Here is a 230686-nt window from a genome sequence, read left to right as displayed (position 1 = left end):
AGCGCACCGGCGTCCACAGCCGTGTTCAGCTTATGACGGGACTGGTCGGAAACCGGCAAACCCAGCGCGCAGAACAGCACATAGGCCTCCCACAACGGTGAGCTGCCGACGTGCGAGGACAGCAGCGCGTCGAGCCGCTTGCGGACGAGTGCGGCGCCGTCCTGCCGCGCGTGAAAAATGACCTGGAGGCTGCTTTTCGCCCACGCGGAATGCTGCTCCCCCGACAGTCTGCGCAGCGTCAACGCGTCGAGCAACACGCATTGCAGGAGACTGACCTCTTCGACCACATCCGGTGCGTATCCGTGATCGTCCATCGCCTGCTTGAGGCGTTCGACAAGACCCGTGCAGCGCGCCTGCCAGTCATGCAGCGCGGGCAGGTGCGCCCCTTCCTCCAGCAGCGAGGCATGGACAGCGGTTTCCTGCAATAACGGGCGTAACGCGCTCAAAGCATCTCCAGGACGAACGTGACGTAGGTATTCACGGTCCCGGCGGTCGCCTGGCCGGTCGCGTAGTAACGCGCGAAGAACGGGATATTGGTCACCGCCGATCCCGTCACGGACACCGGCTTGACCGTCGACACGTCGCCTACCCGGATCGGCGAACCATCGCCATTGGTGAGCTGGACTTGCACCTGTGTCGCGCTTTGCGGATCTGTCGGATTCTCGACGTTGAGGTTGCCGTCGGCGTCAGTGGTAGGCCCCTGCTGGAAATAGGCGACCAGACTGCTGACGTCGGATTCGCACAGAACCGGGATATTGAACTCCGTCGCGCCAGCGGTTGCGCCGGCCGAGGACAGCGCGGTGGTCGAAATAGTCGGCAGCGTGACATTCAGGTCTCCCCCCTGAACCGTGCAACTCACCGAGTTGTAATACCCGGTGAAGTTGATCGTCACGGTGGGGGACTGGGCCATGACGTCGCCTGCCGCGAGCGCGAGCGCGGTCGCCACGGTGCCGGCTGCGCTTCGCGCCGCGATACGCTTCAAAAGCATGCGCACATTCATCGTCGTCGTCCTGTTCACTCTTCGCAGCGCAACTGGATGCGCACGGCCGGCCGATGCTTCGTCGGCTTGGGATCTTCCGCCGGAACGGTATAGGGCATCGCGCATTGATCGGATGCGTGCGCGCCCCAACGCGCGGTCAGCGTGCCGGATCCGGTGATGCCGCGAATGAACGCCATGCCGCCCTGGCCGACGCTCCCGACAGCCTTGCCGCTCGAATCCACCAGTTCGCTCCCCATCGGAACCGGCGTGCCGTCTGCCTTGTCCGCCTTCGCGAAGATCGGGCGACCGCGTACCGTCGCCATCTTCACCAGCACGATCGCGTTCTGACGTGGCACCACATCCTCGCTCGTACTACTGAGTTCGACGTCGTCTGACAGGCCGGACGGATCGAGTGCAACCGTGTTCACGCGATACGGCGTCAGCGACGGAATCACCGCATAACCCTCATGGTCGATCGCCGCGCCCTGGCCGTTGATGACGCGACCGCCCTCGGCACCTTCGGCCTTGATCAGTGCAGACGCGCTGCCGAGCGGCGGCGTGAGCGTGACGCCGCCGCTGTGGACGACGACCGCGCCGTTCGCGCCGAACGCCGCCTGCTGCCCCTGGTTGGTCAGCGACAGGTTCGTGTTGTACGTCCCGAACGGTGCGCGAACCGTCCCGTATGCGCCCACGGAAGCGAGATTGCTGCCAGCACCGTTGGCCGTACGGGATGCGTTGAACCCGTAGTCGACCGGAAGCGCACCCTGTTTGTTGCCGAACACGCTGGTCTGCACGAGGTTGTCGTCATTCGTCCCACCCGCTAGCGAAGTCGTCATGGAGCTGAACAGACTATTGGCTGGCGAGGATGTGCGGCCGAGCGGAATCGTCAGATTCACACCCACCTGAGTGTCGGGCGCATTGCCGCTCGTGATGACACGCTGCGCGTAGACCATGTACGAGATGTTCTTGAACATGCTCGAGAACCCGACCTGAAACTGCACGTCAGGTGCGTGCGTATTGGCCCAATAATCCTGCACGCTGCCCGATACATAGGCGGAACTCCGCTCGCCGATGGCCTGGCTGGCGTTCAGTTGCAAGCGGGAGCGGGCACGGTAGTCCTGGTCTGTCGTGTTGCCGGCCGGCGCGTAGCGCGTGTTGATCGCGTCGGCGAGCCCGTAGAACCCCGAAGTTGAGTAGCGGTAAGCGGCAACACTGAAGTTCGTGCCCGTCGCGCTCACCATTTTCGCGTAGCTCAGGCGCAGGCTCGTTCCGGTATGCGCGCCGCTACCCGCCAGGTCGGTGCGCGCGGCGGTTGCATCAAACGCAACCGCGCCAACCGGTGTGTTCAACGCGACACCGAACAGCACGGAACCGTAGCCGGCCGACGCCAGCACACCGGTATATCCCGTAATGAGGTTTGTGATGCCTCGCTGGTACGTTGCCTGCGCGACGAGGGGGTCGGCATCCCACCATGAATCGCGATACTGGCCGACGCTCACGTTGAATCGCTGCATGCCCGGACGCAGCAATTGCGGAACCGACGAGAACGGGACAGTAAACTGTTTCACCCGGCCATCCGATTCCGTGATGACAACCAGCAGATCCCCGCCATAGCCGATAGGCGGCAGATCGTCGAACTCAAAAGGCCCGGGGGGAACATTCGCCTCGTAAATGACGCTGCCGCGCTGGCGCACCTGAACGCGCGCATTCGTGTCGGCGATACCGCGAATGACCGGCGCATAGGCCTGCATCGACGATGGCAACATGCGATCGTCGCTGGAAATCTGCACACCGCGCAGGTCGAACGCATCGAACAGATCACCGGTGGTGTAGCTGTCGCCGAGCGTCAGCCGACTGCGTAGCGACGTCAGGTCCCGCTGCGCGTACGTGGCAATGTTTTTCCACTGCATGCCGCTCGTACCGTTCGCCCAGTTGAGCGTTGAACGCTGACGCAGACTCCATGGCCCGATGTTGACGCCCGTCTCCAGCCCCGCGTAAATGCTGTTCGAATTCCCGCCGAAGTTGTTCCGGCTGGAATACGTGCTCAGGTTATATTTGAGAACACCGGCGTCGATGCCGTCATCCCAGCGCGACGGATCCACATACCCCCTCGCGACCGAACGCAGGTCGGCCTGCGGGATCGTCAGATCGAGCTTGAGGTCGGAGCTGTTGAACGTATAGGTGGCTTCCGGCAACGTATCGCGAAACAGGATGCAGCGCTGGGCCGGCCCACTCGCCTCGGCATCAGAGGACGGCAACAGCGCCTGCGCCGCGGAGGCTTCACCCGCGATGTCGAACGCAGCGGGCGCGCCCGTGCCGGTCGGCGCCGCATCGCCACCATGCGGCACCGGCTTGCGCTTGAGCAACTCGGTATTCACACCGAGTTGCTCAAGCGTCGCAACGGCGAAGCACGGCTCGGCCACGTCACTGCCGTCGACCGCACGAAATTCGACGTCGAAGTTGCCGCGCCGTTCGCCGTTCAGCGTCAGCAGCACGGGATAAACACCCGGATCGACCGGATTTCCCTTTTCATAGCGGGACAAATCAACCGGGGCACCCATGAAGAGCCGCGAGTTGAACGACACCTTCATCGGATCCGGCGAATCGAGGGACGCGACCTGAACGGCTGCCCCCGCCGCCTTGCCTGCGCTCCCTGAGGAAGCCTGAACGCTCGGCACGCCCGACGCGTCGCCGCCTGAACCGCTCACGTCCGTTGCAGCGTACGACCGGGTACCGAGCGCGCTCGCGCCAAACAGCATGAGCACCGCACTAACCACCTGACGATACTGGTGGACGCGCAGACCGATTCCGCGCCTCGCGCCACGCGCGCTCTGCCCTGCCGCACGCACCACTTACTCACCCTTGCCGTTCTTGCCAGCGGTTGTAGCAGTCCCAGCGACCTCCGCACCGAAGTCATTGAGCCATTTGTACGCGATCTGCGCAGGCCCGGTCGCTGCAGGCATGGGATCCTTGCTGGCAAAGTCGTGTTGCGCAAACGGTGCGACCATGCCCGGGTCGAACGTGAGTTCACGCCCGCCAGCCGTCACCTTGATCGGGTTGAATGAAAAGTAGTAGGCGGTCGGATTGTCGACGCGCAGCATGGGATGACCCGCACTGTCAGCAGCAAGCGACCACGTCAGCTTCTGATCGAGATTGAGGGGGACATCAGCCAGTGCGTCAGGACGAAAGAACAATTTGATACGCGTACGAAACGCCAGCTGCATCAAATTTTTGCCCTCCGGGGCGATGGGCGCCGGCGGAATTTCAAGCACGTTCAGCCAGAAGACCGATTCACGGTCTTTCGGCAACGGGTCGCCGTTGTACATCAGGCGCAGCGTCTGCCCCTTCTTCGGATCTACCCGAACGACGGGCGGCAGCAGAATGAACGGAACCTTGATCTTGTCCGGACTTGCGTTTTCGTGACCGTCGTCAATCCACGACTGAACCAGTACAGGAGCATCCGACACGTTGGTCAGACGAACATTGACTTCACGGCTCGATTCCGGGTAAATGACCCGCGTACCCGTGATGATGATGGCCGACCAGCTCGGCAACGGCAGCAACCCGCAAATCATTGCCAACAGGGCAACAGCCACTTTCCACGATCGCACGCGCAACCTCCTTCAAATAAACACCGCCCCGGGAACCCTTGCCGCTTCCCGGGGCTGCGCGCTTTACTGATACGCGAGCGTCAGGCTCGCGACCGACTCCACCGTACCCGGCGTGGTCTGGCCGGTCGCGATGTATTGACCGCCGTACACGAGGTTCGCCGTGCCGTCGCTAGCCACATTGAAGAACGCACCGTTCTGGCCCAGGCTGACCGGCGAACCGTTGGCATCCACCAGCTGGACGTCCACGTTCGTCGCTGCGGTAGCCCCGGTCGCCGTGTTCTGCAGCGAGTAAATGCCGTTGATGGCCACCGGATCCATGTTCAACATCTCGAAGTGCGCTGCAACCTGGCTCACGCCCGGCGAGCAGTTGATCACCTGAAGATTGAACGGCGTGGAACCCGCGATGTCGCCGGCAGCGGCCAGCGTCGTGGTCGAGATCGTCGGCAGCGTGACCGTCTGATCGAGACTGCCCGTCGCGATCGAGCAGGTGTTGCCGGTCAGTTCGCCCGTGAAGTTGACGTTCGTCTGGGTGGACTGTGCAAACGCCGACGACGCAACGGCGAAACCGAACACAGCCAGCGCAGCGCGATTGATGATCTTATTCAATTTTTCGTACTCCTATCCTAACTTTAAGTATGCCGGCGTGTTAGACACGCCCGACACGTCCATTCGAGACCGCATGAGAACCTGGTCAACCTATTGTCGACCGGCTCGCGAACCCTGCCTGATGTTAATGGGTCTCAGCACATTTCAACATCTGACATAGTCTGAAAAATAGGCCGCAACACACCTGCTTTTGTCAGATTTTGCACGTGACCACCAAGTCGGGCGTGAACGCGCGCGCTGCCGATGCGTATTGCGTCATTTCGCCGGCATGCGCACACGGATCATTTTTATCTGGAGGGCTCCCGCACAAGACCATCACGCGGGCACATGCCGCGGCACGACGTATGCCGTGTGGATCGAATCATGCAGTATCGATGAACTGGGCCGGAATCCCTATCAGACGCGGCCTAAAGATCGGATCGGACAAGGAGATCGGGGCATCGCCCCGCTCCCGTCCGGCAGAGCCAGCGGGATAGAGCCAACGACGTCGAACCATGCGGCGTCCCGGGGCGAGACTATCGGCATGCACCGTCCCGTCGGGCGCAATGCAGCAGCACGGCGAACCGGCTCAATGAACCGGCTCATTATCCAGGCTTATTGACGAGGCTCATCGAACCCGCTCACTGCCCCGTTACTTAATTAATGATAGGAGACGACGACGATCACATGCGTACCGTCCGGTACGCGGCTCCCCTTCCTGAAAGCGAGCGAGAGGGTGCCGCCGCTCGCGCCGACGCGGAAACGTCCGGACTCGCCTTGTGCGAGTCCGTGACCGGCGCCGTCGGTGAAATGCGACGTCAGGTAGGTCGATACGTCGGGGCCGGCCTCGCCGGCGGCCGTCACGGAAACGTAGGCGCCGAACTCGTAGCCGGGCCTGGGGGCGAACGTCACGGTGGCCGCTGTCGCGCTCGCCGACAGCGATCCGGTCGTCGGCGCCTGCGGGACAGGCGTGGCGAACTGGAGCGGCGGCGCGACGATCGACCCCGAGAACCGCACCAGGGCCTGGGTCGCGCCCCATGCCGCCGACGATGCGCCCGCCAGGGTCAACGTGCCGAACGCGACGATTCCTGCTGCCTTCCGAACCCACCGATAGCCAGACATCATGACGCCCTCCCTCATCGAGAACCGCATGCACCGTCAGATACATACGACACAACAGATGGATGAAACGGCAAAACTCAGATATCTCGCAATCAATCTAATCGCAAATTCTGACAGCAACAAGGGGGTGGATTACAATTTTGTAATCCGTAACATTTTCATGGATGGCGTGATGCCGCAGAGCCCGCCTCTTGTCTGTCGCTGGCAGGACAGGCGGGACAAGTTCGTTTCAATCGACGACGACCGCGTCGCACATGCCCCGCGCCGCTACGCCAGGTTATGATGGCTTACGGCACGCGCAGCAGTCTGCCCGTCGACCCAAGCATGCCAACGCGCAAGGATGAATAAAATGGAATCCTTCATGATCCGCGTCGTGCTCGTAGACGACCATCCCGGCATGCTGGCCGGGATCGAGCACAGCCTGTCGAACGTCATGGGAATCAAGGTGGTGGGGGTCGCGCACAGTTCGACCGAACTGATGGCCCTGCTCGACACCACCGCGTACGACGTGGTGGTGTCCGACTATATGATGCCGGACGAGCGCTTCGGCGACGGGCTCTCCCTGTTTGGCCTGCTGTCGCGCCGCTACCCCGGCATCAGGCTGGTCGTGCTGACTATGCTCGACAGCCCGTCGGCGGTGCGGGGCATGCTCGAATTCGGCATCTCGTGCCTCGTCAGCAAATCCGATGCCATCGCCCACATCGTGCCGGCGATTCACGCCGCCTTTACCGGCGGCCGCTATGTCTCTCCGACGATCAGCCAGGTCACGCAGGAACTGCAGGCGCATCGCGCATCGCTCACGACGACGCTGAGCCAGCGCGAAACCGAGGTGGTCCGGCTGTATGCGTCCGGAATGACGATCAACCAGATCGCCGAACAACTAAAACGCAGCAAGAAGACGATCAGTACGCACAAAACCAACGCGATGGCCAAACTGGGCTTCAAGAGCGACACTGAACTTCTGCTCTATGCGCGGGATCAGGGTTTCGTCGCGGGGGCGCGCGCCTCCGAAGTCCGCTGACACCGGGGTGCGTCCGAAAGACGGCAAGCGCCTCGACGGACGGCCGTTTCCTTCAGTGCGTATCGCACCCGAGCGCGGCGTTGCCTGCCTGGCAGGCCGGGCGTCTCGCATCCCCGCCTTCGCTGCGGCTGAACGGCACCAGTCCCATCTCGAGCCCATAGCGGAACAGATCGACGTCGCTCGTCACGCCCAGCTTTCTCATCACCGCAGCCTTCTGCGTGCTGATCGTCTTCTTGCTGCGGTGAAAGATGTTCGCGATTTCGGTGATCGAATGTCCGCCGAGAATGAACCGCAGCACCTCGAACTCGCGCGGGCTCAGCGCGGCGCCGCCATCGAGGCCGCCGCCCTCGCTGTTCGCTTCGCTCAGCAGCCGGTGCATCGCGGGCGAATAATACTCGCCGCCCACGTACGCGGCGTGCACCGCGGTGACCATGTGCTCGAGCCGGTCCGCCTTGTTGACGATGCAGAGAACGCCCAGCTGCGACAACTTCTGCAGCACGGCCATGGACTCGATCATCGTCAGCACCACGATCCTGATCCCGGGGTGGCGGCTCCGCAGATGCTGAAAGAGTCCGATGCCGTCGACGGAACGCCCGCCGGGCATTGCGTAGTCGGTCACGAGAACGTCGCAGCTCGTGGATTGAATCGTCTGGATCAGTTCGCTCGGATTCGACGCCTCGCCGACGACATGGATGCCGATGCTCGCGGACAGCACATGCCGCACACCGAGCAGAATCGAAGGATGATCGTCTGCAATGACGACCCGGATACCATACTTTTCCATCAAAAAACTCCTCTCGCAGCTTGACGGCGTGCGCCGCCCCCGCAGGGAAAGGCGCACAGCCGGCAGACCGCATCATTGCCGCCTCTTCAGGCGTCGCATCATGCATCAGGACACAGGGAAAATCCAGGCCAGATCGCAGCCATTGGCGCCCGGATATACATCGCTTACTTTAGGGATGTCCTGAGACCGGCGGTAGGACGCGAATCCGGGAGGATCCCACTACCGGGTAGGACTTTTCCTATTTGTCGCGCAGGCGGCGAACGGCGCCCTCACTGCGCGACGCGATGACCGGGCACCCCCCGCTATTGCGTGCCCGAACGGCGCATCAATACGTCGGCGCCGCCGCGCTCCCACGCGTCGAGCGCGTCGCGCACGGCGTCGAGCGCGCCCTCGCGCGCAAGATGCTCGAGATCTTCGCAACGTCTGACGAACGCATGCTCGTGAATCATCGCAAATGCGCCTTTGACCGTGTGAAGCTCGCGCAGCAAGCGATCGCGCTCCGCGTTCGTCGCGGCCTCGCGGATCTGCGCCGCGTGGTGCGTGAACGTGTCGCGCAACGCCGTAAACACCGACGCCGGCAGCACCCCGCGCGTCAAGTCGACGCGCGCCGCCCGCGCGCCCGCGTCGAACCCGCCGGCGCGCATCAACTGGCGGATCAGCCGGTCGAGTTCGTCGATCAGCAACGGTCTCACCAGCACCGCATTGATGCCGCACGCCCGGCAGCGCTCGTGCTCGGCAGGGTCGACGTGCGCGGTGACCGCGATGAGCGGAACGTCCACCCCTTGCGCACGCAGCCGGCGCGCGAATTCGGGGCCGTCCATCACGGGCATGCTGACGTCGGTCAGCACCAGATCGAATGGATGGCCGCTGAAGCGCTGCAGCGCGTCGAGGCCGTTCACCGCCAGTTCGACCTCATGGCCGAGTTCGTGCAATTGCAGACGGATAAGTTCCCGGTTCGCCGCGTTGTCGTCCACCACGAGCAGGTGCAGCCTGAGCGGATTCGCCGGCGTGCCGGCCTCGCGCTCGCCGGCGTCCGGATCGGCGGGCGGCGCCGCACGCAGCGGGAGTTCGAGCGTGAACGCGCTGCCGACGCCCGGGGCGCTGTCGAGCGAAACGCTCCCGTTCATCAACTGCACGAGACGCGCGCAGATGGCGAGCCCGAGCCCCGTGCCGCCGTATCGTCGCGAGATCGACGGATCCGCCTGCGTGAACGGCCGGAACAGCTGCGCCTGATGTTCGGGCGCGATCCCGATGCCCGTGTCCGTGACCGCGATGCCCACCGGCGAATCCGGCGCGTCGCCACGCGGATAGACCTCCAGCGCGACCTCGCCATGCTCGGTGAACTTGATCGCATTGCTGACGAGATTGAAGATCATCTGGCGAATCCGCGTCGGATCGCCGATATAGCGGGGGGCGAGCGACGGATCGATCGACCCCTCGAACCGCAGCCCTTTCGCCGCGGCCATCGGCGCAAACGCGGCCGCGATCTGGCGCGCGAGGCCGGCCAGATCGAACGGAATCGCCTCGAGTTCGAGCTGGCCCGTCTCCATTTTCGAAAAATCCAGGATGTCGTTGATGATGCCCAGCAGCAGCGACGTAGCCGACGTGACGGCCTGCAGCCGCTGCGTCTGAAACGCCGACAGCCGCGAGCGGTTCAGCAGTTCCAGGTTGCCGAGGATCACGTTCAGCGGTGTGCGGATCTCGTGGCTCGTCGCGGCGAAGAATGCGGATTTCGCGCGGTTCGCGGCATCGGCTGCGTCGCGAGCCTGCGCGAGCGCGCGCTCGACGTCCTTTTGCGCGGTGATATCGGTAAAGCTGCACAGCAGCGCGTCGGCGCCGTGATAGCGCGCCGGCACGACGGTCACCTGCAGATCGAGCGTGCCGCGGCCGTCCTCGAAGGTCAGCGCGTGGGTCTGCGACGGCGCCGTCCCCTCCGGCGACGGCTGCGCGCCGAAGCCGGCGGCGGCCCGCTGCAGCAACGGAATCTGCGCCGCCTGTGCCCGCGCCGCATAAGCCGCCGCCGCGTCGTTCTGCAGCAGCACCGTGCCCGACGGGCGGTCGAGCAGTGCGATCCCCGCCGGCGCGAGGCTCACGATCGCGCGGTTGAGCTGCTCGCTCTCGTAGATCAGCCGCGACTGCTGCCGGCCGGGCGCGAACACCTTGCGCTCCAGCCACAGCCACGTGATCCAGGTCAGCAGGACGACGAAGGCAGTCGCGAGGACGTTGAGCAGTACGCTCGACGACAGTTCGCTCAGCAGCGTCGCGAACGAGAAATAGCGGAGGAAGGTCCAGCCCGGGCCATCGAGATACGACCTCACGAGCACGTGCGCCCCGACGCGCTGGAGCTCGGGCTTGCCGAGCCGCGCATCGAGCGGCGGCAGCGCGCGCAGCGCGGCCGGCAGCGCCAGATGATCGCCGCCGCGCGGTTCGGCGCCGAACAGCCGGTCGGCACCCGGGATCGCAAGCCCGGCGACCTCGCCGGGCCGCGCCTTGCCGACGACCGCTTCGAGTTCCGCCAGCGGCAGCGTGCTGCCGATGATCAGAAACGGCGCGCCGCCCATCGATACCGCCTGCACCGCCTCGATCGACGGTTCGCCCGTGAGCGGATCCGGGCGCGGCGGCAGCCAGTGCAGGTCGCCGCCCGCGAGGCCCGGCGGCACGGCCTTCTGCAATTTCGCATAGGCCTGCGCATACGAGCTGGAGCGCGGCCCGTTCGGCGCCTGCGGCGCCCGCATGATGACGATGAACTTGCGGTCCGGGCTGAACATGTAGCCGGTGAAGCTCAGGCGCGTGCCCAGCCATTTCAGATAGGCGCCGCCGCGGTCGAGGTAGTCGTCGGCGAGCGCCAGCCAGGACGCGTAGCGAGTCGTGTCGGCCGGATCGGACAGGTCCGCGTAGACGTCCATCTGAATCGGGTTTGTCCCATGCGTGATGCTGAGCACGCCGTGCCCCTGCTGCAGTTGCGCGAGCAACGCCTGATCCGGCGCGATCCGCGGCGCAACGCTTTGCTCGTACATCACGCTGATGCGCACCCAAGTTTCGCGACGCGTGAACGCCAGTTGCATTTTGGCCGCCTGCCCGATGAATTCTGCATATTGCTCGGCAATGAACTCCTTCACGAACAGCGTCAGCGTCAGCGCGCAAACGACGACCGGCACCGCCGAAATGATGATGGCAGCCCAGAGCGTGAGTTTCCGGTAGCGCTGCAGCACGTCCGGATCGTTGCTGCTGTCCGGCGCGGCGTCCCGGGCGGGAAGGCCTTTTGTGTGCGACCTTTGCATGGCGCGTCCTCTGAGAGGGTCGAGTCCCTGATGCCAGCAGCCAGTATGCGCCCAAAGCCGGCGCGGACGTTCATCCAGCCTGCCCGCGGAGGGTTCCGGCAACTGCCTGATGTGCATTTTCGCTCAATTTGCATTCCTTAGTTTATTCATGATGGACGGCGCCTGTGGTGCGCTCCGAAAGCACATGGCGCCGCCCCACGCAACAGGTGACAACGACAACTGACAACAACGTCAAAATTTGTGACCATGTCAGACCTGTTCTGACGACTGACGGCGCATCACTTCGCTACCGCACCCCGAAATCCTCCTGCAATCCCCCTGCAATCCATCATCCAGATGAATCGCCGCTCCAAACAATTAGCTATCCTTATCGTCATGCTGGCGGCGGCCGGCATCGGTCTCGGCGCGGCCCGATCCGTTACGCGGGCGAGCGCGCGATCGCAAAGCGGCCGCGCATACGCCGAAGCCAGCGTGCGCGCGATTGCCGGATCGTGGAACCCCGACGCGATGCTCGAACGGGCCGCGCCGGAGATCCTGATGCCGTTCGTGCGCGAAGCGCTACCGCACGCGTACGCGCGGCTCGCGCATACGCTCGGCGACCTCGAATCGCTGCAGGCGCCCGCCGCCGGCCCGGGCGGGGAGCGCACCGCGATCCCGCGCGACGGCGCCGTCGCCGACTATGTGATGAACGCGCGGTTCGCGTCGGGTCCCGCGCGCATGCAGATCGTCGTGCGGCGCCACGGCAACGGCTGGCAGGTGCTTGGACTGCACGTCGACTCGCCGGCGCTGCAGCGCTGAAGCCGCCTCAGGTCGACGCCTCCGCGGCGCGCCGCCGGTCGTCGATGAGCCGTTCGATCGTGCGGATCACCTGGCCGGGGGCAATCAGACGCGAGCACTCGAACTGACGTTCGGTGCCCGCATGGCGCGGGCACCAGAAAAAGTCCTTGTTGTCGAACTCGATGCCGGTGTCGTTCCAGCAGCTGTTGCAGGCGTGAAAATTGATCACGCGATACGGCGTATCGAATTCGTTCTGCGGATGCGTGAAGCCGCTGATCATCACGACCGGTATGCCGATCGCCCACGCGAGCCATGAGAGCCCGCTCGACAGCCCCACGAAGAATTCCGCATGCAGCAGCAGGCTCGCCCGCTCCTGCAGCGGCAGATTGCCGGTGAAGTCCTCCGCGCCGTGCGGAATGTGATTCCACACGAGCCCTTGCCCGGACACGGCATCGCGATCGATGCAGAGCACACGGTAGCCTTGCGCCTTCAGATAGCGCACGGTTTCACGCCAGCCGGACGGATGGTTCCAGTACTTGCATTGCGACGAGGCCTGGGCCGCGATGCAGACGTACGGCTCGGCGATCCGCCGGTGCGTGTCGCGGATGCCGATACGCGGACGGCATTCGCGCGCGGGCAGGCCGAGCAGCCACGGAATCGTTCGCTGCAGACCGCTCACCCGATAGTCGGTCGGCTGGTGCGTGCGGTCGCTGGCCGGATAGAAGATGCCGAGAAAGTAGCTTGCGTAGAAACCGCAGGCCGCCGCATCTTCATCGTCCGGCTTCACGTAATGCAGCTCCGGATAGGCTTCCTCGAAGAGCGGCCACAGCCCCTCGCCCATCGACACGTACATCTCGCACTGGTGCTGCCGGCGAAATTCGTCGACGTATGGAAACCACGCGATCACGTCGCCAATCGTCGAGAGCGGCAAGCGCGCGAACACCTTCTTGCCGCGCAGGTCCTGATCGTGCTCGAACACGAGCGTGTCGCCGCGCCAGACCTCGATGCGAAAACGGACGTAGTAGCGCTTCGCGCTGCACACGATGGCGTCGCTCACCGTCTCGTCGTACAGCACGACGTCGGCCTCGCGATCGATCAGACGCACGCGCCAGCCCGCGCCCGACACCTGCACGCGGCAACCATGATTGAAGTCGTAGCGCACGCCCGGCGCCCCTTCGAACAGCGGGGCGCCGAGACGCACGAACGGCAGCGTATCGCCGGCGGCCGCGACCGCCGGGCCGCCGGCGTCCGTGTCGCGTGTCGCGTCGGTACGCGTCAGCATCGTGCGTCATCCATCATGGGAAGGTCTGGCCGGGGAACGGGACAAACGCCTTGCTGCAATCGACCGTGGGCGCCGCGCCGATCGCGGTGTTCGACGTCACCGTCACGTTGCTCGCGCTCGCCGTTGCGAGCGGCAGGTTCACGTTCGAGCCGACCGTGATGGCCGCGTCGCTCGACGTGAGCGCCAGCGGCGCGGCGTCCGCCACCACGTTGTTCAGCGTGACGCCGAGCGGATTCACGATCGGCGTACCCGGCACCGGCACGCTGCCCGACGGCCAGCCCTGCAGCGACGGACTCGCACTGTTGAAGCCCTGCAGCGTCCAGTCGGCCGCGCTCAGCTCGTGCATGCCGTTGATCGTGATGTTCTGGAAGCTCGGGTACAGCCCCGCATTGCCGGTCGCCGTGTAGTAGGGCGTGATGATGATCGCCGACTGCGGCGCCGAATCGAGCGGACTCGGATTCGGATCGGCCTGCAGACACAGGTTCGTATAGTTCGCGTTCGACACGAGGCCGCCTTCGCTCCAGTTGGTCTTGATGCGCACGCCGTTGTCCGTGTAGTTCAGCGACAGATCGTACACGTTCACGTTCGACACGCTCGGATAGACCAGCTGACCCTGTACGGTGAGGGGCGCGGTGTTGGCCACCACCGCCGGGTCCGCGCTCGCCAGATCGGCCGGATTGCCGTCGAGCCCCGAAGTCTGGCTGCCGATCGACATGCCGTGCCCGTAATAGAAGTGATTGTGCGCAACGGTGATGTTGTACACGCGGCCATCGGCAATGTTCGACTCGCCCTTGATCGCCATGTCGTCGTCGCTGTCGCTGATGTATGAGTACGCAACGAGCACATTGCTGATGTCGCCGCTGAAACTGCCGGCCGAGCCGCTGTAGCCGCCCGGCAGCGCCGGCGAAGCCGGCGTGGCCGAGGTCGACGGACTCTTGCTGCCCGGGTCGATGCCGTCGGTGTTCTTCACTGACGCGTAACTGTACGGCGCACCCCAGTAGTTGTCCATCGACTGGTAGACCTCGGTCGGCGTGAAGATCTTCACGTTCCACGCGGTGAAGCCGTTGATGCCCGTCGGCGTGACGTGGAATTTCGGCGCATTCTGCAGCGTCAGGTCATACAGCGTGAAATTGTAGCCGTACAGCGGCTCGATCAGACGCGGGTTGTTCTCGTCCTCGCCCGTCAGCGCCTCGTTGCCCTCCCAGCCGATGTCCCACCAGCTCATGTTCGAGCCGTCGGGCCGCGTGAGCAGCGGCGGCGCGCCGGCCGCGGACAGGTTCGCCGCGGTGGTATAGAGCGGCTGGCCGCCCTGGCCGTCGATCGTGCCGGGGCCCATGATCGCATTGTTGCTCGTGTAGATCTTCGACGATCCGCTGTAGACCACGTTGCTGATGAGCGGCTTGCAGCCGTCGTCGTTCGGATAGATCTGGCCGCAGTAATACGTCCCGTTGCCCGCGATGCCGCTCGACGTCGCGCCGCTCGACGCGGCATCGGGCGTGCCCGGCAGATCCGCGGTCGACGCGCCGGTCGTGCCGCTTTCGTACTGGGTCGGGTCGCGCGACGCGAACAGCGTGACACCCGCGTCGATCACCAGCGTCACGCCGCCGGGCATCGACAGCGGCCCGCTCAGAAACGCGTTGTTCGCACCGCCCGCACTCAGCTCGACCACGCCGTTGGTCGCGATCGTATTGGTCGGCGTGTACGCGTTGGCCGCATTCGCACATGCATACAGCGCCGCCTGAATGCGCGCGGTATCGGGCGCAGTGGACCCCGCGCTCACCTCGATGTTCGACGGCAGCAGGCCGTTGCTCTGTGCCGCGTAGTTCGCACTGAGCTGGCACGCGGGATTCGCGGGCGGCAGCGTCGGCATGACCGGCGCGGCCGGCAGGTTCGGATCGCTCGTCGCGGTGCCGACCTGATAGGCCGCCGCGCTCCCCGTCGATGAACTGCCCGACGTCGGCCCCGACGAGGTGCCCGATTGCGGATACGCGGCCTGCGTGCTGCCCGTCGAGCCCGACGAACCGCCTCCGCCGCAGCCGGCAAGCAACAGGCCCGCGAGGCCTGCGATGCATAACGTCTTCGAAAACCTGATCACATCCGTCTCCATTCTGCAATATGCGTTGCGTCGCGGCGGCGAACCGGGCCCCCCGGCTCGCCTGCCCGGCACGGCTTCACCATTTCCACTGCGCGCCGAACAGGCCGCCCACGTCTTGCGTATGCGTGCCGTATTCGCCGCCGAGCTTCGCGAACATCGTTGTGCGCGCACCGATCTGCCACGCGGCGCCGAACGTCAGCGTGCCCGCGTCGCGGTCGAGCGGCGTGCCGGACACCTGCCAGGCCTGCGCCGGCGCGCTGGCGAACGCGGCGGTGAGCGAGGTATCCGTGCCCGTCAGCCGGTGTGCCCACGCAAGCGACGCCTGCAGGTCGAGCGGGTGGCCGAAAAACCACACGCCCTGCTTCAACAGGCGCAGGCCGAGCAGGCTCGACACGGCGTTCGTGCTGGCCGGCGCATAGGCGAGCGCGGTGGGTCCGCCCGTCTCGGTCGCCGACTGCTGCGAGTCATGCACAACCGACAGCCCGACATACGGCTGCAGCATGCCGGCAGTGGTCGCCAGGTTCAGGCCGGTTTCGCCATACAGCGCCTCGCTGGCGGTGCCCGGCGACGCGGTGTCGACGTTCGACAGCGCGCCGACCGTGACTTGCCGCGACAGCCGGTTGTTCCAGTAGCCGAAGTCGAGCGAGCCGGCCGCATACAGCGCCCCGCCCGCCGCGCGCCAGGCGCCGTACAGTTGCGCCTGCGCGCCGTCGGTGCGCACGCGCGACTCGCTGTTCGCGAAGTCGACGTTGTCGTTGTTGACGGTCAGCGCGGCGCCCACCCGCACGCTCGGGCTCACCCGCTGGTCGTAGCCGAGCGTCAGCGCGGCCGATTCGTCGTCGTAGCGGTTGCTGCCCGTCGCGCTGTCGCCGCCGACGCTCGTCTGCTGGAAACCCGCGGTCACCCACAGGCCATGCGCAGTGGCCGGATCGAGGCCCGCGAGGTGTTGCGCCACGGTGCTCTGCGCGTCGGCCGTGCGGTCCTCGGCAATCTGCCGCAGCGGCACCGCGTCGGCACCCGCCAGTTGCGCGAGCGCGCTGTAGGCCTGGGCGGTCGTCGTCACCACCAGGGCCTGCGTGAGCGCATTGCCGCCGCTGTCGTACAGCGCGGTCAGCGCGTGCGCCACCTGGTTCTGATTGAACGAATCGGCGGGCAGCGCGAAGCTGAATGCGCCGCCGCTGCCGGACGCCCCTGTCGTCGTGCCGTTGCCGGTCGTCGCAGGCGCGTCGAGCGTGACGGTCACGACGTCGCTCGCGTAGCTGAGCGTCGGCAGCAGATACGCGAAGTTCGACGTCACCGTGCCGAACGAGCCGGTCTGCAGCCCCGTGTAGGTCAGCACCGTGTAGCGGGCGCCGACCGAATACGTGCCGCTCGACGAGCTCAGCGCGAGCGCGGCGCCCGAGCCGATCGTCAGGTTGCCGGTCACGCTGGCCGCCGCGCTGCCGCCGCCCGGGCTGATCGCGACGTTGTAGACGGAGCCGCTCTCCAGACTCAGCGTGCCGCTCACGTGCAGGCCCGCGCCGACCGTGCCCTGCAGCAGCGTGCTGCCGCTCGTCATCGTGAGTCCGGGCATCACGGTGCCGGTGCCGCTCACGGTGGCGCCCGCGCCGACCGTCAGATTGGCCGCCGTGCCGTCGACGATCACCGTGCCGGAGGCGACCGTCGTCGACGCCGCGTAGCCGCCCGCGAGGATGTCCTGCACGCCGCCGCCCGACACCGTCGTGCCGGTCGCCGAACCGCCCGAGTCCACCTGCTGCGTGCCGCCCGCCACGACCGTGGACAGCGCCGAGCCGCCGGACGCGACTTCCTGCAAGCCGCCGCTGCTGACGGTCGCGCTGTACGCGTACCCTTCGACCGCGCCGTCGATGTACTGGTATCCGCCGTTGTCGACCCGCGCGTCGTTGGACACGCCGCCGGCGAGCACGAACTGCGAGCCGCCGCTCGCGATGGTGGTCTGGTTCGCGGTGCCGCCCGACGTCACGCTCTGGCTGCCGCCGCTGTTGAGTGTCGCCGCGCTCGCCACGCCGCCCGACGACACCACCTGGCTGCCGCCGCCGTTGATCACGCTGCCGCTCGCCGTGCCGCCGCCGAGCACGGTCTGCGTGCCGCCGCCGTTGACGGTCGTCGCGTTCGCCACGCCGCCCGACGACACGAGCTGGCTGCCTGCGCTGTCGATCGTGGTGCCGTTGGCCTCGCCGCCGCTCGTGACGGTCTGCACGCCGTTCGCGCCAATCGTCGCACCGCTCGCGACCCCGCCCGCCGCAACCCCCTGGCTGCCGCCGCCCGACACGATGCTGCCGGTCGCGGTGCCGCCGCTCGCGACGTTCTGGGTGCCGCCGCTCGTGACGAGCGAGCCGCTCACGCTGGCCGACTGAACGTTCTGGAAGCCGCCCGTCTCGACCAGCGTGCCGCTGACGAGCGCGCCCGACACCACGTTCTGCGTGCCGCCGCTGTTCACGAGCGTATCGAGCGCGGTGCCGCCGCTCGCCACGCTCTGCGTGCCGCCGTTGTTCACCGTCGCGCTGATCGCCGCGCCGCCCGCCAGAATGCTCTGCGAGCCGCCGCTGTTGACGACCGTCGCGCTCGCGACGCCGCCCGACGACACCACTTCGCTGCCGGCGCCGCCGAGCGTCGCGCTGATCGACACCGCGCCGCCGGCCACCGACTGCACGCCGCTCGCGACGTTGGTGCGGATCGCCGAGCCGCCGGACAGCACGTCCTGCTGGCCGCCGTCGAGCGTCGTCGCGCTCGCCATGCCGCCCGACAGCGTCTGCGTGCCGCCGTTGAGCGTCGCGCCGGTGGCAAGGCCGCCGGCGAGCACGATCTGCGCGCCGCCGCCGTTGACGGTGGTGCCGCTCGCGACGCCGCCCGCCGACACCGTCTCGCTGCCCGCGCTGTTGACGGTCGTCGCGAGCGACGTGCCGCCCGACAGCACGTCGAGGCTGCCGCCATCCTCGGCGACGATCGCCGACGCCACGTTGTTCGCAATCGAGAACGTGCTCGCCGAACCCGAGGCCGGCACGTAGCTGCCCGACACGAGGTCCGCGGTGTTGGCCGCGAGCGCGCCGCCCGCGCTTTGCGTGATGCCGGTCGCGCTGCCGCCCGCCTGCACGTCGAGCGTGCCGCCGCCGTTCAGTTGCGTGCCGCTCGCGGCGCCGCCGGACAGCACGATCTGGGTGCCGCCGCTGTTGATCACCGTGCCGTCGACGCGGCTGCCGCTGGTCACGTTCTGGATCGCGCCGCCCGAGCCGCCCGGCAGGATCACCGGCGCGCTCAGGTTGTTCTGCGTGCCGTCGAGCACGATGTCGCTGACCGTCGCGCCGGACGTCACGTTCTGCACGCCGCCGCTGTTCACGATGCCGCTCACGACCGCGCCGCCGCTCGCCACATTCTGCGTGCCGCCGCTGTTGACCGCGGTGGCGATCGCCGAGCCGCCGCTCGCGACGTTCTGCACGCCGCCGTCGTTGATGTCGCCGCCGACGGCCGAACCGCCCGAACTCACGTTCTGCACGCCGCCGTCGTTGATCGCCGTCGCGCTCGCAACCGCGCCGTTCGCGACGCTTTGCACGCCGCCGCTGTTGACCGTCGCGCTGACCGCGAGGCCGCCGGCGAGCACGGTCTGCGTGCCGCCGGCGTTGATCGTCGTGCCGCTCGCGAGGCCGCCCGCCGACACGTTCTCGGCGCCCGCGCCGTTCACCGTGGTCTGCAGCGACGTGCCGCCCGACAGCACGCCGAAGCTGCCGCCGTCCTCGACGACGAGGTTCGTCGCCGTGTTGTTCGCAATCGAGAACGACGCCGACGTCGCGCCCGACACGTAGGTACCCGCGAGCGTCGCCGACGTATCGGCGTCGAGCGCGGCGCCCGCGTCCTGCACGACGCCGGTGGCCGTGCCGCCCTGCAGGTTCAGCGTGCCGCCGCTGCCGAGTAGCGTGCCGCTTGCCGCCCCGCCCGTGACGACGGCTTGCGTGCCGCCGCTATTGACGGTCGTGGCAAGCGCCGAGCCGCCGCTCGTCACGCTTTGCACGCCGCCGCCGTCCACCGTCGCACCGAGCGCCGAGCCGCCCGCGAGCACCTGCTGCGTGCCGCCCGCGCCGATGACCGTCGCGCTCGCCAGACCGCCCGCCGACACCGCTTCCGTCCCCGCGCTGTTCACGAGCGTATCGAGCGACGTGCCGCCGGACAGCACGCCCAGCGTGCCGCCGTCCTCGACGACAAGGTTCGTCGCCGTGTTGTTCGCAATCGAGAACGCCTGCGACGACCCCGACGACACATAGGTGCCCGACAGCGTGCCCGACGTGTTCGCGTCGAGCGCGGCGCCCGCGTCCTGCACGACGCCCGTGGCGCTGCCGCCCGCCTCGACGTCGAGCGTGCCGCCGCTCGACACGACGCTTGCGCTCGCGGCGCCGCCCGACTGCACGTCCTGCAGACCGCCGCCGTTGACCGTCGTGCCGCTCGCGACGCCCGCCGCCGCGACGGTTTCGTTGCCGCCGCTGTTGACCGCGGTATCCACCGACGTGCCGCCGTTCGACACCGACTGCACGCCGCCGCCGGCGACGGTCGCGCCGGACGCGACCCCGGCGAGGCTCACCGACTGCGTGCCGCCGCTGATCTGGCTGCCGGTCGCCGTCCCGCCCGAGGACACGACCTCGCTGCCGCCGCTGTCGACGACCGTGCCGAAGGCCGTGCCGGCCGAGGCCGGCGCGGTCTGGTCCCACACCGTCTGGATGCCGCCGCTGTTGACGGTCGTGCCGCTTGCGACACCCCACTGCAGCGACACGCTGCCGCCGCTGTTGATCGTCGTGCCGCTCAGGTAGCCGCCCGACACCACCTGCACGCTGCCGCCGCTGTCGACGGTCGTCGCGAGCGCCGAGCCGACCGCGCCGCCCGAAGCCGACACGTTGAGCTGCCCGACGAATGCGGTGCCGCCCGAGTTGGTGCCGCCCTCGACCACCGTGCCGCTCGCCACACCCGACTGCACGACGCCGAGCGTGCCGCCGCTCAGCACCGTGCCGAATGACGTGCCGCCGCTCGCGACCTTCTGCGTGCCGCCGGCGAACACCGTCGCCGCATACGTGGACGCCGCGCCCGACATCGCGAGCTGGCCGCCCGACATGACGCTCGTCGCCGACGCGACGCCGCCCGAGGACAACACTTCCTGGCCGCCCGACTGCACCGTCGTGTCGAGCGTCAGGCCGCCGCCGGACGTGCTGCCGACGACGACCTTGCCGCCGCCGTACACATCCGCCGCGACCGCGGTGCCGCCCGAGCTGACGTAGAGCGAGCCGCCGGAGCTGACCAGCGTGCCGTAGGCAACGCCGCCGCTCGACACCGCCTGCTTGCCGCCCGACACCACGGTGTTGCTCGCGACGCCGCCGGCCGACACGGTCTGGTTGGCCGACACCGCCAGCAGCGTGGCGCCGTACGCAACGCCGCCCGACGAGACGAACTGTGTGCCGCCCGAGGACAGCAGCGAGCCGCTCGCGACGCCGCCGGACGACACAATCTGCGTGCCCCCCGACGACACGACGGTGCTGATCGCGAGACCGCCGCCGTCGACCGTCTGGTTGTCGCCGGCCGTGACCGTCACGCCGGTCGACGTCACGCCCGACGTCACCGACGTCTGCGCGTACGCCGGCGCCGCCAGCAGATGCCATGCGCCGATGCCGAGCATCAGGCGCAGCAGGCGCGGCACCGGCAGGCGGCGCCTGCCGAAAATATGGACTCCGTATTTTCTTCTGAAAGCCAGCCCCTTCATCCCGAACTTCATCCCGAATGTCTCCCCTAATGAATTCGTTCTAGCTTCCTGTCACGCGCCTTCGGTGCAGGCTTCGGTCCCGTGCCGGGCCGCAAACGCCGGAATGCGCCGGATCACGTTCTTCACGTGCTCGGTCGTGATCAGCCGGGTGCACTCGAACTGGCGCGGCGTGCCCGCATGGCGGGGACACCACAGGAAATCGCCGTGATCGAACGTGACCCGCACGTCGTTCCAGCAGCTGTTGCAGGTGTGATAGTTGATGACGCGATACGGCGTCTGGAATTCGTTGGTCGGATGCGTGAACCCGCTGATCATCACGACCGGCGTGCCCATCGCCCACGCGAGCCAGGACAGGCCGCTGCTCAGGCCGATGAAGAACGCCGCGTGCCGCAGCCAGCGCGCGCGCTCGGCGAGCGGCCGGTCGCCGGTCTGGTCTTCGGCGCCGTATGGAATGTGATTCCAGACCATACCCGTGCCGTGCGTCGCCTTCTGGTCGATGCAGATCACGCGGTAGCCGTGGTCTTTCAGGAACTGCACGAGTTCGCGCCAGCCATGCGGGTTGTTCCAGTACTTGCACTGCGTGGTGCTCTGCGCGGCCACGCACACATAGCGCTCCGCGATGGGGCGCGTGTCGTCCGGCAGATCGATGTCCGGGGCCTGCTCCTGCGGGTCCACGCCGAGGATGTAGCCGGCCGTGCGATGCAGCCCGACCAGCCGGAAGTCGCACGGCTGGCGCACGTTCTGCTCGTCGTCGAAGTACAGGCCGATGTTGTAGGTCGCGTAGAACTGCTCGGGACGCACTGCGTCCGGCGTCACGAACGCGATCGACGGATAACGCTCGCGGAACAGCCCGATCAGCGCCGCGCCCATCGAGCAGGTGAGACGGCAGCGGTGCTGCTCGCCGAACCTCGCCGCATACGGGAACCACGCAATCAGATCGCCGAGCGTGCCGACCGGGAACTGGATCAGCACGTCACGGCCGGTGCAGTCGAACCGATGCCGCAGCACCTCGCGATCGCCCGAGCGCACCTCGATCTCGAACGGCACGAAATACTTCTTGCTGCTCGCGACCACGCCGGCGGCAAGCCGGGTCTCGAACACCGTGTTGTTCGTCTCGGCGTCGGACAGCCGCACGTGCCAGTCGCCTTCGGGCAGCGTGATGCGGCAGCCGTCGTTGAAGTCGAAGCGGATGCCCTGCGGGCCGTGCTGGGTCGGCGTCGCCGCCGGCGCAACGAAATGCCCCTTGACGGCAGGGGCCGTTGACGTCTGCGACGCGGCGGCGTCCGCCTGCGAACCGTGTGCGGGAACCGGCTTTTTCTTCACGTTGCCTCCTTGTCGATGCCGCGCGGGCCCACTTCCCGACGCGACATCTCCGCTGCCTTCGCGGCACTTTCGATACACACGGGGCATGCCGGCGAACGCCGGCCACTGCCCGACTACCCGATGACCCGACCGGTCACGCATTACCGGTCAACATTCATTAATTAGCATGACTACGTAAACCGGGTAGATCCCGCGCGTCTGTTCACGCGCGCGGGGGCGCCTGCCACCATGTCCGCGCGCCCAATCCGGCTTCGGCTTTGGGTCTGGCTACGAATTCGGTTTCGGCTCCGCCTCAAATTTGACTGACAACTGAGCCGTCCGGCACCGGTTCCAGCCCATTCCGTCCGACTATCTGGGAATGCCCGGTTACCGCCCCAAGCCGACGGATGCACGAACATACCGAAAGCGACAGAATGATGTCAAGCAACTAAACGGTGCACAGACAAGCCGCGCACCCGCTTATTTTCACCTAAAGCACTGTTTTATATGCGTATTACTGCTGTAACGAAAGTCTTACCAAGGGTTTACCTATCCGATGACGTCGCTTTCGCCAGACACATGCGAGGAGGTTCGCATTTTTGTCAAACAACATTAAGCGAATGCCACACAGCGGCCCATCCGCGCCGCCCCCGACGGGTAACTGTCCCAACCGCACACGGATCAACTGTTCATGGATCGGCGCCGCGTCCGCTCCGATAATCGGCGCATTGCCTATCCGGAGGTCCGACGTGACGGGACATGCCCTCTTTTCAGCGAACCTGCTGCTCGCCTACACGGCCTATTTCATCGGCACCGCGAGTCCGGGGCCGAGCAATCTCGCGATCATGTCGATCGCGGCCAATCACGGACGCAAACCGGTGCTCGCATTCGCGGCCGGGGTCATCTCGGGGTCGATGTTCTGGGCGACGGTCGCCACGCTGGGCGTGTCGGCCGCCCTTCTTGCATGGTCCCAGTTCATTGTCGCGATCAGGATAGCGGGCGGACTGTATCTCCTGTGGCTCGCGTTCAGGTCGGCGCGCGCCGCCATCGCGGCCAACGTCGCGTCCTCCGTGCACGCGCCGCTCGCGCGCACGCCGGCGCGCTTCTATGCGCGCGGCGCATTGCTGCACCTCACCAATCCGAAAGCGGTGCTCGTGTGGGTGTCGATCGTCGCGCTGTCGTCGGGTCGCAGCGGATCGCCGCACGGCGCGGTCATCCCGGGCTGCGTGGCGATCGGCTGCATGGTGTTCGGCGGGTACGCGCTCCTGTTTTCGATGGACGCAACCCGCCGGTTCTATGCGCGCTCGCGCCGCGCCATGGAAGGGTGCCTCGCCTTCGTCTTCGGCATTGCCGGCATCCGCTTGCTGACGTCGCACGCGTAGCGCGGCAGCCCGCGCGCGGCGGCGGCGGCGGCGGCGGTTGCGGCGGTTGCGGCGGTTGCGGCGGTTGCGGCGGTTGCGGCGGTTGCGGCGGTTGCGGTTGCGGTTGCGGTTGCGGTTGCGGTTGCGGTTGCGGTTGCGGTTGCGGTTGCGGTTGCGGTTGCGGTTGCGGCTGCTTGGGCTGCTTGGGCTGCCTGGGCTGCCTGGGCTGCCTGGGCTGCTGCTACGACTCAAGCGCGGCGCGCTCGCCCGCACCCTTCGCCAGGCCTTCCCATAACCCGTTCAGATAGACCGCGCCCAGCGCGCGGTCGTAGAGCCCGTAGCCGGGCCGGCCGGTTTCGCCCCAGATCATCCGGCCGTGGTCGGGCCGCGCATAGCCGTCGAAGCCGACCTCGCGATACGCGCGCACGATTTCCGCCATGTCGAGCGAGCCGTCGGCCGAGCGATGCGAGGTCTCGTGAAAGCCGCCATGCGCATCGTGCCGCACGTTACGCAGGTGAGCGAAGTGAATGCGCCCGCGCGCGCCGAACTCGCGCACGAGCGCCGGGATATCGTTGCCGGGGTCCGCGCCAAGCGAGCCCGAGCACAGCGTGAGGCCGTTGGCCGCGTCATCGACGAGCGCGAGCACACGCGCGAGATCGTCGCGGTTCTTCACGATGCGCGGCAGCCCGAAGATCGGCCGCGGCGGATCGTCCGGATGGATCGCGAGCTTCACGCCCGCCTCGCGCGCGGCCGGCACGACGGCGCGCAGGAAATACGCGAGATGCGCCCACAGCGCGGCCTCGTCGAGCGCTTCGTACTCGCGCAGCAGCGCCTTCAGCGCGGCGGGCGCATAGCTCGTGTCCCAGCCGGGCAGCCGGATGCCCTCGCCGGGGTCGAGTTGCGCGATCGCCTGCGCGTCGAACGCGAGCGTCGTCGACCCGTCGGGCAGCCGCATGTCGAGCGTCGTGCGGGTCCAGTCGAAAACCGGCATGAAGTTGTAGCAGACCACCTTCACCCCGCATGCGCCCAGATGGCGCAGCGTCTCGCAATAGTTCGCGATCAGCGCATCGCGCGACGGCTTGCCGAGCTTGATGTCCTCGTGCACCGGCACGCTTTCGATCACTTCGAGCGCAAGGCCGTGTGCGGCGGCGCGCGCCTTGAGCGTGCGAATCCGTTCGAGCGGCCATGCCTCGCCCACCGGCACATCGTAGATCGCCGACACGATCCCGGTCACGCCCGGAATCTGCCGGATATACGCGAGCGGCACGGGATCGGCGTCGCCATACCAGCGCAAGGTCATCTTCACGTTCGCTCCTTCATCGATACGGTCCGGCCGCGCGGCGCGCCGCTCACGTGATCACCCCGACCTGCCACGGCACGAACTCGTTCTGTCCGTAGCCCTGCAGTTCGCTCTTCGAGCGCGTGCCCGACGCGCAGTCGAGCATCGCGCGAAAGATCGTCTCGCCCAGTTCGCCGATCGTCGCCGTCCCGTCGATGACGCCGCCGCAGTTGATGTCCATGTCGTCTTCCTGGCGCGCCCACAGCGCGTGGTTCGTCGCGAGCTTCAGCGACGGCGACGGCGCGCAGCCATACGCGGAACCGCGCCCGGTCGTGAAGCAGATCAGGTTTGCGCCGGACGCGACCTGGCCGGTCGCCGAAACCGGATCGTAGCCGGGCGAGTCCATGAACACGAGGCCGCGCGCGCTGACCGGCTGCGCGTATTCGTAGACGTCGACGAGATTCGTCGTGCCGCCCTTCGCCACCGCCCCGAGCGATTTTTCGAGGATCGTCGTGAGGCCGCCGGCCTTGTTGCCGGCCGACGGATTGTTGTCGAGCGCCGCACCGTTGCGCGCGCAATGATCGCGCCACCAGGCGATGCGCGCGAGCAGCCGCTCGCCCACCTCGGGCGTCGCCGCGCGGCGCGTGAGCAGATGCTCGGCGCCGTAGATCTCCGGCGTCTCCGACAGGATCGCGGTGCCGCCGTGCACGACGAGCCGGTCCACCGCGGCGCCGAGCGCCGGGTTCGCGGAGATGCCCGAATAGCCGTCCGAGCCGCCGCATTGCAGACCGACCGTCAGGTGCGATGCGGCCACCGGCTCGCGGCGCACGCGGTTCGCGTCCGCGAGCAGTTCGCGCACCATTGCCATGCCGCGCTCGACGGTCTTGCGCGTGCCGCCGCTGTCCTGAATCGTGAAGCTGCGCTGCGCGGCCGCCTGCGCGCCGCTCGCGAGCACGCCGTCGATCTGGTTCGTCTCGCAGCCGAGCCCGACGAACAGCACCGCCGCGAAGTTCGGATGCTGCGCGTAGCCAGCCAGCGTGCGCCGCAGGATCGCGATGCCCTCGCCGTGCGCGTCGATTCCGCAGCCGAGCCCGTGCGTGAGCGCGATCACGCCGTCGACGTGCGGATACGGCGCGAGCGCCTCCGGATGCACGTCGCGCCGGAAGTGATCGGCTATGGCGCGCGCAACGGTCGCCGAGCAGTTCACACTCGTCAGGATACCGATGTAATTGCGCGTCGCCACGCGCCCGTCCGGCCGCCGGATGCCCATGAAGGTCGCGGGCGAATCCACGTAGACGGTCGGCCGCGCGGCCGCGCCGAACGTGTGGACGCGCTCGAACTCGGCCATCCGCAGATTGTGCACGTGCACGTGCTGACCGCGCGCGATCGCCGCGCGCGCGACGCCGATGATCTGGTCGTAGCGCCGGACCGGCTCGCCCGGCGCGATCGCGCGCGTCGCGATCTTGTGGCCGGCCGGCACGAGCCCCGCGACGACGAGCGCCTCGGCGTCGATGCGCGCGCCGGGCAGCAACTGGCGTGTCGCGATCACGACGTCGTCGTTCGGATGCAGACGGATCGCCGCGGGGGCGAGCGAGCCTTCAGCAGATGCTTCGTTTGACATGAGACAGTCTCTTCGACGAGTGAAAACCGGCCGCTCAGACGGACGGCCGGACCGCATCCGGCAACGCGTGCGACGCGGACTCCGCAGGCAGCGGCTCGATCCGCCCGACGATCACCAGATAGCTGAATGCGCCGAGCACGCAGAAGCCGCCCGCGACGACCAGCGGAATCGTGAACGAACCCTTCGTCAGCGCGACCATCGCGCCGGTGAACGTCGTGATGACGATGCCGGCGAGATTCGACGCGAAGTTCTGGATGCCGCCGATCGACGCCACGTGATTCGGCGTCGGCGCGACATCGGCGGGCAGCGCCCAGATGCTCGCGGCCGCGAAGGCGAGGCTGCCGTATGAAATGCCGAAGCACGCGAGCATCGCCCACGTGTTCGACGTGAACGCGGACAACGTGATCGCCGAGGACGCGAGCATGCCGCCGACCATGCAGGTCTTGCGCGAGGCGGTCAGGCTCCAGCCGCGCTTCACGAGCGCATCGGACACCCAGCCGCCGAGCCAGCCGCCCGGAATCGCGATCAGCGCCGGAATCACCCCGAGCGAGCCGAGCGACTTCAGCGAAAAACCGCGCGTCTGCACGAGATAGCTCGGAAACCACGTGATGAAGAAGTAGATGACGAAGTTCAGGCAGAAGAAGCCGAGCATCATGCCCCACAGCGTGCGATAGCGAAACAGCGACGCCCACGGCACGCCGCCGTTGCCGGCGCGCGCCGGGGACACGGCGCTCGCCGCACGCTCGCCGGTCAGATCGCCGGCGGGCTCGCGGTAGAGGGCGACCCAGCCGACGATCCACAGCAGGCCGAGCAGGCCGGTCATCACGAAGGCCGCGCGCCAGCCGAGCGTGCCGACGATCAGCGCGACGACCGGAATCGACAGGGCCGAGCCCACGCGCGAGCCGCTGTCGTAGATGCTCGTCGCGAGCGCGCGCTCGTCGCGGCGGAACCACTGGCTCACGAGCTTCGCACACGACGGGTACGCCCCCGCCTCGCCGACCCCGAGCAGCAGCCGGCAGCCGAACATTGCCGCGGCACCCGACACCAGCGCCGTCGCCGCGGTGAACACCGACCACCAGCCCACCGCGATCGGCAGCGCGATGCGCGCGCCGACGCGATCGACGAACCAGCCGAACGGCATCTGCATGATCGCGTAGGTCCAGAAGAACCCGCTCAGCAGCAGCCCCATCTCGGCCGGACCGATGCCGAGCGTCTTCTCGATCTGCGGCGCGGCGACCGCGAGGTTCGCGCGGTCGATGTAGTTGACCGCAATCGCCAGAAAGCTCAGCAACACGACAACCCAACGCATCTTCCTCATGAATCTGTCTCCTCCAGGCGGCATCGTCGAACGGATTGCACCGGTGCGCCGGGATGCCGTCCGGGCGCGCCTCCGATGGGCACGCCGCGTTCCGCTCTATGGGCGAAATCGCGACGCGAGGCGGGCCAGCGCCCGTCGTTCGTCAGGCCGCGGCGCGCGACGCGAGCGCCGCATGCAGCCGCGCTTGCGGCAGATCCAGACCAAGCTCGCGCGCGAGCGCGATGACCGGCGCAAAGCGCCGCCGCTTCTTCTCTTCGTGATTGCGCGCGATGTCGGCGAGCCGGTGATCGAGGAACGGATTGCCGAACCGCTCGCGCACCTCGTCGAGGTACGCGCGCGCCGCATCGCCCTGGCCGAGCGCATCGAATACCGGCACCACCTCGTCGCGCCACAGCGCGTCGAGCCCGGCGCGCAATGCGGGGTCGCGCATGGCGGCAAGCGTGTTCTCGTCGGCCGGCCGGCGCCCGGCCAGCCAGCATTCGGCGAGATACGTGTGTCCCAGGTTCAGCAACAGCAGCTTCAGGCGCACGTAGTGATCGAGATCGTCGGTGACGACGATCGCCTCGTGCTCGCAGGGCAGCACCATCCGCTCCTGCCGCTCGATCGCCCATAGCGCATACGGCTCGGCAATCGCGCCGACCGGCTCGATCGGCTCCGACACGATCCGGTCGACGAGTGCGTTCACCCACACGCATCCGTGCTCGATGTAGTCGACGCAGTCCGGCGCCGCGCCCCAGTCGCGCGCGATCGCGGCGACAAGCGCGCGCAGCGTGTCGCCGTTGCGCGCGACGAGTTCGCACGGATACAGCGTAAGCGGCCGCGCGCCGGCGTCGTAGCGGGCTTTCAGCAGCACCGCGAGCTTCGCGACGAAGCCGCGCGGCACCCGCGCAGCGTCGTCGAGCAGCGCGGCGCGGTCCTCGGCAAAGAGCGCGTAGCCGCTGTCGCCGGTGTTCGAGATCACGACGCGCGCATCATGCGCGAAGCGCGCGCGCACAGTGGGCCAGTCGACGTTCGCATCGAGCGCTTCGGCTATCGCGTCGCCTTCGCGGGTCTCGTCGATCGTCACGCCGTGCTGCATCCCGCGCACGCGCACCGGGTAGCGGCCGTGTGCGCGCAGCGCGTCGATACGCGCGCGGCTCGCGGCGTTCGACGTGGTCTGCACGACCGTGATGTGCCCGAGCGCACGCCCCGCGCGCAGCGCATCGGAGACGAACAGGTCGACGTGCGCCTGCAGGAAACGGCTCGTGCCGAACTGGAGAATCGGTGGACTCATCGTGCGCGCGCGCTCAGCAGACGACGAGCGCCTTGATCACGCCCGCCTCGGGTTCGAGCAGCGTCGGGAAAGTCTGCGGCAGCGTGTCGAGCGCGAGACGGTGGGTATTCAGCACGTCGGTCGGAATCTTCCCCGCGCGCATCGCGTCGAGCACCGTCTCGAAGTCGGCGGGCGTCGCGTTGCGGCTCGCGAGCAGCGTCGTCTCGCGCTTGTGGAACTCGGGATCGGAAAAGCCGATGCGCGCGCTGACGATCGAGATCAGCACATAGGTGCCGCCGTGCGCGACGAATTCGAGGCCGCGCTCCATCGCGCGCGGGTTGCCGGTCGCGTCGAACACGACGTCGAAGCACTCGCCGTCGGTCCATGCGCGCAGCGACCCGGCGTCGGCGTCGCTGCCGCTGGTATCGAGCGCGACGGTGCAATCGGCGCCGAGCGAGCGGGCGCAGACGGCCAGGCGGTCCGCGCGCGAATCGAGCACCGCGACCCGCGCGCCGCGCAGCTTCGCGAAGATGATGGCCGCCATGCCGATCGGCCCGGCGCCGACCACCAGCACGCGCGCGCCCGCCGCGACACGGGCGCGCGCGACCGCGTGCGCGCCGATCGCGAGGAATTCGATCATCGCGGCCTGATCCAGCGACACGCCGCTCGCGTCGAACACGAATTCGTGCGGCACCGCGAGATACTCGGCCATGCCGCCGTCCGCATGCACGCCGAGCACGCGGATGTTCGTGCAGCAATTGGTCTTGCCGGCGCGACACGCGATGCAGTGTCCGCACGACAGATAAGGCATCACGTAGACCGCGTCGCCCGCTCTCACCCGCGCGCCCGGCGGCGCCGATTCGACGATGCCGGACAGTTCGTGGCCCATCACGCGCGGATACGACAGATACGGCTGGTTGCCGGTGAAGATGTGCAGATCGGTGCCGCAAACGCCGATCCGCTTCACGCGGATCAGCACGTCGCCGGGCCCGGCCGCGGGTTGAGGCCGCTCGGCGAGCGCCAGCCGGCCGGGTTGTTCGCAAATGACGGTTTTCATCGATCGATGCGCTGCGCGCGAGAAAAACGCGCACCGGGGACATGGGACGCGCCGGCCTATCTGGCCTGACCAGTCTCAAAAATACAGCCCCATGACAAACTGGTCAAGCCAATTCGGGCCCGAGGCGCCGGCAACGCCCGCCACCGGCGGCACCTGCCACCGGCGCGCCGCCCTCAGCGCGCCGCGTCCGCGAGCCGCGCGGCCTCGCCGGCACCCGCCGCGACCGGCAGGTCGAACTCGAACACCGCGCCGCGTCCCTCGCGGTCGACGAGCCGGATGCTGCTCCGATGCAGCATCAGCATCCGCTGCACGATCAGCAGCCCGAGGCCGCCGCCGCGATGCGCGCCGCCCGCGCTGAACGAGCGCTGGAACAGCCCGTCGCGGCGCTCGGCCGGAATGCCGGGGCCGGTATCCGAGACCGTCACGCGCACCTTCGCGTCGCGCAGCGCCAGCTCGACCTCGACGCGGCCGTGCTCGGGGGTATGCCGCAGCGCGTTGTCGAGCAGATTGGTCAGCACGCGCTCGATCATCCCGAGGTCGGCCACGACCGCCGGCACGCGCGGCGGAATCTGCGCGACGAGCGCGATATGACGCGCGTTCGCGGCCAGTTCGAACTTCTGGAACACGTCCTGCACGAGATCGACCAGCGAGCACGCTTCGAGCGCCGGCTGCACGCTGCCCGATTCCAGCCGCGCGAGTTCGAACAGCGCCTGTGCGAGCCGTCCAACCTTGGCGCTTTGCGCGAGCGCCACCGCCAGGTAGCGCTTGCGCTCGGCCTCGCCGAGCGTGCCGGACTTCAGCGCGAGCGTCTCCAGATAGCCGTGCAGCGACGTAAGCGGCGTGCGCAGGTCGTGCGAGATGTTCGCGATGAGCTCGCGCCGCTGCTGGTCCTGGCGCGTGAGCGCGCGCCACTGCTCGCCGATGCGGTCCGCCATCTGCGCGAACGTGCGTTCGAGCACCGCGATCTCGTCGCCGGACGACGAGCGCGGCACGCGCGGCTGCGTGTCGGGCTCGCCGTTCGCGTCGAAACGGCGCATCGCGTCGGTCAGCCGGCGCAGCGGCCGCGTGATGAAGCTGAACGCCATCAGCCCGGCCAGCAAGCCGAGCAGCGCGACGACGGCCATCGAACCGAGCGTCGTGCTGAGCACCGTGCTCGCCGCGACGCGGGCTGCCAGCCGGTCATGCGCCTCGCCGAGCAGCACGACGTAGATGTAGCCCGACGGCGGCTGTCCCGCGCGCTGCAGCGGCGCGACGCTGAACACGTTGTGCATGCCGGGATTGCGCGGGTCGTCGCCGAGGATCGGCAGCGGCTCGCCCGCGAGGAAGCGCCGCACCGGCGCGAGATCGACGCGCGCGAGCTTCACGCGGCCCGGCGGCGCGTCGTCGCCCTCGATGCGCCCCTGGTTGTCGAGCAGGTACACCTCGACGCTCGGATTCACGCCCATCAGCTGGCCGAACAGACGCCGCACCGCATCGGGCCGCAAGCCGTTCGCATCCATCAGCGGCGTGCTGTGCGCGATGTTGCTCGCGAGATCGCGCGACAGCCGCTGCACGACCTCCATCTCGCGCATGTCGTTCGCGCGGATCTGCAGCCACGCCGACATCCCGGAGCACGCGAGCAGCAGCACCGAGAACACGAGCGACAGCCGTTGCGTGAGCGAAAACCTCATGACGTTCCCCGCGCCGGCGCGGCGCCGCCGGGCGCGGCCAGCTTGTAGCCGAGTCCCCACACGGTGAGGATCCGCGCGGGCTGTGCCGGATCGACCTCGATCTTCGCGCGCAGCCGGTTGATGTGCGTGTTGACCGTGTGCTCGTAGCCGTCGTGCGAGTAGCCCCACACCGCATTGAGCAGGTCGATCCGCGAAAACACTTTCCCGGGATGCCGCGCGAAGAAGTACAGCAGGTCGAACTCGCGCGGCGTGAGCTCGATGCGCGCGCCGTCGACCGCCGCCTCGCGCGCGATCGGGTCGATCGTCAGGCCCGCGATGTCGAGCGTGCCCGCGTCGAGGCGCGAATCGCGCGCGAGCGCGTCGACGCGGCGCAGCAGCGCCTTCACGCGCGCGACGAGTTCGAGCACCGAAAACGGCTTCGCGAGATAGTCGTCGGCGCCGAGTTCAAGGCCGAGGATCCGGTGCACTTCGCTCGAGCGCGCGCTCGTGATGATGATCGGCGTGTAGCGCGCCATCGCGCGGGCGCGCCGGCAGATTTCGAGGCCGTCGACGCCCGGCAGCATCAGGTCGAGAATCAGCGCGTCCCAGCCGCCCTGTTCGAGCAGCCGCAGGCCCTCGGCGCCGTCCGCGCTGTGCACGACCTCGTAGCGCTCGTCGCGCAGGTGCAGGCTCAGCACGTCGGCGATGTCGGCGTCGTCCTCGACGATCAGGATGCGTTTCGCGTGGTCCATCGCGGGTCCGTCGGATGTCGGCCGCGGCGCGGCCCGTCAGGTCGGATGACGGCCGATGCCGCCCTCGTGTCATTGTGCAGAATTTCCGCGCCGCCAGTGGTCACAATTCGTTTAACTTTGGCTTGTGCCTGTGCTTCAAGCCCATTCGGATAACGCTTTCCGATCGAGCCCAAAGCGGAATTTTACGAATCCCGCCCGAACACCAGGCGCCGCTAGCACAAGTCGTCAACGAAGCGCGAACAGATACGGCGGTTCGTCACCGCGTCATACGGCGGGCGGTCCGCTCGTTCCTCTCACGACAAGTTCAATCGGCAGGCATTCGGACTCCGGCGTCGACTCCTCCTTCATCCAATGCAACAGGGCGCGTGCCGCGTGCACGCCGAGTTCATACGTCGGCAGCAGAACCGTGGTTAGCGAAGGTGTGATTTGCGAGGCAATCGGCAGATCGTCGCAGCCGACAATCGACAACTGGCGAGGTACGTCAATGCCGCTGCTTTGCGCTTCGAACAGGCACCCCATCGCCAGTACATCGTTTCCGCAAAAGACCGCGGTCGGCGCCGGCCGCAATTGCATCAGCAGCTTCAGACCGGCGCGCCCCCCCTCGTAGCCGAACGGGTGCTCGACGACATTCGCTTCAGGCAGCCTGATGCCGTGCTCTGCAAGCGTTTGTCTGAAACCTTCGACACGCTGCCGCGCGCGATCGTTTTGCCGCGTGAATCCTGATATCACGCCGAAGCGGCGATGTCCCAGTTCGAGCAGATGCTGTGCAGCAAGGCGGCCGATCTCGCGATTATCGAAGCCGATTACCGGCGCAAGGATTTCCTCGCGATCCCGTGCTCGCCCCGGGTACGTCCACATCAGCAGCAACGCCACGCGGCTCGCCCGAATCAGTTCGAAGGTCTGCGGCGCGTGGTCGATGCCGACCAGGACGACGGCGTCGACCGAACGCTCCAGCAACGCACGGACCACCTCGATTTCGGCCGCCGGGTTGTATTCGTGTGCGGAAATGAGCAGTTGATAGCCGGAACTCGACAGCGTGGACTGCAGCCCTTGCACCGCGCGCGCGAAGATCGCGTTGTCGAGCGTCGGCACTATCACGCCGACCAGACGCCCCCGCCCGAGCGCGAGCGCCCGCGCGGAGCCGTCCGGCACGTAGCCAAGCGCGGTGATCGCGTCCTGGATGCGAGCCCGGGTGTCGGCTTTCACGACCTCCGGATTGGACAGCGCGCGCGAGACCGTCGACGTCGATACGCCAGCTAAAGCGGCGACATCGCTAATGCGGGCTCGGGACATGGTGCTCATGACGTGCAGTGCAAGACTCGTTCAGTTGCCGCGATTTTAAACCGCACGTGCAAACGTATGACAGGCAACGCGCATCAGATTGGTGAAAACACGGATAGAACCCTTGCGAAATGAGCTTATATTTAAATGCAAGCGGTTGCATTTCATGCAGCATCGCCACGAAATAGCGCAAAACGAAACCGGCACAAGGGCCTTCATGGCCCTTAAAAAATCCGGCCGATACAAGCGCTTGCATTTCTTGCAGATCAATGAGGAGAAGGCAATGAGTGTTGTCTACCTGAAGAAAGCGACCAAGACGCCCGAGAGCGAAACCGCGACTGCGCAGCAGGTCGTCCAGGAGATGCTTGCACGCATCGAGAGCGGTGGCGAAGACGTCGTGCGAGCCTACGCCAGGCAACTCGATCAATGGGAAGGCTCGATCATCGTATCTGCCGGGGAGATCGAACGGCGCGCGTCGGAAGTGCCCGCGCACGTGCGGGCCGACATCGAATTCGCCGCGCGTCAGGTATTCGATTTCGCAGTCGCCCAGCGCCGTTCGATCGAAGACTTCGCCGTGGAGCTTCACCCCGGTGTCACCGCCGGCCAGAAGATCGTGCCTGTCAACGTGGTCGGGTGCTATGCGCCGGCCGGACGCTACGCGCACATTGCCTCCGCCTACATGACCGTCGCGACCGCCAAGGCGGCCGGCGTCAAGACCGTGATCGCGTGCTCCAGCCCGTTTCGCGGCGGCGGCATCCACCCCTACGTGCTCTATGCCTTCAAGGCCGCGGGCGCCGACATCGTGATGACGCTCGGCGGCGTCCAGGCGATTGCATCGATGGCGCTGGGTCTCTTCACCGGCAAGCAGGCCGACGTCATCGTCGGGCCCGGCAACAAGTTCGTCGCGGAAGCAAAGCGGACGCTGTTCGGCAAGGTGGGCATCGACGTGTTTGCCGGCCCGTCCGAGATCGCCGTCATTGCCGACGACACGGCGGACGCGCAGATCGTTGCGAGCGACCTGGTCGGCCAGGCCGAGCATGGCCACGAATCACCGGCGTGGCTCTTCACGACGTCCCGGGCGCTCGCCGACACCGTGATGCGGCTCGTGCCCGAGCTGATCGCCGACCTTCCTCCGACCGCGCGAGAAGCAGCGGGAGCCGCATGGCGGGACTATGGCGAAGTCGTGTTTTGCGACACGCGCGAAGAGGTCGTGGAGGTATCGGACCGCTACGCCGCCGAGCATCTGGAGGTGCAGGCTGCGGATCTCGACTGGTGGCTCAAGCACCTGACTTGCTATGGCTCGCTCTTTCTCGGCGAGGAGACCACGGTCGCGTTCGGCGACAAAACGAGCGGGCCCAATCACGTGCTGCCCACCAAGGGCGCCGCGCGCTACTCGGGTGGCCTGTCGGTCCACAAGTTCATCAAGACGCTGACATGGCAGCGCATGACACGCGATGCGGCCAGGCAGATCGGCGAAGTGACCGCGCGCATCTCCCGGCTCGAAGGCATGGAAGCGCACGCGCGCACCGCAGACGACCGGTTGCGCAAGTACTTTCCGGACGAACAGTTCCTGCGCGGCGAACCGGTTCAGGTTTGACGCCTCGCTGCCATCGGTCCCAAGGAGCTCGACTTGAACATGAACCGTATGTTCGACCTGCACGGCCGCACCGCGCTCGTCACGGGCGGCAATGCCGGGATTGGAGCCGCACTGGCGAAAGCGCTAGGGTATGCGGGCGCGCGCGTCGTGCTCGTGGCGCGACGGCGCACGGCGCTCGACGCCACCGCGAGTGCGCTGCAGGCGGAAGGCATCGAGGCGTACACGAGCGCATGCGACCTGAGTGACCTGGCCGCCGCGCGTGCATGCGCGCTCGACGCGGCAGACCGGTATGGAGCAATCGACATTCTCGTCAACGCGGCCGGCATCAACCTGCGTCAACCGTTCGAGGAAGTCACGCCGGATACCTGGCAGCAGCAGCTCGCGATTCACCTGGGCACGCCGTTCTTTCTGACGCAGGCGCTGGCGCCGCAGATGAAAACGAGCGGCTACGGCCGCATCATCAATATCGCGTCGCTGCAGTCGTATCGCGCCTTCGGCAATAGCGCGCCGTATGGCGCCGCGAAGGGGGGCATCGTGCAGCTGACGCGCGCAATCGCGCAGGCATGGTCGGTGCACGGCATCACTTGCAATGCCCTCGGTCCAGGGTTCTTTCCGACAGCGCTGACCGCACCGGTATTCGACGAGCCAGGTCTCGCCGACCATCACGCACGGCAGACCTGCATCGGCCGCAACGGTCGCCTCGAAGACCTCTACGGCGCGGCCGTCTTCCTTGCCAGCGAGGCATCGGCCTATATCACCGGGCAAACCCTCATGGTCGACGGCGGCTATACGGCGCGTTGAACACAGTGACGGAGAACGTAAATGAAAGCGCTTGTTTATACGCAGCCCAACGAGATCCAACTGCTCGAACGCCCGTATCCGGAGATCGGCGATGAAGAAGTCATCGTCAAGATCGACGCAGTCGGCATTTGCGGCTCGGACATGCATGCGTTCCATGGCCATGATCCGCGACGCAATCCGGGGCTCGTGCTGGGTCACGAGTTCTCGGGAACGATTGCCGATACACGCGCACGAGACCTGCGGCGCGGCATGCGCGTCACCGGCAATCCGTTGATCACGTGCGGGCGCTGCGAGTACTGCGAGCAGGGGCGCGACAATCTCTGCGTGAATCGCACCATGGTCGGCATGACGCGGCCTGGGGCGTTCGCGGAATACATGTCGATTCCGGCTACGAGCATCATCGAGATACCACCGGACATGCCGGCGGCCCATGCGGCCGTCACCGAACCGGCTGCGACGGCCTTGCACGCGCTGAACCTGTCGATGCGCGTCTTGACGAGGCCGCTGCCGGAAACCCGCACGCTGGTCATCGGCGGCGGCGCGATCGGCATGCTTTCGGCACTGCTGCTGCGCTCGTATGGTTGCCGCGCAATAGAGCTGGCGGAGGTCAATTCTTTGAGAAGGGCATCAGCTGCCCGATACGCCGGCTGCCATGCATTCAATCCCCTCGACACCGCGGTGCCCGACAACCGGTTCGACTTCGTCATCGACGCCGTCGGCGCGAAGCCGACCCGCACCCTGGCGCTGGCGGCCATCAAGCCGGGCGGCGTCGTCATGCATATTGGCCTGCAGGACTGGGCGAGCGAAATCGACATGCGCAAGCTGACCCTCGCCGAAATCACGTTGCTCGGCAGCTATACGTATTCGATGTCCGATCTTCGGGCGACCGTGGCCGCGTTGCACGAGGGCGCCTTCGGCTCATTCGAATGGCTCGACATCCGCCCGCTGGACGAAGGAGGCCAGGTGTTCAACGAACTCGACAAGGGCCGTATTGCGGCCAGCAAGGTCATCTTGACCCCAGGGGCATGACGCCCCCGGGGGGCATGGAATCCAGCCCCACACACAGGAACGGGAGACAGCAAATGAGCAAACCCGCTGCAGCAGCGCGCGATTCAAAGTCGCAGGCATCGGCGCCGACGATCCATATCGTTCTGCACGAAGCAAAGGATACCGTTGGTGTCGCAGTCGTCGAAGGCATCAAGGCCGGCGAGCGGCTGAGGGCGTGGATCATGGACGACGACGAAATCATCACCGTCGTCGCGAAACAGGACATTCCGATCGGCCACAAGATCGCGCTGAAGGACATGGCCGTGGGCGACACGGTTTTCAAGTATGGCGTCGACATCGGCCGCGTGGTGGCGCCAATTACCGCCGGCGAACACGCGCACGTTCACAACATCAAGACGAAACGCTGGTGAAGCGGCCCGTCCGGCACATCAGCGCGCATTATCGACAACAGCCAAACCGGGAGACATCATGAGCGTCATCGACCAGAACACGACTTTTCGCGGCTACCGCCGCAACAACGGACGCGCCGGCGTGCGCAACCACGTCATCATCCTGCCGGTGGACGATCTGTCGAATGCCGCGGCGCAGGCCGTCGAGAACAGTATCAAGGGGACCATGGCCGTGCCCCATCCGTACGGCCGCCTGCAGTTCGGCGCGGACCTCGACCTCCATTTCCGCACGCTGATCGGGGCTGGTTGCAACCCCAACGTCGCAGCCGTCGTCGTGATCGGTATCGAGGAAGGCTGGACGAAGCGCGTCGTCGACGGCATCGCGAAGTCGGGCAAGCCCGTGATCGGCTTCGGCATCGAGCTGCACGGCGACCATGACACAATCTTGCGCGCCTCGAAAGCCGCCAGGGAAATGGTGCAGTACGCCACCTCGCTTGAGCGCGAGGATTGCCCGATCGCCGACCTGTGGGTCTCGACGAAGTGCGGAGAGTCGGATACGACCTCGGGATGCGGAGCAAACCCCACTGTCGGCAACGCCTTCGACAAGCTCTATGGGCTTGGCACGACCCTCGTCTTCGGCGAGACCTCGGAGCTGACGGGCGGCGAGCAGATCGTCGCGGCCCGCTGCGCGAACGAACAGGTGCGCGAGCGCTTCCAGTTCATGTTCGACCGCTATCAGGACATGATCAACCGCTGGAAAACGGACGACCTCTCGGAGTCTCAGCCGACCAAGGGCAACATCGCGGGCGGATTGACGACGATCGAAGAGAAGGCGCTGGGCAACATCCAGAAGATTGGCAAGAAGTGCCGCGTCGACGGCGTGCTCGACAAGGCCGAGGCGCCGACGGGGCCGGGCCTGTGGTTCATGGACTCGTCGTCGGCGGCCGCCGAGATGGTCACGCTGTGTGCGGCTTCGGGCTTCGCGGTGCATTTCTTCCCGACAGGACAAGGCAACGTGATCGGCAACCCGATCGTGCCGGTGATCAAGATCTGCGCGAACCCGCGCACAGTGCGCACGATGAGCGAGCACATCGACGTCGACGTGTCGGGGCTGCTGCAGCGCGAACAGAATCTTGATCACGCGGGCGACGGACTGCTGGAGTCGATGCTCGCGACGATCAACGGACGCTGGACTGCGGCCGAGACGCTTGGCCATAGGGAGTTTGTCTTGACCCGTCTATTCGAAAGCGCTTAAGCGCCTTAAAGGGGCAGCGGGCTCCCGGCCCCTTGCCAATCGAAAGCCATGAGGAGACAGCATGAAACAAGAGTTGATCATCCGAAGCGCAAAGGACGTTTCGGACTTTGTCGATGAGCACCCCGGAGGCCGCTCGACCCTCCTGATCGTCATGATTGCCCTCGGCGGCGTTTTCGTCGACGCCTACGACTTCACTAGCCTGGGTATCGGTGTTCCGGCGCTCACGAAGACCTTCGGGCTCAGCCCGATCGAGGTAGGGAGCGTCACGGGCATGATGGCAATTGGTGCTTTCGTGGGCGCCATCTGGGGAGGCAAGGCAACGGACAAGGTCGGTCGGTACAAGATGTTTCTGGTTGACCTGATTCTGCTCGTTGTGGCCGCGCTCGGTGCTGCGCTTTCCGTCAACCTGCCAATGCTGCTCGTTTTCAGATTTCTCCTCGGCCTTGGCGTGGGTCTCGACTTCCCGGTGGCACTGAGCTTCATCGCCGAGTTTGTCAACAAGCGCAAGCGCGGTGCCGGTGTCAATCTGTGGCAGTTGATGTGGTACGTTGCCGCATCGTGCACCGGATTGATCATCGTTCCTTTCTATCTTGGCGGCTTTGGCAACGACCTATGGCGAGTCGCAGTCGGTTTCGGTGCGCTGCCTGCCCTGATCATCCTGATTCTGCGCTTCAAGTATGTCAAAGAGAGTGCGCCGTGGGCAGCGCAGAATCTGGGGCTCGCCGAGGCAGCCCGCATTCTCGAGGCCACCTACAAGATCAAGACGCGTGTCATGCTGGACGCCCCCCGGCGCGCCCCAAAGACGCGCGATCCGGCAACCTTCGGTGAGATCTTCACGTCCCGGTTCATCAAGCGCACCCTCCTCGTATCCGTGATTTGCGCAACGCAGAGCCTTGAGTATTTCGCGATTGGATTCAACCTCCCGTCGATTTCCCAGGCACTGTTCGGCAGGGAGTTCATCAACGCCATCCTCGGCGCAATCGCATTCAACGCGTTCGGGATTGCGGGTGCACTGCTAGGTGTTGCAGTGACGAAGAGAATGGGCGCAAGGAAGATGGCAATTGCGGGCTATATGCTTGTGCTGCTCTCCTTGCTTGCCCTGTTCAGGCTGCACGACACGCTGCCCAGTGGATACATGGGCCTGCTTGTCGGTCTGATGATCTTCGGTCACGCGTTTGGACCCGGCGCCCAGGGGATGACCATGGCTGCGCTGTCCTACCCTACACGTATCCGGGGAGTCGGTACGGGCTGGGGACAAGGCATGGTCCGCGTGGGCAGCATCACGGGGTTCTACTTCTTTCCTCTGCTCGTCGCATCAGTGGGCTTCTACAACATGATCGGCTTTCTGATGCTCGCCCCCGCGCTCGGACTGGTCGCCGCGCTCCTGATCAAATGGGAACCGGTTGGGGCAGCTATCGAGGAGAGCGACGAGCAACACCGTGCGGACGCGGTCCTGAAAGGAAACATTTAATAGACTCCGGCATGAGGATTACGCAATAAGTTCTCGTTTTGTGGAGACGAATCCTGGCCGTTCCCAGGCCCTCATGCCGCGATCGACGCGCCCCGTATCGCCCCTGTCGCTCACAGCCGTTTGTGGCGCTCAAAGCCGGTGTCCATCCGAGCCCGTCGGCTGGAGTGCGGCCGGCATCGGCCTCGTTCCCGGCTACGCGCGCATCGGCGTATTCGCACCCGCGCTGCTCGTGTTGCTGCGCCTCGCGCAAGGCTTCTTTCTCGCGGGCGAATTGCCGTGCTCGATCACGTACGTCGTCGAAGAGATGCCGCAGCGCGCGAGCCTTGTCGGCGGCCTCGTCGTGTTCTGCATCAATTCAGGTGTACTTACGGCAACGCTGATGAGCCTTGCACTGCACGCGACGCTCGACGCCTCCGACGTCATGACGTATGGCTGGCGCATCGCGTTCGTGTTTGGCGGAGTGATCGGGCTGCTCTCGTACTGGCTGCGCACATCGCTCGAAGAGTCTGCGGAATTCCAGCGCCTGCGCAGTCACAAGGCCAGCCGCCCGTTCCGCACGGTGCTGGCCACGTTTGCGTGGCAGGTTGCGGCGGGCGTGGGTGTGGCGGGCGTCGTCAACGCCGCGATCGCTAAAAAGACACCGGAAAGCCGCGGCTCGCACCGGATTCCGGCAGATGTCCCCGGATCATCAATTCCCCCCGAACCCTTGTGGGCTGTGACCTGGACGGATTCCCTCGCACCTCGGCAGAACACACCGGGAACCATCACAATTCGTTTAACTTTCCGTGAGGACTTCGGTATCGCGGCCGCTCTACGCTGCGTCATACGCGTTCCCCGAACCGTTTTCAGGAGTCCACCATGCAGAACCGCAGACGCTTCCTGTTCGCCGGCGGCGCCAGCCTCGCCGCACTCGCCGCGTTCGGCACCGCCGGCCGCCGCGCGCTGGTCGGCGGCGCGTTCGCCGCCCAGCCGTCCGCCGCGCCGGCCGAACACTTCGCCGTCACGCACAGCGCCGCCGAATGGCGGCGGCTTCTGACGCCCGCGCAATACGAGATCCTGCGCGAAGCCGGTACCGAGCGGCCGTTCAGCAGCCCGCTGCTCGACGAACACCGCACCGGCGTGTTCGCCTGCGCGGGCTGCGCGCAGCCGCTCTTTTCTTCGCGCACGAAGTTCGACAGCCACACCGGCTGGCCAAGCTTCTGGGCGCCGCTCGACCACGCGGTCGAGACCCGGATGGACACGTCGTTCGGGATGGTGCGCAGCGAGGTGCACTGCAGCCGCTGCGGCGGCCACCTCGGCCACGTGTTCGACGACGGCCCGCGTCCCACCGGCCTGCGCTACTGCATGAACGGCCTCGCGCTCGTGTTTCACCCGTCGGCCGCCTGAGGCGCCGCGCCACGTCTGGAGCGATCCATGCTACTCGTCGTTCTCGCCTATCTCGGCGGCGTGCTCACGATCCTGAGCCCATGCATCCTGCCCGTGCTGCCGTTCGTGTTCGCGCGCGCCGACCAGCCGTTCGCGCGCACCGGCCTGCCGCTGCTGCTCGGCATGGGGCTCACGTTCGCGGCCGTCGCGACGCTCGCCGCGGTCGGCGGCGGCTGGGTCGCGCAGGCCAACGAGGCCGGCCGCTGGGCCGCCATCGCGCTGCTCGTGGTTTTCGGCATCACGCTGCTGATGCCGCGCCTCGCCGAGCATCTGACGCGCCCGCTCGTCGCGCTCGGCAACCGGCTCACCGGCCTTGCGCAGCGCGACGGGCGGCCGGCCGGACCGCTGTCGTCGTTCGTGCTCGGCATCGCCACCGGGTTGCTGTGGGCGCCGTGCGCGGGCCCGATCCTCGGCCTCGTGCTGACGGGCGCCGCGCTGCGCGGCGCGAGCATCGGCACGACGCTGCTGCTCGTCGCGTATGCGGCCGGCGCGGCGACCTCGCTCGCCGTCGCGCTGCTGATCGGCGGCAAGGTGTTCGCCGCGATGAAGCGCTCGCTCGGCGCGGGCGAATGGATCCGGCGCGGCATCGGTGCGACGATGCTCGCCGGCGTCGCCGCCATCGCGCTCGGCCTCGATACCGGCGTGCTCGCCCAGGTGTCGACGGTGGCGACGGGGGGCCTCGAAACGCATCTGATCGACCGCCTCGCGCCGCATGCGCAATCGGCGTCGATGCCGGTTGCCGACCGCAGCGGCGCCGGGTCGTCCGGCCAGAACGGCACGCCGCAGGCCGCCATGACGATGGCCGCCGGCACGCACGGCGCCGACGGCCCCGCGATGAACGGCGCCGGTGCGATGAACGGCGCCGGTGGCATGAACGACACCAGCGCAACGAGCGCAGCCGGCGCGACGCCGATGAACGCGCCCCCGGCAAGCGCGCTGCCCACGGCAAACGACCCGCGTGCGCAGGCGCTCGTGCAGGCGCGCCTCGCGACGGCCGCGGCGCTGCCGGTCGAGGGCGTGCTGCCGTCGCTCGACGGCGCGGTGCAGTGGCTGAACTCGCCGCCGCTGACGGCGGCCGGCCTGCGCGGCAAGGTCGTGCTCGTCGATTTCTGGACCTACTCGTGCATCAACTGTCTGCGCACGCTGCCCTACGTGAACGCCTGGGCCCGCAAGTACAAGGATCTCGGGCTGGTGGTGATCGGCGTGCATGCACCGGAGTTTCCGTTCGAGCGCGACATCCCGAACGTGCGCAAGGCGGTGCACGACCTCGGCATCGACTATCCGGTCGCGATCGACAACCGCTACGCGATCTGGCGCGCGTTCGGCAACGAATACTGGCCCGCGCACTACTTCATCGACGCGCAAGGCCGGATCCGCGACCACCATTTCGGCGAGGGCGACTACGCGCAATCGGAGAAGGTGATCCAGGCGCTGCTCGTCGCGGCGGGCCATCCGCAGGCGGCCAGCGTGCCGCTCGGGCTGGACGGCACGCATGCGACGGGCGTCGAAGCCGCGGCCGACGACGCCGACATGCTGTCGCCGGAGACCTACATCGGCTACGCGCGCGCGGACGATTTCGTGTCGCCCGGCGGCGAGGTGCAGAACGCGACGCATCGCTACGCCGCGCCGCCGCGCCTCGCGCTGAACGACTGGGGACTCGCCGGCGCGTGGAAGGTCGGCGCGCAGCAGGCGACGCTCGATGCGCCGGGCGGCCGGATTGTCTACCGCTTCCATGCGCGCGACCTGCATCTCGTGCTCGGCCCGGGCGCGGACGGCAAGCCCGTGCGCTTTCGCGTGATGCTCGACGGCGCGGCCCCCGGCGCCGCGCACGGCACCGATACCGACGCGCAAGGCTACGGCACCGTGACCGGACAGCGTCTGTACCAGTTGATCCGCCAGGACGGCACGATCGCGAACCGGACGTTTTCGATCGAGTTCCTCGATCCGGGGGTGAATGCCTATTCGTTCACGTTTGGGTAAGAAGGGCGGCGAACCAACCCGGCGCCGTTCAGCCGAGCGCTTGCGCGACCCGCTCGCGCAGCGTCGGCAGCACATCGGCCTCGAACCACGGATTGCGTTTGAACCAGGCGACATTGCGCGGCGACGGGTGCGGCAGCGGCATCACCTGCGGGCCGAAGTCGCGCCAGCGCCGCAGCGTATCGGTCAACGTCGGACCATACGCGGCACCGAGTCCGAACCGCTGTGCGTACTGTCCGACCAGCACCGTGAGCCGGACCGCGCGCATCTGCGCGAGCAGATCGCGGTGCCAGCGGGCCGCGCATTCGGGCCGTGGCGGCAGGTCGCCGCTTGCGCCACGGCCTGGAAAGCAGAACCCCATCGGCACGAGCGCACATTGCGCGGCGTCGTAAAAGGTGGCGTCGTCGACGCCAAGCCAGCGCCGCAGGCGCGCGCCGCTCGCGTCGCTCCACGGCACGCCTGACGCATGCACCCGCGCGCCGGGCGCCTGGCCGACGATCAGGATCCTCGCATGCGCGGACGCCGCGAGCACCGGCCGGGGCCCATGCGCGAGAAACGGCGCGCAGATCGTGCAGGCGCGAATCTCGCGCAACAGCGCGTCCAGGGTAAGCGTGGGGGGAACAGGAGGCATGTCGACGCTTCGCCGCAGCGCGTCAGCTTGCGCGGACCGTCGTCCACGCGCCGGTGCGCGCCGACTCGAAAACGGCATCGAGCACGTGCAGATTGGCCAGCGCATCTTCCAGCGGAATCGCCTGCGGCTCGCCGTTCAGGATCGCTTCCGCGAACACCGCCGCGGCGACGCCATACTGGTCGCACACGGGCAGCTCGACCCGGCGCTGCGTCGCGACGCCATCAGGCGTGTGCCCGCTCACCAGCAAACCGGTCGGCCGGTCGTTCGGCGCATTGAATGGAATCTCGACTTCGATGCTCCCGTTCGTCCCATGAAACTGCATCCGCTGGTAGGGATGGATCTGGGTGGAATAGAAAAAGCTGGCCTGCACGCCGTCGAAGTCCATCAGCACGGAGCCGAGCCGGTCCACCTCGAACACCGGATCCTGCTCCATCAGCGCCACGACCCGCTTCGGCTCGCACCGCGTCACGAAGCGCGACAGCGTGACCGGATAGCAGCCGATATCGAGCAGCCCGCCGCCGCCCAGTTCGCTCTGGTTGCGGATATCGTGCGGGTTCGTGTTGTAGTACGTGAAGCCGCCGGTCACCGCGCGCAATGCGCCAATCGTGCCTTCGTCGATCAGGCTGCGCACTGTCAGCCATTGCGGATGCGTGCGCACCATGAACGCTTCCTGGATGGAGCGGCCGCTGCTGTCGCGTGCCGCGATGAGCCGTTCGACCTGGCGGGCATCGAGCCCGACCGGCTTCTCGCACAGCACGTGCTTGCCCGCCTCGACAGCCTTGATCGTCCATTCCACGTGAAGGTGATTGGGCAACGAAATATAGACCGCGTCGATGTCCGGATCCGCGAGGAGCCGCTCATAACCGTCATACGCGACGGCCAGCCCATAGCGCGACGCCGCGTCCCGCGCCTTCTCCAGCGACCGCGACGCGATGCCCTTGACCCGGCACCTGGCCGCATCGCGCATCGGCACGACTACCTTGTCGTTGATCTTCGCGGTGCCGAGGATCCCCCAGACGATTTCATTGCCTGCCATGACGCTCCTTTTTTCCAGTCTGCCGCCCGTCCGATATTCGACGCTCCGCGCAGGCCGCGCGCGTGCGCCTGCGAATCTGCCGTCATGTCAGTTTACACGCGGCGATCGTCGCGCGCGCCGGGGGTTCGGGCCACGCCGGAAGCCCCGGCACAGGACGCCGTCACGCGAGGCTCGCGCGCCAACACCGACCGTCGCGTCGACCGCAATGGGGCCGCGCCGCCCGACCCGACCCGACCCGACAAGGCAGCTCAGCGCTGCGTTGCATGAGCCGCGAGCAACTGCATGTGGCGCGCTTCGGTTTCGTCGTCGGCGGGAAACATGCATTCGAGGCGCAGCTCCTGCGCGGCCACGTTCTGCGGCGCGCCAACGGTCGTCACCATCGAGAAATAGCGCAGCACGACACCTTCGCGGACGAAAGCGAGCGGAATGACCGGCAGGGACGTCGCCGCAGACGACGCGCGCGGCGTCTTCCAGTCGCGCGGCACATCCGGGTACGCGAGCAGTTCGTCGAGCAGATGCCGCGTGCGGTCATCGACCACGTGGCCGACCGATTCACGATGTACCCGCTGCAGCAGGCTTCGCGAGACGGTGTCCCAATCCGCCACGAACGGGCGCATCCGGCGCGGATCGAAGATCAGGTGGAGCATGTTGCGCGGGCCGTCGCGCGCGCTCATGTCGGTGAAGCAGCTGAAAAAGCGCGGCGCCGCGTCATTGGTCATCAGCACATCCCAGTAGCGGTCCATCACGATCGCCGGAAACGGCTCATGCTGGCGAACGACCCGTTCGAGCGCGCGAATCACGCTGTGCATCTCCTGCGCGTTCCACGGCCCCTCTGAATACACGGGCGCATAGCCGGCGGCGAGCAGCAACGCGTTGCGCTCGCGCAGCGGCACGTCGAGTGTCTGCGCGAGCGCGAGCAGCGTGTCGCGGCCCGGCACGCTGCGCCCGCTTTCGATGAAGCTGACCTGCCGCTGCGAAATGCCTGCCTCCAGCGACAGATCGAGCTGGCTCACGCCACGCACACCGCGCCAGTACCGCAGCAGATCGCCCAGTTCGCCCGGCCGCGCTTTCGGATCGCTGACGGTGGCGTTCATCGGATCTCCTTTATCGGGTTTGACGAACCGCGCAGGGTCAGCGCGCGGGCGCTTCCCACGCGAACGCCTCGAACTGCGCTTCGAGCGCCGGCCGGGTCACGCTGCCGGTATAGTTCGTAATGGTTGAGGCCGCAACCACCGCGATCACTTCGAGGGCCTGCTCGGCGCTGAACCCTGCGTCGAGGAAGCGCTGCTGGTCCGCTGCGTCGAGACGCCCGCGCTTTTCGATCAGCGTGCGCGCGAGCGCCGACAGAGCGGCCAGGCCGGCATCGCGCGGCAGCGCGCCGTGCCGGATCGCCTCGACGTCGGCCTGCGGCACGCCCTCGTGCAACGCGAGCGCCGTGTGAAACGCGACGGCCCACTCGCACGCATTCGTGACCGCGTTGGTCAGCAACAGCGTCTGAATCTGCGGCTCGGTCAGGCTGCTCGCATGCACGCGCTGAAACAGGCCGATGAATCCGTTGATCAGCGTCGGCGACGCAGCCATCTTCGCGGCGATGTTCGGGATCAGGCCAAACGCCTGGTGCAGTTGCTGGAGCACGGGTTTCGATTGCGCAGGCGCGGAGTCGATCGTGTGGACAGGATAGGTGAACATGGTAACTCCCCGGCGATGAGCGCCACCGGAATGGCGACGCGACAGGCAAAGCGTAGAGGCGCCCGCGCCGCGCGCCAATTACATCGCATGTAATCGCCGCGCCATTCAGGGCGTCGGCGCCGGCGACGGGGCCGGCGGCCGCCGTCATCGCGCCGCCCGGGCCGCATGGCCCCGCTTCTCACAGGTTGGGAAGCGGCGCGGGCGGCATGCCACATCGGGATGACGGGCCGCGGGACGGTCATCCGGGCGGATTATCATAGGCGCTCGGGCCGGCCATCCCTTGATGAAGCGCTTAACGAACGGCTTGCGGAAAGGCGTTGCAGGAAGCCCCGCTCCGGCAAGCCTGCGGATTCCGTATGACACGCGCCGGATATCCCGGTATCGTAGGCACGCGGTTCGACGGCAGGACGCTTGGGATTGGCCCCGGCAGATGCGAAGCAGGCGATCTCAGTCGACTGAAGTCATGTGATCCGAATCGGGCGGTTGTGGTGACGCGTGATTGAATAGCCCCCTTGGAGGGATTCTCAAAGCCGGCTACGTGCCGCCGCAGGTGAAGCGAATTGCACAAGAAAGAGAATCGGATCCATCGCCTCCTGACGGCGATGCAACTCGAACTGACGGGCGCTCACGTTGCCGTCGCCGCTGGAATCGCCGTCGCGCTTGCCATGATCGGCTTGTGCGCGACGGTGCTTTACCAGAGCCGCCTCGATGCGCTCGAACGCGCGACCGATGCCTCGCGCAACGTCGCGCTGATCGCCGAGCGCGACATCGAACGCAACTTCGAGCTGTACGCGCTGTCGCTACAGGCGGTGGTCGATGGCTTACAACGCGCCGACGTGATGGCGCTGCCGCCGAACCTGCGCCGTGAAGTCCTGTTCGACCGCGCGGCCACGGCCCAATACCTCGGGTCGATCCTCGTGCTGGACGCACACGGAAATATCGTCATGGATGCCGGCAACGACGTGCCGAGGAAGGCCAACTTCTCGGACCGCCGGTACTTCACGATCCAGCGCGATCACCCGGATATCGGGCTGTACGTGAGCGACCCGTACCGCTCGCGGCTGCGCGGCGGCGCACCGAGCATTGCGCTCAGCCGGCGGCTCGTGAATCGGGACGGGTCGTTTGCCGGCATCGTGATGGTGGCGGTCAACCTTGCGTACTTTCATCATCTGTTCGCGGGCCTGTCGCTGGGTCCGCACGGGTCGGTCGCGCTGATCGGCACGGACGGCGTCATGCTGATGCGCCAGCCCTACGACCCCCGGATTCCGGGGCGCAATATCGGTGCGGCCACAACGTTCCAGCATTTCCTGACGGCTCCGGACGGCAATTTCTTCGACACCTCGTCCATCGACGGTGTGCGGCGGCTGTACTACTTCAGAAAATTTCCTCACCTCCCGCTGATCATCATGGTCGCCGAGGCGACGCAGGACGTCTACGCGGCATGGCGAAAGCGCGCGCTGACGATCGGCTCGCTGATGATCGTGTTCGGCGCCGCGTTCGTCATCCTCACGCTGATGCTCGGCGTGCAGCTGAGAAAGCGGATGCGCGCGGAATCCGAACTGCAGCTGCTCGCCCGCACCGACGGCCTGACCGGCTTGAACAACCGCCGCACGCTCGGCGAGATTCTCGATCAGGAGTGGCGCCGGGCGAAGCGCACGCGCAGCGTGTTTTCGCTGCTGTTCGTCGACATCGACTGGTTCAAGGCGTACAACGACACATACGGTCATCAGGCGGGCGATGAGACGCTGGCCGCGGTCGCCCGGTGCATCGGCGAGAATATCCGCCGTCCCGGCGATAGCGCGGCCCGCTATGGCGGCGAGGAGTTCGTCGTCGTTCTGCCGAATACCGCCGCGGACGGAGCGGCCGGCGTCGCGGAGAAAATCCGCACGGCGATCAACGAACTCGCGATCGAACATGCCGGCAGCGAGTTCCGGCGCGTGACCGCGAGCATCGGTGCGGCCACCTGGGAACCCGGCCAGGACGCCGACGTGACCACCGTGATCCGCGCGGCGGACGAGGCGCTATACGACGCGAAGACGCGCGGCCGCAACCGGGTGGCGCAGTCCGACGCGCTCACCGCGTAATGCGGGCCTCCGCCCGGCCCGCACAGCGCCCGCCTGACATCCTTCGTGCGCTCCCATCCCGCAACACACCATCCCGCACCGCCCCGCCACCGGCCGCGGCGGCGCGTGGCATTCACTGCTGAGGCCCGCCCCATGTTCATCGTCGATCTGACCTATCTCGTCCCGCTCGAACGCATCGACGCGTCGCTCGACGCACATCGCGCGTTCCTCGCCCGTCATTTCGACGCAGGCGTGCTGATCGCGTCCGGTCCCAAGGTGCCGCGCGAAGGCGGCGTCCTGCTCGCGCACGGCGTCGATCGCGCCCAGCTCGACGCCATCCTCGCCACCGATCCGTTCGCGGTCGAAGGCCTCGCGCGCTACACCGTCACCGAATTCACAGCCAGCCGGCTCGCGCCAGGACTCGACCTGCCGGTCCCGGGCGCACCGCGCGGCTGAGAGGCGCGCGCGAGCCGGCGGCCGCCGCGTTTCGATTTACAATCGCCACGCCGCGCACGCGGGCCGCACCCGCCCGAGCGCTACCCGCATCCACAGGAACCCCCTTGGTCGCCAAACCCGCCGAACCCCGCCGCCTGTATCTGCAGATCGCCGACAAGCTGCGCGCGTTGATCGACACGCCGGACTTCACGTGCAACGGACGCCTGCCGTCCGAGCGCGCGCTCGCCGAGCGGCTCGGCGTCTCGCGGCCCTCGGTGCGCGAGGCGCTCGTCGTGCTGGAACTGGAAGGGCGTGTCGAGATCCGGATGGGTTCCGGCGTCTACGTGTGTGCCGCCGCAGGCGCCACGCCGCACGGCGCGCCGCCCGAGGCGGAACTGGGCGACAGCCTCGTCGACATCATGAATGCGCGCGCGGTGCTCGAAGGCGCGATCGCCGCACACGTCGCGGCGTTCTGCACGCCGAAAGCGCTGAAGGCGTTACGCGCGATCTATCAGACGATGGAGCGCGAAGTCCGGGCCGGGCACATTCCGGATGCGGTCGACCGCGCGTTCCACGTCGCGATTGCACAGATGACGGGCAACGAGATCCTCGTGCAGACCGTCGGCGCGCTGTTCGACAAGCGCCATGCGCCGCTGTCGTCGAAGCTGCGCGATCACTTCGAAAGCGAGACCACGTGGCTCGCCGCGCTCGGCGAACATCGCGACATCCTCGAAGCGCTCGAAGCCCACGACGCGATCCAGGCGCAGGCCGCGATGCAGCGGCATCTGAAGGTCTCGCTCGAACGCGTGATGGCGCGCCGCAAGCTGACCTGACGCCGCGCGCGGCCGCGCCGCTAGAACCGGTCCGCCCGAAACGGCAGCGGATCGATGAACGCCGGGGCACCCGTCATCATGTCCGCGATCAGCCGGCCCGTCACCGGCCCCAGCGTGAGGCCATGATGCGCATGGCCGAACGCGAACCAGAGCGTGTCATGCCGGGGCGCCGCGCCGATGATGGGCAGCATGTCCGGGGTGCACGGCCGGCTGCCGAGCCAGGGCTGCGCATCGACACGCTCGCCGAGCGGAAACAGCGCGCGCGCAAGCGGCTCGACCGCATCGAGCTGCACCGGGGTCTTGCCGGTGTCGCGCAATCCGAGCTCGACGCCGGTCGTGAGCCGGATGCCCCGCACCATCGGCGTAATCAGATAACCCGCTTCGGCATCGAGCACCGGCTGGTTCAGCCGCGCGCCGTCTCGTGCTGCGTAATGCATGTGATAGCCGCGCTTCGCGGCGAGCGGCAGCGCGTAGCCGAAGCGGGCCGCCAGTTCGCCGGACCACGGTCCGAGCGCAATCACCGCATGGTCCGCCTCGACCTCGCCGGCCTCCGTCATCACGCGCCAGGAGGGCGCAAGCGTGAGGGCGTCGCCGCGCAGCACGCGGCCGCCGAGTTGCTCGAACAGTTTCGCGTACGCGGTCACGAGGCCGTTCGGGTCGCTGACCGAATCGGACTGCGTGAAGCGCACCGCGCCCGCCAGCGCGCGGCTCAGCGCGGGCTCGGCGGCAGCCAGCGCGGCGCCGTCGAGCGCTTCGTATGCGACGCCGTACTCCGTCTGCCAGCGCCGCGCATCCGCGAGCGCCGCCTGCATCCTCGCGGGCGTGCGGAACACCTTGATCCAGCCGCCGGTGCGCAGCAACGCGCGCGCGCCGGCCGCGTCCACCAGCACACGATGCTCGGTCACGCAATGCTCGATCAGCGTCGCGTACGCGCGCGCGATCGTCGCATGCCGGTCGGCGCGCGAATGGTGCCAGTAGCGGTAAAGAAACGGCAGCAGCTTCGGCAGCGCCGCCGGGTGATAGCGCACATCCGTCTCGCGATTGCGCGCGTAGCGCACGAGCGAGGCCAGATCGCGCGGAAACGCATACGGGTACACGCCCTCGCGCTGGATCAGCCCGGCATTGCCGAACGACGTTTCGTTGCCCGGTGCCTTGCGATCGACGAGCGCGACCGCGAGGCCGCGCCGCTGCAGTTGCAGCGCCACGCAGGTGCCGACAATGCCGCCGCCCAGCACGATCGCGTCGACTTTCATCGGGTCCTCTCCTCGAAGCGGCGTGCCTGCCCGCCCATCGCTGCGGTACGCGTCGTCATACCGTCGGAAGACTGCCGGCGTGCGCGCCCGCCGCGTGATCGAGAGGCGGCGCCGTGACGATCGACGTCAGCGCCGGATCGGGTTGCGCAAGGCGCGCGAGGTCGGGGCGCGGGCGGCGCAGCATCGGCGACGCGGCGAACGCGGTTTCGAGTGCGCGCGACACCGCGAGCGTTTTCAGATCGCCACGGAACGGCCCGACAATCTGCAAGCCGAACGGCATGCCCGCATGGTCCACGCCGCACGGCAGCGCGAGCGCGGGATGCGTGGTCAGCGTGACCACATACGTGAGCGCGAGCCAGCGATAGTAGTTCTCCTGCCGCCGGCCATCGACCTCGGCCGCGTACAGCTCGGTCCACGGAAACGGCGAGACCGGCGTGGTCGGCGAAACGATCACGTCGTAGCGCTCGAACGCGCGCTGGAAACGCTGGAAGATACGCGTTTGCTCGGCTTGCGCCCACGCACTGTCGGCGAGCGTCATCTTCGCGCCCATCTCGTAGTTGGCGCGCGTATTCGGACCGAGTGCGCCGGGGTCGCGCGCATAGATCGACTGCAGGCCCGCCACGAAGCTCTCCGCTCGAATCACGTCGAAGCAGCGGTGCGCATCGCCGAAATCGAACGCAACCGGCTCGCAGGTATGCACGATCCGCGCAAGTTCCGCGATGCGCGCGCGGAACACCGCGCGGATGGAGGCGTCGACGTCGCAGCAGCCGAAGTCTTCGGTATAGCCGATGCGCAGCGTCGCCGGATCGATGCCGCCGGGTGCGACGAACGCAAGCGGATCCACCGCATAGCTGAGCGGATCGCTCGCCGATTCGCCCGCGCTCGCCGCAAGCTGCAGCGCAGTCTCCGCGACGTCGCGGCCCATCGGACCCACCACCGAGATCGGCGTCCATCCGAGCACGCGGCGTGCGTTGGGCACAAGCCCCGGCGACGGACGAAAGCCGACCACGCCGCATTTCGCGGCGGGAATGCGCAGCGAACCGCCCGTGTCGGAGCCGGTGCACACCGGCAGCATGTCGCACGCGAGCGCGACCGCCGAGCCGCCCGACGAGCCGCCCGCGTTCAGCGCCGGATTGAACGGGTTGCCCGTCGCGCCCCACACCGGGTTGCGCGTATTCGCACCCGCGCCGAGTTCCGGCACGTTCGTCTTCGCGACGAGAATCGCGCCGGCCGCACGCAGGCGCTCGACCAGCGTCACGTCGCGCGACGGCACGTGGCCGCGCGACATCGGCGAGCCGTAGGTCGTCAGCAGCCCTGCGGTATCTTCGAGATCCTTCACGCCGAGCGGCAAGCCATGCAGCAGACCGAGCGGCCGGCCCTCCATGACCGCCTGCTCGGCCGCCTTCGCGGCGTCGCGGGCCGCGTCGAAACAGGTGGCCGTGATCGCGTTGACGGCCGGATTCACCGCTTCGATGCGCCCGATGCACGCGTCGAGCAGCTCGACCGGGGAGATCGCCTTCGCGCCGATCAGCCGGCGCAGTTCGACGGCGGACAGACTGACCAGTTCGGCAGGGTCGGACATCTTCGAGTATCCCATGAGTGTGGAGATCAGCCGATGGCTTCACCGGTGCGATCGCGCAGCCAGATCAGCGGAACCAGCGAAACGGCACAGGCCCCTGCAACATACCATGCCGGCGCGAGCGGATCGCCGGTGCGCGCCACGAGCCAGCTCGCGACGAGCGGCGAAAAACCGCCGAAGAACGACGCGCTCACCACATACGTGAGCGCGATCCCGGTCGCGCGGACCTCGCGCGGAAAGAGCTCGGGGATCATCACGAGCACCGGCACGATCTGACCGGCGACGAACACCGCGAGGCAGGCGGACACCGCGCACAGCAGCGGCATGGAAGGTTGCGCGGACAACCAGGCGAAAGCCGGGTACACGGCGAGCAGCATCGCGACACGCGAGATCACGAGCACGCGCTTGCGGGTGAAGCGGTCCGCGAGCCTGCCGGCAAGCGGCGCGAGCGCGAACAGCACGAGCGAGCTGATCACGCCCGAGGTCACCGCGGCAGTCGGCGACAGATGCAGCGTGCGCACCGCATGATTCGGCAGGAAAAACGCCGTGATGTAGATCGACACCGAGCCGCCCAGTTCGGCGAACGTACCGAGCACCGTCAGGCGCAGATGCGTGGTGAGCGCGGCTTTCAACGCGCCGACCGGCCGCGCGGACTGCGCCGGCGCGGCCTGCAGCGTCTCTTCGAGCCGGCGGCGAATCAGTGCGCCGACCGGTGCCGCGACGATGCCGAGCAGAAACGGAATGCGCCAGCCCCAGCTGTTCACGGCCTCCTTCGGCAACGCGACATGCACGAGCGTCGCCACCAGCGCGCCCAGCGCGAGACCGAGCGCGGTGGCCGCGAAATTCCAGCTCGCGAAGAAGGCGCGCGTGTTTTCGCGCGCGTACTCGACGAGCAGCGTCGTGCCCGGTCCGAACTCGCCGCCGGCCGCAAAGCCCTGAATCAGCCGCGCGACCAGCACGACGAGCGGCGCGGCCATGCCCGCCACCGCATACGGCGGCGCGCATGCGATCAGCGCGCAACTGAGCGCCATCAGCATGATCGTGAGCACCATCGCCTTCTTGCGGCCCGAGCGGTCCGCGTATGCGCCGATCACGATGCCGCCGAGCGGCCGCACGACGAAGCCCACGCCGAACACCGCAATCGACAGCAGGAACTGGTTGACCGGAGACGCGGACGGGAAGAACAGCTTGCCGATCGGGATCGCGAAGAAGCTGTAGATCGCGAAATCGTAGTATTCGAGCGCCGTGCCGAGCGTGGTCGCGGCGATGACCTGGCCTGTGGAGAGGCCTGCTTTCTCGAGAGCGAGGGATGCCACGACGCAACTCCTTCAGGACGGAGACGGGATGCGGTTATCCTATACGAGAAAAAAATAATTCTCGTATACGACAAAACCCTTAACGAAGGCCCGCTCCTTTCATGGCGAAATCCGCAGCAGCACGCACGCAGCCGGCAACCGGCGACGACGCCGCGACCCAGCTCGCCCACCGCGCGGTGGGCGCGCGCCTGCGCGACGCGCGCAAGGCGCACGATCTCACGCTGATGGAATTGTCCGCGCTGTCGGGCATTGCGGTGTCGACGATCTCGAAGGCCGAACGCGGCGACATCGCGCTCACCTATGACAAGTTCGCCGCGCTCGCCCATGCGCTGAACGTCGAATTCGACGCCCTGTTCGGACGCGCGAAACGCAAGGCAGCCGGTCCGCTGCAGCCCTCCCTCACGCGCGCGGGCAAACAGATGATCTACGACACGCCGCAGTACGAGTACGGGATGATCGCCAACGATCTGACCGGCAAGCGGATGGTCCCGATGCGCGGGCGGATCCGCGCGCGCACCCTCGACGCGTTCGCCGATTACATCCGGCACAGCGGCGAGGAATTCCTGTTCGTGCTCGAAGGCGAGCTGGAATTGCGCTTCGAGAACGGCAAGGTGTTCAGGCTGTCGCGTGGCGACAGCCTGTATTTCGACAGTGCGGTCGGTCACGTCTACCTGAGCACCGGCGCGAAGGACGCGCAGGTGCTCGTATGCTGCGTCGACACGGATGCGCACCGGCCGCCGCAGACGCTCTGAAGCGCGCCGCGACGCGCGCGCCGCGCTGCTCGCGGATCAGCCGGGCAGCCGCGCGAACAGTGCGTCGTCGCCCATCTGACCGCCTTTGAGCATCAGTTCGAGGCCGTCGAAGCGCGCCACGTCCGAGCGCGCCCGCACGAGCGACACGCCCGGCGCGAGACGGCCGGCGTACTCCAGCGCCCAGACATCGAGCGCCTGAACCGCGAGGCTCGACGTATCGCCGCCCGCGATGCCGACGCGCCGGATCGCGGGCACGTCGTGCAACAGCCGCGCGAGCAGCGCGGCGCTCGCCTCGGCGGCCTGCCGCGGACTCGCGCCGCCCGGTGCGGGCGCGGTCGTACGGAGCAGCAGATGCCGCCCGTCGCGCAGACGGGCGGCCGCCGCGGCAAGCACATCGCTCGCGTCCCGGCCCGGATCGAACGACAGCTGCGCGAACACGTCGCCGCTCGCCGCCACCTGCCGCGCCGTCACCGGCGACTGGCTACCGCATAGCACGAGCACCGGGCCCGAAGCCGGCGTCACGTCGGGCATGCGGGCCGCAGCGGGCGCGCCCGCGCGTCCGTCCGGCTGCTCGCGCCAGTGCGCAAGCAACGCTTCGGACACGCTGCTCGCGCCGAGGATCACCGCCGGGCGCCCCGGCACGCGCGTGGCCTGCTGCCACAGCAGACGCCCGATGACGGGCAACTGCGCTGCCTCGGTCACGTCGAACAACACGCGCGGGCCCGGCAGCGCCGCAGCGGCGTCCGCCGCATAGTGCCGGTAATCGACGAGCGCGAGGTCGCGCATCCCCTGCGCGCACAGATGCACGCGCAAATCGGCTTCGAGCATCGGCGTAACGGGATGCCGATGCATGGTCGGATGCCGGTCGATACGGAACACCTCGTGCCCGCCCGCCGAGGCGAACAGTTGACCGAACACGCAGTAGCGCCCGAGGCTCGGCTGACCGCCGACCACGCCGACGAACACCTCGCCGAATGGTTCGCACAACGTATCGACTGCAACCGAAAGATTGCCGACTGCGGGCGCGCTATCGAACGTCGAGCAGCACTTGTACTGCACCAGCGCCACGCGCAGCGAAGCGAAAAAACGCGCGACGGGAGCGAGTTCCGCCCGCATCGCGTCAACGGTCATCGAGCGCGCCGCCCCCGCGATCCCCACCGCGTCGAGCGGACCGCAGCGCGCGAGCCGCGCGGCCGACGGTACGCCGAGGAACAGCAGCGCGCGCTGCCCGCCTTCGGCGAGCGTCGCGAGCGTATCGCTTGCACCGGTGAAGTCGTCGCCGTACCAGGCCATGCGCGGAGCCGGCGGCAACGCCATCGCAGACTCAGCCATGCACCCGCCCGAAGAACGCGAGTGCCTGGGCCAGCGCGGGCGCTTCGCGCGCATGCGCATCGAGCGACCGTCCCGCCTCGCAGGCTGCCCACGCGTCGCGCAAGCTGCGCACCCCAGCCGCCGGCCCCGCCGGATGCGCGAGAATGCCGCCGCCGCACATGAACAGGAAATCGCCCGACGGCACCACCCCGGCGGTGGGCGGCAACGTGCCGGCCCATTGCCCGGACGAGAACGCCGGCATCACGCGATCGTCCTGATCCTGCGCATCGGCGAGCGGCGTCAGGCAATCGCGCGCGGACGACACGACTTCGTCGTCAGGCTGCGAGAACTTGCCCTGCAGTCCGTGCACATGCAGATGATCGATGCCCGCGAGCCGCCACAATGTCTGGTACGGCTGGAAGTCCATGCCGAGCGCCGGATGGCGCGAGAACATGCCGAAGCCGTTGCGATGTCCGTGAATGGCGAGACCGGTTTCGCGCTGCAGCGCCTGCACCGACGAAAAGCCGCACCAGTTCAGGCTCACCATCGCGCAGGCCCCCTCCTCGCGCGCGATCAGTTCGGCGTGGCGCAGCATCGCGTCGTGCGCATCGGTGATGTTGAACGCGACCATCACCGCCTTGCCGGTGCGCTCGCGCCAGCGGCGCACGGCCGCCATCACCGCCGGCACGCGCAGGTTCAGCGGTGCGTGCTCGGGGTTCGCCGATACTTCGTCATCCTTGATAAAGTCGATGCCTGCCTCGCACAGCTGCGCGACGAGCGCCGCCGTTTCATCCGCATGCAACCCGACATTCGGCTTGATGATGGTGCCGAACAGCGGCCCCCGCTCCACGCCCGCAAGGCGCCGCGTCCCCGCAACCCCGTGCTTCGGCCGCGCGAAGCGCGCGCGCACGTCGGCGGGCAGCGTCACGTGTTCGAGCCGCACGCCCGTGGTTTCGCCGAGGTCGTACAGATTGCCGGCGAGCGTCGCGGCGAGCGTCGGCAGGTTGTCGCCGATATTGGCCACCGGAAAATCGACGCTCACGCGCGCCTGCTGCCACGGTCCCGCCACCTGCTGGCGGGCGAGCCACGCACTTGCAAGACTCGGCGCCGGCAACTGCGCGACCGGCTCGATTGCGTGCACCGTTGCACGGCTGCGCGCGCGCAGCGCGTCGCTTTCGCCGGCCACGCGCACGAACGTGCCGCTGCTTTGCTCGCCCGCCAGGACCTCGGCCACGCGGGCGACGTCGAGCGGGGTTTCGATCAGATAACGTGCGCGAATCAGGCTCATAGCGTGTTCAGGTCGGGAAAGGGGCGCACGGGATCGCTGCCGTCCCAGTCGCGCGCAGCGTCGCGGATCAGGTCGAACAGGCGGCCCTTCGGGCCCGCCACCTCCGACAATTCGATGACGGTGCCCGGGTGAATGCCCGGGTGCGGACCGCGCTGCGCGAAATACACGAAGCGGCCGTTTTCGCCGACCTCGCCGCTCATCAGCACATCGAAGCCGGCTGCCTGCGCGCGCGCGAGGTCGTCGTCGAAATGCTCGGTCCAGTAGGCGACGTGCTGCGCGCCCGCATGCCCGGCCTCCCGAAAGTCGCGATACATCGACGGCACGTCGTTGCGCACCTGCAGCAGCTCGATTTGCAAGCCGCCGGCATTGGCGAGCGCAACCGAATTGTGCGGCTCGTAATGCTGGCCCGCGTAGCGATAATGGCGAATCGGCACCTTCGGGTTATAAAACCACGGGCCGACGCCCAGCGTGTTGGCCCAGTAGTCCATCGCGGCCTCGATATCGTCGACCAGATAGGCGACCTGGCGAATTTCGCCAAAAAAGCGACTCATGATGCGCCGCACTCCCTTCAATCAATGAACGAATCCGACCGAGATCCACGGGATCGCGGCCACGACAACCAGCCCGGCAAACAGCGCCGCGAGGTACGGCCCGATGTGCGCGACGCCGTCCTTCGGATCGACGCGGCCGATGGCGCAAGCCGTGTAGTAGCCGACGCCGAACGGCGGCGAAAACAGGCCCACGCCCATCGACAGCACCACGACGATCGCGTAATGCACTTCGTTGACGCCCGCCGCGCGCGCAATCGGAAACATCAGCGGCCCGAACAGCACGATCGCGGGAATCCCTTCGAGCACGCTGCCGAGCACGATGAACGCCGCAATCGATACGACGATGAAGCTCGCCTTGCCGCCCGGCAGCGCCGCGATCGCATGCGCGAGGTCCTGTGCGAAGCCCGATTGCGTCAGCGCCCACGCCATCGCGGTGGCCGCGCCGATGATGAAGATGATCGCGCCGGACAGCGCCGCCGTTTCGACGAGGATGCCCGGCAGGCGCCGCCAGTCGAAGCGCCGGTACACCAGCAGCCCGACGACCACCGAATACACGATGCCGATGGTCGACACCTCGGTCGCCGTCGCCACCCCTTCGACCACGGCCGCGCGGATCACGAACGGCAGCACGAGGGCCGGCAGCGCATAGACGAACGCCTTGCCGATCTCGCGGCGCGTGCTGCGCGTGACCGCGCTCAGATCCTCGCGGCGGTGACGCCACCACACGACCGCGCAAAGCCCCACGCCAAGCACTGCCCCCGGCAGCAGACCGCCGGCGAACAGCGCGGCGATCGACACGCCGGTCACCGAGCCGATCGTGATCAGCACGATCGACGGCGGGATCGTTTCCGTCTGCGCGCCGGCGGTCGACAGCAGCGCGACCAGGTCGCCCGGCGGCAGACCGCGCGCCTTCATCTCCGGGAACAGCACCGGCGCGATGGCGGCCATGTCCGCCGCCTTCGACCCCGAGATGCCGGACACCAGATACATCGCGCCGATCAGCACATACGACAGGCCGCCGCGCACGTGACCGAGCAGGCTCGCGAGAAACTGCACCATCGCGCGCGCCATCCCGGTCATCTCGATCAGCAGCCCGAGGAACACGAACAGCGGCACCGCGAGCAGGATCAGATGCGACATCCCTTCGTCGATGCGCCCGACGATCACGACCATCGGCGTGTACGTCGTGAGCGCCATGAATCCGAAGGTCGCGAGCGCGAACGAAAACGCAATGGGCACGCCGCCGAACACGCACGCGCTGACCACGCCGACGAAGAAGATCAGCAGGTTCAGCTTGCCGAGCGGCATCAGCAGCGGCCCGAGCCACCAGAACAGCGCGACCACGCCGCCCATCAGCAGCAGCGCGACGGCCGCATCGCGCAGCCGGCACACCCGGACGAGCCGCATCACGCTCACGGCCAGCATCAGCGCGATGCCGACCGGCAGCGCGCTCGCCTGCCATGCATCGCTGATCTGCAGCGCGGGCGTCGTGACGATCACCTCCTCGCTTGCGTAATCGAACGCCGGATGCAGCACGAGCACGAGAAAGGCGAGCGACGCGGCGAGCGCGAGCGCGTCCGCAAACGCGCGCCCGGACGGCGAGAGCCGCGACACGAACGCAGTCATGCGCATGTGCTCGCCGCGCCGCAGCGCCACCACCGAGCCGAGCATCGCGAGCCACAGGAAGCACATCCCGGTGACTTCGTCGGACCAGACGAGCGGATCGTTCAGCACGTAGCGCGCGACGATGCCCCAGAACAGCACCACCACCTCGACGACGACAAGCACCGCCGCCGCGGCCTGCGCGACCAGGCCGACCGCCGCCTCGCAGCGTTCGAGCCCGCGGCGCCAGCCTTGCATCGGAACGCCCGGCGGGCTCGCCGCGGCGAGAGGTTCGGCATTCATCACGCGACCTTGCCGGTGGTGGATTCGAGCAGCGACCACGCCTCGTCGCCGAACGTGCCTTTCCAGTGCGCGTAGAAGCCGGCTTTGCGCAGCGTGTCGCGAAACGACGTGGGATCGGCCGAGTTGAACGCGAGCCCCTTCGCGCTCAGGTTCGCCTGCAGCGTCACGTTGAGCTTGCGCAGGTCCTCGCGCTGCTGCAGCCCTGCTTCGTTGAAGGCCCGCGCGATGATCGTCTTCAGGTCGGCAGGCAGGCGCGCCCACGACTGGCCGTTGAAGACGAAGTGATAGCCGTCCCAGCTATGGTTGGTGATCGAGCAGTACTTCTGCACCTCGTAGAGCTTGGCGGTCTCGACGATCGCAAGCGGATTCTCCTGCGCGTCGACCACCTTCGTCTGCAGCGCCGAATACACCTCGCTGAACTGCAGGCTCGTCGGCGCAGCCGACAGCGACTTGAACAGCGAGATACCCATCGCGCTCACCGGCACGCGGATCTTCATGTCCCGCAGGTCGGCGGCGACGTGCACCGGCCGGTTGCTGGTGGTGATCTGGCGGAAGCCGTTGTCCCACATCTTTTCGAACGTGTGCAGCCCGACCTTTGCGAAGGCAGCGCGGATATGGTCGCCGAGCTTGCCGTCCACCGCGGCCCAGACCTGGTCATAGCTCGTGAACACGAAGCCGAGCGCGGTAATCGCGCTGATCGGCGCGATCGGCGCAATCACCATCGTGCCCGGCGTGAACATGTCGATGCCGCCGCTGCGCACCTGGGCGAGCATGTCGGTGTCGCCGCCCAGCTGGTTGTTCGGGAAGATCTGGATGACGACGCGCCCGTTGCTTTCCTTCGCGACGCGCGCGGCGGCCTGCTGCGCGCGGATATTCAGCGGATGCGACACCGGCAGGTTGTTGCCGTACTTCAGCGTGAACCCGGCGGCGCGGGCCACCCCCGGCACCATCAGTCCGGCGGCGCCGACGGCCACCGGGGCGGCGGCCATCGTCCGCAGCAGCGTGCGGCGCTTGAGGTTGGGGCGGTTCTTCTTCGGTGCGAGCATGACGTGTCTCCTATCGATCTGTGCGCGTGGACGCGCTTGTAACGGCTACCGCGTACCGAAAACGCTATACGGCCCGCCGTCCATGGTCAAACTACAATGATGATTGTTTTTGATTGAAACATCAGTTGCAGCGGGCATGCATGCCGCCATCGACGAGCAGTTCGACTCCGTTGATGTAGCGCGCGTCGTCCGACGCCAGAAACACCGCGGCGTTCGCGACGTCCCAGCCGTCGCCCATGCGCCCGGTCGGCGACAGGCGGTTGCGCGCGGCGACCATCTCGTCCGTGCTCGCATAGAAGCCGGAGATCTGCTGATAGATGTGCGGCGTGTCCATCACGCCCGGCAGGATGCAGTTGGCGCGGATGCCGCGCGCCGCGTACTGCAGCGCGACGCTCTGCGTGAAGCTGTTGACCGCGCCCTTGGAGGCCGCATACGCGCAGTACGCGTAGCCGGTCCAGCGCACGCCGCCGAGCGCGCCGATGTTGACGATCGCGCCGCGCCGTTGCGCCTCCATCACCGGCAGCACGCACTTGCTGGTGAGAAACATGCTCTTCACGTTGACCGTCATCACGCGGTCCCAGACGTCCTCGCTGGTCTCCACCGGCCCGCCCTGCGACGTGATGCCGACGTTGTTGTGCAGGATGTCGACGGTTCCGAACGCGGCGAGCGCGGCATCCACCGCGCGCTGCACGTCGGCGAGCACGGTGACGTCGGCGGCCACGCCGAGCGCGGCGCCGCCTTCGCCGACAATGATGTCCGCGCTCACTTGCGCGGCCTGCGCGCTGCGGTCCACGCACACGACGCGCGCGCCGGCCCGCGCATACGCGACCGCCGCCGCCTTGCCGTTACCCCAGCCGTCGCCGACCGATCCGGCGCCAAACACGATGGCCACCCGGCCCGCCAGCTTGCCCGTCCCTGCTTCGCTCATTCCACGTCTCCGTTCGGATTCCAGATGACGGAGAAGTTATAATGATCGACAATGATCGTCAAACAATCAATCTGATGCTTTTTGATTTATGCGTGGCACCATGAATTCGGCCCCGATATCCGACGACACCCCCGCCCCCGAGCCGGGCCCCCGCAACGCGCGCCCGCTGATCGAGGACGTGGCGCGGCTCGCCGGCGTGTCGACGGCCACTGTCGACCGCGTGCTGAACCGCCGCGGCGGCGTACGCAGCATGACCGCCGAACGCGTGATGAGCGCGGCGCGCGAACTGCGCTACGTCCCCGAGGACGAGCACCTGCCGGCTCCGGAGAGGCAGCCGATGCGTCTGTCGTTCGTGCTGCCGTCGGGCACGAACCGCTACCTGCACATGTTGGCCGACTCGATCAATCGCGTCACCGACACGACGGTTCCCTACAACATCAAGTGCCGCTGCTATACGACCGAAGGGTTCGATCCGCACGCGCTCGCGGACAAGCTCACGCGGCTCGCGCAGCAAAGCGACGGCATTGCGTTCATGCCGCTCGAACATCCGGTGGTGCGCGAGGCTACCCATGCGATCGCGCAGAAGGGCGTGCCGGTCGTCACGCTGATTTCGGACCTCGCGCATTCGAACCGCGCGGCCTTCATCGGCATGGACAACCGCGCCGCCGGCCGCACCGCGGGCTTGCTGCTGAGCCGCTTCATGCGCGTGCGCGACGAGCGGCCCTGCAACATCGCGCTGTTCGCCGGGTCGCTCGCTTACCGGGGTCATGAAGAGCGCGAAATGGGGTTTCGCCACTACCTGCGCGAGAACCAGCCGAACGCGAAGATCGTCGGTCTGCGGGAAGGCTTCGACGACGCGAGCAGCAACCTCGTGCTCGCGCGCAGCCTGTTGCAGGAGCATCACGATCTGGCCGGCATCTACAACGTGGGCGGCGCGTCCGAGGGCATCGCGCAGGCGCTCGTCGAATGCCAGCGTGCGCACGACATGGTGTTCATCGGTCACGGGCTCACGCCGGAAACCCGCGCGCTGCTGATCGACGGAACGATGGACGCGGTAATCAACATCTTCCCGCAGACGCTCGTGCTCAACGCGATCCGCGTGTTTGCGAACCTGCGCGACGGGCGCTCGCCGCTCAACGGGGTCGAGCCCGCGCACATCAACATCGTGCTGCGCGAAAATCTGCCTTGACGGGGGACGTCGCGATACGCGCAAGCGCGCGTGCCTGACCGGCTGGCTGCGAGGGTTCAATTGCACGGGGGCAACTGCGCAGTTCAAGCAGGATTCACCGCGCGGCGAGGCGCCGCCGGGCGACGCATCCTCCGCCGGCCGCATGCCGGCGCGGGAAGAAAAGCGAGCGACGGCAATTCGCTGAACCACCGGCTGACACGGGCCCCCGCGCGCCGGCATGCCGATGCGCGGGGGCCGGGACGGCTTACTTGCGCTTGAGTTGCGAGACGTCGCGCACCGCGCCGCGATCGGCCGACGTCGCGAGCGCCGCATACGCCTGCAGCGCCTGCGACACGACGCGCTCGCGCCCTGCCGGCTGCCACGCGGCGTTGCCGCGCGCGTCCATCGCCGCGCGCCGGCGCGCGAGTTCGTCGTCGGACACCGCGAGGTGCATCTTGCGCTGCGGGATGTCGATCTCGATCACATCGCCTTCTTCGACGAGGCCGATCGTGCCGCCCTCGGCCGCCTCCGGCGACGCATGACCGATCACGAGGCCCGACGAGCCGCCCGAGAAACGGCCGTCGGTGAACAGCGCGCAGGTCTTGCCGAGCCCTTTCGACTTCAGATACGAGGTCGGGTACAGCATTTCCTGCATGCCCGGTCCGCCCTTCGGACCTTCATAGCGGATCACGACGACGTCGCCGGCCACCACCTGGTCGCCTAGAATCGCGTCGACCGCGGCTTCCTGGCTTTCGAACACGCGCGCGCGCCCGGAGAAGATCCACTGCGATTCATCCACGCCCGCGGTCTTCACGATGCAGCCCTTCTCCGCGAGGTTGCCGTACAGCACCGCGAGGCCGCCGTCCTTCGAATACGCGTGCGTCTTGCTGCGGATGCAGCCCTTCTCGCGATCCGCGTCGAGCGACGCATAGGTCGCTTCCTGGCTGAACGCGACCGTGGTCGGAATGCCGCCCGGCGCCGCGCGGAAGAACGTCTGCGCGGCGTCGCCCGCGCCGCCCTTCACGTCCCACCGTGCAATGGCTTCGCCGAGCGAGCCGCTATGCACGTTGCCGCACGACAGATCCAGCAGGTCCGCGCGCGCCAGCTCGCCGAGGATGCCGATGATGCCGCCGGCGCGATGCACGTCTTCGATGTGGTACTTGTCGGTCGACGGCGCGACCTTGCACAGGCAGGGCACCTTGCGCGAAATGCGGTCGATGTCCGACATCGTGAAATCGACGCCGGCTTCCTGCGCCGCGGCCAGCAGATGCAGCACGGTATTGGTCGAGCCGCCCATGGCGACGTCGAGCGACATGGCGTTCTCGAACGCCTGCTTCGTCGCGATGTTGCGCGGCAGCACCGATGCATCGTCCTCCTGATAGTAGCGGCGGCACAGCTCGACAACCAGGCGGCCGGCCTGCTCGAACAGGCCCTTGCGCCATGCGTGCGTCGCGACGATCGTGCCGTTGCCGGGCAGCGCGAGGCCGATCGCCTCGGTCAGGCAGTTCATCGAGTTCGCGGTGAACATGCCCGAGCAGGAGCCGCACGTCGGGCACGCGCTGCGCTCGATCTCGGCCACTTCGGCGTCGCTGATCTTCGGATCGGCGGCCTTGATCATCGCGTCGATCAGGTCGATCTTCGCGATCACCTGGCCGTCGGTCGGCGACTTGACCTTGCCCGCTTCCATCGGACCGCCCGACACGAACACGACCGGAATGTTCAGCCGCATCGCGGCCATCAGCATCCCTGGGGTGATCTTGTCGCAGTTCGAGATGCACACCATCGCGTCCGCGCAGTGCGCGTTCACCATGTATTCGACCGAATCGGCAATCAGCTCGCGCGACGGCAGCGAATACAGCATCCCGCCGTGGCCCATTGCAATGCCGTCGTCGACGGCGATCGTGTTGAACTCCTTGGCGACGCCGCCTGCGGCTTCGATTTCCTTTGCGACCAGCGCGCCGAGATCGCGCAGGTGCACGTGGCCGGGCACGAACTGCGTGAACGAGTTCACGACGGCGATGATGGGCTTGCCGAAATCGCCGTCTTTCATGCCGGTGGCGCGCCACAGCGCGCGGGCGCCGGCCATGTTGCGACCATGCGTCGAAGTTCGGGAGCGGTATTCAGGCATTGTTGTCCTCGGGTGGGGCTGTCGTTGAACGGGGATTGCGTGCGGGCCGGGCGGCGCGCCACGGTCCGCGAAGTGCACGCATAGTGCAAGAGCGCCGGCAAGACGTCCAATATATTTTTCCGGCCCAACAAAGTCGCAAAAGATATCAATGCCCGTGCGCGCGACATGACCGGTTTCGCCCGCGATGCCGCCGGCGCAACACGCGACATGCGACGCAGCCCCTCCCCGACGCGCATGAACGAACCGCACTGATGTGCGCGATGCATTGCGCTGTACGGGTTAGACACTACACATCCGCGCGTCGATCTGCCGTTAACACGGATGAGTCCTCCCATTCCTCATACCCGTACCGCTTACGCTTTCTATCAGGACGAGTCCGATGCCTACGCTCAGCTTCCGGAAGAAACTCTGGCTGCCCCTGGTGATCAGCCTGATCGCCCTGCTGCTGGTCTCGCTCAGTTCAGCCTGGCTTTCGTATCGAACCCGCATCGAGGAACGCCGCAATGATCTGACGAATATCGCCCACGTCGGGCTCAGCATCGTGAAGGAATATGCGGCGCTCGCGCAAAGCGGCGCGCTGACCGAAGCGCAGGCGCGCAAGGAAGCGCTCGCGCGGCTCCAGGACGTGCGCTACGGCACGGACGGCTACTTCATCGTGATCGATTCGACGCCGCGGATGGTGATGCATCCGATGAAGCCGGGCATGGTCGGCAAGGACCTGACGCATGTCGTCGACGCGGACGGCCGCCATCACTACATGACGTTCGCCGCCGTCGCGCAGTCGCCGCAGGGCGGCTTCGTGGATTACGTGTTTCCCCATCCGCATGCGCACAAGGCGGTCGACAAGCTCGGCTACGTGATCCGCTACGCGCCGTGGGACTGGATCATTTCGACGGGCGCCTACATCGACGACATCGAAGCGGCCTTCGCGCAGTCGCTATACGTATCGATCGGCGTGTTCGTGCTGCTGTCCGCACTGCTCGCGGTGATCGTCGCCTATACGAACCGCAGCATCGAGCGCACGATCGGCGGCGATCCGCATGTCGCCGCACGGATGGCCGGCACGATCGCGGCGGGCGATCTCGCCACGCCGGTGGCGACCCGCGAGAACGACCGCAGCAGCCTGATGTTCGCCATCAGCCAGATGCGCAACGCGCTCGCCGATACGGTTGCGCAGATCCGCATGAGCGCGGACAACGTCGCCACCGCGGCGGGCGAGATCGCGAACGGCAACATGGATCTGTCCGCGCGCACCGAAAGCCAGGCCGCGGCGCTGCAGGAAGCGGCGTCGAGCATGCAGCAGATGACGTCGATGGTGCGCAGCACGGCCGAAAACGCGCGTGCCGCCAGCGATCTCGCGAGCAACGCCGCGCAGATCACCGATCGCGGCGGCGACATGGCCACCCAGGCCGTCGCCACGATGCAGGCGATTCGCGACGAATCGCGCAAGATGGTCGACATTATCGCGGTGATCGAAGGCATCGCGTTCCAGACCAACATCCTCGCGCTGAATGCGGCGGTCGAGGCCGCGCGTGCCGGCGAGGAAGGACGCGGCTTCGCGGTCGTCGCGGGCGAGGTGCGGATGCTCGCGCAACGCAGCGCGAGCGCGGCGAAGGAGATTCGCGACCTGATCGGCAGCGCCGTCGAGCGCGTCGGCTCCGGCGCCGAACTCGTCGAAGCCGCCGGCTCGACGATCGGCGAGGCGCAGCATGCGATCAGCCGGCTCACGCAGATCGTGCAGGAGATCGCCAGCGCGGCGGAAGATCAGAGCAAGGGGCTTGAGCAGATCAACACCGCGGTCTCGCAGATGGACGACGTGACCCAGCAAAACGCCGCGCTCGTCGAACAGGCCGCGGCGGCCGCGCAGTCGCTCGACGAGCAGTCGCATCGACTCCAGGACGCCGTCTCCGTGTTCAGAACCGAAATGAACGCGCACGGCTGACCGCCAACGGCGGCCGTCCCGCGTGCGGACGCTCCGAAAGACCGCACGCATCGATCATGGCGACAGGCCAGCGCCTCGACGACAACGCGCTGGCGGCGCGCCCTTCACGGCAGCCAGCTTCGCGCGTCGATTCCCGCGCTGAGCGCGCCCCATCCCGCGGGATGGACCTGAACAGTCTTCGCGCGCTCGCCGGCCCGCCAACGGCAAAGCGGCGATTCCCCGCTGCCGCGGCGATGCGTCGCAGGCCGGCATGCGCACCCGCGCGCGGCTGGCCGAAGCGAACCCGCCCGCGCCCTACGCCGGGCAATTCACTCCCCATTCGCATGTCCCGCGTTTGACCGGGCGAACCCGGCTGGGCCGGATGCCGGGCGTCAGCATGCCTCGGCATGCCTCGGCGTCCCTCGGCACGCCCGCTGTCGCACGCTGCCCGGCTGCATGAGGCGACGCGCCAGCAAAATAGCACAGGAGTGCGAACCGAGACACTTCCGATTCAATTGTTCGCTAGTCCTAGGCGTTTAGTCCTGGTCCGATATGTCCTAAACCTTGCCAACTCGATAATCGAACCTATGATTTCTAACAGCGGCCATCGAAACAGTGGAGCGATGCCGGCTAACCAGCGAGGTGCACACATGCGATCCCCCATGACAAAAAAGCGCGTACTTGGATTTCTGATGGGCGCCATGCTGGCCACGGCTGGCGTGCAGGCAATGGCCTCGGGCATGGAGCCGGAGACGTCGGTCATCATCCTGAACGAGGCGGATGGCGAGACGAGTATCAACGTCAAGAATACCGACGACACCGTTTCACTCCTTTACTCGAAAATCGAGAACACGCCGGAGGACCAGGAAGCGCTGGTGCTGCTGACCCCGCCCGTGGCACGGGTCGAGCCGGGTGAAACGCAGCTCGTCCGTTTTATCCTCAAGTCCGGCGAACCGATCAAGGTACAGCGTCTCAAGCGCGTGATCTTCGAAGGCATTCCGCAACGCGCCGCGATGGCCGGACACGCCACGGTGGGCGTCACCGTGCGCCAGAACCTGCCGCTGATCGTGAATCCGAAGGGCTTGGCGCCCAATCGCGCACCGTGGACGCTGCTCAAGTGGGAGATCAGGGACGGGAAACTGGTGGCGGTCAACGACAGTGCCTATGTCGTGCGCCTCGACCCGACCGTCATCATGCAGCCGTCCAGGGCGACGGCCATCTTGCCGCGCAGCTACGTGCTTCCGGGCGAGACGATCGTCGCGCACGCCGATGCGCCGGTTGCGGCGAGTTCGGTCACGATCGTCCCCGCCACGGTCTACGGCTACTCGGTTGACCGGTACGAGGCCGCGATCACGAGCGCGCCGCAATAGCCGCGCCCTTGCGCAGCGGCGTGAGTTCACGCCGCACGCGCCTCGATGCGATGAAAAAGCCCACGTCAGCCGCCTGCGTCGGCCCCGCCTCGTTCGCACCCGCGCCGGCGCCCGCGCCCGCGCCGCGCGAGCGAAAGGGCTCGCCGATCATGACCTCGCTCGCCTGCGCGGTATCCGGCCTGATTGCCCTGTTCGCCGCACCCGAGGCCAAAGCCGAGCGCAGCGAGGGCGAAACGGCTTCCGCGGAGTTCGACATGGACACGCTCAAGGCGCGCGGCATCGATCCGGCGCTCGCCGCGTATTTCAAGGACGTGCCGCGGTTCACGCAAGGGGTGCACGTCGTGACGCTGCTCGTCAACGGCGTCAAGGTCGGCAAGGTCGATGCGCGCTTCGATGCGCAAGGGGACCTGTGTTTCGACGATGTCCTGATCGCCAGGGCACGGTTTCACACGCCCAGCGACAAATACCTGCTGGACGAGGCGAGCGCACCCGGCGCGCGCTGTTACGACTTCGTTGCAGCCTATCCGCAAACCGAAGTCACGCTGCGTCCCAACCGGGAAGAGGTCGCGATTGTCGTTTCGCAGGACACGCTGATCGGCGACGCCCCGCAGGCATCCGATTTCAGCCAGGGCGGATTCGCCGCGATCGCGAACTACGATGTGATGGCGCTGCGCTCCAGCACTTCCGGCGGGGGCTCGCATCAGTACCTGTCCGCGTCGACCCAGCTGGGCTTCAACCTCGGCGACTGGATCGTCCGCAGCCGCCAGATTTACGTCTCGGAAGGCGGCCGCTCGCGATTCGACCATCTCTACACCTACGCGCAGCGGACCTTCGCCGACCAGAAGGCGGTGCTCCAGGCGGGGCAGATCAACATCAACAGTCCGCTTTTCCCGGGCGCGCCGATCAACGGCGTGCAGGTCTTGCCGGAACTCGCGCTCAATGAAACGCGGCACTCCGGCGCGCTCGTCGAAGGCATCGCGCCCAGCCAGGCCACCGTGGAAATCCGCCAGGCCGGGGTCCTCGTCTACACCACGATGGTGCCCGAAGGGCAGTTTGCGATCACGGATATCCCGCTGCTCAACGCGAATACCGATCTGGCGGTGACCGTGCGCGAAGCGAACGGCAACGAGCGGCAGTTCGTGGTGCCGGCGGCGTCGTTCCGGACGTCGGTGCCTGCGCCGCCCGGGTACACCTTCGCGCTCGGCAAGGTGCGCGACGTGGCAGACGCCGGCATCGCGCAGCCCATGGTCGCAACCGGGACAGCGACGTGGAACGTGGGACGCGACACCACCGCGTCGGCCGGCGCGATGGTATCGCCGCGCTACCAGTCGGCAGGCTGGGGCGCCGACACGCGGATCTTCAACGACGCCGCCGTGAGCGTGCGCAACACCTTTTCGAACGCGCTCGACGAGGGCGTCAAGGGCACGAAGATCAGCGCGTCGATGTCCGTTCCGCTGCCGTACAGCGCGGCCGTCAGCGTGTCCGCGACGCAGCAGACCGCCGGTTATCGCGAATTCGCCGAGACGCTGTCTTCCGGCAATGGCGACGCGTATCTGTCGCACCTCAAGGGGCAATACACGGCATCCCTGAACTGGTCACACCCGGTGATCGGCGGCGTCAACATGACGTACTCGGCCAACCGGTTTTTTGACGGGCGATCGAGCAATCGTGTCGTCGCGTCGTGGGGCCGCACGTTCAGGCACGCCACGGTCAATGCGAGTGTCGAGACCAGCCTCGGCGGGCGCGACACGGCACAGCGCAGCGAGCGCGCCGCCTACGTGAACGTGAGCATCCCGCTCGGCAAGCGGTCGGTACAGACGTACGCGCGCCAGCGCGGCGACCGCTTGACCACGGGCGTGGCCCTGTCCGAGGTCGTCAGCGACCAGGTGAGCTATCGCGTGTCCGCCGAGCGGAACAACAGCACGGGCGCCACCCACGCGTCCGGCAACGTGTCGCTGCTGCCGCGCTACACCGCCGTCGATCTTGGCTACGCGCAGAGCAACGCCACGCGCGCGCTGAGCGGCCGGATCTCGGGCGGCGTGGTCGCGCATCGGGGCGGCGTCACGTTCTCGCCTTACGAAGTGCAGGACACCTTTGGAATCGTCGATGTTCCGGGCCTCTCCGGGGTCAAGCTCACGACGCCGTATGGGCCCGTGTGGACGGATTTTACGGGGCAGGCGGTGGTGCCGATGTTCAGCGCCTACCGGGACAGCCGCATCGAAGTGCAGACCCGGACGCTGCCGCGCCGGGTCGACCTCAGAAACGGTTTCCAGACCGTCGGCGCCGGACGCGGCTCGGTCAATTTCGTTTCGTTCGACGTGATCCGGGCGAACCGCTTCCTGATCACGGCCGTCGACGAAAACGGGCAGCCGCTGCCCAAGGGCGCACTGGTGCTCGACGGCGCCGGCAACTTCCTCACCACCGTGCTGGACGACGGAACGATGTTCCTGTCCGACGTGGGGCCCGAGTCGGACCTGCGGGTCTCGCTGCCGGACGCCGGAACGTGCAGGCTCGAAATCAATTTCCCCGAGAAAACTGACCATGATTCGTTTTACGACACGGCGTCGGCGACCTGCCGGCGTTAATCCGTGCCTTGCACGCGTGCTGCTCGCGGGCGTCCTGCTTGGACCCGGCATGGCATGGGCGAGCGGCTGCGACATCCAGGTGGGCAATGCGGACATCGATTACGGGCCCATCGTTCGTGGGGATCTCCCGGTGACGTCGGCGCCCGTGTCGCTCGGAAAGCGGCAGCTCACCCTGCGCGTGCAGTGCCGCGAGGCGCAGACGTTTGCCCTGCGATTCGATGCGGAGCCGGCAGGCCCGGGCGCCTTCCGGTTCGCGCGCGGCGGCCACTTCACGATCGAGCTGACGCAGGCCAGCGTCGACGGCGCGCCGGCCCTGCTCGCGCAGACGGCCAATGACCGGCAGCTCACCAGTGCGGGGGTCGAAAGCGTCGCGCTGGTTCCCCATTCGAGCGTGAGCGTCGTCGGGCGAAACGGACGCGTTTCGGGGAAGTCGCTGATGGTTCAGCTGGAAATAGAGACGTTCGTCGTCGATGCGACCACGCGTGTGCGCGACATCACGACGCTGATCGGAGCTGGCACATTGAGGGTGAGTTCGTTCTGACCGGGCTTCCTGGCGATCCTGACCATTGCACCCACTCCGCCCACGCCGCCCACTCTGCCCACTCCGCCCGCGACCCGGCACGCGGGCGGTGCGTGGGCGGTGCGTGGGCGGCGCATGGCCGAGACCATCGGGCGACTCTCATCCTGGTCCGATGGTGAGGGCCCGGAGCGTGAACGATACTTCATGTCATCGATAGCGCGCTGGGTACGAGGAACGGCTCGCTTCAGGATGATCTTCAAACCCCTCGCCCAATCGTTACTGGAGTGTTTATGTCGACCCGCAAATCCCTTCTGCTCGCCGCCCTGCTGTGTGCTTCCGCCTTCGCCACCGGCGCCCACGCGCAATCGATCGATCTGCGCGTCATCGGCACCGTGACGCCCCCGGCCTGCACGCCGACGATCGGCGGCAGCGGCGTGTTCGACTACAAGACCATCGCGGCCGAAACGCTCAACATGACCGCCCATAACCGGCTGGAGCCCCGGGATCTGGAGTTTGTGATCACCTGCAACCAGCCCGCCAACGTGGCCGTGAAAATCATGGATAACCGCGCCTCCAGCATGATCCCGGGCATTCTCAGCGTCATCGATCCCAACGCGTCCGACGCCCACAACCACGGCCTGGGCACCGCGGGCGAAGCGAACGTCGGCGGCTACATGATGCGGATGGTTCAGGGCTCCTTCACCGGCGACGGCGAGCCCGTGCACACGGTGACCAGCCCGGATACCGGCTCGTCATGGGGAAGCCACAGCGGCGGCAACCTGACCCACGGCACGGGCGCTTACTATTCCTGGTCGAAGACCGAGGGCGGCGCGCCGAATGCGTTCCAGAATCTCGCCGGCACCCTCCAGGTCGAAGCGGTCCTGAACCACGGCAGCGCGCTGCCCCTGTCGTCCAATGTCGATCTCGACGGCTCCGCCACGATCGAACTCGTGTATCTGTAAGTCGCACGTTACCGGCTCGCCCAGGCCGTCATGCATCAGGCAACAGGCCGCGCCTTCGCACCCCGCTTTGGGCAAAAGCGGGGGGCAGACCGGCAGGCCTGGCCGAACGGCTGCTGCCGGACCCTTCATGGAGTATTTATGCCCCGCCCGTTCAGACTGCTCGTACCCGCGCTCGCGCTGTGCGCCGCGGCATTCGCCACCGGCGCCCATGCACAGTCGGTTGACATCCGCGTCACGGGCACCGTGACACCGCCGAGTTGCTCGCCATCGCTGAGTAACAGCGGGGTGTTTGACCACAAGACGATCGCGGCGTCGAGGCTCAGCAAAACCAAGTACACGACGTTGCCGCAAATAGATCTTCGTCTGACGATTGTTTGTACCGATCTGACCCGCGTCGCGGTGCGAGCGATCGACAACCGGTCTTCAAGCATGATACCCGGCATTCTTGAGGGTCTCGGCACCGGCTGGAGCAACGCGTACAATTTCGGTCTTGGCACCTCGGGAAGTGCAAAGGTGGGAGGATACAGTCTCAGCCTGGAACGAGATACGTACACCACAGACGGCGCTTCCGCGTCTGTGGTACGCAGCACCAATGGCGGCTCGTCATGGGGCAATCATGGCGGTGTAGGCGCGATGAGTCTGAACAATACCTACTACTCCTGGTCCACGACCGACGACAGCGCGCCGACCGCGTTTCAGAGCCTGACGGGTACGCTTAAGCTCAGGACGGTTCTCAACAAGGCTGACGAATTGCCCCTGTCGGGCAATGTCGAGCTCGACGGCTCCGCCACGATCGAACTCATGTATCTGTAAGTCGCACGTTACCGGCTCGCCCAGGCCGTCATGCATCAGGCAACAGGCCGCGCCTTCGCAACCCGCTTCGGGCAAAAGCGGGTTGCAGACAGGCAGGCCTGGCCGAACGGCTGCTGCTGGACCCTGCATGGAGTATTTATGCCCCGCCCGTTCAGACTGCCCGTACCCGCGCTCGCGCTGTGCGCCGCGGCATTCGCCACCGGCGCCCATGCACAGTCGGTTGACATCCGCGTCACGGGCACCGTGACGCCGCCGAGTTGCGTGCCATCGCTGAGTAACGGCGGGGTGGTTGACTACGAGACGATCGCAGCGGCCACGCTCAACAAAACCGAATACACGAAATTACCGGATAAAAATCTTGTCCTGTCGATTCTATGTACCGATCGGACTCACGTCGCAGTGCGAGCGATCGACAACCGGTCTTCAAGCCTGATTCCGGGCATTGTCAACGGTCTCGGCACCGGCTGGAGCGACGAGTACAACTTCGGTCTTGGCACGTCGGGGGGGGTCAAGGTCGGAGGGTACGGCATCGTCCTGGTGACAGGGACATACACCATGGACGGCAACGCTGTGTCTAACGTGCGCAGCGAGAACGCCGGCTCGACATGGCTGACTTCGAGCGGCGCAATGTCCAACTGGGAAAGGCGGTACTACTCCTGGTCGACGACCGCCGGCGGCGCGCCGACCGCGTTTCAAAACCTGACGGGTACGCTTAGGGTGAGGGCGGTTCTCAACAAGGCAAACGAATTGCCCCTGTCGGGCGATGTCGAGCTCGACGGCTCCGTCACGATCGAACTCATGTATCTGTAAATCGCAGCGTACCGGCTCGCCGGGGCCAGCCTGCGTCAGGCAACAGGCCCGGCATTCGCAACCGGCTTTGGGCAAAAGCAGGTTGGCAGATCAGTGCGCCCGGCTGGGCCGCCCCTGCCGAACCCTCCATGAAGGATCGAGCGCCCCGATTCAGACTGCGCTTTCCTGCGCTTCCCTGCGCTCGCGCCGTGCGCCGCTGCGTTCGCTGCCGGCACCCACGCACAGTCGCGGCCGACATCCGTGTCACGGGCACCGTGACGCCGCCGGATGGCGTGCCCACGCCAGGTAACGGCAGAGGACCGACTACGCGGGACGATCCCTTTGGCCACGCACCCCGCAAGACCGGATACAGGCGTTGGCGGAACAGAACGCCTGATCGGAGCCGGCACATCGAGGGTGAGTTCGTTCTGACCGGGTTTCCTGGCGATCCTGACCATTGCACCCACGCCGCCCACGCCGCCCACGCCGCCCACTCCGCCCACTCCGCCCACTCCGCCCGCGACCCGGCACGCCGGCGGTGCGTGGGCGGTGCGTGGGCCGCGCATGGCCGAGACCATCGGGCGACTCTCATCCTGGTCCGATGGTGAGGGCCCGGGGCGTGAACGATACTTCATGTCATCGATAGCGCGCTGGGTACGAGGAACGGCTCGCTTCAGGATGATCTTCAAACCCCTCGCCCAATCGTTACTGGAGTGTTTATGTCGACCCGCAAATCCCTTCTGCTCGCCGCCCTGCTGTGTGCTTCCGCCTTCGCCACCGGCGCCCACGCGCAATCGATCGATCTGCGCGTCATCGGCACCGTGACGCCCCCGGCCTGCACGCCGACGATCGGCAGCAGCGGCGTGTTCGACTACGGGACCATCGCGGCCGAAAAGCTCAACATGACCGCCCATAACCGGCTGGAGCCCCGGGATCTGGAGTTTGTGATCACCTGCAACCAGCCCGCCAACGTGGCCGTGAAAATCATGGATAACCGCGCCTCCAGCATGATCCCGGGCATTCTCAGCGTCATCGATCCCAACGCGTCCGACGCCCACAACCACGGCCTGGGCACCGCGGGCGAAGCGAACGTCGGCGGCTACATGATGCGGATGGTTCAGGGCTCCTTCACCGGCGACGGCGAGCCCGTGCACACGGTGACCAGCCCGGATACCGGCTCGTCATGGGGAAGCCACAGCGGCGGCAACCTGACCCACGGCACGGGCGCTTACTATTCCTGGTCGAAGACCGAGGGCGGCGCGCCGAATGCGTTCCAGAATCTCGCCGGCACCCTCCAGGTCGAAGCGGTCCTGAACCACGGCAGCGCGCTGCCCCTGTCGTCCAATGTCGATCTCGACGGCTCCGCCACGATCGAACTCGTGTATCTGTAAGTCGCACGTTACCGGCTCGCCCAGGCCGTCATGCATCAGGCAACAGGCCGCGCCTTCGCACCCCGCTTTGGGCAAAAGCGGGGGGCAGACCGGCAGGCCTGGCCGAACGGCTGCTGCCGGACCCTTCATGGAGTATTTATGCCCCGCCCGTTCAGACTGCTCGTACCCGCGCTCGCGCTGTGCGCCGCGGCATTCGCCACCGGCGCCCATGCACAGTCGGTTGACATCCGCGTCACGGGCACCGTGACGCCGCCGAGTTGCTCGCCATCGCTGAGTAACAGCGGGGTGGCTGACTACGGGACGATCGCGGCGTCGAGGCTCAGCAAAACCGAATACACGAAATTAGAGGATAAAGATCTTGTCCTGACGATTGTTTGTACCGATCAGACCCGCGTCGCAGTGAAGCCGGTCGACAACCGGCATGACAGTGTGATCCCTGGCATTATCACAAAGGTCCACAGCCCCGGCTGGACAGACGACACCAACTTTGGCCTTGGTACTTCGGATGGTGCGAAGATTGGAGGGTACGCCATGACCCTGCAACGAGAGACGCACACCATGGACGGCGCTCCCGCGTTGCTGTTGCGCAGCAAGGATGGCGGCTCGAAATGGGCGGTCGTTGATCCACTTTCACTTGCAGGCGTGTTGTATAAAAACCCCGGTGAGTACTATTCCTGGGCGACGACCGGCTCCACACCCATGGCGTTTCAGACCCTGACGAGTACGCTCAGGATCAGGGGGGCTCTCAACAAGGCCGACGAATTGCCCCTGTCGGGCCATGTCGAGCTCGACGGCTCCGCCACGATCGAACTCATGTATCCGTAAGTCGCCGCGTCCCGGTTCGTCCGCGCTGGTATGCGCCTCACGGGCGCGCTCCTCGCGCGAGACCCGGCACAAGGCAGACACCCCCGCCGGGCACGTGTCGCGTGGGCACGGCCCCCCTGTTCGCGAGGCCGCGCGAGCGCACAGGTGCGCCCCCCGCCTCGCCCGCGCTCGACGAAGCACATCGGACGCGTCCCCACACACCAGGCGCCAACTCAGAGCATGCCGATCGCGGCGACACCGTGTTCGCTGCTACGCGCGCGCATAGGCGCGATGCGCTGAGACGCGGTGCCATCGGGTGCGTCCGCGCAGGACTGCGCATCGGACGCGGCGGAGCTGCGCCGCGCCGCACCGTTTGCGTCGCCATGCGCGGCTCCGCCGGATGCGTCGCTCGCATACGCGACAAGTTGCGCCCACACCGCTTCCGCATTCGGGCGCAGCGAACGGTTCCTGCGTCGGACCAGCATCGTGGAGAGCACCGCGGCCGGCTGCAGCATGCGCACCGCGAGCGTCGACGGCAGCGCGGGCCAACGCGGATCGACAGGCAACAGGCCGATGCCCAGCCCCAGTTCGACCATGCGCACGACGCCCGCAATGTGCCCCAGCGTCTGCACCGGCGCGGCATACGCCGCGCGCGTCGCGACGAGGCGCGCAATCGCGCCATGACCGCCGGCATCCGCATTGAGCGTCACCAGCCTCGCCTCGTCCAGATCGGACCACGCCAGCGTGTCGCGTTGCGCGAGCGGATGCTGCGCGGGCAGCACCGCGCACAGCGGCGTCGCGAACAGCAGCCGGGTTTCGAGCGCACTGCTGGCGGACGGCAGCGCATCGGACACGATCGCGAAATCCACCTCGCCCTGCTCGACGGCCGACATCACCGAGGTCTGCGGCAGGTCGCGAATTTCCACGGTCAGCGCCGGAAACGCGGTAGCGCACTGCGCGAGTCCCGCGGGCAGCCAGCCGGCGGACAGCACGGGATTGCTGCCGAGCACGACCACACCGGATTGATCGTTGAACAACGCGCGCCCTTCGGTCAGCGCGAGTTCGATTTCATCGAGCAGACGGCCGATGCGGCGCTCGAACGCCGCGCCCGCGGAAGTCAGCGCGACCTGACGCGTCGTGCGATCGAACAGGCGCAGGTCGATCGCCTCCTCGAGTTCGCGGATACAGCGGCTCACGGCCGACTGCGTGAGGCCGAATTCGCGCGCCGCCCCCGTGAAGCTGCGAGTGCGCGCCACGGCCACGAACACCTTCAGTTGATGTAGCGACACGTTCATCGCGGGGCGCCTCCGTTCGCACCGCCTGCGATCCATGCCGGATTGCCCGTGTGCTGATGGATTCTGGCCATAGGTGTTGTCTCCGATAGAGTATTCGTGGCGCCGGTGTCGTGCCGCACAGGCGCCGCACCGCGCCCGCACCGGCTCATGCGCGCAGCCGACACAGGTTGCGCGCGCAACCTTGTGGCGTTGCGCGCCGGGGTGTGCGGCAGCCGCCGGGGCGCCGGGCGCAAACCGTTGCGGGCACAACGGGCTCGCAGACCCATGCTAAGGTCATTGCGGGGCGAGTCATAATCAAAGTTTGTTATCGTATTGATCCACGTTCTTTTATGAGCGCGGCGCATGAGGGCCGGCGATCGACCGGCCATCACGCCGTTGCCGTTGCCCCACGCGCCTTTCAGCGACCCCGTTTCTGTATCTCCGTGCGCCGTCTGTCGGTTGGCGCCCCGCGCCGAACCCCTGCGGTTGAACCGGCAAGGTCGCTGCTTCATCGGTTTCCCGATGCTGCGCGGCACTCGCGCACACGTCCCCGTCCCCATCCTCGTCTCCGTCCAGCCGGATCGCTTTCGCCCCTCGCCTGCGGGAAAACCCGGCTTCATGGCGGCCCGATGTCATGTGATATATTACATACCACATTTCACAAAACCAACGAAAAGCGAGTGAGGAGACGGTGAACATCCACGAATATCAGGCCAAGGCGTTGCTGCGCCACTACGGCGTGCCCGTCCCCGACGGGCGCGTGGCGTTCAGCGCGGGCGACGCCGGTGCGGCCGCCGAAGCGCTCGGCGGCTCCGCATGGGTCGTGAAGGCGCAGATCCACGCGGGCGGGCGCGGCGCGGGCCGCTTCGTCCATGACCCGGACGGCAAAGGCGGCGTGCGCGTCGTGCGCTCGCCCGAAGAGGTAAGCCGCCACGCCAGCCAGATGCTGGCGGCGACGCTCGTCACGAAGCAGACCGGCCCGGCCGGACGCGAGGTAAAACGGGTCTATGTCGAACAGGGCTGCGCGATCGCGCGCGAGCTTTATCTCGGCATGCTGATCGACCGGGGTACCGCGCGCGTGATGATCGTCGCATCCACCGAAGGCGGCATGGAGATCGAGGAAGTGGCCGCGCGCGAGCCGCACAAGATCGTCAAGCTCGCGATCGATCCCGCCACCGGCATGCAGCCGCACCACACGCGGCGGATCGCCTCCGCGCTCGGCCTGAGCGGCACGCAAAGCCGCGCGGCAAGCGCGTTCCTGTTCGCGATGTGGCGCGCGTTTATCGAAACCGATGCGTCGGTCGTCGAGATCAATCCGCTCGTCGTCACGGAAGACGGCAGCCTGCTTGCGCTCGACGCGAAGATGAATTTCGACGACAACGCGCTGTTCCGCCACCCGGAGATCGCATCGCTGCGCGACGAGGCCGAAGAGGATCCGGCGGAGCGCGAAGCCGCGCGGCACGAACTGAACTACGTGACGCTCGACGGCAACATCGGCTGCATGGTGAACGGCGCCGGTCTCGCGATGGCCACGCTCGACATCATCAAGCTCTACGGCGGCGAGCCGGCGAACTTCCTCGACGTCGGTGGCGGCGCGACGAAGGAGCGCGTCACTGCCGCGTTCCGGCTGATCATGCGCGCGCCGACGCTCGCGGCCATTCTCGTCAATATCTTCGGCGGCATCATGCGCTGCGACGTGATCGCCGAGGGCGTCGTCGCGGCGGCCCGCGAGGTGGATTTGCGCGTGCCGCTCGTCGTGCGCCTCGCCGGCACCAACGTCGAGCGCGGCAAGCAGATCCTGCGCGATTCCGGGCTGCCCGTGCTGTCCGCCGACCACCTTGCCGACGCCGCCGCGCTGGCGGTCAAGGCCGCTCAAGGAGCGCACTGACATGGCCGTTCTCGTCAACAGCAACACCAAAGTGATCTGCCAGGGCTTCACCGGCGCGCAGGGCACGTTTCATTCGGAGCAGGCGCTCGCCTACGGCACGCGGATGGCGGGCGGCGTGACGCCCGGCAAGGGCGGCACGACGCACCTCGGCCTGCCGGTGTTCGACACCGTGGCTGAGGCGGTCGAGCGCACCGGTGCGGATGCGTCGGTGATCTACGTGCCGCCGCCGGTCGCAGCCGACGCGATTCTCGAAGCGATCGACGCGCGCGTGCCGCTCGTCGTCTGCATCACGGAGGGCATTCCCGTGCTCGACATGGTTCGCGTAAAGCGCGCGCTGGCCGGCTCGCCGACCCGCCTTGTCGGGCCGAACTGCCCGGGCGTGATCACTCCCGGTCAATGCAAGATCGGCATCATGCCCGGCGCGATTCACCGGCCGGGCCGCATCGGCGTGGTGTCGCGCTCGGGTACGCTGACCTATGAAGCGGTCGCGCAGACGTCGGCGGCCGGACTCGGGCAGAGCACCTGCATCGGCATCGGCGGCGATCCTGTGAACGGCACGAACTTCATCGACTGCCTCGAAATGTTCCTCGCGGATGACGACACCGAAGGGATCATCATGATCGGCGAGATCGGCGGCAGCGCCGAGGAGGAAGCCGCGCACTTCCTGCGCGACGCGCACACGCGCAAGCCGGTGGTGGGGTTCATCGCGGGCATGAGCGCGCCGCCGGGAAGGCGCATGGGTCACGCGGGCGCGATCATTTCAGGCGGCACCGGCACGGCCGGCGCGAAGATCGAGGCAATGCGCGCGGCGGGCGTACACGTCGCGCCGTCGCCTGCGGCGCTCGGCGAAACGATGGTCGCGGCGCTCAACGCGCGCTAGCGCGGTGTGCGGCGTGCGGCGTGCGGTGCGCGGTGCGCGGTGCGCGGTGCGCGGTGTGCGGTGTGCGGTGTGCGGTGTGCGGTGTGCGGTGTGCGGTGTGCGGTGTGCGGTGTGCGGTGCGCGGTGCGGACAAGGTAGCGTGCCGCGCGCCGCCGCGCTCAGTCGAGAAAGTCGCAGTGCGCCTCGACGTAGTCGGCGAGATCGAGCGAATGCTGGCGCACGAGCCGCTCGGCGAGTTCGGTGTCGCGCTTTTCGAGCGCCTCGATGATGCGCAGATGGTCGACGATCGAGCGCGACGCGCGGTCGCTTTGCGAAATCGTCATGCGCCGGATCGCGCGCACGTGGATGAAGATGTTCTTGATCGTGTCGAGAATCAGCTGCGATTTCGACAGCTCGACAATCGCCTGATGGAACGCGATGTTCGCATCCGAGTACTCCGCGATATGCTCGGCCGGCGTGCTGTCGCGAAAGTTGTCGAACATATGGCGCAGCTTCGCGATTTCGGCATCGCTCGCGTTCTGCGTTGCGAGACGCGCCGCCATGCTTTCGAGCGCGGCCCACATCTGGATCATCTCGACGATCTCGCGTTTGCTCTTGCGCACGATGTAGATGCCGCGACGCGGCACCATGCGCAGGAAGCCTTCCTGTTCGAGCAGCGTCATCGCCTCGCGCACCGGAGTGCGGCTCACGCCGAGCTTTTCGCTCAGTTCGCGTTCGTCGAGGCGGATTTCCTCGTGCGATTCGTAGATGTCCGCGTCGGCAATCGCCTGACGCAACATCGCGTAGGCCTGATCGCGCAGACTGGCGCTCGCATTGATGGGTTGCAACGTAAGCGTTAGAGGGGTGGCCACGGGCGGTTCCTTCGCCTCAGTTTGAAGATCCAACGGCATGCATCGGCTCTTGACGGACAGGCACGGCGACGTCCGTATCCGGAGCGGCCGCGACAGCAACGAAAAGCGCGCCTAAAACATACGCCATGCACGCAATGGGAATTAAGAAAATATATCACTCAATGCCATGCTGCATCGCCATAAAACCAATATTGCGTATGTAGTATATCATGATTTGACCCAATCGGGCAGGTTTGATGAGTTCGCGGAATTCGTCGGTGGGCGCCGGCGAAAGACAACCGGCGCATCGGCCCGCGTAATCGCGCCATTTGGGGATATTTCGGGGATATCGAAGAGGCATGGCGGAATGGCATCCGATTCGATTCAGGCATCGACGATCCGTCCAGGCCGGTGGTCTGCGCAATCAGCGCGCTCGCGCAACCCCGATTCGCCTCGCGACAAAGTCTCAGTAATTTCCCGTAACCCGCCATCGTTGTTCGTCATCGGTCCGCCGGAAAAGCCGCGCCAGATTATTACATTTTCACAACGCCCGATGGAAATCCGCGCGCGCCCAATTGAGCGGTTTTGCGAACCGGGCGGATCGCGTGTCCCGTGTCACGGGCCTTTACGCGGCAATCGACAGCGGCCGCCGGCACCGGGCCCGGAGCGCACGCCACGGCCCCCCGTTTTCAGCTGTGTCCACACGACCTCGATCATTACTGCCCGGCTACATCCATAATCTTTCATTTACCGTAAATATAAAATTATTCAACTATCCTTAATTCAGTGACACCTTCAAATTGAAGCTATAGCAAAGCGTGCGGCGTTCCGCTTCCCGCCCCCGGCTCGCCGTCTTTCCAATCCAGGCGTCTCAGCAACCGATCCAGGCGCGACATCCGGTTTTCACTGGCAAAGACGAGGACGATATTTAGTACTTTTAATTATTAATCAAATAGTGGCATTCCAGATCAAGGAGAAGACGTGAGGCACTTCAGATATCCGGCGTTGCGGCCGGCGCGTACTCGCGCGCGCCATGCCCGCACCTGCGCGGCAAGCGCCGGCAGGTGCGACGCGCAAGCCCGCGGGTCACCGCCCATTCCGCACCCTGTCGCGTACCGTTCGGCAGCGGCGCGACCGTCGACACCGGATTCGCGGATTTCCGCGTCCTCGTCGCGGCCTCCCGTATCCGCTCCGTTCCCGCGCGATTGACCATCGGCACCGTGGTTATTTCACATGTACAGGACTCCTTATTTCGTACCGTGAGCCTGTCGCATCCCGACCGCCGGTACCGCCCGATCCGCAGTTTTCTTGAGACCCGGCGGATGTGCCCTTAGCGGCGCTGCATCCGCCAACTGTTTGAGGAGAGAGAGTCATGGCATTCGCAGACTCGTCCGTCAGCCCGTCAACGCCGCCCAACCGCTGGCTCCAGCTGGTCATCGGCGTCGCCTGTATGGCGCTCGTCGCCAACCTGCAGTATGCGTGGACGCTGTTCGTCATTCCGATGGAAACGCAAAACCACTGGAGCGGCGTGGAAGTGCAAACCGCGTTTTCGATCTTCGTGCTCGTCGAAACCTGGCTCGTCCCGGTCGAGGGCTGGCTCGTCGACCGCTTCGGCCCGCGCCCCGTCATCATGGGCGGCGCAGTGTTCGTCGGCCTGAGCTGGGTCATGTACTCGTTCGCGACATCGCTATCGATGCTCTACGTCGGCGCCGTCGTGGCGGGGATCGGGGCGGGATGCGTGTACGGCACCTGCGTCGGCAACGCGCTGAAGTGGTTCCCGGACCGGCGCGGCCTCGCGGCCGGCCTCACGGCCGCGGGCTTCGGCGCCGGCTCCGCGCTGACGGTGATTCCGATCGCCCACATGATCCACGCGAGCGGCTATCAGCACACGTTCTTCTCGTTCGGCCTGATCCAGGGTATCGCGATCTTCGTGCTCGGCATCCTGCTCGTGCGTCCGCAGCCTCCCGTGGGCGTCAAGGCCATCGCGCGCATCGTGACGAGCAAGATCGACTACACGCCGCGGCAGATGATCAAGACGCCGGTGTTCTGGATGATCTATCTGCTGTTCGTGCTCGTTGCCGCGGGCGGTCTCATCGCAACCGCACAACTCGGCCCGATCGCAAAGGGCTTCGGCTTCGCGAAGATGCCCGTCGCGGTGCTCGGCTTCACGCTGCCGCTGCTCACGCTCGCGCTGTCGGTCGACAATCTGCTCAACGGTCTGACCCGGCCGATCTGCGGCTTCCTGTCGGACAAGATCGGCCGTGAAAACACGATGCTGCTCGTGTTCGTCGGCGAAGGGCTGGCGCTGCTCGGCATGAAGGCGTTCGGACACAACCCCTATGCGTTCCTCGTCTTCGCACCGCTGATCTTCCTGTTCTGGGGCGAGATTTTCTCGATCTTCCCGGCAACCTGCGCGGACACGTTCGGCAGCAAGTATGCGGCGGCCAACGCCGGCACGCTCTACACCGCCAAAGGCACGGCTTCGCTGCTCGTGCCGCTCGCATCGGTGGTCGCGGCAGGCGGATCGTGGGACCGCGTGCTGATGCTCGCGGCGATCGTCTCGATCGTGGCGGGCGTCGGCGCCAAGCTGATCCTCTCGCCGATGCGTACGCGCTGGTTTGCGGACGCGCGCGAGATGGAGGAAGCCGCCGACGCGGCCGGCAACGGGCTTCAGGAGGCTCGCTAGGCGCAGGCCTCGCCCGCACCCGGCGCCACGCACGGTTCGTGCGATGACGCGCGGTGCGGGCGACCCTGCCCGCGCCTCCGTCGCACCTTCGTACTGTCGTACCGACATGCCGGTCCGCGTCGACGCGCAGGCCGGCACATTCAGGTTCTCCGCGGCGCGCTTGCCGTGCCGTGCCGGACGCTTGCCGCGTCCCCGGTGGGCAGCACGCGCTGCGCGCCGCTGCCCGGACGTCCCGCGCCACGTGACGCGCGACACAGCATGCGCGCCGCGCCGTCCCGCCGCGAGCACCGCCCCTACCGGCGTGGTTCAGCGCAGCAGGAGCGCATCACATGCATGACATTTCGACGTTGCCGATCGGGGGGCCGCTCTCCCCGCCGCCTTCTTCCCTGGCTTACACCGATATCCCATACGCGCATGTTCCGACGCCGGAGCGGCCCGTTCGTGCGTGCGCACGCTCGATCGTGACCGGCGAGCGGATCGCGTGGCAGCAGCACCCGTGGGCGCAGCTCGCGTATGCGACGCGCGGCGTGCTGCGCATGAGCGCCGGCGGCTGTTCGTGGATCGTGCCGCCGTCGCGCGCGGTCTGGATTCCCGCGCATCTGGCGCACGAGATCGTCGCGATCGAAGGCGCGTGCCTGCGCGTGCTGCACATCGATGCGTCGATCGTGCCGCACGCGCTTGCGCGTTGCCGCGTCGTCGAAGTGTCCGGCCTGATGCGCGAGGCGATCGCAGCCAGCGACGGCGTGTCCTGCACGCCGGCCCGCGAGCGGCTGCTGGGCGAACTCACGCTCGACGAACTCGCCCGCGCCGCGCCGTTGCCGCTCGCCGTGCCGCTGCCGCGCGACCCGCGTCTGCGCGCGCTGTGCGAGGCGCTGCTCGGCGCGCCGGCCAACGCGGGTTCGCTCGGCGAGTGGGCAGCGCAGAGCGGCATCAGCGCGCGCACGGTGTCCCGGCTGTTTCGCGCCGAACTCGGCATGAGCTTTTCGCAATGGCGCCGGCAGGCAGGGCTCGCCCGTGCGATCCCGCTGCTCAATCAGAAGCGCTCGCTCGCCCAGGTCGCGCGCGAACTCGGCTATAACAGCCAGAGCGCGTTCACCGCGATGTTCGGCCGCGCGTTCGGCGAAAGCCCGCGCGCGTTCATGTCGCGCTCGGCCGCTTTCGACGACGATGCGACCAGTCAGCGGCGCGCACGCGCGTCCCGCATCGAGCGGCCCCGGGCCGCCGCGCAGCGCGAGGCATAACGCCTCGCGCGAGGCACGCCGCCGCCCTTCACAGACCGCGCGCAAGAAAAAAAGCCCCGGCACACGCACGATTGCGTGTGCCGGGGCTTTTGAAGCTCTGCGCCGTCACAGACAAGTCAGGCCGCAGGCCAACCCGCGCGGGCCGGCCCCCGTCACCCTCGCTCAGGCGGCGAGACTGCGCAGCAGTCCGTCGACGCTCGCCTTCGCGTCGCCGAACAGCATCCGCGTGTTCTCCTTGTAGAAGAGCGGATTGTCGACGCCCGCGTAGCCCGAGGCCATCGACCGCTTGGACACGATCACGGTCCGCGCCTTCCAGACTTCGAGCACCGGCATGCCGGCAATCGGGCTGCCCGGATCTTCGAGCGCCCCCGGATTGACGATGTCGTTCGCGCCGATCACGAGCACGACGTCGGTCTGCTCGAAGTCGTCGTTGATTTCGTCCATTTCGAGCACGATGTCATACGGCACCTTCGCCTCGGCGAGCAGCACGTTCATGTGCCCAGGCAGACGGCCCGCCACCGGGTGGATTCCGAAGCGCACCTTCACGCCCCTGTCGCGCAGCGTGCGCGTGATCTCGCTGATCGTCGCCTGCGCCTGCGCTACCGCCATCCCGTAGCCCGGCACGATCACGACTTCCTCCGCGTCCTTGAGCAGCGCGCCGACCTCGTCGATCGTCGTGGGCACCACGTCGCCGGCGGGCGCCGCCTGTGCGCTGCTCGTCGCGGTGCCGAAGCCGCCCAGAATCACCGAGACGAAGCTGCGGTTCATCGCCCGGCACATGATGTAGCTGAGGATCGCGCCGCTCGAACCGACCAGCGCGCCGGTCGTGATCAGCAGATCGTTGTCGAGCACGAAGCCCGTCGCGGCGGCGGCCCACCCCGAGTAGCTGTTGAGCATCGACACGACGACCGGCATGTCCGCGCCGCCGATCGCCATCACGAGATGCACGCCGAGCACCGCGGCGAGAACCGTCATCGCGAGCAGCGCCGTCATCCCGCCGTCCAGCGTCGGCGCCATGAGGAACTCGTAGCCGAGCAGCAGGCAGACGGCCACCACGGCGATGTTGAACGCATGCCGGCCGCGCAGCACGAGCGCCTTGCCACTCACCGTCCCCTGCAGCTTCAGGAACGCGATGATCGAACCCGCAAACGTCACTGCGCCGATGAAGACGCCGAGATAGATCTCGCACCCGTGGATCGCCCAGCCGGCCGCGTCCGCCGACGGACCGCCCGCAAGGTAGCTGTTGATGCCGATCAGCGCGGCCGCCGCGCCGACAAAGCTGTGCAGGATCGCGACGAGCTGCGGCATCTGCGTCATCTCGACGCGCCGCGCGAGTTGCGTGCCGATCGCCGCGCCTGCCAGCGCGGCGACGAGCGCGACGGCAAGCCCCGCACCGCGCGTGAGAAAGAGCGTCGCCGCGACGGCGGCGAGCATGCCGATCATCCCGTACAGGTTGCCGCGGCGCGCCGTCAGCGGATGACTGAGTCCGCGCAGACTCAGGATGAAGAGGATGCTCGAGCCGAGATAGGCAATGTTTCCGATTCCGTTAGACATTTAGGTTTCCTATCAACCCTGGAACATTTTCAACATGCGCTTCGTCACGAGGAAGCCCCCGGCGACGTTGATCGTCGCGACGAACAGCGCGATCGCGCCCAGCACCACGACGAGCAGATGCGGCGAGCCGAGCTGCAGCAATGCGCCGATCAGGATGATCCCGCTGATCGCGTTCGTCACGCTCATGAGCGGCGTATGCAGCGCGGGCGTCACGTCCCAGATCACCTGATAGCCGACGAATACGGCGAGCACGAACACCGTCAGGTGCGTTTCGAACGCCGGCGGCGCGACGGCGCCGAGTGCGCACAGCGCCAGCGCGGCGAGCGCGAGCAACACGAGCCGGCTCGTGCCGGACGCTCGCACGACCTCCTCGCCCGTGCCCGCGCCCGCGCCGTGCGCAGCCTGTGCCGCCGGCGCGGCCTTCGGCGCCGGCTGCGCGGGCGCGAGCGGATGCTTCGGCGCAGGCGGCGGCCACGTGATCGCGCCGTCGTACACGACGGTTGCGCCGCGCATCACGTCGTCCTCCATGTCGATCTTCAGTTCGCCGTCCGCGGCGGGCGTCAGGTCGGTCAGCAGATGGCGGATGTTGGTGCCGTAAAGCTGGCTCGACTGGGTCGCCATCCGGCTCGGCAGGTCGGTGTAGCCGATGATCGTCACGCCGCTCGCCTGAACGGCCTCGCCCGGACACGTCAGTTCGCAGTTGCCGCCCTGCTCGGCCGCCATGTCGACGATCACGCTGCCCGGGCGCATCGACTCGACCATCGCCGCGGTGATCAGCTTCGGCGCGGGCTTGCCCGGAATCAGCGCGGTCGTGACGATGATGTCCACCTCGCGCGCCTGCGCCGCGAAGAGCGCCATCTCGGCCTCGATGTACTGCGGGCTCATCTCCTTCGCGTAGCCGCCGGTGCCGCCGCCGTCCTCTTCGACGTCGAGCTTCAGGAATTCGGCGCCGAGGCTTTCGACCTGCTGCCCGACGGCCGGACGCGTATCGAACGCGCGCACGATCGCACCGAGGCTGCGCGCGACGCCGATCGCCGCGAGCCCCGCGACACCGGCGCCGATGATCATCACCTTCGCCGGCGCGATCTTGCCTGCCGCGGTGATCTGGCCGGTGAACGGACGGCCGAAATGATGAGCGGCCTCGATCACCGCGCGATAGCCCGCCATGTTGGCCATCGAGCTGAGCGCGTCGAGCTTCTGGGCGCGCGACGTGCGCGGCACGCAATCCATCGCGAGCGTGTTGACGCCGCGCGCCGTGAGCGCGTCGAGCAACGCCCGGTTCTGCGCGGGCCAGACGAAGCTGATCAGCGTCGCACCCGGTTTCATCAGCGTCGCCTCGTCCACGCCGAGCGCCGCGTTGAACGCCGGCGGACGCACCTTCGCGACGACATCCGCCGCGCCGAGCAGCGTGCGCGGATCGCTGACGATGCGCGCACCGGCCTCGCGATACGCGTTGTCGTCGAACGCGGCGCCCGCGCCGGCGCCCGCTTCCACGTCGACCGCATAGCCGAGCTTCACGATCTGCCGGACCGTATCGGGCGTCGCCGCGACGCGTCGCTCGCCCGGATGAATTTCGCGCGGCACTGCAAGGGTCATCGCCATGTCAGGCCCTCCCGCCAAGCATGTTGGACAGCACGCCGATGCCATCGATCGTGATGTCGACCGTCGAGCCGTCCTTGATGGAGCCGACGCCGACCGACGTTCCGCACGCAATCACGTCGCCGGGCATCAGCGTCATGTCGTGCGAGATGAGGCTGACCTGTTCGGCGGGCGAGAAAATCATGTCGGCAAGCGGATAGTGCTGACGCTCGACGCCGTCGAGCTGCGTGATCACGTGCGCGTTGCGCCAGTCGAGATCGCGGCGGATCGCGGGCCCGAGACAGGTGAACGTATCGAAGCCCTTCGCGCGGCACCACTGCGCGAAGTTCGGATCCTCGTTGAGAATCTCGATCGCGGTCACGTCGTTCACGCAGGTGTAGCCGAAGATGCAGGACTCGGCCTCCTCGACCGTGACGTCGCTGCAGCGCTTGCCGATCACGATGCCGAGCTCGCCCTCATACGCGATCTTGCCGCGATAGCTCGCGGGACGGCGGATCGGCTCGGACGGCCCGACCACCGACATCGGCGGCTTGATCAGATAGAGCGGATGCACGGGCGCCGCCTTGCCGAGCTTCTCGGACAGCGCATGAAAGTTGTTCCACAGCGCGACGATCTTGCCCGGCACGCACGGGCTCAACAGCGTCACCTCGCCGAGCGCGAGCGCCTCGCCTGCCGGCTGCGGGCGCTCGAACATGTCGCCCGCGTGGGGCACGACCCGGCCGTTTTCGAGTGTGCCGAAACCGATGCCGCCATCGTTCAGCCGAAACCGTATCCACGAGTTCATCGGGATGTCTCCTGCTTCAATTGAAATTCTTCTGACGCGAGGGCGGCACGGGCGGCGGCGCATGCGCCGTCGCCCGTGTTGCACCTCGCAGGATGTCGTGTCGCGCGGGGAACGCCGCGCGGATCAGATCGCGCCGGCCGTGCGCAGCTGCGCGATCTCGTCGGCGCCGTAGCCGAACTCGGTCATCACTTCGTCGGTGTGCTCGCCGAGCAGCGGCGAGCGTGTGACGACGGTCGGACTGTCCGACAGGCGGATCGGATTGCCGACGCTCAGATACGCGCCGCGCACCGGATGATCGACCTCGACGATCGCACCGCTCTCGCGCAGCGACTCGTCCTCGGCGATCTCCTTCATCGACAGCACCGGTCCGCACGGAATGTCGTACTTGTTGAGGATCGTCATCGCCTCGAACTTCGTGAGCCGCATCGTCCAGCGTTCGATGTCGGCAAAGATCTGCGTGAGCCTCGGCAGACGCGCCGCCGGTGTCGCGTAGTCGGGATCCGTGATCCACTCTTCCCGGCCGATCACCTTGCAGATGCGGTCCCAGACCGGCGCCTGCGCAATGAAATAGATGTACGCGTTGTAGTCGGACTCCCAGTTTTTGCAGCGCAGGATCCAGCCCGGCTGCCCGCCGCCCGACGCATTGCCGGCGCGCGGCACCGCAGGGCCGAACGTGCCGTCCGGGTACTGCGGATACTCGCGCAGTTCGCCCGTGCGTTCGAGCCGCTGCTGGTCGCGCAGCTTCACGCGGCACAGGTTCAGCACGCTGTCCTGCATCGCGGCGAGCACGTGCTGGCCGCGTCCCGTCATCGTGCGCTGGAAGAGCGCCGTGACGATGCCAAGTGCGAGATGCAGCCCGGTGCCGCTGTCGCCGATCTGCGCACCGGTCACGACCGGCGGACCATCCGCGAAGCCGGTGGTCGACGCCGCGCCGCCCGCGCATTGCGCGACGTTCTCATAGACCTTGCAGTCCTGGTACGGGCCCGGCCCGAATCCCTTGATCGACGCGAGAATCATCCGCGGGTTCAGTTCCTGCACGCGCTCCCAGCCGAGCCCCATGCGTTCGAGCGCGCCCGGCGCGAAATTTTCAACGAGCACGTCGCACTCGCGGATCATCTTTTCGAGCACGCTCTTGCCGAGCGGGTTCTTCACGTCGATCGTCACCGAGCGCTTGTTGTGGTTGAGCATCGTGAAGTACAGACTGTCCGCGCCGGGAATGTCGCGCAGCTGGTCGCGCGTGACGTCGCCCGCGCCGGCCCGCTCGATCTTGATCACGTCGGCGCCGAACCACGCGAGCAGTTGCGTGCAGGTCGGCCCTGACTGCACGTGCGTGAAATCCAGAATGCGTACGCCTTTCAATGCCTTGCTCACTTCCCGTCTCCCTGTTGGCGCCCCGCCGATCGAGATCCCGATCGCACACGCACCTTTTCATTCCATATTTGCAGGATAACTAACTTTTCAGCTTATTCTTCATTCGCGGCGACGAACTGCGTTACACCATGCGGCGAATTATCCTGCTTCGCATCACACCACGCCGTTTCCTGCTTTCAGCAATGCGATCGCAACGCGGCGCGCGGCGGCGAGCGCTGCCTTCTCGCTTTCGAATACGGCTTCGTCGAGCAGCCGGCCCGACGGAATCACGTCGGCCGCCATGCCTGCTTCTTCCTCGACCGGGCGCACCGCCGCATACGCCGTCCAGCCGCCATTCTCGATCAGTTGCATCGCGGACAGCTCCACGCGGTACTGTCCCATCACCTCTACCTGCCTATGCATCGCGTCCTCCCGGTCTTGCATGCGTCAGGCGCCGGTGCGCGCCTCCAGTTCCGCGAGCCGCTTGCGCAACCGGCGATCCTCCTCGAAGCGGCTCGTTTCGTCGCGGATCACGGCGACGATGCCAGTGACTTCGCCCCCCGCGCCGCGCAGCAGCGCAACGGTGAACGCAATCGACATCGCACGCCCGTCCTTGTCGACTGCGGGCACGCGCAGGACGTCGTTGCCGTAGCGCGTCTCGCCGGTATGCATCGTCTTGCGATACCCTTCCCAGTGACGCGCCTGCAGCCGTTGCGGAATGATGATGTCGAGCGACTGGCCGAGCGCCTCGTGCGCGGCAAATCCGAACATGCGCTCCGCGGCCCGGTTCCACAGCGTGATGCTGCCCTCCGGATCCGAGACGACGACCGCTTCGCCAATGGCGGAAACGAGCTGCTCGAAGTCTATCTGTGCGCCTTCCAAGATGCCCTCCCTGCCGCAGCCCGCCGCGGCTCATCCCATGATGACCCGGTGCGAAACCGCCGCCGGGCCGCCGTCATACCGTTCGTCGCCGCGCCGGCATCCCGTCGCGGGATGCCGGCGCGGGGCGCGCGCTCAGACCGACTTCGTCTCGCGCATCTGGACGATCTGCTCGGCGCTGTAGCCGAGGTCCCTCAGGATCTCGTCCGTGTGCTGGCCGAGCAGCGGCGAGGCCTTGATTTCCGGCTTCAGGTCCGAGAACTTGATCGGGCTGCCGACCGTCAGGTACTTGCCGCGCACCGGGTGATCGACTTCGACGATCGAGCCCGTCTTGCGCATCGATTCGTCCGCGGCGAGTTCCTTCATGCTGAGCACCGGCGAACACGGAATGTCGAACTTGCGCAGGATGTCGACTGCCTCGTACTTGGTCTTGTCGGCCAGCCACGCCTCGATCGTCCCGAAGATGTCGAAGATGTGCGGCTGACGGGCACGCGGGCTATTGTAGGCCGGATCGTCGATCCACTCCGGCTTGCCGATCGCGCGGCAAATCGGCTCCCACGCGTGATCCTGCACCGTGAAGTAGATATACGCGTTCGGGTCGTTTTCCCAGCCCTTGCACTTGAGCACCCAGCCCGGCTGTCCGCCGCCGCCCGCGTTGCCGCCGCGCGGCACGGCGTCGGAGAACGTGCCGTGCGGATACTGCGGATATTCCTCGAGGTAGCCGACCCGGTCGAGACGCTGCTGGTCGCGCAGCTTCACCCGGCACAGGTTCAGCACCGCGTCCTGCATCGACACCGCGACCTTCTGGCCCTTGCCGGTCTTGTCGCGGCCGATCAGCGCGGTCAGGATGCCGATGGCGAGGTGCATGCCGGTGTTGCTGTCGCCGAGTGCCGCCGCGCTCACGGTCGGGGGGCCGTCCCAGAAGCCGGTCGTCGAGGCCGCGCCGCCCGCGCACTGCGCGACGTTTTCGTAGACCTTCAGGTCCGAATAGTGGTGCCCGTCGCTGAAGCCCTTCACCGACGCGACGATCATCTTCGGGTTCAGCTCGTTGATGCGCTCCCACGTGAAGCCCATCCGGTCGAGCGCGCCCGGGCCGAAGTTCTCGACCAGCACGTCCGATTCGCGGATCAGCTTCTCCAGCACTTCCTTGCCTTCCTGGGTCTTCGTGTTCAGCGTCAGCGAACGCTTGTTGCTGTTGAGCATCGTGAAATACAGCGCATCCGCTTCCGGAATGTCGCGCAACTGGTTGCGCGTCACGTCGCCCGAGCCCGGACGCTCGACCTTGATCACGTCGGCGCCGAACCAGGCGAGAAGCTGCGTACACGCCGGCCCTGCCTGCACGTGCGTGAAGTCGATAATCTTGATTCCGTCGAGGGGTTTGCTCACGTCTGTTCTCCTGATGGGTTGCCCAGGTTGATTACTTTTTGGTTGCCGCGCTTTGGGGATTGAGATTGGTCAGACGGCCGCTTTCGGTGCCCGCCGACTCGTCGATCACGGCGTTCACGAGCGTCGGCTTGCCCGAACGGATCGCTTCGTTGACCGCCTTCTCCAGTTCATCAGGTGTCCTGACAAGATGACCTACTCCACCGAACGCCTCCATCATCTTGTCGTAGCGCGCTCCCTTGACGAACACCGTCGGCGCGACGTCCGGGCCGCCCGTCGGATTGACGTCGGTGCCGCGATACACGCCGTTGTTGTTGAAGATGACCGTGCACACCGGCAGGTTGTAGCGGCAGATCGTCTCGATCTCCATGCCGCAGAAGCCGAATGCGCTGTCGCCTTCGATGGCGAGCACCGGCTTGCCGGTCTCGACGGCCGCCGCGACCGCGAAGCCCATGCCGATCCCCATGATGCCCCACGTACCGCAGTCGAGACGCTTGCGCGGCTCGTACATGTCGATTACCGCGCGGCCGTAGTCGAGGGTGTTCGCGCCTTCGTTGACGACCGTCATCGACGGATTGGCCTTCACGATGTCGCGCAGCACGCGCAGCGCGCTGTGGAAATTCATCGGCGACGGATTCTTCGCGAGCGTCTCGGCCATCTTCGCGAGATTGCGGTTCTTGCGTTCCGCGATGGCCGCGAGCCAGTCCGCCGGCGGCTTCTGGAAGTCGTTGCCGATGCGCTCGAGAATCGCCTGCACGCACGAACGGATGTCGCCGACGACCGGTGCGGAGATGGCGACGTTGCTGTCCATTTCGGTCGGCGCGATGTCGATCTGGACGATCTGTTTCGGCGCGCCACCCCAGGTTTTGCCCTTGCCGTGCGACAGCAGCCAGTTCAGACGCGCCCCTACCAGCAGCACCGCGTCGCATTCGGCGAGCACGAACGAGCGTGCGGCCGAGGCCGATTGCGCATGCGTGTCGGGCAGCAGGCCCTTGGCCATCGACATCGGCAGATACGGAATGCCAGTGCGCTCGACGAGCGCGCGGATCTCGCCGTCGGCCTGCGAATAGGCAGCGCCCTTGCCGAGCAGGATCAGCGGCCGCTTCGCGTGCTTCAGCACCTCCAGCGCGCGCTCGACCGAGTCGGGCGACGGCAGCTGGCGCGGCGCCGCGTCGACCACGCGCACCAGCGAGCGGCGCGCCTTTTCTGCTTCGATCGCCTGCGACAGCAGCTTCGCCGGCAGGTCCAGATACACGCCGCCGGGACGGCCCGACAGCGCGGCGCGGATCGCCCGTGCGATGCCGATGCCGATATCCTCCGCGTGCAGCACGCGGAACGCAGCCTTCGCATGCGGCTTTGCGATGTTCAACTGATCCATTTCCTCGTAGTCGCCCTGCTGCAGGTCGACGATTTCGCGCTCGCTCGAACCGCTGATGAGGATCATCGGAAAGCAGTTGGTCGTCGCGTTGGCAAGCGCGGTGAGACCATTCAGGAAGCCGGGGGCGGACACCGTCAGGCACACGCCGGGCTTCTGCGTGATATAGCCGGCCGCGGCCGCGGCGTGCCCCGCGTTCTGCTCATGGCGGAAGCTGAAAACCCGCATGCCCTCGGCCTGCGCGAGCCGCGCGAGGTCCGTGATGGGAATGCCGGGCAAGCCGTAGATCGTCTCGATGCCGTTCAACTTCAGTGCGTCGATGACCAGATGGAAGCCATCGGTCATCGGCGTTGCTGCTTCGGCCGGGTGGGTTTCCGGCCGTTCGGTCCCAACTACTTCTGCCATGTCATGTCTCCTGGGGGCGAAGGATAGTGTCCTTTGTGATATATCATATACCACATACAGTATTGGTCAAGCGTTTTTTAACCGGTGCACGGTAGGGTCCTGAGACGGCAAATTACTGTAAGCAATCCGAAATAAATGCCGGTATTTCGATGCTGCACCGCGGCATCCGGCGCCGCCGGATCAGTCCAGAAAGTCGCAGTGAGCTTCGACGTAGGCCGCAAGATCGAGCGAATGCTGCCGCACGAGTTGCTCCGCGCGGTCGGCGTCGCGCGCGACGAGCGCCTCGATGATGTGCATGTGGTCCGAGATCGAACGCGCCGCGCGATCGCTCTGCGCAATCGTCATCCGCCGGATCGCCCGCACGTGCATGAAGACGTTTTCGATCGTCGCGACCAGCACGGGCGACTTCGACAGCGCGACGATCGTCTGGTGGAACGTGATGTTCGCGCCGGAATACTCCTCGATGTGCTCGACCGGCGCGGCTTCGCCGAATTCGTCGAAGATGTGCCGCAGCCCGGCGATGTCTTCATCCGATGCGCGCGTCGTCGCGAGACGCGCGGCCATGCTCTCGAGCGCCGCCCACATGCAGATGATGTCGACGATCTCGCGCCGGCTCTTGCGCAGGATGTAGACGCCGCGCCGCGGAACGGTGCGCAGAAAACCCTCCTGTTCGAGCAGCGTCATCGCCTCGCGCACCGGCGTGCGGCTGACGCCCAGCGCTTCGGCCAGCTCCTTTTCATCGAGCCGGATGTCCTCGCGTGTCCGGTAGATGTCCGTCTCGGCGATGGCGCGCTTCAGGCGCGCGTACGCCTGGTCGCGCAGCGACGCGGCCGCGCCGATCGGCGCGAGCGCCAGGGTGACCGAGCCGCCTCCGCGCTCGCCCAGTATCTCCGTTGACATGTGCTCCTCCTTTGGATTGTTTATACTGTATATCACATATCAGAAGAGATTCAATGATCGATTGCCCACCCCTGTGACCCACCCGGCAGGGACCGGCGGCGAGGCCGTCAATCCATAAACAAAACACAATCGTTTTCAAATAAAACTTTAACTATCACGTATTCATTGACCGCACTATGCTGGGCGTCAGGCTTTCCAAACGGAAGAGGAGGAGATCATGGACCAAGCACTCGACGCCTCGGCTCGCGCGCACGACAGCGAGCTCCATGCGCACGTCTGCGCCTACAACATGGCATTCGCCGAACTGGGTTTGCGCTTTCGCTGGGACGCGCACACGCTCGCGTCGCTCCGGTCGATCGACGACGAAGCCGCGCGGATCGCGGCGTACATCGAGATGCATCATCCGCATCTGCTCACGGCGTACAGCTCCGAATTCCTGAGTGAAGCGATCCTCGCGAGAAAGCGCACGCTGCAGCCCGACGCGCCGGCACTGCGCGAGCCGGTCGCCGTGCAGACGAACCGGCCCGCCGTGCGGGCGCGCGCCGCTGCCCGGCGCGCTCACGACGACGATGCGGGCGAATTCGGACTGCCCGCGCTCGCCGGCGCCTGAGCGCCGCGCGGCGGCCGTCCGATGCAAAACCGGCCGCATGCGCGGCCGGTCAGGATGGCGAACGGATGGGGCCGACCCGCGGGCGCGGGCAAGATGCGTTGCGCCGCGGCCAGCCGGACGCGACCGCCTAGCGGGTGGCGTGCGTCGGACTGGCAGGCTGCGCGAGTCCCGCTGCCTGCAGATCGCTGATCCGGTGCCCTTGCACCCAGCGTGCGCGCATCGGGGCCAGCACGAACTTCGCCGCGACCGCCGCTGTGATCGTGAGGACGGCGGACGCGAGAAATACCGTGTCCCATCCGCCCGTTGCCGCGAGCACCGATGCGATCGGCACCAGCAGCGACGCGGTGCCCTTCGCGGTGTAGAGCATGCCCGCATTCGCGGCCGCGAACTGGCTGCCGAAGGTGTCGGCGCACAGTGCGGGGAAGATCGAGAAGATCTCGCCCCAGAACACGAAGATCAGTGCGGCGCACACGAGGAACGCATACGGGTTCGTGCCGAACAGCATCATGCCGAGCAGCGCGAGGCCTTCGCCGAGGAACACGATGAACATCGTGTTTTCCCGGCCGATCCGGTCGGACAGCAGGCCGCACAGCGGACGCGTGAAGCCGTTGCAGACGTTGTCGATAGAGAGTGTCGCGGTGAGCAGCGGCAGCGTCATGCCGAACAGCGTCAGCGGCATGCCCGCGAAGCCGCGGTCATGCGCAATCGGACCCAGCTGCGCGGTGGCCATCAGCCCCCCCGAGGCGACCGCGACGAACACCGCATACATGATCCAGAACACCGGTGCGCGCACGACGCGCGACGGCGAATGCTCGACACGCGTGAGCGCAAGCGACGGCCGGCGTGCCGCCGCATGCAGCAGCGTGGGCTTCACGAGCAGCAGCGCAAGCGCGAGAATGCAGCCGCCTTGCAGCACGCCGAAGAAAAGGAACGCATGCTGGTAACCCGAGCGCGCGATCATGTGTGCAATCGGAATGACGCTGAGCGCGGCGCCCGCGCCGAAGCCCGCCGCGGTCAACCCCGCCGCGAGTCCGCGCCGGTCGGGAAACCACTTGAGCGCGTTGCCGACGCAGGTGCCATAGACGCAGCCCGCGCCAATCCCGCCGATGAACGCCGCCACGTACAGCGCCGGCAAAGTAGTTGCGTGCGCATCGAGTATCCAGGCAAGCCCCGCGCACAGCGCGCCGGCCGCCACGACGGGACGCGGGCCAAAGCGGTCGACGAGCCAGCCCTCGACGGGCACGAGCCACGTTTCGGTCAGCACGAAGATCGCGAACGCGAACTGGATCGACGCCTCGTCCCAATGGCGCTGCAGATGCATCGGCGCGACGAACAGCGTCCACGCGTACTGCATGTTCGCGACGAGCGCCATGCACGCCATGCCGATCAGGAGCTGACACCAGCGATTGCTCCACGGTGCGGAGGTCGGTCGAATCGGTCTGTACACCGCTGTGTCTCCTTGTATTCGAATGTCGGAAAGCGGCGCAGCCGTCATGACGCGGCTGCGACATGCACCGGGTGTCCGGCCTGGCGAGAAGGGAGACGAAGCGTCGCTGCGCGGGGTCGCCTGACGGCGTTCGGCAGATTCCAGATGGGACCCGGGTGCCGCCGATCCCTCAACCATGCAGCGGATGCTAAAAGTTAAAGGGAATCGCGAATAATCAAAGTTTGTTACCGTTTCGATTACTTTTTACTTATGCATGCGCTGTCCCGCACACGCAAAACGGCTTGAATTTTGCGCATTCTGGCCATGCCGAGTGGCTGAAATACGCTGTGCAGCGGGCGATTGCGGCGCCGCGTCGAGGCGTGGCGAGCGCGTGGCGCAAAGCGTGCCGGGCATGCGCTGCCGGCGTGCGAAAGCGGCACCCTGGCGGGCCCGCATCAGGGTCAATCCCGATGAAGTCAGGGTCAATGCTGAGTTAATAAAAGCTGATTTTTGTTAGCATGTCGATATGACTTTGGTTATACATCAACCATGACAATCAGGAACGCGACGCTGCGGCAGTTGAAAGTCTTCGAGACCGTCGCGCGCCTGCTCAGCTTCTCGCGAGCGGCGGAAGAACTGCATCTGACGCAGCCGGCCGTCTCCACCCAGGTCGCTCAACTCGAGGAACACGCGGGCCTGCCGCTGTTCGAGCAGCTCGGCAAGAAGATCTATCTGACGCCGGCGGGCAACGAGATTCTGCTGTTCAGCCGCCTCGTCCTCCAGCTGTTCCAGCAGGAGGACGAGAAGATGAACCAGTTGAAGGGAATCTCGGGTGGCCGGCTCAACGTGTCGGTGATCAGCGCGGGCGACTACTTCTTTCCGCGACTGCTCGCCGAATTCACGCGCCGCCACGCGGGTGTCGAGCTGAACCTCGGCGTGCGCAACCGGGAAGAACTGCTGCATCGGCTCACGACCAACCAGACGGACCTTGCGATCATGGTCCGCCCGCCGGTCGACATGGACGTGACGACAGAAGCGTTCGCGCCGCACCCTTACGTGATCGTCGCGGCGCCCAGCCATCCGCTCGCACGCCGTCGCCATGTGACGATGGCGCAACTCGCGGACATGCCTTTCATCGTGCGCGAGCGCGGCTCCGACACGTGGAATTCAATGCAGGAAGCGTTCGCCGGTCGACTCGACAATCCGAAGATCGCGATGGAAATCCAGAGCACCGAGACCATCAAGCAGGCGGTGATCGCAGGGATGGGCATCGCGTTCCTGTCCGCGCACACGATCAGCCTCGAACTGCAGGTCGGCAACCTCGCGGTGCTCAACGTCGAGGGCTTTCCCGCCATGCTCAACTGGTACGTCGTGCACCGCAAGAACAAGCGTCTGCCGCCAGTCGCGGAGGCATTCAAGCGGTTTCTGCTCGACGAAGGCTCGACGCAGATCGAGCACATCACCCACGTCGGCGAGCTGATGTCCCCCGCTCGCGCGTTCAGCTAGTCGTTCGTTCAGCCTGCCACGCGCGTTACTGCGCGCTACCCACGGCATGCCGCACCCCAGCCGGCGTATGACGCAGACGCGGTGCGCGCGGTGCGGCGGGACGCTCGGCTTCACCGAGGCCGGCGAAGCGGCCATGCTGCGCCGCAAGGTTCAGCGCCGGCTCGTCGACCAGACGAGTCAGCAGGTAGGTCACAGCCGCACCCATCAAGACGAGTGCGGTGGCAAGCAAAGCGATCGGCAAGAGTTCCATGTCAGGCTCCAAGAGTTGAAACAGTCAACAGGCTCTATGATCTTCCGCATTGCACCAAAAGTCAATATTTTGTATTTGGTATATCACGAAATTGTTGCTTTGCCGCAAATGACGGCTTGACGCAGCGCTTCCGGGCGGCTCGCGCGCGAGCATGGCGCCTGCGCCGGAACAGGGCGCCACAGGGAAGCGGGATCGGAGCAGATCGCGCAGGCGTGCTGCGAAAGCGCGCCCGGCAGCGGGAGGCGACGGAAAAGGGAGAGGAGGCGCCGGCGCGATGCCGGTCGCGGAAGCATGCGTGCCGACCGCCAGAACGGCGGTCGACGAAGGCGGGATCAGACGGTGCCGACCGTCTCGCGCGGCGGCTGCGCCGCGACGCTCGCCGGGACAGCCGGCGTACGCTCCGACTGCGCGATCTGCTCGCGCAGCTTGATCAGCGCGAGCACCGTGTCGATCGTCGGCGTCGGCTGTCCGGCGAGGCGGCCCATCTCCTGCACGACCGTCAGCAGCGGATCGATTTCCATCGGCCGGCCGCATTCGAGATCCTGCAGCATCGAGGTCTTGTGCGCACCGACCGCCCCCGCGCCGTCGATGCGCCGCTCGACGTCGACGCGAAAGTGCACGTCGAAGCGATCCGCGATCGCCTTGGCCTCCAGCATCATCGTCTTCGACACGGCGCGGGTGCCCGCGTCGCGCGTGATCACGTCGAGCGTCGCATGCGTGAGCGCGCTGATCGGGTTGAAGCACAGGTTGCCCCACAGCTTCAGCCAGATTTCGTCGCGGATATCCTCGCGGATCGGCGCGTCGAAACCAGCGGCCGTCATGATCTCGTGCAGCTTGACGATGCGCTCGGTGCGCTCGCCGCCCGGCTCGCCGATCGGAAACTTCTTGCCGTAGACGTGGCGGATCACGCCGGGCTCGACGATCTCGGCCGCCGGATACAGCACGCAGCCGATCGCGCGCTCCGGCCCGAGCCGGTTCCACTGCGTGCCGCCCGGATCGACGCTGTCGAGCCTCGTGCCCGCGAAGATTCCGCCGTGCTGATAGAAGTACCAGTACGGAATTCCGTTGACGGCCGTCACGATCGCGGTATCCGGGCCGATCAGCGGCTGGACCGCCTCGACGATGCCCGGCACCGAGTGCGCCTTCAGCGCGATGATCACGTAGTCCTGCGGACCGAGTTCGGCGGGCGTGGACGTGCAGCGCACGTTCACGACACGCTCGACGCCGTCGCTTTGCAGCCGTACGCCCTGCTTCTGCATCGCCGCCAGATGGGGACCGCGTGCGACGAAGCTGACCTCGGCGCCCGCGAGCGCCAGCTTCGCTCCCATATAGGCGCCGATGGCCCCGGCGCCATACACACAGATTTTCATGGACTGTCTCCTGTTGATGTGACGAATGCGGTCATGGCAGACCCGTGACGGTCTCCCATGCTGATCTGTTGGTCGGGCACGCCGCGCGATGCGGCGGGAAGCGGCGCGGCATGCGGTGCGTCGGCGGCGCCGCATGCCGCGTGCTGCGTTCAGGTATGCGCGGGCGTGAGCTCGGCGCGCGAGGCGACGAGCGCGTCATAGACGATGTCGCGAAAGGCGTGCTTCGGCTGCGTATCGAGCGCGGCAAGAATGGCGCGCCGCATGCGAGGCTCCCAGAAGCGGCGGATGTGCATGGCGATGCCGTCGAGCGCTTCGTCGTGATCGGGCATCGACTCGAAGAACTCGCCGATCCGGTTGGCCATGTCGATCAGGTTGTGAACGTCCATCGCGGCCCCCTCACTTGCCCGCCGTTTCCGGCGCCGCCTCGCGCCGCTCCAGCAGCTCCAGCTGCTGCGCGTTAAAGCGCGTGTACTCGCGCTGCCACTGCGACGGCTGCTCCACCGGCATCACCTGCACCGCCGTCACCTTGTACTCCGGGCAGTTCGTCGCCCAGTCCGAGCTCTCTGTCGTGATCACGTTCGCCCCCGACTCCGGGAAGTGGAACGTCGTGTACACCACCCCGGGCTGCATGCGCTGCGTCACCTTCGCGCGCAGCACCGTCTGCCCCGCCCGCGACTCGATCCCCACCCAGTCCCCCGTGCGGATGCCCCGCTCCTGCGCATCGTGCGGATGGATCTCCAGCCGGTCCTCGTCATGCCAGCGCGAATTCTCCGTACGCCGCGTCTGCGCCCCCACGTTGTACTGCGACAGGATCCGCCCCGTCGTCAGGATCAGCGGGTAGCGCCGCGTCACCTTCTCCGGCGACGCCACGAACTTCGTGATCACGAAGTGCCCCAGCCCCCGCACGAACTCGTCCACGTGCATCGTCGGCGTGCCCCCGGGCGCCTGCGCATTGCACGGCCACTGGATGCTGCCCAGCGCATCGAGCTTCGCGTACGACACCCCCTCGAAGCTCGGCGTGAGCCGCGCGATCTCGTCCATGATCTGCGACGGATGCGTGTACGCCATCTCGTAGCCCAGCGCCCGCGCCAGCAGGATCGTCACCTCCCAGTCCGCGTACCCCGCCAGCGGCGGCATCACCCGCCGCACCCGCGAGATGCGCCGCTCCGCGTTCGTGAACGTGCCGTCCTTCTCCAGGAACGTCGCGCCCGGCAGCAGCACGTGCGCGTACTTCGCCGTCTCGTTCAGGAAGATGTCCTGCACCACGATGCACTCCATCGCCGAGAGCGCCGCGCTCACGTGATGCGTGTTCGGGTCCGACTGCACGATGTCCTCCCCCTGGCAGTACAGCCCCCGGAAGCTGCCGTCCAGCGCCGCATCGAACATGTTCGGAATCCGCAGCCCCGGCTCCGCCTGCAGCGCCACCTGCCACGCCTGCTCGAACAGCGCGCGCGTCGCCGCATCCCCCACGTGCCGGTAGCCCGGCAGCTCGTGCGGAAACGACCCCATGTCGCACGAGCCCTGCACGTTGTTCTGCCCGCGCAGCGGATTGACCCCCACCCCCTCGCGCCCGATGTTGCCCGTGGCCATCGCCAGGTTCGCGATGCCCATCACCGTCGTCGAGCCCTGCGCGTGCTCGGTCACCCCCAGCCCGTAGTAGATCGCCGCGTTGCCCCCCGTCGCGTACAGCCGCGCGGCCGCGCGCACCGCGTCGGCCGCCACCCCCGTCACTTCCCCGGTGGCCTCCGGCGCGTTCTCCGGCTGCGCGACGAACGCGCGCCACTGCCCGAACGCCCGCGCCTCGCAGCGCGCCGCGATGAACGTCTCGTCCAGCAGCCCCTCGGTCACGATCACGTGCGCCAGCGCATTGACCAGCGCCACGTTCGTGCCCGGGCGCAGCTGCAGGTGATGCGCGGCCCGCACGTGCGGCCCGTCCACGATGTCGATGCGCCGCGGATCCACCACGATCAGCTTCGCCCCCTCGCGCAGGCGCCGCTTCAGCCGCGAGCCGAACACCGGATGGCCGTCCGTCGGGTTCGCCCCGATCACCATGATCACGTCCGCCTTGCCCACCGACGCGAAGGTCTGCGTGCCCGCCGACTCGCCCAGCGTCGTCTTCAGACCGTACCCCGTGGGCGAGTGGCACACCCGCGCGCACGTGTCCACGTTGTTGTTGCCGAACGCCGCGCGCACCAGCTTCTGCACCAGGTACGTCTCCTCGTTCGTGCACCGCGAGGACGTGATGCCCCCGATCGAGTCGCGACCGTACTTCTCCTGGATGCGCCGGAACTCCGAGGCCGCGTAGCGGATCGCCTCGTCCCAGCTCACCTCGCGCCACGGGTCCGTGATCTTCGCGCGGATCATCGGCTTCGTGATCCGGTCGCGGTGCGTCGCATACCCCCACGCGAAGCGCCCCTTCACGCACGCGTGTCCCGCGTTCGCCTCGCCGTCGCGCTGCGGCACCATGCGCACCACCTCGTTGCCCTTCATCTCCGCGCGCAGCGAGCAGCCCACCCCGCAGTACGCGCACGTCGTCACCACCGCGTGCTCCGCCTGGCCGAGCATCACCACGCTCTTCTCCTGCAGCGTCGCGGTCGGACACGCCGCCACGCACGCCCCGCACGACACGCACTCCGAGTCCATGAACGGCTGGCTCTCGCTCGCCGCCACGCGCGAGTCGAACCCGCGCCCGGCGATCGTCAGCGCGAACGTACCCTGGGTCTCCTCGCACGCGCGCACGCAGCGGTTGCACACGATGCACTTGGACGGGTCGTACGTGAAGTACGGGTTCGACTCGTCCTTCTGCTCCTGCAGGTGGTTCTGTCCCGCGTACCCGTAGCGCACCTCGCGCAGCCCCGTCACGCCCGCCATGTCCTGCAGCTCGCAGTCGCCGTTGGCCGGGCACGTCAGGCAGTCCAGCGGGTGATCCGAGATGTACAGCTCCATCACGTTGCGCCGCAGCGTCTGCAGCCGCCCGCTCTGCGTGCGCACCTTCATGCCCGCCTCCACCGGCGTCGTGCACGAGGCCGGGTAGCCGCGCCGCCCCTCGATCTCCACCAGGCACAGCCGGCACGAGCCGAACGGCTCCAGCGAATCGGTCGCGCACAGCTTCGGCACGTTGATGCCCGCCCCGATCGCCGCGCGCATCACCGAGGTGCCCGCCGGCACCGTCACCGCGCAGCCGTCGATCTCCAGCGTCACGTCCACGTCCGCGTGCCGCTGCGGCGTGCCGTAATCGGTCTGGTCATGGGGCGTGTGCATCGCGCGCGCCTGCGACTGGCACGCGCAGTTGCCGGAACCGCAACCGCCGGCGCGGCTATTCTGTACATCGGACATGAGGGGCTCCATCGTCAGGCCGCCGCTTCGCGCGGCATGGCGTCAAGACCGAAGTCTTCGGGAAAATGATCGAGGGCGGACATCACCGGGTAGGGCGTCATGCCGCCCATCGCGCACAGCGAGCCCGACACCATCGTGTCGCACAGCTCGCGCAGCAGCTGCACCTGGCGCGGCGAGCGGTCGCCGTCGCGGATGCGCTGGATTACCTCCACCCCCCGCGTCGAGCCGATCCGGCACGGCGTGCACTTGCCGCACGACTCCAGCGCGCAGAAGTGCATCGCGTACTGCGCAAGCTCCGCCAGGTTCGACGTGTCGTCGTGCACCACCAGCCCGCCGTGGCCCACCACCGCGCCCACCGCCGCGTACGCCTCGTAGTCCAGCGGAATGTCCCACTGGCTCTGCGGCAGGTACGTGCCCAGCGGCCCGCCCACCTGCACCGCGCGCACCGGCCGCCCGCTCGCGCTGCCCGCGCCGTAGTCGTACACCAGCTCGCGCAGCGTCACCCCGAACGCGAGCTCCACCAGCCCGCCCTGGCGCACGTTGCCCGCCAGCTGGAACGGCAGCGTGCCGCGCGAGCGGCCCATCCCGAAGTCGCGGTAGAACGCCGCGCCGCGCGCGAAGATCACCGGCACCGTCGCCAGCGTGATCACGTTGTTGATCACCGTCGGCTGTCCGTACAGCCCCGCGAGCGCCGGCACCGGCGGCTTGGCGCGCACCACCCCGCGCTTGCCCTCCAGCGATTCGAGCAGCGCCGTCTCCTCGCCGCACACGTACGAGCCCGCGCCTCGGGCCACCTCCAGCCCGAACGCATGCGCCGTGCCCAGCACGCCCGCGCCCAGCCAGCCCGCCTCGCGCGCCCGCACCAGCGCCGCCTCCAGCGCCGCGATCGCATGCGGGTACTCGCTGCGCACGTAGATGTAGCCGCGGCTCGCGCCGGTCACCACCCCCGCGATGATCATCCCCTCGATCAGCGCATACGGGTCGCTCTCCATGAGGAGCCGGTCCGAGAAGGTGCCCGAGTCGCCCTCGTCCGCGTTGCACACGATGTACTTCTGCGCCGCGCGCGCGCCGCGCACCGTGCGCCACTTGATGCCCGCCGGAAACGCCGCGCCGCCCCGCCCGCGCAGCCCCGATTCGATCAGCGCCTCGCAGGCCGCCTCGCCGTCCATCGCCAGCGCCGCCTTCAGCCCCGCCAGCCCGCCGTGCGCCACATAGTCCTCCACCGACAGCGGATCGGTCACGCCGATGCGCGCGAACGTCAGCCGCTGCTGCTTCTGCAGGTACGGAATCGCGTCGACCGGGCCGACGCAGCGCGGGTGCGCGCCGCCTTGCGTGAAGCCCGCATCGAACAGCGCGCCGACCTCCGCGCACCCGACGTTCGCGTAGCCGATGCGCCCCTGCGGCGTGGCCACCTCGACGAGCGGTTCGAGCCACAGCAGGCCGCGCGAGCCGTTGCGCACCAGCTCGATGGCCACGCCGCGGCGCTGCGCCTCGGCCTCGATCGCCGCGGCGAGCGCATCGGCGCCCAGCGCGAGCGCGGACGAATCACGGGGAACGTAGATGCGGGTCATGCGTCAGCCTCCTGGGCGTCGCGGGCGGCCGCCCACAGCGCGTCGAATCCCTGCGGATTCACCTTCGCGTGCAGCGTGCCGTTGAGCGTCATCGCCGGCGACAGCGCGCACTGCCCCAGGCAGTACGCCGATTCGAGCGCCGTCGCGGCGCCCGCCGCGTGCGGCGCGTCGAAGCGGCAGCCGGTGCGCGCCTCGATGTGCTGCGCGAGCGCCTCGGTGCCCATGCTGCGGCAGGCCTCGGCGCGGCACAGCTGCACCGTCACCGCCGCCGGCGGCGCGGTGCGAAAGTGGTGGTAGAACGTCAGCACGCCGTGCACCTCCGCGCGCGACAGGTTCAGCGCCCGCGACAGCGGCTCCACCGTCTCCGCAGGTATGTAGCCTACGTCGTCCTGGAGGGCGTGCAACACCGCGATGAGCGAGCGCCCTTCGCGAACGTGCCGTTCGATCAGTTCATCGGGTTGAGCCACGATGGTCTCCTCGTCTCGTGAAGCGATTACTCGGCGCCCGCGCCGCTGCCCGGTGGGTTCGCTTCAAACTTCGAAGAAGGAAGCGCTACAGCATGGTCGAATCGATGATCAGGCGAGTGATGGAAACGATAGTGCCTATGCCGATCCATTAATAAAAGTTAAAGTTTTTTATCGTATCGGTTTGCAAATCTGGATAGATGGCGACTTGCGAGCGAGGCATCGCACCCCGTCGCCGCATCGATGCCGCGCCAATGCCGTCAGCGATGCCGTCAGCGCGCCCGCCGCCCGAATAGCGAAAAATGCCGGCCTGTGGCGGGTGCCTCATCGGCGCCGATCATCCCGAACTCGATCGGGAAGCGGGTATAGAACACGTGCACCTGCTGGGCGCGCACGAGATCGAGCAGCCGTGCGGCTTCGTCGTCGGTGGCGGCGAGGATGATCTGGACAGGCTGATCCGACAGCCGCAGCATGTGGGCGGCGTGGCGCGCGCCCGCGTGGCCGGTTCCCTCCGCGCAGCTGATCACCGTGGCGCCGTGGATGCCTAGAGCGTGTTAGGTACTTTCGGTCAAACCTGGTAACCTGGCGGAATGCCAGAACGCAAGCCATATCCCACGGACGTTTCGGACGAGGAATGGAGCTTCGCCGCTCCCTACCTGGTCTTGATGAACGAAGGCGCGCCGCAGCGCCGATACGAACTGCGCGAAATGTTCAACGCGCTGCGCTGGATGGCGCGCGCCGGTGCGTCGTGGCGCATGCTGCCGACTAATTTTCCGCCGTGGGAGATGGTCTACCAGCAAACGCAACGCTGGCTTAACGCGGGTTGCTTCGAGGCGATGGTCAACGATTTGCGCTCGGTGCTGCGCGTGGCACAGGAGCGGCAGGGCCAGCCCAGTGCGGTTATCCTGGATGGCCGCACGTTGCAGTCCACGTGTGAGAGCGGTCCGCGCGCGGGCTATGACGGTCACAAACGCAAGCGGGGCAGCAAGGTTCATATGGCCGTCGACACCCTGGGCCTGCTGCTCGCGGTACACATTACGCCGGCCAACGAGCAGGAGCGTGCGCAGGTGGGCGAGCTGGCGCGCCAGGTTCAGCACGTCACCGGCCAGACAGTGAAACTCGCCTTTGCAGACCAGGGCTATACGGGTGACACGGCGGCACAGGCCGCTCGTGACGAAGGTATGGAATTGCAGGTCATCAAGTTGCCCGAGGCGAAAAAGGGCTTCGTGCTGCTGCCGCGTCGCTGGGTGGTCGAGCGCAGCTTCGGATGGCTCAACCGCTTCCGGCGGCTGGCACGCGACTATGAGCGCTTGCCTGAAACCCTGGCGGGCCTGCACTTTGTCGTCTTTGCCATGCTCATGCTCGTCCATGCTGTGCCCATTATCCAAAGTGCCTAACACGCTCTAGTTGCATGGCTTCGTGCAGCAGCCATTCGCAGACGGTCTGATGACCGTGCCGGCGGTTCTGTTCGGTGTAGAAGGTCAGCTGGCAGCCGTTCATGTCGGCCTCCGTCAAACGATACCCGCGCAACGCGGGCCGGCACACGCGCGGGTCCGCGCGTTCACGATTCATTCTAGAGCATGAACAGAATGCCCGGCGCGCGGCGATAAGAGCGGCTTATGCGAAAGCCGCACGGATAGCAAGCAAGGTTTGCACTTTGGTGTACAGGTTAAGGCGGCACGCTTATGTTCGGCCCGTTGATGCAGGCTGGCCGGCTTGCTGGCCCATATGGAATTCCGCGACTACGAACAACGAACCGACGGGTCCGAAGCAATGATTCATATAACGATGGGTAGCCTGCTGTTACGAAGAATTGCGCGCCCCCGATGTGACGGTCATGGTGGGCAAGCACGCCCCCCTGAGGTTCCCTCGGTTTTTCGCCTTCCAGAGGCCCCGGGTTATGCAGCCGTTTCCTTTGTTCGCTGAGCCGCAAGCCAGTTTTGCATGAACTGGGTTGGCGACACGAAGCCGAGTGATGAATGACGACGACTGCGGTTATAAAACACTTCAATGTATTCGAACAAGTCCGCCACGGCTTCGCGATGCGTGCGATACCTCGTGCCGTGTACCCGCTCGTTCTTCAGGCTGTTGAAGAAGCTTTCTGTCGGCGCGTTATCCCAGCAACTGCCTTTGCGGCTCATCGAGCAGCGCATGCCGTACGAGTTCAGCTTGCGCTGGAATTCTTGACTCGCGTATTGACTGCCTCTGTCCGAGTGATGCAGCACGCCGGGCGCGGGCCGGCGGCGGAACCATGCCATCGTCAGTGCATCGGTCACAAGGTCCGCCGTCATGCGCGGCTTGACGGACCAGCCCACGACTTCCCGGTTGAACAGGTCCAGCGTGACGGCCAAATACAGCCAGCCTTCGTCCGTCCAGATGTACGTGATGTCCGACGTGAACACCTGATTGGGCTCGGCCGGCGTGAAGTTGCGGTTCAACACGTTCGGCGCGACCGGCAGTTTGTGTCGAGAATCGGTTGTCACCCGATAACGGCGCTTGTGGCGGGCTCGAATACCGTTGTTGCTCATCAGCCGCTCCACCCGTGCTTTGCTGGCTGGAAAGCCGCGAGCGCGAACCTCCTCAGTCATGCGCGGCGAGCCGTAGGCGCCCTTGTACTGAGCGTGAATCGTCCGAATCAACGTGAGCAACTGCGCATCGGTCAGCCGCTGACGCTCGGGCGTGCCGCCGCGCTTCCAGGCGCGATAGCCGTTCACGCTGACATCAAGGACCTCGCACAACGCCGACAGCGGATAGTGCCGGCACTGCGTGTCAATCCAGGCGTACTTCACAGGAGGTCCTTCGCGAAGAACGCCGCCGCTTTTTTTGCGATTTCCAGCTCCATCTGCAAGCGCTTGTTCTCCGCTCGAAGGCGCGAGAGCTCCATCTGTTCTGCCGTGACGACCTTCGCCCCGGCGCCGTTCAGCTTGCCGGCTTCGGACGCCTTGAGCCAGTTGCGCAGCGTCTGCGTCGACATACCCAATTCGCGGGCCACGGCGCTCACGCCTTGCCCGTCCTTGACTCGTTGCACGGCAGCTTCCTTGAACTCTGCCGTGTACACCTGGTGCGGTACCTTGAACATTTCTTCTTTCCTTCCTTTGGGTCGAGTTTATACACGACCTGCTGGAAGGCGAAAATTCAGGGGAAGCTCACCCCCAGACCCCGATCACTTTTCGCGGATAGCGCGCACCATCACCCCGTTCCACCCAAACACGACACGGTTATCGGTCATGCGAAAGATGGCCGTACAGTTTGCGCTGTCCAGGAGCATAGTGCGCGCAGGCAAGCCGACATCTGGCGGATACACGTCGTAAAGCTCCTTCAATTTCGTAGCGCTGTCCACCTCACTGACGACGAAACCACCATGAGGCGTGCAGTTCTGATTGCTGAATTCAATACGCGTCGGTGAGATCGTCAGGACCTTGCCGAGAATTCGCTTTGCTTCCGGGATACCCGCCGAGATGGTTGCGTACGACACAACATCCGTGACTACCCATTTTCCCGAAAATTCAGCCGCTAATAGTTTCGCCGCCGACGCACCCTCTTGGGCATTAGACTGTCCGGTCGCGAGGAGCAGTGCAACGGCTGCACACAACTGCCGCGTGCTCATTTCGCAGACTGCCGGAAAGGCGCCGATTCGCGCATGCGCCGATGCTCAAGTCCCCGGCTGCGCCTCCCGGGCCCCGCCGCACCGCCATTAGGCCTACGCGGGGTAATCATCACGTTGCTCATCATCTGTGAAACCACAACCGCCATATCCCCACCGTTTGCCGGCGAAAGCGCTTGTCGGGTGTTGACGTTGCTCGAGTTGTACGCGAACGATACGGCTGCATCGAATTGCGCCTGCGTCAACTGCCGCTCCGTCACAATAGCCCTGACCTGGCGCTCTGCATCGTGCACGCGAGATTGCAGTATTGCGTTGACCTGTTCCGGAAGAACAGTTCGCCTCAGTTCTTCTGGCGTGCATGGTCCAAGGTGAGCGAGTGTACCGATACCCCACGTGCAATTGCCGTGCACCGGTGCATCGTTGTAATAATGCATTACCACACCTTCATTGAATCGCAAAGCTGTGTATCCGGCCTCGCTCATTCGCATACTGTCATTGGCACCTGGCATTCCTCTATTCCTGTTCCGGTTTTTCGCATTGGCAAGTGCAATCATAAGACGTTGCCAGCACAACTATTTTTTGGGATATTCCCCTGCCGGATCAGAATATGTGAATTGAATCGAAAAAGCTTTGCGGACACGCAGGGCAGTACCCCAGCAGTATCAGGCTGATGCGCACTTCCGCGCTTCTCGCATGCGAGAAACCGCCGTAGCTCAATCGTCGCTGGCAACGACCCAGCCACTTCCCAGCCCAACAGCGAGAGTTTGGAATGCTCTGACTGTTTACCACGATGTGCTGTGTGCTGCCGGGTTTGCCCCAGTCAGTTGGATTTGGGTCGGCCTGTTCGCCCCAGGGGCGGGCCACGCTCGCACTGTCGATGCTCACGCGGCCCCAATTAATCGCATCGTATCCGTGAAAGCGTGACAACATCACCGCATGCAACCGAATCCATACGTCGCTGTCCTGCCATTCGCGTAGCGGCACCAGCAGGTCATTCCGCTACCGGAACCCGTCTCTTGCAGAAGGGCTTCTCATGGGATGCCTGTGAACAGCACGGACAGACTATCATTCAACGCAGCACGGTCATCGACGCGCGGTGGGCTGTCCTGGATGAAGAGCGTCGCGTCGTTCTGGCAGCAACGATTCGGGCGTTTCCCACCATGATTCACTGATTCGTCTTCTTGTCATTCACTTTCAGACGTATACCCTAGGATTTCGGATGACATGGTTTTGTTAGCCACGCCAAGCTCGCAGACAGCCCCCGGCACGCCTGCCGAACCCTGAGATCGCGCCCGGCGCGCGGTCGCCACGAACGACACCATGACCCTCGACCCCTCTGTCATCAACGCGCTGGCGCCCACCGGCCGCCTGCGGGCATCGATCAATCTCGGCAACCCGATTCTCGCCGGCACGCTTCCCGATACCGGCGAGCCGGCCGGCGTCTCGGTCGATCTTGCACGTGCATTCGCCGCGCAGCTGGGCGTCGCGCTCGAACTGGCGGTCTTCGATACAGCCGGCAAGTCGGTCGAGGCGGTCGGCGACGAGCACGCCGATATCGGCTTCTTCGCCATCGACCCGTTGCGCGGCGAGAAGATCGCTTTTACCGCGCCGTATGTGCTGATCGAAGGCTTCTATCTGGTGCGCGACGACTCGCCGGTCGTCACGAACGACGACGTCGACCAGCCGCACAACCGGGTCGCCGTGGGCAAGGGCAGCGCGTACGACCTCTTTCTGACGCGCGCACTGAAAGCCGCCCAGATCGTCCGCGCGCCAAGCTCGCCGGGCGTCGTGCCGATGTTCCTCGACGAGGGCCTCGACGTGGCGGCCGGCGTGAAGCAACAACTCGAAGCCGACGCGCGCAGGCATGCCGGATTGCGGCTGCTCGACGAGCGGTTCATGGTGATCCGGCAGGCCATGGGCACGCCCCGAAGCCGCGGCGCGGCCGCAGCGGCGGCGTTGGACGCGTTCGTCGAGGCGATGAAGTTGTCGGGCTTCATCGCCGATGCACTCGCGCGGCACCGGATCGTCGGCGCGTCGGTCGCGCCGTGCTGAACCTGTGTGCGCGCGCTTCGCTTTGCGTCACCGCGTCAGGCGACCGGGCGGGCGCGGCGCCCGTCACCGCGTGGGCGCGTCGATGGCTGGCCGACTGACGCGTCAGCCTGACCGCCGAAGGCGAGATATTTCTGCACTACACGACGCGGATTCTCCCCGACGTGAACGAGCATGCTGTCGAGCAACGACCGGGACATCGTGCTCAGTTGGGCGCTCGACGGCCACGGCATCCTGCTGTGTTCCGAATGGGATCTCGCGAAGTACCTCGAAAGCGGGCGGCTGCGCGTCGTGCTGCCGGAGTGCGTCCAGCCGTCGGCGGACCTGTTCGTCTACGACCCGAACCCGCGCAATCAGTCGGCACGCGCGCGGGCATTCATCGATTTCCTGATCGGGCGCGTCAACCGACGTGCCTGATCACCTGCGCGTAGCCACCATGAACAACCGTGGAAACGGCAGCAGCACCGTACCGTCGTCGAGCGCCGGATAGCCGAGCGCCACCGCGTCGCGATAGCGCGCGACGAACGCCTCGCGCTCGCTGTCGTCCAGCGCCGCGAGAAACGGCCTCAGCGCACTCCCCTTGAACCATTCGACCACCGCATCCGCACCGCCCTTCAGCGGGTGGTAGTACGTGGTGCGCCACACGTCCACCCGTGAACAGAGCGGCGACAGCAGCGCATGGTAACGGCGCGCGCTGAACCGCTCGGTCCGCTCCACCCCTTTCAGCCTCGCCGCCCACGGTCCCGCGGCGGCGACTTCGCGCATCAGCCGGTGCGCCGGCTCGTCGAGGTTGTCCGGCATCTGCACGGCAAGATGCCCGCCCGCCGCCAGTTTGCCGATCAGCCTCGGAAACAGCGTTTCGTGCGCGGGCAACCATTGCAGCACGGCATTCGCCAGAATCAGATCGTATGCGCCCGGCTCGTCCCACGTCGCGATGTCCGCCATGTCGAAGCGCAGACCCGGCAAACGCTTGCGCGCCGCTGCAATCATGTCAGGCGACGCGTCGAGTCCGCGCACGGCGGCGACCGGTGCGCGCGCCATCAGCGCCTCGGTGGAATTGCCGGGCCCGCAGCCGATGTCGATCGCCTGCCGGATCGGCGTCTGCGGCACGGCGGCCAGCAGATCCCTGACGGGCCGCGTGCGTTCGTCCTCGAACTGCACGTACTGTGTTGCGTAGGGATCCCGTGAATCGGTCACGATGCACCTCGGTGGTCGGGTTGTCGATGAGCCGGAGTGTGCGCGTCTCGTCGAGTTCAGTAAAATGAATTTAACATCGATATTGATTCACTTTCCTTATGAAAATCGACACGCTGGGCGTACAGGCATTCGTCGCGATCGCGGACGGCGGCAGCTTCAGACAGGCTGCCGATACGCTGCACGTCACGCAGACGGCGATCACGCAGCGGCTGCGCAAGCTGGAAACCTATCTTGGCGTCGCGCTGATCGAGCGCACGACGCGCCGCACGACGCTCACCGAGATCGGGCAGCGCTTCCTGCCGCAGGCCCGCCGTCTGCTGAACGAACTGTCGGACGCGTTGACGGAAATCCGCGAGACGGGGCTCAGCCTGCGCGGCGACGTGTCCATTGCGTGTGTGCCGACCGTCGGGGTCCAGTATCTGCCGCGTATCCTGCGGGCGTTTTCCGCGCGCCGTCCGCACGACCGCGTGAAGATTCTCGACCACGCGTCGGCGTCGGTGCTGCAGGCGGTGCTGCGACGCGAAGCGGAGTTCGGCATCAGCATCGCGGGCGACCAGCATCCCGAACTGGTCAGCGTACCGCTCGCGGTCGATCCCTATGTGCTGGTCTGCCGCGACGATCATCCGCTCGCGAGGCGGCGGCGCGTGCGCTGGGAAACGTTGCGCGCGCATCCGCTGATCTTTGCCGGCGAAGTGAGCGGCAACCGCGGCTTGCTCGAAGGCGCACTGAAGACCCATGGCCTGACGCTGCACTCGTTCTACGAAGTCCAGCGCAGTTCGACCGCGCTCGGTCTTGTCGCCGAAGGCCTCGGCGCGGCCGTCGTACCGAAGCTTGCGATCCAGAAGAACGCTTATCCGATGGTCCGCACGATCGACCTCGCCGAACCGGAGGTATCGCGCACGCTGGTGCTCGTCACGCGCCGCGCCGCCCAGTTGTCGCCCGCGGCGCGCGTGCTCTACGACATGATTCTCGCGCAGGCGACGCTGCCCGGTCTGCGGCGCTAGCGGCCGGCCGTTCCCGCGGCTGCGCGTTCCGCCCTCGCGCCGCGCAACAGCGCAACAGCGCAACCGCAGCAGCCTCAGCAACCGCGCGAGCAGAACGATTCCGATCGTCAGCGCCGTGAAGACCAGCGGCGTGCGTGTGGAAACGCCCGCCATACAGCGCGATCGCCCCGCATGCAGCAAACCTGTTCGACACGCAGCAGAAGCACGCCGCCGCCATGCCGCTCGACGCCGCGCGCGCCGCAATCGAAGCAAGCGGCTCACCGGTGCGCCGAACCGCCCGCACGCAGCAGTTGACCCCGTATTTTCCGCGCCGTACCCTGTGGCCGGAGGAATCCGCTTCGACGCTCGCCGCTTTCTCAGCCTGTCAGGATGGATCGCCCGTGAACCGTACCGAACTGCTCGCCCGCGACGGCTGCCTCGCCATCGTCCGGCAACCCGCCCAGCCCGTGCGCCCCGCCGCCGGTCAGCCGGGCACGATGTCGACGTTCGTGCCGGACGTCCCCGAGGTATTCGTCGCGATTCTCGACGACGGCCGCATCCTCGCGTTCAACGGTCACGTCGACCTCGGAACGGGCATCCGGACCTCGCTCGCGCAGATCGTTGCCGAGGAGCTCGATGTGCCGGCAGCGCACGTTGCCGTGCTGCTCGGCGATACCGCGGCCACGCCCAACCAGGGGCCGACCATTGCGAGCGCAACCATCCAGATCTCCGCCACGCCGCTGCGCTGCGCCGCCGCTCAGGCACGCGCGGCACTGCTGGAACTGGCCGCCGCCGAACTCGGCACACCGGCCGCGCAGCTCGATACCGACCATGCGGAGGTGTTTCGCCGCGATGCCCCCCATGCCGCGCGGCTCCCGTTCGCACGACTGGTGGCGGGACGCCGCATCGCGCTCGCGTTGAACCTCGACACGCCGGTGAAAGATCCGTCGACCTATCGCGTCATCGGCCGCTCGGCGCCGCGCGTCGATTTGCCCGCCAAAGCGACGGGCGAGCTGACATTCGTGCACGACATGCGCGTGCCCGGCATGCTGCACGGACGGGTCGTGCGGCCGCCCTATGCCGGCCTCGACGCAGGCGCGTTCGTGGGCACGCTGCTCGACCGCGTCGAGCGCGACTCCGTGGCACATCTTCCGGGGCTGCGCGCCGTCGTCGTGCTGGGCGATTTCGTCGGCGTGGTGGCCGAGCGCGAAGAACAGGCCATGCGCGCGGCGCGCGAGTTGCGCGTCGTCTGGAAGCCGCTGCCCACGCTTGCGTCGATGGACGACCCGGGCGCGGCCATCGCCGCCGCACCCGCGAGGCGTCGCGTGCTGCTCGACGAAAGCGATGTCGAAGCCGCGCGCGCCGCGCCGGGCGCGCACACGCTGTCGCGCACCTACGTCTGGCCGTACCAGATGCACGGCTCGATCGGCCCGTCGTGCGCGCTCGCCGATTATCGCGAACAGGGCCTCGGACGCATCACGGTGTGGTCCGGCACGCAAAATCCCGTATCGCTGCGCTACGACCTCGCGACACTCGTGGCGCGCGACGAGGCAGACATCGACATCGTCCGCATGGAAGCCTCGGGCTGCTACGGCCGCAACTGTGCGGACGACGTCTGCGGCGACGCACTACTGCTCTCCCGCGCAGTCGGCCAACCGGTGCGCGTGCAACTGTCGCGCGCGGACGAACACCTGTGGGAACCCAAAGGCGCGGGCCAGGTAGTGAGCGTGACCGGCACGGTCGGCGCCGATGGCCAGATGCTCGGCTACGATTTCGCCACCCGCTATCCGTCCAACGACGCGCCGCTGCTCGCCTCGCTGCTGACCGGCGTGCTGCCGGCCAGCACAGGCAGCGTGTTCGAAATGGGCGACCGTACCGCGGTGTCGCCTTACGCCAGCCCGAACCGCCGCTTCGTCTGCGACGACCTTGCGCCGCTCGTGCGCGCGTCGTGGCTGCGCGGCGTCTCCGCACTGCCGAACTCGTTCGCACACGATGCATTCGTGGACGAACTGGCCGCGCTCACCGGCGCCGATCCGCTCGACTTCCGGCTGCGGCACCTGCCGGATGCGCGCGCGGCCGACCTGCTCGCGGCCGTGGCGATCCGCGCGAACTGGACGCCCCGTCCGCGACGCCCTGGCGGCGGCGCTGCGCGTATCGTGCGTGGCCGCGGCATCGGCTACGCGCGTTACGTGCACAGCCGCTTTCCCGGCTTCGGCGCCGCGTGGTCCGCGTGGATCGTGGATCTCGCGGTCGACCGCGTGACGGGCGAGGTGCGCGTCGAACGGGTGACGGTCGGCCAGGACACCGGCACGACGATCAACCCCGATGGCGTGCGCCACCAGATCCACGGCAACGTGATCCAGGTGCTAAGCCGCACGCTAAAGGAACGCGTGCGCTTCGTCGACGGCAAGGTCGCGAGCCGCGAGTGGGGCAGCTACCCGATCCTCACGTTTCCCGAGTTGCCCGAGATCGACGTCGTGCTGATGCCGCGTCAGGGCGAGCCGCCGCTCGGTTCCGGCGAATCCGCCTCCGTGCCCGGACCCGCCGCCCTTGCCAACGCGCTTTTCGATGCGACCGGCGTGCGCTTCACCGCACCGCCGTTCACGCCCGAGACGGTACGCGCCGGCCTGCGCGACGCGGGCCTCCTGCTGCGCGCGCCGGCGCAGCACGACACGCTAGCCGTGTGAACATGCAGCGTGCGGGCTGAGGGATGCGCTATTCGTCGTCCGTTTCCACCCTCTTGCGCAACAGAAACCGCAGCACCACACGCTCGCCGGGATTCAGCGTGCCGTAACGCTCCGTCACGCGCCGCGCGAACGGGACCGTTTGCCCGATGAGCCGAACGCCTGCGGCCGTCGCGCGCCGTCGGCGACCCGTCAGCGCGACGGCAGCATGCCGGACCAGACGATTTCGAGTTCCAGGGCAATCGAACGCGCAAGGCCGTCGAGGCCGGGAAACAGCGAGGCATTCGTGATGTTCATCCGGTAGAGCCATTTCATCGCGTCCACCCGCACGCTCGCGGGCAACACGATCTTGTGCAGCAGTTCCTCGCTTGCGTCGTACCCGTCGAGGATCTCCTGCAGCGGCTTGTCGATGACGCCCGGCACGACGAACGTGCCGGACTGCGCGATCAGCCGGTCGTCCATCTCGGACGGCTCGCCGAACCACACCACCTCATAGCGGTTGCTGAAGAAGTACTGGTCGAAGTGACCCTCGACACGCGGATCGATGACGTCGCGCGTGAGACCGGGCGAAGCCTTCGGCAGCGCCCGGTTGTTCCAGAGCGCCGGCGTGTTCAGCGCGAAGATCGCCGCGTCGTCGACCGCGCGTTCGAGCGCGAAAAACGCTGCAACGAATGGACTCTTCGTGAAATCGAGCAGCCGCGTCGGCGCGCCGTGGTGCTGCATCAGCGCGAGACAGCGCAGGTCGTTCGAAAGCAGTTCCGGATGCACGAGAAAGTTGTGCGCCTTGCGCCGGAACACGCGAATCGCGCGCTCTTCGCGGTTACGCCATTCGCCGTGGTCGAGCACGTAGGCCCGCATGTAGCGCGACAGCGAACTCTCGAGCAGCCAGCGTGCGTTCTGCTGACCGCGAAAAGCCCACCCGTCGAGCGTCGACGTCAAATCCATGAACTGGTTCCAGCCCGATAACACCGTCGTCTTCATAGACTCTTCCCGCAATCGATTCGCTGGTGCGCGGCGCCGCGTGGCGCGCGCAGACCATTATGACGCGATTGCCGTGGCGAATGCATGACCTCACGCACAGACGGTGCGTCCGCCGCCGCCCGCGCGCCGGTCAGCCTTCCTGCCCCGAAAGCGGAACCCGCTCGGCCGGCGCGCCAGCCGCGTTCGGCCCATGCGGTACGGCGTCCGCATGGCCCTGCAGGGGCCGCTCGGGATGCAGGAAAATCCACAGCACGGCGCCGCACGCGGCGGCCACGCCGATCACGATCAGCCCGCTCTCCCAGCTGCCCGTCACCTTGACGACGAAGGCCACGGTGACGGGACCCGCCACGTTCGACAGCGCACCCCATACGTTCGTCCAGCCGGACATCACGCCGGTGAACGCGCGCCCGAGGTCCTGCGTGGCGGACCACACCACCACCTGCACGAAGCCCACCGCCGCGAACGACAGGCACAGCAGCCCGATCACGGACGGCATGCTGGCCGCGCGCGACGCAGCGATCAGCGCAAGCGCGCTCGCCACGAAGCCGATCATCGCGACCGGCGTGCGCGCCCAGTAGATCGACCCCGTCTTCTTCAGGATGCGGTCGCAGAGATAGCCGGCCACGAACACCGCAATGAACACGGCAACCCACGGCAGCGACGCATACATGCCCATCGCCTTCAGCGACAGTCCGCGCGCGCGCATCAGATAGGTCGGCAGCCAGGTCGTGTAAAAGCTCTGGATCAGCACGAGCAGGAAGTACTGGATGCCGAACACCCAGAAGCGCGGCTGCCTGAAGCAACGCAGAAACGCGCCTTTGACCGGCGGGTTTTCCGGCGGCTGCCCCGCCGCGATGAATTCGGCTTCGTGCCGCGTGATGAGCGGATGAAGCGCCGGCGTGTCGCGATAGCCGATCCACCAGATCAGGCCGAGCACGAGGCCGAGCACCCCGAAGCCGTAGAACACCGCGTGCCAGCCGAAGTGGATGATCGTCCAGGCCGTGAGCGGTGCCGATACGATCGGCCCGAGGTAAAGCCCCGCGAGCAGTGCCGAATTGCCTTTCGCGCGTTCGGAGCGCGGGAACCAGCGCTTGATCGCGACAATGCCGCTCGACCAGTCGCCCGACTGCGCGCCGCCGAGCACGAGCCGGCAACCGAACAGCCATGCGAAGGTCGCGCCGAACGGCGTGGCGATCATCATCAGCGACCAGAGCGCGCTCGTGCCGGCCAGCACCTTGCGCGAGCCGATGCGCTCGGCGAGACGGCCAGCCGGCATCTGCCCGATCGCGTAGGTCCAGAAATACACGGTCAGGATCATCGACATCTGCACGATCGACAGCCCGAGTTCTGTCTGGATCGTGGGCGCGGCGACGGTCATCGCCGCGCGGTCGAGGGTCATCACGAACGTGATGGGTGCGATGAGGAAAGCGACGATTTTCCAACGAAGGTTGCTGATCTTGTGCGACATGAACGCGCTCCCGTGCGTGTTTGACACGCGTGCGGGCCGTAAGGCGGATCGACCGCCGCATGCTTTGTGCCCGCCGCTACTTCTTCGACAGTATGGACGCAACGGACCCGCGGTGTGTATTGGGTTTCAGCGGGCGCACCATCGCATTCGCGACGTCGTCGACATGCGAACAGGTGAATTCATTTATCATCAGTATTCCTGATCAAAAATAAATGCAGCGAATTCAAAAAAATCTCGTGCGCCCATTTTTCACGCGTTACCCGCCGCGAAATCGGCTCAATCAATGCATCTCGCATGAATATCATGCGCTTGTCACAGGCTGCCGATAATGCGCACATCATGCAAATTCACCATTAACCGGAAGATTACCAGGTTCCAGGTATGTTATTCCGGCTCGTCGCGACATAACTTGAATGAGCGCGTCCGGATACCTTTTGCGCGCGCATTTTCGTTCACGCACGACCCCGCAAGGAGACATTCAAATGGAACCTGAACTGATCAGGTTTGACCACGACGAGGCCGCGAGGATTTTTGCCGAATCGATGAAAGCCGTGCTGTCACCCGACGATATAGCCGGCGTTACCGCACAATTACGGGCATTCGGCGACACCCAGCAGATCCCGGCCAAGGCCACGATCATCAGCGCAATTTTCTATCTGCGCTTCAACATCGAAACCACTACGGACAGAAAGTACGACAAGGTGATCAAGCGCTTCGAAGGGAATGCAGGCGGTATTTCGAGCCCCGGTGGCGGCGCGCTGTTCGGCACGGTATTCACGAAAGATATCGAACGGCTCTACGCCGAGACCAAAAGCTTCCAGTTCAACTCCAGCCCGGTCATGATGAACGTGAATTTCTTCGGCAACGGGAGCACATTCCTCGGCAACTTCATGTCGGGAGGCGTGAGCACCGTCGGCGGAACAGGCGGCGGCACCGGTCACTGGAAATAAGCGGCTCGCTCAAAATCGAAACCGCGCGACGCAGCCAACCAGCTGCGCCGCCTGCTGACTCAGGCTCTCCGCCGCGGCGGCGCTTTGCTCGACCAGCGCCGCGTTCTGCTGCGTGGTTTGATCCATCCGGCTGACCGCCGCCCCGACCTGCCCGACGCCTGCGCTTTGTTCCGCGCAAGCCTCGCTGATTTCGCCCACGATGACGCTGAGGCGCTGAATCGCGCCGACGACCTGCGTCATCATGGCCCCGGCTTCGTCAACGAACGCGCCGCCACTTTCGACGCGCCCGACACTGGCTGTCACCAGCGTTCGTATTTCGCACGCCGCCTGCGCACTGCGCTGCGCAAGACCGCGCACTTCCGCCGCGACGACCGCGAAACCCCGCCCTTGCTCGCCCGCGCGCGCGGCCTCCACGGCCGCGTTGAGCGCGAGAATATTGGTTTGCGCCGCGATCTCGTTGATGATGCCGATGATGTCGCCGATCCTGCGCGCGCTCTCGTTGATCCCCTTCATCGTCTCGACAACGGCGCCCACGGCCGTGGCGCCCTGCACGGCGATCGACGCCGCCCCGTTCGCCAGTTCGCTCGCCTCGAACGCGTTCTGGGCGTTCTGCTTCACGATCGCGCTGAACTGCTCCATCGACGCGGCCGTCTGCTGAAGCGCGCTCGCCTGCTCCTCGGTGCGTTGGCTCAGATACGCGTTGCCCGACGCGATTTGCGCCGAGCCCGTCGCAATCGCATCGCTGCTCGCGCGGACCTGCCCGACGATGCCTTTCAGGGCGGTCGTCATCTGCTGCATCGCGGCCATCAGGCTCCCGGTATCGCCGGGCCGCAAGGCGAGCGCGACATGAAGATCGCCCGTCGCAATCCGGTGCGCCGCGTCGCGCGCGTCATGGGGCTCCCCGCCGAGCTTGTGCGTCACCGCGCGCGCAAAGCCCAGTGCGCTCGCCACGCCGGCGAGTGCGACGAGCGCCATTACGCCGATGCTCGTGAGCATCGCGCGCGTTTGCCGTGCGTTCGCACGCACGGCAGCAGCGCTTGCCTGCCTGACGATAACGGCACCCGATTCGCGCAAAACGATTGCCGAGGCGCGGTCGATGCCGTTGATCGCGTGATCGCCCACGGCGATGTCGAAGCCCGAGGCCTCGAACTGTCTGAGCGCGGTGCGGAACGCCACGCCCATTGCCCGGTGCAGCGTGTTGAACTGCTCTACCTTCGCACGTGCCTCGCCGGGCGGCAGTTCCCGTGCGAGCCGCTCTGTCGTCGACTGCGCCGCCGCCTCGTCTTTCCGAAAGGCAAGCCAGTACTTGTCGAATAATTCGGGATCCTTACCACGCACCAGAATATCCTTGCCGTTCTGCACCTGGTTCTTGAACGCGACAAGCGCAGCGTCGATTGCGCGGGCTTGCGCATCGTCGACGTCGACGATGCGCCTGTACGTGTTTGCGGCGTCGTTGATCTCGAACACGCCGAATAGCCCCGCCCCCGACGCGACCAGCAGCGTGCCGCCTAGCGCCAGCAAAAGTTGATGGACTAGTTTCATGTCTCAAGTCGTGAAGCATCCGTTGCGCGGGATCGTTTCCGCCGGTCTTGTTCTTTTAATGCACGGAAAATTCTGCCAGCATGTCGCCGCCGATCTGTTGAGAAAATTTTCTCCCGGCTTGAGCGAACGGTTAAGCTGCGCGCGGCACGACGTCGAGCAATGCGCCTACATCCCCTTGAACCGGTCCGCGTAGAGACGGCTCACGCCGAGGCGCCCCGCATAACCGCGTAACACGAGGGTCAACCGGCCGCTTTCGTCGCGCTGCGCGCTGTCGATCGCGTCGCAACGCACGATGATGCCGCGATGCACCTGCCAGAACCGCTGGGGATCGAGTTGCCGCTGCAGCTCGCGCAACGGCGTGCGGATCAGGTGTTCGCGCGCCGCGGTGACGACGCGCACGTATTTGTCCGCGGCTTCGAAGAACAGCACCTCGTCCACCGGCACCATCGCGATCGTATTGCCCGCGCTCGCCTGGATCATCCGCAGTGGCGCACTCGCATCGGCGCGCTCGTCGACGGGTACGGCCGCCTGAACCAGCGCGCGCAGCCGGTCGAGCGCGGCGTCCAGATCGGGATGATTCGCCGCCCGCGCCTGGGGTGCCGGCGGTGCGTCTTCATCCGCGTGCCGACATGCCGACGCGCGCTGCGCAAGCTGGGCTTCGAGCCGCGCGCAGGTCCGCGCGAGGCGTTCCGGTTGAACAGGCTTCAGCACATAATCCGCCGCCGCGCGCTCGAATGCGGCGAGCGCGTACTGGTCGTAGGCCGTCACGAACACGATCAGCGGGAAGCCGGCGTCGTGCTGCGGCCACGCGTCGGCAAGCGCTTCGGCGGCTTCGAGCCCGCTCATGCCGGGCATCCGGATATCGAGAAACAGCACGTCCGGCCGCAGCGCAAGGCTTTGCGTGACGGCGCTCGCGCCGTCCCCGACCGTCGCGACCACGCGCAGCGCGGGCCATAACCGCGCGAGCGACGCCTGCAGGTCGGCGGCAAGCAGCGGTTCGTCTTCGGCGATCAAGGCAGTGGCGTTCATGATGGATCGTGAGCAGAACAGCAGCGCAAAAGAGGCAACGGCGCTTCGCAACAGCGCTTCGCGGCGGCGCGCAGGCAGTGCTCAGCCGGCCGGCAGGCGCACCGTGGCGAGCGTGCCGCCGTCGCGATCCGTCGCATTCGCGAGGTCGAGCGAACCGGCCGCCCCATACAGCCCGCTGAGCCGCGCGCGCACCTGCTGCGTGCCGAACGACGTGCGTTCCGGCGCGCCGGGGGATGCCGCAAACGGGCCTCCTGACGACGCGCCGAACGCGCCCCCTGCCGCCCTTTCACCGACATCCGGCGCGCCCAGTCCGACGCCGGTGTCGCGCACGCAGAGCGTCAGCATAGCGCCTTCCCGCGTCGCCGACACGTCGAGCCTGCCGCCGCCGAGTTTCGGTTCGAGCCCGTGACGGATCGCGTTTTCGACGAGCGGCTGCAGCAACAGCGGCGGCACCGGCAGCGCGGCAAGCTGGGGCGGCAGATCGAGGCGATAGTGCAGCCGCGCGCCCATGCGGATCTGCATCAGCTGCAGATAGTCGTCGATGCGCGCGAATTCGGCGGACAGCGGACAGGTACCGCGCCGGGACGCATCGAGCGTCGCGCGCAGGAAGTCGATCAGCCGGTCCAGCATCTGCTGCGCGCGCGGCGGGTCGGTGCCGATCAGCACGCGCAGGTTGGCCAGCGTGTTGAACAGCATATGCGGCTCCAGTTGCGATTCGAGCAGCTTCAGCCTGTTTTCGGCGGCGGCGCGCATCGCCGCCTCGCCGCGCGCCGTCATTTCAGCCAACCGGCCGCGCGCCTCGAAAAAGTACGTGATGCCGATAGCAGGCAGCAGGATCTCAAGCGCGCTCAGCATCAGTGTGCGCGCATCGTGAACGATCACGGTCGGTGCCCCGCGATGGCCCGCCAGCCGGTCGGCGAGTCCATCGCCCACCGCATAGCCGACGATGCCCGACACGATCACCCACGGCACCATCAGGCCCCAGCCGGGCCAGGGCCGCTGCGCCCGCACGCTGCCGGGAAAGCGCCGCCTCAGCAGTGCGGCAAAGCCGTAGCGGCCGGCTTCGATCAGCGCCTGGATCGGCAACGCCGTGCAGGCCGTGTAAAGCAGGCTGTGCCAGAACGGCTCGGCATACGCGACGGTGGTGAACACCGTCATTGCAAGCGTAATGCCCGCGGCGACGCGCAGTTCGCGGATCACCCAGCGGAACGCGACAGTATGGCTCGGCATGGGCAGGGTCTGATTCAAGACGAGCCTCGGCACAAGGGTTCGGGCTGGCTGCGGGCTGGCGGCCGCGCGGCGCGAAACGGCGCCCGGTGCCGGTCAGATTGACGAGGAGGCGGCCCCGCGATGCCGCCGGCCCATGTCATGCGTTCGGCGAGCGGCGCACGGCGCGCTTGATCCACAACGGACACAGCGGGTGCACGGCGCGGCACAACGCAAGGCCTAACGCGAGGCCCAACGCGAGGCCTAACGCAAGGCCCAACGCAAGGCCCAACGCGCGGCTCAACGCAAGGCCTGACGCGAGGCCCAATCCATGGTAGCAGAACGCCCGCGCGACCCAGGCGCCGCAGCGGCGCGGTCCAGCCGGTTCGCACGATCGCAGCGGCCGCCGCGGATGTGCTCACGCGAGCGTGGAGCGCCAGTCCGCGCGCACGGCCAGCCCCATCGCCATGCCGCGCGACACGAAGGCGCCGCTGAAGCCGCCGTAGACGAGACCGGTCACCGCGACAAAGGGCTGCGCGGATGCAAGCGACGGATGCATCGCCAGCATCACATTGACGCCGAATTTGACGACGAACACGCCGAGCATCAAGAGCAGCGGCGTCCAGTTGCCGGGCACGAACAGCATCCGTTCGCCGGGCAGCCAGCGCACGCCGCGCCACGCGCCGACCGTGCGCGCAAGTACAAGCGCGACGACGAGGCCGAGCACCCAGGCGGCGAGCGCGATCGGCTCGTGCGCAAACGAGGTTTGCAGACCCGTCAGCGACAGCACGGCCATCGCGAGCGGCATGAGCACCGCGCGCCGCGGCGCGCGCAGATGGTCGGTGGACTGGCGCACGCCGAGTTTGACGACATACGCGAGAATCGCGTAGACCCACAGCGGCGTGTGATGAAGAATAGCGGCGAACATGGCGTCCTCCCGTCGGAATCGATGCCGGCGATGATGCCCGTGTGGACCCGCGCGCCGCGAGCGGCGTGCGACGAGCGGCAGCCACGCGGCGCGAAATGCGGCCGTGCGGCGCGAACGGTATGGGGCAGACGCGGATCGCGCTCCGCAGAATGACGCGGTCACGCCCGTTGGGGCCGCGTGACGTGCCGTGCGGTATCGGCAGGTCAGGCGCAGGCGGGCGATCGCGATCGCGATCGCTGGCGGCCCGCCTTCCGGCGCATCAGATCCAGCGCAACGCTTCGGCGATCACAGGCGTCGCCTCACTGCACACGCATTCGCCATGCGCGATCAGGAGCCGCTCGGGCTTCCAGTCGAGCACCTTTTGACGGGCGGAGCGCGCGGCATCGCGCGAGAGAAAACTCAGTCGCCACTCGCGCGGGGTACTGCCGTGCGGCCCGACGAGTTGATCGAGCCGCATCAGCATCCCTTTCCACCCGACGGCAGTCGCATCGGGAAAGCGCTGGATCAGGTCGCCAAAGATCGCCGTGCGCGACGCGCGATGCAAGAACACCACTTCTTCCATCGCAAACGATCCGCGAAACACGACCTGGTCGATGTCCGCCGACCATTGCGGGTCCGGGCGGTCGCCAAGCTCGCCATCGAAGCGAAGCGCTCTCCGCTTCCGTGCAAGCCCCGGGGGCGCATACAGCCTCGCATCGGGCCAGCGGGCATGCCAGGCCGGCAGCGCGAGGTGATGCAGCTTGTTCGGCGACACGATGCAGGCCACCGGCCCGACGGCCTCCACCGCCTGAGCCAGGCCTTCCGTCAGCCCGACAGGCGACCATATCCACGTGTTGCCTGAAGAGAGCCGCACGACCGCCATACGGGTGGGATACGGAAAACCGTAGAACGAGACCGTCGGCCCATCGGCAAAATAGAGATCCGGTCCGAACGGGGTGAGCATGGGTCGAGATGTTTGCCGGGAGGAACGCAGTACGCCGGCCCGATGCGCTACGACCGGTCCGTCATGTCAAGTCGCGTCGCGTCATGTCACCCGCTCATCAGGAACGCGCGAACGGAACAGACGCGCCGCTGCCCAGCGCACTCAGCGCCATGCTTCCCGCACCGAATAGCGTGCGCGGCATCGCCTCATGACCGATGAAGCCCGGCAATTCCTCGCTCTCGTCCGCGACGACCGCCGCTGCCCGCTGGACATCCGCCCGCTCCCCACGCTGACGATGCGTCGCCGCAACCACACGGCGCGTCATCACCGTCGAGCGCCGCTCCGATTTCATCGCAACGGGGGACTCGGAGGGGTTCAACTGAACGGCTTCGTCCAGCATGCGATCGGGTGCGGTCGCGTTCACGCTGCCGCAGAACGCGGTGACGATCACCACGGCGAGTCGGGTTAGCCTCGTGAAAAGCGGCTGCATTTTGCCTTCGTATGCATAAGTGTCTTCACCGTAAGAGCATGCCCATGACTGGCCGGATCGCGACAATCCGCCATTGCGCCCATGCCACGGGTCACGGCTCACGCGGCGCGGCGCGGCAACGGCGCCGGCCCGCTGGTCGATACTAACGCGTGCGCGTGTCCGCACGTATACCCACTTATCCGTACCGGCCCATTTTCACGACCCCGTCCATTCGTTTGACGCCGTTCGGCAAATAGCTCAGAGTAGCATTCCGGTCTTTCAGAAAAGTAACGAGACACCCCGAAGCGGCGGCAATGCCCCCCTGGTACCGCAGGGTCGCACACGAACGAATGGCCTCGTACCGGCACGACGATGCGGCCAGGGAAAACCCCGCTTCGGACGCCGGACCCGGACACCGGATGGCAAAACCCGAAGCCTGGCCGGTACACTTCCTCTTTCACGCAAAATCTCGTGCCATGAAAATCCGGGTTCCGACCGATAAATGGTCCTTCCAGCGCACTTACCGATTGTGGCTGCACTACGGGGTATTCTGGATCGGCGCCATCGTCGCGGGATTGGTCGCGGTGCTGTACGCACGCCTGATCGATTTCGGATACAACCTGTTCCTCGATCACGTCGCGCACAACCGATGGCTGCCCTTGCTCGTGACGCCTGTGATCAGCGCCGCCTGCGTCTGGATCACGCGACGCTTCTTCGACGGCGCGGAGGGCAGCGGCATCCCGCAGGTGATCGCGGCCCTGCATGGCCCACGGGAACTGGGCGAGCGCCTGCTGACGATTCCGATCCTGCTGGGCAAGATTTTCGTCTCGTTCCTCGCGATCCTCGGCGGACTCACGATCGGCCGCGAAGGACCCACGATCCACGTCAGCGCGTCGCTGATGTTCAGCCTTCGACACTTCTACCCGAAGCGCTTTCGTGCCATCCGAGGCGCCTCGCTCGAACGCCAGCTCGCCCTCGCGGGCGCGGCAGCGGGACTGTCGGCGGCGTTCAACGCACCGCTGGCGGGCGTCGTGTTCGCCATCGAGGAACTCACGCGCAGTTTCGAGGCCCGCACGAGCGGGGTGCTCATCACCGCCATCATCTTCGCGGGCGTCGTCTCGCTCGGCCTCCAGGGCAACTACGTGTATTTCGGCACGATCGACATCGGCCCGCGACTTCCCGATCTGCTCGTTGCCGCAGTCCCTCTGGTCGGACTGCTCGCCGGTATCGCCGGAGGCATCTTCTGCTGGCTGCTTCTCAATACGCAGCGCTGGATGCCGCCGGCCGTCCTGCGCTTGCGCGCGCACCGTCCGGTCGTCTTCGGCGCCGCGTGCGGCTTGCTGATCGCGGTCATCGGCATTGCCAGTTCGGGGCATACCTTCGGCAGCGGCTACGCCGAAGCACGCTCGATGCTGGAGGGGCACGGCCATGTCACCGCGCTCTATCCGGCATTCAAGATGATCACGATGGTCGGCTCCTATCTGCCCGGCGCGCCGGGTGGATTGTTCGCGCCGTCGCTGGCGATCGGCGCGGGAATCGGCAATGCGCTGCACATGGTGTTCTCGCAGATGGGCCTGCCGATGCTGATTGCGCTGGGGATGGTCGGCTACCTCGCTGCGGTGACGCAAAGCCCGATTACGGCTTTCGTCATCGTGATCGAGATGATCAACGGACACGCCCTCGTGATTTCGCTGATGGCGACCGCGCTGATTGCAAGCCGCGTCTCCCGCTTCTTCGCCCCGCCGCTCTACGAGGCGTTGTCCGAACGCTACGTGCCCCGGCATCAGGGCAGCGCCTGACGGCAGCCCGCGCGGCGCACGGCGGCGGGCACGGGCGCGGGCGCGGCGAAAATAATGTGTCCCCGGTGTAACCCGGTGCCCGCGTCAACCGAATTACCCGTCATCCCTGCGCCCATCCTTGTCCATGAAATTCCTGAATCTGCTGCCTCGCGTCCTGCCGGGCGCGCATCGGCCGTCCGGCTTCGGCGACGCATCGCTTCACGGTCTGCTCGGCCTCGCGTGGGTCGTGGAGGCGCGCGACCCCTATACAGGCGGCCATCTGTGGCGCGTATCGCGCTACGCGGGTCTGCTCGCGGAGCGCGCGTGCCTCCCGGCAGCCGACATCGCGCGAGTGACGGTGGGCGGATTCCTGCACGACCTGGGCAAGATCGCGATCCCGGACGCGATCCTGCGCAAGACCGACCGGCTGACGGACAGCGAGTACGAAACCGTCAAGACGCATCCGGAGGTCGGCCGCAGTCTCGTCGCGCGGCACCCGTTCGGCGGCAGCGTGATCGACGCCATCTACGCGCACCACGAACGTCCGGACGGCAAAGGCTACCCGCTGGGCCTCACAGGCGATCAGATTCCGGCTGCGCCGGCGATCGTCGGCATCTGCGACGCGTTCGACGCAATGACCAGCGCGCGCCCGTACCGCAAGCCGATGCCCGTCGAGACGGCGCTCTCGGTGCTCCGCGAAAACCTCGGCGGCCAGTTTCACCGGCATTACGGCGAGCTGTTTCTCGCGCTCGGCGACACCGCTGACGTGCAGCACATCGTCGGACATAGCGACGACGGGATCCCGCTGCAGCAATGCATCACATGCGGCCCGACCATCGTCACCCGACGCGGCACGGCGGCCGGTGCGCAGGTCTTCTGCCCCGCCTGCACGACGGGCTACCGGTTCGAGGGACCGGGTCGCCCGCTCGCGCGCACCGAGGCCCGGCCCACCGCGCAGGATCTCGCGCCGCAACCGGACGAGGCGTTGATCGACCGCGTGCTCGAACCGCTCGCGCGCGCCTGAGCGGTGCCGCGCGTCACCGCCCGCGCGGCCCGCGCCGTGTCAGGCGGGCGAGGGCTGCAACAGCGCCAGTGCTGGCCGCAGCGCACCTTCGAGCAAGGCGCGTTGCGGCCGCGTGCGCGCGAGCACGCGTATTCCGAGGTGCAGACCGAGCAAGAGCTGCGCGAGATCGTCGGCCGGCTGCGCAGCGGGAATCTCGCCGCTGCGCTGGCCTTCGACGATGCAGCGCCGGAAGAATGCCTCGACCCTGGCCAGCACTTGCGCAACGATCGTCCGGAACTCCGGGTCGTGCGGCGCGACTTCGAGCGCCGAGTTGACGAGCAGGCACCCCTTGCGTTGCGCATCGCGCACCGACCGATCGACGATCTCCGCGAAGAACGCCTCGATCGCCGCGCGCGGCGACAGATCGCGTTCGAGCCGCGACACGCGCTCGCCGAAGCTGTTGTCCACGTAGTAGCTCAACGCGCGCTGGAACAGCGTGCGCTTGTCGCCGAACGCGTTATACAGGCTCGCGCCCGTGATGCCCATGTCCTGGGCAAGGTCGCGCACCGACGTGGCTTCGTAGCCATATCGCCAGAACCGCTGCACGGCCGCTTCGAGCGCGGCCGCTTCATCAAATTCCCGAGGTCGGGCCATCTTCCCTCCAGCCAGAACGATCCGTCATTGCAACGTCACGGACGTTACGATATTCTAAAACAAACGATCTAAAATAATGCGCACATGCTGCCTGCCGTCAAAGGCAGGGGCGATTGCGTGCATGTCCTCGCAGACAAACAGACCGGCACATCATGATCCATTTCTCTTTCCACCCCGCCGCGAAGGGCGCGCCGCTGCCCGAAGAACCGCGTCTGCCGTGCGCGCTGCGGCTCGTCGGCACCAAAACGGGCGAACGGCATCCCGCGCAGCGCCGCACGGACCGGTCGCAATGAAAGCGGGAAACAGGCAGGTCGGGATCGCCGCCGGCGCGGGCGGCATCGGTCTTGCCGCCGCCCGGCGATGCGCCGGCATGAAAGCCGCGCTCGCGCAGGCAGCACGCCCCCCCTGCACGCCGTAACGCCGGAGACACGATCTTGTACTCGTCCGAGGCACGCCTCAAGGCGCTGTTTGTCAGCGGTCTCGCGGGTCACGCGGCCGACTATCGCGTGTTCCTCGCGGAACTGACCGGGCATGTGCGCGGTTATCTGCGCAAGCGGATTCCTCACTTCCACGAGGACGTCGAGGATCTCGTGCAGGAAATCCTGCTGGCGGTCCATAATGCGCGTCATACGTTCCGGCAGGATGAGCCGTTGACCGCATGGGTTCATGCGATAGCCCGTTACAAGCTGATGGATTTCTTCAGAACGCACGCGAGGCGGGAGTCGCTGCACGAACCGCTGGACGACCACGAGGCGATTTTCGCCGAGTCCGATGACGAGCCGGTCGATGCGCGCCGCGATATCGGCACCTTGCTCGACCATTTGCCGGACAAGCAGCGGCTCTCGATCCTGCACGTGAAGCTGCAGGGGCTCTCGGTTGCCGAAGCCGCGCGCCTGACCGGACTCACGGAGTCCGCCGTCAAGGTGAGCATCCACCGTGGACTCAAGGCGCTCGCCGCGCGCGTGCGGGGGGTTGCATGAGAACCGACGAACTCGTCGAACTGCTCTCGACCGGCGTGACCGCGGTCCCGCGCGCGGCGGCGGCGCGCCGGTTTGCCTGCGCACTGCCGCTCGCGGTGCTCGGCGCCGCGCTGCTGATGACAAGCCTGTTGGGCCTGCGCCCCGATCTCGCCGCCGCGATGCGCACGGCGCTGTTCTGGGGCAAGCTCGCGTTCGCGCTGTGCATCGCGGCGGGCGCGCTGGTCGCCACCATGCGGCTCGCGCGGCCGGGCGCGCGCGTCGGGCCGGGATGGCCGCTCATGGCCGCCCCCGTGTTGCTGGTGTGGCTCGCGGGCATCGTGGCCGTCGCCGCCGCCGCACCGCACGACCGTCTGCCGGTACTGCTCGGACAGTCGTGGCGCGTGTGTCCGTTCAACATCACACTGCTTTCCGTGCCGGGTTTCGTGGCGCTGTTCTGGGCCGTGCGCGGCCTCGCTCCGACCCGGCTCAGGCTTGCGGGCGCCGCCACCGGGCTGCTCGCGAGTTCGAGCGCCACGGCGCTCTACTGCCTTCACTGCCCGGAAATGAGCCCGGCATTCTGGAGTATCTGGTACGTGCTCGGCATGCTGCTGCCCGCTGCGGCGGGGGCGCTGCTCGGTCCCAGGCTGCTGCGCTGGTAGCCGCTCGCGCGAGGGCCACACGCGCAAGCGCGCGGCCGCCGCGTGCGGCTGCGCCATCGTGTCTTTACGCTTCGCCCCATCGCGGCATGGGCTGCGCGAGCGATTCGGGTGCGCGGGACAGCGCCGCTTCATCGGGAACGGACGACGCATCCGCACCGGTCCGGAATACGCTCACCGCCGCGACAAGCCCCTGCGCATCGGTGCGCAGGTGGCCCGTCGCGCTCGACGTGCGCTCGACCAGCGCCGCATTCTTCTGCGTCGCCTGATCGAGTTCGACCACCGCGCGGCTCACCTGGTCGATCGCATCCGACTGCTCCGACGTCGCAATAGCGATGTCCTGCATGGTGACGGTCACGCGTTCGACCGAGCCGACGATCTGCGTCATGGCTTCGCTCGCCTCGCTCGCTTGCGCCGCGCCGGTCTGCACGCGCCGGTTCGATTCGTCGATCAGCGCTCTCACTTCCTTCGCCGCCTGCGCGCTGCGCAAGGCGAGACTGCGCACCTCGGAGGCCACCACCGCGAACCCGCGACCGTGTTCGCGCGCCCGCGCCGCTTCCACCGATGCGTTCAGCGCAAGGATGTTCGTCTGGAACGCAATGCTGTCGATCACGCCCACGATCTCCGAAATGCGCGCGGCACTCGCCGACACCGCCTGCATCGTCCCGGACACCTGCGCGACGATCCCATGCCCGCGCTGTGCATCGCCCTTCGCTGCGCGCGCGAGGGCATCGGCCTCGCGCGTGCTGTCCGCATTTTGCCGGACCGCTGCGGCAAGCTGCTCGAGCGTGGCCGCCGTCTGCTCCAGCGCCGCCGCCTGCTGCACGGTGCGGGCGGACAGCTCGGCATTGTCCGTCGCGATGCCGTCGATGCCGCCGCTCACCGCGTCGGTCCCTTGCCGGATAGCCGCGACCGTCCTCGCCAGGTCGGCGCGCATCCGCTCCAGCGCGAGGCGCAGCACGCCGATTTCGTTGTCCGCGCAACGGGTGGGCGCGCCGTCGAGATCGCCGCCCGCGATCCGTTCGAGGTGTGCCGATACGTCTTTGAGGGGACGCAGCAGGATCGAATCGAGGAAGCGCCAGTAGGCCGCGATCAGAAGCGCGGAAAGGACGAGAAACCCGAGCGCCGCGCGGCCCGCGAGGCGCGCACGCGCCTGCGCCTGCACCCTCATCTGCTCGCGTCTGCGCTGCGATGCGCCGACGGCTTGCCGCAGCGCGGCTTCGAAGGTCGCATCGGCCTGCTCGGCATCTTTCGTCGCGGCGACATACTCGTCGAGCGACACGTCATACAGCGCCTCTTCGCGCGCGTCGAGCACCTTTGCGTAGCGGTCGAACGCGAGGCTGATGCGCTGCAATGCGCCCCGCGCGCCGGGATCGGCCGCGGCGGCGCTGCGCCACATGCCGAATGCGCGCGTCGCCTGCACCCGCAGCGCGGTGGCCTGCCGCGTATAGTCGGTCGCCTCCACCTGGTTGCCGCGTTGCAGGTCGATATACGCGTTGTCCATTTCGAGCAGCGTCGCCAGCAGCAGGCGCTGTGTTTCGTGCAGCGGCTCGATCTGCGCGTCGGACAAGCGGTTGATTTCCGCGACCGCGTGCGCGGCACGCCGCGCGTCGATCCACGACTGCGCGGTCGCCCACCCGAGGGCCAGCGCGAACACGGCCAGCAGCGATAACAGACCCGCACGGATTTTCAGTCTGGCCAGCATGGACCACTCCCCGATGGATGAGCGGGCGAGCCGGCCGCCTGGCGCCGCGCCAGGGCCGGACCCCGCATGCGTTCAGCCGGCGGCATCGAACGCGAGGAACGCGATGTGTTCGGGCAGCGCGGCCCCGTCCGCCACGACGCACGCGCCGACCTCGTCGAGCGCCGTGCGGGTCGCGGCGCGCCGGGTCACGAAGCGCCATGGCGGCATGTCGTCGTCGCGCGGCGCGTCGCCGGCCGCCGTCGCGGCGCGTGCCGCGCTCAGCGCGTCGAGCGCGGCGTCGCGGTCGAGCGAATAAATCACGAAACCCTCATTGGACAGCGCGGTAGTCGCGATACCAAGCTGCCGGCACAACGCTGCCTTCGCGCGGACATCCTCGCGATCCGCCTCGCGCGCCGCTTCGATGCTCCGGCGAAGCGCCGCATCGGCAATACCCGCTCCATTCATCAGCACAGGGTGTTCCGTGCTCCACGCCTGCGGCGGACACGCCTTGCCCGCCGGCACCAGCCGGATGAACGGATTGACCTCCGCCGGATAGATCCGGCACACGCGCGGCCGCGTCGCATAGATGCCGCAGCGCATGTCCGCCTGCAGGTTCGGGCACGGGCCCGCAAACGCAGCGACCAGCGTGACGACGACGCGCACCGGCAACGTGCCGCTGAAGGCCGCGAACGACCGGCGCCGCTTGTGATCGGCCTGCAGGTTGCCGGGCGGCGGTTCCTCGGGCCACGGAATCGCCTCGCAGAATGCCTGCACACGGCCGCCGTCGCGCAGCCAGCCGATCGCCTCGTCGACGCCCAGTGGCAACCTCAGATCGTGACAGCACTGCCCGCACTGCACGCAGGAAAAATGAATGACGTCGTCCATTGCAGCAAAGTCCTGTTAGCCGCCAGATCCTGTTGGCCGACGTGCGCGGCAACGGGCCGCGGGTCGCGCCAGACGCCCCGGAATATCGCGGTATGGACTGCCAGTTCGTGCGAGCGCACTCGCAGGTTACACCGGGCACCCTGTTTCGGTCGCCGGTGCATGCGGGCAGCCCGGGTGTCGTGCGGTGTAACCCGACGCCGATATCGCGCGAACTAGCGCAGGTATCCGTGACGGATACCCTCGATCCCTACCTCCGGAGAAATGCCATGTCCGCCAGATCCTCTGTCAGTTCCGCGCTGCTCGCCAGTGCCGTTGCCGGCCTGCTCGCGTCGAGCGCCCACGCGGCGCCGCTCACGAAGGCCGAAATGCATGCCGCGCTCGCCGCGCACAAGGAAAAATGCTTCGGCGTCGCGCTGAAAGGGCAAAACGATTGCGCCGCAGGTCCGGGTACGACCTGCCAGGGGACGTCGACCGTCGACTTCCAGGGCAACTCGTGGAAATTCGTGCGGGCCGGCACGTGTACGAGCATTGAGGTTCCCGGCGGCGGCCACGGTTCGCTGACGCCGATCAAGTCCTGAACATAACGACGACACGAGGAGCGGGACGGCGATGCGCGATTCCTCCACGACATCGACGGCGGCCTGCGCGCCCCGCCGCCCCCGCGAAGCGATGCCCGGCGAGCGCATGCTCGCCGGCACCAGCTTCAAGCCCGAACACCTCGCGGCCATTCTCGAAGACGGGCTCGAACACGGCTTCTTCGAAGTGCACGCGGAAAACTACATGGGCGCGGGTGGGCCGCCCCATCGCGCCCTTGCTGCCCTCCGGGCACGCTACCCGCTGTCGCTGCACGGCGTGTGCCTGTCGATCGGCGGCACGGACCCGCTCGATCTCGCCCACCTCGCGCGCTTTCGCGACGTGGTGAAGCGTTACGAGCCCGCGCTCGTCTCCGAACATCTGGCCTGGTCCTCGCACGGAGGCACGTTCTTCAATGATCTGCTGCCGGTACCGTACACGAAGCAGACGCTGGATACGGTGTGCGCGCACATCGACCAGGTACAGGAAGCGCTCGCGCGGCCGATTCTGCTCGAAAATCCGTCCACGTATGTCGCGTTCGCGTCGTCGACGATGAGCGAGCCTGATTTCATTCGCGCGCTCGCGCAGCGCACCGGTTGCGGCCTGCTGCTGGACGTGAACAATGCGTTCGTCAGCGCGGTCAATCACGGCTACTCGGCCCGTGCCTATCTGGCGGCGCTGCCGCTCGAACGCGTCGGTGAAATTCATCTGGCCGGACACAGCGAACAGCGCGACGACGAAGACGCACCGCTGCTCATCGACAGCCACGACGACGCGGTCGCCGAACCCGTCTGGGATCTCTACCGGTACGTGATCGCACGGACCGGCCCCGTTCCGACGCTGGTCGAATGGGACAGCAAACTGCCCGCGTGGCCGCGGCTGCGCGCCGAAGCGCTCGCGGCCCGAACAATCGCGCTGGCGCAGACAGCGGTATCGCACGAGGGCGCGAGCCATGCCGCGTGAACCGCTGGCCAGCCGCTATGCGGCCGCGTTCGCCCCCGGCCTGACGAATCCGGCGAGCGCGGCGCCTGAAGACGTCATCGCCGCGTCAGGCAAAGGCGTGATCAGGCGATACAACGTCTATCGCAACAACGTGACGGTGAGCCTCATCGATGCGCTGGCCGCGATCTATCCCGCCGTCCAGCGCATCACGGGCGTGGCGTTCTTCCGCGCGATGGCGCGCTTTCACGTCCGCGCAACACCGCCCGTGTCGCCCCTGCTGTCCGAATACGGGCGCGATTTCCCTGCCTTCATTGAATCGTATGTCTACGCGCGGCAGATGCCGTGGCTCGCGGATACCGCCCGCATCGAGCGCGCGTGGCTCGATGCCTATCACGCGGCGGATACGCCCACGCTTGCCCCGGAGGCACTCGCGGGCGTCGGGCCCGAGGCCCTCGCGCAGCTTCGCTTCGTTACGCATCCGGCCGCGCGCATCGTCCGGTCGAACTATCCGGCCGTTGCGATCTTCGCGATGAACCGCCAGCAAGGTCCAGTCTCCCCGCTCTGCTCGAGCGACGCGGAGGACGCGCTCATCACGCGGCCGGACCATGACGTGATCGTGTCGCGCCTGCCGGCCGGCGGCGCCGAATGCGTCGGCGCGCTGCTGGCGGGCGCGACGCTCGGCGCGGCGCTCGACGCCGGTTTCGATGCGAGCGCAACGTTCGACCTCGCGGCCAATCTGGCCGGAATCATTTCAGCCGGCGTACTGACCGCCATTCAACCTGGAGCATGAACGATGATGTCGACCCCACCCGAACCCAAGCCGTCCTTACCCGGCCGCATCGCAAGCGGGATTGGCCGCGCGCAGCGCGGCGTCGAGAGACTCGCGCAGCCCTGGCTCGTGCAGCTCGTGCTGCGGATCGCACTGGCCGTTCCGTTCTGGAAATCGGGCATTCTCAAATGGCACGGTTTCCTGCAACTCAACGATACGGCTATCGATCTGTTCACCGACGAATTCCAGCTCCATCTGCCCGGCGGCCCTTATCCGTTTCCGGCGCCTGCCGTATTCGCGTTTCTGTCCGCATGCGGCGAGGTGACGTTTCCCGTGCTGCTCGTGCTCGGCCTCGGCACGCGGTTCGCCGCGGCGGGCCTGCTGCTGATGACGTGCATCATCGAGCTGACCATCCCGGATGGCTGGCCCATCCACATCACGTGGGCCGCGATGGCGCTCGGCATTGCGGCGTGGGGGCCGGGTCCGGTCTCGCTCGACTACGTGCTCGGAGACCGCACGAGCCGGGCATGAAAACGCGCGACCTGGTCGTACGGCTGTCGAGCAACATGGCGCCGGTCGAGCGCGACGCAGTGTCGAAGCGGCTCAACCGCGCGCTGCTGCGCGGCCTCGCGGCCGACACGACGGTGCTGGTCGTGCTGTACGGCATTCACAGCACCATGCCGGCGCTGATCCTCACGACGATGTTCTGGGCGCGCCTCGCGTTTCCGCTGACCATCGTCGCGACGTCGATGCAGCTTGCGCAACGGCTCGGGCGACCGGGCGCGCCGTTCGGGCTCGCATGGATCGCGGTGACGTTGCCGGTCGCGACGATGCTGGCCGCCGCCGGCGCGATTCTCGCCGCCACGCCGCCCGGCTACCGGCTCCGGTTGATGCTCGGCACGACGTGGCACATGACGGCCGCGAACATCGTCCTCGTGTCGCTGCCTTCGCTCGCGATCATGATGCGCGCGATGAAAGGACTCGCGCCGACACGCCTTGTCCTCGCCGGGGCGAGCGCCGGTCTGCTGGCCGGCGGCCAGGGGCTGCTGGTGTATTCGCTGTATTGCTCGGAGATGGCGGTGCCGTTCTGGGGCATCTGGTACGCGCTCGCGATCGCGATGACGACCGCGCTCGGCGCGGCGGCGGCGCCGCGTTTTCTGCGCTGGTGACCGTCCGCCGCGAGCGTCAGGATCAGAACGGCGTCAGCGAACCGTGACCCGATGGCGTTTTGATCGACATGCAGGTGCCCGCCGGAACGTTCTTCCAGTGCGCACCGTCGTAGTCGATCGTCTGCGAGCCCGCGCACGTCGTGCCTGCTCCCGCCTTGCAATCGTTGTGGCCGGCGAGCGCCACGCCGTAGCACTTCTCGACGGCGCCGGCCGTCGCCGCCTGAGCATTCGTGCCGGCGGCGAGTGATGCGAAGACGAGAGCGGCGGCCGTGAGTTTGAGCGTATCCATAGTGAGCGTCCTTGAGAGTGAAAAGGCAAATGGTGAATGCAGACGTCGGCCGCGTTGTCTGCGCGACGCGGCGTTGCCGATGCGAACGGCGTGCTGATTCGGACGTTAGTTCGGACGGTGGGGGGGGGTGGGTTACAGGTGGGGGACGGGAATGATCTTCAAGTCGGCAAGCCGCCTGCGCAGGATGGCGACTTCCACGGCAGCCCGAACGCCCCGCTCCCGGGATCACGTCCCGCTCTGCGCGACCCGCGAGAGAAAGAGCTCGCCAATCGGTGAACGATTGTTCCGGTTATATCCGACCACCCGTTCGATCCTCGGCGGTTCGCCCCGGAGCGGCCGGCTCGTCACCGACCAGGGCAGCAGTGTCTCGGCATAGGCAGGCAGCAGCGCAACCCCTCTGGTGAAAGCGATCAGCGACATCGCCATTGTCATCCATCTGCTCCGGGCTTACCGGCTTCGTGCCCGCTCCACCAAGCTTGCCTTCCTGCTCAGCCTTGACCCAGTTGGAAATCGACTGCGCTGGTACGTCCAGCGTCGCGGCCACCGCCGCAACGCTCGGACCGGCTTTGACCAGCCGAACCGCTTCCAGCTTGAATTCGAGCGTGTAGCGCGCCCGCGTCGTCTTGATCATCTTCTTGACTCTCCTTGCTTGAGTTTAAACGCTCAGCAAGGGATTCGTTTTTCGGGGGCAAGCTCAGTCGCCTGATCCTCCGACGACTGGCTCTGGCTATGACTCGAACCAACGCTCACCTGTACGCCGATGCGCGGTGCGTTGGCGGCATCCGAGATGCCGTTCTTCGCCAAGCAGTACGGTCAAGCCAATCAGACTGCTCAAGGTTTTTCTGCTTGCCGTCATATTGTTTTCCTTGCGCTCAATGGATTGCACATCAGAATTGCGCCGTTACCTGGAAACCGAGCGTGACGCTCGGCGCGGGAAAGCCTGACGGCGCGTAGATCGGCGTACCCGCGAACACGTCGTAGCTATAGGTACCGAGACGCGACGGTACCGAACCCTTTACGCCGATAGCCGCGCCCGCGAGCTGCGTACCGGCGAGGTAAGCGGCGGACGGTCCCCACAGATGGCCGTAGTCGATACCCGCATAGAGAACCTGCCCCGACTGCCCGAGCGGATACTGGAGTTCGTTGCGCCAGTAGAAACCCTTCTCTGCCGCGAGCATCGTCTGGCCGCTAAAACCACGCACCGTATAGCGGCTCCCGATACTCAGGTCGTCGAGATAGTTCAGCTCGTCGTTGGTGAACTGGCCGTGCAACGTACCGACATAGCGAAGCGACTGACCGGCAACCGCGAACGGGACCGAGAGGTTCGCGTCGAGCGTCGTCATGTGAAAGTAGTACGTCGGGCCACCGGACGTATCCGGCATCGCGCCGAGCGCACCGATCCCCTGGCGCCAGGCGAGCGTACCGTCGAACTGCGCCGCGCCGAAGTAATGGCGATTGGTCAGGCCCGCCTCGATAAACGTATTGTCGCGGTACTGCTGGGGTATGGAGGTATCCGCGATGAAGCTCTCGCCCCAGCGCTTGATGAGCTGGAACTCGACGCCCGATACGTCGCTCCGGCTACGGTACATGACCCGCTCCAGCTTGAGGCCCGCCGTCTCCGCGTTGCCGCTCGCGACGAAAATCTGGCTGGCCTGCGCAACCTGCTGGTAGTACGTGTTCGTATAGCCATAGAGCGTACCGGTCCAGTCGCCCCAGGGGACCGCATACGAGGCATTCCAGCCATGCGTACCGAGGTCGTGATTGCCGAACTGGAGATCCTGATTGAAGCCGCCGGAGAGGACGTCATTCAGGCCGAGGAGGTTGTAGAGCGCGAGCGATGCGTTACCGATATAGCGGCCTGTCTCATCCGTGCCCGAGTTGTCTGCGGAGACCACGAGCGACTACGGCTTGCTGCGCTTGGCGGTAATCACCACATCGCTTTCACCTGGCAGCGTACCGTGCACAATCTCCATGTTCGCATCCTGATTCGGTACGCGTTTCATTTGCTCCAGACCTTGCTCAAGGTCGCGCAACTGAAGCACGTCACCATCGCGTGCCGGAAACGCCGATTTCCAGGTGCCACGCGTTTTCTCGTCGGCGAACTTCAGATGACGGATAGTGCCAGGAATGAGGGCGAATTTCATCGACCCTTTCGACAGGTCCTGTGCCGGTAGCAGAACGCGCGTCGTGATGTAGCCCCGGCTCAGGATCACACCTTGCAGGCCCTTCGTCAGCATGTCGATACCCCGCTTGCCGACGCATTGCCCCTCGTAGCGCCTTAGCCAGTCATGCAGGAATGCAAACGGGTCCATCGGCAGGGCAGATGCGCCTTTTACGCGGTCCACCTCGGGCAGTGTGTCGGGGACTTCGACCGAGAACGTATCGATGCGGAAACACGGTGTCTCGACCGGCAGCACCAGCCATTCTCCCGCTGCAGGTGCTGCGGAGCGCACCACAGGCGCGGCAACAGTTGCCTCGCGCTGCTGCGCGTCGCGGCGCTGCTCGACCTGCTGTTGCTGCTGGGCATTCGTGCGTGCGGCCGCCGCTACATCAGGCGGAGTCTGCGAATGGGCGAGAGTCACCAGGGCTGTGAGCAGCAGGACCGCAAGCCTCTTTGCGTAGTTCATCGACTGCTCTAATCCGGGTTTTCGTATAGATGGCGTAAGGCGCTGTTTTGAGCGTTGCCTAGCGACGCGGGACAGCCGACATGGGCGGCCCCGCTCGAACATTACTGCGGCAAGATACCGCTCTTGACTTCTTCCTTGCTGGACTGCATGGAATAGTTCTTGACGATACCCTTGTCGTCGAAGAAAACGACAAGCTCCTTTTTGTCAACATCCGCGCCAGAGGCGAACAAGTTGACTAGCGGAATGAAATTTTGAGCCTTTGCCGTCGAGTGTGAGTACTTGTATCGCCACAGTTCGTTGCCGCTATCCGTAAACGAAGTCTCGGTTGGATCGCCGAAAGCCTTGCGGACATCCTCCTTCGTACTCGTGCCCTTGGTAATTTTTGAGCCAACGGTAGTCGTATTTTCTTCTTTCAGTTGCTGCACACCCTGGCTTGCGCATCCTGCCATTGCGACGACAACGAATGCCGAGACCAGAAGAGTTTTGGTAGACATCAGATTCAATTCCTTTTATATGACGGCGCAGCTATTGACCAAGTTTCGCTGCACGCCGAAATTGCAGTGCGAAACGGAGAGAATCGTGTTCCCGATGCGATGAAAAATTGCGCGATCACGGCTGTTCTGCAGACGCAAAATGTAGTCGAGGCTGTGAGCCGCAAGGCCTTCAGCCTCTTGCGGATTTTCATGAATGTATTGGCAATGGCAGGGTGCAACGGGGAAGTCACACCCTGTAGTCTTCTATTGACGAACGCAGTCTTTATAAAGATTTGACAAATTAGCAATTAGAATCGAATTCGGAGCAAATGAGGCCGCTTCCCAACTCCGCATATTGATCGCTTCGAGCATTGCCTTGAGCTTATCGGTTCCGTTGAAATACAAAACATTCCAGAGAATATCGACTGGAATATGATTCTCAGCATCCCCTTCCGTCAACAACAATCTGAGAGCCTGTATGTCACGATGCGCCGCGATTTCAGGTCTATGCGTCGCCTCAATAAGTCCACACTCAATATTTGCACAAAGGAATGCGATCACTTCCTGCTTCCAATTTTCAGGGGTCGAGCCAAATTGACCGCCTAGAAAATTCGGCAGCACAGCATTAGGCGTAAAGTCATCCAGACTTGCCACTATGAGTTGCCGCTGATAATCGCCTACTGGGAATGAAAACATAGCTTTCTCACTCACTCGGAAATTTGAATTTTGCAACATTTCCATTGTTTATGCTCTTTACGGCGGCACTATTAATCTCGACAGTCGCTGTTGTCTCTGCCGTCGCCGCCGATGCTTGACCTGCAGGTCGATAGGTAATCGCTGTGCCATCGGGCATGATTGCTACCCAGCTACCTTCCCCAGTGATGTTGTTAATAACCTTGACGGGAGTTTGACCGTTAAAGGCCGCAGTAGCAAATTGCTCTGCTGTTGCGCTGGGATTGCTTGACGGCTCCATCGGGATCGGCGTACCTAGCCCGCCAACGCCATTCGGCAACTTTCCGTCAGGCCCTAAGATCGACGATGGTACTTCTGAATCGCCATTACCACCGTTCGCCAAGGTCGCATTGTTTGGAACGTAACCCGGTGTCCCCGGCGTTGCAATAGCAGGCGTCACCACACAGCCTGCATTAGGCGTACAAAGCACAGCAGGAGGTGTCACAACCGCGCCCGCCGTGCCAGACGGCGTATTCCCGCCGTCATTGGCCTGTACGAGCGGGTTCGGATCAGTAGGCGGATTCTGGCTTGATGGTGCCGGAATAATGCTGTTCAGCGCGTAATTCACGGAATCTAGCGGATGGGTTACCGTCTGCACCACAGCATTGCCCAGACGGCCCCAGAATTCACTGCCCGTCCCACCCTGGCCGTTCGAGTTGCCCGTCTGCGCGTTGTACAGGTCCGCATTTGACGCAGCGAATGCGCCCGAGCTTCCACCAACGAGCGCGCCGCCCGCACCGGCCAGAATGTTCCCGACCACGTTGCCAAGCGTCATCGAACCGGTGTCGCCGCCAATCGTGTCAGCGAGACTGTTCAGCTTGCCAGCGAAGGCTGAAGACACTGCCGCGCCAGCCGCACCACCGAGCGCGCTACCCCCACCCAGGCCCGCGACCAGCGCGCCTGCCGCCGTATGCAGCAGTACGCGGTCCGTGCCGCCTTCGGCCCATGCGTCGTCCTTCGACGTGCTCAATGCGTTCGAGAGCACGTCTACGCCCTGAGCCATCGCCTGGCCTGCGGCGCTCGCTGCCCCCATCGCGTCGGACTGCTGCGACAGGATGGCATTGACATCCGGCGTCTTTGAAACGCTGCCATTCAGGTTCGAGGTGTCACGATTGATCGACGCCACATCCTGCGTCTGGTTGGCCGCATCGGTAATCGTGATCGTGCCCGCGCTGATGCCGCTGCGCGTCGTGGCGCTCTCGTTGCCGCTCTGGTTCTGGCCGAGCATCGGGGTTACACCGCCACCACCACTGACCGAGCCTGGGCCGACTGCCTTGCCTGTGCTGCCGACGCCGACACCCGCGCCAATCCCGCTGCTCGACGCGCTGTAATCGGAATGGTCCTGAATATCGCTGACGGTCAGGGTGCCGGTCGTCAGGCTGTTCTTCGACGCGTCGGCGGTGCTCGCGATATACGCGCCGGTCAGGTTCGTATTGCCCTTGACGTTGACATCAAACCCGCCGTTACCAGGCTGGATGCCTGCCTGTTCGTTGACCGCTGCATAGTTGCCGCTTGCATTGCCGCTCTGCGTGCTGAAGCTCGCGCTTCCGCCTCCCTGACTGATGCTGACGCCACCGCTGGAACTGCTCTGATGCGCGGCGCTCACGGTCGTATCCTGAACACTCTGGATGTTCAGGTTGCCGCCAACGCTTGCGGCGACCTGGCCGCCATTGACCTGCGAGCCGATGATATTCGTGTCGCCGCCCGAAACGACGGTCACGCTGTTCGCGCCGTTGATGTTCGAGGCGTTCTGGATCGCCGCGCTACTGTTGCCGTCGCCGTGCGCGTTCTGCATGGATGCTGAAACGCCGACGCCGTTCGTCCCGATCGACACGCCCACGCTCGAACCCGACGACGAATTCGAGCTTTGCGTCACATCGGTATTCGTCGTATTGACGATGTTCACCTGATTCCTTGCCGCGAGGACGACGTCGTTCGCGCTGACGTTCGAACCGGCGATGGTCAGGTTGCCGCTACCCTCCGTACCATTACCCGTTGCCACGAATGCAGCGGTACCGCCTGCCTGAACGTTCGAGCCGACCTGGGTCGCCTGATCCTCCGACGACTGGCTCTGGCTATGACTCGAACCAACGCTCACCTGTACGCCAATGCTTGGTGCGTTGGCGGCATCCGAGATACCGTTCTTTGCCAGACTGTACGCACCGTACCCCACAATCGCCGCGTCGCCGCCCGCCGCGATCGCATGCAGCGCATCGGCGCGACCGTTGCTATTGCCGCTCGCGAGCGTCTGGCTCTGCTGGTACGCGCCGTTGATCGCATCGCCAACGCTGCCCGAGAGGCCGATGGTTACGCCGCTGCTGCTCGTCTGCTGGGTCTGGCTCGTATGGCTCGTATCGGTCGCCGAATCGATGATGACGTTCGCCGCCGTACCCGTCACGTTCTGCGCCGCGACGAGGTCGCTGCCGGTGACATGCAGGGTATTGCCCGCCTGAATCGAGAGGTTCCCGTTCAGAGAACCGACGACGCTACCGTTGTTCGTAACGCTCGACGCCTGGTCGGTCGTGGCCAGCCTGCTGGTACCGACGGTGACGCTCAGGCCACTCGTACCCAGGCCCGAATGCTTTTCCTGATACGTGCCCGACGACTGCATGGTGTCCTGCGTCGTGGTGATGTTCACATCGTGACCGGCGCTCAGGGCGACATCGTTCGTGCCGACAATCGTGCTGCCCGCGACATGGATATCGTTGCCGCTGGAGATCGATACGGCATCGGCGGAAACCGTGCTGCCCTGACTGACAGTTGTCGTTGTGTTGCGGGTACTCGATACCTCCTTGCTGCTCACCACATGGCTGTGGGTGCCCGTCTGTGTCGAGTTATCGACATAGGTTGCCGTGGCTGCGCCGATGTTGACGTTGTTCGTCGCCGCGAGCGTTGCCGCCCCCTGGTCGAGGTTGAGCGTGCTGCCCGTGATGTTGATATCGTGGCCGGAAGCAACGGTCAGCGAATGGCCGGAATTCAGCGTCGTTGCTGTCAGCGTGTCGGTGGACGTATGCAGCGAATCGCTGTACTTGCCGTTGTGATCGCTGGTCGCGCTGTTGCTGTCCACCGTCGACGTCGTGGTAGCGGCCTGGAGCGTCACATCGCCCTTCGCCGCAATTGTCCCGCCGCCGCCGAGACTGATGTTCGCGCCGGTCGCGGTCAGGTTGCCGCCCACGCCGATTGCCGACACGCCACCAACATTGACGTTGCTCCCGGTCGCCTGGTTGATGTTCGTATCCGATACGCCGTTCGCGCGCGCCACGACCTTCTGCTCGCCGGTCTGGACCGTACCGATATCCCAGTTGCCGCCGACGCTCATACCGAGATTGCCGCCGACATTCAGGTTGCCCGCGTTCTGCTCGACGTTACTGCCGGTCACGATCGCAGCGTCGCCCGCCACATTGAGGTTCGCAATAGGGCCGAGTGTCGTCGTGGTGCGCGTCGCGCCCGTCGCGCTGACCTGGTTGACGGTATTCGCCGCCGTATTGAGGATCAGGTTGCCGCCCGCGTTCAGCGCGAGGCTTCCCGCGTTCACGTTCGCCGAGGTGAAGTCGATATTGCCCGTCGTCGCCAGCGACATGAGGCCGCCGCTTTGCAGCGTACCGAACGCGTTGTTGATCTGCTGGCCCTGAATGGAGAGCGTATTGCTCGCCTCTACGGTCCCGGAATTATTGAAGGTTTGCGCGTTCTGCAGATCGATACTGGTCGCGCCGATAAGCGGCCCGTTCATGTCCTGCTGGCTCGCCTTCGCGAGATAGACGACCGGGACGAGCACGGACTGCCCGTCGACGATCTCGGTCTGCATGATAACGACGTTCGTCGTCAGCGCCGCGACCTGGTCCGGCGTGAGGGCCATGCCGAGCGGCAGGTTCAGCGACTCGGCGAGCGACGCGCCCGCCGCCATGAGCGCCTCGTACATCGACTGGACGTCGGTATAGGGGCCGAGAACGGCCTTGCCGGTCAGCGAGGTCAGCTGGTTCTGGACGAGCTGTGCCTCGTACAAACCGTCGCCGAGGCGCTTTTCGACGTTCTGCGGATTCAGTCCGAGCTGCTGGAGATAGTAGTTGCTCGAAATGAACGAGGCCGCGCTCGTGAAGGCCGGGTTCGTCTCGATCAGGTACGGCGCATTGGGCGCGGTATCGGGCCTGAACAGGCCGCCCTGGGGAATCGTCAGGTTGCTCAGGACATTGACCGCCGTCGCGCTCGCGATGACGGCATTCACGAGCCCCGGGCCGCCGTTGACCGAAGCGGCTGCGCCTTTCGAGCCGCCCGCGTTGCCCGCGACGCCGCCGACGCTCACGCCCCCGGGCGACTGGCCCGGAACAAGACCGAGCGACGGAATCCCCGCATTGCCCGCCGTGTTGTCGATGTTCACGCCCGTACCGGTAATCGTGCCGCCAGCCGTCCAGGTGGATTCGTAGTCGGGCAGTCCATAGGTACGGACATCGGCGGGCGCGGCCTGCGTATAGCCGCCCGGATGGCCGGTCGGGAACAAAGGCGTCGGGTCGCCAAACGGCAACTGCCAGTTGTATTCCGAGTTGTCGTAGTTGTTGTAATGGTAGTAGCCCGAGTACGTCACCTGGACCTCGGGCGCGAGCTGCCCCTGCCAGCTATTCGCATCAAGCGTTGCGGGCATCGCGATATTGCCGACCGCCGCGACCGCGCTCCAGTCGTTCTGGAACAGGCCAACGTTCGACAGGTCAAGATTGCCCCCGGCGATAATCTGCGCCTGCGGGCTGATCGACGCGATGAGGTTCGCGACCGCAACGCCCGTATAGGTCGTGTACTGATACGTCGAGTTCCACTGCCCGCCGTGGGGCGGATCGGTATAGACGCCGCCGATACAGGTCGGGCAAGGCGTTCCGACCTGGCCCGTCGTACCCGACAGGCTGATGCCAAGCTGCGTGAGCAGGTTCGGATCGACCGCCTGGTTCAGGCCGGTCGTCGTCATCGTCGTGCGCGTATTCGTGACCTGGTTCGCGTCGAGCGTCATGTCGCCCGCCGACTGGATCAGCGCCGACTGGTTGCGGATCAGGTTCGCGTTCGTATAGTTGCCGTTCGCATCCTTGCCGCCCGCCAGCACGATGGCGCCGAGACCGTAAATCGCGGTCGTCGCCTGCGTGTCGGTCATCGTCGTATCGTCGCGGTTCCCGATATCGGGCGCGAGGATTTCGAGCAGGCCGTTACTGTCGGTCGCGCCGATCAGCGCGGTCGGCCCGACGTTTGTTACGGACTGCGTAGCATTGAGCGAGACGCTACCGCCGACCATCGCGCCCGTATTCTCCAGCGTGGCCGAGTGCGTCGTCAGCGTGCCGCCCGCCATCATCGCGCCGCTGTTCTGGATATCGCTCGCGTGAATGTCGAGGTTATCTGTCGCCTCCAGCGCGCCGCCATTCGCGAACGTGCCGGGTAGCGTAAAGGCAAGGTCGTGACCGGCGTTGAACGAGAAAGCGGCGGTCGGCGCAAAGTCGCCCTGCATGTTGATTGCGACGTCGTTCGCCGCGCTATAGGCACCGCCCCCGTTCAGCGTCGCCGCGTCGACGCTCAGGTTATGGGTCGCGCCGATCTGCCCGTTCGTATTCGTCATCGCGCCGGTCGTCGTGATCGCGACGTCGCCGGTCGAACCCGCGAAACTGCCGATTTCGCCGTTGCTGTTGTCGACGGTATTCGCCTGGATACCGACGCTACCGCCGCTCACCTGGCCGCCCTGCGTGTTAGAGAGCGCCGCGGTATCGACGGCGACGTTGCCGTTGCCCGTCACGACGCCGCCCGTATTGATCATCTGGCTAGCGCCCTGGATGGTCGTATTGCCCGTCCCGAGGCCGCTAACGAGACCGCCCGTATTGTCGACGGACGCGGCCTGAACGTTGAGCGTGCTCGCATCGCCCGGCTCGCCGGTACCCGACTGGATCTGTCCGTTCGTGTTCGTCAACGCGCCGCCGCTGGCGAGCGAAAGGGACCCGAGCGAGCGTACCGCGCCCTGCGCGTTGTCGATATTGCCCGCGACGTTCGCCGCGATGTTGCCCTGCGCAGCGAATACGCCGCCCGCGTTGTCGAAGCTGCCGGCTTGCGCCGCGATCTGGCCGGCGGTGATAATCTTGCCGCCGACGTTCGAGAGGGAGCCCGAGCCGTTGCCCGGCGTGATCGTCAGCGTACCCGTTCCGGCGTCGAGAATCGTACCGCCGTCGTTGATGAGTGTGCCGGGCGAAAGTGTCAGGTCCGTACTGTTCGTCTGGATCGTGCCGCCCGCCGAGTTGTCGAGCGTATTGCCGACGTTGACGCTCATCGGCGAGGCGCCGTACTGCGTGATCGTCCCGCCGTGGTTGAGGAGATCCGTCGCGCCGAGCGCGAGCTGGTTCGCCTCGATATCGCCGTTCGAATTGTCGAGCGTGGAGCCGATCGAGAGCGTGAGATCCGGCGCGACGATCGAGCCGCCGCTATTGGTCATCGATCCGCTCTGGACCGTCCCGTTCGAGGCCGCGCCGACCTCGCCGCCGTTGTTGCTGAGCGACCCGCTCGCGAGGCTCAGACCGGCATTCGAGAGCAGTTTGCCGTTTGTATTGTCCAGCGCGCCGCCAACGGTTGCGGTTACACCCGTCTGGCCGAGCACGAGGCCTGCCGTATTGTCGAACGCGCTGGCCCCGGCGACGACCGTTCCGTTGCTCTCGATGGTCCCGTTCGCGTTCGAGATCGTCCCCGCGCCGCTGCCCGCGTCGAGCGTGAGCGTTCCGGTTCCTGCGTGAACAAGGGAGCCGCCGTCGTTGTCGAGGGTAGCGGGCGTCAGCGAGAGATCCGTACTGTTCGTCTGGATCGTGCCGCCAGCCGAATTGTCGAGGGTGGACGATACCGCGACCGTCATCGGGCCGCTTCCCGTTTGCGTGATCGTGCCCGCGTGATTGACGAGGTCCGTCGCGTTGAGCGAGACCTGCGCGGCCTGGGTCGTGCCCGAGCTGTTGTCGAGCGTCGTCGCGCGCTCGCTCACCGTCTGGCCCGCCGTAATCGAGCCGCCGCCATTGGTCAGCTTCGAACCGGCGTTCACCGTCGTATTGCCTGACGCGCCGAGCAAACCACGGCTATTGTCGACCGATTGAACCCCGGTTACCTGGAGGTTCGTCTGTGCCGATACCGTCCCGTGGTTGGCAATGGTCCCGCCTTGCAGCGCGACCGCGCCATTGCCGCCGATGAGGCCGCCCTGTGCGCCGGTTGCGGTCGTCCCTGCCGCGTTCGTGATTGTGCCCGTCGCCGTGACCGAGAGGCCGTCGCCGTTGAGCGACGTGATGCGGCCGGCGGTATTGTCAACGGAGGACCCGGATACCGCCATGCCCGCCGCGCTCTGCATGGTCCCGGCGCTGTTCGCGATGGCGCCGCCCTGAACCTGCATCGCGCCTTGCGAGACCATCGAACCGGCCTGATTGTCGATCTGGCCGGCTGCCTGCGCGACGAGCGGCCCTTGCGACGAGATATCGCCGTTCTGGTTCGAGAGGTTGCCCGCGGTCAGCGTTGCGCTACGGCCCGCCGCCAGCGAACCGTTGTCGTTGTCGAGCGTGCCCGCCGCACTCGCCGCGACCGAGCCGCCTGCGCTCGTCGTTGCGCCCGCGAGGTCGAGGTCGCCCGCGTTCGCTGTCAGCGAGACGTTACCGTTCGCCGCCGTCTCGCTCCCTGCGAGATTCACGCCGCTACCCGTCAGCGTTGCGCTACCGCCAGCGACATTTTCTCCGGTCGCATTGAGCTGCCCGCTCGTCGAGACGTTGAGATTTCCCGAATTGCCGAGTGAGCCGTCGTTGTTCACGCCCGCGCCGAGAATACCGGTCGAGTCGAGCGATCCGGCATCGATGGTCGTGCCCTGTTGGGCCGCAACGGTGCCGCTATTCGTGAGCGCGCCCGCCGAGACGATGGCGGTATTCTGCTGCCCGTAGATGGTCCCCGTATTGGCGAGGCTCGCCGCGTTGATGGCGACGTTGCCGCTCGCGGTCATTGTGCCCGCCTGGACGAGCTGGCCCGAAGCCGTGAGGATCAGATCGCCCGCCTGCGCAGAGAGGGTGCCGGCGTTCGCGACCCCGACACCGTTCTCGTTGCTCGTCAGAACGATGCGATTCGCATACATTCCGCCGAGCTGCGAGACGTCGATGGAGACGGCGGGGGGCGCTCCGCTACCTGCGACCGGTGTCGGCGTCAGGCTCGCATAGTCGATATTGTTAGAACCGGTCGTAAAGTTCAGGGCATTGGCATAAATCGCTGCATTGACCTGTACGGCGCGCGCCAGAAGATCAACCTCATCGATATTTGAAGCATTGAGCCCCGCGCCCTGGACAGTAATTGTCCCGCCGGTTACGTTAAAACCGGTCAGATTCCCGTTACCGTCGATCAGCGGATTGCCCGTCGTGAGGATCCCGCGGGACGTATTGATAAAACCGCCGCCGTCGACCACGATGCCCGAACCGTTCGCGATGACAACAGCCGCTTTCTGGCCCGCGACCTCGACATAACCGCGTAACTGGCTCGGATTGTTGCTATTGACCTGGTTGACGATAATCTTTGCGGCGTCGTTCGCGCCGTAATTCGGGTTGCCGGATATCATGCCCCCGAGTTGCGTATTCACATTGACGGGCGAATTGTTCAATATCGCGCCGCTTTGGCTTACATCAAATTGCGAATATGTATTTAGTGATACGCCAGCCCCCGAGGGCTTGTTCACGTTCACTTGAGGTAGGCCATTTGCCGTAGTGATGGCGCCCGGCGCGTGCGCGCCCGACGGTACGATCTGCGCATCTACGAGGGCGGGGGCAAGCCCGAAAAGTGCCAGTGCGGCAAAGGCCGCGTGACGCAGGGCGAAAAGCGTAATCGGGCGAAGCGCGCGCGACGGCCCGGTTTCGCCTTGACCTGTCGCATGTCCGGTTGCGGTCTCCGCGACCGCGACGAGCATACCCCGGAGCGTGCTGAAAACAAGCCGGTAACAGTTTTTATTCATGCTTATACCCGTAACGCTGAATACAGCCCGCCCGATGCGAGGCGCCTCCCAGTCAATGGACGACACAAGAAAACGACGACCCATAGGCGCCGCATTTCGATTCCCTTTGAGCGTGGCCGGCGAGATTAACAGGCCGATCTGTAAATCGCCATCGGATAAGTCTTAATTAATGTCAACCCGACAATATTTGATGATTTATCTGTTATTTACCGACTTCCCTTTCGCCAGGCATTTTGCGCATCCGGGTTAAATCGGGATCGGGCGGTTCATCGTTACGTCGCGTACAAATAACCATGCCATCGAACCGGCGATAAAAATCGCGGACATGTCGTCCACGGGTCCGATTCCCGTTGATTCGTTGACCACGCTGGAACGGAAACGTAGCCGCGCGTCCCCGATCAGGTCATCGCGCATGGCCGTTTTGTCCGGCAACGGCAGGCCCGCCGCCTGGATCGCCGCCGACATCGTACGTTTCGGGGACGGCAAGCACGCCCCCCCTCTGGACCAGCGCCACGCCCACCATGACGTACCGGCTGGACGCCAACGAATGGCTCCTCGCGCACACCGCCACGGCCGCAATCTTCGCGGTCGTCGGCGTGCTGCGGCGGTCCGGCAGCCGGTCCGACCCGATCGGCCAGCAGGCTATCCGCCCCGCCATTCCCCCGTCGACTGCCGGCGCACGAGATACGGCTTCGGCACTGTCACGGCGGGTGGCGAATCGCCCTTGTGCGGCTCGTGAATCAGTTGCAGCAGCAGATCGATCGATGCCTGCGCGATGTCCTCGGTATTGATCGCCACCGACGTCAACGACGGCCGGACCTGGCGCGCAAGCTGGATATCCGTGATGCCGATCACCGACACCTCATCGGGCACCTTGCGGCCGAGCGCCGCGAGCGCCTGCAACGCGCCGATCGCCAGCAGGTCGTTGGTCGCGAAGAGCGCGCTCAGATCGGGCCGGCGCTGCATCAGCGCCATGCACGCATCGTAGCCGCCGTCGATCGTATCCTCGGCTTCGAGAACGGCAGCGGCATCCGGCTCGGCGCCGGCCTCGCGCATCACCTCGCGAAAGCCCGTCGCGCGCGCATCCTGCGGGCCGCCGCAACCATCGCCGATCAGCATGCCGACGCTGCGATGCCCGAGCTCCAGCAGGTGCCGCGCCGCCAGCTCGCCTGCATACGCGAAATCGACCGTCACGCACGGCAGCGCCGGCAGCCGCTCCGGGTGCTCCCACAAGCTCAGCACGATCGGCGCGCCCACCGTCGCGCGCTCGCACAGTTCGCGGATCGCCAGGTGCGTGTTGAGCACGAGCACCCCTTCGGCGAGCGTGCCGGCGATCTGCGTCAGGTACGCGCGACTGATCTCCGCGTCGTTGTCGGTGTTGCAGACCATCAGGAAATAGCCGGCGCGCCGCGCCGCGCGCTCGGCCGCCAGCACGAACTGCGGGTAAAACGGGTTGACGATGCTCGAAAGCGTCAGCGCGAGCATCGGCGAGCGCCCCTCCGCGAGCGCGCGCGCGTTCAGGTTCGGCCGGTAGCCGAGTTCGCGAATCGCGTGCAGCACACGGTTCGCCGTCTCGGGGCGGACCTTCGCCGGTTGGCGCAGCACGTTGGAAACCGTGGCCGCCGTCACGCCGGCACGGCGCGCCACGTCGCTGAGCGTCACCATGCGCGTCGCTCCTGTGCAACGGAAAATCCCAGATTCGGGGACAACGATTCAAATGTTGCCCAACATGGGCAGGCTTTGCTAAGTTTCATGGCAAATATCCGGAGACAGACTATGACCCTCTTCTTTCCCGCCATCGAATTTAACCGCTTAAATCGCCGATGCGCAAGTCGCACCGCTTTTATTTCCAGCAAGATTTAAGCGCTTAAATCCGGGAGCGAAGCCATGGCGACGATTTCTTTGAGCGGCATCCAGAAGACCTTCTCCGGCGGCCACGCGCCGGTCATCCGGGATCTGGATCTCGACATCGGGATGCACGAATTCTGCGTGTTTCTCGGCCCCTCGGGCTGCGGCAAGTCGACGTTGCTGCGCATCGTCGCGGGCCTGGAGACGCAGACGGACGGCGACGTATCGATCGGCGGACGGTCGATGAACGGCGTGCCCGCGGCCGATCGCGGCGTGGCGATGGTGTTCCAGAGCTACGCGCTGTTTCCGCACATGAGCGTGTTCGAAAACATGGCGTTCGGGCTGAAGCTCGCGAAGACCCCGAAGGACGAGATTCGCCGCAAGGTCGGCGAAGCCGCGCGCGTGCTGCAGCTCGACGCGCTCCTCGAACGCAGGCCGCGCGAGCTCTCCGGCGGCCAGCGCCAGCGCGTGGCGATCGGCCGCGCGATCGTGCGCGAACCGGGCGTGTTCCTGTTCGACGAACCGCTGTCGAATCTCGACGCCGCGCTGCGCGGCCAGACGCGTGTCGAAATCGCGCGTCTGCACCAGCGCTTCACCCAGGCGAGCGTCGTCTACGTGACGCACGACCAGATCGAAGCGATGACGCTCGCCGACAAGATCGTGCTGCTGCACGCGGGCGCCGACACGCAGCGCCACGGCAGCATCGCACAGGTCGGCGCGCCGCTCGATCTCTACCATCATCCGCGTTCGCGCTTTGTCGCGAGCTTCATCGGCTCGCCGCGGATGAATTTTCTTGCCGGCACGGTCGAATCGTCCGGCGCCGACGGCGTACGCGTGCGCGTCGACGGCGTCGATACGGCCCAAGGAGTACTGCGCGTCCAGGTCGACGGTGCGCGGCTCGCGCCGGGCGCGCCGGTGAGCCTCGGCGTGCGGCCCGAGCACGTGCAACTCGGCGGCGAGGCGCAGTCGCTTGCGGTGAACGCGCTCCTCACCGAGCAGCTCGGCGAACACAGCTACGTGCATGTCGAGTACGCGGGCGGCACGCTCGTCGCCAAGGCGCCCGGCGATGTCGCCGTGCGGCGCGGCACGCGCTTCGCGCTGCGCCTGCCGCCCGACGCATGCCATCTGTTCGACGCCGACGGCGTCGCGCTGCCGCGCACCGTCGCGGCCGGCGTGGCGCAGCCGGCCCTGCATTTCGCCTGAGATTCCGCCCGGGGCCGCCGCCGCGCGCCTCCGTTTGCCCTCTTCGTGCCCGGGTCACGTTCCGGGGGCGAAGTCCAGAAGCGTCGACCGCCCGCGTGCGGCGACAGACAACGCAGTACAAGGAGACAACGACGATGACCGCAGACCGCCTGAGCCGCTTCGCCGGCTCGCCCTCCCCCGCTTCCACGGCTTGCACCGCTTCCGTTGCCGGCTCCCGTCCCCGGCGGCGCCTGCTGGCCGCCGTGCTGGCCGCCTCGACCCTGCTCCTCCCGGGCCTCGCCGCACACGCCGATACCCGGCCACTGACGGTCAATGTGTCCGCGCGCGGCAACCAGCGCGCCACCTGGCAGGCGGCCTTCGACCAGTTCCAGAAGGCCAATCCGGACATCGACCTGAAGGTGACCTACATCACCGAGGAAGCCTACAAGGTGCAGATCGGCGGCTGGCTCGCGACCGATCCGCCCGACGTCGTCTCCTGGAACGCCGGCGAGCGCATGGCCTACTACGCGAAACGCGGTCTGCTCGAAGACATCTCGTCCGACTGGAACAAGAACGGCTGGAGCCAGCAATACGCGTCGGTGAAGGGGGCGTCCACCTATGACGGCAAGCAGTACGCCGCGCCGCTCGGCTACGACGCCTATGGCTTCTTCTATCGCAAGGACCTGTTCGCGAAGGCCGGCATCACCCACGAGCCGAAGACGTGGGACGAATTCCTCGCCGCGTGCAAGAAGCTCAAGGCGATCGGCGTGCCGCCGATCGCCGTCGCCGCACGCGATAGCTGGACCCTGGCAGCGTGGTTCGATTACCTCGATCTGCGCATCAACGGCTACGCGTTTCATCAGCAACTGATGGCCGGCGACGTGCCCTACACGGATCCGCGTGTGAAAAAGGTCTATACGACGTGGAAGACGCTGATCGACGGCCACGATTTCATCGACAACGCGCTCTCCTTCGACCTCGACTCGATCGGACCATTTCTCAACAACGGCAAGGCGGGGATGATGCTGATGGGCACCTTCTACTCCGCGGGCATTCCGGCGAGCGTGAAGCCGCAGATCGGCTTCATGCCGTTCCCGACGATCGATCCGAAGGTCGCGCGCGCCGAGGACGGCCCGGTGAACGTGCTGCTGATTCCCGCGAAAGCGAAGGACAAGGCCGACGCGCGACGTCTGCTCGCGTTCATGGAAACACCGCGGATCAACGCGGAGCTCGCCCAGGGCTGGGGCCAGTTGCCGTCGAACAGCCAGGCCGCCGAGCCCGACGATCCGATCTCGAAGATCGGCTTTCATATTCTCGCCACGACGCCGGGCGGCATCGCGCAGTTCTACGACCGCGACATGACGAAGGAAATGGCGGACGAGGGCATGAAGGCGATGCAGCAGTTCTACGACGACCCGACCCAGCTCGATTCGCTGCTGGCTCACCTCGAAGCCACGCGCAAGCGCATCTATCACAAGTGATACCCGGCGCGGCTGCACGTCGCCGCCGCGCATAGCCTGCTGCCCGCCTGCGCGCGGGCAGCCCGAACGAGGTCCCCGCCATGTCCACCTCTCTCGCCCCGCCGCGCGCGCGGCACGCGCGCACCGCGTCCGCTGCACGGCGCGGCCATCATCGCGCGGCATGCCTGTTTCTGCTGCCCGGCTTTGCGCTGTTCGCGCTCTGCGTGATCTACCCGATCTTCAGCAGCATCACGCTGAGCTTCTATAGCTGGGACGGCATGACCGCGAAGACCTTCGTCGGCCTCGCCAACTACATCGAGCTCGTTCACTCCGCCACGTTCTACGTCGCGCTGAAGAACAACCTGATCTGGCTCGTGCTGTTTCTGCTCGCGCCGCCGCTCGGCCTCGTCTTCGCGCTCTATCTGAACCAGCGGGTGCGCGGCATGCGCATCGTGAAGTCGCTGTTCTTTGCACCGTTCGTCCTGTCCGGCGTCGTGGTGGGACTCGTTTTCAGCTGGTTCTACGACCCGATGTTCGGCCTTCTGAAGGTGCTGGTCGGCCATGGCATTCCGGTGCTCGGCGACCCGCACACCGCGACCTTCGGCATCGTGTTCGCCGCGCTGTGGCCGCAGACGCCCTACTGCATGGTGCTCTATCTGACGGGCCTCACGGCCATCAATCCCGAGGTGGTCGAAGCCGCGCGCATGGAAGGGGCGAAAGGCTGGCGGCTGCTCTGGCACGTGATCCTGCCGCAACTGCGGCCGGCGACGTTCATGGCGGTCGTGCTGACCGTGATCGGCGCGCTGCGCAGCTTCGACCTGATCGCGGTAATGAGCGGCGGCGGCCCCTTCGACAGCTCGACAGTGCTCGCCTATTACATGTACGACCAGGCGATCAAGTACTACCGGGAAGGCTACTCGGCCTCGATCGCCGTCGTGCTGTTCGCGATCATGCTCGTCTACATCGTATTCCATCTGCGCCGCATGCTGCGCGAAGAGCGCTGAACGCGCACGTTCAGGGAGAACCATCATGTATCCGCTGCCCATCGAGCACTGGAAGCCGTGGAATCGCGCGCTCTACAAGGCGTCGCTGCCGCTCGCGCTGTTCATCTGGCTGTTGCCGATGCTCGCCGTGCTGCTTACGTCGATCCGCTCGTCCGACGAACTCGCGCAAGGCGACTACTGGACGTGGCCTCATCACTTTGCACTCCTTCATAACTACGGCACCGCGCTCACCCAGACGCCGATGCTGCATTACTTCGCCAACAGCGTGCTGATCACGGTGCCTTCGGTGTGCGGCGCGATCCTGCTCGCGTCGATGGCGGGCTTCGCCCTCGCGACCTACCGGTTTCCCGGCAACACCGCGGTGCTGTTCACCTTCGTCGCGGGCAACTTCGTGCCGGTCCAGATCCTGATGATTCCGGTGCGGACGATGGCGCTGAAGGTCGGCCTCTTCAACACGATCTGGGCCCTCATCATCTTTCATATTGCGTTTCAGACCGGCTTTTGCACGCTCTTTCTGCGCAACTTCATCAAGCAGTTGCCGTTCGAGCTGATCGAGGCCGCGCGTGTCGAAGGCGCGAGCGAATGGACGATCTACGCGCGCATCGTCGTGCCGCTGATCCGCCCGGCGCTCGCGGCGCTCGCGATCCTCGTGTTCACGTTCGTCTGGAACGACTACTTCTGGGCGCTCTGTCTCACGCAGGGCGACGCGGCCGCGCCGATCACCGTCGGCGTCGTCGCGCTGAAGGGGCAATGGACGACCGCATGGAACCTGGTGGCGGCGGGCTCCGTACTCGCGGCGCTGCCGTCCGTGCTGATGTTCTTCGCCATGCAAAAGCACTTCGTCGCGGGCCTGACCTTCGGCGCCAGCAAGGGCTGAGCGTCAAGCCGTCTTTCCGTTCCCGCCATTCTGGCTGTATCAACCGGATTCTCACTCATGCAAATCGGTGTCTGCTACTACCCCGAACACTGGCCTGAAACCCTCTGGGCAGACGACGCGCGTCGCATGGCGGCGCTCGGCATCACCCACGTGCGGATCGGCGAATTCGCGTGGAGCCGCATGGAGCCGCGCGCGGGCGTCTACGACTGGGGGTGGCTCGACCGCGCCGTCGAAACGCTCGCGGCCCGCAACCTGAAGATCGTGCTCGGCACGCCCACTGCGTCGCCGCCGCGCTGGCTCGTGGACGCAATGCCGGAGATCCTGCCCGTGCGCGCCGACGGGACGACGTGGCAATACGGCTCGCGCCGTCACTACGACATCTCGAGCGCGGCCTACCGGCGCGCCTGCCTGACCATCGTCGAGGCAATGGCGCAGCGCTACGGCGCGCACCCGGCCGTCGTCGCATGGCAGACCGACAACGAACTCGCCTGCCACGATACGGTGCCGAGCTATTCGGCTGCCGCGCGCAGCCGCTTCCAGCAGTGGCTCGCGCGCCGATACGAACACATCGCGGATCTGAATGCGCGCTGGGCCAATGTGTTCTGGAGCATGGACTATCCGTCATTCGAGTCGATCGGCCTGCCGAACCTCACGCCGACCGACGCGAATCCGATCCATCTGCTCGAATTCCGCCGCTTCATATCGGATGAAGTCGCGAGCTTTCACCGCGAGCAGGTCGACGTGTTGCGGCGTCATGCGCCGCACGCAGACATGCTGCACAACTTCATGGGCTTTTTCACGGCCTTCGATCATTACCGCTTCGCGGCGGACGGCAGCATCGACGTCGCCGCATGGGACAGCTATCCGATCGCGCGCACCGAGGCGATCGCGATCGACGAGGCCGACAAGGCGCGTTACGCACGCACCGGCCACCCCGATGTCTCCGCTTTCGATCACGACCGCTATCGCGGGATCGGCCGCGGCCGCTTCTGGGTGATGGAGCAGGAGGCCGGCCCGGTGAACTGGGCGCCGTGGAATCCGGTGCCGGCGCCCGGCATGGTGCGGCTCTGGGCCTACGAGGCGTTTGCGCACGGTGCGGAGCTGGTGTCCTACTTTCGCTGGCGGCAGGCGCCGTTCGCCCAGGAACAGTTGCATTCGGGGCTGAACCTGCCCGACAACACGCTCTCGCCCGGCGGGGAAGAAGTGGCGCAGACCGCGCGCGAGATCGCGGCATCCGACGTGCTCGCCGCGCTTGCGAAGCGCAACACGCCCGCGCGCGCGCGCGTCGCACTCGTATTCGATTACGAAACGCAGTGGATGTTCGAGATCCAGCGCCACGCGAAGACCTTCGACTATCAGATGCTCGCGTTCGAGTATTACCAGACGCTGCGCGCGCTGTCGCTCGACGTCGACATCGTGCCGGCCAATGCCGATCTGCAAGGCTATCGGCTCGTCGTCGTGCCGTCGCTTGCCGCGTTGCCCGAAGGCTTCGTGCAGCGGATAGCGGAATCGCCGGCACAGTGGGTGATCGGGCCGCGCAGCGGATCGAAGACGTCGGACTTCACGATCCCCGCGATGCTGCCGCCCGGCGCGCTGCGCGAAGTCCTGCCGGTGAAGGTGCGCGAAGTGGAATCGCTGCGTCCGACGCTCAGGCCGTCGACGTCGCTCGACGGTACGGAAGGCGTCGCCGTGCACTGGCGCGAGCATCTCGACGTGCACGAGCACGCCCGCATACTGGCGCGCTTTGACGACCACTGGCCCGCCGTCGTCGCGCACGGCCATGTCTGCTATGCGGCCGCGTGGTTCGACGCCGCGCTGCACCGCGCGCTGCTCGAAGGCGCCGCGCGCCGCGCGGGGCTGAGCGTCGCGCGCCTGCCCGACGGTTTGCGTCTGCGCCGGCGCGGCGATGTGACCTTCGCGTTCAATTTCGGCGCCGGCGCCGTCGACGTGCCCGCGCCGGCCGAGGCGCGTTTCGTCCTGGGCGAACGTGCGCTGGCAACAGCGCAGGTGTGCGCGTGGGTCGACGCATGACGGCGGCAACCGAGGTCGCCGGGACGACGCCCGCGGCCGACACCGGCCGCGGCGTCACGACGCTCCGCGCCGATGCCCGCGTCACGGCCGCCGCGCCCCGCGAAGGCACGCTGGAACTCGGCGCGCACGCAACGCCCGACGGTCGCACGATCGGCGCGAACAGCCGCTACCTGTCAGTCGACGGCAAGCCGTGGCTTCCGGTGATGGGCGAGCTGCACTACTCGCGCGTGCCGGAGTCGCAATGGGACGATGCGCTTGCACATGTGCGCGCGGCCGGTGTCGATATTGTCGCGTCGTATGTGATCTGGCGTCATCACGAGCGGATCGCGGGCCAGTTCGACTGGCGTGCGCGGCGCGACCTGCGCCGCTTCGTGCAGGCCAGCGCGCGTCAGGGACTCGGGATGGTCGTGCGCATCGGCCCGTGGGTGCATGCCGAGGTGCGTTACGGCGGCATGCCCGAGTGGATCGTCGACCAGATGCCGTCGCGTTGCGACGATCCGCTCTATCTGTCGTTCGTCGCGCGTTTCTATGCGCAGATCGCCGCGCAGCTTCAGGGCCTGCTCTGGAAGGACGGCGGCCCCGTGATCGGCGTACAGCTCGAAAACGAATACAACCTGACGGGTCCCCACCAGGGCGCACCGCACATCGCGACACTGCGGCGGCTCGCGCGCGACGCCGGCCTCGACGTGCCGCTCTATACCGTGACGGGCTGGGACAACGCGGTGTTTCCGCATCGTCTCGTCACGCCGGTCTTCGGCGGCTATCCCGACGTTCCGTGGGGACGTTCGCCGGCGATGTCGCCGCCCAACGAGGTCTACGCGTTCCGCTTCACGAGCCGTGTCGGCGGCGACCTTGGCGCGCAGTCGCACAATCCGGTCGTCGGCGATGCCCCGGCCGTCGCGGACACGACGCCGTTTCTCGGTGCCGAGTATGGCGGCGGCGTGCCGACCATGTATCGCCGCCGCCCGGTGCTCGATGCCGACGACATCGCCGCGATGCTGCCCGTCCAGCTCGGCTCCGGCGTTAACCTGTACGGCTATTACATGCTGTACGGCGGACGCAATCCGCCCGACGATCCGTCCAGTCACGAGTCCACGGCAACGGGCGGCTACAACGATCTGCCCATCGTCAACTACGACTTCCAGGCGCCGTTCGACGGCAACGGCGAGGCACGCCCCGTCCTCGGCAAGCTGCGGCCGTTGCACTACTTCCTGCGCGAGTGGGGGGGCACGCTGGCGCCCTGCGCGGTCTGTCGTCCCGAGGTCGTACCCCACGCGAGCGACGATCTGCTCACTCCGCGCTTCTCGGTGCGCACGGACGGCGAGCGCGGCTTCCTGTTCTTCAGCAATCACGTGCGCCAGCATCCGATGCCCGCGCACCGCGCGCTCCGCTTCGCGGTGACGCTGCCGGCTCGCACCGTGACGTGGCCGGACACGCCCGTCGACGTAGCGCAGGGGGTGTCGTTCATCTGGCCGTTCGGATTGCGGCTCGGCGGGGCGCATCTGCGTCACGCGTCGGCGCAGCCCGTCACGCGCGTCCCGACCGCCGGCGGCGACACCTATGTGTTCGGCGCGACGCCGGGCATCGCGCCCGAGTTCGCGTTCGAAGCCGCCAGCGTGCGGACGATTTCGCGCGCGGACGGCGATGCGCCATGCTCCACGCGCGAAAGGGATGGCGCGCTCATCGTCGAGCCCGCGCCCGGCGATGCGTTGACGTTGACCTGCGCGGGAGGCGAACGCGTGACGATCCTCGTGCTCGCCGCCGCGGAAATCGAGCGGCTTGCGGTCGTATCGTTCGACGGACAATCCCGCCTCGTGCTGAGTGCCGCACAGGTGTTCGAACGCGATGCGAAGCTCGTGCTGCGCTCGACGGATACGGCCGCCTTCGAGCTTGCCGTCTATCCGCCGCTCGCACGGATACCGCGCACGCAGCGCACGATCGTCGAACGGACGCCGCATGGATTGTTCCAGCGCCTTGCGGTGCAGGTCGAGCCGCTTGAGTTCGACGCGCTACAGGTGACGCCCGTGCGCGCGGCGCAGCCCGTTCCGCCGGTTGCAACCGGCGGCGTCGCCGAGGCAGCGGTCCTGCCGACACCGGAGACGTTCGCGAAAGCGGCGGCCTGGCGCATCGGCCTGCCATTGCGCGCATGCGAGGCGCCGGGCGTGAGCAACGTCTACGTGTCGATTCGCTATACGGGCGATATCGGCCGGCTGTTCTGCGGCACGACGCTGATCGACGATCACTTCTATACGGGGCTGCCGTGGCGCATCGGGATGCGCCATGTCGCCATCGATCCCGATGCGCCGCTCATGCTGACGGTTCTGCCATTGCGCGCCGATGCGCCCCTCTATCTCGACGCGCGGTTCGATCCGCGTCCGATGATGACCGGGGCAGACCAGGCTTCGCTGGAGGCCATCGAACTGGAAGCCGAGTATGAAGTCGAGTTGATTTGACAGACGCCGCGCGGCGTTCCGGCACGCGGTTCGTGAGCGCCCGGCGCGGCGATATCCGTGCGCCCCCCATACCGCTGCCGCATCCGGGAGAGTCGATCCCACGAGATGCCAGACCCGCTCAACGGCGCTCTCAGCCCGCGGTCGGCGACGCCACGGCCTCGCCCTGCTCGGGTGCACGCCTGAGCAGACGTGAAATCACCAGCGCGCACAGCGCGGCAAACAGCGCCGGTCCGGCAGCGATGAGCAGCAGATCGCGCGTGGGCCAGCCGAGCGCCATCAGTGCGCCGCCCAGCGTCGGTCCGAGGATCGCGCCGGTGCGGCCGATCCCGAGCGCCCAGCCGGCCCCCGTCGCGCGCAGACTGGGCGGATAGGCAAACGCGCTCACCGCGTTCGCCCCCGTTTGCGTGCCGATCACGAAGAACCCCGCGAAGAAGGCCACCGCGGTAAAAGCGCTCACGGAGCCGCCTGCGAAAGCGAGCAGCACGAGCGAGACCGCACCGGCACCGAAGCCGATCGCGATCATCGCGAAGGTGTCGATCCTGCGCACCAGCCCGGCAAGCGCAAACGTGCCCAGCACGCTGCCGACCTGCATCAGCGCAGCCGCACGCACCGCCGCGGGAAGATCGATGCCGGACACGTGCGCAATGGTCGGTAGCCACGACACCATGAAATACAGCGACAGGATGTTGGCGAAGAACATCAGCCAGAGCAGGATCGTGCGCGATGTCCGTCCCCCGGTAAACAGGCGGCCGACCGGAAACCCGCTTGCCCTTTCGCCGACGCTCAACGGCGCCCGCGGATCGACCCGCACTGCCGGTGCGATGCGCGCCAGCGTCCGTGCAATCCGGTCGGCCCGCCCTTCACGCGCCAGATCGACGATCGACTGCGGCATCAGGAACACGATTGCGGCCACGATGAACAACGGCGTCAGCCCGCCCAGCACGAACACCGAGCGCCAACCGAGCGCCGGAATCATGAACGACGCAAGCAGCCCGCCCCCGGCGGCGCCGATCGCGTAGCCGGAGGTCGTCACCATCGCCGCGGGCACCTTGAAGCGTCCCGGACAGAACTCGGCCACGTAGGCCACGGTAAGCGGCGTCAGCCCCCCGAGACCGAGTCCGGCGACAAAACGCCAGGCCATCAGACTGGCGATGCCCGAGACCGTCGTGGTCCCCAGCGAGCAGATTGCGAACAGCAGCATGCACGCGCACAGCACGCGCCGGCGACCCAGCCGGTCGCCCAGCGAACCGAAGATGAACGCGCCGAGCGTCGTCCCGACCAGCCCGCTCGAAAAAACCGGGCCGAGCAGCGCGCGCTCCACGCCGAGGCTATGCGTGAGAACCGGCGCAACGTACGTGATGACCTGGATGTCGAAGCCGTCGACCAGCATCGCCATCAGGCACAGCGCCAGCACACGCCACGCAATCGCATTCATCGACGCACGGTCGATGACGTCCGTCACGTCGACGGCGCCCAGCCGGATGGCCCGCAATGATCGTTCCATGAAACCTGTCTCCTGCCAACGACACGATACCGTCGCGCGATGCGACTGTCAGCCCGGCGGTGCCCGTACCGTGTCGATATTCCGTGTTCCGCCGGCTCATGTCCGGGCGAACCTTCCGGTTCCGTGCCCGGAGCGCCCCTGTCAGAACAGGTGGCGCAAGCCGATGCGCGCCGCGACTTCGCTGGGCGAGGACGAGCCGGCCTGACCGAGCAGATCGGGCCCGGCGGGCGCTCCGGTCGAGCCGATCCCGCTTGCGTGCGCGGCCACCGCGACGGCGTAGACGTAGGTGCGCTTGGAGAGCAGGTAGGAGATCCCCGCGTTGCCCTGCCAGTAGTGCGCAAGGTCGCCCTTCGTGTAGTCGCCGCCAATGCCGATCATCACCGCGGGTGTGATCTGATACGTGTAGCTCAGTTCGACGTTGCGCAGAAAATGCGTGCCGGCGAACGGGGTGGACGCGGTCTGGATCACATCGCCATATCGCGTGCTGGTCAGGATCGTCGAGACCATCGACTTGCCGAACGTATAGGCGAGCGCGCCACCCGCCACCTGGTAGTTCTGCGCCGACGCATAACCCGAGTAGACCGTATTCGTGAGCGGATTGGCGAACGACTTGCCGGCCTGCGCTTCGGTGCTTGCGTACCAGAGCGACGTCGCGGGATCGTTGATGTTCGAATAGACGGCGGCATACGACAGGCCGTCGGCCGCGCCCTTGAGCCCGAACTCGTATGCACGGCCCGTCGAGAAGGATCCCGCCACGCCACCAAGCGACAACAGCGCGCTGAACGTGGCGCCCGCGATCGTCGGCGACTCGTACCGGATGACGTTGTTGAGCTGGTATGTGCCGTAGACGTTATCGGCATCGCCCGCGTGCGCGGCAAGACCGCCGCCGAACGTGATGCTCGCGGCGTTCGGATTCAGATACAGCGGAAGCAGTTCGTACTGCCGTCCAAGTTGCACCGAGCCATACTGTTTCGACGACAGGCCCACGATCGCATAGCGCCCGAACAGTGCCCCGTTCTGCCCCAGCTTCCCGCTATTGGTATCGAACCCGCTTTCGATGCGGAAAAAGGCCTGTGTTCCGCCGCCCAGTTCCTCGTTGCCGAGCATGCCCCACTTGGAGCTTCCGCGTCCGCCGCTCGATGCCTCGACATCGGGGTGCCCGCCCGCGTTGGATACGTAGAGCAGGCTGTCGTCCAGTACGCCGTAGAGCGTGACCGAGGACTGGGCCAAAGCGCTCTGGCTGGCGAGCATGCCGGCGGCGATACCCGCCGCGGCTGCCGGAATTGCAATTCGTCGCATTGCTGTCTCCAATGGTTTTATTCGTCGATGGTTCTGCGCATGTTTACGGCAGCGAGTGTCCGGCGCAGTGATCGCATCATGCCGACCCGAAAGTCCTGGAAACAGCCCCTGATCCTCATAGCAGCTGTGAACGCAAGGCACAGTTGGCGAGGCAACAGGGCCGCCGTCGCGCAGCGTCGACCGCATTCGATGAAGCGGATTCAATGAATGCGCGTCACCGACGCGCGGTGGAAGACCGCCCCGAACCGGCGGGTCTTCAGGAGAAAAACAAGGAGGAAAACAAGGAAGAAAACGCGGCGGATCACCGCGCTGCCGGCGACGGCGCACCCGCCCCGTCGAGCCCCCAGTCCGCGGCCTGTGCCAGCCGCTCTTCGAGAAATTTCACGAAGACCTTGACGCGCAGATTGATGTCCCGCCGGCTCTGGAATACCGCGAAAACCGGCTCGCGTTCCTCCGGCAGCCAGTCGGCGAGAATGGTGCGCAGCGTCCCCGCGCGCAGATCCGGCGCGATATGAAACGCCGCCAGACGCGCGATGCCCATCCCCTGGCAGGCCAGCACGCGCAGGAAATTGTCCGAGTTGCTCGCGACGCTTCCCGTCAGCTCGAAGCGGGTGATCGTCGCGCTGCGCGCGCCTTCTTCGTCCGGCGTGCACATCGGCCACACGCTGCGATAGGTCTGCGGGAGAAAATTCAGACAATTGTGGCGCGCGAGATCGGCCGGCGTGCGCGGTGTGCCGGCGCGTCGAAGATACTCCGGCGACGCGCACAGCAGCCACCGCGTCGTCGCAATACGCCTCGCGACCAGCGAGGGATTCGTGACCGGTCCCACCTGCAGCGAGAGATCGATGTCCGCGGCAATCAGATCGACCGCGTCGCTGTGCAGAATGAATTCGAGCCGCAGTTGCGGATGTTTTGCCAGAAACTCCGGCAGCAAGAACGCCAGTTGCTGCTGGGCAAAGTTAAGGGTCGTGTGCACGCGAAGCAGTCCGCTCACCGGCGCATCCGTGTGCAGCAGCGATGCTTCCGCTTCCGTGATCGCCTCCAGGGCCCGCACCGCCGCCTGATGGAAACTGCGCCCCTCCTGGGTCAGCGCGAGCGTACGCGACGTGCGGCGCAACAGCCGCACGCCCAGCCGGTTCTCCATCCGGTCGATGAGCTTGCTCACCGCGGAGGGCGTGCAGTCGAGCCTGCGCGACGCCGCGGAGAAACTGCCGCAATCGACCACGCAAACAAACGTCTCAAACTCGCGAAAACGATCCGCACTCATCGCGTCCGGTGCCTCATTCATGCCACAGCGTCACAGGTAGCGCGAGTGTACAAGCGTTTTGCGGCGCGATCCACCAGGCACGGACGCGCCGGGCCGCGCCATTTGCGCGGCGGACCCGGCGCGCGACACCGGAGCCCCTCGTTTACCCCGACCATCTGATCCGCGCCTTCACAGCTTGTATGAAGCCATTCATCTTATGCCGTTCGCCGCATCGCGGCATCATTCATCGCATTCGATCCAGACAGGGTGGAGACAGCAATGGATGTGACACGGGTAGCACTCGTCACGGGCGGCGCAGGCGCGCTGGGCCGTGGCATCGCAGCGCGGCTGCAAAAGGACGGGCACCGGATCGTGCTCGCGGACATCAATGCCGGCGCGTGCGACGAGGCCGCGGCGGCGCTCGGCGGCGACACGTTCGGCGTCGGGATGGACGTCACCTCGACGGCTTCGGTCGAGGCCGCGGTGGCCCGCGTGCTCGACCGGTGCGGGCGTATCGACATCCTCGTCAACAATGCCGGCATCCTCGTCAAGGACGATCATGCATCGATGGACGAGGAAACCTTTGACCGCATCGTCCGCGTCAATCTCAAAGGCCCCTTTATCGTCACGCGCGCGGTCATCCCGGCGATGAAGCAGCAGCGCTACGGCCGGCTCGTCGCGATCACGTCGCGCAACAAGCTGTCCGGCGGCATGCCGGCCTACGCGGCCAGCAAGGCGGGGCTCGATGCCCTCACGGTGGCCTGGGCGCGCGAACTCGGGGACTGGAACATCACCGCCAACGCAGTGGCCCCCGGTTCGATCAAGGTCACCCCTGGCCTCGACATCCTGAATCGCACCCCCGAGCAGCAGCTTGCGAGCAACCGGCTCGCGATCTCGCGCACGCCCATCCAGCGCCTCGCCACGCGCGAGGATATCGCGGGCGCCGTCGCGTATTTCGCGTCCGACGAGGCCGGTTTCGTCACCGGCGAGACGCTCTTCGTTGCCGGCGGATTCCAGCTGGCGCCGGCGAGCCGCTACGCGTCGGACCCGAATTGACACGCTTCGAAGGAGACAGGCGATGAACGCAGGAAAGGCTGTCCGCATCGGCATCATCGGCGCCGTGCACGATCACTTCTGGCCCGTCTGGGGCAAAGGCGTCTTCCACGAGTTTCGCGATCATCCCGGCGTGACGCTGGTCGCGGCCAGCGAGCACCACCCGGAATTGCAGACGCGGCTGCGCACCGAACTCGGCATCGAGCGCATCTATACCGACTACGAGGACATGCTCGAAAAGGAATCGCTCGACGCGGTGCTGATCGGCTTGCCGAGCAATGCGAAGATCGGTCCGGTCCGCGCTGCCGCGCGCAAGGGTCTGCACATCCTGATGGACAAGCCGTTGTGCACGACGATGGACGATGCGCGCGAGATGCAGCGGATCGTGCAGGAGACCGGGGTGCATCTGGTGGTCAATTCGCTGTCGATCTGGAAAGCGCCGCTGCGCAAGGGCTTCGAACTCATCAACGAAGGTGCGATCGGTCGGCCGTTCTGGGCCAAATGGCGCAATGCGAATGCGGGGACGGAGAAAGCGCCCGGCGTATCGCACTTCTTCACCGACTGGCTCTGGGACATGGAGAAGAACGGCGGCGGCATCCTGATCAATTACTGCTACTACGGCATCAGCTACCTCTGCCACCTCTTCGGGCGTCCGCAAAGCGTCTCCGCGATGGCCGGCCACTTCGTGAAGGAACAGATCCCCGCGGAGATGGAGGACAACGCGGTCGTGACAATGAAGTGGGACGGCGCGCTGGGTCAGGCCGAAGGGAGCTGGACGCAATGGGACGAAGGTGCGGTGGAGGTCGATCCGACCAATCGCGGGTTGATCGTCTACGGAACGCAAGGCGTGCTTCGCACCAGCAGCAAGGGCTACGTCGTGCTGGTGAACGATGCGTGTCCGTCCGGCAAGCACATTGACTGCAGCACCGTGCCGGTTCGCTTCAAGGATGGGGCCGAGCACTTTGTCAGCGTGATTCGCGGCGAAAGCGAAGTGGACCCGCTATGCAGCCTCGATCTGAATGTCCTCGTGCAGGAAGTGAGCACCGCGGGCTATCAATCGATCCGGGAAAAGCGGGAGATCACGCTCGCTACAGCGTAAGCGCAGTCATCATGGCGTGGCCGAACGCCGGTCCCGCTGCACGCTGCACGCCTCATTGCGCAACGGGGGCGCCGCCATCGGTCTTGTTGACGCCGCACATCACGATGAGCGAATCCGCGGCCGGCATGATGTACGCCATCTTGTCCACGGGCACGCGCGTCACCGGATGGAGACCGCTGAACTCGATCCAGCCGCCGCCGCGGTCCGCACACGCCAGCGTCTTGCGATTCAGCTCGTCGATATCCACACCGGGCGCGGCGACCGCGGGCTGGTCCACCTTGCGCGGATCGGCCCCGAACGCGCGGAAATAGCCCCGCCGGTCGAGCACGATCACGAACAGGTCGCGGTCGACAAATTCGCCGTCGCGCCGATGAAAGCGCGCTTTCGCGGCCTCCAGGCCGTCGCGGGCAAGCACCTCCACCGCTTTCTCGACCAGCGCGCGGGCTTCGTCCGCACATCCCTGGCGCAGCTTCACGTGGATCACCGCCGCACACAGCTGACTCGCCTGCTCGCGCAGCCGTCCGGCGGACCGGGCCGCACGCTCGACCCTGTGCGCATTGCTGTGCGTGATCTGGTCCAGTCCTTGAACCGCGCGCCCGATCTCCACAAAACCGTCGAGCTGCGCGGCACTCGAAGAGACGATCACGCGCGCCTTGATCGCGACGTCGTCGAGGTGGGCGCCGATCGCGGCCAGCGCGTCGCTCACCTCGCGTATCCCGCTCACGCTGGCTTTCACCTCGGCAAACGAGCCCTCGATCAGCGTCTTCACCTCGGCCGCCGCTTTCGCGCTCCGCTGGGCCAGTTGACGGACTTCCGCTGCCACGACACCGAAACCGCGCCCGGCCTCCCCCGCGCGCGCCGCCTCGACGGCCGCGTTGATCGCCAGCAGGTTGGTCTGAAACGCGATGTCGTTGATCACGGTCATGATGTCGTTCATCCGGCCCGATCGCGCTTCCAGTCCCCGTATCGCACGAACCGCGGCATCCACTTTCGCGGCGCCGTTTCCGGCGGTGCGCCGCACGCGCGCGGTCAATGCATCGGCCTGCCGCGCGTCGCCCGCGTTCGTTTCCACGACCCCGACCAGCTCCACGACCTTGCCGGACGTTTGTGCGAGACTGCTCGCCTGTTCCTGCGTGCGCGCCGCGAGTTCGGTTGCGCTCGCAAGGAGTTCGTCGCCCGCCATGGCCACAAGCTGCGCTTCGCTGCGGATACTCGACACCAGGTGCGAAAACTGACGCATGACGGCTTCCGCAGTGCGGCCGACGCGCGACAGTTCGTCGTTGCCCTGCGATGCGCGCACCCGGGTCAGGTCACCCGCGGCCATTGCATCGAGCATTTCGCGAAGTACGCGGATCGCACGCTGCAGGCTGAAAGCGCAGCACAGCGCGAGATACGCCGAGCCCAACGTGCATCCGGCAGCGACGATCCGCGCCGATGACGCGTGATCGCCGCCGGGCGACAGCATCAGCACGGCATTGCCGCACACCAGCGGCAGCGTGACGAAGACGAGCTTGGGCAGCAGCCGCACCCGCAGCATCAGCGCCATGCCGGGAGCCAGCGTGTACAGGAAGAAACGCGTGAGCATCGGTCTGTCCAGTTCCGGCGCCGCGCACCCGGCATGGGCCGCGGCGCCCGAGGTCGTCGGCTCGTTTATCGTCAGAACTTCACGCGGATGCCGGCGCCGAGCGTGTCGCCGGTCGACTGCCCGCTCAGGTGATCCGACAGATAGGCTGCGTAGACGTCCGTGCGCTTCGACAACGGATAGTCGTAGCCGATCGCCCACGTGTTGCGGGTCACGCCTCCTCCCGCCGACGCGCTGCTTTTCGACCATGCATAAGACGCCAGCACCGAACCCGGTCCAACCGGTATGCTCGCGCCGACTTGCCCCGTGCTGACGCCGAAGTTCCCGGTGGTGGCCTGATCCTGCACGTGCAGATATTGTGCGTAGAGCTTGACGAGCTTGAAGTCGTACGACGCGGCGACTTCCTCCGCTCCCTGGCTGGTCAGTCCCGGCACGCCCGCGAGCGCGTCGCCGATATCGCCGGCCGCTTCGTCGTAGTTGACGTACTGGTAATCGGCCGCGGCCGCGAACGGCCCGTGGAAGTACAGGAGGCTCGCCCCCCACTTGTGCAGCCCGGCTTCGCCCGCTGCATTGCCGAACGCGTACATCGCGCCGCCGGTCAGTCCGCCATAGATCGGCGAGTGGTAGCCTATCGCATTGTTCCAGGCGGTATCCCCTGCAACGCCCTGGCCGCCCAGGCCCAGATACGTTTGCAGCACGACGGGCGAAAACGTGAACGAATCGACGAACGGGTTGAACAGGATCGTCGCGACGAACAGGTCGGTTGTCTGCCGCCCGGCCGTGAACGTTCCATACGGGGATTCAATGCCGGCATACGCATTACGCGCGAAGAAAGCATCGCCCGGATAACGCCCCACCGCCCCGTTCTGCGGCTGAAAGAAGCTTTCGAGCGCGAACACGGCCTTCAGTCCGTCGCCGAGATCCTCCGATCCTTTCAGCCCCCAGTAGGGCGTCGACATGCCGCCGCTGCCTTCCTCCCACGCGTTATGCCCGCCGGGACTCTTCGACATGCCGGCAAACACGTCCGTCTGGCCGTAGAGCGTCACGCTCGATTGCGCAAACGCGTGAACCGCCGACAGCATGCCAGCCAGCGCGACAATCCGCTTCGCGCTCTGGATCGATACTCGCATCATCTTGTCTCCTCCATTATTTTGCATAACTAAATGGTTAAACCGCTAAAACGACATCAAACGATCAGGGCAGGTTCGATCAGCTTGCGCCGGAAAAATCAGAGCGTTTCGGCACCGACGGCAAGATGCGCTTTCGTGTGCGACTGCGGTTCGGGTGCCACCAGACCGAACAGCGTGAACGCGATCGACACGCCGCCCAGAAAGATCCATCCGCCATGAAATCCGGCGAACGCGACAATGCGGCCAAAGCAGATCGGAACCGCAAACCCGCCGATCGCCGCCAGTGTCAGCATCAGCCCGGAAGCCGCCGGCACGTCGTGCGCGGGGATCGAGTCGGGATACATCGCGGGGACGCTGAACCAGGGGGTCAGCCCGATCATCGTCACCAGGCCAATCGCGAGCGCCGCGAGCAGGATCGTGGTTGCATCGAATGCCGGCAGCGCGAGCATCACGCCGCCGCTGACGACGAACGCGCCGCAAATCAGCCAGCGCACGCGCCCGAAATGATCCACGACCCAGCCGCCCAGCAGCGCCGCAGGAATGCCGCTCAGCAGCAGCGCGGCACTGACCTTGCCGGCCGCGATCGCATCGAGTCCGAGAAACCGCTCCGCATAGATGGGCAGGAACTGGGCGGCTGTGAAGAACGCGCCATACGATCCGACAATACTGAGCCCCCACCACCACAGCGCCTTGTGCATCAGGACCCGCCGGACGGCCTGCAGGTTCAGGTGCCCGCCTGACACGGACTGTCCTTCGCCGCGCGGAGCCAGCGGTGCAAACCACGCCGCGAACAGCACGAGGGCGCCCATGCCTCCCGAGAGGACCAGCGCGGCACGCCAGCCCACGGCCGCGACAATCAGCGACCAGATGAACAGGCCGCTGGCCGCGCCGAGTGCGAATGCCACGCCTGTCGTGAGGCCCATGGCCAGCGACAACTCGCGGTCCCTGAACCAGACACTGACGAGCCCCACCGAAGCGCCGAGGCAGCACGCGCCACCGGCGCCGGCCACGAGGCGCGCAACGAGCATCGCCGGATACGACGGCAAGGCAGCCGTGGCCGCCGACGCGGCCGCCTCCACGGCAATGCCGATCAGCAGCGTCGCGCGCATCCCGATGCGGGCGGACAGCCACCCGCCGGGCAGATGAAACAGACCGTAGCCGCCGACGAACGCCGCGATCAGACCGGCAACCTGTGGAATCGACAACCCGAGTTCGCGTGCGATCGCGGGAAACCCGGGAACAACGCAAAACCAGTTCAACGTGAACTGAAACACGCTCAGGCACAAGACCAGCAATGCCAACCATCTGTTTCCCATCTCCGTCTCCATAAAATTTGTAGTCCTGTCTATGTCTGAAGCAGCGCGATATTTCGTGAGATCGACGCCGGGCTACCCCGTCTGTCTGACGAGACGATTCCGCAGCACGCCGATCCGCTCGAACTCGATTTCGACCACGTCACCGTCGCTGAGCCAGCGGTCGATCTCCAGTCCGCAGCCGCCGCCGATCGTGCCCGAGCCGAGAAACTCGCCGACGTGCAGCGTCTCGTCGCGCGACACATGCTCGATGATCCGCTCGAAGCTGTGCCGCATGTCGCGGGTCGAGCCGCGCGACCACTCCTCGCCGTTCACCCGCACGATTACGTCGAGTTCACGCGGATCCGGGATTTCATCGGGCGTGACGATCCACGGGCCCATTGCGTTGCCGGTATCGAAGTCCTTGCCTTTGGCCGGTCCGAACGGCCCCTCCATTTCCTGCTCCTGAAGATCGCGCGCCGTGAAATCATTGAAGATCGTGTAGCCGAAAATATGGTCGCGCGCCTTGTCCGCACCGATGTCCCGGCCTGCGCGTCCGATGTAGACGCCGAACTCCGCTTCGTAGTCCATACGATGTGCGGCGCGCGGCCAGCGAATCTCATGCTCGTGCCCCACCACGTTGAAGCGGTTCGCCTTGTAGTAGATCGGCTGAGCAAGGTACACGGGCGGCAGCGCGATGTCGTCGGGACACGGCACCGTCCCGGGGTCGACGCCGTGCCGGCTCGCGCGCATGCGGCCGATCGCGGCGCCCGCCTGGCGCATGTGCAGATCGAAGGTTGAAAAATCGCGGATCTGCTCGGGCGTCGGAACGGGGGCGAGGAAGCGGATCGCGTCGAAGGCATGAATGAACGGCGCGTCGTGCGAGGTCTTCCCGAGCAGCGCGCGTGCGGTGTCGAGCGCGCGCGCGCCGCCGCGCATCAATGACAGCATGTCGAGAAACGCGGGTTCGCGCGAGCCGTGCAGCATCAGGTGAGCGGCGAACAGATCGATGACGTGGCGCGTACCCGGCCGTACCGCGCCGACCCGTGCGACCCCGTCGGCTTCGACAAACGTGGCGAGGATCACGACGGCTCCTCCATGTCGAGGATCGCCACCGCGCGCGTGAACCCCGCGGACGCCCCCTTGATCTTGTAGGGAAAACAGCAGACGGTAAATCCCGACGGCGGCAGCAGATCGAGATTCGCGAGCTTCTCCAGTTGCCCATAGCCGATCTCGCGACCGGCCTTGTGGCCCTCCCAGACGAGCGATGCGTCGCCGCTGCGCAGATAGGCCTCGCGCGTGTGGGCAAACGGGGCATCCCAGCTCCATGCGTCGGTTCCGACCACACGCACGCCGCGCTCAAGCAGGTAAAGCGTCGCTTCGCGGCCCATCCCGCATCCGCTGTCGACGTACGCGTCGGAGCCGTATTGTGCCGCCGCAGACGTGTTGACCAGCACGATCTCGCGCGGTGCGAGCCGATGCCCGATCCGGACCAGCTCGGCCTCGACCTCGGCGGCGCTCACCACGTGCCCGTCGGCCAGCGCGCGGAAGTCGAGCTTCACACCGGGTGCGAAACACCATTCGAGCGGCAGTTCGTCGATGCCGATCGCCCGTTCACCGCGGTTCATCGTCGACGCGTAGTGCCACGGCGCGTCCATATGCGTACCGCTATGGGTGTGCAGGACGAGATCCTCCACCGCCCAGCCCTCGCCATCCGGCAACGCGTCGGGCGACAGCCCCGGGAACATCGCCGCAAGCTGCCCGGCTCCGTGCCGGTGATCCGTATAGCGGATGTGTGGCCGCAATGGCGGCGGATCGGCGGGAACATCGTTCTCCAACGTCACCGACAGGTCGATAAAACGCAAACGCGCAGTGTCCATGAAACTCCTCCAGTGAGGCGAATGATGGGCCATGTCACCGCGCAATTTTATCGGTAAAATCCACTACATCGACAAATTAGCTAGTTATTGACAAAATTGACGAGGGTAGGCAGGATCGAATCCTCCCCTCCCTCCGCCGTCAACATGGACACTCAGGTCAAGGAAACGCTGACTGAAGCGATTCTCGAACGTCTGGTCGAAGACATCGTGTCGGGCGCACTCGCGCCGGGCCAGAACCTGCGCATCGAGCAGCTCAAGGAGCTGTACGACATCGGCGCGTCGCCGCTGCGCGAAGCGCTATCGAAGCTCACGTCGCTCGGTTTCGTGACGAACGAAACGCGGCGCGGCTTCCGGGTCGCGCCGCTGACCGAAGCGGATTTGCGGGACCTGACGCGCATGCGCCAGCTGATCGAGACGGAGGCGTTGCGCGAAGCGATCGAGACCGGCGACGCGGCGTGGGAAATGGAGATTGCCGGCACGTTTGCGCAGCTTTCGTTTGCGGCGACGCGTCAGTACGATGCGCCATCCGACGCCCGCCGCACGATCGAACAGGCGCACAAGCGCTTTCATGCGGCGCTGCTCGGCGCTTGCCGCTCGCAGCGGCTGAAGGAGTTGCAGTCGACGTTCTATGACCAGGCGAGCCGTTACCGGCAGGTGTTTCTGGCGGATGCGCCGCATATCGAAGGCTTCGTCGAACAGCACGAAAAACTGATGCGGACTGTGCTCGACCGCGACCCGGAAGTGGCGGCGGCATTCCTGCGCGAGCATCTGGCGATCACACCGCATGAAGTGTACAAGTCGGGCAAATTTGCCGCGGAGAACACGGTGCCAAGGCGCAGCGGGGCCCGGGCATCGTCCACAAGGTAGCAGGCAGGATATGGCGTCGCGAAGCGGCCGGATCTCGCGCCGCCCGCGGCGGCTATCCGGTGGTGCGCGAGATGCCTGTTTCCCGGCGGGGGCCAGGGGCGACGCGGTGCGGTGTGCCCGTCGTGCTCCTCATGCAACCGGACGGCTGCACGATCGCTGCCCTGATGTGCCGGGGGCCCGAGTGTCGATCGAGAAATGAGCCGCGCCACCGTCGAGCAGGGCGCCTTGGCGCGGTGATTGAACCGGACCCGAGGGCGCCCCCTGGACAGGACACGACTGCCGGGCCAGCCGATGAGCGTAGCGGCGGGCGCTGCTCGTCACGCTCGCCCAAACGGCAAAGAAGCCGCGAGGCAACCGGCATCACGAATCCGCCATCTCCACGTACGTCGGCTCGCGTTCCACGGCGCTCAGGAAACGGCACCAATCGGCGTGCGCGAGCGCGAGAGTCGACGTGTTGACAAGCGGATGAAACAGCATCCGGGGCACATCCCGCAACCGATCGTCGATCACCAGCTCAACTGCCTTACCTGCATCGTTGACAAGCGCGAGCGGGGACAACGCGCCTGGCGTTACGCCAAGAATGTCGTACAGTACGTCCGCGGAGCACAGGGACAATCGCCCGCACCCGAGCTTGCGTCCGAGCGATGCGGCATCGACCAGCTGGTCTGCCCGCACGACGACCAGCAACACGCGCCGCTTCTTTTTGTCCCGCATCAGGAGATTCTTGCAGCGTATGCCCTCGATCTCCAGTTCAAGCCGACCGGACGCCTGCATCGAGGTCACGGGCGGATGATCGGCCTGCTCGTACGCAATCGCGTGCCCGTCAAGAAACGCGAGCAATTCCTGCCTGCCCGCCATGGGCATCACGCGATCACAGGACATGGCCGAGAAACTCCCGCGTGCGGGGATCCTGGGGCGCGTCGAAAAACGCCGCCGGCGATCCGGACTCGACGATCAGCCCTTTATCCGTGAAAAACACCTGGTGCGCGACTTCGCGCGCAAAGCGCATTTCGTGCGTCACGAGGATGCTGGTCATGCCTTCCGCCACCAGATCCCGTATCGTGCTCAGGACCTCCTTGACGGTTTCCGGGTCGAGCGCGGCCGTCACTTCGTCAAAGAGCATGACGTCCGGGCGCATGGCCAGCGACCGCGCAATCGCCACGCGCTGTTGCTGCCCGCCTGATAGCTGCCCCGGGAACGCCTTCTCCTTGCCCGACAGCCGGACTTTGGCAAGCAGTTCGACCGCGCGCGCCTCGACCTCGTCTTTCGGCTGATGAAGGACATGAACCGGCGCAAGCATGACGTTTTCCAGCACCGTCATGTGCGGAAAAAGGTTGTATTGCTGAAATACCATCGACACGTCCTTGCGCAGCGCGATACGTTCCTTGTCGCCGCGCAGTGTGTGAACAGTATGCCCGGCGGCGAAGACCTCCCCTTCGTCGATGTCGACCAGTCCGTTAATGCAACGCAGGAGCGTCGATTTTCCCGACCCCGATGGCCCGATCAATGCGGCCGCTGTCCCTTTCCGTATTTCGAGCGACATGCCGCGCAGTACCTGGTGGGCGCCAAAGGCCTTCTTCACGTTTCGCACCGATACGATGGGATCTGCCGCGCAGGGCGGGGCGACGTCGATTCGCTGGGTGGCTGTCATAGGTGTCTCCACATTTTCGCTATATCGGATTGACGCTCGTCCGCTTACCGGTAGCGCCGTTCGAGTTGTCGGGTAAACATTGCAATCGGCGCGCAATACACGAAGAACAGCACGAGAATGAGGCCATACACAGGCATCATCAGCGCCGGACTCGCGAGTGCGGACAACACCGAGCTCGCCATGCTGACGCTGTCGTCGACGCCCACAATCGAAACGAGCGGCGTCGACATCATCAGGATTGCATAGGTATTCATCCACGGCGCGGCCATACGCTTGACGGCCTGCGGCAGGATGCAGAGCCTGAGCGTTTGTCTGCGCGTCAGCCCGAGTGCGGCAGCAGCCTCCCATTGACCGGACGGCAACGAGAGAATGCCGCCGCGCACCACTTCGGATACGTTGCCCATGACCGGAAACGAGAGGCCCACGATGCCCTTCACCCATGCCGGGAACGGCACGGACACCCCGAACAGGCTGATCTGATAGGGCAGCAAATAAATGCAGAAAAACAAGATGACGAGCCAGGGCGCGTTCCGGAAGAACTGGGTCACCCACCGGTTCGCCACGCGCACGCCCTTGTGGCTCGATACCTGGCCTATGCCGACCGCGGTGCCGAGGACCGTCCCGATGATCATCGCGACAAAGCTGATCAGGACGTCGAACGCAAAGCCTTTGAGAATCACCGGAAGCCAGGGCAGCAACACCGCCCAGGGAATGCCATGTCCGCTCGCACCGGATGTCTGTGCGACAGCCAGTCCGGGACACGCCAGCGCAAGCGCCGCTGTGCCCCCGATCCGCAACGGTTGCGACGACAGAAAGCGATAGCGCATGTTCATTGTTTCCCCCAGCCCGGTACGGCAACCGACTTTTCCAGCATCGTCATCAGCATCGCGAAAGCGCCGATGACCCCCAGATAGAAGACCAGCAGAACGATCATCATCTCCAGCGTGTTCAGATCCTGAGCCCAGATCTGGGACGACACGTAGAGCAGTTCGGGGACGGCGATCGCATAGGCATTGGTGGTCGTCTTGATCAGGTTGATCAGGTTATTCACCAGCGCCGGCAAACTGATGCGTACCGCGAGGGGCATCACAACTTTCCGGAAGGTTTGAAGATGGCTCATCCCGAGCGACGACGCGGCTTCGAGCATCGAATGCGGCACCGCCTCGATACCGGACCGGAAAATTTCCACATTGAATGCCCCGGCAAACAGGATCAGCGAGACGACCGCCCAGCCGATATTGCCCAGCACGGGGGTGGAGGCGCCGGCCAGATGCGTCAGGAACGGGCTCAGCGCGAAATAGAAGAAATACAGCTGTACGAGCGGTGGCGTGTTCCGGAACAGCCATACATAGGCGTCGGCGCAGATGCGCAGCGCCCGTGACGGCGAACGCTGGAAGAACGCACCGATCACTCCGAGGATCACGCTCCCGACGATGGACGCCGCCGAGAGCATGAACGTCATCGCGATGCCATGCACGAACATGTGCCATTCGAACGCATCGTAGAACACGGAAAAGTTGACGCCCGCGTGGACGCTCAACCACTGAAAGAACCCCGCGATACCATTCATGTCATTGCTCCTTCCGAAGGCATGGCCCGATGGCTCGCATCGGGCGCAACGCCAGCCTGCCTCCGGTCTCCTCCTCTATTCATTGGGCAAAACGTCAAAAGGCGGGACGGGTCGACTCTTCGATGTGGCGACGCGCCTGCCCCGCACCGAGCACACCGGTCTCCTCGAGAATCCGGATCAGCGGTTGCCCCTGATGGACGGACTGCCGGGCAAGCTCGCTCACCTTTGCGTAGCCGAGCGTCGGCACCAGCGCCGTCGCCACGGCCATCGATTCGAACAGGTGCCGCTCGTTGACCTCGACGTTTGCCCGGATTCCCCTCACGCATTTTTCGCGGAACAGGCGTACGCCGTTTGTCAACAACTCCAGCGATTCGAACACCCGGTCGGCCACCACGGGCTCAAAGTGATTGATCTCCAGCTGACCGTACTGCACGGCCTGTGCAACACAGTTATCGTTGCCGACGACCGCAAAACCGAGCTGTACGATCGCCATCGGCACAACCGGATTGACTTTGCCGGGCATGATCGACGAGCCGGCCTGCACCGCCGGCAACATGAGTTCCGCAAGCCCGCCGACGGGCCCCGACGAAAGCAGGATCAGGTCTGACGCGATCTTGGCGAGCGACGTGCCGCATACGCGCAGTTCGGCCGAGATGCGCGAGAACACATCGAGGTTCTGCATTGCATCGAACGAGTCGTCCGGCGCGCAATAGGGCGCGCCGGCGAGCTTGCCGAGGTGAGCCAGTACCGTGCTGCGGTAGCCGGCCGGCGCGCCAAAACCGGTACCGATGGCCGTGCCGCCCAGCGGCAGGACGAGCAATTTGTCCCGCACAGTCTGCAATTCGTCGACGAGTCGCTTTGCCAGCGCAGCATAGCCGCCGAACACCTGGCCGAGCCGCATCGGCTGCGCGTCCTGCAGACAGGTTCTGCCGAGGTGGAGCACATCGGCGAATTCGAGGGACTTGGCCTCGAAGGCCAGTGCGAGCTGCGACAGCTCGGCAACGAGCGGCGCAAGCAGTCCGTAGACTGCCATTTTCATCGCCGCAGGGTAAACATCGTTCGTCGATTGCGAGCGATTGACATGATTGTTCGGATGCACGAGGTCATACTGTCCGGAGACACCGCCGAGCAACTGTTGCGCACGATTGGCAATCACTTCGTTGAAGTTCATGTTGGTCGACGTACCGCCCGACCCCTCCAGCAGGTCGACGACGAGCGACGCAGCATGCTGGCCCTCGACGATTTCGCGACAGGCGCCGACGATCGCATCACACTGTTCGCGCGTCAGCACGCCGAGGTCGAAATTGGCCAGCGCCGCTGCCCATTTGCAGTGCGCAAATGCCTTGACGAATTCCGGCACATCTCCAATGGTCCGCTTCGATACGCGCAGATTCTCCACGCCGCGCACGGAATTCACGCCATATAGTTGATGATCAGGAATACTGACCTCTCCCCAGTAATCGCTTTCGACCCGGGTCGACGTCTCGGTGTTACCGCTCATGTTCTGTCTCCGTTTCAATTTCAATGAGCTTCGGAAGCTCGGGATGGATTTCCGCAAGTCGCTTTAACAGCGAGTCCGATACGATCGAATGGGCGATCGCGTAAACTTCTTCGAACAGGCTGCTGTATTCGTCGCGGCGCGCGAGAAGATAAAGCGAGCGGCCCGCAGTCGATGCGCCGAGCACATGCAGCTTCACCTTTCTTGCGTATTCACCGGCCTGCAACAGGCACATTGGCGTCGTGATCGCCCATCCGATGTCGCCCGCGACAATCGACGTCAACGTGTCGGCTGTGTCCACTTCCAGACGACGCGGGATCCGGACATCGATACGGCGCAGAAAGCGCTCGATTTGCGCACCGATATGAGACTGGCGATTAAAGCGAACGATGGGCAACGTCTCGCCCAGTTCGCTCAGATCCGCCGGGGTTCGCACGCTCGCCTTGTGCTGCCGGGGTGTGATCACCACGAACTGTTCGGACAGCAGCCGGCGACGCTCGATCCCATCGAGATCCGCCAGCGGATCGGTCGATACGACGATGTCGAGGTCGCGCCCGACGAGCGCTTCGCTGTGATAGGGCGCGAGGCCGGTGCGAACCGAGAGCGTGGTCGACTCATTGAGCATCGCCTTGATGAACGCTGGCCCACATGTTCCCGCGAATGAGTCGACCAGCCCCACACGCACATCCGGCTTGATGCCCTTGCTCGCATCAATGACGTGAGCCTTCAGACGATTCATATCCTCCAGCAGCGTGACGCCGCGATTGCGCAGCGCCAGACCCGCCGCGGTGAGTGTCAGTGGACGGCGCTCACGGTTGAACAGCACGACACCGAACTGATCTTCGAGTTGCCGGATGCTTTGCGAGACCGCGGACTGGGTCAGGCCGAGCCGCCTCGCGGCGCTCGACATGTTCCGCTCCTCCGCGGTCGTTACGAAGATCTGAAGGGTTTGCATATCCATGAATTTGACGGCGGGCATAAGTGATCCCTCGGAAGCAGACTAAGCGTCACCCAGTAGATAATCAAATGTTACGTCAACACTATCAGCCACGCTAATGTTAGTGCGCAGCTTTGCTAATAGCAGACCGCAACTATTTGAAAACGGATATGGGGATGCGTAGGCTTCGGGTGCCGGGATCCCTATCGCGGTCTGGTGAAACGGGTCATACAAAACGGGCGCGAGCCTGAACTCTGGAGGAGTCCATCGTGAAATCGCTGTTTGGAGTTGTCCTGTCGCTCTGTGTAGCGGCATTCAGCATGCAGGCGCATGCGGGCGCGGATTCATTGAATCAGATCAAAAGCGCGGGGGTCATCAAGATTGGTGTGAATACGGACTACCGTCCGTTTGGCATGCGAGACCAGACGGGGCAGATTGTCGGATTCGAACCCGATCTCGCGCATGATATCGGCAAGCGACTGGGCGTGAAGGTCGAGATGGTTCCGGTCCAACCCGCCAACCGCATCCAGTTTCTTCAGCAGGGCCGTATCGACGTCATCCTCGCGAGCCTCACCTATAACGAGGAGCGCGCCAAGGTGGTCGACTTTATCCAGCCGTTCTACTATGCCGGCGGTACCGGTTTCATCGCACGCAAGGGCTCCGGTTTCAAACAATGGTCCGATCTGCGCGGCAAGACCGTGTGCGGCGTGCAAGGCACGTACTACAACCGGGACGTCAGCGAGCGGTATGGCGTGAACATCGCGGCATTTGCAGACCTCACGCAGGCGATTAACGCGTTGTTCAACAATTCCTGTGTCGGGTTCGTCGAAGACAGCACAGTAACCGCACAGTTGCTCCACGATGGCAAGCTGCAGGGCTTCGACGAACCGCTCCCCCCGGACCATCTGCAACCGTGGGGTCTGGCGGTCGCCGAGGATAACGCGAACACCCCGCTGAGCACGTTCCTCTCGAACACGGTCGCGTCGTGGCACAAGAGCGGCGAACTGATCGATCTGGAAAAGAAATGGGGATTGCCCGCATCCGAATGGTTGCAGGCACAACATAAAAAGGCGCTGTAAGGCACATCCCGATCTTGTACGGCGCGCCGGATAACGGCGCGCTTTGTTTTTCCGCTAGTGCAAACTGGGTGCTATCTGCTAGCATGATTTTATGGTTGCGTACGCAACGATTTCACCACGCATTCATGCGGACCCGCGCGATGACCATGCGCGGCTATCGGTCGCAGCCCGCGTTTTCATCATAACGACTTTCTGCCGGCATAGAATGAAGGCATGAACAAATCGAACAGGCCACCGGGGAAAATCCGGGAGTGTCGGGCGTTGCCGCCCAGGTCGGTCGCAAGAACGCCCCGGCTGCAGCGCTCTCCATCCCGGACATTGCGAATGTATTGCCGTCGTTCGAAGCTCGGCTTGCGCGATCGCACGCAACCAACCGGCTTTCGCGCCTGGCACGCAAGGACGCTTGCGTCCCGTGCACTCCTGCGCGCTGCCGTGCCGGTACACCTTCTCTTCAACTGTGCCGGGCATCTACCCGCCCGTGCTGACGGACGGCACGCAAGCGCGCGTTCGTCTTGCGCGCCCTGCTCGCGTCCCAGGCCATTTGCCAACCCGCAAAAAAACCAGAATATGCGCCACATGCCGACTCACAACGACGACGGCTAGCCGGGCATCGTGTGTACGCGTCGCCGCCTACCTCGACTCGTGGATCGATGAAGCGATGGCATACCGTATCGGCAAGCCGTCGTGGACCTGATCGGGACATGTGCGCTTATGGCCTCGGTCGTCGTCCTTCGCTCATTGACGCCGACCTGTCGACCCAACGCTCGCCGAAGCACGCTGGGGCCTCACAGACGATGACGACGGCTGCGCAAACGGGAACCTCCGGCGCTCAGGACCGGAGAAGCATCAACGTGAAAAACAGAAACGACAATGACCAATTTCAAGGTTTCAACACGCCTCGCGATGGGCTTCGGCGCCATGTTGGCGTTATTGCTGGTCGTGGTGGCAATAAGCTTCTACGGACTATCCACGCTCCATGCGCATCTCGACGAGATTACTCAGGTAAACAACGCTGAAGCAACATTAGCCAACAAGATGAAGGAGTCCGTTGCCGACCAGGCTATCGCGATTCGCAATGTAGTGCTGCTGACCGACGCAGCCGCGATGGCCGAGGAATCGGACCGACTGGCGAAACAGCGGACCCTCTACGCCGAGGCGGACAAGGCGCTGGGCGACATGTTCGCAACAGACCCGACCACAACGGAACGCGAGCACGCGCTTTATGCGCAGATCGAGCAGGACCAGACGATAGCGGCGCCGCTCATGGCAAAGGCGGAAGCGTTGGGTCAAGCCAATAATCTCGCGGACGCGACACGATTGCTGACTCAGTCCGTCGAACCCAAACAGCACATCTGGCTGGAGCATCTCGGCCAGCTTGCCGACTTCGAGAACACACTGAACGTGCGCGCCGCCGCGGACGCCGACACCGCCTATCAGTCGGTTCGGATCATCACGTTGCTGATCGTTGCGCTTTCGCTCGTTTCCGGCGTGTCCATCGCGTTTTATATTGTGCGCGGCATCCTGAAGCAACTGGGCGGCGAGCCTGCGCAGGCCCAGGAACTGGCTCGTCAGATCGCGCTCGGCAACCTGATGCACAAGGTGCAAATCGCCGCTAGCGACTCAAGCAGCCTGATGGCCTCGCTTGAGACAATGCGCACGCGGTTGAGCGGGATCGTTGCCGACATCAAGGCTTCAGCCGAATCCATTTCCGTCGCCGCCGGAGAGATCGCGCAGGGGAACGTCGACCTGTCGCAACGTACCGAAGAACAGGCGGCTTCGCTTGAAGAAACCGCAGCGAGCATGGAAGAGCTGACGTCGACGGTTCGACAGAATACCGAAAACGCGCGACAGTGCAACTCGCTGGCGAATTCGGCGGCACAGACCGCGGTTGCCGGCGGCGATGTCGTGGCGAGCGTCGTGGCAACGATGCAGGAAATCTCCGCCAGCTCGTCCAAAGTGGCCGAGATCATCACGGTTATCGAAGGCATTTCTTTTCAGACAAATATTCTGGCGCTCAATGCAGCCGTGGAGGCCGCGCGGGCGGGCGAGCAAGGGCGAGGGTTCGCGGTCGTTGCGGGCGAAGTGCGGACACTTGCGCAGCGCAGCGCGATCGCAGCAAAGGAGATCAAGGATCTGATCAGCACCTCGGTCGAGCAGGTCGCGACGGGCTCGACGCTCGTCCAGAACGCGGGTCAGACGATGAACGAGGTCGTGGGATCGGTCAAACGGGTCACGCACGTGATGGGCGAGATCGCCGCCGCGTCGGGGGAACAGAGTACCGGGATCGAGCAGGTGAACGTCGCCGTGAGCCAGATGGACGAAGTGACCCAGCAGAACGCCGCATTGGTCGAACAGGCGAGCGCGGCGGCACAAGCGATGGCCGATCAGGCACAGAGTCTCCGCGAAGCCGTGGCGATTTTCCGCATCGACATCCACGCGAGCGAACAGACCCGCCTGTAGCGGGCCATCGCAGCGCGCCGATCGTCGTCATCGCAGCCGGAGCGCCTTCGCGCACCGGCGAGGTTGACGCGCGACGACAGACCGATGGACCGCAGGAACCGGCGGGCGACTCAAGTACCTCCGCGCGCCAGTTCGCGGTTTGTCCACGCGGGGACAGCGGGTCGCCTTCGAATTTGAGCAGCGAGCAGCGCCGTATCGCCGACCCGCACGCTGGATGTATTTTTTTCGATGCGAGTGAGTATAGTTTTCCGAGCTGGCGACGCGTCAGGCCGTTGGCCCGTCTATCGACACACACTGCTATGCGCCTGCACCACCTTTTCCCTGCAATGGAACCGGAGACCCGCAACCGGTTTCATATCCATTCACTCCGCCACCAGCGCACGCTGTCCTGCGCGACCATGGCGCTTTCAATCGCCGCATATGGGCTGTTTGTCGCGGCGCGCGCCAATCTTGCTGCGGCGCGCGTGCCCTTCTCCCTCTGCCTCTTCTCGGGAATCGTGCTGGTCATGCTCGTCCACGCGGTTCGGCGAGCCATGTCCGTTACCACGTTCGGACTCGTCGGCATGGGATATATCGCAGTCCTTCAGGTAACGGCCAACCTCCTTGTCGAAGGGGTCGACAATCCGTTAGCCTGGATGACGCCCGCCGTCGTCGCGATTGCACTGTGCGCTGCTCCGCTGTGGCTCACCTCCCGCCATTTCATCGCCGGCTCCATCGTCCATTACACGCTCGTCTTGCCGTTCGCCGCCGGCCTGCCTGAAGGCAATGGGGCAACAGCGATTTTCTCGATGTGGGTTGCGATCAGCTTCACTACCGCGATCGTGCTGCATATCGGCTTCCGCCGGTTCCGCTTCGAACATTTTCTGCTCGAAGAAAAGCTCATTGATCAAGCCGGCGCGGATTCGCTCACCGGACTACGCAATCGCCGCGCGTTCTTCGAGGCGGCCGCGCTCACCATCGCGCGACGGGCGCAATCCGGACAGACGACCGCGGCACTGTTCATTCACCTCGACCGCTTCCGCTCCCTCACCGAACAATTTGGCCGCGCAAGCGGAGAAGCCGCCCTGTCCGAGGTCGCGACCAGGCTGACGTCGGCCGCGCCTCCCAGCGCGCTTGTCGGACGGATCGACGGCGGAGAATTTGTATTGCTTGCCCCGTTTGGGTCTGGGTCGGATCTGACGGCCTGCCTGGAACAGTTACGCACCGCCGTCGCATCAGTCAGTCGCGGCGGCGATCATCTGACCGCCTGCATGGGTGTGGCAATCCTGAGAAGCGAAGACACGGTGCAATCGCTTTTCGACCGCGCCGACGAAGCGCGCTTGCGGGCGCGTCATGCGGGGCGCAATCAGGTGGCGTTTGAGCGCCCTGACCAGACCATTGCCGTGCGGAACACCGCGGCATGGCCCCCGGCGCGCTCCGCCCCATCGGCATCGCTCGGGACATCCAGTCAGGCAGTGCGTTGGCGTGAATTCACGCTGCTATCTCACTTCCAGCCAATCTGGTGTCTCTCGCAGCAGAAAATTATCGGATACGAAGCGCTGTTGCGCGGCGTGGATGAGCAGGATGCGCTCGTGCCGCCCGTCCGCCTTTTTGCGAATCTGGTGGATTCGGTTGTTACAGAGCTGGATAGGTACGCTCATCAATCCCACTTGCATCACGCGGCACGTTATTTCGATCGCGGCACGCAATTCTTTATCAATATTTCCCCCGCCACATTCGTCGTCGAGGGCTACGAAATCGAGCTTGCGCGCCGTATCGTCGACGCGGGCGGCGATCCACGAAAGATCGTTCTCGAAGTACTCGAATCGGATAACATCGACCTCGACGTGCTGTCACTCACCGCGCAACGATACCGCGACTGTGGCTTCCTTATTGCCGTAGACGATTTTGGAGCCGGTTATTCGAATCTCGACCGCTTATTGCGAATCCAGCCGGATTTCGTGAAGCTCGATGGCGAGCTGATCGGTGCACGCAACCGGGCATCCGGTCAACCGTTACTGCCAGGCCTTGTCGCCATGCTGCACGACGCAGACATGCTCGTCATCGTGGAAGGCGTCGAAACCACGGAGGAATTGCTGCTGGCAGTCGAGGCCAAGGCCGATTTTGTTCAGGGCTATCTCCTCGGCCGGCCGGCCGAACACATCAAGCGGGATGAGCGCGCCCGACAGCGGATCGATCATGCGTTCGACGTGGTGGCCGCGACGCGCGCCTTGCGTGTCGATCAATTCGAACTGCTGGTTCGACCCTACGTTCAGGCCGCACTCGCGGCCACGCGCGCGATACTGGACGGTACTGCGCATGACAGCGCACTCGCCGGCCTGCGGCAAGACGGATTTTGCAGACATTGCTTCGTGCTCGACGAAAAAGGCAAGCCGATCGCCTCCCATGCATTCGATTCCGCCATACCGGCTGACAGCAGATGGGATCATTGTTCGTTCTTCTGGCGCGCGATGGCGCGCCCCGGCGAAGCGAGCATCACAGGACCCATGCTGTCGCCGCTGGGAAGGCGTTCGAGTGTCTTCGTGTCCGTGGCGTTCGGGATCGAGGGCAGTTTTGCCTTGCTGGCGATCGAGCTCGACTGGCCTGCGGTCGTGAGCGACGGTGGACAGACGAAGCCTCGTTCAACGGCATCCACTGCGACCTGAGACGTGTGCAAGGTCATCGAAGCAATGACGAACGTTCATCCAACGGCGCAAGGCATGCTCAACGACGCGCGTTGCCGTCGCTCCCGATACTTTCGTCATGGCGTCGCTCCATTCACGAAATCGTTGCCCCCCGCACACCGCGCGCTGGAACGGGGGTCCGACCTCACTCGAATGAAATTCCCCAATGCGTGATAACCAACCCGTCACCGAACGCGAGCACCCGATTGCGGGGCACCAGACCCTCGTTTCCGTCACCGACCCCAAGGGCCGTATCATCTTCTGCAACCAGACGTTCATCGAGATCAGCGGTTTCTCCCGGTGCGAACTGCTGGGACAGCCTCACAACATCGTGCGCCACCCGGACATGCCGGAAGAAGCCTTCCGTGACATGTGGAATACCCTCCAGAAAGGGTTGCCGTGGAGTGGCGTCGTCAAGAACCGCTGCAAGAACGGGGATCACTACTGGGTCCAGGCGAATGCTACGCCGATGATGGACGGCGGCCGCATTACGGGCTATATGTCCGTGCGCGGCGTCCCGACGCGCCAGGCTATCGCGGCGGCGGAACGTCTCTACGCCGTGATGCGCGAGGAGGCCCGCACGGGCAAAAAGCGGCACCTGTTGCGCGAGGGCGAGGTGGTGCGCGGAAAATGGCTCGGCCGTCTTCAGCAGCTCATCAGATCCTCAACCCAGACGAAGCTTCTCGTGGTCCAGCTCGCCGCGGCATGCGCGACGGTTACGCCCGCCATTCTGCGATTGCCGTTACCGGTCACGCTAGCTGCGGCGGCGCTTGCCTTCGCCACAGCGTTCTGGTGGACACGCTCGATTACCGTCAAGCCGCTGCAAGACCTGGTCGGCGACGCGAACCGGCTAGCCGCCGGCGATCTGGTACACCCTGTGACCACTGGCGCAAGCGGCGTGGTCGGCCTGCTCCAGCTCGCGCTGCGGCAGATCTCGGTCAATTTGCGCGCCGTCATCGGCGACGTGCGAAGCGAGGTCAACCAGTTGCGCGTCGCGACCCGCGAAATTGCCGCCGGGAACAGCGACCTGTCCGCACGAACCCAATCCCAGGCGGTCAGCCTCGAAGAAACCGCATCGTCAATGGAACAGATCACTGGCACCGTGAAGCAGAGCGCGGACGCAGCCGAGCGCGGCGCGCACCTGGCGCGCGAGACGTCGGAGGTCACCCTGCAAGGCAACGATGCCGTTCAGGCCGTGGCTGACACGATGGAAAGCATCGCGGATTCGGCCCACCATATCAACGACATCGCGCATCTGATCGAGGGTATCGCCTTCCAGACCAACATCCTCGCACTCAACGCCGCAGTGGAAGCCGCCCGTGCCGGTAGCGCCGGGCGGGGCTTCGCCGTGGTCGCGTCGGAAGTGCGCGCGCTGGCGCAACGCACCTCTGTCGCCACCCAGGAAATCAAGCGGGTCCTGGACGATTCGGCCCAGCGTGTCGCGTTAGGACGGGATCGCACGACGGACGCGCGCGAACGCATGAAGGACGTGCTGTCCGCGGTCAGGAAAGTCGATAAGGTGCTCGAAGAAATCGGCGTCGCGGCGGACGAGCAGCGTAGCGGGGTGTCCCAGATTGGCGTCGCCGTCACCCAGATGGACACGATGACGCAGCAGAACGCCGCAATGGTGGAAGAACTCGCCGCCACCGCGGAGTCGCTGAACGAGCAAGCGGAGGAACTCAGCGGCGCAATGCGATTGTTTCGCCTCTCGGACAGCGAAACCGCGCTGGGCGAAATCGACGCGGTCGAATCACGACGCAAGGGGAAGCTCGCTGCAGTCGCGACCTGAGCTCACCCTGCGCCGCGTTCTCGCTTTCAACCAGACTGCCCGGCTCTGGCCCGCGTAGCCGAGGGGTCCGGCGCCGCTCATCTGACGCACGTCTCGGTCCGCATCCGATGCTGACCGACGCAGACGCGGCTTCGCTGAACGCCGTCGGGCCGCAGGCGAAGCATGAGGCGGAGTCGACGGAAGCCGCGGCCGCTGGAACGCAGCATCCCAGCGGCCTCATCCGGCTTCCCGCAAGCGCGGTCTCAACAGGCCGGTGCCGGTTGAATCAGACGATGCTTAATTTCGCAGTCCGTATCGAATTGCCACGGTATGTCGAGCGCGATTTCTTCGCAATTCACCCCTTCGCCGCCCCGGTCGACGACAATGAAATCGCTGACGCGGTCGAGCGCCAGCAGCGGATGGTGCCATACCCCTTTCGCGTAATTCACGCCCTGCCAGCCTTCGCTCGCAAACGCGCGCATCCGCGTCGGATCGAACTCGCCCGCGGGAGCGACGACGACCAGATAGCGTGCGCCGCCAAGCGGCAGGAACGCCTGACTGCCCAGCGGATGCCGTTCCATCAGCACGATCCCGACCGGCTCGCGACAGGGCTGCGCACGGAACAGGCTGATCAGCGGGCGGCCGCCCCCATCGCTCACGTCGACGCTCGCCAGATCGTGATAGCGCTCGGTCGTGCCGCCGTTGATCGGGAAATGGCGCGCCCCCGCCAGTTCGATCACGTCGCCGAACGGCGCGAACGCGGCGCGCGTGAGCGGTTCGATTGCAAGCGTGTTCATCGGCGTGCGCCTACGCGAGCTCGCCCCACAGGCGCAAGCGCGATACGCCGCCGTCGGGGAAGATATTGAACCGCACGTGCGTCACCGGCCCGAGCGCGGCGAGGTCCGCCTCGAACGTGTGCACGTGATCCATCTGCAGCTTCTGCTCGCCGAGCAGCACCGGCCAGAACATCGCCTGCGTGATCAGCGAATCGTCCGTGCCGCCCGCCACGCTCGCCGCCTGCAGCGAACAGCGGTCCGGGAAATTGCCCTTGAAGTGCGCGGTATCGACTTCGACGCGACGGATCACGCCAGGCTGCGCAAGCGCGACGATTGCCCAGTCGTTGCCCGGCTCGCGGCGGCGGCGCGTTTCCCAGCCGTCGCCCATGTTCACGCCGCGGCCCGGCATCAGCATCTGCGACGCAGGGCCGAAATGCTGGTTGTTCGCCGCGACGAGGTAGGCACCGTTCTCGATGGCCGCGAGGTCGACAGGCGCACCGCGTTCCACGCGCGTCCAGTCGCGCGCCGGCTGCCCATACACGCGCAGCCGCGCGAGGCCGCCGTCCGGGTACAGGTTCACGCGCAGATGCGTGAAGGTATCGCGGGCGAGCACCTCGACGTAATGATGCTGGTTGCCTTGCAGGGTCGTGGCCGGCACAACTGTCTGCCATGCCGTATCGTCGGGCGGCGTGTCGCCGTCGCAGCGGCAGCCTTCGATCGACGCGGCCGGCGGGAAGTTGCCGGTGAAATGGCTGGTGTCCAGGTCGACACCATGGATCACGCCGGGCCGCGCAAGCCGGACCACGCAGAAATCGTGGCCCGTGGTGCGCTTGCGGCGGGTCTCCCAGCCGTCCATCCATTTGCCGTGATCGTCGTACTTGCCTGGAATGAAGACGGCGGCCTGCGGGTCGAGCATGCGCTCCTTCGGCGCGAAAAACTCGTCGCTGGCGTGCAGCGCCTTCGCGCCGAGCCGCGGATCGGCGAGGTTCATGTAGCGGCGCGTGAAGGCGGGGGCGTTGGGATCGAGCGTCGGAAGGGCCATGTCGGGAAGTCAGTCTCTCGTGTTGAACGTGATGATGGCGGAGCGAGCGATCGCGCGCCCGCCGATGGAATCAGGTGCCGGTATGGGCGGCTTGCGACGGCATCCGGGTATCGGGTCGGACTCGCCGCCGCAGCCCTGTTTCAGTGCGCGGCAGCGTGCTGGCCTGCCAGCGCACCCGCGCCGCCGACGCCGCCCGCCGCGTCCTCGGCCGGCTGATAGCGCAGCGCGGGATCGAGATTCAGCACGCGGCGCGCGCGCGCCTTGTCGATGTCGTTCTCCCACACCGCGACGATCACCGTCGCCACGCAGTTGCCGACCAGGTTCGTCAACGCACGCGCGATGCCGACGAACCAGTCGACCGGCAGGATCAGCACGAGGCCAAGCACCGGAATCGCCGGAATCGCGGAGAGCGTTGCCGCGAGGATCACGATGGCCGAACCGGGAATGCCGTGCGCCCCCTTCGACGTCACGAGCGACACCAGCACCACGACGATCAGGTCGTGCATGGAGAGCGGCGTGTTGGTCGCCTGCGCGATGAAAATCACGGCCAGCGTCAGGTAGATCGAGAAGCCGTCGAGGTTGAACGAGTAGCCCGTCGGGATCACGAGGCCGACCGTCGAATCCTTGACGCCCATCCATTCGAGCTTGCGCATCACCTGCGGCAGCACCGCATCGGAGGACGCCGTGCCCAGCACGATCGACAGCTCTTCGCGCAGATAGCGGATCAGCTTGAAGACGCTGAAGCCGGCAAGCCGCATCACGATGCCGAGCACCACCGCGACGAACACGGCGCAGCTCGCATAGAAGACGATCACCAGCAGGCCGAGCTGCTTGAGCGACGCGACGCCGTAGGTGCCGGTCGTGAAAGCGATCGCGCCCAGCACACCAAGCGGCGCGAGCTTGATGATGAAGCTCATCACCTTGAAGAAGACCTGCGCCATCTCGTCGATCAGGCTGTTCACGCGCTGCGCCTTGTCGCCGAGCAGCGACAGCGCCGCGCCGAATAGCACCGAGAACACGAGGATCTGCAGCACGTCGCCGGTCGCGAAGGCATTGATCGCGGTGTCGGGGATGATCTTCAGCAGAAAGGCGGCGGTGTCTTTCAGATTCTTCGCGTGCGCCGTGTAACTGGCCAGCGATGCCGCGTCGAGCGTATGCAGGTCGACGTTCATGCCCGCGCCCGGCCGCGTGGCGTAGGCGAGCACCGCGCCGATCACCAGCGCGATCGTGGTCATCGCCTCGAAGTACACCACCGCTTTCAGCCCCACCCGTCCGACCTTCTTCAGATCGCCCGCATGCGCGATGCCGCTCACGACGACGCAAAACACGATCGGCCCGATCACCATCTTGATCAGCTTCAGAAAGCCGTCGCCGAGCGGCCGCAACGACTGCGCAAAATGCGGAAACACCGCGCCGACCACGATCCCTGCGACCAGCGCAACCACGACCCGTCCGAACAACGAATTGAAGAACTTCACCACAGCTTTCTCCCGGTTGATCCAACTGTTCATACTGGTCCGACCAGTGATGTTATGGCGGATATTAGAAAACCGATATGCTGAGGTCAAGGAATCAAAAGCCGGTGTTTACCCGCAGATTTTCCTTCCCCCAGAGCCCGCGGACGGTTGTCTGACACACCCGTGCGTGCGCAGGAAAGATCAGCGGATTACAATGAGGTCAGACCAGACTGGAGAATCCAAGGGCGATGAGAAGCGTTCCTCATACCGTCACCGATGCTGCGATCGCGACCATTCGCGACCGGATCGAAGCCGGCGTGTATCCGGTAGGCAGCCTGCTACCCGCGCAGCGCCAGCTCTCGGAAGAACTGGAAATCAGCCGCGCGTCGCTGCGCGAAGCGCTCACCACGCTGGAAACACTCGGCTTGCTGAAGATTCGCCCCGGCAAGGGCGTGTATGTGGAACGCGCGCAGGCGGCAGTGACGCAAACGTGGCGCTTTGCCGACCAGTCGTCGCTGCCGGACACGTACCAGATGCGCTTCGCGCTCGAAGGGTTCGCCGCACGCATGGCCGCGCTCGCGATCGGCGATGCGGATATCGACTGGTTCGAGCAGAACCTTGCGGCGCTACAGGCGGCGCTGTCATGCAACGAGCTCGACGAAGCCGCGCAGCTCGATTTCGATTTCCACATGCGCATCGTCGGCATCGCCGGCAATGCGGCGATCGAATCGATCTTGCGCAGCAGCGCGGACATCATGAAAGAAAGCCAGCGCATGCCGTTCTACCAACGCGAACGCGTGCTGTCCACCTGGCGCGAACACAGCGAGATTCTGGATGCGCTGCGCCAGCGCGATTCAACGGCCGCAGGCCGGGCGATCGAAGCACACATCGTCAATGCGGCGCAGCGCGCAGGCGTGTATTTTCCGACGCCGCAGCGCTGAGGCCGCTGCCGCGCGGCGCGGTGCGGTGCGGTGCGGTGCGGGAGAGAAATCGGCGGTCCTGAAGAGGGTTCGAGGGTCGGCGCGCACAAGCAGGGGACGTCCTGATGAACCATTGAAGCCCCGAACAGGACGTGCCGGCCTTGCACGACGTCGTCCCCGTTCACGCCGCGCGCGGCCGACACGAAAGACCGGTGGTCCCGAAGCGCCGGCCCGCTACAGCAGTGTCAGGAACAGAATGGCGACCAGCAGTCCGCCGATCAACGCAAGGTAGAAATTCAGGTTACCCGATTGCAGCGCACGCAGTTTTTCTGCGCAGCGGTTTACCACGCGCACCGCCGGGCCGAACAGGTGCCGCTCGAACAGATCGGTCACGCCCGCGGAGAACACCAGACGCTTGATGAAGTACTCGCGCTGTTCGTGTTCGCGTGTCGTGCTCACGGTCGGTTGATAGATGAAGCTGTAGAACGTACGCATCGCGTTCGAAAAAGTGAGCGCAGTCGTCGTCGCGTTGTGCTCGTCGGCCGTCATGCCGCCGAACCAGACCGGCACCCGGCGGATCGGGCGGCGCTTCGTCAGCCACAGCAGCCCGATCGGCAGGAGTGCGAGAAGCGGCATCACGATGACCAGCTTCGACGGCGAGATGAATGCAAACGTGTTGGTCAGCGGAACGAGCACCCAGCCGTCGACCATCGCCTGCGGACTGTTGGCATGGAACAGGGCTTGCGCGCCGCTCGCGAGCGCGTTGAGCCAGAGCGGCGCCCCCACCGCCACGGCGAGGCCGCACAGGCCCAGCACGCCGACCACGATCGCATTCGCGCGTGGAAGCGGCGGCACAACGTCCCGCTCCGGCAAGCCCAGCAGCCCCAGACCGCACAGCTTCACGAACGTCGCGAGCGCAACGGCGGCTGCAAGGGCCAGGCCCGCGCCGGCCAGAACCAGCACGAGTCGCCCGGCGAAAGACGCAAGATGGAACCCCTGAAACACCGTCTGGAACACATACCACTCGCTGACGAAACCCGCCTGAGGCGGAATCGATGCCAGGCTCATGACCGCCAGCACGGCCCCCAGCCCCAGAAGGAAGCCGCTGTGACGCAGCCACCCGCGCTGCACGATGTCGTAGTTGCGCGATACCGCGAACACACCATCGGCGCTCAGGAACAGCGCGCCTTTCGCGAGTGCGTGTCCTGCGAGATGCAACAGCGCAACCGTCCAGGCCAATCCGGCCAGGCTGGCGAGGTGATCGGCGCGAAACAGTTGCGTGACCCCGAGCATGGCCACCGCCACGGAAGCATTTTCAGCGGACGAATAAGCGAGCAGCGCACGCCAGTCGTCCTGCTGGAACGCGAAGAGCACCGCGAGCACCGCGCTCGTCACGCCGATCGCAATCGCGATGACGCCGAGCCCAAACGCCGTGTTCCCGTTCACGGACAGGTCAAACCAGCTGTTCCAGCCGCGGCTGAGCGCACAATACGCCGCATTCAGCACGACACCCGAGAACAGCGCGCCGCTCGCACCGCTGCCACTCGAATATGCACGGGGAAACCATTCGTAGAAAGGGATCAGTCCGAGCTTGGCACCAAAGCCGATCAACAGCGCGAGTCCTCCAAGCCAGGACACCCATCCGCCCGAGCTCGTGGCATGCCCGACAAAACCGGCGAAGCCGGTTTGTCCGGCGGCACGGCCGAGCAGCAGGATCGCAAACACGAGTGCGACTGCGCCCACTTCGAGCAGCGCAAGCATCAGCAATATCGGCCTCCCCTCGGTCTGGTCGCCGAACTCGCCCATCAGCATGAGCGCACCGCCGAGGCTCATTGCCTCCCATGCGACCAGCAACGAGACGCCATCCTGCAGGCCGAATACGCCGAGCGCGCCGAGCAGGCTCAGCGCCGCCCCCGCACGCCAGCGACCCGGGCGGCTCGCCACGGGCGAACCTAGCCAGCATGCGCAGGCAGCCGGCAAAAGCCCGAATCCCATCAGCCAGAGACCCGCCGGTTCGAGCGCGAAACTCACCGGCTGCCCGGCAATCGCCACCGGCAGAACCACGGGCGTAGTACTGTCCGGCAATACGACAACGCATGCGAGCATCGCGAGGACGCAGCCAGCCACAAGCAACGCCCGGGCGACGCCCTGCAACGGGCGCACCATCGCGAGAACGGCCGCGAAGGCCCACGAGAATGCCGCGATCCCCAACAGAAGATTAGCGCTCAATGATCCCTCCCCGCACCCGTTGAGGCACGCGCCCGACAATCATCAGCAGCGCATGGATCAATGCGGCCGGATTCGGCGGGCAGCCGGGCAGATAAATATCGACGGGCAGCACGCCGTCGAGGCCGTTACCGGATGCGTAGTTGCCGGCTGTCACGCCGCCCGAGACGGCACAGGTGCCGGTAGCGACGACCCAGCGGGGGGCCGGCATCGCCTCCCAGGTTTCCAGCAGCGGCCCTCGCATTGCCTTCGAAACCGTGCCCGTGACGAGCAGCACATCGGCAAAACGGGGAGACGGCGTGAAAAAAATGCCGAGACGATGCAGGTTATAGAACGGGTTATTCAGCGCTTGCAGTTCCGATTCGCAGCCGTTGCACGAGCCAGCGTCGACGTGACGAATATGAAGGCTGCGGCGGAATGGCCGGCGCTCTCGCGCGACGGTCCCGCGGACCGCGCGCCTACCCGGCGCGTCATCCCAGATCAGGTCGGCGCGCTCGCTTACGCCCATGGCCCAATCCGCTGATTCCGTGAACGCGCCCGTCGGGCACACCTGCGTGCAGCGCTGGCAAACGATACAGCGCCCCCAGTCCACCTGCGCCCGCCCCGACGTCGCCCCTTCGCTCGGAAAACTGATTGCGTGCGTGACGCATGCCTGCGCGCACGCATCGCAATCGGGAATACATCGCGTGGGGTCGTAACGGGGCATGCCCAGCACCCCTTGCTGGCCGTGCGCATCACCAGCCAATGGCCAGTCAGTGCTGGCGGCGCCCTCCCGCAAACCGAACCAGGTCCATAGTGACATCGGTCGTTCTCCCTTTCGCGCGGCTCGCACGCTAGCGTGCACAGCCCGAAACCGTCAGGCCGAAGCTCGCTTCGTTGATTGCGTAGTCCATCATGTTGCTGTCGTGCACCGTCGACGGAAACACCCGCCAGTTCGAGAAGGACGGCGACTTGATCTTGACGCGCGCAAGCCTGCCGGCAGCGTCCAGATGAACGGCGTACAGCAGCGTGCCGCGCGGCGATTCGGCCCAGCCCAGCCCTTCAGCGCCAGCACCGGGCACGCACGCGACGTGCAGCGCGCCATCATCGGGGGCACCCTGCCCGATCGCCTCCTCCAGCAGGCCGATACTCGCGCGCAGTTCCGCGACCCGGACCCGCATGCGCGCGCACGCGTCGCCTTCGTGCGCGATCGCCACAGCCGGCTTCAGGACGTGGTAAGCGGCGTATGCGTGATCGCGGCGCAGATCGCGATCGATCCCGGACGCTCGCTCCACCGGCCCGGTTGCCCCCTGATCGAAGGCGAGCTGCTGGCTGAGCACGCCCGTCGAGATCAACCGGTCGAGGTGACTGGACGTGCGTTCGAGCAGGTCGACGTACTGTTCGATCTGCGGCTTGAGCGACGCGATCCCCTCTGCCACTGCATCCATATCGAGCGCCCGGCGAACGCCGCCCGGCCAGATGACACCGCGCAGAAAACGGCTGCCGCTCGCGCGCGCGTTCATCTGCCTGGCCAGTTCTTCGAGCAGCTTGCCTTGCGTCTCGCCGACCTTCAGTGTGGTCGTGTGGCACAGGTGCCCGAGATAGTGCAGATGGTTGTAGATCCGTTCGAGCTCCGCCGCAATCACCCGGTACCAGCGCGCGCTGCGGGATATGTCGCAGCCCGCTGCGTCCTCCAGCGCCTGCGCGAAAGCGAGTGCATGCGCCACGCTGCCGGTGCCGGCGACCCGCTCCGCGAGCAGCGTCCCCGAACCGGTGGCCATCTCCTCGAACTGCTTTTCCATCCCGCGATGTTTGAGAAAGAGGTTCGGGTGGTAGTAAAGAATGCCCTCGCCCATGTAGTAGAAGATGAACTGCGCGGACTCGACCACGTCGGCCCGCACGGGGCCAAAGGGAAGCAGCTGGACGTGCTTGCCGGAGACGCTCGGCAAGACAGGGGCGGGCAGCCTCGCTGCCCTGCTTTCGCCCGCCTGGGCGGACGGTTCGAGCGGCCCCCTCGGCGCGTGTGGCAAAAAAGCGGTCACCAGCCGCTCGGATTCGGGATGCCCGGAGAACATCACCCCGCTCATCTCCATCACCTCACGTTCGTGCCAGCCCAGCAACGGGCAGATTGCCGCCAGACTCGGCACCGCCTCCCCGCCGACGTCGACCGACCAGCCCGTGAATCGCCGCTTGCCCGGCAGCGTGGCGACGTAGCGCAACTGCGCGTGCGAAGACGTCGGATACCACGCATAGACGGCCTGCATCCGGCCCCCCATGGCCAGCAGTTGCCGCGCGCGCGACGGCAGCTCGTCGCGCCGGACGGTTTCGTATTCGCAGTTCCTCACCGGGCCCCTCCACCGAGATCAGCCGCCACGTTCGAGAAGAAATGCCACAGACCCTGCGGCCACCAGATCCCGAACACGAAAACCGGTACGAGCGCAAGCCACATCGGCAAGGTCATCCAGACACTCGCCGCGCGGCGCGTTTCGCCGGGCACTGAAGCGGGCGTCGCCGGTGGCGTCGCCAGATACATCGTGCGGAAGTGATTCAGAAAGCCGACGAAGATCACGATCAGCAGCACGAGCAACACGATCACCGCCCATGCATTGGGGGTCGCGAAACCGGCGCGCATCAGCGTTACCTCGCTCAGGAAGAGTCCGAAGGGTGGCGCACCGGTGATCGCGACCGCGCCTGCCAGCCAGAGCGCGCCCGTCACGGGAAACCGGGACCACACCGCGCGGATTGCGCCGATATCCTTGGTGCCGTACACCCGCATCACGTTGCCTGCGCCGAAAAACATCAGCGATTTGTTCAGCGAGTGATTGAGCATGTGATAGAGCGTCGCCGCAATCGCCAGCGGGCCGCCAAACCCGAACCCGAGCGCGAGCACGCCCATGTGCTCGATGCTCGAATAGGCCATCAGGCGCTTGATCCCCTCCTGCCGGACAATAAAAAGCGCTGCGACCAGCAGCGAGAATGCGCCGAACGCAACCAGTACGGTGCGCGCCAACAACGAGTGGTTGACGGCGTCCGTGATAGTCAGGAAACGGGCTATGCCGAGCATCGCCGTATTCAGCAGCGCGCCGGAGAGCATTGCGGACACCGATGCCGGGCCTTCGCTGTGCGCGTCGGGCAGCCACGTATGCATCGGCGCGAGGCCGGCCTTGGTGCCATAGCCGACCAGTAACAGCAGGAACGCGGTCTGGGTAAGCGCCGGATTCATGTGCGGCGCGGCCGCGCGCAGCGTCGCCCATGTCATGTCGTACGTCGGACCGAGAACGAGGCTGCCGGCCCAGTAGAACAGTACGGTTCCGAGCAGGGCGAGACTGATGCCGGCGGACACCACGATGATGTATTTCCACGCCGCCTCGATCGACTCTTCGCCGCGCTCGAATCCGACGAGGAAAGTGCTGACGAGCGTGGTGAGTTCGATCGCGATCCAGTACACGCCGATATTGTTCATTAGCGGGGCGTAGATCATCGTGGCGGCAAACAGCGCGAACAGCGTATAGAAACGCGGCAGGCGGGCCTCCTCGTCGGTGAGCAGGCGCATGTATCCCACCGCGTAGATCGAGGCAAGCAGATAGACAACGCACGTGCAAACCAGCATCCACGCACCGAGCGCGTCGAACACCACGTAACCCTGCACGAAGGTCCGTGTCACGCCGGCATGCGCGGCCAGCCAGAGCGCCGCCGCGACGCACGCCAGGGCCGCGGCAAGGTTCGCGAACTCCGCGATCCGGCGACGCCGGCACGCTGCCGAAACGGCCGCGGCGACGAGCGGGGCGCCGAGCATGACAACCAGCCCGCATTCCATCATGTTCACCCCACGAGACGCCGCAGTTCACGGCTGCTTGTACTGCCGACGTGCGCGACCAGATAACGCACGAGGACACCGAAGCTCACGACGATCACCAGCAGATCGAACAGCAGCACCAGTTCGATCAGCAGCGGCATGCCCGGCACGAGAATCTGCGAACCGAGAAAGATGCCGTTTTCGAGAATCAGCAGCCCGAGTACCTGGCTGATTGCCTCCTGGCGCACCGCCAGCATCAGAAAGCCGATCAGTTTCATCGACAGCATCACGGTCAGCGCCAGCACGACTACCGTTCCGCCCAGTCCCAGTGCGTCGCCGAGGCGGTTCGACACGACGAACGCGAACAGCACGAGTAGCGCACCGAGCACGAGACTGGAACCCGGCTGCAGGATCACGTGCAGTTCGCGCTCGACCGCAAGACGCGCGATGATGCGCCAGATCAGGTACGGCAGTACCATGCCGCGAAACAGAACCGTCAATGCCGCGACCAGGTAGAGTTCGTGATAGTGCCCGTAGTAACCGACCGCGCCTGACAGCGCGGCAATCAGCCATGACTCGACGGTGAAGGCGATCAGATAGTCCCTGAGCCAGCGTGAGCCGAGCATCACGAACGCAAGCAGCAGGCTGCCGATCGCCAGAAGGCTGAAGAGCGATGCGGCGAGCGGACTGAGATGAGCGAGCAGCATGGGTTCACCGGAGCTGGTTGGCCGCGATCGCGAGCACGGCGAGCATGAATGACGCCGCAAGCGGCTCCTGGTAACGGAAGAATCGCAGCCGCGACTGCCCCGTTTCGACCAGCACGACGACGAGTGCGACGACCAGCATCCGCGCGAGCAGGCCCGCGGCCGCGGCGGCCGCGCCGAGTGCCGTACCGTGCCGGGAAAGCCCCCATGGCAACGTCAGCACGTTGCAGAAAATCGTGTAGAGGATGAACTGCTTCATCATCGACGCCCACTTCAATAGCGCGAGCAGCGGCCCCGAGTACTCGAGTATCCGTGCCTCCTCGATCATGTAGATCTCGATGTGCGTACTCGAATGGATCGGCAGGCGGTCCGTCTCGACCAGCAGCAGCACGAAGAACGCGAAGACGAGAAACAGGTGTGCCGGACTCCAGTAGAGCGACGGCTGCTGCACCAGCAGATGGTTGACGACGAAAGGCAGCATCGATTTGGCGAGCAGTGTAATGCCCACCAGAACGAGAATCAGTGTCGGCTCGGCAAGGATGCCGAGCATCACGGACCGGCTCGAACCCATGCCGCCATACGCGCTGCCCGAATCGAGCCCGGCGAGCATGATCGCAAACGACCCGAGCGTCAGGATCAGACCGCCGCCGAGGATGTCGCCCATATCCGATAATGGCAGCGGAAAATCAGTCAGAACCGGGATCAGGATCGGCACCGTCATCATGCAGGTGAACGCGACAACCGGTGCACACCAGTAGATCCACGACGCCGAATGCGGCACCACAAGCTGCTTGCAAAACAGCTTGCGCAAATCCCGATAGGGTTGCAGGATGCCCGGTCCCCGGCAGCGCTGAACGCGCTCCTCCCATTGCAGGATCACCCCCTGCAGCAGCGGGGCGAGCGCAAGAACACTCATCACCTGCGCGATCTGCAGCACGATGGCGCGCGCGGTCATCGCCGGACTCCGGCACGCGCCCGCCCGAACGCCGGCGCGCGCGGCACGGCGCAACCAGCGGTGCACCGAAGCACAGGACGGATGAAGTTATGCCATGGCCACTCGCCGTTGCATCCCATGTTATTCACATTTTCAGGCACACAATGCCCGGGATGCTCGTGAAGGCGAGCCGGCCAATAATACCTACCGGCCCCGGCGCCCGGGGACTGGTAGGCATCATCAGCCGCAGGAGAACACGCGGCGGTTCAGGGAGAATGCCATCTCCACAAATTTGACTACGAGTATAGGAAACGCGCCAATACATGCAAGGTCGCATGCAGCCGCGAAATATGCCTCCTAATGCGATCGTCGTCCAAAGAGCGGAAAATGTTTCGTCCGCTCAGTCTGCTCATCCACGCCAATGAGTCCGAATTCAATCGGCGAGCGCGTATAGAACACGTGAACGTGTCCGGACCTCACGAGATCGAGCATCCGCTCCGCCTCCTCATCCGTCACCGCGAGGATGATCTGGACGGGCTGGTCCGAGAGACTGAGCATGTGGGCCGCGTGATGTGCGCCCGCATGCCCCGTCCCCTCTGCGCACGTGATCACCGTGGCACCGTGGATGCCCAGTTGCTTTGCCTCGTGCAGCAGCCATTCGCAGACGGTCTGATGGCCTTGGCGGCGATTCTGCCCGGTGTAAAAAGTAAGCTGGTAGCCGTTCATTTCATCCTCCGTCAAACGACACCAGAACAAGGCTACAAACGTAACCGTTCCGCGGACGCCCCGCCCGCAAAACTATTCTAGTCCATGAAAGGAATGCGCGGAGCAGGCGCCGTGCGGGTTACCCGTATCGCTGGAACACCGCCGAACCGGCGTACCGGGCCCGTTCGCCCAGTAGTCTCTCGATCGCCAGCAGCCGGTTGTATTTCGCCACGCGCTCGCCGCGTGCCGGTGCGCCGGATTTGATCTGTCCGCACCCGAGCGCGACCGCGAGATCCGCGATACTGGTGTCTTCGGTCTCGCCCGAACGGTGCGAAACGAGGCACGTGTAGCGGGCCGACAGCGCAAGCTGGGCGGTATCGAGCGTTTCCGTCACTGTCCCGATCTGGTTCAGCTTGATCAGAATGCTGTTGCAGCAGCCCTCGTCGATACCGCGCTGCAGAAACCTGCGGTTGGTCACGAACAGGTCATCGCCGACGACCTGCACCCGCTTGCCCAGTGCATCGGTCAATGCGGCAAATCCCGACCAGTCCGTGTCGGCAAGCGGATCTTCCAGCGACACCAGCGGATAGCGGTCGAGCCAATCGCTCCAGTAAGCGATCATCTCCTGCGAGGTAAGCGCGAGACCGTCGCGGCTCAGGTGATACCGGCCGCCTTCGTAGAAAGAACTCGCTGCCGGATCGAGCCCGATCGCGATGTCCTCGCCGGGGCGGTAGCCCGCCCGCTCGATCGCTCGCATGATGACTTCCATCGCCGCGGCGTTTGACGGCAATCGAGGGACGTAGCCGCCCTCGTCGCCCACGTTGGTCGACGCTCCGGCCTCCGCGAGGACGGCGCCCAGCGCGTGGTACGTTTCGGCACCATAGCGCAACGCTTCGCGAAACGTGGGCGCACCCAGCGGCACGAGCTTGAACTCCTGGATATCGGGCCCGTCGTGCCCGTGCTTGCCGCCGTTGAGCACGTTGAACATCGGGACGGGGAGCACGTGGACGTTGCTTCCACCGAGATAGCGAAACAGCGGAAGTCCGCTATTCCGCGCCCCAGCCTTCGCGCACGCGAGTGATGCTCCCAGGATCGCATTGGCGCCGAGCCGGCTCTTGAACTCGGTGCCGTCAGCTTCGATCAGCTTTTCGTCGATCGCACGCTGGTCGTCAACGCGCATCCCGCTCAGCACCCACGCGATGTCCTTGTCGACGTGTTCGACTGCCTTCAGCACCCCTTTTCCCCCGAAGCGGTGCGGATCGTGATCGCGCAATTCGACGGCCTCGAACTCCCCGGTCGACGCGCCCGACGGGACCGCTGCCGTCGCGGCCACGCCGTTCGACAACGTCACGGTCACCGCCACCGTCGGGTTGCCCCTGGAATCCAGAATCTCGTCGCCAACAACGCTTTCAATCAATGCGGATGTACCCATCGTCGTTCTCCCGGTGCACCTGGCCGTCGCGCCCGGAACGCGAAACGGTCAGGCGTGTTGCAATAGTGACGGCCAGCGGGGGCCCGTCTCACACATGCGCTTCGGAAAATGCATTGCTAGCGCGCCGGATCGCGTCGTGGGCCGCGTCGGTATTGGCCCAGCCCTCGAACCGGACCCACTTCCCGGCCTCGAGCTTCTTGTAGTTTTCAAAGAAGAACTGAATCTGGTCCAGCGTGTGCGCCGTGACGTCGGACAATTCGCGGATATGGCGGGTCTCGGCACACACGCAATCGACAGGCACTGCAATCACCTTCTCGTCAGGCCCTGCCTGGTCGGTCATGTTCAGCAAACCGACCGGGCGGCATTGAATCAGCGCGAGGGATGACAGCGGAAACGGCGTGATCACGATGATGTCGAGCGGATCGCCGTCGCGCGCAAGCGTTCCCGGAATGAAGCCATAGTTCTGCGGGTAGCGCATCCCGGCCCCCATGATCCGGTCAACCCTTAGCAATCCATATTTTTTGTCCGCCTCGTACTTCACCGGTTCGCTTTGGGCAGGAATTTCAATGATCGCGTTGACGTCGAGCGGCGCGTTCTCGCCGGCGGGAATGTCGTTGAAGTTCATCACGTGCCTCCCTCAGCGCCTAACGTGTCGTACTCGATGGCGCCTCGTGTGTAGAACAGACGAATACCGCCACCGCGAAGCTGCTGGAGGAGCACATCGATCCGTGCATCCTCGGCAATGACGGTCACGCAGACTGGCTGGTCGTCCAGTTCGAAGAAGCGCGCCGCGTGGTACTTGCCTCTCGCGTCGATCCCCTCGGCAATCTCGACGACCGTCGCACCCTGAATCCCGGCCCGCTTCGATTCGTCAAGGATCCAGTCGACCACCGACATATGCCTGACGCGCTGGCTGTGGTTCGCCGCGTAAACAGTAAGCTGGCTCCCCTTCATGGCAGCCTCCGCGCCACGGCTACGGGTCTTCCGGTCACAAAACGCGGACGAGCCGACGTGTCGCGAACCGACGCCGGCGGATAAGGAATGAATCGCATGGAAATCCAGATTTGCAGATTGACAAATCTGGGCAGCAGGACGCTTTGGCAATGCCCACGACCTCCTGACCCAGGAACTCGTAGGCATCATTAGCCGGATCGAACCGGCGGTTGAAGGAGGAATGCCATCTCCTGTTTTCAGTGTAGCACGCTGGATTTGCGCGCGCCACTGCATGCGGAAGCGGGAAGCGGGAAGCAGCACATGAGCGCACGCGCACATCTCATCGGATTCGCCCGAAAACCGATTGCGCTGCTTTCGTCATTTGCCTACAGTGAAAGCGAGCATTCTGGAGATGGCATTCCTCCTTCAACTGCCGCTCCCCCGGCTGATGACGCCTGCAGCCGTCCGGAGATCGGGCTGCGCCGTTGCGCATTTCGCTTCCCCTGCTCCGATGACATGTGCCGTCGCCAGCCCGCCATGCTGGCCCATTTGCCGCGTGGCGCACAAGGAGACACGGATGATCGTGATAGATATTCCGGGGTTTCGTACCCTGAACCTCGCGCATGTCGTCCTCGATTTCAACGGAACGCTCGCCGTCGATGGTCGCCTGCTCGATGGCGTCGAGTCACGCCTCGCCGTGCTCGCGACCAGGCTCGACGTTCATGTAGTGACAGGTAACACCTACGGCGACGTGCACGATCATCTGCGCAACTGCCCCGTGGACGTCGTCTGCCTGCCGGCAGCTGGGCAAGCACGAGCAAAAGGGGAATACATCCGGCGCCTGGGCCCCGACCGGGTCGCCGCGATCGGCAATGGACGCAACGACGCGTTGATGCTCGACCAGGCAGCACTGGGCATCGCGGTGCTCGGCACCGAAGGACTAGCGACCGAGGCCCTCAAGGCAGCCGATGTCGTCGTGCGTCATGCAGTGGATGGGCTGGGACTTCTGCAGCATCCCAAACGACTGGTTGCAACGCTGCGAAGCTAACGGGAGAAACCGCAACCGACTATAACGGCATTGGCGCGGGCAACGACGTTCCCGCCTCGTTTGACGTGATCATCGCAATGTCCGCTCTCGCCGAACCCGTCAGGTGTGAGGCGGACCCACGGTCCGGGCGGCCGCGTGTCGAAACATCCCGCCGTATCGCGGGGTGCAATCGCGCACGGATCTCAGGTCTCGCCGACCCCGGACAGCACATCTTGTTTTACGGTCTCATGGTCGGCGCGTGGCGCCTCGCGAAAGATCTCCCGGTACAAATCGAGCCCGAAACTGGTCTGCAGCGGCTCCGCTTCCACGAGCCTGAACGTCCGCACGCCGTCGTCGCGCCTTTCGGCACGCAGGAACGTTTTCGCGTGTCCGCCCGCCTCGTGCAAACCGTTCGCTAGCGTGAAAAGGTGCGTCACGAGAATGACCTTGACGCGGTGATCGAGCAACGCGTCCACGATTTGCCTGCCGACCTGCGAACCTTCCCGTTCGTTCGTCGACGCAAACGACTCGTTCGATAGAAAAAGGCCATTCTCGACCAGGTGATCGACGATCTCGCTCATCCGCTTCAGTTCTTCGTCGAACTTGCCGCCTCGCATCGTCGAGTCCTCCTCGCGCTTGTAATGCGTAAAAATCGCCATTGCCACATTCGCTTCGAATTCGTCCGCGCCGACGAACATGCCAGCCTGGAGGAGAATCTGGGCAAGGCCGATACTGCGCAGAAAAGTCGACTTCCCCCCCTGGTTCGCGCCTGTTACCACGATGAGTTCTTTGGCATCTGCGTCCGCATCGTTGCCCACCGGGGGCCGATCCAGCCGCAAGGCGAGGCTGACATCGTAGAGCTGCTGATAGCGATGCCTGCGCTCCCATGCTACGCGAGGCACGGGAAAGCAGACCGGCATTCCCCGGCGCAGCAGTTCATTGCGCATATTCAGGCATCCGATGTAAAAGCCCAGTTCCGCCCGAAGCATGAAAAAGAAGCTCTTGATATGGTCGGCGGACTGCGCCAGCGCATTAGCAACATGATTGATGCCGCGGGCCTCGAGTTCGCTTAGCGCCCGCGCCCCATTTTCGTCCCTGTCCGGGATATGGAATGTCCGGGAAGGCGCCCCTTTTGCGAACAGGCGCCTGAAGAAATTCGGATCCTTCTCGTGTGGCTTGCGCAGAACGTACTGTTCACCCTTGTTTCCGCATCCCGGCCTGGCGCTGATCAGCACGCCGTCGCTAAACTTCAGTTCCTTCAGACAACGCGTGATAGTGACAAAATAGTGATCGTCCAGTTCATCGCGGATCATTGTGTAAAAGCGTGTGAAGCCGGCCGACTGAAAGTGTTCGATGCTGTCGTCGGCCACGCTCCGCAATTTGCCAAGCATGCCTAAATAATTCTGAACCATATCTCTCGCACCATGCAACACGCTGCCTGGCGAACCCGTAAGACTCCAGTAGAAACTTTTTCTTTCGACCTCCAGCGCTTCCACAGCGATCGCATACACGTGCCTCACGACGGCCTCATGGTCGATGCAATCCTCGAGAACCGCCTGCCGATAAAGTATGTCGCCAGGATCACTCAGGCCAAGCGGGACCACTGTCTTCACCGTGTCGTACAGATACTTGTCCCCCGCGGCCATCGCCTCGTATAGCGTGTCGATCTCCAGGTCCTCGTTCAGCGTCCGTTCGTTCCAGAATTCGCTGCGGTTCCACGGAAAATCCTTTGCGTCATAAAGAAGATAGGCTTTCATGATGCGAGGCGCTCCCTGATACGCTCATACGTGAGGCCGTATTGCTCGGCAACGGATAGTGCGTATGCACGTCCATCCGCGGGATGCCTGAGGACCCGGAAGGTGCGAACCGAAGGACTATGGGGATTGATCTCGCTCACCATGCTCACGGTTTGCGTCCCCAACCGGGAAAGCTCTTCGATGAACGTCACGCAAACGCACAGTGCATCGCGCTCCATGATCTCGTCGATGATCCTGCGGCAGAGAAACAGCGCGTCAGATAACGTCGTCGAGCTGAAAATTTCGTTCATCAGGATGATGCTATTGGACGTGCAGGCCTGCAGGATGGCGTGCATCCGCATCAGATCGTCCTGAAGCTTGCCGCGCAGATCCAGGGTGTTTTCTTCCCGTTCGAAATGCGCGAATAGACGATCGTAGAGATAGAGACGGGCGTTTCTCCCCGGAACGGGGCATCCGAGCCGACCAAGGAAATGAAGTTGTCCGAACATTCTTGCGAAAGTCGTCTTTCCGCCATTGTTGGGCCCAGACACCACGAATACCCACGGTACTCTTTCCAGGGCAGCATCTTCGTGCTGAGCACAGGCACCGAGGAGTCCGTTTCCCCGTACGGCCGACTACCGGACGACTTTTTCCTCGTGTCGGTTGCCCAAGCGCTGATGGTTGGCAATTTTGAGGCCAAACCGAATCCTTGGGAGTGCCCGAAGTGCAGGCATTTCCTGCACTGCCCCGCCTAGGTCGAGCTGGTCCACGCACTTCCGATTTCCAGGGCTTCCTGCGACTTACCCAGCATGAGCAGCGCATCCCGCGCAGCTCACCTAGCTGGAAAAGGAAGCACAAATGTCCACCCGTGTTTACATCCAGTCGGAGTTCTTCTCTGACATCAAGTTCGTCGAGATCAACGACGAGGCCACCGTCGCCGAGCTGAAGCACGCCGTCCTGGCGCTGCTGCCGACCGGCACCGACGCGTCCGACCTGACTCTGTCGGTCGAGGACGATGACGACGACGCCCCCGGCCGCGACACCCACGTCAAGCATCTGAAGAAGGAGCACGGCGTGCGCATCCACCTCCACCGCTGCAAGCAAGTGGAAGTGCAGGTCCGCTTCGGCACCGAGGTCGTGCACCACAAGTTCCGCCCGGCGACCACCGTCGGCCGCGTGCGCCTGTGGGCCGGCGAAAAGCTGGGCATGGCGCCCGGCGACATCGCCGAGCACGTCCTGCAGATTGCCGGCACGACCGAGCAGCCCGACGTCGACGTCCACATCGGCACGCTGACCAAGTGCCCGCAGTGCGCGGTGACCTTCGACCTGGTGCCCGCGCACCGTATCAACGGCTAAGGGGCGAGGTATGGCACCGGATGAGCAATCTCTGCGTGCCGACCTCGCGTCGGCACGCTTTCTCTCGGGCGAAGACCGCAACCGCTGGCAATTCAAGAAGCTGGAGTGGCCCTTCGTCTACATCAACGTCATCGCCCGCGACCAGCGCGAATACACGCTGCGTCTGAACTGCAGCGGCTTCCCGACGACGCCTCCCACGGGCACGTTTTGGGACCTGTCGACGAACAGCAAGCTGTCGTTCGCCAGGTGGCCCCAAGGCGGCGAGCGCCTGCAACTGGCCTTCAAGCCCAACTGGAAGTTCGGGGATGCGCTCTACATCCCCTGCGACCGAGAAAGCATCGTCGGTCACGACTGCTGGTTCGCCCAGTACCCGCAGCTCATCTGGAAGCCCGCCAAAGGCATCAGCCACTACCTGGAGGTGGTCCATGACCTTCTTCAAAGCCGCGACTACGCCTGCGCCCCTGCTTGAGGTGCCGGCCACGCTCTGGGCGGAGGCGATGGCGCACCTGCGCGCGCAAGGCGGCGGCGTTCGCGAAAGCGGCGCCTTCCTCCTTGGGCACAAGACCGACGCCGGCCGGGTGGTGAAGCAGTTCGTGCCCTACGAGCAACTGCAACCCGACGCATTCAGCAACGACTACGTGTCCCTGAAGGCCGACAGCTTCGCCAAGCTCTGGGAGGTCTGTCGCACTCAAGGCATGACTGTCGTGGCCGACGTGCACACGCACCCCTTCGGCCCTGGCCAGAGCCGTTCTGACCGCGCGAATCCGATGGTCGCCCTGAAGGGGCACATCGCCCTCATCGTGCCACGGTTCGCCAAGGGCAACCCGCGCCCGCGCGACCTCGGACTGTACGTCTACCAAGGCAACCACCAGTGGCTGTCGCACTCGGGTTCCGATGTCAGCCGCCTCCTGCGACTTACCGATGCTGGAGTTTTTCAATGACCGATTTCAACGCCGATTCCATGCACCGGCTGGCCAAGATGGCCTTGGACTCGGGCGAGGTCGCTTCGCCCGAGGAGGCCGTGGCGCTGTTCTCGCGCTACCGGCTGCGCGTCCATCTCGGCCAGAAACCTCTGCGCACGGCGTTTACTCTGGACCACAAAAACTGCACCGAAAACAAGGGATGGCAGGATTGGCTTGCGCCGGTTTTGGGTGCCACGGCACGTCCGTCTCCACAACGTTGCACACGATATTTGTCGTTCCGCCACGTTCCTCTCGTCAACCGGAACGATGCAGCAAAGCAGGCATGCCAATCTCAAACGGGATAAAAGTTATCCCCTTGTAGGCATCTCACGTGCAAGGGTTTCAAGGCTTGATCGGTCGTGGAACCGTACGCCAGGTCGAACAACGCGGCGCTCAAGCGCTGCATGGCCGGGGCGAGCGTATGTCCGTAGACCGTTGTGAACCTGCTTTCAGTCAATTCGCGTGCGGTAGGTAGCGATGAGAGCGAGCGCGCCATCTAACGCTTCGCGAAGTGGCCGGGGATTCCGGCGCGCCTGGGCGAGGATGAGCCCGCCCTGGAGACTGGCAAGAGTAGAGGTGGCCAACCATGCCGGATCGGCCCCGGCCCGAAGTTCACCCGAGGCGACCATCGCAGCGAGGCCTGACCGGATGTGTGCTTCCCATCGATCAAAGCCGTCTGCGAGGACGGCACGGATTCCGTCGTCTCGTTCGCCGAGTTGGCCGAGGAGATTTGCGATGGGACAGCCTCTTGGCCCCCCCCCTTGTTCCTGAATGCCAACGATGGCATGAGCCCACGACACCAGTCCGTCCCAGGTATCGAGGGCCGCAAAAAGGTCAGCCTGGGCGCCGAGCACCGCATCGTTGGTCGCCTCGGCCACCGCGCGCAGCAAGTCGACCTTATCGTCGAAGTAATGGTACAGCTGGCTACGCGAAGCCATGGCGCGGGCCCCGACGTCGTCCAGGCTCGCAGCCAATGCTCCCTTCTCGGCCACGACCTGGGCAGCGGCGTTCACAATGCGCATGCGGGTCTGACGTCCCCGCTCGGTGGTCGGTTGTGCTCCCATGTGCTCATTATGCCAACCACTGGACTTGACAGTCCAGTAGCTGCCTGCTTCAATACAGTGGACTATCCAGTCCACTACGCACGCCTCCCCGAATCTGGAAAACCCATGCCTGCTACCATCCGTGAACAATCCGATCAGATCAAAGCAACGGCCGCGACACGCCTGCCAGCCGAAGTCCGCAAGGTATTCGACCGCAGCGTCGAGGCTTTTCTCGCTGAGGGCGTCCCGGCCGCGGCGATCAAGGTCGGCGACCATCTGGCCACCTTCACCCTTGACGACGCCGCTGGCCACCCGGTCAGCCTCGACCAGATCGTCGAGGCAGGACCTGCGGTCATCGTGTTCTACCGCGGTGGCTGGTGCCCTTATTGCAACATTGCTTTGCGTACCTACCAGCGGGAACTGCTCGCCGAACTCGACGCATCCGGTGTCAGGCTGGTCGCCATCAGCCCGCAATCCCCCGACCAGTCGCTCTCGACGGCGGAGAAGGCCGGGCTGGCTTTCACCGTCCTGTCGGACCCGGGCAGCCGGGTGGCTCGCAGCATCGGCATTGCCTTCCAGCAGGCTGACGACGTCCTTTCCGCGCAACGCCAGCTTGGCCTCGATCTGGCCCAGATCAACGCCGAAGGGGCTACTTATCTACCCCGGCCTACCGTGCTGATCGTCGACCAGGGGCGAACCGTGCGCTTCATCGACGTCCAACCCGACTACACCGCCCGCACCGAGGTCGCCAACATTCTTGCCGCCCTCGACGATCTCCGGGCCGACGGATCCTAGACTTGCCACACCTGCACTACTATGGCCGGCAGCGGAACCCAGACGCAGCCCCGGCAATTTCTCGACTGCCACGGGCGCAACAACCTGCCATTGGCGGCGTGCGGGTGTACCGGCTTTACCCGCACGTGAAGCATTGGGTTGCAGATGGCGTATTAAACGACCGCACGGCGGTGATGGACGAGACGGCGACGCGGAACTCATCGTTGAGGTGTAAGTGGCCAGCCATCCGTTTTGAGTTTCGCGAAGCCGCTTGAGAGTATCGTGTCCACCGATATGACTTTCCGCGTCAATCGCGATGTCAGGTCGTCGATTCATCCATAGGCGCCGGCATTTCCTGAGGGCGGCGTAGCGTAAAAGACTGACGGGGAATCACGCTGGCATCCGCGGGTCGGGTACCGTATGACAGGGCGCGTCAGAATTTCTGCGTCCAAGGCCGGTTTGAGATTCACACGGCCGGCCAATCAAATCGATCCACATAAAGGATAGCAAATTGGTTCGCGACTGCCTGACCGGATAAGACGCGGAATTGCGAGCCATCGCGACGTCTGAAAGCACATAACAGGAAATTTGTCGGCCTCTCCTGCTTCGGGACGGGCACGGTCACGACCGGATTGCCAGTCCCCGGCCCCTGATTTACACTGCATACACGGAGATGGCATGCCTCCGCTAACCGCTGGCGTAAGCCGCTGATGATGCCTACCAGCCCTTGCTACAGCGAAAAAAGCGGGCGCGTGTGCCAAAGCCTTCCCGTAGCCAAGGTTTGAGTTCTTCAAGCCCGTTCCCCGCCGGACGGATAACGCAAGGCGTCACGACGCCTGTACGACTGCACCACGGGCAGGTGTTGTTTTAATGGCGAAACTGCCCGGCTCGTGCTCGCCTTTCCGTCAGGGTTTTCGGGCCACTGCAAGGCATCCGGGTATTCGTATGGTCGACCGGGAAGGTTATCGTCCAAACATCGGCATCGTGCTCGTCAACAGCCGCAATGAGGTTCTCCTGGGGCAACGTGTTCGCGATCACCATTGGCAATTTCCGCAGGGTGGTATCGATCGGGGGGAAACCCCTCTTCAGGCCATGTACAGGGAACTGCACGAGGAAATAGGCCTACGTCCCCGGCACGTCCAGGTAATGGGACGGACCCGGAACTGGCTGCGCTACGACGTTCCGGAGCAGTTTCTCCGCCGTGCCAACAGGGGACACTTCCGTGGACAGAAGCAGATCTGGTTCCTGCTGAGACTGATCGGTCAGGACTGCGACATCTGCCTGCATGCAACGGATCATGCAGAGTTTGACGGCTGGAACTGGACGCACTACTGGGCGTCGGTGGAGTATGTTGTCGAGTTCAAGCGCGACGTTTGCCGGATGGCACTAGCCGAACTGTCGCATTTTATGATGCGCCCGAGACCCGAACCTCGAATTTTCCCTGCCTGAGAGGTGTATTGGAAGTTGCGGCAGGCCGTCGCTGTGTCGGTCACGATGCTATGCGGCGCGACTCTCGAACGGCGTCATCGCATGGTCACACGCCCGGACAGACGAGTAAGGTGGGGCGGTCTCGTCCCGGTTGGCGCGAGTCGGTGCAGGACGTCCCCGATATGATCCGTGCTCCTTGCGATACGCCCGCCTTTTCAAGCTCAGGGGCCTTGCGTTCACCGACATCTCCCCGGTGCATCGGGAGAACCCCTTCCGGGACGTAATACGGCGATGATGTGCAGCGTCGCCCGATTGAAATAGCAGGTAGTGTTCTCGCTTCCACAAGGGCGGATTTCAATGACGAGTCACAACGCGTAATCGTGCAAAGTCAACACCTGCACCTGTCAGCCCATCACACGACATTCATTTACAGACTCATCCCTGAGAGGAAGAAGATGATCAGGCCACCGGGAAGCCCGGCGCACTCATCCATCAAGGCAGCGGTGGACGACTGCTTGACGACAAAAAGACAGATGATAAAATCTCGTCCGGGGATGGCATTCCCCCTTTAACCGCTCGATCCGAGCCGATGATGCCTACAAAAAACTGATTGGCCTTGTGAGGGTTGTCGAGATGACAGCCCGTACTCTGTCGATCCCGTCTTTTGCTATCGGGGCATTCAGTATGTATCTATCGGTTCTTGCGGTTGCCATCGGGGGCGCACTCGGGTCCTTGTTCCGCTGGGTTCTCGGCCTTCGTCTCAACGGCCTTTTCCCCGATCTTCCCCTCGGCACACTCGCTGCCAACATCATCGCCGGCTATATCATCGGCGTTGCCGTCGCATTCTTTTCGCGACTGCCTGAGATTCCCGGTGAATGGCGTCTGTTTGTGATCACGGGACTCATGGGTGGTTTGTCGACTTTTTCGACATTCTCCGCGGAAGTGGTCGCCGACCTGCAGCAGGGGCGGTTCGGCTGGGCTGCGGGTGAAATTCTCATTCACGTGTCCGCTTCGGTGATCATGACCATTCTCGGAATCGCGACGGTCAACACCGTCGCGCGAATGGCGTTCGCCTGAGGCGGAGTAGCGGCGCGCGATCGCCCGGCACCGGTTCGACTACCGCAACGGTTCTACCACATCACCACCTCCCACACGCTCATCCAGCGTGGGTACTTCGGCTTCAATCGATCCACCTGACGGGCACTATCCGGCGAAATCGCGCGCACGAACCGTTATGGCGTTGCCTCGTACCACAAGGCATGCCCCATCCCCGGCGTAGCCATTTCCCGTGGATATTTGCCGGAGCCTGAATCCTGTAGAGCACGACGACGAAACACGGAGCAGCGAATGCCAACGACAGATGCCACGGACCAGACAGAGAAATCCATCAGGTACCACAAGGCCGCTTACAGGTTTGCCGAGGAATTACTTGCTCGCGCCGACGTGATGATAGGCGGAACCCGGCCGTGGGACATTCACCTGAAAGATCGGCGGGTCCCACAGCACGTATTGGCGCGAGGCAGCCTTGGGCTTGGAGAAGCGTATGTCGATGGACGCTGGGAATGTGATCACCTCGATCAGTTCTTCTCCCGGATCATGCGTGCTCGACTCGAAAATGAGGTGCGACCTGGTACCCTGATTCTTCATGCGCTGCGCGCAAGACTGACGAACAGGCAATCGGCAAGACGCGCCTGGCAGGTGGGAGAGCGGCACTACGACATAGGCAACGACTTCTATGCCGGAATGCTGGATCGTCGCATGACCTATACCTGCGCCTTCTGGTCAAACGGCGCACAGACGCTTGATAGCGCCCAGGAAGACAAACTGGATCTGATCTGCCGGAAACTGCAACTTCGCCCAGGCATGCGTCTTCTCGACATAGGGTGCGGCTGGGGCAGCCTGATGGGCTTTGCCGCCGAATACTACGGCGTGAAATGCGTTGGCGTGACGATCTCACGGGAGCAGGTACAGTGGGCAACGCAGCGTTACCGGGGGTTGCCGCTCGAGTTCCGCCTTCAGGACTATCGCACGCTTGACGAGCGCTTTGACCGGATCGCCAGCGTTGGTATGTTCGAGCACGTAGGTATGAAAAATTACCGCACCTACATGGAAGTCGCGCATCGATGCCTTTCCGACGATGGCCTGTTCCTGCTGCATACAATCGGGAAGAATCGTCGTCAGGCGGCGCCCGATCCCTGGATCGACCGCTACATCTTCCCCAACGGGGAACTACCCAGCCTCGACCAGATCGGCGAAGCCGCTGACAGCCTTTTCATCACGGAGGATCTGCACAATTTCGGTGCCGATTATGATCGGACACTGATGGCGTGGCACCAGAACTTCGAAGCTGCATGGCCCAGATTCGAAACCCGACTAGGCGCGCGATTCTATCGGATGTGGCGCTACTATCTCCTTTCCTGCGCGGGCCTGTTTCGCGCGAGGGAGGCACAGTTATGGCAATGGGTCTTCTCAAAGAATGGCGTTCCAGGCGGATACCAGCGCCCGGCACCGCACTCGCTCGGCCTCCGATGAGCGCCGTCCCGTACGGCGTTATAACTCGCTCGACGAAATGACCTGCAACGTGATCCGGGCAGAACGAGCGCCCGGCATTTGCGTGATCGATCCGCAAGCGTCAATCGCCACCTTCATGGACATGCACGTTGTCCAGACCCGCGATCATTTTCAACGACCGGTCAACCGCCTCGTTCTCTTCATGACTGGCGAGTTGCCTGCGGATCGCATCATGCTTCGTGGCATAGCGCCGCAGATCCTCTGCCAGACGCAGCAGGATTGTCGACTCTCTCGTCAATACCCGTTCGACCAGAGCCGGGTCGGACAGCGCAGCGACCAGAGCGGGCAGATGCAGCATGCAGATTCCCGATAGCAGGTCGACGGCATGCTGGGGATCCTCATGCAACCGGCTGGCAATCTCCGTAACGACGCCGGCCAGGGTCTGTTCGCACAGTACGCACAACGCGCAGTCGGCGCGACAGGGAAGCACGTCGCGGTGAACAAGCGTTGCTCCGAAACGCGCGCCCGAGGCGGAACGCCTGAGCGTTTCCGATAGCTGATCCAGAAGCGTGGGGTATCCGACCGCGACACCTCTCGGCACAGATAATGCCGCGAGCTGGCGTGCATGCGTAACACACAACCCGCGTGCCTTTGCGTGGCGGATCTGTGCCTCGGCGCTGACACTTAACTCGTATTGATATCGGCACAGGAAATCGAAGCTGACCGACTGAATACGCTCGCAGATCTCACACGGCGCGAGCCCATCCAGTGAGCCGGTCCCGGTCGCCGTATTCGCTCCCTTCGATAATGGCGTACGACCGGCGTGTCCCCCTTCCGGCGCAAGCCTGCTCTTGAACTGCTGGATCTCCGACGCCGCGGAAGAAAATGCCGTGGACTCGGGATGCAGGCGCGTGAGATCCAGAATCCGTTCGCAGAAGCTCGCCAGGAACGCACGAAGCTTTTCGTTGACCAGAAAACGTAGCAGCTCATCCTCGAGATAGCTTAAGCCGCTCGACTCCAATTCGTGTGGGTTGTCACCCAGCTTCGCGGCAAGCCCATCACGCGCCGACACGGAAAATGCAGAACCGGCATGCGGCCCAAGAACACGGAGCAGTTGCTCATTCACATACTGCAGCCCCTCTCTCCGTTGCGCCTCCGTCACGGTGTCCTGCTTGTTGAGCACCATGAAGACCCGTCGACCATACCGCGCAGCCATCTGCAGAATGGCAAACTCTTCCTCCGACAACGGACTATCGTAGCTTGTGACGATTACCAATGCATCGGCTTCCGGGAGAAACGATTCCGTCGTGCGCGTGTTTGCCTCAACCGCCGACCCCAGGCCCGGCGTATCAATGAAGTGAAATCCCCGTCGCAGGATTTCTGCCGGTAGATGCACTTCGGCTGTCCGGACGTTTCGGACATTACCCGGATTCTTCTGTTGCGTGATGTAGTCGGGCAGTTCATCAACGGCGATTTCCGTTGGCAGGTGCCGCCCGTCATACCGAAGAATCACCTTCTCGCTACTGCCATACATCACTGTCGTGATGACGGATGTCAGCGGCAATATCCCGGTCGGCAGCCGCTCCGTTCCGATGATCGCATTCATCAGCGAACTCTTTCCGCGTCCGAAGCGGCCCACGACCGCCAGATTGAAGCGATCTTCCGCCAGACCGACAAAGCACGCCCGGATCTGATCGCCGGTCTTGTCCGGCAACGATTTTGTTTCATCAAGGAGCGGGCGCAGTATGCCGGCGAGATGAAACTTCGCGTTCTCGTATTCCCGCAGGTCCACTTTCCCTCCTCGGCAACCGCCACGGGACGGGTGCATTCGTACATGCACCCGCATCGACATGCAGGCGATACGGCTGGCCCGGTCACATGACGGCTCGCGCCACCGAACGGCCTGCGTGTCCGGGCGAGGGAACAACTGTGCTCGCGTCGAAGCCGCTGAGCACAGGTCAGCGGGTCTGGTCAGCCCCAATGGGCAATACAGGACAATGCCGTCTCGGGCCATGCCCAATCAGTGTATCGCTCCGCGATGAGCGCAGCAATGTGCACAGGCGGCCGTTGCCCTCGACCCGTTGCACCAGAACGCACTTGTTGTGCGACGAGATCGGGGGCGATAGACTACGTACAGGAGATGGCATCCCTCCTCAAACCGCCCCTACGGCTGATGGTGCCTACGAACCCTGGAACGGGCGTAGGCTGTGTCGCCGACATCCGCGTCCAGTTCGATCAATCCTTCGAATCCGACGCCAATGCAATCCAATCCCCCGCCCTCTGAATGCGTTGCCGCCCTGGAAACCCGTGCGTGTGCCAGTACCCGGCATCGGATCGACTCCATCCCGCCGGACTGTTTGATTTGCCGGCAGGTTGAAGACGTCGACGCCCGCTATTTCGACCGCCTCATGCGCGATACCCGTGCACGACGCGCCCAGGTCGGAAGTATTGCAACAAGCATGGGCTTCTGCGAAACCCATCGTGAATTCGTCACGTCACTCGGCAGTCATGCATCGGAGATCGTCGAAAAGCGCCTTCTCGAGGCTCGAGAGCAGCTTCGTACGCTATTCGGACGCACCAGCCTGCAGGACGAATTGATCCAGGACATCCTGTTTGGCGCGCGTACCCGATGTCCCGCATGTGGATACTTTCACAGAATCGAAGGGAAAGTGCTTGCCCGTGTGCTCGGCAATCTCGGACATGCGAAGTCTGCCCGTCATGTCCCCGCCCTGTGTCTTTTCCATTTGCACGCACTGGTCAATCGCACCGAGCCGCCATTGCGCGGACGCCTGCTAAGACTGCTGCGAACAAAGGCCCGTGCGACATCCGAGGTACTTCGCGCATCCGCGACAGCAGATCCTGACACACGCAACCGCGCAGTATGCCGCCTGCTTTATCCCCTCGAATCCGTGAGCAAACCGGTACGAACGGCCATTCCAGCCTGTCCGGTTTGCAATGCAACTGCAACGGCCAGAGACCGTTGGCTGAATGCGGCGGCCGACAACGTAAGGCTTGAACAACCCGGCTGGATTGCCTTACCCACCTGTCGCAGACATCTGCTGCTATGCATCGCTCACCCGGATACTCGCCTGCAGGACGCTGCGTTTTCGCATTATCTGCACGCTGTGCTTCCCGCGAGCCGGGTACGCGCATCGGCCAACGCGACGCCGCCCCAGCACCGGAAGCGCAGCAAAATACGCTGGTTCGATACGCATGCAGGCGCGCCCGGGCTGGAGGCGTCAGACGTACGCGCGAACGAAATTCCGAAGAACCCTCCCTGCCCCGGCTGTCACGCCGAAGACATCGCTGCGCGCAAAGCACTGGCCGCCCTCGTTGGCAAGATTGCGCGCGTGCCGCGCGAGGCTATCCGTTCGACAACCGCAGACCTTTGCCTGAAACATCTTGCAGAGGCGCTCATCCACGCATCCAGTCCGCAGACCGAAGCGAGTTTCATACAGGCGCTACACAGGAGTCTTCGTCCACACGGCACCAGCGCGGCATACACGAGAGGCCATAACACGCCTCCCGAGGCCACGTCCGATAAACAGGCCTGATCTGCGCTAGCTGACACGCTGACGCCTTCCTACCCAGATAAACACGGGGACGGCCAACCACTGCGCTGCAACGCAAAACGTCATGGCCGCCACCACCGAATGGTCATACAGCCAGCCGGTCACCGCACTTCCAGCGAACCAGCATGCACCGTAAACGGCCGTGAACGTCCCGAACGCGGACGCCCTGCGCGCTTTCCCGACCATGGGGATGACGGCCGCGGGAATAATCGACTCGTGGACTCCCATTCCCATGCCCCATAGTGCTGCGCCAAGTGCCGCGAGCTCGATCCGGTGACTGAGAAACACCAAGGGGGCAAACACAGCGGATACCACGGTCAGCAACGTAATCACGCGAAAGCCGAAGCGGTCGAACAACCGGCCAAGCACAAGCGAAGCTCCGCCGCTGACGGCCATCGCTCCCGCATACAGCATCGGTACTGCGTCGACAGGGACGACGTGGTAACGAGACCAGTGGTACGCAATCAACGGATAATCGGCAAATCCTGCCGCGACGAGTCCGGCACCCGCGAGATACATCCAGTAGCTGCGTGTCCACCCGCCTGCGGAAAGCGGCTCGTCTGCTGTTGTATCCAGGCCCTGCGGCTGGGGAAATGACACGCTCGCCAGCACGACGAGACCCAGGTTGATGATGGCCGGGATCGCGAGTACGGCAAAAGCAAGGCGATAGTTTCCACGGATTGCGATCACCCCGGCAACGACGAGTGGGCCGACCATCGCTCCAAGTTGGTCGAGTGCCTCATGAATGCCGAAAGCCCAGCCATACCCGCCGATCGACTTTCCGGCGCCAGCGAGCATGACGTCCCTCGGCGGATTTCGGATCGCCTTGCCGATGCGCTCGCATACGATAAGGCACGCGGCGCTATGCCAGCTATGCACGAGGGCAAGCAACGGAACGGCCGTCATCTGGACGACATACCCGAAGATCGTGATCGGCCAGAAGCGACGCGTCGTATCCGCGAGTCGCCCGGAAACGACACGTAGCCCGTAGCCGAGCAGTTCTCCGAATCCCACAACGACGCCGATGACGGTCGCCGAGGCCCCCATCAGTCCAAGCCATGGCCCAAGGACACTCCGTGCACCCTCGTAGGTAAAATCGGCGAAAAAACTGAGTACACCGACCAGCAAAACGAAGCGCATTGCCTGGCGCGCGGCGAGGTAGCCAGAAAGGATCCTCACGATTGAGTCCCTCCCCGAGGTCGATTCACGTCTTTTTCCGTAGCAGTTCCGGATGCATGCGGATATACAGCAAAACCAGCCAGCGCTTCGGACATTCACTCGAAACCGACACGATGCGCGGTGGCTCACCCTCGAAGCCAAGGAATCGCCGGGATACGGCCATCGCATAGGCACGCGCTGAATCCTGCGCCAGCCAGGACATGATCATCGGCATCGTCAGTGCACCGAACAGGACGAACCACAATGGAGATACGTCAAGGTGCAGCGCATTGAGGATCAGCGAGAGCACCCATGACAGCACCTCAGTACCGATCAGTGCGTAAGCCGCGAGTATGAGTTGCCCCGTCCCGCTTCGTTTCCGGTCGGGTCCCATGCCATCCCTCCGTCCATGTCGCGCGCAGGTATTCGCCTTGCCGTTATCTGTTCCGCCGTGGCGAAACTCACCTGTACCGACGGAACGCCGCCGAACCTGCGTATCGGGCCCGCTCACCCAGCATCCGCTCGATCGTCAGCAAACGGTTGTATTTCGCCACACGCTCACCGCGCGCTGGCGCTCCTGCCTTGATCTGGCCGCAGTTCAGCGCGACGGCCATATCGGCGATGCTGGTATCTTCCGTCTCCCCCGATCGGGGTGCCACCGTACACCCGTATCCTGCAGCTAGCGCCATTCGGGCAGTGTTGAGGGTTTCGGTGATGGTTCCGACCTGGTTGGGCTTGATGACCACTGCATTGCAGCATTGCTGCGCGACTCCACGTACCAGGAATGCGCGATTGCTGGCGAACAGATCGTCCCCGGTTATCTGCACACGACACCCTAGCTCGCGTGTCAGCCTTGCATAGCCATCCCAGTCGCTATCAACGAGCGGGTCTTCGTAGGAAACCAGCGGATATTGCTCCGCCCACGAGCGACACAGCGCGATCATCGTATCTGTCGGTAGCGTCCTGCGTTCGCTCTCCAGACAGTACTGACCGTCGCGCCACAGGCTCGAAGCAGCAAAATCGATCGCCAATGCGATGTCTTCGCCCGGCCGGTAGCCCGCAAACTCTATTGCACGCACCAGCAATTCCAGTGCGGCCTCGTTCGAGGGCAACGCCGGCACATAACCGCCCTCGTCGCCGACGTTCACGCACAGTCGCCGTTCGATCAGAAGCGTCCGCAAGGCATGATAGGTCTCTGTGCCCTGACGCAGCGCTTCGCGGAAAGTCGGTGCTCCAACCGGAACGATCATGAATTCCTGCAGATCGGGACCGCCGTCCCCGTGGCGTCCGCCATTCAGCACGTTGAGCATGGGCACCGGCAGTACGTTCGCGCCATCCCCGCCCAGATAGCGGAAGAGCGGCAGACGGCACACCTGGGCCGCGACACGGGCACAAGCAATCGACACGCCCAACGTCGCGTTCGCACCAAGATGGCTTTTGTACTCCGTATCGTCCAGCTCGATCAGTATTGCGTCGATCCGCCACTGGTCGTCGGCCGCCACGCCGGCTAGCGCAGGCGCAATCAGTTCGTTGACATGTGCCACCGCCTGCAGTACCCCTTTTCCACCATACCGGCGTGCATCGCCGTCGCGCAGCTCGACGGCCTCGAATTGGCCGGTCGATGCGCCAGAAGGCACGGATGCGCTTGCAGACGACCCGTCATCGAGGGTCACCGTCACCCGAACCGTGGGATTGCCGCGCGAGTCAAGCACTTCCTCGCCTGTCACGTGTGCGATCGACACCGATGTCATCTTTGCTGTTCCAGTATTCAGGCCATGCCAGGCCGCGTTACGCCTGTGCGGCGTCACTGACGGAACGCCGCGCGTCCCGCATAGCGCGCGTCGGTTCCCAGCATTCGCTCGATGGCTAGCAGCCGGTTGTACTTCGCGACCCGCTCGCCGCGCGCCGGCGCCCCAGACTTGATCTGGCCGCAGCCGAGCGCGACGGCCAGATCGGCGATGCTGCTGTCTTCGGTCTCGCCGGAGCGGTGGGAAACCAGGCACGTATAGCCGGCGGACAGCGCAAGTCGGGCCGTGTCGAGCGTTTCGGTCACCGTGCCGATCTGGTTCAGCTTGATCAGAACGCTATTGCAGCACCCCTCGTCGATGCCACGCTGCACAAACCGGCGGTTCGTCACGAACAGGTCATCGCCGACGATCTGCACGCGCTTGCCGAGCGCTCCGGTCAACGCCGCGAAGCCCGACCAGTCGGTATCCGCGAGCGGATCCTCCAGCGATACCAGCGGATAGCGGTCGAGCCAGTCGGTCCAGTAAGCGCCCAGTTCGTGCGAGGTGAGCGTGAGGCCATCGCGGCTCAGGTGATACCGGCCGCCTTCGTAGAACGAAGTCGCAGCAGGATCGAGCCCGATCGCGATGTCTTCGCCGGGATGGTATCCGGCCCGCTCGATGGCCAGCATGATGACGTCCATGGCCGCCGCGTTCGACGACAGGTGCGGCACGTAGCCGCCTTCGTCCCCCACGTTGGTCGACGCGCCCGCTTCCGCCAGCACGGTACCCAGCGCATGATACGTTTCGGCGCCGTAGCGCAGCGCTTCGCGAAACGTCGGAGCCCCCAGGGGCACAAGCTTGAACTCCTGGATGTCCGGCCCATCGTGTCCGTGTTTGCCGCCATTGAGCACGTTGAACATCGGGACCGGGAGCAGGTGCGCGTTGCTGCCGCCCAGATAGCGGAATAGCGGCAACCCGCTTTCCAGCGCCCCCGCCTTCGCGCACGCAAGCGACGCGCCCAGGATCGCGTTGGCGCCGAGCCGGCTCTTGAACTCCGTGCCATCCACCTCGATCAGCCTGTCGTCGATGGCCCGCTGATCGTCGATTCGCATCCCGTTCAGCACCCATGCGATTTCCTTGTCGACATGTCCGACCGCCTCGAGCACCCCCTTCCCGCCAAAGCGTCGCGCATCGTGGTCGCGCAACTCCACGGCCTCGAACTCGCCGGTCGACGCGCCCGACGGAACCGTGGCGGTCGCGATGACGCCGTTCGACAACGTCACGGTCACCGCCACCGTCGGGTTGCCCCTGGAGTCCAGAATTTCGTCTCCCACCAGGTGCTCGATCACTGCAGATGTGCTCATCATCGCTCCTTTGCTGGACCCGGGCGCGGCCTCGGAAACGCGAAACGCCCAGGCATATGCGGCCGTTGTGGCCGGCCCGTCAGGCGTGTGCTGCGGCGAAGGCGGCGCTGGCTCGCCGGATCGCCTCGTGCGCGGCATCGATGTCGGCCCAGCCCTCGAAGCGGACCCACTTCCCCGGCTCCAGCTTCTTGTAGTGCTCGAAGAAGAACTGGATCTGGTCCAGCGTATGCGCGGCGACATCGGACAGTTCCCGGATCGCGCGCGTGTCCGCGCACACGCTGTCGACCGGTACGGCGATCACCTTCTCGTCGGGTCCCGCCTGGTCGGTCATGTTCAGCAGGCCGACCGGGCGGCACGGGACGAGCGCGAGCGGTTCGAGCGCGAACGGCGCAATCACGATGATGTCGAGCGGATCGCCATCGCGCGCCAGCGTACGCGGAATGAAGCCGTAATTCTGCGGATAGCGCATGCCGGCGCCCATGATCCGGTCAACCCTGAGCAGTCCGTATTGTTTGTCGGCCTCGTATTTCACCGGCACGCTTTGCGCCGGGATTTCGATGATCGCGTTGACGTCGAGCGGAACGTTCCCGCCGGCGGGGATGTCGTTGAAGTTCATCGCGGGTCCCCGTCGGAGCCAAGCGTGTCGTACTCGATGGGTCCGCGCGTGTAGAACAGGTGGATACCGCCGCCGCGCAGTTGCGCGAGCAGCGCGTCGATCTGCGGGTCGGCGGCGGTCACGGTGACGCACACCGGCTGGTCGTCCAGCTCGAAGAAGCGTGCCGCATGGTACCTGCCCTGCGCGTCGATCCCCTCGGCCACTTCGACAACGGTGGCACCCAGAATCCCGGCCCGCTTCGATTCGTCGAGCATCCAGTCGACCACCGACATGTGCTTGATGCGATGACTCTGATTCGCCGCATAAACGGACAGTTGGCTTCCCTTCATGGAAGCCTCCTCGCGGCCGCGACCGGCTTCGCCATCGCGACACGACGACAGGCCGGCGCGCCACGCGCGACCGCCAGCAGAACAAGGATAGATTGCATGGAGAGCCAGATTTGCAGATTGACAAATCCGGGCAGCAGGACGCCTTGGCAATGCCCACGACCTCCTGACCCAGGAACCCGTAGGCATCATTAGCCGGATGAACGGATCGAAACTGATCGAACCGGCGGTTGAAGGAGGAATGCCATCTCCTGCGCGCAGTGTAGCACGCGGGATTTACGCTCGCCACCACCCGCGCAAACGGATTGCCGCGGCAGTTGCACCTGTGTGCGCGCCGTCCAGCCGAACGGAAAACCGATTGCGCAGCTTGAGCGGTTTTTCCATCGTGACAGCGGGCGCTCCCGGGGGCGGCATTCCGTGCGACCCGTCGGCTCCACCGACCGATGATGCCCGCCCGAATGCCTCAGCGCTGTTGCGTCGTCTCCCCGAGTCGCTCCGAAGGCACACATGCGATGCCGGATGGCATCACAACGGTTGTGCCGGTGGCCAGGGGGCGAGCAGAAATGAACGATAACGGTCGAAGTCTCAGCTTTCCCGCACTGGACTTCAACCATCTCGCGCCCGTCGCTGGCCGCGCGCGCCGGCACAGGACGTCCTTCGTGCAGAACGCAAACATCACCGCAATACAGGCGCAACACGTAGCGAACGCCACGCAAATCAGATGCGCTCTGCGACCGGAGAATCGTCGCAGACGAGCATACGACGCAGGCAGTTAGCGCCAGGCGGAAAGCGCGCCCCGGTAGAGACGACAGTGGGCAACCGTCGGTCAAATCGGGAGAACAGTGGGAAGCACGATCTCGCATGTGCGTGTACGACGATGGCGGCCGTGGATTGATACAAGGCCTTTCACTGCGATTACCAGGTCGGGGGATGGTTCCTGTTCTTTCCCCATGATCGGCCGCCGCCTCCGCCCGATCTACCCAACCGGGCGTCGCGTTGCCATAGGTTATCCGGGGCACTACACTGACCGTATGGAGATGGCATTCTCCCAATCGCCCGTCCGGGCTGATGATGCCTGCTCGCCAGCATGTCTGGAAACGGGGCGGAGCACGAGCTGAGCTCCGGCCTTAATCCGGAAAGGATCGTGCGAAGCGAGCTCGTTTTAACGGGATCGTGCGGCCCGGCCTGGTCGCTCATCGACTGTATATTGACGGCATAGCCGTCCAGTCGTTAAAGCGAGCGGTCGCGCGCGTGGGAGACAGACATGGAGTTCACGGTCGAAACGCTCGACGCCTGGCGCGCCGAAATCGGTGTGCAGCCATCCATACTGGCCAACAAACTCGAAGCGCTTGGGCGCGCCGGCGCAGACCTCACGCTGGTGCTCGCACGCTTCGATACACTGGATCGCGCACATGGAAGTGTCCTCATTGCCCCCGGGACCGACAACAGAGCAAAAAATGCAGCCCGTGATGCTGGATTCGATCCTGATCACCGATTGCATGTGGTCAGGATCGAGGGTCCCGAGCGGCAAAATCTGACTGCACTGATCATACGGCGCCTCGCTGATAATGATGTAACTATCAAAGGCTTCTGGGCATCCGCAGTTGGGCCGCGTTTCACCGCGGCAATTGCCGTGGATACGATTGAGGACCTGGGGGGCGTGCTGCACACGTTGAGTCAGATCCGGCAGTAGCTGGACTGCCAGGTTTGGCCGCGGTCACCGGACGTTTCGCCACGGTGCCTCCGAAGGTGTTACGCACCGGCGATGCCCGGCATGCAACCCCGCGCCCTGGCGAGACGGCCGACCATCATTTCATGCCGCGCGACCGCGGCACGCAGAACAGGGCGTGCCCTGATCCGGTGGCCGGATCAGGCAAGCGCTGCGTTTGCCCGGCGCGCACTTCCCGCCGCTCACAGGACCGTGTGCCCGGTCAGACGATCGGGCAACTGCGAGAACGTGCGGACGTGCGCCCAAAGTATCCGGCAGTCCGGGACGTTCTTTGAATCAGGCAGCCCGCATCGGCTGATATCAGCGCGTCTCGTCCACGCCTCCAGCCCTGAAGCCCAGACGACACAGCATTTCCTCCAGCGCACCGGCAAGAGAATCGCCCCGCACACGCTCTCCCCCCGGCCCTATCAGCATGAATTCCCCCGTTGCGAACGCGAAAATGCTTACGTGCCCCAGCTGGCGCAATGCAGACTCCCAGGATTCCGGCGCATTCTCGCGCCCGGCGCGGTTTGATGTATCGGTCATATCGCCCAAGAGAATCTTCACCGTGCTACTGTCACGCCCTGCATTGGCAGCGGATTTCGACAGGCGAGGCACAGGCATGCCCTTATATTGGTCTTCGCTCAATTCGACCTGCATCCTGACACCCCGTTATAAAGGAATGGTGCACATACGCGGGCAAACGCACGGGTCAATCACCGTGTTGTCCAGCGGACAAGCCGTTCAGTGATGACGGAAATCGCGTTCGGCAGCCCGAGGTAGGTAGCAATCGCTTCTGCTTCCGCGATGAACCGGTACCGTACGTGCAACCATCGTTCGAGAGGGGGGCAAAACGAATACTGCACATCGGAACAGCCGATCGAGGCAGTAACGGAGGGATTTTTTCATGGCGAACCTACTGTTGTCGTGTGGGATCAGATGAATCTCGCATGCACAAACAGTAGGCATCATCAGCCAGCAAACCCGGCAGTTAAGGAGAATGCCATCTCCTGTGAGAAAGGATACCGCTGCGTATCGGGAATCGCAAGCGTTTATCCGTCGTCCTGCAGCTTCCGCCAGAGCGGCGCACCCTCTTCCGTAAGGTGGCTCACGCTCGCAGAAAGCGCACGCTGTCCGGGCGACAAAACATCGCTGGGGGCAACGCCCTGTATTCCATATCTTTCGCATTCCAGATTAACAGGGCGGCGCAATGAATACCCCGCCCTGAACCACGACGACTCCAGACCAGCCTGATGCCGCCGAAGGGCAGCAAACCGAGGGAACCTCACAGCATCTGTCTCGGGAAGCCACACTTGCCGGTGCAATATCCCGCTCACGCGACCATCCAGGCTGCGGGGAAGTACCGAGGCGCGGCCCTGCTACCAGAGCTGCCGCCCACTACCCACAAGGCAATGATCTCACTTCCGAAATGAACGCACCGCACGAAATGGGCACGACCGGATACGCTTGATACCGACGCTCCCGACATCCCATTGGCTGTCGTAGAAGCCAGATCGGAAGTGAAGCATCGGACACACGCCAGACAATCCTTGTGGTCCACCGGCCCCGGCTTCCGCAAGCGGGCAGGCGTCACGGCAAAGCCGCGGCAGCACCGGAGGGATGAAGTCTTCACAGGTTCCGTATCAAATACTGAGGCTGGCCGGCACACGCGGGCCGTAGCCCTCCACTAGTGCCTCCCCCTGTGAAAAAGAGAAGAGTGAGTCCCGGCAGGATCACGCCCGTCGTCACCAAGCAAACCGAATTCCACTGGCGAACGTGTATAGAAAACGTGAACATGCTCCGTTTTCACAGCGTCAAGCATACGGTCAGCCTCGTCTTCCGTGACAGCGAGGATGATCTGCACTGGCTGGTCGTCGAGTCTGAGCATGTGCGCTGCGTGGTGAGTTCCCGCATGCCCGGTTCCCTCCGCGCAATTGATGACCGTTGCACCGTGAATGCCCTGGTGCTTTGCTTCGTGAAGCAGCCATTCAATGACCGTATGGTGGCCGTGGTGGCGATTCTGTTCGGTATAGAACGTAAGCTGGTAGCCGTTCATGTCTGCCTCCTTCAAACGACACCAGGACACCGTCATGAGAATGGCGGCTCCGGGAGCCCTCAAGTGATTCTAGCGTATGAAAACAGCCCAATCACTTGCTGCAACGCAGCGAAACGTACGCGTGCGCACCACCATGAGGATTTGGGAAAAGCGGCCGGCTCCGAGCCAGCATTTCGATGACGGCGTCGACAGGAATGGCGTCGAAGTCCATCCCTGACCGCGCTTTGTTCCAAAGGTGTCGAATTCGACCGGCGCCCGCGTGTAAAGCAGGCGGGTACCTGTGTTTCGCAGCCGCGCACGAGGGCATCGATCCTTGCATCATCAGCCTCAGCGGCACCCCGGCAGGCTGACCTGCAAGTCCGGAAAATCGCGCGGCATCATGATCTTCCCCTTGGCGTCACCCCCTTTTTCTGCGATTCCGGCAAACACCACGCCAACGATTCCGGCCTGTCCAGTTTTATCACGCAGCCATTCGACCACGGTCACCTGTCTGACTCGATGGCTCCGATACGCACGGATAGCCCGCCCTCTTCCGGAATCCCGCCTCGCGCGGGAGCAAACGGCCATGTCGAGAAATCACAGGCGCGCACCGCGGTGCACACCGCTGCGTGAGCAGAAGACTGCCCGAATGAAAGACCGGATCGTGACAAAGGCGGCAATCCGCTCGGGAAGGCATGCGCTCGCCGTCTGGAAAGGACGATGAACACCGCTCACGCCTGCCACCGGCGGATCACACGGACTGTCATCACCGACGTACCCGGTTCGTCGTTCGATCGCCTCAAAACCGATTGCGCAGCTCCCCGGCATTGACTAGAGTGAAAACACGGATCTACGGAGATGGCATTCTCCGCCAACCGCCGGTTCCATCCGGCTAATGATGCCTGCAGCCGTCCGGACATCGGGCCGCGCTGTTGCGCATCCTGCTCCTGCCTGCCTGGACGACGCGCACTTTTGCCGGATTGCGCCGCGGCGGCCCGTTTGTCGTACGGCGCGCAAGGAGAGCAAGATGATTGCGATAGACATCCCGGGGTTTTGTACGCTGAACCTGGTGCATCTCGTCCTCGACTTCAACGGAACGCTCGCAATCGATGGCCGGCTGCTCGAGGGTGTCGAGTCACGCCTCGCTGCGCTCGCCCTGGAACTCGACATTCATGCGGTGACGGGCAACACCTACGGAGACGCGCGCGATCATCTGCGTCGGTGCCCGATGGAAGTCGTCTGCCTGCCAGCCGAGGGACAGGCGCTCGCCAAGCGTGAATACGTCCGGCGCCTTGGTCCCGGGGTTGCCGCGATCGGCAACGGGCGCAACGACGCGCTCATGCTCGAACAGGCGGCACTGGGCATCGTGGTGCTCGGCACCGAAGGGCTGGCAACCGACGCCCTGAAGGTCGCCGATATTGTCGTGCGCCACGCAGTAGACGGCCTGGAACTGCTGCTGCGTCCAAAGCGGCTGATCGCAACACTACGAAGCTAACTGGATGGAGAAACCGGGATGAACTACGACAACATCGGCGCGGGCAGCAACGTTCCGGCATCGTTTAATGCGATCATCGAAATGTCTGCTTTTGGCGAACCTGTAAAGTACGAGGCCGATCCCCGGTCCGGCCGGCTGCGTGTCGAGACCTTCATGATGACGAGCATGCGGTATCCCGCCAATTACGGGTTCGTGCCGGATACGCTTGCGCCGGACGGCAGGCCACAGGATGTGCTGGTGGTCACCCCATTTCCCATCGTACCTGGCGCAATCGTGGAGGCTCGGGCGCTCGGAACCATGCATCTGACCGACGAGCGTGGGCCCGACGTAAAAATCATCGCCGTTCCGGTCGACAGGGTCTGTGCCTCGAGTACCGACCTCCGGTTGCTGGATGACCTGCCCAAGCTGCTCCTGCATGAATTCCGGCATTTCTTCGTCAACTACAAGGTTCTCGAGCATGCAAAATGGTCACGCTTCGAGCACTGGGGATCTGTCAACGACGCCGCAAGCGAATTGCTTCAGTCGATCGCCGCCTACCGTGAGTCCGCAACTCGCTCCCCAGGGTGATAACGCACCCGCATTTGGGTCGAGCGGCATACTCTGGACGCCATCGAGTCAGACGCGGATTTTTCACGGAACTCCGCGTCGTCCGCTCTGAATCTGGCATCGGGTGCTGAAAAGCGTGGCAGGCGCTAAGGCGGCAACTGCCCGGGCGCGATACCGACGAACTAGGGCGTGCCAGTCAACGCACGCATGGCATCCATCGGCTTCCGGTCCAGATTTCCCCCAATTGAACGGCCACCTGATTCACCCTCTCATGGAACTTTCCGGAAAAGCCGCCCGGAATCGACCCGCTTTCAGCCGCCCAATCGATGGAAATAAGCGACGCGAATGTCGCTGCCTCAGCCCACGCTGCAGATCCAGCGCCCCTGGCCGGAGAATTCCAGAAAAGGCAAGCAGTGTCCGCGCAGCGCGTGCCTGGTGATGTCCGATGGCCCCGATTCTCCCGCTTTTTACCCTCACCTCGGCATGCTTTAGCCACAGCGTAGAACGACGCGAAGAACCGCTCAGGTGATCCGTTGCCAATTCCCGCCTGCATCATTAGAATGAATCTGCGCTTGTGGAGATGGCATACCTCCCAAACCGCCGCTGAAGGCCCGCGGCTGATGATGCCTACGGTTCCTGGCCAGGAGCTGTCGGGTCATGTTGATGCCCCTGTCCAGATTTTGTGCTCGTTTTTTAGCCTACCGGACAGCGTACCGTGCCTTCCCCATCATGTAGAGTTCCACCCGCCCCCAACGCATTGGCCCTGTCCGATGGTGAGGTCGACTTTCTCTGGTGGTTTATCCAGGGCAGCATCATGGACGCCGCTGTCAGAGCGCGCCTCTACGCCCATTGGGGGATGTGCCCGCGACATGCATTAGGCTTCTTCTGTGTTGAAGCCGCGTTTCGCCCTCACCTGATCCATGGCAGCACGATCCTATATAACGAGCTGATGCGCCGCGCTTCGCACCTGCTCGACGAGCATGGCCTGTACGGTCTTGCACCCGTCGGGATGGCACGCCATCGGTTGCGTGCGTCAGGACCCTGCCATATGTGCAACCTGGGCTATGGGCCCGGGTCCCCCGGGAACGCGCCACCGGAGCGGCTCACGCAAGGCCGCGACCTTGCCAATGCCCTTGCCTTCGCGCGCGAAAACCGCGACGGATGGCTGCGGCACGTCTGCGGCATATGCGCCGGCAATGGGAGCGACGTCCTTTGCCGGCCGCATCTCATTGAATCCATGACGCGCGAGGCAACACCGACCTTGCGGCGTCATCGTGCGACCGCATCCAGCATCGCGGAGCATCTCGCCCGCTTCGAACACGCCTTCCGTTGGGATAGTCGTGGGACAGACTCGACGGAGGACCGCGGTGCGCTGATCGCGTCCATCGGCTGGTGCAGCGGCTGGAGCGAAGTCTTGCAGACCCTGGATGCCGAGCCGATCAGGAGAACGACATGACGCGAAACAACAGGCGCCTCCCGTTCCCTCCGGCCTACTCGCGCCGGGTTGGAGAAGCGTTCGTCCGCATCGATAGCTGCCTGACAGACGTACTCCATTACCTCGATCCCGTCGTGCAGCAGTCCCCCTTCGCTTCGCGAATCGCAGATGCGGTCCCGGTACAACACACACTGATTCTGAACGAGCTCGAGCTGATCCGCGCCGCCATGCAGAGAATTTCCGCCCGGCACCGGATTTCCCTCCCGACTCCCAGCGCCAGCGCCCTCGAATCCTGCAAACTGCGAATCAGCGAAGCCATGCTCGTCCTGTCGGAGCTCGACCCGCGCACAGCAACGCCCAACTGCAAGACGAGCAACGAGAACATGACCGAGGGTGCAGCCGAGGACGCCAGTCGCTTCGTCGGTCACCTGATGACGTTGCTCAATGCACTGCAGGCGTCGTTATCGCGCCACGTTGACGCGCATACCGGAGACACCGTTCGCCCACCCTCCCACGCCAATGCGCAAGACACTGCCGACCACGCTCCCGTTCATCCGTTGACAGGCGAGCTTGAGCGCATTAGCGCGTCGTACGGACTCGGTGATCTTCATCGCAGAAGCATCGATTTCGAGCGCCATTACG

General features: G+C 65.4%; 191 protein-coding genes, 6 pseudogenes and 11 riboswitches (2 of these 208 running past the window's edge). Of the genes and pseudogenes, 79 read left to right on the top strand and 118 right to left on the bottom strand.

Annotated elements, in window-relative coordinates:
- The 6 genes from AC3AP7_RS20100 to AC3AP7_RS20075 form a co-directional block, all read right to left on the bottom strand.
- A protein-coding gene (locus tag AC3AP7_RS20100) for a DotU family type IV/VI secretion system protein (RefSeq protein WP_487364323.1) crosses the window boundary here: on the bottom strand, positions 1–446 show its 5' portion. It extends 217 nt beyond the left edge of the window; only the first 446 of its 663 coding nucleotides appear in the window; it begins with the start codon at positions 444–446; its stop codon lies beyond the left edge, outside the window.
- Positions 443–1000: a fimbrial protein gene (locus AC3AP7_RS20095; protein ID WP_487364322.1), complete on the bottom strand. Its 558-nt coding sequence runs from the start codon at positions 998–1000 to the stop codon at positions 443–445. Before AC3AP7_RS20095 ends, AC3AP7_RS20100 begins: the two co-directional genes overlap by 4 nt.
- Before the next feature lie 14 nt (positions 1001–1014).
- Complete coding sequence (locus AC3AP7_RS20090) at positions 1015–3738, bottom strand: fimbria/pilus outer membrane usher protein (protein ID WP_487364321.1); 2724 nt, start codon at positions 3736–3738, stop codon at positions 1015–1017.
- Between the two features lie 93 nt (positions 3739–3831).
- Entirely contained in the window at positions 3832–4590 is a 759-nt protein-coding gene (locus AC3AP7_RS20085) for a fimbria/pilus periplasmic chaperone (protein WP_487364320.1), read from the bottom strand.
- Positions 4591–4653: 63 nt separating this feature from the next.
- The gene (locus AC3AP7_RS20080; RefSeq protein ID WP_487364319.1) at positions 4654–5196 is read right to left on the bottom strand and encodes a fimbrial protein; all 543 of its coding nucleotides are present in this window, start codon (positions 5194–5196) and stop codon (positions 4654–4656) included.
- A gap of 639 nt (positions 5197–5835) precedes the next feature.
- Positions 5836–6300, bottom strand: a complete 465-nt coding sequence (locus tag AC3AP7_RS20075; protein WP_487364318.1) for a hypothetical protein — start codon at positions 6298–6300, stop codon at positions 5836–5838.
- On the opposite strand from AC3AP7_RS20075, the gene AC3AP7_RS20070 reads away from it, so the two are divergent.
- Entirely contained in the window at positions 6299–6580 is a 282-nt protein-coding gene (locus AC3AP7_RS20070) for a hypothetical protein (RefSeq protein WP_487364317.1), read from the top strand. The genes AC3AP7_RS20075 and AC3AP7_RS20070 overlap by 2 nt on opposite strands.
- Before the next feature lie 66 nt (positions 6581–6646).
- A complete protein-coding gene (locus AC3AP7_RS20065; RefSeq protein ID WP_487364316.1) occupies positions 6647–7318 on the top strand; it encodes a LuxR C-terminal-related transcriptional regulator in 672 nt (223 codons plus the stop codon).
- A gap of 52 nt (positions 7319–7370) precedes the next feature.
- Here AC3AP7_RS20065 and AC3AP7_RS20060 read toward each other — a convergent pair whose 3' ends face one another.
- Together AC3AP7_RS20060 and AC3AP7_RS20055 are read right to left on the bottom strand one after the other, a co-directional pair.
- Positions 7371–8102 (bottom strand): response regulator, encoded by a 732-nt coding sequence (locus AC3AP7_RS20060; protein ID WP_487364315.1) that lies wholly within the window; start codon positions 8100–8102, stop codon positions 7371–7373.
- A gap of 302 nt (positions 8103–8404) precedes the next feature.
- Positions 8405–11383 (bottom strand): ATP-binding protein, encoded by a 2979-nt coding sequence (locus tag AC3AP7_RS20055; RefSeq protein WP_487364314.1) that lies wholly within the window; start codon positions 11381–11383, stop codon positions 8405–8407.
- Positions 11384–11719: 336 nt separating this feature from the next.
- On the opposite strand from AC3AP7_RS20055, the gene AC3AP7_RS20050 reads away from it, so the two are divergent.
- Complete coding sequence (locus AC3AP7_RS20050; protein WP_487364313.1) at positions 11720–12181, top strand: hypothetical protein; 462 nt, start codon at positions 11720–11722, stop codon at positions 12179–12181.
- Between the two features lie 7 nt (positions 12182–12188).
- Here the strand turns inward: AC3AP7_RS20050 and AC3AP7_RS20045 are convergent, their stop codons facing one another.
- From AC3AP7_RS20045 to AC3AP7_RS20030, 4 genes are all read right to left on the bottom strand, one after another.
- Positions 12189–13442 carry an autotransporter strand-loop-strand O-heptosyltransferase gene (locus AC3AP7_RS20045; RefSeq protein ID WP_487364312.1) on the bottom strand — a complete coding sequence of 418 codons (1254 nt, stop codon included), beginning with the start codon at positions 13440–13442 and terminating at the stop codon, positions 12189–12191.
- Positions 13443–13455: 13 nt separating this feature from the next.
- Positions 13456–15537 carry a glycoside hydrolase family 28 protein gene (locus AC3AP7_RS20040; protein ID WP_487364311.1) on the bottom strand — a complete coding sequence of 694 codons (2082 nt, stop codon included), beginning with the start codon at positions 15535–15537 and terminating at the stop codon, positions 13456–13458.
- Positions 15538–15613: 76 nt separating this feature from the next.
- Positions 15614–21304 (bottom strand): AIDA repeat-containing protein, encoded by a 5691-nt coding sequence (locus AC3AP7_RS20035; RefSeq protein ID WP_488324858.1) that lies wholly within the window; start codon positions 21302–21304, stop codon positions 15614–15616.
- A gap of 39 nt (positions 21305–21343) precedes the next feature.
- Positions 21344–22615, bottom strand: coding sequence for an autotransporter strand-loop-strand O-heptosyltransferase (locus tag AC3AP7_RS20030; protein WP_487364309.1), 1272 nt, complete (start codon positions 22613–22615; stop codon positions 21344–21346).
- A gap of 728 nt (positions 22616–23343) precedes the next feature.
- Here AC3AP7_RS20030 and AC3AP7_RS20025 point away from each other — a divergent pair.
- Positions 23344–23976, top strand: a complete 633-nt coding sequence (locus tag AC3AP7_RS20025) for a LysE family translocator (RefSeq protein WP_487364308.1) — start codon at positions 23344–23346, stop codon at positions 23974–23976.
- Positions 23977–24196: 220 nt separating this feature from the next.
- On the opposite strand, the gene AC3AP7_RS20020 is transcribed toward AC3AP7_RS20025, so the two are convergent.
- The 8 genes from AC3AP7_RS20020 to AC3AP7_RS19985 form a co-directional block, all read right to left on the bottom strand.
- On the bottom strand, positions 24197–25261 hold the full coding sequence (locus AC3AP7_RS20020; RefSeq protein WP_487364307.1) for a mannonate dehydratase: 1065 nt from the start codon (positions 25259–25261) through the stop codon (positions 24197–24199).
- A gap of 43 nt (positions 25262–25304) precedes the next feature.
- Positions 25305–26855 carry a UxaA family hydrolase gene (locus AC3AP7_RS20015; RefSeq protein ID WP_487364306.1) on the bottom strand — a complete coding sequence of 517 codons (1551 nt, stop codon included), beginning with the start codon at positions 26853–26855 and terminating at the stop codon, positions 25305–25307.
- A gap of 34 nt (positions 26856–26889) precedes the next feature.
- Positions 26890–28173, bottom strand: a complete 1284-nt coding sequence (locus AC3AP7_RS20010; RefSeq protein ID WP_487364305.1) for an MFS transporter — start codon at positions 28171–28173, stop codon at positions 26890–26892.
- Positions 28174–28315: 142 nt separating this feature from the next.
- Positions 28316–29446: a mannitol dehydrogenase family protein gene (locus AC3AP7_RS20005; RefSeq protein WP_487364304.1), complete on the bottom strand. Its 1131-nt coding sequence runs from the start codon at positions 29444–29446 to the stop codon at positions 28316–28318.
- Between the two features lie 13 nt (positions 29447–29459).
- Complete coding sequence (locus AC3AP7_RS20000) at positions 29460–30482, bottom strand: zinc-binding alcohol dehydrogenase family protein (protein WP_487364303.1); 1023 nt, start codon at positions 30480–30482, stop codon at positions 29460–29462.
- A 173-nt stretch (positions 30483–30655) separates the two neighbouring features.
- Positions 30656–32152, bottom strand: a complete 1497-nt coding sequence (locus tag AC3AP7_RS19995) for a sensor histidine kinase (RefSeq protein WP_487364302.1) — start codon at positions 32150–32152, stop codon at positions 30656–30658.
- On the bottom strand, positions 32149–32883 hold the full coding sequence (locus AC3AP7_RS19990) for a response regulator transcription factor (RefSeq protein WP_487364301.1): 735 nt from the start codon (positions 32881–32883) through the stop codon (positions 32149–32151). The genes AC3AP7_RS19995 and AC3AP7_RS19990 overlap by 4 nt, the downstream gene beginning before the upstream one ends.
- 264 nt (positions 32884–33147) lie before the next feature.
- A complete protein-coding gene (locus AC3AP7_RS19985; RefSeq protein WP_487364300.1) occupies positions 33148–34176 on the bottom strand; it encodes a LacI family DNA-binding transcriptional regulator in 1029 nt (342 codons plus the stop codon).
- 271 nt (positions 34177–34447) lie between these two features.
- On the opposite strand from AC3AP7_RS19985, the gene hpsN reads away from it, so the two are divergent.
- The 8 genes from hpsN (at position 34448) to AC3AP7_RS19945 (ending at position 44090) form a co-directional block, all read left to right on the top strand.
- Positions 34448–35761: a sulfopropanediol 3-dehydrogenase gene (hpsN, locus tag AC3AP7_RS19980; RefSeq protein WP_487364949.1), complete on the top strand. Its 1314-nt coding sequence runs from the start codon at positions 34448–34450 to the stop codon at positions 35759–35761.
- 33 nt (positions 35762–35794) lie between these two features.
- Positions 35795–36562: an SDR family NAD(P)-dependent oxidoreductase gene (locus AC3AP7_RS19975; RefSeq protein ID WP_487364299.1), complete on the top strand. Its 768-nt coding sequence runs from the start codon at positions 35795–35797 to the stop codon at positions 36560–36562.
- 21 nt (positions 36563–36583) lie between these two features.
- Positions 36584–37591 carry a galactitol-1-phosphate 5-dehydrogenase gene (locus AC3AP7_RS19970; RefSeq protein ID WP_487364298.1) on the top strand — a complete coding sequence of 336 codons (1008 nt, stop codon included), beginning with the start codon at positions 36584–36586 and terminating at the stop codon, positions 37589–37591.
- Positions 37592–37644: 53 nt separating this feature from the next.
- Positions 37645–37980, top strand: coding sequence for a UxaA family hydrolase (locus AC3AP7_RS19965; RefSeq protein WP_487364297.1), 336 nt, complete (start codon positions 37645–37647; stop codon positions 37978–37980).
- A 58-nt stretch (positions 37981–38038) separates the two neighbouring features.
- Complete coding sequence (locus AC3AP7_RS19960; protein WP_487364948.1) at positions 38039–39214, top strand: UxaA family hydrolase; 1176 nt, start codon at positions 38039–38041, stop codon at positions 39212–39214.
- Between the two features lie 61 nt (positions 39215–39275).
- On the top strand, positions 39276–40685 hold the full coding sequence (locus AC3AP7_RS19955; protein ID WP_487364296.1) for an MFS transporter: 1410 nt from the start codon (positions 39276–39278) through the stop codon (positions 40683–40685).
- Positions 40686–41543: 858 nt separating this feature from the next.
- On the top strand, positions 41544–42071 hold the full coding sequence (gene msrB / locus AC3AP7_RS19950) for a peptide-methionine (R)-S-oxide reductase MsrB (protein WP_487364295.1): 528 nt from the start codon (positions 41544–41546) through the stop codon (positions 42069–42071).
- A 27-nt stretch (positions 42072–42098) separates the two neighbouring features.
- Positions 42099–44090, top strand: a complete 1992-nt coding sequence (locus tag AC3AP7_RS19945) for a cytochrome c biogenesis protein DipZ (protein WP_487364294.1) — start codon at positions 42099–42101, stop codon at positions 44088–44090.
- A 28-nt stretch (positions 44091–44118) separates the two neighbouring features.
- Here AC3AP7_RS19945 and AC3AP7_RS19940 read toward each other — a convergent pair whose 3' ends face one another.
- From AC3AP7_RS19940 to AC3AP7_RS19925, 4 genes are all read right to left on the bottom strand, one after another.
- Positions 44119–44718 carry a uracil-DNA glycosylase family protein gene (locus AC3AP7_RS19940; RefSeq protein ID WP_487364293.1) on the bottom strand — a complete coding sequence of 200 codons (600 nt, stop codon included), beginning with the start codon at positions 44716–44718 and terminating at the stop codon, positions 44119–44121.
- 22 nt (positions 44719–44740) lie between these two features.
- Positions 44741–45754, bottom strand: coding sequence for a Gfo/Idh/MocA family protein (locus AC3AP7_RS19935; RefSeq protein ID WP_487364292.1), 1014 nt, complete (start codon positions 45752–45754; stop codon positions 44741–44743).
- Positions 45755–46002: 248 nt separating this feature from the next.
- Positions 46003–46848: a helix-turn-helix domain-containing protein gene (locus AC3AP7_RS19930; protein WP_487364291.1), complete on the bottom strand. Its 846-nt coding sequence runs from the start codon at positions 46846–46848 to the stop codon at positions 46003–46005.
- A 37-nt stretch (positions 46849–46885) separates the two neighbouring features.
- Positions 46886–47443 (bottom strand): carboxymuconolactone decarboxylase family protein, encoded by a 558-nt coding sequence (locus AC3AP7_RS19925; protein WP_487364290.1) that lies wholly within the window; start codon positions 47441–47443, stop codon positions 46886–46888.
- Between the two features lie 602 nt (positions 47444–48045).
- On the opposite strand from AC3AP7_RS19925, the gene AC3AP7_RS19920 reads away from it, so the two are divergent.
- The 3 genes from AC3AP7_RS19920 to AC3AP7_RS19910 all read left to right on the top strand — a co-directional run bounded on the left by AC3AP7_RS19920 (position 48046) and on the right by AC3AP7_RS19910 (position 50774).
- Complete coding sequence (locus AC3AP7_RS19920; protein ID WP_487364289.1) at positions 48046–49527, top strand: sensor domain-containing diguanylate cyclase; 1482 nt, start codon at positions 48046–48048, stop codon at positions 49525–49527.
- 132 nt (positions 49528–49659) lie between these two features.
- Positions 49660–49962: a YciI family protein gene (locus tag AC3AP7_RS19915; protein ID WP_487364288.1), complete on the top strand. Its 303-nt coding sequence runs from the start codon at positions 49660–49662 to the stop codon at positions 49960–49962.
- A gap of 104 nt (positions 49963–50066) precedes the next feature.
- Positions 50067–50774 carry a FadR/GntR family transcriptional regulator gene (locus tag AC3AP7_RS19910; RefSeq protein ID WP_487364287.1) on the top strand — a complete coding sequence of 236 codons (708 nt, stop codon included), beginning with the start codon at positions 50067–50069 and terminating at the stop codon, positions 50772–50774.
- A gap of 20 nt (positions 50775–50794) precedes the next feature.
- Here AC3AP7_RS19910 and AC3AP7_RS19905 read toward each other — a convergent pair whose 3' ends face one another.
- From AC3AP7_RS19905 to AC3AP7_RS19895, 3 genes are read right to left on the bottom strand one after another with little or no spacing between them, the layout of a single operon-like run.
- Positions 50795–52027: an NAD(P)/FAD-dependent oxidoreductase gene (locus AC3AP7_RS19905; RefSeq protein WP_487364286.1), complete on the bottom strand. Its 1233-nt coding sequence runs from the start codon at positions 52025–52027 to the stop codon at positions 50795–50797.
- A gap of 55 nt (positions 52028–52082) precedes the next feature.
- Positions 52083–53609 (bottom strand): amidase, encoded by a 1527-nt coding sequence (locus AC3AP7_RS19900; RefSeq protein ID WP_487364285.1) that lies wholly within the window; start codon positions 53607–53609, stop codon positions 52083–52085.
- A gap of 26 nt (positions 53610–53635) precedes the next feature.
- Positions 53636–54922, bottom strand: a complete 1287-nt coding sequence (locus AC3AP7_RS19895) for an MFS transporter (protein ID WP_487364284.1) — start codon at positions 54920–54922, stop codon at positions 53636–53638.
- Between the two features lie 101 nt (positions 54923–55023).
- Here AC3AP7_RS19895 and AC3AP7_RS19890 point away from each other — a divergent pair, with 101 nt between their 5' ends.
- Positions 55024–55674: a helix-turn-helix domain-containing protein gene (locus AC3AP7_RS19890; protein ID WP_487364283.1), complete on the top strand. Its 651-nt coding sequence runs from the start codon at positions 55024–55026 to the stop codon at positions 55672–55674.
- A 36-nt stretch (positions 55675–55710) separates the two neighbouring features.
- Here the strand turns inward: AC3AP7_RS19890 and AC3AP7_RS19885 are convergent, their stop codons facing one another.
- The 6 genes from AC3AP7_RS19885 to AC3AP7_RS19860 form a co-directional block, all read right to left on the bottom strand.
- On the bottom strand, positions 55711–57006 hold the full coding sequence (locus tag AC3AP7_RS19885; protein WP_487364282.1) for a four-carbon acid sugar kinase family protein: 1296 nt from the start codon (positions 57004–57006) through the stop codon (positions 55711–55713).
- Positions 56999–58273, bottom strand: coding sequence for a ribulose-bisphosphate carboxylase large subunit family protein (locus AC3AP7_RS19880; protein WP_487364281.1), 1275 nt, complete (start codon positions 58271–58273; stop codon positions 56999–57001). Before AC3AP7_RS19880 ends, AC3AP7_RS19885 begins: the two co-directional genes overlap by 8 nt.
- Positions 58270–58824, bottom strand: a complete 555-nt coding sequence (locus tag AC3AP7_RS19875; protein ID WP_487364280.1) for a VOC family protein — start codon at positions 58822–58824, stop codon at positions 58270–58272. The genes AC3AP7_RS19880 and AC3AP7_RS19875 overlap by 4 nt, the downstream gene beginning before the upstream one ends.
- A 21-nt stretch (positions 58825–58845) precedes the next feature.
- Positions 58846–60729 (bottom strand): TRAP transporter large permease, encoded by a 1884-nt coding sequence (locus AC3AP7_RS19870; RefSeq protein ID WP_487364279.1) that lies wholly within the window; start codon positions 60727–60729, stop codon positions 58846–58848.
- A complete protein-coding gene (locus AC3AP7_RS19865) occupies positions 60729–61775 on the bottom strand; it encodes a TRAP transporter substrate-binding protein (RefSeq protein WP_487364278.1) in 1047 nt (348 codons plus the stop codon). The genes AC3AP7_RS19870 and AC3AP7_RS19865 overlap by 1 nt, the downstream gene beginning before the upstream one ends.
- Positions 61776–61896: 121 nt before the next feature.
- Positions 61897–62703, bottom strand: coding sequence for an SDR family NAD(P)-dependent oxidoreductase (locus AC3AP7_RS19860; RefSeq protein WP_487364277.1), 807 nt, complete (start codon positions 62701–62703; stop codon positions 61897–61899).
- Between the two features lie 100 nt (positions 62704–62803).
- Between AC3AP7_RS19860 and AC3AP7_RS19855 the strand changes: the two genes are divergently transcribed.
- Positions 62804–63892 carry a LacI family DNA-binding transcriptional regulator gene (locus AC3AP7_RS19855; RefSeq protein ID WP_487364276.1) on the top strand — a complete coding sequence of 363 codons (1089 nt, stop codon included), beginning with the start codon at positions 62804–62806 and terminating at the stop codon, positions 63890–63892.
- A gap of 244 nt (positions 63893–64136) precedes the next feature.
- On the opposite strand, the gene ilvD is transcribed toward AC3AP7_RS19855, so the two are convergent.
- Entirely contained in the window at positions 64137–65999 is a 1863-nt protein-coding gene (gene ilvD, locus AC3AP7_RS19850) for a dihydroxy-acid dehydratase (RefSeq protein WP_487364275.1), read from the bottom strand.
- A gap of 379 nt (positions 66000–66378) precedes the next feature.
- On the opposite strand from ilvD, the gene AC3AP7_RS19845 reads away from it, so the two are divergent.
- Entirely contained in the window at positions 66379–67941 is a 1563-nt protein-coding gene (locus AC3AP7_RS19845; RefSeq protein ID WP_487364274.1) for a methyl-accepting chemotaxis protein, read from the top strand.
- Positions 67942–68612: 671 nt separating this feature from the next.
- Positions 68613–69290 carry a fimbria/pilus chaperone family protein gene (locus AC3AP7_RS19840; protein WP_487364273.1) on the top strand — a complete coding sequence of 226 codons (678 nt, stop codon included), beginning with the start codon at positions 68613–68615 and terminating at the stop codon, positions 69288–69290.
- On the opposite strand, the gene AC3AP7_RS19835 is transcribed toward AC3AP7_RS19840, so the two are convergent.
- Positions 69271–69441 carry a hypothetical protein gene (locus tag AC3AP7_RS19835; RefSeq protein WP_487364272.1) on the bottom strand — a complete coding sequence of 57 codons (171 nt, stop codon included), beginning with the start codon at positions 69439–69441 and terminating at the stop codon, positions 69271–69273. The two genes, AC3AP7_RS19840 and AC3AP7_RS19835, sit on opposite strands and share 20 nt — an antisense overlap.
- On the opposite strand from AC3AP7_RS19835, the gene AC3AP7_RS19830 reads away from it, so the two are divergent.
- From AC3AP7_RS19830 to AC3AP7_RS19800, 7 genes are all read left to right on the top strand, one after another.
- Entirely contained in the window at positions 69440–71875 is a 2436-nt protein-coding gene (locus tag AC3AP7_RS19830) for a fimbria/pilus outer membrane usher protein (protein ID WP_487364271.1), read from the top strand. The two genes, AC3AP7_RS19835 and AC3AP7_RS19830, sit on opposite strands and share 2 nt — an antisense overlap.
- The gene (locus AC3AP7_RS19825; RefSeq protein ID WP_487365063.1) at positions 71832–72416 is read left to right on the top strand and encodes a DUF1120 domain-containing protein; all 585 of its coding nucleotides are present in this window, start codon (positions 71832–71834) and stop codon (positions 72414–72416) included. Before AC3AP7_RS19830 ends, AC3AP7_RS19825 begins: the two co-directional genes overlap by 44 nt.
- A 269-nt stretch (positions 72417–72685) precedes the next feature.
- Entirely contained in the window at positions 72686–73357 is a 672-nt protein-coding gene (locus tag AC3AP7_RS19820) for a DUF1120 domain-containing protein (RefSeq protein WP_487364270.1), read from the top strand.
- A 138-nt stretch (positions 73358–73495) separates the two neighbouring features.
- A complete protein-coding gene (locus AC3AP7_RS19815; protein ID WP_487364269.1) occupies positions 73496–74170 on the top strand; it encodes a DUF1120 domain-containing protein in 675 nt (224 codons plus the stop codon).
- A 138-nt stretch (positions 74171–74308) separates the two neighbouring features.
- Positions 74309–74980 carry a DUF1120 domain-containing protein gene (locus AC3AP7_RS19810; RefSeq protein ID WP_487364268.1) on the top strand — a complete coding sequence of 224 codons (672 nt, stop codon included), beginning with the start codon at positions 74309–74311 and terminating at the stop codon, positions 74978–74980.
- 698 nt (positions 74981–75678) lie between these two features.
- Positions 75679–76350 (top strand): DUF1120 domain-containing protein, encoded by a 672-nt coding sequence (locus tag AC3AP7_RS19805; protein WP_487364267.1) that lies wholly within the window; start codon positions 75679–75681, stop codon positions 76348–76350.
- 138 nt (positions 76351–76488) lie between these two features.
- Positions 76489–77175 (top strand): DUF1120 domain-containing protein, encoded by a 687-nt coding sequence (locus tag AC3AP7_RS19800; RefSeq protein ID WP_487364266.1) that lies wholly within the window; start codon positions 76489–76491, stop codon positions 77173–77175.
- A 212-nt stretch (positions 77176–77387) separates the two neighbouring features.
- On the opposite strand, the gene AC3AP7_RS19795 is transcribed toward AC3AP7_RS19800, so the two are convergent.
- The gene (locus tag AC3AP7_RS19795; protein ID WP_487364265.1) at positions 77388–78449 is read right to left on the bottom strand and encodes a LysR family transcriptional regulator; all 1062 of its coding nucleotides are present in this window, start codon (positions 78447–78449) and stop codon (positions 77388–77390) included.
- Between the two features lie 670 nt (positions 78450–79119).
- Between AC3AP7_RS19795 and sucC the strand changes: the two genes are divergently transcribed.
- Complete coding sequence (gene sucC / locus AC3AP7_RS19790) at positions 79120–80316, top strand: ADP-forming succinate--CoA ligase subunit beta (RefSeq protein WP_487364264.1); 1197 nt, start codon at positions 79120–79122, stop codon at positions 80314–80316.
- Between the two features lies 1 nt (position 80317).
- Positions 80318–81196 carry a succinate--CoA ligase subunit alpha gene (gene sucD, locus AC3AP7_RS19785; protein ID WP_487364263.1) on the top strand — a complete coding sequence of 293 codons (879 nt, stop codon included), beginning with the start codon at positions 80318–80320 and terminating at the stop codon, positions 81194–81196.
- 158 nt (positions 81197–81354) lie between these two features.
- Here the strand turns inward: sucD and AC3AP7_RS19780 are convergent, their stop codons facing one another.
- Complete coding sequence (locus AC3AP7_RS19780) at positions 81355–82086, bottom strand: GntR family transcriptional regulator (protein WP_487364262.1); 732 nt, start codon at positions 82084–82086, stop codon at positions 81355–81357.
- A 1312-nt stretch (positions 82087–83398) separates the two neighbouring features.
- Here AC3AP7_RS19780 and oxlT (AC3AP7_RS19775) point away from each other — a divergent pair.
- Both oxlT (AC3AP7_RS19775) and AC3AP7_RS19770 read left to right on the top strand, forming a co-directional pair.
- Positions 83399–84712, top strand: coding sequence for an oxalate/formate MFS antiporter (gene oxlT / locus AC3AP7_RS19775; protein WP_487364261.1), 1314 nt, complete (start codon positions 83399–83401; stop codon positions 84710–84712).
- Between the two features lie 329 nt (positions 84713–85041).
- Positions 85042–85953 (top strand): AraC family transcriptional regulator, encoded by a 912-nt coding sequence (locus AC3AP7_RS19770; RefSeq protein WP_487364260.1) that lies wholly within the window; start codon positions 85042–85044, stop codon positions 85951–85953.
- Between the two features lie 162 nt (positions 85954–86115).
- Here AC3AP7_RS19770 and AC3AP7_RS19765 read toward each other — a convergent pair whose 3' ends face one another.
- The 9 genes from AC3AP7_RS19765 to AC3AP7_RS19725 form a co-directional block, all read right to left on the bottom strand.
- Positions 86116–87507, bottom strand: a complete 1392-nt coding sequence (locus AC3AP7_RS19765) for an NAD(P)(+) transhydrogenase (Re/Si-specific) subunit beta (protein WP_487364259.1) — start codon at positions 87505–87507, stop codon at positions 86116–86118.
- 12 nt (positions 87508–87519) lie between these two features.
- Positions 87520–89109: a Re/Si-specific NAD(P)(+) transhydrogenase subunit alpha gene (locus AC3AP7_RS19760; RefSeq protein ID WP_487364258.1), complete on the bottom strand. Its 1590-nt coding sequence runs from the start codon at positions 89107–89109 to the stop codon at positions 87520–87522.
- 1 nt (position 89110) lies between these two features.
- A complete protein-coding gene (locus AC3AP7_RS19755) occupies positions 89111–89890 on the bottom strand; it encodes a fumarylacetoacetate hydrolase family protein (RefSeq protein ID WP_487364257.1) in 780 nt (259 codons plus the stop codon).
- A 123-nt stretch (positions 89891–90013) separates the two neighbouring features.
- The gene (frc, locus tag AC3AP7_RS19750; RefSeq protein WP_487364256.1) at positions 90014–91261 is read right to left on the bottom strand and encodes a formyl-CoA transferase; all 1248 of its coding nucleotides are present in this window, start codon (positions 91259–91261) and stop codon (positions 90014–90016) included.
- 153 nt (positions 91262–91414) lie between these two features.
- A complete protein-coding gene (locus AC3AP7_RS19745) occupies positions 91415–91663 on the bottom strand; it encodes a hypothetical protein (protein ID WP_487364255.1) in 249 nt (82 codons plus the stop codon).
- A gap of 24 nt (positions 91664–91687) precedes the next feature.
- Positions 91688–92122, bottom strand: coding sequence for a PAS domain S-box protein (locus AC3AP7_RS19740; RefSeq protein ID WP_487364254.1), 435 nt, complete (start codon positions 92120–92122; stop codon positions 91688–91690).
- 132 nt (positions 92123–92254) lie between these two features.
- Positions 92255–93505: a formyl-CoA transferase gene (frc, locus tag AC3AP7_RS19735; protein WP_487364253.1), complete on the bottom strand. Its 1251-nt coding sequence runs from the start codon at positions 93503–93505 to the stop codon at positions 92255–92257.
- A 31-nt stretch (positions 93506–93536) separates the two neighbouring features.
- The gene (oxc, locus tag AC3AP7_RS19730) at positions 93537–95282 is read right to left on the bottom strand and encodes an oxalyl-CoA decarboxylase (protein ID WP_487364252.1); all 1746 of its coding nucleotides are present in this window, start codon (positions 95280–95282) and stop codon (positions 93537–93539) included.
- A gap of 180 nt (positions 95283–95462) precedes the next feature.
- Positions 95463–96182, bottom strand: coding sequence for a GntR family transcriptional regulator (locus tag AC3AP7_RS19725; RefSeq protein WP_487364251.1), 720 nt, complete (start codon positions 96180–96182; stop codon positions 95463–95465).
- A gap of 217 nt (positions 96183–96399) precedes the next feature.
- On the opposite strand from AC3AP7_RS19725, the gene AC3AP7_RS19720 reads away from it, so the two are divergent.
- Positions 96400–96792 carry a hypothetical protein gene (locus tag AC3AP7_RS19720; protein ID WP_487364250.1) on the top strand — a complete coding sequence of 131 codons (393 nt, stop codon included), beginning with the start codon at positions 96400–96402 and terminating at the stop codon, positions 96790–96792.
- A gap of 127 nt (positions 96793–96919) precedes the next feature.
- Here AC3AP7_RS19720 and oxlT (AC3AP7_RS19715) read toward each other — a convergent pair whose 3' ends face one another.
- On the bottom strand, positions 96920–98173 hold the full coding sequence (gene oxlT / locus AC3AP7_RS19715; protein WP_487364947.1) for an oxalate/formate MFS antiporter: 1254 nt from the start codon (positions 98171–98173) through the stop codon (positions 96920–96922).
- A 594-nt stretch (positions 98174–98767) separates the two neighbouring features.
- Between oxlT (AC3AP7_RS19715) and AC3AP7_RS19710 the strand changes: the two genes are divergently transcribed.
- Positions 98768–99724, top strand: a complete 957-nt coding sequence (locus AC3AP7_RS19710) for a LysR family transcriptional regulator (RefSeq protein ID WP_487364249.1) — start codon at positions 98768–98770, stop codon at positions 99722–99724.
- 25 nt (positions 99725–99749) lie between these two features.
- On the opposite strand, the gene AC3AP7_RS19705 is transcribed toward AC3AP7_RS19710, so the two are convergent.
- The 7 genes from AC3AP7_RS19705 to AC3AP7_RS19675 form a co-directional block, all read right to left on the bottom strand.
- Entirely contained in the window at positions 99750–99974 is a 225-nt protein-coding gene (locus AC3AP7_RS19705) for a hypothetical protein (protein WP_487364248.1), read from the bottom strand.
- A gap of 332 nt (positions 99975–100306) precedes the next feature.
- Positions 100307–101344 carry a 2-dehydropantoate 2-reductase gene (locus AC3AP7_RS19700; protein WP_487364247.1) on the bottom strand — a complete coding sequence of 346 codons (1038 nt, stop codon included), beginning with the start codon at positions 101342–101344 and terminating at the stop codon, positions 100307–100309.
- A gap of 149 nt (positions 101345–101493) precedes the next feature.
- Complete coding sequence (locus AC3AP7_RS19695; protein WP_487364246.1) at positions 101494–101730, bottom strand: formate dehydrogenase subunit delta; 237 nt, start codon at positions 101728–101730, stop codon at positions 101494–101496.
- A gap of 10 nt (positions 101731–101740) precedes the next feature.
- Complete coding sequence (gene fdhF / locus AC3AP7_RS19690; RefSeq protein WP_487364245.1) at positions 101741–104680, bottom strand: formate dehydrogenase subunit alpha; 2940 nt, start codon at positions 104678–104680, stop codon at positions 101741–101743.
- A 14-nt stretch (positions 104681–104694) separates the two neighbouring features.
- Positions 104695–106251 (bottom strand): formate dehydrogenase beta subunit, encoded by a 1557-nt coding sequence (locus tag AC3AP7_RS19685; protein WP_475765750.1) that lies wholly within the window; start codon positions 106249–106251, stop codon positions 104695–104697.
- The gene (locus tag AC3AP7_RS19680) at positions 106248–106721 is read right to left on the bottom strand and encodes an NAD(P)H-dependent oxidoreductase subunit E (RefSeq protein WP_487364946.1); all 474 of its coding nucleotides are present in this window, start codon (positions 106719–106721) and stop codon (positions 106248–106250) included. The genes AC3AP7_RS19685 and AC3AP7_RS19680 overlap by 4 nt, the downstream gene beginning before the upstream one ends.
- 266 nt (positions 106722–106987) lie before the next feature.
- On the bottom strand, positions 106988–107242 hold the full coding sequence (locus AC3AP7_RS19675; RefSeq protein WP_488324857.1) for a putative PII-like signaling protein: 255 nt from the start codon (positions 107240–107242) through the stop codon (positions 106988–106990).
- A gap of 63 nt (positions 107243–107305) precedes the next feature.
- Between AC3AP7_RS19675 and AC3AP7_RS19670 the strand changes: the two genes are divergently transcribed.
- On the top strand, positions 107306–108112 hold the full coding sequence (locus AC3AP7_RS19670; protein ID WP_487363172.1) for an IS5 family transposase: 807 nt from the start codon (positions 107306–107308) through the stop codon (positions 108110–108112).
- 340 nt (positions 108113–108452) lie between these two features.
- Positions 108453–108539, top strand: a pseudogene (locus tag AC3AP7_RS19665) (IS5/IS1182 family transposase); the annotation flags it as partial.
- 74 nt (positions 108540–108613) lie between these two features.
- On the opposite strand, the gene AC3AP7_RS19660 reads toward AC3AP7_RS19665, so the two are convergent.
- The 3 genes from AC3AP7_RS19660 to AC3AP7_RS19650 all read right to left on the bottom strand — a co-directional run bounded on the left by AC3AP7_RS19660 (position 108614) and on the right by AC3AP7_RS19650 (position 110873).
- Positions 108614–109794 (bottom strand): IS3 family transposase gene (locus tag AC3AP7_RS19660; RefSeq protein WP_475764380.1). Its coding sequence is split into 2 segments (ribosomal slippage): positions 108614–109542 and positions 109542–109794, totalling 1182 coding nucleotides; the frame shifts between segments, so codons are not numbered across the junction.
- 84 nt (positions 109795–109878) lie between these two features.
- Positions 109879–110322: a hypothetical protein gene (locus AC3AP7_RS19655; protein ID WP_487364244.1), complete on the bottom strand. Its 444-nt coding sequence runs from the start codon at positions 110320–110322 to the stop codon at positions 109879–109881.
- Positions 110319–110873 carry a lysozyme gene (locus AC3AP7_RS19650; protein WP_488324856.1) on the bottom strand — a complete coding sequence of 185 codons (555 nt, stop codon included), beginning with the start codon at positions 110871–110873 and terminating at the stop codon, positions 110319–110321. Before AC3AP7_RS19650 ends, AC3AP7_RS19655 begins: the two co-directional genes overlap by 4 nt.
- Positions 110874–111639: 766 nt before the next feature.
- Between AC3AP7_RS19650 and AC3AP7_RS19645 the strand changes: the two genes are divergently transcribed.
- Both AC3AP7_RS19645 and AC3AP7_RS19640 read left to right on the top strand, forming a co-directional pair.
- Positions 111640–112371 (top strand): ABC transporter substrate-binding protein, encoded by a 732-nt coding sequence (locus AC3AP7_RS19645; RefSeq protein WP_487364242.1) that lies wholly within the window; start codon positions 111640–111642, stop codon positions 112369–112371.
- A gap of 174 nt (positions 112372–112545) precedes the next feature.
- A pseudogene (locus tag AC3AP7_RS19640) lies at positions 112546–112785 on the top strand (LysR substrate-binding domain-containing protein); the annotation flags it as partial.
- Here the strand turns inward: AC3AP7_RS19640 and tam are convergent.
- Positions 112786–113565, bottom strand: coding sequence for a trans-aconitate 2-methyltransferase (gene tam, locus AC3AP7_RS19635; RefSeq protein WP_487364241.1), 780 nt, complete (start codon positions 113563–113565; stop codon positions 112786–112788).
- Between the two features lie 98 nt (positions 113566–113663).
- On the opposite strand from tam, the gene AC3AP7_RS19630 reads away from it, so the two are divergent.
- Positions 113664–114569 (top strand): LysR substrate-binding domain-containing protein, encoded by a 906-nt coding sequence (locus AC3AP7_RS19630; protein WP_487364240.1) that lies wholly within the window; start codon positions 113664–113666, stop codon positions 114567–114569.
- Between the two features lie 380 nt (positions 114570–114949).
- The gene (locus AC3AP7_RS19625) at positions 114950–117235 is read left to right on the top strand and encodes a xanthine dehydrogenase family protein molybdopterin-binding subunit (RefSeq protein ID WP_487364239.1); all 2286 of its coding nucleotides are present in this window, start codon (positions 114950–114952) and stop codon (positions 117233–117235) included.
- 28 nt (positions 117236–117263) lie between these two features.
- Here AC3AP7_RS19625 and AC3AP7_RS19620 read toward each other — a convergent pair.
- The 3 genes and pseudogenes from AC3AP7_RS19620 to AC3AP7_RS19610 form a co-directional block, all read right to left on the bottom strand.
- A pseudogene (locus AC3AP7_RS19620) lies at positions 117264–117410 on the bottom strand (MarR family transcriptional regulator); the annotation flags it as partial.
- A gap of 14 nt (positions 117411–117424) precedes the next feature.
- A complete protein-coding gene (locus AC3AP7_RS19615) occupies positions 117425–118213 on the bottom strand; it encodes an FRG domain-containing protein (protein WP_487364238.1) in 789 nt (262 codons plus the stop codon).
- A gap of 130 nt (positions 118214–118343) precedes the next feature.
- Entirely contained in the window at positions 118344–119681 is a 1338-nt protein-coding gene (locus tag AC3AP7_RS19610) for an MFS transporter (RefSeq protein WP_487364237.1), read from the bottom strand.
- A 482-nt stretch (positions 119682–120163) separates the two neighbouring features.
- Between AC3AP7_RS19610 and AC3AP7_RS19605 the strand changes: the two genes are divergently transcribed.
- On the top strand, positions 120164–120631 hold the full coding sequence (locus AC3AP7_RS19605) for a VapA/VapB family virulence-associated protein (RefSeq protein WP_487364236.1): 468 nt from the start codon (positions 120164–120166) through the stop codon (positions 120629–120631).
- Positions 120632–120640: 9 nt separating this feature from the next.
- Here AC3AP7_RS19605 and AC3AP7_RS19600 read toward each other — a convergent pair whose 3' ends face one another.
- Positions 120641–122173: a methyl-accepting chemotaxis protein gene (locus tag AC3AP7_RS19600; RefSeq protein WP_487364235.1), complete on the bottom strand. Its 1533-nt coding sequence runs from the start codon at positions 122171–122173 to the stop codon at positions 120641–120643.
- Between AC3AP7_RS19600 and AC3AP7_RS19595 the strand changes: the two genes are divergently transcribed.
- On the top strand, positions 122172–122366 hold the full coding sequence (locus AC3AP7_RS19595) for a hypothetical protein (protein ID WP_487364234.1): 195 nt from the start codon (positions 122172–122174) through the stop codon (positions 122364–122366). The genes AC3AP7_RS19600 and AC3AP7_RS19595 overlap by 2 nt on opposite strands.
- On the opposite strand, the gene AC3AP7_RS19590 is transcribed toward AC3AP7_RS19595, so the two are convergent.
- From AC3AP7_RS19590 to AC3AP7_RS19570, 5 genes are all read right to left on the bottom strand, one after another.
- Positions 122339–123202, bottom strand: coding sequence for a LytR/AlgR family response regulator transcription factor (locus AC3AP7_RS19590; RefSeq protein ID WP_487364233.1), 864 nt, complete (start codon positions 123200–123202; stop codon positions 122339–122341). The genes AC3AP7_RS19595 and AC3AP7_RS19590 overlap by 28 nt on opposite strands.
- Before the next feature lie 81 nt (positions 123203–123283).
- On the bottom strand, positions 123284–124450 hold the full coding sequence (locus AC3AP7_RS19585) for a sensor histidine kinase (RefSeq protein WP_487364232.1): 1167 nt from the start codon (positions 124448–124450) through the stop codon (positions 123284–123286).
- Between the two features lie 376 nt (positions 124451–124826).
- On the bottom strand, positions 124827–125336 hold the full coding sequence (locus tag AC3AP7_RS19580) for a DUF6622 family protein (RefSeq protein WP_487364231.1): 510 nt from the start codon (positions 125334–125336) through the stop codon (positions 124827–124829).
- 259 nt (positions 125337–125595) lie between these two features.
- Complete coding sequence (locus AC3AP7_RS19575) at positions 125596–126279, bottom strand: DUF4336 domain-containing protein (protein WP_487364230.1); 684 nt, start codon at positions 126277–126279, stop codon at positions 125596–125598.
- 97 nt (positions 126280–126376) lie between these two features.
- Entirely contained in the window at positions 126377–126748 is a 372-nt protein-coding gene (locus tag AC3AP7_RS19570) for a hypothetical protein (protein ID WP_487364229.1), read from the bottom strand.
- A gap of 455 nt (positions 126749–127203) precedes the next feature.
- On the opposite strand from AC3AP7_RS19570, the gene AC3AP7_RS19565 reads away from it, so the two are divergent.
- Together AC3AP7_RS19565 and AC3AP7_RS19560 are read left to right on the top strand one after the other, a co-directional pair.
- Positions 127204–128526 carry a chloride channel protein gene (locus AC3AP7_RS19565; RefSeq protein ID WP_487364228.1) on the top strand — a complete coding sequence of 441 codons (1323 nt, stop codon included), beginning with the start codon at positions 127204–127206 and terminating at the stop codon, positions 128524–128526.
- Positions 128527–128650: 124 nt separating this feature from the next.
- Complete coding sequence (locus AC3AP7_RS19560; RefSeq protein WP_487364227.1) at positions 128651–129529, top strand: HD-GYP domain-containing protein; 879 nt, start codon at positions 128651–128653, stop codon at positions 129527–129529.
- Positions 129530–129568: 39 nt separating this feature from the next.
- On the opposite strand, the gene AC3AP7_RS19555 is transcribed toward AC3AP7_RS19560, so the two are convergent.
- The gene (locus tag AC3AP7_RS19555) at positions 129569–130162 is read right to left on the bottom strand and encodes a TetR/AcrR family transcriptional regulator (RefSeq protein ID WP_487364226.1); all 594 of its coding nucleotides are present in this window, start codon (positions 130160–130162) and stop codon (positions 129569–129571) included.
- A gap of 152 nt (positions 130163–130314) precedes the next feature.
- On the opposite strand from AC3AP7_RS19555, the gene AC3AP7_RS19550 reads away from it, so the two are divergent.
- The 3 genes from AC3AP7_RS19550 (at position 130315) to AC3AP7_RS19540 (ending at position 131780) form a co-directional block, all read left to right on the top strand.
- Positions 130315–130455 (top strand): hypothetical protein, encoded by a 141-nt coding sequence (locus tag AC3AP7_RS19550; protein ID WP_487364225.1) that lies wholly within the window; start codon positions 130315–130317, stop codon positions 130453–130455.
- A 141-nt stretch (positions 130456–130596) separates the two neighbouring features.
- Positions 130597–131142 (top strand): sigma-70 family RNA polymerase sigma factor, encoded by a 546-nt coding sequence (locus AC3AP7_RS19545; protein WP_487364224.1) that lies wholly within the window; start codon positions 130597–130599, stop codon positions 131140–131142.
- Complete coding sequence (locus AC3AP7_RS19540) at positions 131139–131780, top strand: DUF1109 domain-containing protein (RefSeq protein ID WP_487364223.1); 642 nt, start codon at positions 131139–131141, stop codon at positions 131778–131780. Before AC3AP7_RS19545 ends, AC3AP7_RS19540 begins: the two co-directional genes overlap by 4 nt.
- Positions 131781–131844: 64 nt before the next feature.
- Here AC3AP7_RS19540 and AC3AP7_RS19535 read toward each other — a convergent pair whose 3' ends face one another.
- The gene (locus AC3AP7_RS19535; RefSeq protein ID WP_487364222.1) at positions 131845–133482 is read right to left on the bottom strand and encodes a methyl-accepting chemotaxis protein; all 1638 of its coding nucleotides are present in this window, start codon (positions 133480–133482) and stop codon (positions 131845–131847) included.
- A gap of 72 nt (positions 133483–133554) precedes the next feature.
- On the bottom strand, positions 133555–134346 hold the full coding sequence (locus AC3AP7_RS19530; protein WP_487364221.1) for a YkgJ family cysteine cluster protein: 792 nt from the start codon (positions 134344–134346) through the stop codon (positions 133555–133557).
- 266 nt (positions 134347–134612) lie between these two features.
- Between AC3AP7_RS19530 and AC3AP7_RS19525 the strand changes: the two genes are divergently transcribed.
- From AC3AP7_RS19525 to AC3AP7_RS19505, 5 genes are all read left to right on the top strand, one after another.
- Positions 134613–134924, top strand: coding sequence for a BufA1 family periplasmic bufferin-type metallophore (locus AC3AP7_RS19525; RefSeq protein ID WP_487364220.1), 312 nt, complete (start codon positions 134613–134615; stop codon positions 134922–134924).
- Between the two features lie 91 nt (positions 134925–135015).
- Complete coding sequence (gene bufB, locus AC3AP7_RS19520; protein WP_487364944.1) at positions 135016–135882, top strand: MNIO family bufferin maturase; 867 nt, start codon at positions 135016–135018, stop codon at positions 135880–135882.
- Positions 135872–136651 carry an HvfC/BufC family peptide modification chaperone gene (locus AC3AP7_RS19515; protein ID WP_487364219.1) on the top strand — a complete coding sequence of 260 codons (780 nt, stop codon included), beginning with the start codon at positions 135872–135874 and terminating at the stop codon, positions 136649–136651. Before bufB ends, AC3AP7_RS19515 begins: the two co-directional genes overlap by 11 nt.
- 6 nt (positions 136652–136657) lie before the next feature.
- On the top strand, positions 136658–137161 hold the full coding sequence (locus AC3AP7_RS19510; RefSeq protein WP_487364943.1) for a DoxX family protein: 504 nt from the start codon (positions 136658–136660) through the stop codon (positions 137159–137161).
- Positions 137158–137799, top strand: a complete 642-nt coding sequence (locus AC3AP7_RS19505; RefSeq protein ID WP_487364218.1) for a DUF1109 domain-containing protein — start codon at positions 137158–137160, stop codon at positions 137797–137799. The genes AC3AP7_RS19510 and AC3AP7_RS19505 overlap by 4 nt, the downstream gene beginning before the upstream one ends.
- Before the next feature lie 22 nt (positions 137800–137821).
- Here AC3AP7_RS19505 and AC3AP7_RS19500 read toward each other — a convergent pair whose 3' ends face one another.
- From AC3AP7_RS19500 to AC3AP7_RS19465, 8 genes and pseudogenes are all read right to left on the bottom strand, one after another.
- A complete protein-coding gene (locus tag AC3AP7_RS19500) occupies positions 137822–138088 on the bottom strand; it encodes a BufA1 family periplasmic bufferin-type metallophore (protein ID WP_487364217.1) in 267 nt (88 codons plus the stop codon).
- 430 nt (positions 138089–138518) lie between these two features.
- Positions 138519–138719, bottom strand: a pseudogene (locus AC3AP7_RS19495) (transposase); the annotation flags it as partial.
- Positions 138720–138975: 256 nt separating this feature from the next.
- Positions 138976–140715, bottom strand: a pseudogene (locus AC3AP7_RS19490) (ShlB/FhaC/HecB family hemolysin secretion/activation protein).
- Positions 140716–140816: 101 nt separating this feature from the next.
- Positions 140817–141209: an outer membrane protein assembly factor BamE domain-containing protein gene (gene bamE, locus AC3AP7_RS19485; protein WP_487364216.1), complete on the bottom strand. Its 393-nt coding sequence runs from the start codon at positions 141207–141209 to the stop codon at positions 140817–140819.
- A gap of 243 nt (positions 141210–141452) precedes the next feature.
- Entirely contained in the window at positions 141453–141929 is a 477-nt protein-coding gene (locus AC3AP7_RS19480) for a hypothetical protein (RefSeq protein WP_487364215.1), read from the bottom strand.
- Positions 141892–150888: a two-partner secretion domain-containing protein gene (locus AC3AP7_RS19475; protein ID WP_487364214.1), complete on the bottom strand. Its 8997-nt coding sequence runs from the start codon at positions 150886–150888 to the stop codon at positions 141892–141894. The genes AC3AP7_RS19480 and AC3AP7_RS19475 overlap by 38 nt, the downstream gene beginning before the upstream one ends.
- Before the next feature lie 246 nt (positions 150889–151134).
- Positions 151135–151353, bottom strand: a complete 219-nt coding sequence (locus tag AC3AP7_RS19470) for a hypothetical protein (RefSeq protein ID WP_487364213.1) — start codon at positions 151351–151353, stop codon at positions 151135–151137.
- A 177-nt stretch (positions 151354–151530) separates the two neighbouring features.
- Positions 151531–152553 (bottom strand): LacI family DNA-binding transcriptional regulator, encoded by a 1023-nt coding sequence (locus AC3AP7_RS19465; RefSeq protein ID WP_487364212.1) that lies wholly within the window; start codon positions 152551–152553, stop codon positions 151531–151533.
- Between the two features lie 222 nt (positions 152554–152775).
- On the opposite strand from AC3AP7_RS19465, the gene AC3AP7_RS19460 reads away from it, so the two are divergent.
- The 6 genes from AC3AP7_RS19460 to AC3AP7_RS19435 all read left to right on the top strand — a co-directional run bounded on the left by AC3AP7_RS19460 (position 152776) and on the right by AC3AP7_RS19435 (position 161743).
- Positions 152776–153939 carry an ABC transporter ATP-binding protein gene (locus tag AC3AP7_RS19460; RefSeq protein WP_487364211.1) on the top strand — a complete coding sequence of 388 codons (1164 nt, stop codon included), beginning with the start codon at positions 152776–152778 and terminating at the stop codon, positions 153937–153939.
- Between the two features lie 134 nt (positions 153940–154073).
- Positions 154074–155399, top strand: a complete 1326-nt coding sequence (locus AC3AP7_RS19455; RefSeq protein WP_487364210.1) for an ABC transporter substrate-binding protein — start codon at positions 154074–154076, stop codon at positions 155397–155399.
- An 80-nt stretch (positions 155400–155479) separates the two neighbouring features.
- The gene (locus AC3AP7_RS19450; protein ID WP_487364209.1) at positions 155480–156382 is read left to right on the top strand and encodes a carbohydrate ABC transporter permease; all 903 of its coding nucleotides are present in this window, start codon (positions 155480–155482) and stop codon (positions 156380–156382) included.
- Between the two features lie 25 nt (positions 156383–156407).
- Positions 156408–157259 (top strand): carbohydrate ABC transporter permease, encoded by an 852-nt coding sequence (locus tag AC3AP7_RS19445; protein ID WP_487364208.1) that lies wholly within the window; start codon positions 156408–156410, stop codon positions 157257–157259.
- 57 nt (positions 157260–157316) lie between these two features.
- The gene (locus AC3AP7_RS19440) at positions 157317–159290 is read left to right on the top strand and encodes a beta-galactosidase (protein WP_487364207.1); all 1974 of its coding nucleotides are present in this window, start codon (positions 157317–157319) and stop codon (positions 159288–159290) included.
- Positions 159287–161743 carry a beta-galactosidase gene (locus AC3AP7_RS19435; protein ID WP_487364206.1) on the top strand — a complete coding sequence of 819 codons (2457 nt, stop codon included), beginning with the start codon at positions 159287–159289 and terminating at the stop codon, positions 161741–161743. The genes AC3AP7_RS19440 and AC3AP7_RS19435 overlap by 4 nt, the downstream gene beginning before the upstream one ends.
- 130 nt (positions 161744–161873) lie before the next feature.
- Here AC3AP7_RS19435 and AC3AP7_RS19430 read toward each other — a convergent pair whose 3' ends face one another.
- The 3 genes from AC3AP7_RS19430 to AC3AP7_RS19420 all read right to left on the bottom strand — a co-directional run bounded on the left by AC3AP7_RS19430 (position 161874) and on the right by AC3AP7_RS19420 (position 165813).
- Positions 161874–163247, bottom strand: a complete 1374-nt coding sequence (locus tag AC3AP7_RS19430) for an MFS transporter (protein ID WP_487364205.1) — start codon at positions 163245–163247, stop codon at positions 161874–161876.
- A 141-nt stretch (positions 163248–163388) separates the two neighbouring features.
- Positions 163389–164546, bottom strand: coding sequence for a porin (locus AC3AP7_RS19425; RefSeq protein ID WP_487364204.1), 1158 nt, complete (start codon positions 164544–164546; stop codon positions 163389–163391).
- 301 nt (positions 164547–164847) lie between these two features.
- Positions 164848–165813 (bottom strand): LysR family transcriptional regulator, encoded by a 966-nt coding sequence (locus tag AC3AP7_RS19420; RefSeq protein ID WP_487364203.1) that lies wholly within the window; start codon positions 165811–165813, stop codon positions 164848–164850.
- 258 nt (positions 165814–166071) lie between these two features.
- On the opposite strand from AC3AP7_RS19420, the gene AC3AP7_RS19415 reads away from it, so the two are divergent.
- Both AC3AP7_RS19415 and AC3AP7_RS19410 read left to right on the top strand, forming a co-directional pair.
- A complete protein-coding gene (locus AC3AP7_RS19415) occupies positions 166072–166848 on the top strand; it encodes an SDR family NAD(P)-dependent oxidoreductase (RefSeq protein ID WP_487364202.1) in 777 nt (258 codons plus the stop codon).
- A gap of 22 nt (positions 166849–166870) precedes the next feature.
- The gene (locus tag AC3AP7_RS19410) at positions 166871–167944 is read left to right on the top strand and encodes a Gfo/Idh/MocA family protein (protein ID WP_487364201.1); all 1074 of its coding nucleotides are present in this window, start codon (positions 166871–166873) and stop codon (positions 167942–167944) included.
- 52 nt (positions 167945–167996) lie between these two features.
- On the opposite strand, the gene AC3AP7_RS19405 is transcribed toward AC3AP7_RS19410, so the two are convergent.
- From AC3AP7_RS19405 to AC3AP7_RS19385, 5 genes are all read right to left on the bottom strand, one after another.
- Positions 167997–169127: a methyl-accepting chemotaxis protein gene (locus AC3AP7_RS19405; RefSeq protein ID WP_488324872.1), complete on the bottom strand. Its 1131-nt coding sequence runs from the start codon at positions 169125–169127 to the stop codon at positions 167997–167999.
- A gap of 473 nt (positions 169128–169600) precedes the next feature.
- Positions 169601–170656, bottom strand: a complete 1056-nt coding sequence (locus AC3AP7_RS19400) for a porin (RefSeq protein ID WP_487364942.1) — start codon at positions 170654–170656, stop codon at positions 169601–169603.
- 98 nt (positions 170657–170754) lie between these two features.
- Positions 170755–171972, bottom strand: a complete 1218-nt coding sequence (locus AC3AP7_RS19395; protein ID WP_487364199.1) for an MFS transporter — start codon at positions 171970–171972, stop codon at positions 170755–170757.
- A gap of 72 nt (positions 171973–172044) precedes the next feature.
- Entirely contained in the window at positions 172045–173034 is a 990-nt protein-coding gene (locus tag AC3AP7_RS19390) for a fumarylacetoacetate hydrolase family protein (protein ID WP_487364198.1), read from the bottom strand.
- Positions 173031–173828, bottom strand: a complete 798-nt coding sequence (locus AC3AP7_RS19385) for a cyclase family protein (protein ID WP_487364197.1) — start codon at positions 173826–173828, stop codon at positions 173031–173033. Before AC3AP7_RS19385 ends, AC3AP7_RS19390 begins: the two co-directional genes overlap by 4 nt.
- 144 nt (positions 173829–173972) lie before the next feature.
- Here AC3AP7_RS19385 and AC3AP7_RS19380 point away from each other — a divergent pair, with 144 nt between their 5' ends.
- Entirely contained in the window at positions 173973–174695 is a 723-nt protein-coding gene (locus AC3AP7_RS19380; RefSeq protein ID WP_487364196.1) for a GntR family transcriptional regulator, read from the top strand.
- A gap of 360 nt (positions 174696–175055) precedes the next feature.
- Here the strand turns inward: AC3AP7_RS19380 and AC3AP7_RS19375 are convergent, their stop codons facing one another.
- The 6 genes from AC3AP7_RS19375 to AC3AP7_RS19350 all read right to left on the bottom strand — a co-directional run bounded on the left by AC3AP7_RS19375 (position 175056) and on the right by AC3AP7_RS19350 (position 180393).
- Positions 175056–175577 (bottom strand): prolyl-tRNA synthetase associated domain-containing protein, encoded by a 522-nt coding sequence (locus tag AC3AP7_RS19375; protein WP_487364195.1) that lies wholly within the window; start codon positions 175575–175577, stop codon positions 175056–175058.
- Entirely contained in the window at positions 175567–176346 is a 780-nt protein-coding gene (locus AC3AP7_RS19370; protein ID WP_487364194.1) for an amino acid ABC transporter ATP-binding protein, read from the bottom strand. The genes AC3AP7_RS19375 and AC3AP7_RS19370 overlap by 11 nt, the downstream gene beginning before the upstream one ends.
- A gap of 44 nt (positions 176347–176390) precedes the next feature.
- On the bottom strand, positions 176391–177173 hold the full coding sequence (locus tag AC3AP7_RS19365) for an amino acid ABC transporter permease (RefSeq protein WP_487364193.1): 783 nt from the start codon (positions 177171–177173) through the stop codon (positions 176391–176393).
- Between the two features lie 2 nt (positions 177174–177175).
- A complete protein-coding gene (locus AC3AP7_RS19360; RefSeq protein ID WP_487364192.1) occupies positions 177176–177916 on the bottom strand; it encodes an amino acid ABC transporter permease in 741 nt (246 codons plus the stop codon).
- 94 nt (positions 177917–178010) lie between these two features.
- Complete coding sequence (locus AC3AP7_RS19355) at positions 178011–179417, bottom strand: aspartate ammonia-lyase (RefSeq protein ID WP_487364191.1); 1407 nt, start codon at positions 179415–179417, stop codon at positions 178011–178013.
- Entirely contained in the window at positions 179407–180393 is a 987-nt protein-coding gene (locus tag AC3AP7_RS19350; protein WP_487364190.1) for a LysR family transcriptional regulator, read from the bottom strand. Before AC3AP7_RS19350 ends, AC3AP7_RS19355 begins: the two co-directional genes overlap by 11 nt.
- A 227-nt stretch (positions 180394–180620) precedes the next feature.
- On the opposite strand from AC3AP7_RS19350, the gene AC3AP7_RS19345 reads away from it, so the two are divergent.
- The 4 genes from AC3AP7_RS19345 to AC3AP7_RS19330 all read left to right on the top strand — a co-directional run bounded on the left by AC3AP7_RS19345 (position 180621) and on the right by AC3AP7_RS19330 (position 188342).
- On the top strand, positions 180621–181430 hold the full coding sequence (locus AC3AP7_RS19345; protein ID WP_487364189.1) for a transporter substrate-binding domain-containing protein: 810 nt from the start codon (positions 180621–180623) through the stop codon (positions 181428–181430).
- Between the two features lie 870 nt (positions 181431–182300).
- Positions 182301–183890, top strand: coding sequence for a methyl-accepting chemotaxis protein (locus tag AC3AP7_RS19340; RefSeq protein WP_487364188.1), 1590 nt, complete (start codon positions 182301–182303; stop codon positions 183888–183890).
- 299 nt (positions 183891–184189) lie between these two features.
- Positions 184190–186535, top strand: coding sequence for an EAL domain-containing protein (locus tag AC3AP7_RS19335; RefSeq protein ID WP_487364187.1), 2346 nt, complete (start codon positions 184190–184192; stop codon positions 186533–186535).
- A 184-nt stretch (positions 186536–186719) separates the two neighbouring features.
- The gene (locus AC3AP7_RS19330) at positions 186720–188342 is read left to right on the top strand and encodes a methyl-accepting chemotaxis protein (protein ID WP_487364186.1); all 1623 of its coding nucleotides are present in this window, start codon (positions 186720–186722) and stop codon (positions 188340–188342) included.
- 242 nt (positions 188343–188584) lie between these two features.
- Here the strand turns inward: AC3AP7_RS19330 and AC3AP7_RS19325 are convergent, their stop codons facing one another.
- The 3 genes from AC3AP7_RS19325 to dctA all read right to left on the bottom strand — a co-directional run bounded on the left by AC3AP7_RS19325 (position 188585) and on the right by dctA (position 191620).
- Positions 188585–189118, bottom strand: coding sequence for an ureidoglycolate lyase (locus tag AC3AP7_RS19325; RefSeq protein WP_487364185.1), 534 nt, complete (start codon positions 189116–189118; stop codon positions 188585–188587).
- Between the two features lie 10 nt (positions 189119–189128).
- Positions 189129–190139, bottom strand: coding sequence for an allantoicase (alc, locus tag AC3AP7_RS19320; RefSeq protein ID WP_487364184.1), 1011 nt, complete (start codon positions 190137–190139; stop codon positions 189129–189131).
- Between the two features lie 140 nt (positions 190140–190279).
- Entirely contained in the window at positions 190280–191620 is a 1341-nt protein-coding gene (dctA, locus tag AC3AP7_RS19315; RefSeq protein ID WP_487364941.1) for a C4-dicarboxylate transporter DctA, read from the bottom strand.
- A gap of 224 nt (positions 191621–191844) precedes the next feature.
- Here dctA and AC3AP7_RS19310 point away from each other — a divergent pair, with 224 nt between their 5' ends.
- Complete coding sequence (locus AC3AP7_RS19310) at positions 191845–192537, top strand: FadR/GntR family transcriptional regulator (protein WP_487364183.1); 693 nt, start codon at positions 191845–191847, stop codon at positions 192535–192537.
- Positions 192538–192750: 213 nt separating this feature from the next.
- Here AC3AP7_RS19310 and AC3AP7_RS19305 read toward each other — a convergent pair whose 3' ends face one another.
- The 10 genes from AC3AP7_RS19305 to AC3AP7_RS19260 all read right to left on the bottom strand — a co-directional run bounded on the left by AC3AP7_RS19305 (position 192751) and on the right by AC3AP7_RS19260 (position 203246).
- Positions 192751–194745 (bottom strand): proton-conducting transporter transmembrane domain-containing protein, encoded by a 1995-nt coding sequence (locus AC3AP7_RS19305; protein ID WP_487364182.1) that lies wholly within the window; start codon positions 194743–194745, stop codon positions 192751–192753.
- Complete coding sequence (locus AC3AP7_RS19300; RefSeq protein ID WP_487364181.1) at positions 194735–195544, bottom strand: NADH-quinone oxidoreductase subunit B family protein; 810 nt, start codon at positions 195542–195544, stop codon at positions 194735–194737. Before AC3AP7_RS19300 ends, AC3AP7_RS19305 begins: the two co-directional genes overlap by 11 nt.
- A gap of 31 nt (positions 195545–195575) precedes the next feature.
- The gene (locus tag AC3AP7_RS19295; RefSeq protein WP_487364180.1) at positions 195576–197066 is read right to left on the bottom strand and encodes a hydrogenase large subunit; all 1491 of its coding nucleotides are present in this window, start codon (positions 197064–197066) and stop codon (positions 195576–195578) included.
- A complete protein-coding gene (locus AC3AP7_RS19290; protein WP_487364940.1) occupies positions 197063–198541 on the bottom strand; it encodes a proton-conducting transporter transmembrane domain-containing protein in 1479 nt (492 codons plus the stop codon). Before AC3AP7_RS19290 ends, AC3AP7_RS19295 begins: the two co-directional genes overlap by 4 nt.
- A 2-nt stretch (positions 198542–198543) precedes the next feature.
- Positions 198544–199224, bottom strand: coding sequence for a hydrogenase (locus AC3AP7_RS19285; RefSeq protein ID WP_487364179.1), 681 nt, complete (start codon positions 199222–199224; stop codon positions 198544–198546).
- A 4-nt stretch (positions 199225–199228) separates the two neighbouring features.
- Complete coding sequence (locus tag AC3AP7_RS19280) at positions 199229–200176, bottom strand: respiratory chain complex I subunit 1 family protein (protein ID WP_487364178.1); 948 nt, start codon at positions 200174–200176, stop codon at positions 199229–199231.
- 203 nt (positions 200177–200379) lie between these two features.
- A riboswitch (Fluoride riboswitch) is annotated at positions 200380–200450 on the bottom strand.
- A gap of 62 nt (positions 200451–200512) precedes the next feature.
- On the bottom strand, positions 200513–200881 hold the full coding sequence (locus AC3AP7_RS19275; RefSeq protein WP_487364177.1) for a DUF190 domain-containing protein: 369 nt from the start codon (positions 200879–200881) through the stop codon (positions 200513–200515).
- 118 nt (positions 200882–200999) lie between these two features.
- On the bottom strand, positions 201000–202292 hold the full coding sequence (gene eno, locus AC3AP7_RS19270) for a phosphopyruvate hydratase (protein WP_487364176.1): 1293 nt from the start codon (positions 202290–202292) through the stop codon (positions 201000–201002).
- A gap of 88 nt (positions 202293–202380) precedes the next feature.
- Positions 202381–202917, bottom strand: a complete 537-nt coding sequence (gene ppa / locus AC3AP7_RS19265; protein WP_487364175.1) for an inorganic diphosphatase — start codon at positions 202915–202917, stop codon at positions 202381–202383.
- The gene (locus AC3AP7_RS19260; protein WP_487364174.1) at positions 202917–203246 is read right to left on the bottom strand and encodes a DUF190 domain-containing protein; all 330 of its coding nucleotides are present in this window, start codon (positions 203244–203246) and stop codon (positions 202917–202919) included. The genes ppa (AC3AP7_RS19265) and AC3AP7_RS19260 overlap by 1 nt, the downstream gene beginning before the upstream one ends.
- Before the next feature lie 172 nt (positions 203247–203418).
- Positions 203419–203486: riboswitch (Fluoride riboswitch) on the bottom strand.
- 138 nt (positions 203487–203624) lie between these two features.
- Positions 203625–203690, top strand: a riboswitch (Fluoride riboswitch).
- A 112-nt stretch (positions 203691–203802) separates the two neighbouring features.
- Between AC3AP7_RS19260 and AC3AP7_RS19255 the strand changes: the two genes are divergently transcribed.
- A complete protein-coding gene (locus AC3AP7_RS19255) occupies positions 203803–204273 on the top strand; it encodes an HAD family hydrolase (protein WP_487364173.1) in 471 nt (156 codons plus the stop codon).
- A gap of 182 nt (positions 204274–204455) precedes the next feature.
- Here the strand turns inward: AC3AP7_RS19255 and AC3AP7_RS19250 are convergent, their stop codons facing one another.
- The gene (locus tag AC3AP7_RS19250; protein WP_487364172.1) at positions 204456–206009 is read right to left on the bottom strand and encodes a MutS-related protein; all 1554 of its coding nucleotides are present in this window, start codon (positions 206007–206009) and stop codon (positions 204456–204458) included.
- On the bottom strand, positions 206006–206497 hold the full coding sequence (locus AC3AP7_RS19245; protein WP_488324855.1) for a MutS-related protein: 492 nt from the start codon (positions 206495–206497) through the stop codon (positions 206006–206008). Before AC3AP7_RS19245 ends, AC3AP7_RS19250 begins: the two co-directional genes overlap by 4 nt.
- Before the next feature lie 349 nt (positions 206498–206846).
- On the opposite strand from AC3AP7_RS19245, the gene AC3AP7_RS19240 reads away from it, so the two are divergent.
- The 4 genes from AC3AP7_RS19240 to AC3AP7_RS19225 are packed head-to-tail and all read left to right on the top strand — an operon-like array spanning position 206847 to position 208611.
- A complete protein-coding gene (locus AC3AP7_RS19240) occupies positions 206847–207344 on the top strand; it encodes a hypothetical protein (RefSeq protein WP_487364170.1) in 498 nt (165 codons plus the stop codon).
- A gap of 10 nt (positions 207345–207354) precedes the next feature.
- A complete protein-coding gene (locus AC3AP7_RS19235; RefSeq protein WP_487364169.1) occupies positions 207355–207813 on the top strand; it encodes a DUF7665 family protein in 459 nt (152 codons plus the stop codon).
- Complete coding sequence (locus AC3AP7_RS19230; RefSeq protein ID WP_487364168.1) at positions 207770–208285, top strand: Mov34/MPN/PAD-1 family protein; 516 nt, start codon at positions 207770–207772, stop codon at positions 208283–208285. Before AC3AP7_RS19235 ends, AC3AP7_RS19230 begins: the two co-directional genes overlap by 44 nt.
- Positions 208282–208611 (top strand): hypothetical protein, encoded by a 330-nt coding sequence (locus AC3AP7_RS19225; protein ID WP_487364167.1) that lies wholly within the window; start codon positions 208282–208284, stop codon positions 208609–208611. Before AC3AP7_RS19230 ends, AC3AP7_RS19225 begins: the two co-directional genes overlap by 4 nt.
- Positions 208612–208755: 144 nt before the next feature.
- Here the strand turns inward: AC3AP7_RS19225 and AC3AP7_RS19220 are convergent, their stop codons facing one another.
- Entirely contained in the window at positions 208756–209445 is a 690-nt protein-coding gene (locus AC3AP7_RS19220) for a TetR/AcrR family transcriptional regulator (protein ID WP_487364166.1), read from the bottom strand.
- A 30-nt stretch (positions 209446–209475) separates the two neighbouring features.
- Here AC3AP7_RS19220 and AC3AP7_RS19215 point away from each other — a divergent pair, with 30 nt between their 5' ends.
- The 4 genes and pseudogenes from AC3AP7_RS19215 to cfa all read left to right on the top strand — a co-directional run bounded on the left by AC3AP7_RS19215 (position 209476) and on the right by cfa (position 214083).
- Positions 209476–210144, top strand: coding sequence for a peroxiredoxin-like family protein (locus AC3AP7_RS19215; RefSeq protein WP_487364165.1), 669 nt, complete (start codon positions 209476–209478; stop codon positions 210142–210144).
- Between the two features lie 639 nt (positions 210145–210783).
- A riboswitch (Fluoride riboswitch) is annotated at positions 210784–210850 on the top strand.
- Positions 210851–211068: 218 nt separating this feature from the next.
- A pseudogene (locus AC3AP7_RS19210) lies at positions 211069–211542 on the top strand (RNA pyrophosphohydrolase); the annotation flags it as partial.
- Between the two features lie 550 nt (positions 211543–212092).
- Positions 212093–212157: riboswitch (Fluoride riboswitch) on the top strand.
- 78 nt (positions 212158–212235) lie between these two features.
- Positions 212236–212628 carry a fluoride efflux transporter CrcB gene (gene crcB, locus AC3AP7_RS19205; protein ID WP_487364939.1) on the top strand — a complete coding sequence of 131 codons (393 nt, stop codon included), beginning with the start codon at positions 212236–212238 and terminating at the stop codon, positions 212626–212628.
- Between the two features lie 270 nt (positions 212629–212898).
- Complete coding sequence (gene cfa / locus AC3AP7_RS19200) at positions 212899–214083, top strand: cyclopropane fatty acyl phospholipid synthase (protein WP_487364164.1); 1185 nt, start codon at positions 212899–212901, stop codon at positions 214081–214083.
- Between the two features lie 100 nt (positions 214084–214183).
- On the opposite strand, the gene AC3AP7_RS19195 is transcribed toward cfa, so the two are convergent.
- The gene (locus AC3AP7_RS19195; protein WP_487364163.1) at positions 214184–215854 is read right to left on the bottom strand and encodes a dynamin family protein; all 1671 of its coding nucleotides are present in this window, start codon (positions 215852–215854) and stop codon (positions 214184–214186) included.
- 335 nt (positions 215855–216189) lie between these two features.
- A riboswitch (Fluoride riboswitch) is annotated at positions 216190–216252 on the top strand.
- Positions 216253–216320: 68 nt separating this feature from the next.
- On the opposite strand from AC3AP7_RS19195, the gene AC3AP7_RS19190 reads away from it, so the two are divergent.
- Positions 216321–217616 (top strand): hypothetical protein, encoded by a 1296-nt coding sequence (locus AC3AP7_RS19190; protein ID WP_487364162.1) that lies wholly within the window; start codon positions 216321–216323, stop codon positions 217614–217616.
- 6 nt (positions 217617–217622) lie between these two features.
- Here AC3AP7_RS19190 and AC3AP7_RS19185 read toward each other — a convergent pair whose 3' ends face one another.
- The 6 genes from AC3AP7_RS19185 to AC3AP7_RS19160 form a co-directional block, all read right to left on the bottom strand.
- Positions 217623–218813 carry an MFS transporter gene (locus tag AC3AP7_RS19185; RefSeq protein WP_487364161.1) on the bottom strand — a complete coding sequence of 397 codons (1191 nt, stop codon included), beginning with the start codon at positions 218811–218813 and terminating at the stop codon, positions 217623–217625.
- A 25-nt stretch (positions 218814–218838) separates the two neighbouring features.
- Positions 218839–219186: a hypothetical protein gene (locus AC3AP7_RS19180; protein ID WP_487364160.1), complete on the bottom strand. Its 348-nt coding sequence runs from the start codon at positions 219184–219186 to the stop codon at positions 218839–218841.
- 67 nt (positions 219187–219253) lie between these two features.
- Complete coding sequence (gene eno / locus AC3AP7_RS19175; protein ID WP_487364159.1) at positions 219254–220543, bottom strand: phosphopyruvate hydratase; 1290 nt, start codon at positions 220541–220543, stop codon at positions 219254–219256.
- 53 nt (positions 220544–220596) lie between these two features.
- A complete protein-coding gene (gene eno, locus AC3AP7_RS19170) occupies positions 220597–221883 on the bottom strand; it encodes a phosphopyruvate hydratase (RefSeq protein ID WP_487364158.1) in 1287 nt (428 codons plus the stop codon).
- A gap of 79 nt (positions 221884–221962) precedes the next feature.
- Positions 221963–222499 carry an inorganic diphosphatase gene (gene ppa / locus AC3AP7_RS19165; protein WP_487364157.1) on the bottom strand — a complete coding sequence of 179 codons (537 nt, stop codon included), beginning with the start codon at positions 222497–222499 and terminating at the stop codon, positions 221963–221965.
- The gene (locus AC3AP7_RS19160; RefSeq protein ID WP_487364156.1) at positions 222496–222828 is read right to left on the bottom strand and encodes a DUF190 domain-containing protein; all 333 of its coding nucleotides are present in this window, start codon (positions 222826–222828) and stop codon (positions 222496–222498) included. The genes ppa (AC3AP7_RS19165) and AC3AP7_RS19160 overlap by 4 nt, the downstream gene beginning before the upstream one ends.
- 172 nt (positions 222829–223000) lie before the next feature.
- Positions 223001–223086: riboswitch (Fluoride riboswitch) on the bottom strand.
- A 763-nt stretch (positions 223087–223849) separates the two neighbouring features.
- A riboswitch (Fluoride riboswitch) is annotated at positions 223850–223910 on the top strand.
- 179 nt (positions 223911–224089) lie between these two features.
- On the opposite strand from AC3AP7_RS19160, the gene AC3AP7_RS19155 reads away from it, so the two are divergent.
- Positions 224090–224518: a hypothetical protein gene (locus AC3AP7_RS19155; protein ID WP_487364155.1), complete on the top strand. Its 429-nt coding sequence runs from the start codon at positions 224090–224092 to the stop codon at positions 224516–224518.
- A 336-nt stretch (positions 224519–224854) separates the two neighbouring features.
- On the opposite strand, the gene AC3AP7_RS19150 is transcribed toward AC3AP7_RS19155, so the two are convergent.
- The 3 genes from AC3AP7_RS19150 to AC3AP7_RS19140 form a co-directional block, all read right to left on the bottom strand.
- Positions 224855–225193: a hypothetical protein gene (locus tag AC3AP7_RS19150; RefSeq protein WP_488324854.1), complete on the bottom strand. Its 339-nt coding sequence runs from the start codon at positions 225191–225193 to the stop codon at positions 224855–224857.
- A 295-nt stretch (positions 225194–225488) separates the two neighbouring features.
- Positions 225489–225553: riboswitch (Fluoride riboswitch) on the bottom strand.
- A gap of 667 nt (positions 225554–226220) precedes the next feature.
- Positions 226221–226589 (bottom strand): DUF190 domain-containing protein, encoded by a 369-nt coding sequence (locus tag AC3AP7_RS19145; protein ID WP_487364153.1) that lies wholly within the window; start codon positions 226587–226589, stop codon positions 226221–226223.
- Positions 226590–226916: 327 nt separating this feature from the next.
- Positions 226917–227075, bottom strand: a complete 159-nt coding sequence (locus tag AC3AP7_RS19140; RefSeq protein WP_487364152.1) for a hypothetical protein — start codon at positions 227073–227075, stop codon at positions 226917–226919.
- 338 nt (positions 227076–227413) lie between these two features.
- A riboswitch (Fluoride riboswitch) is annotated at positions 227414–227480 on the top strand.
- Positions 227481–227595: 115 nt separating this feature from the next.
- Between AC3AP7_RS19140 and AC3AP7_RS19135 the strand changes: the two genes are divergently transcribed.
- From AC3AP7_RS19135 to AC3AP7_RS19120, 4 genes are all read left to right on the top strand, one after another.
- Positions 227596–228063 carry an HAD family hydrolase gene (locus tag AC3AP7_RS19135; RefSeq protein ID WP_487364151.1) on the top strand — a complete coding sequence of 156 codons (468 nt, stop codon included), beginning with the start codon at positions 227596–227598 and terminating at the stop codon, positions 228061–228063.
- A gap of 18 nt (positions 228064–228081) precedes the next feature.
- Positions 228082–228630, top strand: a complete 549-nt coding sequence (locus tag AC3AP7_RS19130) for an inorganic diphosphatase (RefSeq protein WP_487364150.1) — start codon at positions 228082–228084, stop codon at positions 228628–228630.
- 546 nt (positions 228631–229176) lie between these two features.
- Positions 229177–229246, top strand: a riboswitch (Fluoride riboswitch).
- Positions 229247–229423: 177 nt separating this feature from the next.
- Positions 229424–230065 (top strand): hypothetical protein, encoded by a 642-nt coding sequence (locus tag AC3AP7_RS19125; RefSeq protein WP_488324853.1) that lies wholly within the window; start codon positions 229424–229426, stop codon positions 230063–230065.
- On the top strand, positions 230062–230686 hold the 5' portion of the coding sequence (locus AC3AP7_RS19120) for a dynamin family protein (RefSeq protein WP_487364148.1). 1478 nt of this gene lie beyond the right edge of the window; 625 of the gene's 2103 nt are visible here — the first part of the coding sequence; it begins with the start codon at positions 230062–230064; the stop codon falls past the right edge of the window. The genes AC3AP7_RS19125 and AC3AP7_RS19120 overlap by 4 nt, the downstream gene beginning before the upstream one ends.

The sequence above is a fragment of the Paraburkholderia sp. PAMB 6770 genome (genome assembly GCF_057748135.1).
The sequence above is the reverse complement of the archived record's forward strand: the minus strand, read 5'-3'. Positions and strand labels throughout refer to the sequence as shown.

Excerpts from the sequence above, each read along its gene's own strand:
- AC3AP7_RS19570 (WP_487364229.1), bottom strand. The coding sequence starts at position 126,748 with ATGCAGCCGCTTTTCACGAGGCTAACCCGACTCGCCGTGGTGATCGTC.
- AC3AP7_RS19590 (WP_487364233.1), bottom strand. The coding sequence starts at position 123,202 with ATGAACGCCACTGCCTTGATCGCCGAAGACGAACCGCTGCTTGCCGCC.
- AC3AP7_RS19420 (WP_487364203.1), bottom strand. The coding sequence starts at position 165,813 with ATGAGTGCGGATCGTTTTCGCGAGTTTGAGACGTTTGTTTGCGTGGTC.
- AC3AP7_RS19965 (WP_487364297.1), top strand. The coding sequence starts at position 37,645 with ATGAGCAAACCCGCTGCAGCAGCGCGCGATTCAAAGTCGCAGGCATCG.
- oxc (WP_487364252.1), bottom strand. The coding sequence starts at position 95,282 with ATGGCAGAAGTAGTTGGGACCGAACGGCCGGAAACCCACCCGGCCGAA.
- AC3AP7_RS20000 (WP_487364303.1), bottom strand. The coding sequence starts at position 30,482 with ATGAAAACCGTCATTTGCGAACAACCCGGCCGGCTGGCGCTCGCCGAG.
- eno (WP_487364158.1), bottom strand. The coding sequence starts at position 221,883 with ATGAGCACATCTGCAGTGATCGAGCACCTGGTGGGAGACGAAATTCTG.
- AC3AP7_RS19300 (WP_487364181.1), bottom strand. The coding sequence starts at position 195,544 with ATGTCACTATGGACCTGGTTCGGTTTGCGGGAGGGCGCCGCCAGCACT.
- AC3AP7_RS19930 (WP_487364291.1), bottom strand. The coding sequence starts at position 46,848 with ATGAACGCCACCGTCAGCGATCCGAAAGCGCGGCCGGGCGAACTGGGC.
- AC3AP7_RS19505 (WP_487364218.1), top strand. The coding sequence starts at position 137,158 with ATGAAAACGCGCGACCTGGTCGTACGGCTGTCGAGCAACATGGCGCCG.
- eno (WP_487364159.1), bottom strand. The coding sequence starts at position 220,543 with ATGACATCGGTGTCGATCGCACACGTGACAGGCGAGGAAGTGCTTGAC.
- AC3AP7_RS19670 (WP_487363172.1), top strand. The coding sequence starts at position 107,306 with ATGCCAGAACGCAAGCCATATCCCACGGACGTTTCGGACGAGGAATGG.
- AC3AP7_RS19135 (WP_487364151.1), top strand. The coding sequence starts at position 227,596 with ATGATTGCGATAGACATCCCGGGGTTTTGTACGCTGAACCTGGTGCAT.
- AC3AP7_RS19865 (WP_487364278.1), bottom strand. The coding sequence starts at position 61,775 with ATGCTCGCACCGAAGAAGAACCGCCCCAACCTCAAGCGCCGCACGCTG.
- AC3AP7_RS19440 (WP_487364207.1), top strand. The coding sequence starts at position 157,317 with ATGCAAATCGGTGTCTGCTACTACCCCGAACACTGGCCTGAAACCCTC.
- AC3AP7_RS19535 (WP_487364222.1), bottom strand. The coding sequence starts at position 133,482 with ATGCTGGCCAGACTGAAAATCCGTGCGGGTCTGTTATCGCTGCTGGCC.
- AC3AP7_RS19355 (WP_487364191.1), bottom strand. The coding sequence starts at position 179,417 with ATGAGCGGTAACACCGAGACGTCGACCCGGGTCGAAAGCGATTACTGG.
- AC3AP7_RS20095 (WP_487364322.1), bottom strand. The coding sequence starts at position 1,000 with ATGAATGTGCGCATGCTTTTGAAGCGTATCGCGGCGCGAAGCGCAGCC.
- AC3AP7_RS19250 (WP_487364172.1), bottom strand. The coding sequence starts at position 206,009 with ATGAAAGCCTATCTTCTTTATGACGCAAAGGATTTTCCGTGGAACCGC.
- AC3AP7_RS19340 (WP_487364188.1), top strand. The coding sequence starts at position 182,301 with ATGACCAATTTCAAGGTTTCAACACGCCTCGCGATGGGCTTCGGCGCC.
- AC3AP7_RS19580 (WP_487364231.1), bottom strand. The coding sequence starts at position 125,336 with ATGTTCGCCGCTATTCTTCATCACACGCCGCTGTGGGTCTACGCGATT.
- AC3AP7_RS20005 (WP_487364304.1), bottom strand. The coding sequence starts at position 29,446 with ATGAGTCCACCGATTCTCCAGTTCGGCACGAGCCGTTTCCTGCAGGCG.
- AC3AP7_RS19405 (WP_488324872.1), bottom strand. The coding sequence starts at position 169,127 with ATGGCGGGCGACGAACTCCTTGCGAGCGCAACCGAACTCGCGGCGCGC.
- AC3AP7_RS19695 (WP_487364246.1), bottom strand. The coding sequence starts at position 101,730 with ATGGACGTTCACAACCTGATCGACATGGCCAACCGGATCGGCGAGTTC.
- AC3AP7_RS19360 (WP_487364192.1), bottom strand. The coding sequence starts at position 177,916 with ATGAATGGTATCGCGGGGTTCTTTCAGTGGTTGAGCGTCCACGCGGGC.
- AC3AP7_RS19275 (WP_487364177.1), bottom strand. The coding sequence starts at position 200,881 with ATGAACGGCTACCAGCTTACTTTTTACACCGGGCAGAATCGCCGCCAA.
- AC3AP7_RS19290 (WP_487364940.1), bottom strand. The coding sequence starts at position 198,541 with ATGATGGAATGCGGGCTGGTTGTCATGCTCGGCGCCCCGCTCGTCGCC.
- crcB (WP_487364939.1), top strand. The coding sequence starts at position 212,236 with ATGTATCTATCGGTTCTTGCGGTTGCCATCGGGGGCGCACTCGGGTCC.
- AC3AP7_RS19255 (WP_487364173.1), top strand. The coding sequence starts at position 203,803 with ATGATCGTGATAGATATTCCGGGGTTTCGTACCCTGAACCTCGCGCAT.
- AC3AP7_RS19530 (WP_487364221.1), bottom strand. The coding sequence starts at position 134,346 with ATGGACGACGTCATTCATTTTTCCTGCGTGCAGTGCGGGCAGTGCTGT.
- AC3AP7_RS19770 (WP_487364260.1), top strand. The coding sequence starts at position 85,042 with ATGCATGACATTTCGACGTTGCCGATCGGGGGGCCGCTCTCCCCGCCG.
- bamE (WP_487364216.1), bottom strand. The coding sequence starts at position 141,209 with ATGTCTACCAAAACTCTTCTGGTCTCGGCATTCGTTGTCGTCGCAATG.
- AC3AP7_RS19820 (WP_487364270.1), top strand. The coding sequence starts at position 72,686 with ATGTCGACCCGCAAATCCCTTCTGCTCGCCGCCCTGCTGTGTGCTTCC.
- AC3AP7_RS19335 (WP_487364187.1), top strand. The coding sequence starts at position 184,190 with ATGCGCCTGCACCACCTTTTCCCTGCAATGGAACCGGAGACCCGCAAC.
- AC3AP7_RS19745 (WP_487364255.1), bottom strand. The coding sequence starts at position 91,663 with ATGCATAGGCAGGTAGAGGTGATGGGACAGTACCGCGTGGAGCTGTCC.
- AC3AP7_RS19880 (WP_487364281.1), bottom strand. The coding sequence starts at position 58,273 with ATGAGCCTGATTCGCGCACGTTATCTGATCGAAACCCCGCTCGACGTC.
- AC3AP7_RS19795 (WP_487364265.1), bottom strand. The coding sequence starts at position 78,449 with ATGAACGTGTCGCTACATCAACTGAAGGTGTTCGTGGCCGTGGCGCGC.
- fdhF (WP_487364245.1), bottom strand. The coding sequence starts at position 104,680 with ATGTCCGATGTACAGAATAGCCGCGCCGGCGGTTGCGGTTCCGGCAAC.
- msrB (WP_487364295.1), top strand. The coding sequence starts at position 41,544 with ATGCAGAACCGCAGACGCTTCCTGTTCGCCGGCGGCGCCAGCCTCGCC.
- AC3AP7_RS19905 (WP_487364286.1), bottom strand. The coding sequence starts at position 52,027 with ATGAAAGTCGACGCGATCGTGCTGGGCGGCGGCATTGTCGGCACCTGC.
- AC3AP7_RS19380 (WP_487364196.1), top strand. The coding sequence starts at position 173,973 with ATGGACACTCAGGTCAAGGAAACGCTGACTGAAGCGATTCTCGAACGT.
- AC3AP7_RS19525 (WP_487364220.1), top strand. The coding sequence starts at position 134,613 with ATGTCCGCCAGATCCTCTGTCAGTTCCGCGCTGCTCGCCAGTGCCGTT.
- AC3AP7_RS19550 (WP_487364225.1), top strand. The coding sequence starts at position 130,315 with ATGATCCATTTCTCTTTCCACCCCGCCGCGAAGGGCGCGCCGCTGCCC.
- AC3AP7_RS19875 (WP_487364280.1), bottom strand. The coding sequence starts at position 58,824 with ATGAGTCGCTTTTTTGGCGAAATTCGCCAGGTCGCCTATCTGGTCGAC.
- AC3AP7_RS19815 (WP_487364269.1), top strand. The coding sequence starts at position 73,496 with ATGCCCCGCCCGTTCAGACTGCTCGTACCCGCGCTCGCGCTGTGCGCC.
- AC3AP7_RS19800 (WP_487364266.1), top strand. The coding sequence starts at position 76,489 with ATGCCCCGCCCGTTCAGACTGCTCGTACCCGCGCTCGCGCTGTGCGCC.
- AC3AP7_RS19840 (WP_487364273.1), top strand. The coding sequence starts at position 68,613 with ATGGGCGCCATGCTGGCCACGGCTGGCGTGCAGGCAATGGCCTCGGGC.
- AC3AP7_RS19940 (WP_487364293.1), bottom strand. The coding sequence starts at position 44,718 with ATGCCTCCTGTTCCCCCCACGCTTACCCTGGACGCGCTGTTGCGCGAG.
- AC3AP7_RS19885 (WP_487364282.1), bottom strand. The coding sequence starts at position 57,006 with ATGGCTGAGTCTGCGATGGCGTTGCCGCCGGCTCCGCGCATGGCCTGG.
- alc (WP_487364184.1), bottom strand. The coding sequence starts at position 190,139 with ATGGCCCTTCCGACGCTCGATCCCAACGCCCCCGCCTTCACGCGCCGC.
- AC3AP7_RS19575 (WP_487364230.1), bottom strand. The coding sequence starts at position 126,279 with ATGCTCACCCCGTTCGGACCGGATCTCTATTTTGCCGATGGGCCGACG.
- AC3AP7_RS19810 (WP_487364268.1), top strand. The coding sequence starts at position 74,309 with ATGCCCCGCCCGTTCAGACTGCCCGTACCCGCGCTCGCGCTGTGCGCC.
- AC3AP7_RS19325 (WP_487364185.1), bottom strand. The coding sequence starts at position 189,118 with ATGAACACGCTTGCAATCGAACCGCTCACGCGCGCCGCGTTCGCGCCG.
- AC3AP7_RS19835 (WP_487364272.1), bottom strand. The coding sequence starts at position 69,441 with ATGATCGGCGAGCCCTTTCGCTCGCGCGGCGCGGGCGCGGGCGCCGGC.
- AC3AP7_RS19235 (WP_487364169.1), top strand. The coding sequence starts at position 207,355 with ATGGCACCGGATGAGCAATCTCTGCGTGCCGACCTCGCGTCGGCACGC.
- AC3AP7_RS19540 (WP_487364223.1), top strand. The coding sequence starts at position 131,139 with ATGAGAACCGACGAACTCGTCGAACTGCTCTCGACCGGCGTGACCGCG.
- AC3AP7_RS19560 (WP_487364227.1), top strand. The coding sequence starts at position 128,651 with ATGAAATTCCTGAATCTGCTGCCTCGCGTCCTGCCGGGCGCGCATCGG.
- AC3AP7_RS19960 (WP_487364948.1), top strand. The coding sequence starts at position 38,039 with ATGAGCGTCATCGACCAGAACACGACTTTTCGCGGCTACCGCCGCAAC.
- AC3AP7_RS19285 (WP_487364179.1), bottom strand. The coding sequence starts at position 199,224 with ATGCTGCTCGCTCATCTCAGTCCGCTCGCCGCATCGCTCTTCAGCCTT.
- AC3AP7_RS19645 (WP_487364242.1), top strand. The coding sequence starts at position 111,640 with ATGACCCTCGACCCCTCTGTCATCAACGCGCTGGCGCCCACCGGCCGC.
- AC3AP7_RS19465 (WP_487364212.1), bottom strand. The coding sequence starts at position 152,553 with ATGGTGACGCTCAGCGACGTGGCGCGCCGTGCCGGCGTGACGGCGGCC.
- hpsN (WP_487364949.1), top strand. The coding sequence starts at position 34,448 with ATGAGTGTTGTCTACCTGAAGAAAGCGACCAAGACGCCCGAGAGCGAA.
- AC3AP7_RS19990 (WP_487364301.1), bottom strand. The coding sequence starts at position 32,883 with ATGGACCACGCGAAACGCATCCTGATCGTCGAGGACGACGCCGACATC.
- AC3AP7_RS19830 (WP_487364271.1), top strand. The coding sequence starts at position 69,440 with ATGACCTCGCTCGCCTGCGCGGTATCCGGCCTGATTGCCCTGTTCGCC.
- AC3AP7_RS19125 (WP_488324853.1), top strand. The coding sequence starts at position 229,424 with ATGGACGCCGCTGTCAGAGCGCGCCTCTACGCCCATTGGGGGATGTGC.
- AC3AP7_RS19705 (WP_487364248.1), bottom strand. The coding sequence starts at position 99,974 with ATGGAACTCTTGCCGATCGCTTTGCTTGCCACCGCACTCGTCTTGATG.
- sucD (WP_487364263.1), top strand. The coding sequence starts at position 80,318 with ATGGCCGTTCTCGTCAACAGCAACACCAAAGTGATCTGCCAGGGCTTC.
- AC3AP7_RS19330 (WP_487364186.1), top strand. The coding sequence starts at position 186,720 with ATGCGTGATAACCAACCCGTCACCGAACGCGAGCACCCGATTGCGGGG.
- AC3AP7_RS19260 (WP_487364174.1), bottom strand. The coding sequence starts at position 203,246 with ATGAAGGGGAGCCAGCTTACTGTTTACGCGGCGAACCACAGCCAGCGC.
- AC3AP7_RS19615 (WP_487364238.1), bottom strand. The coding sequence starts at position 118,213 with ATGAAGACGACGGTGTTATCGGGCTGGAACCAGTTCATGGATTTGACG.
- AC3AP7_RS19650 (WP_488324856.1), bottom strand. The coding sequence starts at position 110,873 with ATGATTGCACTTGCCAATGCGAAAAACCGGAACAGGAATAGAGGAATG.
- AC3AP7_RS19475 (WP_487364214.1), bottom strand. The coding sequence starts at position 150,888 with ATGAATAAAAACTGTTACCGGCTTGTTTTCAGCACGCTCCGGGGTATG.
- AC3AP7_RS19845 (WP_487364274.1), top strand. The coding sequence starts at position 66,379 with ATGCCTACGCTCAGCTTCCGGAAGAAACTCTGGCTGCCCCTGGTGATC.
- AC3AP7_RS19240 (WP_487364170.1), top strand. The coding sequence starts at position 206,847 with ATGTCCACCCGTGTTTACATCCAGTCGGAGTTCTTCTCTGACATCAAG.
- AC3AP7_RS19685 (WP_475765750.1), bottom strand. The coding sequence starts at position 106,251 with ATGACCCGCATCTACGTTCCCCGTGATTCGTCCGCGCTCGCGCTGGGC.
- AC3AP7_RS19720 (WP_487364250.1), top strand. The coding sequence starts at position 96,400 with ATGGACCAAGCACTCGACGCCTCGGCTCGCGCGCACGACAGCGAGCTC.
- AC3AP7_RS19155 (WP_487364155.1), top strand. The coding sequence starts at position 224,090 with ATGGAGTTCACGGTCGAAACGCTCGACGCCTGGCGCGCCGAAATCGGT.
- AC3AP7_RS19510 (WP_487364943.1), top strand. The coding sequence starts at position 136,658 with ATGTCGACCCCACCCGAACCCAAGCCGTCCTTACCCGGCCGCATCGCA.
- AC3AP7_RS19655 (WP_487364244.1), bottom strand. The coding sequence starts at position 110,322 with ATGAGCACGCGGCAGTTGTGTGCAGCCGTTGCACTGCTCCTCGCGACC.
- AC3AP7_RS19900 (WP_487364285.1), bottom strand. The coding sequence starts at position 53,609 with ATGTCCGACCCTGCCGAACTGGTCAGTCTGTCCGCCGTCGAACTGCGC.
- AC3AP7_RS20050 (WP_487364313.1), top strand. The coding sequence starts at position 11,720 with ATGAATCGCCGCTCCAAACAATTAGCTATCCTTATCGTCATGCTGGCG.
- AC3AP7_RS19985 (WP_487364300.1), bottom strand. The coding sequence starts at position 34,176 with ATGTCCCGAGCCCGCATTAGCGATGTCGCCGCTTTAGCTGGCGTATCG.
- AC3AP7_RS19215 (WP_487364165.1), top strand. The coding sequence starts at position 209,476 with ATGCCTGCTACCATCCGTGAACAATCCGATCAGATCAAAGCAACGGCC.
- AC3AP7_RS19450 (WP_487364209.1), top strand. The coding sequence starts at position 155,480 with ATGTCCACCTCTCTCGCCCCGCCGCGCGCGCGGCACGCGCGCACCGCG.
- AC3AP7_RS19445 (WP_487364208.1), top strand. The coding sequence starts at position 156,408 with ATGTATCCGCTGCCCATCGAGCACTGGAAGCCGTGGAATCGCGCGCTC.
- AC3AP7_RS19755 (WP_487364257.1), bottom strand. The coding sequence starts at position 89,890 with ATGAACTCGTGGATACGGTTTCGGCTGAACGATGGCGGCATCGGTTTC.
- AC3AP7_RS19945 (WP_487364294.1), top strand. The coding sequence starts at position 42,099 with ATGCTACTCGTCGTTCTCGCCTATCTCGGCGGCGTGCTCACGATCCTG.
- AC3AP7_RS19700 (WP_487364247.1), bottom strand. The coding sequence starts at position 101,344 with ATGAAAATCTGTGTGTATGGCGCCGGGGCCATCGGCGCCTATATGGGA.
- AC3AP7_RS20010 (WP_487364305.1), bottom strand. The coding sequence starts at position 28,173 with ATGAGGAAGATGCGTTGGGTTGTCGTGTTGCTGAGCTTTCTGGCGATT.
- AC3AP7_RS19925 (WP_487364290.1), bottom strand. The coding sequence starts at position 47,443 with ATGTTCACCTATCCTGTCCACACGATCGACTCCGCGCCTGCGCAATCG.
- AC3AP7_RS19470 (WP_487364213.1), bottom strand. The coding sequence starts at position 151,353 with ATGTCGGCGGCGATCCAGGCGGCGGGCCTGCCGTTGCCGGACAAAACG.
- AC3AP7_RS19600 (WP_487364235.1), bottom strand. The coding sequence starts at position 122,173 with ATGAAACTAGTCCATCAACTTTTGCTGGCGCTAGGCGGCACGCTGCTG.
- AC3AP7_RS19760 (WP_487364258.1), bottom strand. The coding sequence starts at position 89,109 with ATGGCGATGACCCTTGCAGTGCCGCGCGAAATTCATCCGGGCGAGCGA.
- AC3AP7_RS19395 (WP_487364199.1), bottom strand. The coding sequence starts at position 171,972 with ATGGGAAACAGATGGTTGGCATTGCTGGTCTTGTGCCTGAGCGTGTTT.
- AC3AP7_RS19230 (WP_487364168.1), top strand. The coding sequence starts at position 207,770 with ATGACCTTCTTCAAAGCCGCGACTACGCCTGCGCCCCTGCTTGAGGTG.
- cfa (WP_487364164.1), top strand. The coding sequence starts at position 212,899 with ATGCCAACGACAGATGCCACGGACCAGACAGAGAAATCCATCAGGTAC.
- AC3AP7_RS19245 (WP_488324855.1), bottom strand. The coding sequence starts at position 206,497 with ATGTTCGGACAACTTCATTTCCTTGGTCGGCTCGGATGCCCCGTTCCG.
- eno (WP_487364176.1), bottom strand. The coding sequence starts at position 202,292 with ATGGGTACATCCGCATTGATTGAAAGCGTTGTTGGCGACGAGATTCTG.
- AC3AP7_RS19375 (WP_487364195.1), bottom strand. The coding sequence starts at position 175,577 with ATGTCCTGTGATCGCGTGATGCCCATGGCGGGCAGGCAGGAATTGCTC.
- AC3AP7_RS19970 (WP_487364298.1), top strand. The coding sequence starts at position 36,584 with ATGAAAGCGCTTGTTTATACGCAGCCCAACGAGATCCAACTGCTCGAA.
- AC3AP7_RS19365 (WP_487364193.1), bottom strand. The coding sequence starts at position 177,173 with ATGCGCTATCGCTTTCTGTCGTCGCAACCGTTGCGGATCGGGGGCACA.
- AC3AP7_RS19415 (WP_487364202.1), top strand. The coding sequence starts at position 166,072 with ATGGATGTGACACGGGTAGCACTCGTCACGGGCGGCGCAGGCGCGCTG.
- AC3AP7_RS19605 (WP_487364236.1), top strand. The coding sequence starts at position 120,164 with ATGGAACCTGAACTGATCAGGTTTGACCACGACGAGGCCGCGAGGATT.
- AC3AP7_RS19565 (WP_487364228.1), top strand. The coding sequence starts at position 127,204 with ATGAAAATCCGGGTTCCGACCGATAAATGGTCCTTCCAGCGCACTTAC.
- AC3AP7_RS19935 (WP_487364292.1), bottom strand. The coding sequence starts at position 45,754 with ATGGCAGGCAATGAAATCGTCTGGGGGATCCTCGGCACCGCGAAGATC.
- AC3AP7_RS19855 (WP_487364276.1), top strand. The coding sequence starts at position 62,804 with ATGAATTCGGCCCCGATATCCGACGACACCCCCGCCCCCGAGCCGGGC.
- AC3AP7_RS19860 (WP_487364277.1), bottom strand. The coding sequence starts at position 62,703 with ATGAGCGAAGCAGGGACGGGCAAGCTGGCGGGCCGGGTGGCCATCGTG.
- ppa (WP_487364175.1), bottom strand. The coding sequence starts at position 202,917 with ATGAACTTCAACGACATTCCCGCCGGCGAGAACGCGCCGCTCGACGTC.
- AC3AP7_RS20065 (WP_487364316.1), top strand. The coding sequence starts at position 6,647 with ATGGAATCCTTCATGATCCGCGTCGTGCTCGTAGACGACCATCCCGGC.
- AC3AP7_RS19610 (WP_487364237.1), bottom strand. The coding sequence starts at position 119,681 with ATGTCGCACAAGATCAGCAACCTTCGTTGGAAAATCGTCGCTTTCCTC.
- AC3AP7_RS20045 (WP_487364312.1), bottom strand. The coding sequence starts at position 13,442 with ATGCTGACGCGTACCGACGCGACACGCGACACGGACGCCGGCGGCCCG.
- oxlT (WP_487364261.1), top strand. The coding sequence starts at position 83,399 with ATGGCATTCGCAGACTCGTCCGTCAGCCCGTCAACGCCGCCCAACCGC.
- AC3AP7_RS20015 (WP_487364306.1), bottom strand. The coding sequence starts at position 26,855 with ATGTCAAACGAAGCATCTGCTGAAGGCTCGCTCGCCCCCGCGGCGATC.
- AC3AP7_RS19995 (WP_487364302.1), bottom strand. The coding sequence starts at position 32,152 with ATGAGGTTTTCGCTCACGCAACGGCTGTCGCTCGTGTTCTCGGTGCTG.
- AC3AP7_RS19385 (WP_487364197.1), bottom strand. The coding sequence starts at position 173,828 with ATGGACACTGCGCGTTTGCGTTTTATCGACCTGTCGGTGACGTTGGAG.
- AC3AP7_RS19435 (WP_487364206.1), top strand. The coding sequence starts at position 159,287 with ATGACGGCGGCAACCGAGGTCGCCGGGACGACGCCCGCGGCCGACACC.
- AC3AP7_RS19630 (WP_487364240.1), top strand. The coding sequence starts at position 113,664 with ATGAAAATCGACACGCTGGGCGTACAGGCATTCGTCGCGATCGCGGAC.
- oxlT (WP_487364947.1), bottom strand. The coding sequence starts at position 98,173 with ATGGCGTGCATGGCGCTCGTCGCGAACATGCAGTACGCGTGGACGCTG.
- AC3AP7_RS20090 (WP_487364321.1), bottom strand. The coding sequence starts at position 3,738 with ATGCTGTTTGGCGCGAGCGCGCTCGGTACCCGGTCGTACGCTGCAACG.
- AC3AP7_RS19410 (WP_487364201.1), top strand. The coding sequence starts at position 166,871 with ATGAACGCAGGAAAGGCTGTCCGCATCGGCATCATCGGCGCCGTGCAC.
- AC3AP7_RS19765 (WP_487364259.1), bottom strand. The coding sequence starts at position 87,507 with ATGTCTAACGGAATCGGAAACATTGCCTATCTCGGCTCGAGCATCCTC.
- AC3AP7_RS19180 (WP_487364160.1), bottom strand. The coding sequence starts at position 219,186 with ATGGGACCCGACCGGAAACGAAGCGGGACGGGGCAACTCATACTCGCG.
- AC3AP7_RS19455 (WP_487364210.1), top strand. The coding sequence starts at position 154,074 with ATGACCGCAGACCGCCTGAGCCGCTTCGCCGGCTCGCCCTCCCCCGCT.
- AC3AP7_RS19280 (WP_487364178.1), bottom strand. The coding sequence starts at position 200,176 with ATGACCGCGCGCGCCATCGTGCTGCAGATCGCGCAGGTGATGAGTGTT.
- AC3AP7_RS19870 (WP_487364279.1), bottom strand. The coding sequence starts at position 60,729 with ATGAATGCCGAACCTCTCGCCGCGGCGAGCCCGCCGGGCGTTCCGATG.
- AC3AP7_RS19710 (WP_487364249.1), top strand. The coding sequence starts at position 98,768 with ATGACAATCAGGAACGCGACGCTGCGGCAGTTGAAAGTCTTCGAGACC.
- AC3AP7_RS19890 (WP_487364283.1), top strand. The coding sequence starts at position 55,024 with ATGGCGAAATCCGCAGCAGCACGCACGCAGCCGGCAACCGGCGACGAC.
- AC3AP7_RS19555 (WP_487364226.1), bottom strand. The coding sequence starts at position 130,162 with ATGGCCCGACCTCGGGAATTTGATGAAGCGGCCGCGCTCGAAGCGGCC.
- AC3AP7_RS19160 (WP_487364156.1), bottom strand. The coding sequence starts at position 222,828 with ATGAAGGGAAGCCAACTGTCCGTTTATGCGGCGAATCAGAGTCATCGC.
- AC3AP7_RS20075 (WP_487364318.1), bottom strand. The coding sequence starts at position 6,300 with ATGATGTCTGGCTATCGGTGGGTTCGGAAGGCAGCAGGAATCGTCGCG.
- AC3AP7_RS19920 (WP_487364289.1), top strand. The coding sequence starts at position 48,046 with ATGCAACTCGAACTGACGGGCGCTCACGTTGCCGTCGCCGCTGGAATC.
- AC3AP7_RS19430 (WP_487364205.1), bottom strand. The coding sequence starts at position 163,247 with ATGGAACGATCATTGCGGGCCATCCGGCTGGGCGCCGTCGACGTGACG.
- AC3AP7_RS19425 (WP_487364204.1), bottom strand. The coding sequence starts at position 164,546 with ATGCGACGAATTGCAATTCCGGCAGCCGCGGCGGGTATCGCCGCCGGC.
- AC3AP7_RS19595 (WP_487364234.1), top strand. The coding sequence starts at position 122,172 with ATGTCTCAAGTCGTGAAGCATCCGTTGCGCGGGATCGTTTCCGCCGGT.
- AC3AP7_RS19350 (WP_487364190.1), bottom strand. The coding sequence starts at position 180,393 with ATGCCCGCCGTCAAATTCATGGATATGCAAACCCTTCAGATCTTCGTA.
- AC3AP7_RS19310 (WP_487364183.1), top strand. The coding sequence starts at position 191,845 with ATGAGAAGCGTTCCTCATACCGTCACCGATGCTGCGATCGCGACCATT.
- AC3AP7_RS19480 (WP_487364215.1), bottom strand. The coding sequence starts at position 141,929 with ATGGAAATGTTGCAAAATTCAAATTTCCGAGTGAGTGAGAAAGCTATG.
- AC3AP7_RS20070 (WP_487364317.1), top strand. The coding sequence starts at position 6,299 with ATGACGCCCTCCCTCATCGAGAACCGCATGCACCGTCAGATACATACG.
- AC3AP7_RS19225 (WP_487364167.1), top strand. The coding sequence starts at position 208,282 with ATGACCGATTTCAACGCCGATTCCATGCACCGGCTGGCCAAGATGGCC.
- AC3AP7_RS20060 (WP_487364315.1), bottom strand. The coding sequence starts at position 8,102 with ATGGAAAAGTATGGTATCCGGGTCGTCATTGCAGACGATCATCCTTCG.
- AC3AP7_RS19725 (WP_487364251.1), bottom strand. The coding sequence starts at position 96,182 with ATGTCAACGGAGATACTGGGCGAGCGCGGAGGCGGCTCGGTCACCCTG.
- AC3AP7_RS19190 (WP_487364162.1), top strand. The coding sequence starts at position 216,321 with ATGCAATCCAATCCCCCGCCCTCTGAATGCGTTGCCGCCCTGGAAACC.
- bufB (WP_487364944.1), top strand. The coding sequence starts at position 135,016 with ATGCCCGGCGAGCGCATGCTCGCCGGCACCAGCTTCAAGCCCGAACAC.
- AC3AP7_RS19145 (WP_487364153.1), bottom strand. The coding sequence starts at position 226,589 with ATGAACGGCTACCAGCTTACGTTCTATACCGAACAGAATCGCCACCAC.
- AC3AP7_RS19515 (WP_487364219.1), top strand. The coding sequence starts at position 135,872 with ATGCCGCGTGAACCGCTGGCCAGCCGCTATGCGGCCGCGTTCGCCCCC.
- AC3AP7_RS20055 (WP_487364314.1), bottom strand. The coding sequence starts at position 11,383 with ATGCAAAGGTCGCACACAAAAGGCCTTCCCGCCCGGGACGCCGCGCCG.
- AC3AP7_RS19805 (WP_487364267.1), top strand. The coding sequence starts at position 75,679 with ATGTCGACCCGCAAATCCCTTCTGCTCGCCGCCCTGCTGTGTGCTTCC.
- ppa (WP_487364157.1), bottom strand. The coding sequence starts at position 222,499 with ATGAACTTCAACGACATCCCCGCCGGCGGGAACGTTCCGCTCGACGTC.
- ilvD (WP_487364275.1), bottom strand. The coding sequence starts at position 65,999 with ATGCCTGAATACCGCTCCCGAACTTCGACGCATGGTCGCAACATGGCC.
- AC3AP7_RS19825 (WP_487365063.1), top strand. The coding sequence starts at position 71,832 with ATGATTCGTTTTACGACACGGCGTCGGCGACCTGCCGGCGTTAATCCG.
- AC3AP7_RS19780 (WP_487364262.1), bottom strand. The coding sequence starts at position 82,086 with ATGCCGTTGGATCTTCAAACTGAGGCGAAGGAACCGCCCGTGGCCACC.
- AC3AP7_RS19460 (WP_487364211.1), top strand. The coding sequence starts at position 152,776 with ATGGCGACGATTTCTTTGAGCGGCATCCAGAAGACCTTCTCCGGCGGC.
- AC3AP7_RS19400 (WP_487364942.1), bottom strand. The coding sequence starts at position 170,656 with ATGCGAGTATCGATCCAGAGCGCGAAGCGGATTGTCGCGCTGGCTGGC.
- AC3AP7_RS19955 (WP_487364296.1), top strand. The coding sequence starts at position 39,276 with ATGAAACAAGAGTTGATCATCCGAAGCGCAAAGGACGTTTCGGACTTT.
- AC3AP7_RS19915 (WP_487364288.1), top strand. The coding sequence starts at position 49,660 with ATGTTCATCGTCGATCTGACCTATCTCGTCCCGCTCGAACGCATCGAC.
- AC3AP7_RS19370 (WP_487364194.1), bottom strand. The coding sequence starts at position 176,346 with ATGACAGCCACCCAGCGAATCGACGTCGCCCCGCCCTGCGCGGCAGAT.
- AC3AP7_RS19150 (WP_488324854.1), bottom strand. The coding sequence starts at position 225,193 with ATGCAGGTCGAATTGAGCGAAGACCAATATAAGGGCATGCCTGTGCCT.
- AC3AP7_RS19130 (WP_487364150.1), top strand. The coding sequence starts at position 228,082 with ATGAACTACGACAACATCGGCGCGGGCAGCAACGTTCCGGCATCGTTT.
- AC3AP7_RS19500 (WP_487364217.1), bottom strand. The coding sequence starts at position 138,088 with ATGGATACGCTCAAACTCACGGCCGCCGCTCTCGTCTTCGCATCACTC.
- AC3AP7_RS20035 (WP_488324858.1), bottom strand. The coding sequence starts at position 21,304 with ATGAAGTTCGGGATGAAGGGGCTGGCTTTCAGAAGAAAATACGGAGTC.